197 protein-coding genes and 2 tRNA genes are annotated in these 199,523 nt (G+C 38.2%); 82 read left to right on the top strand and 117 right to left on the bottom strand.

Annotated elements, in window-relative coordinates; all coding sequences use genetic code 11:
* Both ACVWYN_RS04605 and ACVWYN_RS04600 read left to right on the top strand, forming a co-directional pair.
* Nucleotides 1–305 (top strand): integrase core domain-containing protein (locus ACVWYN_RS04605; RefSeq protein WP_457287645.1); only part of this gene is annotated, 305 nt, incomplete at its 5' end.
* A 454-nt stretch (nucleotides 306–759) separates the two neighbouring features.
* A complete protein-coding gene (locus tag ACVWYN_RS04600; protein WP_457287644.1) occupies nucleotides 760–3,207 on the top strand; it encodes a DUF5686 and carboxypeptidase regulatory-like domain-containing protein in 2,448 nt (815 codons plus the stop codon).
* 18 nt (nucleotides 3,208–3,225) lie between these two features.
* Here ACVWYN_RS04600 and ACVWYN_RS04595 read toward each other — a convergent pair whose 3' ends face one another.
* The 4 genes from ACVWYN_RS04595 to ACVWYN_RS04580 all read right to left on the bottom strand — a co-directional run bounded on the left by ACVWYN_RS04595 (nucleotide 3,226) and on the right by ACVWYN_RS04580 (nucleotide 6,769).
* On the bottom strand, nucleotides 3,226–5,397 hold the full coding sequence (locus tag ACVWYN_RS04595) for a hypothetical protein (protein ID WP_457287643.1): 2,172 nt from the start codon (nucleotides 5,395–5,397) through the stop codon (nucleotides 3,226–3,228).
* A 7-nt stretch (nucleotides 5,398–5,404) separates the two neighbouring features.
* Nucleotides 5,405–5,644 carry a hypothetical protein gene (locus tag ACVWYN_RS04590; protein ID WP_457287642.1) on the bottom strand — a complete coding sequence of 80 codons (240 nt, stop codon included), beginning with the start codon at nucleotides 5,642–5,644 and terminating at the stop codon, nucleotides 5,405–5,407.
* Nucleotides 5,645–5,740: 96 nt separating this feature from the next.
* On the bottom strand, nucleotides 5,741–6,280 hold the full coding sequence (locus ACVWYN_RS04585) for a DUF5606 family protein (RefSeq protein ID WP_457287641.1): 540 nt from the start codon (nucleotides 6,278–6,280) through the stop codon (nucleotides 5,741–5,743).
* A 27-nt stretch (nucleotides 6,281–6,307) separates the two neighbouring features.
* The gene (locus ACVWYN_RS04580; RefSeq protein WP_457287640.1) at nucleotides 6,308–6,769 is read right to left on the bottom strand and encodes a peptidylprolyl isomerase; all 462 of its coding nucleotides are present in this window, start codon (nucleotides 6,767–6,769) and stop codon (nucleotides 6,308–6,310) included.
* Nucleotides 6,770–6,928: 159 nt separating this feature from the next.
* Between ACVWYN_RS04580 and ACVWYN_RS04575 the strand changes: the two genes are divergently transcribed.
* On the top strand, nucleotides 6,929–8,110 hold the full coding sequence (locus ACVWYN_RS04575; protein WP_457287659.1) for an asparagine synthetase B: 1,182 nt from the start codon (nucleotides 6,929–6,931) through the stop codon (nucleotides 8,108–8,110).
* A gap of 28 nt (nucleotides 8,111–8,138) precedes the next feature.
* On the opposite strand, the gene ACVWYN_RS04570 is transcribed toward ACVWYN_RS04575, so the two are convergent.
* The 3 genes from ACVWYN_RS04570 to lpxK are packed head-to-tail and all read right to left on the bottom strand — an operon-like array spanning nucleotide 8,139 to nucleotide 11,972.
* A complete protein-coding gene (locus ACVWYN_RS04570; protein WP_457287639.1) occupies nucleotides 8,139–10,133 on the bottom strand; it encodes a putative porin in 1,995 nt (664 codons plus the stop codon).
* Nucleotides 10,133–10,948, bottom strand: a complete 816-nt coding sequence (locus ACVWYN_RS04565) for a purine-nucleoside phosphorylase (protein WP_457287638.1) — start codon at nucleotides 10,946–10,948, stop codon at nucleotides 10,133–10,135. Before ACVWYN_RS04565 ends, ACVWYN_RS04570 begins: the two co-directional genes overlap by 1 nt.
* A complete protein-coding gene (gene lpxK / locus ACVWYN_RS04560; protein WP_457287637.1) occupies nucleotides 10,920–11,972 on the bottom strand; it encodes a tetraacyldisaccharide 4'-kinase in 1,053 nt (350 codons plus the stop codon). The genes ACVWYN_RS04565 and lpxK overlap by 29 nt, the downstream gene beginning before the upstream one ends.
* 87 nt (nucleotides 11,973–12,059) lie before the next feature.
* Here lpxK and pruA point away from each other — a divergent pair, with 87 nt between their 5' ends.
* On the top strand, nucleotides 12,060–13,688 hold the full coding sequence (gene pruA, locus ACVWYN_RS04555; RefSeq protein WP_457287636.1) for an L-glutamate gamma-semialdehyde dehydrogenase: 1,629 nt from the start codon (nucleotides 12,060–12,062) through the stop codon (nucleotides 13,686–13,688).
* Between the two features lie 43 nt (nucleotides 13,689–13,731).
* Here the strand turns inward: pruA and can are convergent, their stop codons facing one another.
* From can to ACVWYN_RS04540, 3 genes are all read right to left on the bottom strand, one after another.
* On the bottom strand, nucleotides 13,732–14,412 hold the full coding sequence (can, locus tag ACVWYN_RS04550; RefSeq protein ID WP_457287635.1) for a carbonate dehydratase: 681 nt from the start codon (nucleotides 14,410–14,412) through the stop codon (nucleotides 13,732–13,734).
* A gap of 6 nt (nucleotides 14,413–14,418) precedes the next feature.
* Entirely contained in the window at nucleotides 14,419–16,023 is a 1,605-nt protein-coding gene (locus tag ACVWYN_RS04545) for a SulP family inorganic anion transporter (protein ID WP_457287634.1), read from the bottom strand.
* A gap of 151 nt (nucleotides 16,024–16,174) precedes the next feature.
* Nucleotides 16,175–16,462: a hypothetical protein gene (locus tag ACVWYN_RS04540; RefSeq protein WP_457287633.1), complete on the bottom strand. Its 288-nt coding sequence runs from the start codon at nucleotides 16,460–16,462 to the stop codon at nucleotides 16,175–16,177.
* Nucleotides 16,463–16,704: 242 nt separating this feature from the next.
* On the opposite strand from ACVWYN_RS04540, the gene ACVWYN_RS04535 reads away from it, so the two are divergent.
* From ACVWYN_RS04535 to ACVWYN_RS04505, 7 genes are all read left to right on the top strand, one after another.
* Nucleotides 16,705–16,989 (top strand): hypothetical protein, encoded by a 285-nt coding sequence (locus ACVWYN_RS04535; protein WP_457287632.1) that lies wholly within the window; start codon nucleotides 16,705–16,707, stop codon nucleotides 16,987–16,989.
* A gap of 5 nt (nucleotides 16,990–16,994) precedes the next feature.
* Nucleotides 16,995–17,462, top strand: coding sequence for a hypothetical protein (locus tag ACVWYN_RS04530; protein ID WP_457287631.1), 468 nt, complete (start codon nucleotides 16,995–16,997; stop codon nucleotides 17,460–17,462).
* Between the two features lie 159 nt (nucleotides 17,463–17,621).
* Nucleotides 17,622–17,936 (top strand): hypothetical protein, encoded by a 315-nt coding sequence (locus ACVWYN_RS04525; RefSeq protein ID WP_457287630.1) that lies wholly within the window; start codon nucleotides 17,622–17,624, stop codon nucleotides 17,934–17,936.
* A 194-nt stretch (nucleotides 17,937–18,130) separates the two neighbouring features.
* The gene (locus tag ACVWYN_RS04520; protein ID WP_457287629.1) at nucleotides 18,131–19,300 is read left to right on the top strand and encodes an MFS transporter; all 1,170 of its coding nucleotides are present in this window, start codon (nucleotides 18,131–18,133) and stop codon (nucleotides 19,298–19,300) included.
* The gene (locus ACVWYN_RS04515; RefSeq protein WP_457287628.1) at nucleotides 19,293–19,724 is read left to right on the top strand and encodes a GNAT family N-acetyltransferase; all 432 of its coding nucleotides are present in this window, start codon (nucleotides 19,293–19,295) and stop codon (nucleotides 19,722–19,724) included. The genes ACVWYN_RS04520 and ACVWYN_RS04515 overlap by 8 nt, the downstream gene beginning before the upstream one ends.
* A 39-nt stretch (nucleotides 19,725–19,763) precedes the next feature.
* Nucleotides 19,764–20,876 (top strand): M42 family metallopeptidase, encoded by a 1,113-nt coding sequence (locus tag ACVWYN_RS04510; RefSeq protein ID WP_457287627.1) that lies wholly within the window; start codon nucleotides 19,764–19,766, stop codon nucleotides 20,874–20,876.
* 3 nt (nucleotides 20,877–20,879) lie between these two features.
* Nucleotides 20,880–21,779: a nucleotidyltransferase family protein gene (locus tag ACVWYN_RS04505; protein ID WP_457287626.1), complete on the top strand. Its 900-nt coding sequence runs from the start codon at nucleotides 20,880–20,882 to the stop codon at nucleotides 21,777–21,779.
* A 69-nt stretch (nucleotides 21,780–21,848) separates the two neighbouring features.
* On the opposite strand, the gene dnaK is transcribed toward ACVWYN_RS04505, so the two are convergent.
* The 33 genes from dnaK to ACVWYN_RS04340 all read right to left on the bottom strand — a co-directional run bounded on the left by dnaK (nucleotide 21,849) and on the right by ACVWYN_RS04340 (nucleotide 41,616).
* Nucleotides 21,849–23,765 carry a molecular chaperone DnaK gene (gene dnaK / locus ACVWYN_RS04500; protein ID WP_457287625.1) on the bottom strand — a complete coding sequence of 639 codons (1,917 nt, stop codon included), beginning with the start codon at nucleotides 23,763–23,765 and terminating at the stop codon, nucleotides 21,849–21,851.
* A 164-nt stretch (nucleotides 23,766–23,929) separates the two neighbouring features.
* Nucleotides 23,930–25,117: a class I SAM-dependent methyltransferase gene (locus ACVWYN_RS04495; protein WP_457287624.1), complete on the bottom strand. Its 1,188-nt coding sequence runs from the start codon at nucleotides 25,115–25,117 to the stop codon at nucleotides 23,930–23,932.
* Between the two features lie 117 nt (nucleotides 25,118–25,234).
* Nucleotides 25,235–25,780, bottom strand: coding sequence for a 50S ribosomal protein L17 (rplQ, locus tag ACVWYN_RS04490; RefSeq protein WP_457287623.1), 546 nt, complete (start codon nucleotides 25,778–25,780; stop codon nucleotides 25,235–25,237).
* Nucleotides 25,781–25,868: 88 nt separating this feature from the next.
* Nucleotides 25,869–26,861, bottom strand: a complete 993-nt coding sequence (locus ACVWYN_RS04485) for a DNA-directed RNA polymerase subunit alpha (protein WP_457287622.1) — start codon at nucleotides 26,859–26,861, stop codon at nucleotides 25,869–25,871.
* A gap of 77 nt (nucleotides 26,862–26,938) precedes the next feature.
* Nucleotides 26,939–27,547, bottom strand: a complete 609-nt coding sequence (gene rpsD / locus ACVWYN_RS04480; protein WP_457287621.1) for a 30S ribosomal protein S4 — start codon at nucleotides 27,545–27,547, stop codon at nucleotides 26,939–26,941.
* A gap of 65 nt (nucleotides 27,548–27,612) precedes the next feature.
* Nucleotides 27,613–28,002, bottom strand: a complete 390-nt coding sequence (rpsK, locus tag ACVWYN_RS04475; RefSeq protein ID WP_048907426.1) for a 30S ribosomal protein S11 — start codon at nucleotides 28,000–28,002, stop codon at nucleotides 27,613–27,615.
* A 21-nt stretch (nucleotides 28,003–28,023) separates the two neighbouring features.
* Complete coding sequence (rpsM, locus tag ACVWYN_RS04470) at nucleotides 28,024–28,401, bottom strand: 30S ribosomal protein S13 (protein ID WP_457287620.1); 378 nt, start codon at nucleotides 28,399–28,401, stop codon at nucleotides 28,024–28,026.
* Nucleotides 28,402–28,484: 83 nt separating this feature from the next.
* Entirely contained in the window at nucleotides 28,485–28,601 is a 117-nt protein-coding gene (ykgO, locus tag ACVWYN_RS04465) for a type B 50S ribosomal protein L36 (RefSeq protein ID WP_008244551.1), read from the bottom strand.
* A 1-nt stretch (nucleotide 28,602) separates the two neighbouring features.
* Nucleotides 28,603–28,821 carry a translation initiation factor IF-1 gene (gene infA, locus ACVWYN_RS04460; RefSeq protein ID WP_048907428.1) on the bottom strand — a complete coding sequence of 73 codons (219 nt, stop codon included), beginning with the start codon at nucleotides 28,819–28,821 and terminating at the stop codon, nucleotides 28,603–28,605.
* 71 nt (nucleotides 28,822–28,892) lie between these two features.
* Nucleotides 28,893–29,678, bottom strand: coding sequence for a type I methionyl aminopeptidase (gene map, locus ACVWYN_RS04455; protein ID WP_457287619.1), 786 nt, complete (start codon nucleotides 29,676–29,678; stop codon nucleotides 28,893–28,895).
* A gap of 9 nt (nucleotides 29,679–29,687) precedes the next feature.
* Entirely contained in the window at nucleotides 29,688–31,022 is a 1,335-nt protein-coding gene (gene secY / locus ACVWYN_RS04450; RefSeq protein WP_457287618.1) for a preprotein translocase subunit SecY, read from the bottom strand.
* A 3-nt stretch (nucleotides 31,023–31,025) separates the two neighbouring features.
* Complete coding sequence (gene rplO / locus ACVWYN_RS04445; RefSeq protein ID WP_457287617.1) at nucleotides 31,026–31,472, bottom strand: 50S ribosomal protein L15; 447 nt, start codon at nucleotides 31,470–31,472, stop codon at nucleotides 31,026–31,028.
* Between the two features lie 110 nt (nucleotides 31,473–31,582).
* On the bottom strand, nucleotides 31,583–31,762 hold the full coding sequence (gene rpmD, locus ACVWYN_RS04440) for a 50S ribosomal protein L30 (RefSeq protein ID WP_457287616.1): 180 nt from the start codon (nucleotides 31,760–31,762) through the stop codon (nucleotides 31,583–31,585).
* 4 nt (nucleotides 31,763–31,766) lie between these two features.
* Nucleotides 31,767–32,285 carry a 30S ribosomal protein S5 gene (rpsE, locus tag ACVWYN_RS04435; protein WP_457287615.1) on the bottom strand — a complete coding sequence of 173 codons (519 nt, stop codon included), beginning with the start codon at nucleotides 32,283–32,285 and terminating at the stop codon, nucleotides 31,767–31,769.
* Nucleotides 32,286–32,302: 17 nt separating this feature from the next.
* On the bottom strand, nucleotides 32,303–32,656 hold the full coding sequence (gene rplR / locus ACVWYN_RS04430; protein ID WP_457287614.1) for a 50S ribosomal protein L18: 354 nt from the start codon (nucleotides 32,654–32,656) through the stop codon (nucleotides 32,303–32,305).
* 5 nt (nucleotides 32,657–32,661) lie between these two features.
* A complete protein-coding gene (rplF, locus tag ACVWYN_RS04425; protein WP_457287613.1) occupies nucleotides 32,662–33,219 on the bottom strand; it encodes a 50S ribosomal protein L6 in 558 nt (185 codons plus the stop codon).
* A gap of 18 nt (nucleotides 33,220–33,237) precedes the next feature.
* Nucleotides 33,238–33,636 (bottom strand): 30S ribosomal protein S8, encoded by a 399-nt coding sequence (gene rpsH, locus ACVWYN_RS04420; RefSeq protein ID WP_457287612.1) that lies wholly within the window; start codon nucleotides 33,634–33,636, stop codon nucleotides 33,238–33,240.
* Nucleotides 33,637–33,744: 108 nt separating this feature from the next.
* Nucleotides 33,745–34,014, bottom strand: a complete 270-nt coding sequence (rpsN, locus tag ACVWYN_RS04415) for a 30S ribosomal protein S14 (protein ID WP_457287611.1) — start codon at nucleotides 34,012–34,014, stop codon at nucleotides 33,745–33,747.
* Complete coding sequence (rplE, locus tag ACVWYN_RS04410) at nucleotides 34,014–34,586, bottom strand: 50S ribosomal protein L5 (protein WP_457287610.1); 573 nt, start codon at nucleotides 34,584–34,586, stop codon at nucleotides 34,014–34,016. Before rplE ends, rpsN begins: the two co-directional genes overlap by 1 nt.
* Nucleotides 34,586–34,924 (bottom strand): 50S ribosomal protein L24, encoded by a 339-nt coding sequence (rplX, locus tag ACVWYN_RS04405; protein ID WP_457287609.1) that lies wholly within the window; start codon nucleotides 34,922–34,924, stop codon nucleotides 34,586–34,588. Before rplX ends, rplE begins: the two co-directional genes overlap by 1 nt.
* A gap of 1 nt (nucleotide 34,925) precedes the next feature.
* A complete protein-coding gene (gene rplN / locus ACVWYN_RS04400; RefSeq protein ID WP_008244575.1) occupies nucleotides 34,926–35,294 on the bottom strand; it encodes a 50S ribosomal protein L14 in 369 nt (122 codons plus the stop codon).
* A 1-nt stretch (nucleotide 35,295) separates the two neighbouring features.
* Nucleotides 35,296–35,550, bottom strand: a complete 255-nt coding sequence (rpsQ, locus tag ACVWYN_RS04395) for a 30S ribosomal protein S17 (protein WP_048907439.1) — start codon at nucleotides 35,548–35,550, stop codon at nucleotides 35,296–35,298.
* Nucleotides 35,551–35,562: 12 nt separating this feature from the next.
* On the bottom strand, nucleotides 35,563–35,772 hold the full coding sequence (gene rpmC / locus ACVWYN_RS04390) for a 50S ribosomal protein L29 (RefSeq protein ID WP_457287608.1): 210 nt from the start codon (nucleotides 35,770–35,772) through the stop codon (nucleotides 35,563–35,565).
* A 72-nt stretch (nucleotides 35,773–35,844) separates the two neighbouring features.
* Nucleotides 35,845–36,267, bottom strand: a complete 423-nt coding sequence (gene rplP, locus ACVWYN_RS04385) for a 50S ribosomal protein L16 (RefSeq protein WP_457287607.1) — start codon at nucleotides 36,265–36,267, stop codon at nucleotides 35,845–35,847.
* Between the two features lie 38 nt (nucleotides 36,268–36,305).
* A complete protein-coding gene (rpsC, locus tag ACVWYN_RS04380; RefSeq protein ID WP_457287606.1) occupies nucleotides 36,306–37,175 on the bottom strand; it encodes a 30S ribosomal protein S3 in 870 nt (289 codons plus the stop codon).
* A gap of 5 nt (nucleotides 37,176–37,180) precedes the next feature.
* Nucleotides 37,181–37,543 (bottom strand): 50S ribosomal protein L22, encoded by a 363-nt coding sequence (gene rplV / locus ACVWYN_RS04375; protein WP_457287605.1) that lies wholly within the window; start codon nucleotides 37,541–37,543, stop codon nucleotides 37,181–37,183.
* A gap of 7 nt (nucleotides 37,544–37,550) precedes the next feature.
* Entirely contained in the window at nucleotides 37,551–37,817 is a 267-nt protein-coding gene (gene rpsS, locus ACVWYN_RS04370) for a 30S ribosomal protein S19 (protein ID WP_069379634.1), read from the bottom strand.
* A complete protein-coding gene (gene rplB, locus ACVWYN_RS04365; protein WP_410884804.1) occupies nucleotides 37,817–38,641 on the bottom strand; it encodes a 50S ribosomal protein L2 in 825 nt (274 codons plus the stop codon). Before rplB ends, rpsS begins: the two co-directional genes overlap by 1 nt.
* Nucleotides 38,642–38,664: 23 nt before the next feature.
* Complete coding sequence (gene rplW / locus ACVWYN_RS04360; protein ID WP_457287604.1) at nucleotides 38,665–38,955, bottom strand: 50S ribosomal protein L23; 291 nt, start codon at nucleotides 38,953–38,955, stop codon at nucleotides 38,665–38,667.
* Nucleotide 38,956: 1 nt separating this feature from the next.
* The gene (rplD, locus tag ACVWYN_RS04355; protein ID WP_457287603.1) at nucleotides 38,957–39,586 is read right to left on the bottom strand and encodes a 50S ribosomal protein L4; all 630 of its coding nucleotides are present in this window, start codon (nucleotides 39,584–39,586) and stop codon (nucleotides 38,957–38,959) included.
* Nucleotides 39,587–39,590: 4 nt separating this feature from the next.
* Nucleotides 39,591–40,208 carry a 50S ribosomal protein L3 gene (gene rplC, locus ACVWYN_RS04350; RefSeq protein WP_457287602.1) on the bottom strand — a complete coding sequence of 206 codons (618 nt, stop codon included), beginning with the start codon at nucleotides 40,206–40,208 and terminating at the stop codon, nucleotides 39,591–39,593.
* A gap of 182 nt (nucleotides 40,209–40,390) precedes the next feature.
* Complete coding sequence (locus tag ACVWYN_RS04345; protein WP_457287601.1) at nucleotides 40,391–40,783, bottom strand: DUF1634 domain-containing protein; 393 nt, start codon at nucleotides 40,781–40,783, stop codon at nucleotides 40,391–40,393.
* A complete protein-coding gene (locus ACVWYN_RS04340) occupies nucleotides 40,780–41,616 on the bottom strand; it encodes a sulfite exporter TauE/SafE family protein (RefSeq protein ID WP_457287600.1) in 837 nt (278 codons plus the stop codon). Before ACVWYN_RS04340 ends, ACVWYN_RS04345 begins: the two co-directional genes overlap by 4 nt.
* Before the next feature lie 105 nt (nucleotides 41,617–41,721).
* Here ACVWYN_RS04340 and ACVWYN_RS04335 point away from each other — a divergent pair, with 105 nt between their 5' ends.
* The gene (locus ACVWYN_RS04335; protein WP_457287599.1) at nucleotides 41,722–42,348 is read left to right on the top strand and encodes a hypothetical protein; all 627 of its coding nucleotides are present in this window, start codon (nucleotides 41,722–41,724) and stop codon (nucleotides 42,346–42,348) included.
* A 64-nt stretch (nucleotides 42,349–42,412) separates the two neighbouring features.
* Here ACVWYN_RS04335 and rpsJ read toward each other — a convergent pair whose 3' ends face one another.
* The 5 genes from rpsJ to ACVWYN_RS04310 all read right to left on the bottom strand — a co-directional run bounded on the left by rpsJ (nucleotide 42,413) and on the right by ACVWYN_RS04310 (nucleotide 46,161).
* Entirely contained in the window at nucleotides 42,413–42,718 is a 306-nt protein-coding gene (rpsJ, locus tag ACVWYN_RS04330) for a 30S ribosomal protein S10 (RefSeq protein ID WP_008244591.1), read from the bottom strand.
* Nucleotides 42,719–42,783: 65 nt separating this feature from the next.
* Nucleotides 42,784–44,898: an elongation factor G gene (gene fusA, locus ACVWYN_RS04325; RefSeq protein WP_457287598.1), complete on the bottom strand. Its 2,115-nt coding sequence runs from the start codon at nucleotides 44,896–44,898 to the stop codon at nucleotides 42,784–42,786.
* Nucleotides 44,899–44,914: 16 nt separating this feature from the next.
* Nucleotides 44,915–45,382, bottom strand: coding sequence for a 30S ribosomal protein S7 (gene rpsG / locus ACVWYN_RS04320; protein ID WP_457287597.1), 468 nt, complete (start codon nucleotides 45,380–45,382; stop codon nucleotides 44,915–44,917).
* Between the two features lie 17 nt (nucleotides 45,383–45,399).
* A complete protein-coding gene (gene rpsL / locus ACVWYN_RS04315; RefSeq protein WP_457287596.1) occupies nucleotides 45,400–45,822 on the bottom strand; it encodes a 30S ribosomal protein S12 in 423 nt (140 codons plus the stop codon).
* 117 nt (nucleotides 45,823–45,939) lie between these two features.
* The gene (locus tag ACVWYN_RS04310) at nucleotides 45,940–46,161 is read right to left on the bottom strand and encodes a VF530 family protein (protein WP_457287595.1); all 222 of its coding nucleotides are present in this window, start codon (nucleotides 46,159–46,161) and stop codon (nucleotides 45,940–45,942) included.
* Nucleotides 46,162–46,268: 107 nt separating this feature from the next.
* Between ACVWYN_RS04310 and ACVWYN_RS04305 the strand changes: the two genes are divergently transcribed.
* The gene (locus ACVWYN_RS04305) at nucleotides 46,269–46,904 is read left to right on the top strand and encodes a hypothetical protein (protein WP_457287594.1); all 636 of its coding nucleotides are present in this window, start codon (nucleotides 46,269–46,271) and stop codon (nucleotides 46,902–46,904) included.
* A gap of 66 nt (nucleotides 46,905–46,970) precedes the next feature.
* Here the strand turns inward: ACVWYN_RS04305 and ACVWYN_RS04300 are convergent, their stop codons facing one another.
* The 3 genes from ACVWYN_RS04300 to ACVWYN_RS04290 form a co-directional block, all read right to left on the bottom strand.
* Complete coding sequence (locus tag ACVWYN_RS04300; RefSeq protein WP_457287593.1) at nucleotides 46,971–48,935, bottom strand: M1 family metallopeptidase; 1,965 nt, start codon at nucleotides 48,933–48,935, stop codon at nucleotides 46,971–46,973.
* A gap of 70 nt (nucleotides 48,936–49,005) precedes the next feature.
* Nucleotides 49,006–49,692 (bottom strand): hypothetical protein, encoded by a 687-nt coding sequence (locus ACVWYN_RS04295; protein WP_457287592.1) that lies wholly within the window; start codon nucleotides 49,690–49,692, stop codon nucleotides 49,006–49,008.
* Nucleotides 49,693–50,026: 334 nt separating this feature from the next.
* Nucleotides 50,027–50,374 carry a Spx/MgsR family RNA polymerase-binding regulatory protein gene (locus ACVWYN_RS04290; protein ID WP_457287591.1) on the bottom strand — a complete coding sequence of 116 codons (348 nt, stop codon included), beginning with the start codon at nucleotides 50,372–50,374 and terminating at the stop codon, nucleotides 50,027–50,029.
* A gap of 106 nt (nucleotides 50,375–50,480) precedes the next feature.
* Between ACVWYN_RS04290 and ACVWYN_RS04285 the strand changes: the two genes are divergently transcribed.
* The 5 genes from ACVWYN_RS04285 to ACVWYN_RS04265 all read left to right on the top strand — a co-directional run bounded on the left by ACVWYN_RS04285 (nucleotide 50,481) and on the right by ACVWYN_RS04265 (nucleotide 58,599).
* Entirely contained in the window at nucleotides 50,481–51,863 is a 1,383-nt protein-coding gene (locus ACVWYN_RS04285; RefSeq protein WP_457287590.1) for a sensor histidine kinase, read from the top strand.
* A 9-nt stretch (nucleotides 51,864–51,872) separates the two neighbouring features.
* Nucleotides 51,873–52,565, top strand: a complete 693-nt coding sequence (locus ACVWYN_RS04280) for a LytR/AlgR family response regulator transcription factor (protein WP_457287589.1) — start codon at nucleotides 51,873–51,875, stop codon at nucleotides 52,563–52,565.
* 96 nt (nucleotides 52,566–52,661) lie between these two features.
* The gene (locus ACVWYN_RS04275) at nucleotides 52,662–56,153 is read left to right on the top strand and encodes a response regulator (RefSeq protein WP_457287588.1); all 3,492 of its coding nucleotides are present in this window, start codon (nucleotides 52,662–52,664) and stop codon (nucleotides 56,151–56,153) included.
* Complete coding sequence (locus tag ACVWYN_RS04270) at nucleotides 56,153–56,980, top strand: CheR family methyltransferase (protein ID WP_457287587.1); 828 nt, start codon at nucleotides 56,153–56,155, stop codon at nucleotides 56,978–56,980. Before ACVWYN_RS04275 ends, ACVWYN_RS04270 begins: the two co-directional genes overlap by 1 nt.
* A gap of 23 nt (nucleotides 56,981–57,003) precedes the next feature.
* Entirely contained in the window at nucleotides 57,004–58,599 is a 1,596-nt protein-coding gene (locus ACVWYN_RS04265) for a response regulator (protein WP_457287586.1), read from the top strand.
* Here ACVWYN_RS04265 and pth read toward each other — a convergent pair.
* The 4 genes from pth to ACVWYN_RS04245 form a co-directional block, all read right to left on the bottom strand.
* Nucleotides 58,589–59,149, bottom strand: a complete 561-nt coding sequence (pth, locus tag ACVWYN_RS04260) for an aminoacyl-tRNA hydrolase (RefSeq protein WP_457287585.1) — start codon at nucleotides 59,147–59,149, stop codon at nucleotides 58,589–58,591. The two genes, ACVWYN_RS04265 and pth, sit on opposite strands and share 11 nt — an antisense overlap.
* An 89-nt stretch (nucleotides 59,150–59,238) precedes the next feature.
* The gene (locus ACVWYN_RS04255; RefSeq protein ID WP_457287584.1) at nucleotides 59,239–59,817 is read right to left on the bottom strand and encodes a 50S ribosomal protein L25/general stress protein Ctc; all 579 of its coding nucleotides are present in this window, start codon (nucleotides 59,815–59,817) and stop codon (nucleotides 59,239–59,241) included.
* A gap of 52 nt (nucleotides 59,818–59,869) precedes the next feature.
* Nucleotides 59,870–60,811: a ribose-phosphate pyrophosphokinase gene (locus tag ACVWYN_RS04250; RefSeq protein WP_457287583.1), complete on the bottom strand. Its 942-nt coding sequence runs from the start codon at nucleotides 60,809–60,811 to the stop codon at nucleotides 59,870–59,872.
* A 69-nt stretch (nucleotides 60,812–60,880) separates the two neighbouring features.
* A tRNA-Gln gene (locus ACVWYN_RS04245) sits at nucleotides 60,881–60,951 on the bottom strand.
* Between the two features lie 301 nt (nucleotides 60,952–61,252).
* Between ACVWYN_RS04245 and ACVWYN_RS04240 the strand changes: the two genes are divergently transcribed.
* Complete coding sequence (locus tag ACVWYN_RS04240) at nucleotides 61,253–64,282, top strand: glycosyltransferase family 117 protein (protein ID WP_457287582.1); 3,030 nt, start codon at nucleotides 61,253–61,255, stop codon at nucleotides 64,280–64,282.
* Nucleotides 64,283–64,353: 71 nt separating this feature from the next.
* Here ACVWYN_RS04240 and ACVWYN_RS04235 read toward each other — a convergent pair whose 3' ends face one another.
* On the bottom strand, nucleotides 64,354–65,319 hold the full coding sequence (locus ACVWYN_RS04235) for an acetyl-CoA carboxylase carboxyltransferase subunit alpha (protein WP_457287581.1): 966 nt from the start codon (nucleotides 65,317–65,319) through the stop codon (nucleotides 64,354–64,356).
* Between the two features lie 198 nt (nucleotides 65,320–65,517).
* Here ACVWYN_RS04235 and ACVWYN_RS04230 point away from each other — a divergent pair, with 198 nt between their 5' ends.
* On the top strand, nucleotides 65,518–66,666 hold the full coding sequence (locus ACVWYN_RS04230; protein ID WP_457287580.1) for a fatty acid desaturase family protein: 1,149 nt from the start codon (nucleotides 65,518–65,520) through the stop codon (nucleotides 66,664–66,666).
* A 2-nt stretch (nucleotides 66,667–66,668) separates the two neighbouring features.
* On the opposite strand, the gene ACVWYN_RS04225 is transcribed toward ACVWYN_RS04230, so the two are convergent.
* The 8 genes from ACVWYN_RS04225 to ACVWYN_RS04190 form a co-directional block, all read right to left on the bottom strand.
* Nucleotides 66,669–68,114, bottom strand: coding sequence for a M28 family peptidase (locus ACVWYN_RS04225; protein ID WP_457287579.1), 1,446 nt, complete (start codon nucleotides 68,112–68,114; stop codon nucleotides 66,669–66,671).
* A 76-nt stretch (nucleotides 68,115–68,190) separates the two neighbouring features.
* The gene (locus ACVWYN_RS04220; protein WP_457287578.1) at nucleotides 68,191–69,162 is read right to left on the bottom strand and encodes a polyprenyl synthetase family protein; all 972 of its coding nucleotides are present in this window, start codon (nucleotides 69,160–69,162) and stop codon (nucleotides 68,191–68,193) included.
* A 29-nt stretch (nucleotides 69,163–69,191) separates the two neighbouring features.
* Nucleotides 69,192–70,151 carry a YpdA family putative bacillithiol disulfide reductase gene (locus ACVWYN_RS04215; protein WP_457287577.1) on the bottom strand — a complete coding sequence of 320 codons (960 nt, stop codon included), beginning with the start codon at nucleotides 70,149–70,151 and terminating at the stop codon, nucleotides 69,192–69,194.
* A gap of 1 nt (nucleotide 70,152) precedes the next feature.
* A complete protein-coding gene (locus ACVWYN_RS04210; protein ID WP_457287576.1) occupies nucleotides 70,153–71,568 on the bottom strand; it encodes an MBL fold metallo-hydrolase in 1,416 nt (471 codons plus the stop codon).
* A 23-nt stretch (nucleotides 71,569–71,591) separates the two neighbouring features.
* Nucleotides 71,592–72,608: an asparaginase gene (locus tag ACVWYN_RS04205; RefSeq protein ID WP_457287575.1), complete on the bottom strand. Its 1,017-nt coding sequence runs from the start codon at nucleotides 72,606–72,608 to the stop codon at nucleotides 71,592–71,594.
* A gap of 1 nt (nucleotide 72,609) precedes the next feature.
* Nucleotides 72,610–73,377 (bottom strand): TatD family hydrolase, encoded by a 768-nt coding sequence (locus ACVWYN_RS04200; RefSeq protein ID WP_457287574.1) that lies wholly within the window; start codon nucleotides 73,375–73,377, stop codon nucleotides 72,610–72,612.
* 75 nt (nucleotides 73,378–73,452) lie between these two features.
* Entirely contained in the window at nucleotides 73,453–74,445 is a 993-nt protein-coding gene (locus tag ACVWYN_RS04195) for an FKBP-type peptidyl-prolyl cis-trans isomerase (protein WP_457287573.1), read from the bottom strand.
* Between the two features lie 61 nt (nucleotides 74,446–74,506).
* The gene (locus ACVWYN_RS04190) at nucleotides 74,507–75,517 is read right to left on the bottom strand and encodes a DHH family phosphoesterase (RefSeq protein ID WP_457287572.1); all 1,011 of its coding nucleotides are present in this window, start codon (nucleotides 75,515–75,517) and stop codon (nucleotides 74,507–74,509) included.
* Nucleotides 75,518–75,668: 151 nt separating this feature from the next.
* Here ACVWYN_RS04190 and ACVWYN_RS04185 point away from each other — a divergent pair, with 151 nt between their 5' ends.
* From ACVWYN_RS04185 to ACVWYN_RS04175, 3 genes are read left to right on the top strand one after another with little or no spacing between them, the layout of a single operon-like run.
* Nucleotides 75,669–76,088 carry a nucleoside-diphosphate kinase gene (locus ACVWYN_RS04185; protein ID WP_457287571.1) on the top strand — a complete coding sequence of 140 codons (420 nt, stop codon included), beginning with the start codon at nucleotides 75,669–75,671 and terminating at the stop codon, nucleotides 76,086–76,088.
* 1 nt (nucleotide 76,089) lies between these two features.
* Nucleotides 76,090–76,830 carry an FKBP-type peptidyl-prolyl cis-trans isomerase gene (locus tag ACVWYN_RS04180; RefSeq protein ID WP_457287570.1) on the top strand — a complete coding sequence of 247 codons (741 nt, stop codon included), beginning with the start codon at nucleotides 76,090–76,092 and terminating at the stop codon, nucleotides 76,828–76,830.
* Nucleotides 76,831–76,882: 52 nt separating this feature from the next.
* Nucleotides 76,883–77,047 carry a hypothetical protein gene (locus ACVWYN_RS04175; protein WP_457287569.1) on the top strand — a complete coding sequence of 55 codons (165 nt, stop codon included), beginning with the start codon at nucleotides 76,883–76,885 and terminating at the stop codon, nucleotides 77,045–77,047.
* Between the two features lie 15 nt (nucleotides 77,048–77,062).
* Here ACVWYN_RS04175 and ACVWYN_RS04170 read toward each other — a convergent pair whose 3' ends face one another.
* Both ACVWYN_RS04170 and recF read right to left on the bottom strand, forming a co-directional pair.
* Nucleotides 77,063–77,353 carry a DUF721 domain-containing protein gene (locus tag ACVWYN_RS04170; protein ID WP_457287568.1) on the bottom strand — a complete coding sequence of 97 codons (291 nt, stop codon included), beginning with the start codon at nucleotides 77,351–77,353 and terminating at the stop codon, nucleotides 77,063–77,065.
* Nucleotides 77,346–78,449, bottom strand: coding sequence for a DNA replication/repair protein RecF (gene recF, locus ACVWYN_RS04165; protein WP_457287567.1), 1,104 nt, complete (start codon nucleotides 78,447–78,449; stop codon nucleotides 77,346–77,348). Before recF ends, ACVWYN_RS04170 begins: the two co-directional genes overlap by 8 nt.
* A 137-nt stretch (nucleotides 78,450–78,586) precedes the next feature.
* Between recF and ACVWYN_RS04160 the strand changes: the two genes are divergently transcribed.
* From ACVWYN_RS04160 to ACVWYN_RS04115, 10 genes are all read left to right on the top strand, one after another.
* Entirely contained in the window at nucleotides 78,587–79,255 is a 669-nt protein-coding gene (locus ACVWYN_RS04160; protein ID WP_457287566.1) for a tetratricopeptide repeat protein, read from the top strand.
* 75 nt (nucleotides 79,256–79,330) lie between these two features.
* Complete coding sequence (gene ribH, locus ACVWYN_RS04155) at nucleotides 79,331–79,822, top strand: 6,7-dimethyl-8-ribityllumazine synthase (protein WP_457287565.1); 492 nt, start codon at nucleotides 79,331–79,333, stop codon at nucleotides 79,820–79,822.
* Between the two features lie 214 nt (nucleotides 79,823–80,036).
* A complete protein-coding gene (ytxJ, locus tag ACVWYN_RS04150) occupies nucleotides 80,037–80,378 on the top strand; it encodes a bacillithiol system redox-active protein YtxJ (protein WP_457287564.1) in 342 nt (113 codons plus the stop codon).
* A 118-nt stretch (nucleotides 80,379–80,496) separates the two neighbouring features.
* Nucleotides 80,497–81,144 carry a hypothetical protein gene (locus ACVWYN_RS04145; protein ID WP_457287563.1) on the top strand — a complete coding sequence of 216 codons (648 nt, stop codon included), beginning with the start codon at nucleotides 80,497–80,499 and terminating at the stop codon, nucleotides 81,142–81,144.
* Nucleotides 81,145–81,299: 155 nt separating this feature from the next.
* Nucleotides 81,300–83,084 (top strand): DUF885 domain-containing protein, encoded by a 1,785-nt coding sequence (locus ACVWYN_RS04140; RefSeq protein WP_457287562.1) that lies wholly within the window; start codon nucleotides 81,300–81,302, stop codon nucleotides 83,082–83,084.
* A gap of 131 nt (nucleotides 83,085–83,215) precedes the next feature.
* Nucleotides 83,216–84,535 carry an ATP-binding protein gene (locus ACVWYN_RS04135; protein WP_457287561.1) on the top strand — a complete coding sequence of 440 codons (1,320 nt, stop codon included), beginning with the start codon at nucleotides 83,216–83,218 and terminating at the stop codon, nucleotides 84,533–84,535.
* A gap of 316 nt (nucleotides 84,536–84,851) precedes the next feature.
* Nucleotides 84,852–85,487 (top strand): DUF6266 family protein, encoded by a 636-nt coding sequence (locus ACVWYN_RS04130; protein ID WP_457287560.1) that lies wholly within the window; start codon nucleotides 84,852–84,854, stop codon nucleotides 85,485–85,487.
* Between the two features lie 68 nt (nucleotides 85,488–85,555).
* Entirely contained in the window at nucleotides 85,556–86,434 is an 879-nt protein-coding gene (lipA, locus tag ACVWYN_RS04125; protein WP_457287559.1) for a lipoyl synthase, read from the top strand.
* Nucleotides 86,435–86,514: 80 nt separating this feature from the next.
* Nucleotides 86,515–87,066 (top strand): RNA polymerase sigma factor, encoded by a 552-nt coding sequence (locus tag ACVWYN_RS04120; protein WP_457287558.1) that lies wholly within the window; start codon nucleotides 86,515–86,517, stop codon nucleotides 87,064–87,066.
* Nucleotide 87,067: 1 nt separating this feature from the next.
* Entirely contained in the window at nucleotides 87,068–87,907 is an 840-nt protein-coding gene (locus tag ACVWYN_RS04115) for an anti-sigma factor (RefSeq protein WP_457287557.1), read from the top strand.
* On the opposite strand, the gene ACVWYN_RS04110 is transcribed toward ACVWYN_RS04115, so the two are convergent.
* The 4 genes from ACVWYN_RS04110 to ACVWYN_RS04095 are packed head-to-tail and all read right to left on the bottom strand — an operon-like array spanning nucleotide 87,891 to nucleotide 93,575.
* Nucleotides 87,891–88,820 (bottom strand): NAD(P)H-hydrate dehydratase, encoded by a 930-nt coding sequence (locus ACVWYN_RS04110; protein WP_457287556.1) that lies wholly within the window; start codon nucleotides 88,818–88,820, stop codon nucleotides 87,891–87,893. The genes ACVWYN_RS04115 and ACVWYN_RS04110 overlap by 17 nt on opposite strands.
* A 12-nt stretch (nucleotides 88,821–88,832) precedes the next feature.
* Complete coding sequence (gene uvrA / locus ACVWYN_RS04105) at nucleotides 88,833–91,673, bottom strand: excinuclease ABC subunit UvrA (protein WP_457287555.1); 2,841 nt, start codon at nucleotides 91,671–91,673, stop codon at nucleotides 88,833–88,835.
* 27 nt (nucleotides 91,674–91,700) lie between these two features.
* Nucleotides 91,701–92,753 carry a 2Fe-2S iron-sulfur cluster-binding protein gene (locus ACVWYN_RS04100; RefSeq protein WP_457287554.1) on the bottom strand — a complete coding sequence of 351 codons (1,053 nt, stop codon included), beginning with the start codon at nucleotides 92,751–92,753 and terminating at the stop codon, nucleotides 91,701–91,703.
* Nucleotides 92,754–92,783: 30 nt separating this feature from the next.
* The gene (locus tag ACVWYN_RS04095) at nucleotides 92,784–93,575 is read right to left on the bottom strand and encodes a lytic transglycosylase domain-containing protein (RefSeq protein WP_457287553.1); all 792 of its coding nucleotides are present in this window, start codon (nucleotides 93,573–93,575) and stop codon (nucleotides 92,784–92,786) included.
* A 317-nt stretch (nucleotides 93,576–93,892) separates the two neighbouring features.
* Here ACVWYN_RS04095 and ACVWYN_RS04090 point away from each other — a divergent pair, with 317 nt between their 5' ends.
* Together ACVWYN_RS04090 and ACVWYN_RS04085 are read left to right on the top strand one after the other, a co-directional pair.
* Nucleotides 93,893–95,320 carry a pseudouridine synthase gene (locus ACVWYN_RS04090; protein ID WP_457287552.1) on the top strand — a complete coding sequence of 476 codons (1,428 nt, stop codon included), beginning with the start codon at nucleotides 93,893–93,895 and terminating at the stop codon, nucleotides 95,318–95,320.
* Nucleotides 95,321–95,324: 4 nt separating this feature from the next.
* Nucleotides 95,325–96,422, top strand: a complete 1,098-nt coding sequence (locus ACVWYN_RS04085; protein WP_457287551.1) for a lactonase family protein — start codon at nucleotides 95,325–95,327, stop codon at nucleotides 96,420–96,422.
* Here the strand turns inward: ACVWYN_RS04085 and bshA are convergent.
* The 3 genes from bshA to tilS all read right to left on the bottom strand — a co-directional run bounded on the left by bshA (nucleotide 96,415) and on the right by tilS (nucleotide 99,560).
* On the bottom strand, nucleotides 96,415–97,548 hold the full coding sequence (gene bshA, locus ACVWYN_RS04080; RefSeq protein ID WP_457287550.1) for an N-acetyl-alpha-D-glucosaminyl L-malate synthase BshA: 1,134 nt from the start codon (nucleotides 97,546–97,548) through the stop codon (nucleotides 96,415–96,417). The genes ACVWYN_RS04085 and bshA overlap by 8 nt on opposite strands.
* A 94-nt stretch (nucleotides 97,549–97,642) precedes the next feature.
* A complete protein-coding gene (locus tag ACVWYN_RS04075; protein ID WP_457287549.1) occupies nucleotides 97,643–98,125 on the bottom strand; it encodes a hypothetical protein in 483 nt (160 codons plus the stop codon).
* 91 nt (nucleotides 98,126–98,216) lie between these two features.
* Nucleotides 98,217–99,560, bottom strand: a complete 1,344-nt coding sequence (gene tilS / locus ACVWYN_RS04070; RefSeq protein ID WP_457287548.1) for a tRNA lysidine(34) synthetase TilS — start codon at nucleotides 99,558–99,560, stop codon at nucleotides 98,217–98,219.
* 69 nt (nucleotides 99,561–99,629) lie between these two features.
* Here tilS and ACVWYN_RS04065 point away from each other — a divergent pair, with 69 nt between their 5' ends.
* Nucleotides 99,630–101,744 (top strand): OstA-like protein, encoded by a 2,115-nt coding sequence (locus tag ACVWYN_RS04065; protein ID WP_457287547.1) that lies wholly within the window; start codon nucleotides 99,630–99,632, stop codon nucleotides 101,742–101,744.
* Here ACVWYN_RS04065 and rdgB read toward each other — a convergent pair.
* Both rdgB and ACVWYN_RS04055 read right to left on the bottom strand, forming a co-directional pair.
* Nucleotides 101,710–102,297, bottom strand: a complete 588-nt coding sequence (gene rdgB / locus ACVWYN_RS04060; protein ID WP_457287546.1) for an RdgB/HAM1 family non-canonical purine NTP pyrophosphatase — start codon at nucleotides 102,295–102,297, stop codon at nucleotides 101,710–101,712. The two genes, ACVWYN_RS04065 and rdgB, sit on opposite strands and share 35 nt — an antisense overlap.
* Before the next feature lies 1 nt (nucleotide 102,298).
* Nucleotides 102,299–102,823 carry a hypothetical protein gene (locus tag ACVWYN_RS04055; RefSeq protein WP_457287545.1) on the bottom strand — a complete coding sequence of 175 codons (525 nt, stop codon included), beginning with the start codon at nucleotides 102,821–102,823 and terminating at the stop codon, nucleotides 102,299–102,301.
* A gap of 109 nt (nucleotides 102,824–102,932) precedes the next feature.
* Here ACVWYN_RS04055 and ACVWYN_RS04050 point away from each other — a divergent pair, with 109 nt between their 5' ends.
* Genes ACVWYN_RS04050 through ACVWYN_RS04040 form a run of 3 tightly spaced genes read left to right on the top strand, consistent with a single transcriptional unit; the run spans nucleotide 102,933 to nucleotide 105,829 of the window.
* Nucleotides 102,933–103,436 carry a hypothetical protein gene (locus tag ACVWYN_RS04050; RefSeq protein WP_457287544.1) on the top strand — a complete coding sequence of 168 codons (504 nt, stop codon included), beginning with the start codon at nucleotides 102,933–102,935 and terminating at the stop codon, nucleotides 103,434–103,436.
* A gap of 49 nt (nucleotides 103,437–103,485) precedes the next feature.
* Nucleotides 103,486–104,862: a peptidylprolyl isomerase gene (locus ACVWYN_RS04045; RefSeq protein ID WP_457287543.1), complete on the top strand. Its 1,377-nt coding sequence runs from the start codon at nucleotides 103,486–103,488 to the stop codon at nucleotides 104,860–104,862.
* 4 nt (nucleotides 104,863–104,866) lie between these two features.
* Nucleotides 104,867–105,829 carry an AAA family ATPase gene (locus tag ACVWYN_RS04040; RefSeq protein WP_457287542.1) on the top strand — a complete coding sequence of 321 codons (963 nt, stop codon included), beginning with the start codon at nucleotides 104,867–104,869 and terminating at the stop codon, nucleotides 105,827–105,829.
* 1 nt (nucleotide 105,830) lies between these two features.
* On the opposite strand, the gene ACVWYN_RS04035 is transcribed toward ACVWYN_RS04040, so the two are convergent.
* The 7 genes from ACVWYN_RS04035 to mutL form a co-directional block, all read right to left on the bottom strand.
* Nucleotides 105,831–106,709 carry a glycerophosphodiester phosphodiesterase family protein gene (locus ACVWYN_RS04035; protein WP_457287541.1) on the bottom strand — a complete coding sequence of 293 codons (879 nt, stop codon included), beginning with the start codon at nucleotides 106,707–106,709 and terminating at the stop codon, nucleotides 105,831–105,833.
* Nucleotides 106,710–106,714: 5 nt separating this feature from the next.
* Nucleotides 106,715–107,566 carry a DUF4440 domain-containing protein gene (locus ACVWYN_RS04030; protein ID WP_457287540.1) on the bottom strand — a complete coding sequence of 284 codons (852 nt, stop codon included), beginning with the start codon at nucleotides 107,564–107,566 and terminating at the stop codon, nucleotides 106,715–106,717.
* A gap of 77 nt (nucleotides 107,567–107,643) precedes the next feature.
* Nucleotides 107,644–109,104, bottom strand: coding sequence for a cysteine--tRNA ligase (cysS, locus tag ACVWYN_RS04025; RefSeq protein ID WP_457287539.1), 1,461 nt, complete (start codon nucleotides 109,102–109,104; stop codon nucleotides 107,644–107,646).
* A gap of 18 nt (nucleotides 109,105–109,122) precedes the next feature.
* On the bottom strand, nucleotides 109,123–110,238 hold the full coding sequence (locus ACVWYN_RS04020) for an endonuclease/exonuclease/phosphatase family protein (protein ID WP_457287538.1): 1,116 nt from the start codon (nucleotides 110,236–110,238) through the stop codon (nucleotides 109,123–109,125).
* Nucleotides 110,238–111,122, bottom strand: coding sequence for a rhomboid family intramembrane serine protease (locus tag ACVWYN_RS04015; RefSeq protein WP_457287537.1), 885 nt, complete (start codon nucleotides 111,120–111,122; stop codon nucleotides 110,238–110,240). The genes ACVWYN_RS04020 and ACVWYN_RS04015 overlap by 1 nt, the downstream gene beginning before the upstream one ends.
* Nucleotides 111,115–111,870 carry a rhomboid family intramembrane serine protease gene (locus ACVWYN_RS04010; protein ID WP_457287536.1) on the bottom strand — a complete coding sequence of 252 codons (756 nt, stop codon included), beginning with the start codon at nucleotides 111,868–111,870 and terminating at the stop codon, nucleotides 111,115–111,117. The genes ACVWYN_RS04015 and ACVWYN_RS04010 overlap by 8 nt, the downstream gene beginning before the upstream one ends.
* Nucleotides 111,870–113,738 (bottom strand): DNA mismatch repair endonuclease MutL, encoded by a 1,869-nt coding sequence (mutL, locus tag ACVWYN_RS04005; RefSeq protein ID WP_457287535.1) that lies wholly within the window; start codon nucleotides 113,736–113,738, stop codon nucleotides 111,870–111,872. Before mutL ends, ACVWYN_RS04010 begins: the two co-directional genes overlap by 1 nt.
* 108 nt (nucleotides 113,739–113,846) lie before the next feature.
* Between mutL and ACVWYN_RS04000 the strand changes: the two genes are divergently transcribed.
* Entirely contained in the window at nucleotides 113,847–115,646 is a 1,800-nt protein-coding gene (locus ACVWYN_RS04000) for a serine hydrolase domain-containing protein (RefSeq protein WP_457287534.1), read from the top strand.
* On the opposite strand, the gene ACVWYN_RS03995 is transcribed toward ACVWYN_RS04000, so the two are convergent.
* Nucleotides 115,647–116,612, bottom strand: a complete 966-nt coding sequence (locus ACVWYN_RS03995; protein ID WP_457287533.1) for an isopenicillin N synthase family dioxygenase — start codon at nucleotides 116,610–116,612, stop codon at nucleotides 115,647–115,649. It abuts the gene before it with no gap.
* Between the two features lie 178 nt (nucleotides 116,613–116,790).
* On the opposite strand from ACVWYN_RS03995, the gene msrA reads away from it, so the two are divergent.
* The 4 genes from msrA (at nucleotide 116,791) to ACVWYN_RS03975 (ending at nucleotide 121,564) form a co-directional block, all read left to right on the top strand.
* Nucleotides 116,791–117,390: a peptide-methionine (S)-S-oxide reductase MsrA gene (gene msrA / locus ACVWYN_RS03990; protein WP_457287532.1), complete on the top strand. Its 600-nt coding sequence runs from the start codon at nucleotides 116,791–116,793 to the stop codon at nucleotides 117,388–117,390.
* A gap of 45 nt (nucleotides 117,391–117,435) precedes the next feature.
* Nucleotides 117,436–117,696, top strand: coding sequence for a hypothetical protein (locus tag ACVWYN_RS03985; protein ID WP_457287531.1), 261 nt, complete (start codon nucleotides 117,436–117,438; stop codon nucleotides 117,694–117,696).
* Nucleotides 117,697–118,067: 371 nt separating this feature from the next.
* The gene (locus tag ACVWYN_RS03980; RefSeq protein WP_457287530.1) at nucleotides 118,068–118,700 is read left to right on the top strand and encodes a nitroreductase family protein; all 633 of its coding nucleotides are present in this window, start codon (nucleotides 118,068–118,070) and stop codon (nucleotides 118,698–118,700) included.
* A 134-nt stretch (nucleotides 118,701–118,834) separates the two neighbouring features.
* A complete protein-coding gene (locus tag ACVWYN_RS03975) occupies nucleotides 118,835–121,564 on the top strand; it encodes a carboxypeptidase-like regulatory domain-containing protein (RefSeq protein WP_457287529.1) in 2,730 nt (909 codons plus the stop codon).
* 6 nt (nucleotides 121,565–121,570) lie between these two features.
* On the opposite strand, the gene ACVWYN_RS03970 is transcribed toward ACVWYN_RS03975, so the two are convergent.
* Both ACVWYN_RS03970 and ACVWYN_RS03965 read right to left on the bottom strand, forming a co-directional pair.
* Nucleotides 121,571–123,109: a PspC domain-containing protein gene (locus tag ACVWYN_RS03970; RefSeq protein WP_457287528.1), complete on the bottom strand. Its 1,539-nt coding sequence runs from the start codon at nucleotides 123,107–123,109 to the stop codon at nucleotides 121,571–121,573.
* Nucleotides 123,109–123,474, bottom strand: a complete 366-nt coding sequence (locus tag ACVWYN_RS03965; RefSeq protein WP_457287527.1) for a PadR family transcriptional regulator — start codon at nucleotides 123,472–123,474, stop codon at nucleotides 123,109–123,111. Before ACVWYN_RS03965 ends, ACVWYN_RS03970 begins: the two co-directional genes overlap by 1 nt.
* 356 nt (nucleotides 123,475–123,830) lie before the next feature.
* Between ACVWYN_RS03965 and ACVWYN_RS03960 the strand changes: the two genes are divergently transcribed.
* Nucleotides 123,831–123,989 carry a hypothetical protein gene (locus tag ACVWYN_RS03960; protein ID WP_457287526.1) on the top strand — a complete coding sequence of 53 codons (159 nt, stop codon included), beginning with the start codon at nucleotides 123,831–123,833 and terminating at the stop codon, nucleotides 123,987–123,989.
* A 1-nt stretch (nucleotide 123,990) separates the two neighbouring features.
* Here the strand turns inward: ACVWYN_RS03960 and ACVWYN_RS03955 are convergent, their stop codons facing one another.
* Nucleotides 123,991–125,133 carry a putative sensor domain DACNV-containing protein gene (locus tag ACVWYN_RS03955; protein WP_457287525.1) on the bottom strand — a complete coding sequence of 381 codons (1,143 nt, stop codon included), beginning with the start codon at nucleotides 125,131–125,133 and terminating at the stop codon, nucleotides 123,991–123,993.
* Between the two features lie 53 nt (nucleotides 125,134–125,186).
* On the opposite strand from ACVWYN_RS03955, the gene ACVWYN_RS03950 reads away from it, so the two are divergent.
* Nucleotides 125,187–125,849, top strand: coding sequence for a metal-dependent transcriptional regulator (locus ACVWYN_RS03950; RefSeq protein WP_457287524.1), 663 nt, complete (start codon nucleotides 125,187–125,189; stop codon nucleotides 125,847–125,849).
* Between the two features lie 50 nt (nucleotides 125,850–125,899).
* Nucleotides 125,900–127,189: a DUF2130 domain-containing protein gene (locus ACVWYN_RS03945; protein WP_457287523.1), complete on the top strand. Its 1,290-nt coding sequence runs from the start codon at nucleotides 125,900–125,902 to the stop codon at nucleotides 127,187–127,189.
* On the opposite strand, the gene rlmF is transcribed toward ACVWYN_RS03945, so the two are convergent.
* Complete coding sequence (gene rlmF / locus ACVWYN_RS03940; RefSeq protein ID WP_457287522.1) at nucleotides 127,181–128,113, bottom strand: 23S rRNA (adenine(1618)-N(6))-methyltransferase RlmF; 933 nt, start codon at nucleotides 128,111–128,113, stop codon at nucleotides 127,181–127,183. The two genes, ACVWYN_RS03945 and rlmF, sit on opposite strands and share 9 nt — an antisense overlap.
* A gap of 89 nt (nucleotides 128,114–128,202) precedes the next feature.
* Here rlmF and ACVWYN_RS03935 point away from each other — a divergent pair, with 89 nt between their 5' ends.
* The 6 genes from ACVWYN_RS03935 (at nucleotide 128,203) to ACVWYN_RS03910 (ending at nucleotide 132,410) form a co-directional block, all read left to right on the top strand.
* On the top strand, nucleotides 128,203–128,550 hold the full coding sequence (locus ACVWYN_RS03935) for a diacylglycerol kinase family protein (RefSeq protein WP_457287521.1): 348 nt from the start codon (nucleotides 128,203–128,205) through the stop codon (nucleotides 128,548–128,550).
* Nucleotides 128,550–129,275, top strand: a complete 726-nt coding sequence (gene recO, locus ACVWYN_RS03930) for a DNA repair protein RecO (protein ID WP_457287520.1) — start codon at nucleotides 128,550–128,552, stop codon at nucleotides 129,273–129,275. Before ACVWYN_RS03935 ends, recO begins: the two co-directional genes overlap by 1 nt.
* A gap of 105 nt (nucleotides 129,276–129,380) precedes the next feature.
* Nucleotides 129,381–129,458 (top strand) — tRNA-Val (locus ACVWYN_RS03925).
* Nucleotides 129,459–130,098: 640 nt separating this feature from the next.
* Nucleotides 130,099–130,839: an SDR family oxidoreductase gene (locus tag ACVWYN_RS03920; protein WP_457287519.1), complete on the top strand. Its 741-nt coding sequence runs from the start codon at nucleotides 130,099–130,101 to the stop codon at nucleotides 130,837–130,839.
* Nucleotides 130,840–130,858: 19 nt separating this feature from the next.
* Nucleotides 130,859–131,764, top strand: a complete 906-nt coding sequence (locus ACVWYN_RS03915) for a helix-turn-helix domain-containing protein (protein WP_457287518.1) — start codon at nucleotides 130,859–130,861, stop codon at nucleotides 131,762–131,764.
* A 91-nt stretch (nucleotides 131,765–131,855) separates the two neighbouring features.
* The gene (locus tag ACVWYN_RS03910; RefSeq protein WP_457287517.1) at nucleotides 131,856–132,410 is read left to right on the top strand and encodes a DUF1572 family protein; all 555 of its coding nucleotides are present in this window, start codon (nucleotides 131,856–131,858) and stop codon (nucleotides 132,408–132,410) included.
* Nucleotides 132,411–132,545: 135 nt separating this feature from the next.
* Here the strand turns inward: ACVWYN_RS03910 and ACVWYN_RS03905 are convergent, their stop codons facing one another.
* On the bottom strand, nucleotides 132,546–133,658 hold the full coding sequence (locus ACVWYN_RS03905; RefSeq protein WP_457287516.1) for a sensor histidine kinase: 1,113 nt from the start codon (nucleotides 133,656–133,658) through the stop codon (nucleotides 132,546–132,548).
* A gap of 375 nt (nucleotides 133,659–134,033) precedes the next feature.
* Between ACVWYN_RS03905 and ACVWYN_RS03900 the strand changes: the two genes are divergently transcribed.
* The 13 genes from ACVWYN_RS03900 to ACVWYN_RS03840 all read left to right on the top strand — a co-directional run bounded on the left by ACVWYN_RS03900 (nucleotide 134,034) and on the right by ACVWYN_RS03840 (nucleotide 147,089).
* A complete protein-coding gene (locus ACVWYN_RS03900) occupies nucleotides 134,034–134,240 on the top strand; it encodes a hypothetical protein (protein ID WP_457287515.1) in 207 nt (68 codons plus the stop codon).
* Nucleotides 134,241–134,497: 257 nt separating this feature from the next.
* Nucleotides 134,498–135,040, top strand: coding sequence for a hypothetical protein (locus ACVWYN_RS03895; protein WP_457287514.1), 543 nt, complete (start codon nucleotides 134,498–134,500; stop codon nucleotides 135,038–135,040).
* 44 nt (nucleotides 135,041–135,084) lie between these two features.
* The gene (locus ACVWYN_RS03890; protein WP_457287513.1) at nucleotides 135,085–135,660 is read left to right on the top strand and encodes an O-methyltransferase; all 576 of its coding nucleotides are present in this window, start codon (nucleotides 135,085–135,087) and stop codon (nucleotides 135,658–135,660) included.
* Between the two features lie 19 nt (nucleotides 135,661–135,679).
* Entirely contained in the window at nucleotides 135,680–136,981 is a 1,302-nt protein-coding gene (locus ACVWYN_RS03885) for a leucine-rich repeat-containing protein kinase family protein (protein WP_457287512.1), read from the top strand.
* Nucleotides 136,982–137,141: 160 nt separating this feature from the next.
* Nucleotides 137,142–137,831 (top strand): hypothetical protein, encoded by a 690-nt coding sequence (locus tag ACVWYN_RS03880; RefSeq protein WP_457287511.1) that lies wholly within the window; start codon nucleotides 137,142–137,144, stop codon nucleotides 137,829–137,831.
* A 169-nt stretch (nucleotides 137,832–138,000) separates the two neighbouring features.
* Nucleotides 138,001–138,372 carry a transmembrane 220 family protein gene (locus ACVWYN_RS03875; RefSeq protein WP_457287510.1) on the top strand — a complete coding sequence of 124 codons (372 nt, stop codon included), beginning with the start codon at nucleotides 138,001–138,003 and terminating at the stop codon, nucleotides 138,370–138,372.
* An 11-nt stretch (nucleotides 138,373–138,383) separates the two neighbouring features.
* Nucleotides 138,384–139,091 (top strand): EboA domain-containing protein, encoded by a 708-nt coding sequence (locus ACVWYN_RS03870; protein ID WP_457287509.1) that lies wholly within the window; start codon nucleotides 138,384–138,386, stop codon nucleotides 139,089–139,091.
* 9 nt (nucleotides 139,092–139,100) lie between these two features.
* Nucleotides 139,101–140,087 (top strand): TatD family hydrolase, encoded by a 987-nt coding sequence (locus tag ACVWYN_RS03865; RefSeq protein WP_457287508.1) that lies wholly within the window; start codon nucleotides 139,101–139,103, stop codon nucleotides 140,085–140,087.
* Between the two features lie 4 nt (nucleotides 140,088–140,091).
* A complete protein-coding gene (eboC, locus tag ACVWYN_RS03860; RefSeq protein WP_457287507.1) occupies nucleotides 140,092–141,009 on the top strand; it encodes a UbiA-like protein EboC in 918 nt (305 codons plus the stop codon).
* Between the two features lie 16 nt (nucleotides 141,010–141,025).
* A complete protein-coding gene (locus ACVWYN_RS03855; protein ID WP_457287506.1) occupies nucleotides 141,026–142,195 on the top strand; it encodes a 3-dehydroquinate synthase in 1,170 nt (389 codons plus the stop codon).
* Nucleotide 142,196: 1 nt separating this feature from the next.
* A complete protein-coding gene (gene eboE, locus ACVWYN_RS03850; protein WP_457287505.1) occupies nucleotides 142,197–143,411 on the top strand; it encodes a metabolite traffic protein EboE in 1,215 nt (404 codons plus the stop codon).
* Complete coding sequence (locus ACVWYN_RS03845; protein ID WP_457287504.1) at nucleotides 143,411–144,763, top strand: alkaline phosphatase family protein; 1,353 nt, start codon at nucleotides 143,411–143,413, stop codon at nucleotides 144,761–144,763. The genes eboE and ACVWYN_RS03845 overlap by 1 nt, the downstream gene beginning before the upstream one ends.
* 1 nt (nucleotide 144,764) lies before the next feature.
* On the top strand, nucleotides 144,765–147,089 hold the full coding sequence (locus tag ACVWYN_RS03840; RefSeq protein ID WP_457287503.1) for a phosphocholine-specific phospholipase C: 2,325 nt from the start codon (nucleotides 144,765–144,767) through the stop codon (nucleotides 147,087–147,089).
* A gap of 64 nt (nucleotides 147,090–147,153) precedes the next feature.
* On the opposite strand, the gene ACVWYN_RS03835 is transcribed toward ACVWYN_RS03840, so the two are convergent.
* Nucleotides 147,154–148,884: an IPT/TIG domain-containing protein gene (locus ACVWYN_RS03835; protein WP_457287502.1), complete on the bottom strand. Its 1,731-nt coding sequence runs from the start codon at nucleotides 148,882–148,884 to the stop codon at nucleotides 147,154–147,156.
* A gap of 372 nt (nucleotides 148,885–149,256) precedes the next feature.
* Here ACVWYN_RS03835 and ACVWYN_RS03830 point away from each other — a divergent pair, with 372 nt between their 5' ends.
* Nucleotides 149,257–152,124 (top strand): M16 family metallopeptidase, encoded by a 2,868-nt coding sequence (locus ACVWYN_RS03830; RefSeq protein ID WP_457287501.1) that lies wholly within the window; start codon nucleotides 149,257–149,259, stop codon nucleotides 152,122–152,124.
* A gap of 283 nt (nucleotides 152,125–152,407) precedes the next feature.
* Here the strand turns inward: ACVWYN_RS03830 and ACVWYN_RS03825 are convergent, their stop codons facing one another.
* The gene (locus ACVWYN_RS03825; protein ID WP_457287500.1) at nucleotides 152,408–152,677 is read right to left on the bottom strand and encodes an isoleucyl-tRNA synthetase; all 270 of its coding nucleotides are present in this window, start codon (nucleotides 152,675–152,677) and stop codon (nucleotides 152,408–152,410) included.
* A 118-nt stretch (nucleotides 152,678–152,795) separates the two neighbouring features.
* Here ACVWYN_RS03825 and ileS point away from each other — a divergent pair, with 118 nt between their 5' ends.
* From ileS to ACVWYN_RS03800, 5 genes are all read left to right on the top strand, one after another.
* Nucleotides 152,796–156,188: an isoleucine--tRNA ligase gene (gene ileS / locus ACVWYN_RS03820; protein ID WP_457287499.1), complete on the top strand. Its 3,393-nt coding sequence runs from the start codon at nucleotides 152,796–152,798 to the stop codon at nucleotides 156,186–156,188.
* 5 nt (nucleotides 156,189–156,193) lie between these two features.
* On the top strand, nucleotides 156,194–156,577 hold the full coding sequence (locus tag ACVWYN_RS03815) for a TraR/DksA family transcriptional regulator (RefSeq protein WP_457287498.1): 384 nt from the start codon (nucleotides 156,194–156,196) through the stop codon (nucleotides 156,575–156,577).
* A complete protein-coding gene (locus ACVWYN_RS03810; RefSeq protein ID WP_457287497.1) occupies nucleotides 156,577–157,179 on the top strand; it encodes a lipoprotein signal peptidase in 603 nt (200 codons plus the stop codon). Before ACVWYN_RS03815 ends, ACVWYN_RS03810 begins: the two co-directional genes overlap by 1 nt.
* An 82-nt stretch (nucleotides 157,180–157,261) precedes the next feature.
* Nucleotides 157,262–157,969 carry an SIMPL domain-containing protein gene (locus ACVWYN_RS03805; protein ID WP_457287496.1) on the top strand — a complete coding sequence of 236 codons (708 nt, stop codon included), beginning with the start codon at nucleotides 157,262–157,264 and terminating at the stop codon, nucleotides 157,967–157,969.
* A 116-nt stretch (nucleotides 157,970–158,085) separates the two neighbouring features.
* Complete coding sequence (locus ACVWYN_RS03800) at nucleotides 158,086–158,400, top strand: hypothetical protein (RefSeq protein WP_457287495.1); 315 nt, start codon at nucleotides 158,086–158,088, stop codon at nucleotides 158,398–158,400.
* A 67-nt stretch (nucleotides 158,401–158,467) separates the two neighbouring features.
* Here the strand turns inward: ACVWYN_RS03800 and serS are convergent, their stop codons facing one another.
* On the bottom strand, nucleotides 158,468–159,739 hold the full coding sequence (serS, locus tag ACVWYN_RS03795) for a serine--tRNA ligase (RefSeq protein WP_457287494.1): 1,272 nt from the start codon (nucleotides 159,737–159,739) through the stop codon (nucleotides 158,468–158,470).
* 11 nt (nucleotides 159,740–159,750) lie between these two features.
* On the opposite strand from serS, the gene rsmI reads away from it, so the two are divergent.
* Genes rsmI through lnt form a run of 3 tightly spaced genes read left to right on the top strand, consistent with a single transcriptional unit; the run spans nucleotide 159,751 to nucleotide 162,761 of the window.
* A complete protein-coding gene (gene rsmI / locus ACVWYN_RS03790; protein ID WP_457287493.1) occupies nucleotides 159,751–160,488 on the top strand; it encodes a 16S rRNA (cytidine(1402)-2'-O)-methyltransferase in 738 nt (245 codons plus the stop codon).
* The gene (locus ACVWYN_RS03785) at nucleotides 160,472–161,113 is read left to right on the top strand and encodes a PH domain-containing protein (protein WP_457287492.1); all 642 of its coding nucleotides are present in this window, start codon (nucleotides 160,472–160,474) and stop codon (nucleotides 161,111–161,113) included. Before rsmI ends, ACVWYN_RS03785 begins: the two co-directional genes overlap by 17 nt.
* 16 nt (nucleotides 161,114–161,129) lie before the next feature.
* Complete coding sequence (lnt, locus tag ACVWYN_RS03780) at nucleotides 161,130–162,761, top strand: apolipoprotein N-acyltransferase (RefSeq protein ID WP_457287491.1); 1,632 nt, start codon at nucleotides 161,130–161,132, stop codon at nucleotides 162,759–162,761.
* On the opposite strand, the gene ACVWYN_RS03775 is transcribed toward lnt, so the two are convergent.
* Together ACVWYN_RS03775 and ACVWYN_RS03770 are read right to left on the bottom strand one after the other, a co-directional pair.
* Complete coding sequence (locus tag ACVWYN_RS03775) at nucleotides 162,736–164,376, bottom strand: NAD+ synthase (RefSeq protein WP_457287490.1); 1,641 nt, start codon at nucleotides 164,374–164,376, stop codon at nucleotides 162,736–162,738. The two genes, lnt and ACVWYN_RS03775, sit on opposite strands and share 26 nt — an antisense overlap.
* A 19-nt stretch (nucleotides 164,377–164,395) precedes the next feature.
* A complete protein-coding gene (locus tag ACVWYN_RS03770; RefSeq protein WP_457287489.1) occupies nucleotides 164,396–165,064 on the bottom strand; it encodes a porin family protein in 669 nt (222 codons plus the stop codon).
* Between the two features lie 19 nt (nucleotides 165,065–165,083).
* Here ACVWYN_RS03770 and gldB point away from each other — a divergent pair, with 19 nt between their 5' ends.
* On the top strand, nucleotides 165,084–166,160 hold the full coding sequence (gene gldB / locus ACVWYN_RS03765; protein WP_457287488.1) for a gliding motility lipoprotein GldB: 1,077 nt from the start codon (nucleotides 165,084–165,086) through the stop codon (nucleotides 166,158–166,160).
* A gap of 6 nt (nucleotides 166,161–166,166) precedes the next feature.
* The gene (locus ACVWYN_RS03760; protein WP_457287487.1) at nucleotides 166,167–166,955 is read left to right on the top strand and encodes a patatin-like phospholipase family protein; all 789 of its coding nucleotides are present in this window, start codon (nucleotides 166,167–166,169) and stop codon (nucleotides 166,953–166,955) included.
* Here the strand turns inward: ACVWYN_RS03760 and ACVWYN_RS03755 are convergent.
* From ACVWYN_RS03755 to ACVWYN_RS03725, 7 genes are read right to left on the bottom strand one after another with little or no spacing between them, the layout of a single operon-like run.
* On the bottom strand, nucleotides 166,947–167,669 hold the full coding sequence (locus ACVWYN_RS03755) for a 2-phosphosulfolactate phosphatase (RefSeq protein ID WP_457287486.1): 723 nt from the start codon (nucleotides 167,667–167,669) through the stop codon (nucleotides 166,947–166,949). The genes ACVWYN_RS03760 and ACVWYN_RS03755 overlap by 9 nt on opposite strands.
* Before the next feature lie 16 nt (nucleotides 167,670–167,685).
* Nucleotides 167,686–168,765: a glycine cleavage system aminomethyltransferase GcvT gene (gene gcvT, locus ACVWYN_RS03750; RefSeq protein ID WP_457287485.1), complete on the bottom strand. Its 1,080-nt coding sequence runs from the start codon at nucleotides 168,763–168,765 to the stop codon at nucleotides 167,686–167,688.
* A gap of 38 nt (nucleotides 168,766–168,803) precedes the next feature.
* On the bottom strand, nucleotides 168,804–170,006 hold the full coding sequence (locus tag ACVWYN_RS03745; RefSeq protein WP_457287484.1) for a glycosyltransferase family 4 protein: 1,203 nt from the start codon (nucleotides 170,004–170,006) through the stop codon (nucleotides 168,804–168,806).
* Nucleotides 170,007–170,024: 18 nt separating this feature from the next.
* Complete coding sequence (locus tag ACVWYN_RS03740; protein ID WP_457287483.1) at nucleotides 170,025–170,636, bottom strand: ribonuclease HII; 612 nt, start codon at nucleotides 170,634–170,636, stop codon at nucleotides 170,025–170,027.
* 29 nt (nucleotides 170,637–170,665) lie between these two features.
* Nucleotides 170,666–171,757 (bottom strand): ABC transporter permease, encoded by a 1,092-nt coding sequence (locus tag ACVWYN_RS03735; RefSeq protein WP_457287482.1) that lies wholly within the window; start codon nucleotides 171,755–171,757, stop codon nucleotides 170,666–170,668.
* Nucleotides 171,757–172,896: a glycosyltransferase family 2 protein gene (locus ACVWYN_RS03730; protein WP_457287481.1), complete on the bottom strand. Its 1,140-nt coding sequence runs from the start codon at nucleotides 172,894–172,896 to the stop codon at nucleotides 171,757–171,759. The genes ACVWYN_RS03735 and ACVWYN_RS03730 overlap by 1 nt, the downstream gene beginning before the upstream one ends.
* The gene (locus tag ACVWYN_RS03725) at nucleotides 172,874–173,851 is read right to left on the bottom strand and encodes a hypothetical protein (protein ID WP_457287480.1); all 978 of its coding nucleotides are present in this window, start codon (nucleotides 173,849–173,851) and stop codon (nucleotides 172,874–172,876) included. The genes ACVWYN_RS03730 and ACVWYN_RS03725 overlap by 23 nt, the downstream gene beginning before the upstream one ends.
* Before the next feature lie 42 nt (nucleotides 173,852–173,893).
* Between ACVWYN_RS03725 and ruvC the strand changes: the two genes are divergently transcribed.
* Nucleotides 173,894–174,460, top strand: a complete 567-nt coding sequence (ruvC, locus tag ACVWYN_RS03720; protein WP_457287479.1) for a crossover junction endodeoxyribonuclease RuvC — start codon at nucleotides 173,894–173,896, stop codon at nucleotides 174,458–174,460.
* Here the strand turns inward: ruvC and ACVWYN_RS03715 are convergent.
* The 10 genes from ACVWYN_RS03715 to ACVWYN_RS03670 all read right to left on the bottom strand — a co-directional run bounded on the left by ACVWYN_RS03715 (nucleotide 174,450) and on the right by ACVWYN_RS03670 (nucleotide 181,411).
* Nucleotides 174,450–175,307, bottom strand: coding sequence for a DUF4349 domain-containing protein (locus ACVWYN_RS03715; protein WP_457287478.1), 858 nt, complete (start codon nucleotides 175,305–175,307; stop codon nucleotides 174,450–174,452). The genes ruvC and ACVWYN_RS03715 overlap by 11 nt on opposite strands.
* 129 nt (nucleotides 175,308–175,436) lie before the next feature.
* Nucleotides 175,437–175,655 carry a hypothetical protein gene (locus ACVWYN_RS03710; RefSeq protein ID WP_457287477.1) on the bottom strand — a complete coding sequence of 73 codons (219 nt, stop codon included), beginning with the start codon at nucleotides 175,653–175,655 and terminating at the stop codon, nucleotides 175,437–175,439.
* 74 nt (nucleotides 175,656–175,729) lie between these two features.
* The gene (gene atpG, locus ACVWYN_RS03705) at nucleotides 175,730–176,605 is read right to left on the bottom strand and encodes an ATP synthase F1 subunit gamma (RefSeq protein ID WP_457287476.1); all 876 of its coding nucleotides are present in this window, start codon (nucleotides 176,603–176,605) and stop codon (nucleotides 175,730–175,732) included.
* A 13-nt stretch (nucleotides 176,606–176,618) separates the two neighbouring features.
* Nucleotides 176,619–178,193, bottom strand: coding sequence for a F0F1 ATP synthase subunit alpha (atpA, locus tag ACVWYN_RS03700; RefSeq protein ID WP_457287475.1), 1,575 nt, complete (start codon nucleotides 178,191–178,193; stop codon nucleotides 176,619–176,621).
* Nucleotides 178,194–178,247: 54 nt separating this feature from the next.
* Nucleotides 178,248–178,796, bottom strand: a complete 549-nt coding sequence (gene atpH / locus ACVWYN_RS03695) for an ATP synthase F1 subunit delta (RefSeq protein ID WP_457287474.1) — start codon at nucleotides 178,794–178,796, stop codon at nucleotides 178,248–178,250.
* 18 nt (nucleotides 178,797–178,814) lie between these two features.
* Nucleotides 178,815–179,309 carry a F0F1 ATP synthase subunit B gene (gene atpF, locus ACVWYN_RS03690; protein ID WP_457287473.1) on the bottom strand — a complete coding sequence of 165 codons (495 nt, stop codon included), beginning with the start codon at nucleotides 179,307–179,309 and terminating at the stop codon, nucleotides 178,815–178,817.
* 85 nt (nucleotides 179,310–179,394) lie between these two features.
* Nucleotides 179,395–179,595, bottom strand: coding sequence for an ATP synthase F0 subunit C (gene atpE, locus ACVWYN_RS03685; RefSeq protein WP_136876209.1), 201 nt, complete (start codon nucleotides 179,593–179,595; stop codon nucleotides 179,395–179,397).
* Nucleotides 179,596–179,631: 36 nt separating this feature from the next.
* Nucleotides 179,632–180,747, bottom strand: coding sequence for a F0F1 ATP synthase subunit A (atpB, locus tag ACVWYN_RS03680; protein ID WP_457287472.1), 1,116 nt, complete (start codon nucleotides 180,745–180,747; stop codon nucleotides 179,632–179,634).
* A gap of 17 nt (nucleotides 180,748–180,764) precedes the next feature.
* Entirely contained in the window at nucleotides 180,765–181,151 is a 387-nt protein-coding gene (locus ACVWYN_RS03675) for a hypothetical protein (RefSeq protein ID WP_457287471.1), read from the bottom strand.
* Nucleotides 181,152–181,198: 47 nt separating this feature from the next.
* Nucleotides 181,199–181,411 carry an AtpZ/AtpI family protein gene (locus ACVWYN_RS03670; protein WP_457287470.1) on the bottom strand — a complete coding sequence of 71 codons (213 nt, stop codon included), beginning with the start codon at nucleotides 181,409–181,411 and terminating at the stop codon, nucleotides 181,199–181,201.
* Between the two features lie 100 nt (nucleotides 181,412–181,511).
* On the opposite strand from ACVWYN_RS03670, the gene porW reads away from it, so the two are divergent.
* The 3 genes from porW to uvrC are packed head-to-tail and all read left to right on the top strand — an operon-like array spanning nucleotide 181,512 to nucleotide 188,334.
* On the top strand, nucleotides 181,512–184,271 hold the full coding sequence (gene porW, locus ACVWYN_RS03665) for a type IX secretion system periplasmic lipoprotein PorW/SprE (RefSeq protein ID WP_457287469.1): 2,760 nt from the start codon (nucleotides 181,512–181,514) through the stop codon (nucleotides 184,269–184,271).
* A gap of 1 nt (nucleotide 184,272) precedes the next feature.
* Entirely contained in the window at nucleotides 184,273–186,495 is a 2,223-nt protein-coding gene (locus tag ACVWYN_RS03660; RefSeq protein WP_457287468.1) for a penicillin-binding protein 1A, read from the top strand.
* Between the two features lie 24 nt (nucleotides 186,496–186,519).
* On the top strand, nucleotides 186,520–188,334 hold the full coding sequence (gene uvrC, locus ACVWYN_RS03655) for an excinuclease ABC subunit UvrC (RefSeq protein ID WP_457287467.1): 1,815 nt from the start codon (nucleotides 186,520–186,522) through the stop codon (nucleotides 188,332–188,334).
* Nucleotides 188,335–188,369: 35 nt separating this feature from the next.
* Here uvrC and porN read toward each other — a convergent pair whose 3' ends face one another.
* From porN to ACVWYN_RS03625, 6 genes are all read right to left on the bottom strand, one after another.
* Entirely contained in the window at nucleotides 188,370–189,251 is an 882-nt protein-coding gene (gene porN / locus ACVWYN_RS03650) for a type IX secretion system ring subunit PorN/GldN (RefSeq protein WP_457287466.1), read from the bottom strand.
* Between the two features lie 3 nt (nucleotides 189,252–189,254).
* A complete protein-coding gene (porM, locus tag ACVWYN_RS03645) occupies nucleotides 189,255–190,793 on the bottom strand; it encodes a type IX secretion system motor protein PorM/GldM (RefSeq protein ID WP_457287465.1) in 1,539 nt (512 codons plus the stop codon).
* A gap of 40 nt (nucleotides 190,794–190,833) precedes the next feature.
* The gene (gene porL / locus ACVWYN_RS03640; protein WP_457287464.1) at nucleotides 190,834–191,643 is read right to left on the bottom strand and encodes a type IX secretion system motor protein PorL/GldL; all 810 of its coding nucleotides are present in this window, start codon (nucleotides 191,641–191,643) and stop codon (nucleotides 190,834–190,836) included.
* Nucleotides 191,644–191,691: 48 nt separating this feature from the next.
* A complete protein-coding gene (gene porK, locus ACVWYN_RS03635) occupies nucleotides 191,692–193,059 on the bottom strand; it encodes a T9SS ring complex lipoprotein PorK/GldK (RefSeq protein WP_457287463.1) in 1,368 nt (455 codons plus the stop codon).
* A 114-nt stretch (nucleotides 193,060–193,173) separates the two neighbouring features.
* Nucleotides 193,174–193,944: a uroporphyrinogen-III synthase gene (locus ACVWYN_RS03630; RefSeq protein WP_457287462.1), complete on the bottom strand. Its 771-nt coding sequence runs from the start codon at nucleotides 193,942–193,944 to the stop codon at nucleotides 193,174–193,176.
* A 16-nt stretch (nucleotides 193,945–193,960) separates the two neighbouring features.
* Complete coding sequence (locus ACVWYN_RS03625) at nucleotides 193,961–194,941, bottom strand: DUF4271 domain-containing protein (protein ID WP_457287461.1); 981 nt, start codon at nucleotides 194,939–194,941, stop codon at nucleotides 193,961–193,963.
* A gap of 40 nt (nucleotides 194,942–194,981) precedes the next feature.
* On the opposite strand from ACVWYN_RS03625, the gene ACVWYN_RS03620 reads away from it, so the two are divergent.
* The gene (locus ACVWYN_RS03620; protein ID WP_457287460.1) at nucleotides 194,982–197,465 is read left to right on the top strand and encodes a YfhO family protein; all 2,484 of its coding nucleotides are present in this window, start codon (nucleotides 194,982–194,984) and stop codon (nucleotides 197,463–197,465) included.
* 1,346 nt (nucleotides 197,466–198,811) lie between these two features.
* Here ACVWYN_RS03620 and ACVWYN_RS03615 read toward each other — a convergent pair.
* Nucleotides 198,812–199,432: an FMN-binding negative transcriptional regulator gene (locus ACVWYN_RS03615; protein ID WP_457287459.1), complete on the bottom strand. Its 621-nt coding sequence runs from the start codon at nucleotides 199,430–199,432 to the stop codon at nucleotides 198,812–198,814.
* Nucleotides 199,433–199,523 lie beyond the last annotated feature (91 nt).

Genomic DNA, 199,523 nt, shown 5'->3' with positions numbered 1-199,523 from the left:
TAGCCATCAGTATGACTCAAAATGGAGATCCCTATGAAAATCCGATTGCCGAGCGGATGAATGGCATCCTTAAAGCAGAGTTCGGAATCGAAGACAATAAAGGCTCCATGGCGCTATTAAAACTCAAAATAGAGAAATCCATAAATGCGTATAATTACCTCAGGCCACACGATAGTTGTGAGTCACTAACACCTGTACAGGCACACAAGAAGACTGGTACACTAAATAAGAATTGGAAAAACTATAGAAAAATAAGATGGGAGCGCAAAAAAGCGGAAATAAAAAATCTTGAGAAAACCACTTAAAAATAACAATTCATGTGATGTAAAGGGCTGAAAAGCCCTTCATATCACATGAAGTCGCCTAAGGCTTAAATAAATAAAGATGAACAAATAGCAAAACTATTAAAACCAGAAAATTGAACTATATTACTACAAATATTCCAGTGTATAACTATAGCAGGACTATAACCGGAACGTATAGTTATTTCAGGATTCTACACACCAGGTGTATAGTTAATCCAGGACAATCAATCAATGGGTGTATAGTTAATTCAGGACGTGACAATAGGACTATACCTACTTCTTAAGTCCTTTTTCTATGCCATCCTTATAAGAGGATTGTAAGACAAGTGTAAGAGCCGTCCAAAGCGCTACCCTGTGCCCTTAATCGCACAACACTTTGATGATTAAAAAACTTTAACATTATTTTTATGTTTAATCTCATAACTAACACGATATTTAGGTCTAATTCCCACAAATGAAGAATATTTACTTAACGCTGATTTTATTAACCAGTACATTAGGGACTTACGCCCAAGAATTTAAACTTAGCGGAAACGTTAAAGATCCCGATGGTCAACCCGTTCCTTTTGCTTCAGTATACATAAAAAATACCACTATCGGCACATCTGCAAATGTGGATGGGATTTACGATATCGCGTTAAATAAGGGGACTTTTACAATCATATACAGGGCTATTGGTTATAAAGCTAAAGAGGAAATTATAACAATAGAATCAAACTCTGCTCAAGACATCACACTTTCTCCAGAATCCTATTCCTTAAAAGGGGTGACGATAGATGGGAATGCGGAAGATCCAGCTTACCAAATCATCAGGCAAGCAATTAAGCAACGAAAATTCCATTTGACAGAGGTTGATGCTTATACTGCAAATGTTTATATAAAAGGTATACAAAAACTAGTTGGAGCCCCAAAGAAATTTTTTGGAAGGAATATCCAAAAGACACTTGACCTCGATACCAATCGAAAAGGTATACTCTACTTATCAGAATCAACCTCAACCTATGCTTTTCAGCAACCAAATCGTATCCATGAGGAAATGATTTCATCTAAAGTTGCAGGTCGCAATAACGCATTTAGTTTTAATAAAGCATCAGATCTAACCATCAACTTCTACCAAAACATCCTATTAGAAAACACTTTAAGCTCAAGAGGCTTTGTCTCACCAATTTCAGAGAACGCATTGCTTTATTATAGATATAAATTACTTGGGGTAACCACAGAAAATGGAGAGACTATTAACAAAATAGAAATTATTCCAAGAAGAGAACATGATCCTGTATTTAGAGGAATCATTTACATTAAAGACGATAGCTGGAATCTGGTAAATACTGATGTTTATCTATCTAAAAACTCAGGCATAAACTTGTTGGACACATTGAAGATCTCTCAGCAGTTTATAAAAACAGAAAATTCATATATGCCATCAAACATAAATTTTCAATTTAATGGCGATGTGCTGGGCTTCAAATTTGAAGGATATTATGTTGGAGTTTACAGCAATTACAACATGCATCCAACATTCTCTAAAGGTTACTTTACAGGAGAAATACTTAAAATTACAAAGGCTGTAAACAAAAAAGACTCCCTATTTTGGCTAAATAATAGACCGATACCACTTACATTAGAAGAAAGTAAAGATTATATCCGTAAAGATAGCATTGCAGCACTTAAAACATCTAAAAAATACCTGGATTCAATTGAAAGAAACAACAATGAACTTAAAGCAACAAAGCTTCTTCTTTCAGGATATACTATAAATAATCGCTATGAAAAGAAATCACTTAGTTTTGATCCCATTCTTAAAGCGATAATATACAATACAGTTGAAGGCTTCGCTATAGATTATGGGGTTACCTATCAAAAAAATCTGGAAGATCGGAAATATTACAGTTTCAGGCCAGAAATAAGATATGGTTTTTCTAATAAAATCTTTACTGCAAACTTAACTGCCAATTACTATTACGATCCCCTAAAAAGGGCAAACATAAGTATAAGCGGAGGGTCGGGCATTTATGACCTGAACCCACTTGGAACAATGACACTTTTAGGAAACTCCATAAACTCACTTCTTTTTGAAACCAATTTTAGTAAATTTTACAAAAGAGAATTTTTAAACATTGGCACAACGAGGGAATTATTAAATGGTTTACAAGGATCTGTTGTTATAGATTATACCAGGAACACCAACCTTATTAACACCAGTTCTTTTAAAATAAGAGACATAAAAGACAAAGAATTTACTTCTAATAATCCTTTTACACCACTCGTTGAGACACAGTTATTCCCTAACTATACAGCATTAACAATTGGAGCCACACTAACTTATACCTTCAATCAACAATATATAACACGGCCCGATGGCAAGTTTTATCAGGAAGCAAAGTATCCAACTTTAATGCTAAATTATAGAAAAGGTGTTAATGGCATACTTAATAGTTCGTCTGATTATAACTTATTAAATTTTAGTGTTCAACAAAATAGGATAACCACTGGTCTTTGGGGGTATTTCTCCTTCGTTGCAGGAGTAGGGAAATTTTTGACCAATAACCAAGTCTATTATCCCGATTTTAAGCATTTTAGAGGCAATAATGCTCTTTTTGTCCGACCGGATTTACGACGGTTTTTATTTCTTGACTTTTATCAATTTAGCACTGATGATCAGTATTTTGAAGTTCATTTTGAGCATAATTTTTCAGGTCTATTTACCAACAAGGTTCCTCTACTTCGTAGGCTTAAGTTAGAAGAAGTTGTTGGAGCAAGTTATTTGAGCCAACCAGTTAAACGAAACTACACTGAATTTTATTTTGGACTTCAACGTTTAATTTTCAGAGCAACATACGGTTTTGCTTATGATGGTAACCGAAGAGTTGAACATGGATTTAGGTTATCTTATGGCTTTTAGTCTGTTAATAACCGTAGTTTAATAGGAAATTTTTATACTTATACCTTCCGGATCATTAGGGAAACCTAGGTATAATGTTTTAGAACCATTATCCCATATGTTGTTGACATTTGGGAGTGCATTACCTTTATTATTTACAACAGATATAGACTTTGCTTTTGCGGGTAATAGAACACGCATGCTATTTAGGGTATTTATGGGGCTCTTTGTTATAAAACTATATTCACCCTTAAGTCTAATCTCATCATAGACCCTGGCCGCAGAAGCCAAAACCTGCGGTTTTGTTTTATCAGGAACCCTATCAATATTATAAAGATATGCTTGATTTCCAGGTTCCACTATTTTCTGTTTCAGTACAGGCAATTTAGGATCAAATAAGTCTATCAGATCGCCATTTTGAACGTAGCTTTCTGAACTTGAACTTTCGTCCATAACCGAGATAATATCATATGGCCCTCTATGTAATACAAGATTGTTTTTTACTATTAGTTGACCAGCTTTTGCTTCATTTTCGTAAGCGCGTTTTACTATTGAAAGAAAATCTTCTGCACCATCTGACTTAATTATAAATTCTTTAGGATTTTTCCTAATGATATGAACAAATCCTTTTCCAGTTTCAAACACTTGATCATTACCAGATAGTTCTTTAATATTTAAAAGGTTAAATAAATGGTCTACAGGAGATTTGAATGTCAAACCATTGGTATTCCACCACTCCATAACAGTTTGATAAGGATCATTGTCTCTCCCACAATAGATTAAAACACCCCCCTTACGTACCCATTCGGCCAAATATTTATGTACTTCAGGATTATTAGGCTTCATATTAGAATAACTTAAAATCAAAACTTTAATATCATTTAAAGTTGCCGCGTAAGAAAGGTTCTCCATATGAACCGTTTTAACAGGTATGCCATTTTTAAGAAGAGGTATGGTCTGACCGTAAAAATTTGAAAAGTAGGGATCATCGTACCCATTATGCGAGGGGAAGCTTTGAAACATTAAAGAATTTCCCATTAAAACACCAATGCCATTTACTCCACTAACTTTATTTAAAGAAGAGGGAATGTCATTAAGGGAATTTATCATCACCTCCATTTGTGTAGAATAATATTTTGGAATCAATACCTCTTCTTTGCTATTTGCAACCTTATAGGGGTGAGTATAGATACGTTCAGGCCATGGCATTACTTCATAATCTGCAACCATAGGATAAAGTAGCTTGGCAGTAAATGTTGCTTCATAATTACGTTTATAATCTGCCCAATCTCGTTCCCGATCCTCAATTGGGTCAGTTAGAAAAAACAATTTTCTATTAGTAGGTGCAGTCATGGATACCATTGACCCATATTCTAAGAATGCATTTTCGAAAACTCGCTCTTTGGACTTACCTTTGAAAAAAACAGGTTCACGTGCAGTTCCTGTCCAGACTTGAGCAATATATCCATCAATACTTGGCAATGATGCAAGACTTGCCTCTGGACTAACAATTTTCCATGATGCATAGTTTACTAATGAATGCGTGGCTATAAAAACTTTAACTAGCAATCCTTTGCTTTTACCATACTCTTTTGCGTATCCGGAAACATCTCTAATTGCGTTATAGTAAAGCTGGTATTTAAGTTTATTAGACAAATAAGTGTTTTCTGCAGATAAGTGCTGAGCCCTCCAAGGGAACCCATAGAACTTTTGCCATTCCAATTTAAACGGTTCTTCATAACCTGCCCTTGCCCAAAATTCTGGCTCTTCCAAAAATATATTTGTTATGCCAGCGTCTATAACTTTTTTTATGATCGCAGTCTTCATATATTCAACAAAAGACTTTACAGGTACGATATATGGAACTACTCCTTTATTATGCCATATGGTATCACCATTCATTTCAACCTGTCCAATTCCCATGTGATTTTGTCCATCCCACTTTCCCAGAAAAAAATCTGCATATTCACCCCAAGCGATTCCGGTCATAAAATTTGTTTGATAACCATGGTCTCTCCAGGATTTTACGCGCTCTGCGAAGGTCATGTTTTTATGGTCATTTGCGCCATAGATAATTGCAATGTCAGATCTGACATCAATCTCAGGGCGCCATGCACTACCCGTTTGAAATGCAGTTTTTTCTTTGATCGCCTGAGCAAACAAAACCTGAACTGTTAAACAGAAGATAAAAAGGAGTAAAATTCTTCTCATAATCAAATTAAGCGTTAATCTTTTTAATAATATTTCTGACAATTTCATCTGCTATTTGTACTAATAATTCATCTGAAATTTCATTTTCGGCACTCCAGGTAGTTACGCCATTAGTAAGTTTCGGTATAACATGTCCAAGACTTTGAAGCCCGTAAAACAAATGAAACTTATCTTCATCGGTCGAAGGAATTACTAAAAAACTTTTCTCTTTTTCATTTATAGTTACAAGAATATCAAAAGGTTCCATTTTGAAAGATAGGAATTTTATTAGAATGAAATACAACATTAAAGCACAAAAAAAACGGCATCTCATGGATGCCGTTTAAATTCTTATTCTGGAATGTTAAACTCCTTTCTTACTGGTCATGCTAGCTTTTTTTGCTGGCTGAGCTGTTTTGGCTGGCGCTTTTGCATTTGACGGTTTTGGAGTAACTTTAATCTTCTTCTCTACTTTATCTTCAGTTTTAACTGATTCCTGATCGGCACCCACCGGAGCAGCTGTCTCGGTAAATAGAGGCAGTTCCTTTAGCAAATGGTACCAGGTAATAATTTTCTTCATGTCTGAAGCGTATACCTTTTCCTGATCGTAGTTTGGTGCAACTTCTTCAAAGAATGACTTTAAGGCATTAGCATCAGATTTCGCATCAGGGACAGTAGCTTTAGCAACTGCGATATTAGCAAGAACATCAACCAACTTCAGATCATCATCTTCACCGTAAATAGTGATATCCTCAAGTGATGCCAGCTTAGTTGTAGTAATGTTGGCAACTATCTTAACTTTTTGGGCATCAAGACTTTCTAAAACATACCCACCCTTATTTTGTCCAACCAATTTAAATAAACCAGGCCTGCCTGATACTGCTACTATTCCTCTTAAATTCATGTCATTTGTTTTTTGAGAAGTTCAGAATTAATCTTCCAATACTTCAATACCTAAAATCTTATCTCCTTGTGTAATATCGTCCACAATATCTACATTTTCTACCACTTTCCCGAAACAGGTATGGTTTCTATCTAAATGCGCAGTGTTTGTTCTACTGTGACAGATGAAAAACTGTGATCCACCTGTATTTCTCCCCGCATGCGCCATAGAAAGAACACCACGATCATGATATTGATTTTCTCCACTAAGTTCGCAATCGATCTTATAGCCTGGACCACCGGTTCCAGCGAGATGGGCTCTATTTGGGTCTTTCGAATTAGGACATCCCCCTTGAATCATGAAATTAGGAATTACACGATGAAACGTTATTCCATCATAAAATCCTTCACTTGCTAATTTTTTGAAGTTAGCAACTGCAATTGGCGCATCCTGTTCATAAAATTCAACAGTCATATTACCTTTCTCTGTTTTGATTATCGCTTTACTCATGATAGTTTTTTGTGAACGGCAAACTTAGATAAAATACTTTTTATTTTTAAAAAAAGTTATATTCACACCTACAAACCTATGATATATAAAAAATCCTTCCTTACCATTTTATTGGTGGTTTCAACAATTGCGCTTAAAGCCTCTTCAATTTTGATCTTTATGGATGAAGATCAGAAAAATCACTTGAAGGCATATGGTATTGCTTACTGGAGTATTAAAAATCAAGCTGAAGTGAGCTGGCTGTTAAACTACAGGGGCGGAAGTTTTCTTATTGGATATAGTAAAATTGTTGAAGACGAATGCAAAACCAGAGGTGTATCCTATCAGGTACTTGCAGATGTAAAAGTGACTTCTATACTTAATGAAATAAGTGACCCTCAGGTAAATATGGAGGTTGTAAAGTTAGAAAAAGCACCAAAAATGGCTGTCTATTCGCCAAAAAGCAAATTACCATGGGATGATGCAGTGACGATGGTACTCACTTATGCTGAAATTCCCTATGATATTATCTATGATGAAGACATTTTGAAAGACAAACTTGCCGGTTATGACTGGCTACATCTTCATCATGAGGATTTTACTGGTCAATATGGAAGATTTTGGACAACCTTTAGAAATGCTACCTGGTATAGAGATGATGTAAAAAATCAAGAAACAACGGCCAAGAAAAATGGATTTAACAAGGTATCTCAAATGAAGTTAGCTGTGGCTAAAAGAATAAAAGAATTTTGCTCTGGTGGCGGATTTTTGTTTGCAATGTGCTCAGGAACAGATACGTTTGATATAGCACTTAGTACTGATGGAGTAGATATTTGCGAAAGTATGTTTGATGGGGATGCTGCTGATCCACAAGCACAATCTAAACTAAACTTCAATAATACAGTCGCATTTAAGGATTTTAAATTGGATGTCAATCCTTCAAATTATGAATTTTCAGATATTGATGTTACTCAGACAAGAATACTTAACCAAAGCAATGATTTCTTTACATTATTCGATTTTTCTGCAAAATGGGATCTGGTACCAACCATGCTGACTCAAAATCATGATAAAGTTATTAAGGGATTTATGGGGCAAACTACGGCATTTAAAAAAAGACTAGTAAAATCAAGTATTACTGTTTTGGGTGAGAATAAAGGTGCAGAAGAAGTTAGATATTTGCACGGCGAAATTGGTAAAGGACGTTTTACATTTTATGGCGGGCATGACCCTGAGGATTATCAACATCAAGTTGGTGACCCCCCGACCGATCTTAGCCTCCATCCAAACTCGCCAGGGTATAGATTAATATTAAACAATGTGCTCTTTCCTGCAGCTAAAAAGAAACCACAAAAAACTTAAACACTAAGGTAGAAAATTGAGAAATGAGTTAGTCGTAGAAGTTCCACATCACGCCAAACTTAAACAATACCCTGTCTTGCATAGGGTACTTATTAACAGAATAATATCCCTTTTGAATTAGTCCTTGATTTACGTAGTCGCACTTAATAAATAAATTTGCTTTCCGTAAACTCGCCTTAAGCCACACGTCAAGTATCGGAGTGGTATCAAATTTTTCTGATGAACCAACATAAAATTTTCCTGCAGCAGGAGAATAAGAGTAATTTGAATATGGAGTATTGTATCTTACATCAAAGCCGATATTTGTTTTTAATACTTTAAAAAAAGTTTGGTCCAAATAAAAACTATTAAAGGTATAAACTTCGGGAGTTCGTAAAATGCCGGGATTATCGGTTTTTTGGTAAACCACATAGGTATCCAAATTAAACTTCCCGAATTTGATCTTTTTACCAACAGTTAATTTTAACATATTAATTGGCGCGGCCGATTGTGCTGGCACAATTCCGTTGGTTCCCTCTTTTTGAAAATAGAGATAATTATTGACTAAATAATACTGTGCTCCTGCATCCAGATTTAGTTTATCATTTAGATAATTAAAGGAAAAATTTATAGTCTTTGTATTGCCGAAATTCTTATCCCAATTATAATGGTTACCAAAATACCTCGTATATACTTCTTCCGGAGATTTATTATGGAAATAAGCCCCAAGAGCAATACTGCCTACAGACTTACTAAGTAATACATTGCTCTTAGCTTCGTATAAAAAATCACCTATATTTCTTCCCTGAAATATCTGTTGAAGGTCTACGTTTAGATCAATCCTATTGCTCAGTCTATAACCGGCGGATCCGAGCAGAGTTATATTTTGGAAAGAAGCATTATAGTCGTAATAGTTTACACGATCTCTATAAAGTACCGACTGGTTATAATTGTAAAAATCATGCCTGATACCAGCATCTAGTTTTATCTCGTTTTTGTTGAATGAAGAAGATTTAGCCCGAAGAAAAAAACTATAAATAAATTCATTTTGAACATGATTGTATCTTGTACTATCGTTGGTGAAGGTACTGTCTGCCATTCCTCTTGGAAATACAGTGTTATCGTCATCCTCATCCTTTTTAAAAGAATAAGAATTGGCATCATACTTAAAAGTATAAGCAATCTTATTAGTAGGTATTATCTTTTTACTGGTTGCTTCTGCCAAACTATCTATACGGCCGACGAAATAAGTCTGCTTGATTAAAAATGAAGATTGCCTAAACAACCTTTTAGCACTTTCCAATCGAATAACCTCCGCTTGCCTATCTATTTTAAGTGGTTGATTAGTATAAATAGTATCATTTGGCAAAGAACCGTTTTCTTGAGCTTTAAGTGTGTTAAAAATTGCATTGGTCCATAGGTTATATCGTTTATTAGGAGATTGAAACCATGAAAAAAATGCTCCATTCAAATCGTCACCACGTTGATGCCGATATTTACCGTTCGCTCCTATCCTATTAAAATTAAGTCCAATGTTCAGATTTTTGTTAATATTCTGTGAATGTATTAATTTAAAAACCTGCTCCACTTCCCCAGCGCTAACATAGTATAAGCTAGTGAATGGTGCCCTTGCCTGATAATATTTTATGTCTTCATGCGTCAACGCATAATTGTCAAGAACATGGAACCCCGCATCGAAGCCTATAGTTTTTAAAGATTCGAAAAGCATTGGCATAGCTGCTAAGCCTAAATTACCTAAACCAACAGTTGGTCTCTTAGGCTGAACAAGCACACTGAAATTATGAAAACCTTTAAGCGTAGTATCCAAAGGCAAAGTCTGTATACTGTCTTTTGTAAGTCTTAGCGTAGTATATCTGATGTACTTTGATGTGAAAATAACCGAATCTTTCCCCTCTTCTTCTTCCTTTCTTAGTGAGTCAAGCTCTTTATTGTCATTTACCTTAGTTTTTAAATCCTGTGCAGCAATACGGCCGCAGTTAACAGCAAATATGAAGAACAAAAGAATAGCGGCAATTTTGTACATTATAGTCTTGATATTAACTGGCTCAATATTTTTGTCATTTTAGGCTCTGCCACTCGGGCAGTTTCTAAAATTTCTTCTAGGCTTACTGGTTGCAAAATCTCCGAAAAACCTTCATCAGTTAAAACGGAAATGGCAAATACAGGAACATTCATATGATTAGCAACTATTACCTCAGGCACAGTACTCATTCCAACGGCATCTCCGCCAATTATTCGTAAGTATTTATATTCTGCCTTCGTTTCTAAATTAGGGCCTGTCACGGCTATGTAAACGCCTTGATGACAGCGAATGTTGTGGTCAGCTGCAAGTTCTAAAGCTTTTTTTATCAATTTGGTATTATACGGCTGACTCATATCCGGAAATCTAGGGCCCATGTCTGCATCATTACTACCTCTAAGTGGGCTTTCTGGCTGTAAGTTAATATGATCATTAATTATCATAAGATCACCTTTTTTAAAGTCATCATTTAAAGATCCTGCAGCATTAGACAAAAATAGATGCTTTATACCCAATACTTTCATAGTACGTATTGGAAAAGTAATTTGCTGCATACTGTACCCTTCATAATAATGAAGACGTCCCTGCATGGCAACTACATTTTTACCATTTAGCTTACCGAAGATAAGCTTACCAGAATGGAATTCCAGTGTAGAGATTGGAAAATTTGGAATATTGGAATACATAATTTGGTATTCGACTTCTATATCATTTACCAACCCTCCCAATCCTGTTCCCAGTACTATTCCAATCTCCGGCTGGAAGTTGTTCGTTTTTCTTTTAATGTATTCAACGGTTTCGTGTAGTGCTTGAAACATAATTTAAAATCATTTGATCAAATATATCCTTGCTTTCTCTATCCGGAATAATAACAATTGGCAGGTAAAACACAGGGAAATCTAAAAGTAATTCTTTTATCGTATCATCTAACAACCGCTGTGAGTCTTTTTCAGTTGTGAGTATTATTTTTCGTTTAGATTGATCGGCTTTGAATTCATCTACAAGACTGTAAATATTATTCTTGGTGAACTGATGATGATCAGGATATTCATGGTGATGTACTTTAGCCAGACAATTGGTTAAATAATTTAAAAGAGGAATAGCATTAGCTATACCTGTTAAAAGATATATGGTATCAAAGTTATTTAAGTTAGACGCTTTGTCAAATTTAAATACCGAAACGAGAGGTTTGTACTCAATTGAAGAGAAAAGCACCTTATCTCTCAGCGCTGAAAACATGTTTATTACTTCTAATCTCTTCTCTACATTCAATTTAGGAGATTTAGTAACAAGGATAATCTGTGCTCTTCTATAATTGCTAAAAGGTTCTCGCAAATCTCCGGCAGGCAATAGGAATTTAGGCTCGAAAAGCTTTGAATAATCAAAAAGTAAAATATTTAAACCTGGCTTTACCCAACGGTGCTGGAATGCATCATCAAGAATAATTAGATCATGCGTATCTTTTAATAATTTTATTCCTTTAGCCCGATCTTCACAAACCGCAACTGTTATACTATTATCAAATTTATTATAATATTGAAGTGGTTCATCACCAATTGTATTTGCTGTTGCAGTTTCATCTGCGATGATGAAGCCTTTTGTATGCCGACCGTATCCCCTGCTTAAAATAGCTATCTTTTTACCTGCAAGTAATGCAACTAAATACTCCGCTACAGGTGTTTTACCCGACCCTCCAATTGCAAGATTACCTACGCTTATAACAGGAATATCAAATTGTTTTGAATTGAAAAAACCAACATCAAAAAGCCAATTCCTGACCATGATAATTATACCATAGAGCAAAGAAAGAGGAATAAGCAATAATCTAAAGTTGGTACTCATATAAGTGCTCAAAAATAAGAATTATTAATCATTGTGTAAGGTAAAGGACTGCAATTAACTATCTTTGTTCAACTAACAGTGATTATTATGCTTAAAGGATTTTTTAACGCACCTGTCCCCATAAATGAGGCTATATTAGCTTATGCTCCGGGTAGCGAAGAACGCGAACTTTTGGAAGCTGCTCTTGCAGATGCCCGCTCTAAACAAGTTGAAATACCAATGTATATTGGAAATCAGCTAGTCCATACAGAAAGGAAGGGCAGACTTTCGCCGCCGCACGACCATAAACATATTCTAGGCCATTATAGTATAGGTAATAAAATACACGTTAAAGATGCCATCAACGCTGCTTTGGCTGCGAAACCAGATTGGGAAAATTTAGCATGGGAACACCGCGCTGCAATTTTTTTAAAGGCCGCCGATCTAATCGCCGGGCCTTATCGTTATAAGTTAAACGCAGCCACCATGCTTGGGCAGAGTAAAAATGCCTACCAGGCTGAGATTGATGCTGCTTGTGAATTTATTGACTTTTTACGCTTCAACGTTGCGTACATGACAGATATTTACAAGCAACAGCCTCCTGTTTCTTCTAGGGGCTCATGGAACAGAGTTGAACAACGCCCGCTTGAAGGATTTGTTTTTGCACTTACACCATTCAATTTTACAGCAATTGCCGGAAATCTGCCTGCTTCTGCGGCAATGATGGGAAACGTCATTGTATGGAAACCTGCGGATACCCAAGTATTTGCTGCCAATGTAATTATGGAAATATTTAGGGAGGCCGGTTTACCAGATGGTGTAATTAACTTGATATATGTTGATGGACCAGAAGCGGGGGAAGTAATATTTAATCATCCAGATTTTGCAGGAATACATTTTACGGGTTCTACAGCAGTGTTTCAGAATATTTGGAAAACAATTGGAAACAATATCCACAAATACAAAACATACCCTCGCATCGTTGGGGAAACAGGAGGAAAGGACTTTATACTTGTTCATGAATCAGCTGATGTGGATGTGGCTAGTACAGCTATAGTTAGAGGCGCTTTTGAATACCAGGGCCAAAAATGTTCTGCTGCTTCAAGGGTATATATCTCGGCCAGTCTTTGGCCAAAGATTAAAGAAAATATGCTGAGTGATTTAGCCACCTTTAAAATGGGTGGAACTGAAGATTTCAGTAATTTTATAAATGCAGTGATTGATGAGAAATCATTCGACAAACTTGCAAGATATATTGATGCTGCAAAAGGAGACAAAACTGTTGAAATAATTGCCGGCGGCAATTATGATAAATCAAGTGGTTGGTTTATTGAACCAACTGTTATAGTAGTAAAAGAGCCCCATTACGTAACAATGTGCGAAGAGTTATTTGGCCCAATTCTTACTATTTACATTTATGAAGATGCAGAATTTGATTCAATCCTTGAAATCATTGATGAGACTTCTATATATGCCTTAACGGGTGCATTTATTGCACAAGACCGATATGCTATTGAAAAAGCTTCTACAAGATTAAGAAATGCAGCCGGTAATTTTTACATCAATGATAAATGCACTGGTGCAGTTGTTGGACAGCAGCCATTTGGCGGTGCGAGAGGATCAGGAACTAATGATAAAGCCGGATCTATGATTAACTTGTTGAGATGGGTATCTCCGCGTACCATAAAAGAATCCTTTGATCCGCCAAAAGATTACAGATATCCTTTTTTAGGATAACTAATAGCAAAAGGCTCCCGAAATATCAGGAGCCTTTTGTTTATCACTTAACTTCATTAAGACCATCAACTTTAAATACTGAAGTATGATGGTTATTCGACTCACAGGTTACACCCAAATCTGTAATTATCCCTGTTTCAAGACTGTAAGCCCAGCCATGTAAACTTAACTTTTTACCATTGATCCAACGATTCTGAACTATAGAGGTTTTAGTTAAGTTAAATACACCTTCGATAACATTTAACTCTACCAGTCTTTCACACCTCTTCTTATGATCAGAAATCAGATCCAACTCATGATAATGTAATCGATATGTATCCTTTATATTCCTTAACCAGTTATCTATGATACCAAACTGTTTATTGCTTAATGCAGCTTCAATACCTCCACAACCGTAATGCCCACATACTATTACATGCTCAACTTCCAATACATTCACTGCGTAATCAAGTACGCTGAGCATGTTCATGTCTGTGTGTACCACAACGTTGGCGATATTCCTATGGACAAAAATATCACCTGGATTTGTATTTGTGATTTGATTTGCCGGAACCCTACTATCTGAACATCCAATCCAAAGAATAGGAGGCTTCTGTCCAGAGGAAAGACGTTTGAAGTAATCAGGATCTTCTGCCAAAGTAGCAGCAACCCAATCCTTATTGCCTTGTAAAAGGCCTTCGTAAGTAATTTGATTTATATTTTGTTTTTCTAATTTCGCACACATAATAGTTTAATTATTAATTTTCTCAATGATGTTAGTATCTAGTTTAGGCACGGTATAATGCTTTCTAATATCAACTAAATTTACGATTATCCCTTTGGTATAAGCATTATGCTTGTAATTAAATATTGTCTCCAAAACATCAGGATCGATGTAACGAGAATTCGATCCATCAATTATAACATTAGTCTCCTTTGCTATGTTGGTAAGAACTACCTGGATTGCAGCTTTATTTAAAAATGAAACTTCTTCTGCAAGTGTGATCCTGAGATTCTTTTTATTTCCCTCTTCTTTAATTTTGTAAAAGAAAGGATTTCTCATGTTGGTGCGTAAAAGATAAAATATAGAAAACAACATTCCAATGGCTACACCCTTTAATAAATCCGTTAATAGTACTCCAACAACAGTAATCACAAATGGAACAAACTGATCCCAGCCCTTTTGGTACATATGTTTAAAGAGAGCTACTCTGGTAAGCTTGTAGCCGGTTACCAAGAGAATTGCCGCAAGACAAGCTAGTGGTATCATATTTATTAATCCCGGAATAAATAATAATGAAAGTAGAAGCCAACACCCATGAAAAATAGCAGACATTTTTGTACGCCCGCCTGCATTCACATTGGCCGAGCTTCTTACAATTACAGATGTCATAGGTAAACCACCAACCAATCCACTTATAATATTCCCTGTACCTTGAGCAATAAGTTCACGGTTTGTTGGTGATACTCGTTTTATCGGATCTATCTTGTCAATAGCTTCTAAACTTAAAAGTGTCTCCAAACTGGCTACAACTGCTATTGTTGCTGCTGTAATCCACACTTTACTGTTTGTTATCTGTGTAAAATCTGGTGTGGTGAATAGGTTAATGAATTCAGACCAGCCACTTACAACTGGAATATTCACCATGTGTGTAGATTCCAATGCGTAGGGTGTACTGCTGAAAGCAAATGTTAATACCACACCTAATAAAACAACTAATAAAGGAGCTGGAACTACCGCAAATTTTTTGAATCTCGGCCAAAAAACAAGGACCAGTATGGAAAGTGAGCTGATCACCATAGCCGCTAGTCCAAACTGACTCGCAGCACTGCCAATTGCCGAAAATGTATTTTTATGATCTCCCTGTAAAAAACTTTCATCTCCAAAAAAATCAGAATCAATGCCAAGTGCATGAGGGAGCTGCTTCAAAATAAGTGTTAATCCAATTGCAGCAAGCATCCCTTCGATTACGCTGGATGGGAAATAATTCCCTATTGTTCCTCCCTTTAACACGCCAAGCAACAATTGGATAAACCCCGCAAGTACCACTGCGAGTAAAAATGTTTGATAACCTCCTAATGTGGCGATTGCACCTAATACTATCGCGGTTAAACCCGCTGCGGGTCCACTGACGCTAAGCTGTGAACCACTGACACTAGAGACAATTATACCCCCGATAACTCCAGTAATTATCCCTGCAAACAATGGCGCCCCTGATGCTAAGGCAATACCCAGACACAATGGAAGTGCTACCAGGAAGACAACTATGCTTGAGGGCAAATCACGTTTCAAATTCTTTTTTAATATATACTTCTGTACTTCAAGTCTTGAAAAGACTGAATTCTCATTTTTCATTAGTGTAAATTTTAATGGTGAGGAGCTTGTATCTAATGACACATGCTTAATTTTAATAGATTGCTTAGAATTAATTAAAACATTATTTATGTTCCATTAATTGTTCAGTCAAAAATAATGATGGCAGTAAATAAGATGGCCATTATTTAATCTAAGAGAAGTTAGGCGGAGGGGTGAGGACAGAGGTATGGTATGGATCTACATACCTCTTTGAATGTTCTATAAAACTTTTATTAATCCAAAAATGGACCAAAATAGGTGTAAATGTATCAAGATGATGGAACTCAACTAACTTGTAATCAGTATATTTTAATCCATTTTTTCCTGAATCGCTGTCAGAGCTATGTTCTTGCTCAATCTGCATAATTACAGCGTTCATTATTTCATTATCAATACCAACAAAAAATACAGGAGCACCAGATATTACCATCTTCGACATAAAAATGCCAAAAAAAGCAATAACAATACATAACTTATATTTCCTCAAAAACATTGACTATTTTTTTATAGATATCAACAAAGATAGTTCCAACTTACACTAAATAGAAATCTTGACAAGTAAAAAAAATGTAATTAGTTACTAAGAGAGAGATTCATGCTCCAAAGCTATAGTCGAAATTTGAAAATGCTACTGGCAAAACCGTTAGATTAGTATAATTTTGTAGATCCAAATGTTAACACATGATAAAAATTCTGTTAAGTCTCTTACTAATATTCCCTTTGTTCAGTATTGCACAAAGCAACAATGCACCCTCTACTTATGATCCACATGATATTACCATTACAGGCTATTTACAATCCCAATATCAAAAAGCACAATCGTCTGGAATTTCTTCATTTTCCGGGGGGGATTTTTCCAAGAATTCAGATTCCAGATTCATGATTAGAAGGGGTCGTTTAAAGGTCGACAGGGCAGATAAATACTCAAGTATTGTATTTCAAATTGATGCAACCAGAATGGAGTAGCGCTAATGGATGCCTTCATTCAATTCTATCAACCCAATCTCAAGGATCTTAAATTTACTGCAGGCTTATTTAACAGACCTTTTGGTTATTCTATTCTTTACTCTTCTGGCTATAGAGATTTTCCTGAACGACCAAGAGTATTTCAAACTTTAATGCCTAGGGAAAGGGATATCGGGGCAATGATCACATATCACCCTTCGGTACTTAAGTTTCTTACAGCTGACCTTGCGGTAGTAAATGCAAGTGGTCATACTACAAGAGACTATGATTCCAGAAAAGATTTAATCTGCAATCTAAACTTCAAGTTCGACAGCCTAATTTATAACTATCTCCATATTGGATTTGGCGGATCTATATATAAAGGATCAGTTCGTAACGATACAGAAACTTATTTTGTGGAAAATGGAAGTGGGTATACAAAAAATACATCCCAACAAAATATCGGAGATAATGCCAAGAGGGATTATTATTGATTAAACTTGCAACTACAATATGACAATTTTTTTAGAACGACTTCTTTTAAAGCAGAGTAAATAATCGGTAGGCAACCAGGAATAGCCTCATCTGCATCGGTATTAGGTCCAGTAGCAAGTACTAGTTTCGCTGCCCAACCTACTTCTGATCTTTACATTATGGCGTTTAATGGATACTATTTATGGGTAACCCAAAAAATTGCCAAAACAAAACTTTCCGCTATCTTCTCCTATGATGTATATGACCCCAGCAGACACATCAGCGAGAAAGAAATTGGTGCCATCGGCAACAACACGACATCAGGAGATATTAAGTTCATTACACTCGGTTACGGCATAACTTATTCTGTCAATCTACGACTTAAACTTATTATTTATAACGAGCATGTTGATAATGAACATACCCTGCTACCTCAATATACTTCTAATTTAAAAGACGATGTTTTCAATACCCAACTGCAATATCGATGGTAGTGTTATTCAATAAAATTTTCCATATTTGGATGAGTCATTATTAGCCATGCTTCCATCAGAATCGCACGTTTTGTACCGTTTTGAGATTGCTTTAATATTCCCTTGTTTGTAATTGAAGATGTTAAAGGGGTTTTATCAGGCACTGACCAATAGTGGAACGGCATTTTACAAAAAACCTGGCAACATCCCCCTTAATGAAACTTAGCAAATCTGACATATTATTAATGGCTTTTTGTACTGGTTTAATCGTTGCAAATATTTACTATTGCCAACCATTGGTAATTTTGGTTGCGAAAGAATTTGGATTAACAGAAAGTCATGCTGGTAAAATAACCTATCTTACACAGGCAGGTTATGCATTGGGATTGTTTTTACTTGTTCCTCTTGGAGATATGTTTGAAAGGAAGAAACAAATTATCATTATAACTTCTCTTGCGATTTTATCATTGTTGCTGGCCGGATTTTCAAGATCGTTCTTCGTATTGGAAATTGCATGTTTGCTTATAGGAGCTAGTTCAGTTGTACCTCAATTAATCCTTCCTATGGCGGCTAATTTGAGCAGTGATGAGCTACGTGGCCAAACTATAGGAATAATTATGAGTGGGCTTTTGATAGGCATTTTAGCTTCCAGAGCTATTAGCGGTAGCATAGGCTTTTTATGGGGCTGGCGGTCAGTTTATTTAATGGCTTCAGGCATTTGTTTATTATTGGTAATTTTAATGAGCAGGAGATTTCCTAGCAGTTCCCCTTCATTCAAAGGAACATATCGCCAGCTCATGTGGTCTATGTGGCATTATATTAAAACCCAGCCCATTTTAAGACAGGCCTCTTTAATTAATTTCTTAGCTTTTGCGGTGCTCAGTGCTTTTTGGACCACCATGGTTCTCTTTCTTGCAAATCCCCCATTTAGTTTTCAAACCTTACAAATTGGACTTTTTGGTATTGCAGGTGCTGCTGGAGCTCTAGCGGCGCCCTTAGTAGGAAAACTAAGCGGAGGAAAGAATCCAAAGAGAAATGTCATTATCGGTTTGTTATTGCAACTGATCAGTATAGGATTGTTCTATTTCACTGGAAATCATCTGTTTATATTTATCATTGGAATCGTAGTGATCGATATAGGTCAGCAAGCCATACATGTAACTAATCAAACCAGGATTTATTCCATATTACCTGATGCTCGTAATAGATTAAATACCGTTTTCATGTCTGTTTCTTTTATTGGCGCTGCATCTGGATCTGCTCTGGGACTTTGGCTTTGGGAAAAAGGGCAATGGAAAATGTTTTGTTTAGGAACCTGTATAATAATCCTATTAAATATTTGTATTTACTTCTTTTACAACAATAGAATTAAAAGTAATGCCTGAAATTCAAATAGAGCAAATCAGATATGAACTTACCTGGCATCTCAGGCATAAAGTAATGTATCCTAACCTTCCTTTTGAAAGTATAAAGTTAAAAAATGACTCGGAGGGAATACATTTTGGTCTTTATGCTAATGATAAGCTGACAGCTGTGGTATCTATTTTCAATGATGGCAAAATCTATCAATTTAGAAAGCTAGCTACGTTAACTGAAGAACAAGGAAAAGGATTTGGATCATTATTATTAAAATACGTAATCTCATTTGTTAAACATGACAGTGGTGAAAAACTATGGTGTAATGCCAGAGTATCTGCATCAAAATTTTACTCAAAATTTGGCTTTCTGCAACTTGGCTCATACTTTGTAGAAAACGATATAGATTTTGTCATCATGGAGTTAGATCTTAAAGCTGCTCTTGATGCTTAGTTGCTTGTTTATATATTTGTTAAGAATAATTATTTAAAAATGTCGAAGAAAAAAGAAGATAAACCTGAACATGTAAATGTTGTTACCAAAAAATCCCTAACCTTTTTTGAAGAATATATCAATAATCCATCTCCAACAGGATTTGAATATCCCGGACAGAAAATGTGGCTGGATTACTTGAAGCCCTATATAGACGAAAGCTTTATAGACAATTACGGAACCGCAGTTGGTGTCATTAATCCGAAAGCTGAGTTCAAAGTGGTTATAGAAGCCCATGCCGATGAGATCTCATGGTTTGTAAACTACATCACAACTGATGGTCTAATTTATGTAATTAGAAACGGGGGATCCGATCATCAAATTGCACCATCAAAGCGGGTAAATATTCATACTGAAAAAGGTTTAGTTAAAGCTGTATTCGGTTGGCCGGCAATCCATACCCGTAATGGAGAAAAGGAAGAAGCACCAGCACTAAAAAATATATTTCTAGACTGTGGATGTATCTCTAAAGAAGAGGTTGAGAAATTGGGTATACATGTTGGATGTGTGATCACTTATGAAGATAAATTTGTGGTTTTGAATGACAGATATTATGTAGGTAGAGCCTTGGATAACAGGGCAGGTGGTTTCATGATAGCTGAAGTTGCAAGACTGCTAAAAGAAAACAAAAAGAAACTTCCTTTTGGATTATATATAGTAAACAGTGTTCAGGAAGAAATTGGATTGCGTGGTGCAGAAATGATTGCCCACAGGATAAAACCTCATGTCGCTATTGTAACTGACGTTACACACGATACCGGCACGCCTATGATCAATAAGATTACTCAAGGTGATCTTGCATGTGGCAAAGGGCCAGTCGTATCTTATGCTCCTGCTGTGCAAACTAATTTGAATAAGCTGCTAATTGAAACTGCTGAAAAAAATAAAATTCCTTTCCAGCGTCAGGCATCATCAAGGTCTACAGGAACAGACACTGATGCATTTGCCTATTCTAACGGTGGTGTTCCATCAGCACTTATCTCTTTGCCATTACGCTATATGCATACCACGGTGGAAATGATTCATAAAGAAGATGTAGATAATGTAATCAGTCTTATTTACCATTCATTGCTTAATATCAAGAAGGATCACGATTTTAAATATTCAAAGTAATTAATGAAACCTACATTATTAATACTAGCCGCAGGGATGGCAAGCCGTTATGGCAGCATGAAACAAATTGACGGTTTCGGTCCCAATGGAGAAACAATTATCGATTATTCGATTTATGATGCAATCAAAGCTGGCTTTGGTAAAGTCGTATTTATTATAAAAGAAGAATTTGTCGAAAACTTCAAATCAATTTTTGAACCCAAATTAAACGGACGCATTGAGACAGAATATGTATTTCAAAATTTTGATTTAAAACAATTCGGTATTGAAGAGGATATTTACAGGGAAAAACCATGGGGAACTGCTCATGCCATACTTTCTGGAAGAAAAGTCGTAAAAGAGCCCTTCTGCGTGATAAATGCAGATGACTTTTATGGCTTTGATTCATTTAGAAAAATGGTAAAATTTTTAACTGAAGAAGCTACAGACAGTAATTATTCGATTGTAGGTTATCAGATTGGCAAAACGTTATCTGATTTCGGCTCCGTATCAAGAGGCGTTTGCAAAACTAATGATGGTGGATATCTGGAAGAAATAACAGAACGCACTCAAGTCTATAAAAAAAATGCTGTAATAGTATATGAAGAAAATGGGATTGAATACCCTCTTGACTTTGAGACTCCTGTTTCAATGAATTTTTGGGGCTTTACCCCTGCTGTTTTTAAATTAACAGAAGATATGTTCAAAGTATTCGCCCTAGAAAACAAGGAAAACCCTAAAGCAGAATTTTTCATACCATTAATTGGTGAAACGTTAGTTAAAAATGAAAATGCCAACTTCAAAGTCATACCTACTGACAGTCAATGGTTTGGCGTTACATATAAAGAAGACAAACCTTTTGTTCAGAGAAGCATTGATCAACTGATCAAAGATGGCGCTTATCCCACTACACTTTGGAACTAACAAAATCACAAATAAAAGAGTCCCCCAATTATTCACCAGGGGACTCTTTTATTTGTGATTAGCTATTGATTACTTCTTATCGTCTTTCACTTCTTCAAAATCAACATCAGTTACATTGTCTCCGCCAGCAGACTGACTAGGACTAGGATCACCTTGAGGTGCTCCCTCAGGTTGTCCACCATCTTGACCAGCTTTATACATATCTTCCGAAGCAGCATTCCATGCAGTTTGCAAAGCTTCTTGCGAAGCATCGATATCAGCAAAGTTTCTAGAAGCATGTGCGGCTTTTAGTTTGATCAAACCTTCTTCAATTGGTGCCTTTTTATCTGCAGAGATCTTATCTCCAAACTCTTTCAATTGTTTTTCAGTTGAGAAGATTAAAGCATCAGCGCTATTGATTTTTTCCGCTTCTTCTTTAGCAGCCTTGTCAGCATCAGCATTTTGTTCAGCTTCTTCCTTCATTCTTTTGATCTCTTCATCAGTTAAACCAGACGAAGCCTCAATACGAATTTTCTGCTCCTTACCGGTAGCTTTATCCTTTGCACTTACATGCAAAATGCCATTGGCATCAATATCAAAAGCAACTTCTACCTGAGGAACTCCACGAGGAGCTGGTGGTATACCATCTAGTATAAAACGGCCAATTGTACGGTTTTGAGTAGCCATTGGACGTTCGCCTTGTAAAATATGGATCTCTACTGATGGTTGATTATCAGCCGCTGTAGAGAAAGTTTCAGCCTTCTTAGATGGAATAGTAGTGTTTGATTCAATTAACTTTGTCATCACACCACCCATAGTTTCAATACCTAAAGAAAGTGGTGTAACATCTAATAGCAAGACATCTTTTACTTCACCTGTTAACACACCACCTTGGATTGCTGCACCAATAGCAACAACTTCATCAGGATTTACACCTTTAGAAGGCTCTTTACCAAAGAAATTCTTAACAGCATCCTGAATGGCAGGAATACGGGTAGAACCTCCTACTAAAATGATCTCATCAATATCTGATGTTTTCAAACCAGCATTTTTCAAGGCAGATTTACATGGCTCAATTGTACGTTTGATTAAGTCCGCCGCAAGTTGCTCAAATTTAGCACGACTTAAAGTCCTAACCAAGTGTTTCGGACCACTAGCATCAGCTGTGATATATGGCAAATTAACTTCTGTTGAAGTTGTACTTGATAATTCAATTTTGGCCTTTTCAGCAGCTTCCTTCAAACGTTGCAATGCCATCGGATCCTTTGCAAGGTCCATACCATTTTCGTTTTTAAATTCAGCAGCTAACCAGTCAATAATAATATGGTCAAAATCATCCCCACCCAAATGAGTATCACCATCTGTAGACTTAACCTCGAATACACCGTCACCAAGTTCCAAAACAGAAACATCATGAGTACCTCCACCACAATCGAATACGACAATTTTCATGTCTTTGTGGGCTTTATCCAATCCATAAGCCAGAGCAGCTGCAGTAGGCTCATTAATGATACGCTTAACTGTTAAACCAGCTATCTCACCAGCCTCTTTTGTAGCCTGACGTTGAGCATCATTAAAGTATGCAGGAACTGTAATAACAGCCTCTGTTACTTCATGGCCTAAAAAATCCTCTGCTGTTTTTTTCATCTTTTGCAAGATCATAGCAGAAAGCTCTTGCGGAGTATATTTACGATCGTCAATCTCAACGCGAGGGGTGTTATTATCACCTTTAACTACCTTATAAGGCACGCGTCCAGCTTCTTTGGCAACCTCAGCGAAGCTGCTTCCCATAAATCTTTTAATCGAAGAAATAGTTTTAGTTGGGTTTGTGATTGCCTGACGTTTTGCAGGCTCTCCCACTTTACGTTCACCGTTCTCTGCAAATGCAACAATGGATGGCGTAGTACGTTTACCCTCACTGTTGGCTATAACTACAGGCTCGTTACCTTCCATTACGGCTACGCAAGAGTTTGTTGTTCCTAAGTCTATACCAATAATTTTTGACATGTTATTTATATCTATTTGTTAATGAAATCTACATTTCCAATCATTCAACAAGCAATGTGCCAATAGAGTTTTGGCAGACAAATAATTGACATTAAAGGTTTGAAATTAAATATTGTCCGAAATTACTAAACTAAAAGGTGACACTATGACAGAACAAGGCAACGCTACAGGTTCAGTAGCCTTAAAAGATAGTGCTCTCCAATTCCAAAAAAAATCATAGTCTGCTTAATCTCAGCTAATATTTGTTTCTTTTTTTCCTGTGATTGGGTGTCTTTTTTTATTCCAATAATCAATACATTTTTTGGAGTATGCACATTTGAAACGAATTCTATCACCTTCGTTTTATAACCAAAATACTGTAGCACCAATGCTCGTAATCCGTCTGTAACCATTTCCGCCTGCCTTTCCAAAAAAATACCATGCTTGGTCAGGAAAGAAAGTTCATTTGTTACCGTCGACTTCTCCATCTCTCTTCTAATTTGTTTGTGGCAGCAGGGAGCAACAACAATCAAATTAGCATTTGCAATTATACCTTTATATATCGCATCATCTGTCGCAGTATCACAAGCATGAAGTGCAATAAGTATATCCATACTAACACTTTCAAATTCCTGAATACTCCCTTGTACAAAATTCAAATTCCTAAAACCGGCCTCCTGTGCAATTCCATTACAAAGTACTACCAGATCATCACGAAATTCAACTCCTGTAACTATCGTGTTAAAACCAAGAACTGTATGTAGATAATCATATAGTGCAAATGTCAAATAGCCCTTTCCTGAACCCATATCAACAACATTCGTAGTTTTATCTGAAGAAAGATCCCTTAAAAGAGGACTTAAAATTTCTATGTATTGATTTATCTGTTTGTATTTATCCTGAGTTGCTTTATATACATTGCCAGCACCATCTGTCACCTTAAGGGCATTAAGATAAATATTATTGACGCTTATTTGCCGCTTTTTCTCATGATCATGATTTAAAGATGGTAATGGATCAATTTCTGACTTAAGCCTTTCTTTAAGAGAAAATATTCCCCTGATATTTTGTTCTAAAGTTACCTCCCTATTAGTTGAAAAAATACTGCAAACTCTAAAATCATTACTAACCAATTTAAGAATTAAGTTGATCCCAATTTCTATTTTCCAGTTCTTAACAATATCTCTAGTTTTATGCCTGTAGGTAAAAGAAAGCATGTCTAACCTTTTGATCTTAACTTTCTTAACATAAATATTTTTAAGAGTGATATCATTACCCTTATAATTACCTAATGAGACTTTAAGCAATTCATTGGATGAAATTATTAAAATCAAGTTAAACTTAAACTGATCGAGAATAGACTGATTTGACATACACGTAAACTTAATAAGATAATTTTATAACATTGACTATAGACTTATTTAGAGCCGATCATAAATCAAAAAGACCCGACTCGATTAGAGCCAGGTCTTTTTGATTTAGCAAATTGCTTACTCTCCTTTATCCTCTTTGACTTCTTCAGAAGCGGGAGCTTTCGGACTTTCTTCAGATGATTTTTCATCTTTCAAATCAGCAACAACTTCGGCGTCAACAGCAGGAACATCAGACTTTTTTGTCTTATTTCTGCCACGACGAGTAGTTTTCTTGTCTGAACCTTCAGCTTCCTTACCATATACCTCGTTGTAATCAACAAGCTCAATTAATGCCATTTCAGCATTATCACCTAAACGGTTATTTAACTTAATGATCCTAGTGTAACCACCCGGACGATTAGCAACTTTAGTAGCTATATCACGGAAAAGCTCAGTAACAGTCTCCTTGTCTTGTAAGTAACCAAATACAATACGACGTGAGTGCGTAGTATCAGTTTTTGATTTTGTAATCAAAGGCTCAACATACATACGCAAAGCTTTTGCTTTAGCTAAAGTTGTTGAAATCCTTTTGTGCTTAATTAACGATGAAGCCATATTAGCCAACATCGCCTTACGATGTGAATCTGTTCTTCCTAAATGGTTTACTTTTCTACCGTGTCTCATTTTTTAATTTATTAAGTATATACCGTCTCTATGAATTAAATCCGAGGGAATTATATACTATTTATAATATACTATATTTCAAATCTGATTATTCTTCATCAAGTTTGAACTTAGACAAGTTCATACCGAATGACAAGCTTTTAGACTTAACAAGCTCTTGTATTTCTGTTAATGATTTTTTACCGAAGTTTCTGAATTTAAGCATATCTGCAACGTCGTATGAAACAAGATCAGCCAATGTACGAATATCGGCTGCTTTAAGGCAGTTTAAGGCGCGTACTGAAAGATCAAGATCAACAAGTTCAGTTTTAAGAATTTTACGCATATGAAGAATTTCTTCATCTACTTCTTTAGTTTCTTCCTTCGCTTGTGATTCTAACACTAAGTTCTCGTCAGAGAATAGCATAAAGTGTTGAATTAAGATTTTCGCAGCTTCCTTCAATGCTTCTTCAGGATGGATTGAACCATCTGTTGAAATATCAAGAATTAGCTTTTCGTAATCTGTTTTCTGCTCAACACGATAATTTTCAATCGTGTATTTCACATTCTTCATCGGAGTAAAGATGGAGTCAATAGCTATAACGCCAACAACAGCATCATTGATTTTATTCTCTTCAGCAGGAACATATCCCCGACCTTTATTGATCGACAACTCTACTTCTAAAGTCACCGCTTTCTCCATATTGCAAATAACAAAATCAGGATTAAGTACCTCGAAATTTGTCGAGAATTTAGTGATGTCTCCAGCAGTAAATTGATCCTGGCCATTAACTACAATAAAAACTTTTTCAGTATCACCTGTATCACCAATTTTTTTAAAACGTACTTGTTTTAAGTTAAGAATGATCTCAGTTAAATCTTCAACAACGCCTTTCATGGTAGAGAACTCATGAGATACGCCAGAAAAGCGAATACTTGTAATTGCATAACCTTCTAATGAAGAAAGCAAAATTCTTCTTAAGGCATTACCAATTGTTACACCGAAACCGGGCTCTAAAGGACGAAATTCAAATATACCATCGAAATCTGTTGACTTCTGCATGATTACCTTATCGGGTTTCTGAAATGCTAAAATTGCCATTTATAATGTATTTAGATCGTTATTAAATTATGTAACGCAAAAAACTGATTGCCCAATTAAGGCAATCAGTTTATATATTATTTAGAGTACAACTCAATTATAAGGTTTTCCTTGATGTTCTCAGGAATCTCATCACGATTAGGATAAGAAAGGAACTTACCTGTTAATTCACTTGCATTCCAGTCTAACCAATTGAATTTATTAATTACTCTCCCAGCTACTGAATTTGTAATTGTCTCTAAAGTTTTTGATTTCTCACGAACAGCAATAACATCCCCTGCTTTCAACTGATACGAAGGAATATTTACTACTTCACCGTTAACTGTAACGTGTTTATGGCTAACTAACTGACGAGCAGCTGAACGAGTGGTAGCAATACCTAACCTGTAAACAGTGTTATCTAAACGAGCTTCTAACAATTGTAATAAGTTATCTCCAGTGATTCCTTCTCTTGAAGATGCTCTGGTAAATAAATTACGGAACTGACGTTCCAATACACCATATGTGTATTTAACTTTCTGTTTCTCCATTAATTGTACAGAATATTCAGATTGTTTTCCTCTTCTTTTGGAAGCACCATGCTGTCCAGGGGGATAATTTTTTCTGTCTAATACCTTGTCAGGGCCAAAAATAGGCTCTCTGAACTTACGCGCGATTTTGGACTTCGGTCCCGTATATCTTGCCATTGCTTGTTGTTTTAAAGTATCATGCAACCTGTAATTGCAGACTCTTAGCTTTAAAAATTAATAAATTAAACTCTTCTCTTCTTAGGAGGACGACATCCATTGTGTGGAAGCGGGGTAATATCTTTGATAGAGGTAACTTCAATACCTGAAACCTGCAATGTTCTAATTGCTGACTCACGACCTGAACCTGGCCCTTTTACAAAAACTTCTACTTTACGCAGACCAAGATCAAATGCTACTTTACCGCAGTCTGAAGCTGCTTGTCCCGCTGCATAAGGAGTGTTCTTTTTAGAACCCTTGAATCCCATTTTACCTGCAGAAGACCACGAAATAGTCTGACCATTGTTATTTGTTAGGGTGACAATGATATTGTTAAAGGTAGCATTGATGTGCGCCTGACCAACAGGCTCAATAACAACAATACGCTTTTTGGTAACTTTTTTACTCTTAGCCATAATTATTATTCAGTACTAATTCTATTTAGTAGCTTTTTTCTTATTTGCAACAGTTTTTCTCTTTCCTTTACGTGTGCGAGAATTGTTCTTAGTACGCTGACCACGAACTGGTAAACCTTTCCGGTGACGTAATCCACGGTAACAACCAATATCCATTAAACGCTTAATGTTCAACTGAACTTCCGAACGCAAAGCACCTTCTACTTTAACGCCGTCGTTTATGATCGTACGGATCGCAGATAATTCATCATCCGACCAGTCTTGTACTTTTTTGCTTAAATCGATACCTGCCTCAGTCAATATACGCTGTGCAGTTGATCTGCCTACTCCGAAGATGTAGGTTAATCCAATTTCGCCTCTTTTGTTTCTTGGTAAATCTATACCTGATATCCTTGCCATATTTGTACTAAATGTTTGATTATTTGATTAAACGACAGATTGAGTAACCTGTACATTCAATCCAATCATACTTCAATAATTTCTTAACCTTGACGTTGCTTAAACTTTGGGTTTTTCTTGTTAATAACGTAAAGTTTACCTTTACGACGAATAACCTTACAATCAGCGCTACGTTTTTTAATTGATGACCTAACTTTCATTTTATTTGTATCTATAAGTAATCCTGCCTTTTGATAAATCGTAAGGCGACATCTCTAATTTAACTTTGTCTCCAGGTAATATCTTGATGTAGTGCATCCTCATCTTACCCGAAATATGTGCTATTATTTCATGCCCATTCTCCAGCTCTACCCGGAACATTGCATTTGATAATGCTTCTTTTATTACACCGTCTTGTTCAATTGAGGCTTGTTTAGCCATATAATATTGATTTTTACTTAATTAGCTGTTGTTAAACAGGGTTGCAAAATTAAATAAAAAAAATTAAATATTTACCTTTTTTCTTTTAAAACTTCTTCAATAAGTGAAAATGTCGATAAAACATCCGCCTTGCCCTTTTTAACTGCTACAGTATGCTCAAAATGAGCAGATGGCTTATTATCTTTAGTGGTGACTGTCCAACCGTCAGACCAAAATTTCACATTTGCAGTACCTGCATTTATCATTGGTTCGATGGCTATTACCATCCCCTCTTCTAACTTGATACCACTTCCTCGCTTGCCATAATTAGGTACTTCAGGCTTCTCATGTAGTTTAATGCCAACACCATGTCCAACAAGCTCTTTTACTACACCAAACCCATTTTTCTCAGCGAGCTCCTGAACAGCAAATCCCACATCCCCAATTCTAGATCCTACAATTGCCTTATCTATTGCCACCTTTAAACATTGCTGTGTAATGTTCACCAATTTCTGCTTTTCATCATCAATCTTTCCTATTGAAAAAGTATAGGCAGAATCTCCGAAGTAGTTATTAATAATAACACCACAATCAACTGAAATTAAATCCCCTTCTTCAATAACATAAGTCCCTGGGATTCCATGCACTACCTGTCCATTTGGCGATATACATAATGAATTCGGAAAACCATTATAGTTAAGAAATGCTGGTATAGCTCCATGATCTCTTATAAATGTAAAAGCTAAGTTATCTAAACTTTTGGTTGTAATTCCTGGCTCAATAACCTTAGCCACTTCTGCTAAAGTCTTTGAAACCAATAGTGAACTTTCCCTAATTAGCTCTATTTCTTCTAATGATTTATAATAAATTTTGGACATCTAATATCACTAAATAACTGCATTGTTGCCTGTTACAGCAGGAACGCTAGATCTTCCAGTAACACGTCCAGTTTTCATCAATCCATCATAATGACGCATCAATAAATAGCTTTCAATTTGTTGTAAAGTATCCAATACTACACCTACAAGTATCAGTAAAGAGGTACCTCCATAAAAATGAGCAAACTCAGACTTGATACCAAATTTTACAGCAATTGATGGAAGAATAGCAACAATTGCCAAAAATATAGCTCCTGGAAGTGTAATCTTAGAGATCACATCATCAATAAAGCTGGATGTAGCCAAACCAGGTTTAATACCAGGAATAAACCCACCATTTTTCTTCATGTCATCAGACATCTGAGTAGGATTAACTGTTATCGCAGTATAAAAGAACGTAAAAGCAATAATCAAAAATCCAAATGTCAGACTGTAGGCTAAAGAAGTATAATCACTAAATTGTATAAGCCAAGTATTCTGCAAAGAAGGAATAAACCCTGTTAAAGTAGCAGGAATAAACATCAAAGCCTGAGCAAAAATAATAGGCATAACACCGGCAGCATTTACCTTTAAAGGAATATACTGTCTAACACCCCCAAATTGTCTGTTACCTACAATACGCTTGGCGTATTGTACAGGTACCTTGCGTACACCTTGCACAATCATGATTGTAAACATAACCACTGCAAAAAGAGCTACAATTTCCACAACTAATGCGATGGGTCCACCATCACCAGCAAATCTAGAACTAACTTCCTGTTGTAATGCAATAGGTAATCTTGCAATAATACCAACCATAATGATCAAAGAAATACCATTTCCAATACCTTTATCTGTGATCTTTTCACCAAGCCACATTACGAATAAGGTACCCGCTGATAATACAAATGTTGATAGAACGAAGAACAGCATATGATCAATAACTATGGCTTCTTGCGGTACCTGAGTCTTAACATATCCTACAGCCTGAACAGCGGTAATTGCAACAGTAAGGTATCGGGTTATCTGATTAAGTTTATTCCTTCCACTTTCTCCCTCCTTTTGCATTTTCTGGAAAGAAGGAACAGCAATTCCCAATAGCTGAACTACAATTGATGCTGAAATATAAGGCATAACACCTAGAGCCAGGATAGAAACCCGAGAGAACGAACCCCCAGCAAACATATCCAAAAGACCTAATAGTCCGGACTTAGTATTATCGCCTAATAGATTTGCATCAACACCAGGTAAAACCACGTGTGATACGAATCTGTATACCAAAAGAATCATAAGCGTATATAATATACGTTCCTTTAATTCCTGGATTTTCCAAATATTACTTAAAGTAGTAAACAGCTTCTTCATTAATTACAATTTTTCGATTGAGCCTCCAACAGCCTCAATAGCCTTTTGTGCGGTTGCAGAAAAAGCATGTGCTTTAACTTCTAATTTAGATTTAACTTCACCACGACCTAAGATTTTAACCAGGTCATTTTTTGAAGCCAAACCATGTTGTTGCAATATAGCGAAATCTATACTTGTCAACTCAAATCTTTCAGCCAATTCCTGAAGAACGTCAAGATTCACACCAACATACTCAACACGATTAATAGGCTTAAACCCTACCTTTGGTACGCGACGTTGTAATGGCATCTGACCACCTTCAAAACCGATTTTAGTGGAGTGACCAGAACGTGATCCAGCACCTTTATGTCCGCGAGTTGATGTTCCGCCACGACCTGACCCAGTACCACGACCTATTCTTTTACTATTTTTTGTAGAACCTGCTGCAGGTTTTAAATTACTTAAGTTCATTCTTAAAACTTATTGTGTTGCCCTTCGCTTTCACTAATCAGGAACAACGGTTAAACATATACAAGGGTTGCAAATCTAGTTATATAACTGAAACTTGCAACCCTTAAAAATTATATACTTTCGATAGCGATCAAATGATTCACTTTCCGAACCATACCAATGATAGCTGGATTTGCTTCAACTTCAACACTTTGGTTCATTTTATTCAAACCTAATGCCTGCATCGTTCTTTTCTGACGCTCGCTTCTGTCAATGATGCTCTTTATCTGGGTTATTTTAATCTTAGCCATGATATTATCCGTTAAAAACTTTGTTTAAATCCACACCACGTTGTTGAGCTACAGTATAAGCATCACGCATTTTTGTTAATGCATCAACTGTTGCTTTTACCACATTATGCGGATTAGATGAACCTTTTGATTTTGCAAGTACGTTATGTACTCCTGCACTCTCCAATACAGCACGCATTGCACCACCCGCAATTACACCTGTACCAACAGCAGCAGGCTTGATCAAGACAAAACCTCCTGAAAATTTACCTATCTGTTCGTGTGGAACTGTACCGTTTAATAGCGGAATTTTAACTAAATTCTTTTTTGCATCATCTATACCTTTTGCAATTGCTTCAGTAACCTCTTTCGCTTTACCCAAACCGTAACCAACAACTCCATTTTCATCTCCAACAACAACAATTGCTGAAAAACTGAAAGTACGACCACCCTTTGTTACTTTGGCTACACGTTGTATGCTAACTAAACGATCTTTTAACTCGATCTCGCTAGTCTTAACTCTTTTTATATTAATAGTTGACATCTTATCCTATTTTCAGATTAAAATACTAAACCAGCCTCGCGTGCACCTTCTGCAAGCGATTTAACACGTCCATGGTATAAGTAGCCATTTCTATCAAAAACAACTTCTTTAACCCCTGCAGCAATTGCCTTTTCAGCAACCAATTTACCTACAGCTATTGATTGTTCAGACTTGTTTCCAGTTCCTGCAAAATCTTTTGATAAAGAAGATGCAGATACAATTGTGTTTCCGGTTACGTCGTTAATAATTTGAGCATATATACCTTTATTGCTTCTATAAACCGATAAACGTGGACGGCTTTCGGAACCTGTTAGTCTTTTTCTGATTCCTTTTTTTATACGATCTCTACGAGATAATTTTTTCCCTGCCATGATGATTATTTTTTAGAAGCTGATTTACCTGCTTTTCTTCTTAATACTTCGCCTACAAACTTGATACCTTTACCTTTATAAGGCTCTGGTGCACGTAGTGAACGGATCTTAGCCGCTACTTGTCCGATTAGTTGTTTGTCAATACTCTCTAAAATAATTTTAGGAGTCTGACCTTTCTCAGATGTTGTAGTTACCTTAATTTCTTCTGGTAACTGGAAAACATAATGGTGAGAATAACCTAAAACAAGATCCAGTGTATTACCGGTATTAGTTGCGCGGTAACCCACACCTACTAATTCTTGTTGTAACTTATAACCTTCAGTTACTCCAATAACCATATTGTTTAACAAAGAACGGTACAAACCATGTAACGCTTTGTGTCTTTTTTGCTCTGTTGGACGTTGTACAGTTAATACACCATCTTCTTGGCTTACAGTGATCTCTGAATCAACTGCTTGAGTAAGCTCTCCTTTTGGTCCTTTTACAGTAACTAAGTTATCTTTAGAAACTGAAATGGTAACACCAGCAGGAATACTAATTGGGGCTTTTCCTATTCTTGACATTTTGCTATCCTCCTTTAATTAATAAACGTGACACAAAACTTCGCCACCAATGTTAAGTTTAGCAGCTTCTTTGTCAGTCATAACACCTTTCGATGTAGACAAAATTGCGATACCTAAACCATTTAATACTCTTGGCATATTATCAACGCCGGCATATTGCCTTAAACCTGGTTTGCTAATACGTGTAAGGGTACGAATCGCAGGAATCTTAGTAATAGCATTATACTTTAAAGCTATCTTAATAGTTCCTTGAGTTGTATTGTCCTCAAATTTGTAATTAGCGATGTAACCTTTATCAAAAAGTACTTTAGTAATTTCCTTTTTAAGGTTCGATGCAGGAATCTCTACAATTCTGTGATTTGCCTTGATGGCATTTCTTACCCTTGTAAGATAATCTGCTATTGGATCTGTATTCATTATTATGTAGTTGTGATAGTGGTTTCCTTCCTGACGTATTCGGGACGACCTGCCATCGGTTAAAATTTAATTATAAGCTCAAATTATATCTAAGCCAAAAGAAGCTGATTACCAGCTTGCTTTTCTTACTCCAGGTATTTTACCTGCTAAAGCCATATCACGAAACAATACCCTTGATATACCAAATGTACGCATATAACCACGAGGGCGACCAGTAATTTTACAACGGTTGTGTAAACGTACAGCAGATGAGTTTTTTGGTAACTTATCTAATCCTTCATAATCACCTGCAGCTTTAAGTTCTGCACGTTTATCTGCATATTTAGCTACCAATTTTTGGCGCTTAACTTCGCGAGCTTTTACTCCTTCTTTTGCCATTATTGTTCTGTTTTAGGTGTTTGGTTTTTAAACGGTAATCCAAATTGTTTCAAAAGTTCCAATGCTTCAACATCTGTAGTAGCTGTTGTTACAAAAGTGATATCCATTCCTAAAATCTTACTGATCTTATCGATGTTAATCTCAGGAAAAATGATTTGTTCAGTAATACCTAATGTGTAATTACCTTTTCCATCAAATCCTTTATCATTGATACCTTTGAAATCGCGGATACGTGGCAAAGCTACGGAAATTAAACGATCTAAAAACTCATACATGTTATTGTCACGTAAAGTAACACGTACACCAACAGGCATACCTTTACGCAATTTAAAGTTTGAGATATCTTTTTTAGATTTTGCACCAACTGCCTGCTGACCTGCAATTGTGGACATCTCTAAAATAGAACTATCCATAATTTTTTTATCAGTTACAGAAAAACGTCCAACACCTTGGTTGATAGCTATTTTCTCTAATTTAGGAACCTGCATAACGCTTTTGTAATTGAACTTATCTTTAAGCGCTATTACAATTTCCTCTTTATATTTACTTTTTAATCTTGGTACGTAAGCCATTATTTGATCTCCTCTCCTGATTTTTTACTAACCCTAACTAATTTCCCATCAGCATTAAGCTTTCTGCCAACGCGTGTAATCTCACCTGATTTAGGATCAATTAATGCTACGTTAGAAATATGAAGAGCAGCTTCTTTTTTAATGATACCTCCGTTTGGAGTGGCAGCATTTGGTTTTGTATGTTTTGACACAAGGTTAACGCCTTCTATAAGGATCCTGCTTTTAGTAATCAATACTGTAAGTACTTTTCCTTGCTGACCTTTTGAATCGCCGGCTATTACCTTTACTAAATCTCCTTTACGGATCTTTACCTTTGGTGTTGTTGTTTCTTTTTTCATTTTATAATACCTCCGGTGCTAATGATACAATCTTCATGAATTGTTTTTCACGCAGTTCTCTTGCTACCGGGCCAAAAATACGTGTGCCACGCGGCTCATCTTGTGCATTTAATAACACTGCTGCATTGTCGTCGAAACGGATGTAAGAACCATCTTTACGTCTGATTTCTTTCTTTGTTCTTACAACAACTGCTTTAGAAACTGTTCCTTTCTTGATGTTTCCAGAAGGTAATGCACTTTTAACGGTAACAACGATCTTGTCACCAATAGAAGCATACCGCTTTCCAGTACCACCAAGTACACGGATAACCAATACTTCTTTTGCGCCGCTATTATCGGCTACGTTTAATCTTGATTCCTGTTGTACCATGTTATTTAGCCCTTTCTAAAATTTCCACTAATCTCCAGTTCTTGTTCTTACTCAGCGGACGAGTCTCCATGATCAGTACTGTATCACCAATACCGCAATCGTTTTTCTCGTCATGAGCCATAAATTTGGTAGTTTTCTTAACAAACTTACCATAGATCGGGTGTTTTACTTTACGCTCTACCGCTACAACAATAGATTTATCCATCTTGTTGCTCACCACCAACCCGGTTCTTGTTTTTCTTAATTGTCTTTCCATTTCGACTCTAAGTTATTTAGTTTCAGTAACTGGCTGAGCTTTACGCGTAGCCACTTCAGTGTTTAATCGGGCAATATCTCTTCTTACCTTTCTAATGCGGGTAGGATTTTCAATAGCCGAAATTGTGTGAGCAAATTTTAACTTTACTAAGTTTTCCTTTTCTTCTGCAATCCTGGCTACTAGTTCTTCTTGTGAAAGCCCTGTGATTTCTGAGTTCTTCATTTTATTAATTTTTATGTTGCGGGTCTAGCGGTTATAATAACAAGTTACTTACAACATTCAACCCGCAACTGCTTATGCCTCTACGTAATCTCTACGTACTACAAATTTTGTTTGGATCGGTAATTTCTGAGCGGCCAATCTCATTGCTTCTTTAGCTACATCTAAAGGAACACCTTCGGCTTCAAAAATAATACGTCCTGGTCTAACAACGGCTACCCAATATTCAGGTGCACCCTTACCTTTACCCATACGTACCTCAGCTGGCTTCTTAGTTATCGGTTTATCCGGAAAAATTCTAATCCACACTTGGCCTTCACGTTTCATGAAACGAGTTACCGCAATACGGGCTGCCTCTATCTGACGACTGGTAATCCAGGTCGACTCTAGAGATTTGATCCCGAAAGATCCGAATGACAATTCAGCACCACGAGTTGCTAAACCTTTCATTCTGCCTTTTTGCATCTTTCTGAACTTCGTTCTTTTTGGCTGTAACATTTTATTCTAATATTATCGTTAAACGATCTGTTAACTAATTATTTACGAGGACCTCTGTTAGGAGTGTTTCCGCCTCTATTATCTCTACCTGGAGCACCTTGACCGGGACCGCCTTGACCTGGCCCTCTTCCGCCACGATTACCACCACCGCGGTTATCGTTTCTTCTGTCGCCACCGCCACCACGGTTATCTCTTTCCCTGCCACCTGCAAAAGCACCTTCTGGTCTGCCACCTTTACCTGGAGCATTGCTCGTAGCACCGATGTTTGGAGAAAGATCACGTTTACCGTAAACCTCGCCTTTGCAAATCCATACTTTAACACCTATTTTACCATAAGTAGTTAAAGCTTCTGCTAACGCATAGTCAATGTCTGCACGGAAAGTATGCAAAGGAATTCTTCCTTCTTTATACTGTTCACTACGAGCCATCTCAGCACCACCTAACCTACCAGAGGTCATGATCTTGATGCCTTCCGCTCCCATACGCATAGTTGATGCAATTGTAGATTTCATTGCCCTACGGAAAGATATCCTTGCTTCTAATTGTTTAGCAACTCCCTCTGCAACTAATTGTGCATCAAGCTCAGGACGTTTGATCTCAAAGATGTTGATTTGAATTTCCTTTTTAGTTAATTTCTTCAACTCCTCTTTGATCTTGTCAACTTCCTGACCAGCTTTACCAATCACAATACCCGGACGTGCTGTGTGGATTGTAACAGTAATGCGCTTTAATGTACGCTCTATTACAACTTTAGCAACACCACCTTTTGCAATACGTGCTGCAAGGTATTTTCTTATTTTATCGTCCTCAACTAATTTATCAGCATAGTTGTTGCCACCGAACCAGTTAGAATCCCAACCCTTGATGATTCCTAACCTGTTTCCTATTGGATGTGCTTTTTGTCCCATTTCTGTTAATTAGTTTGAGTTTCAACGTTTTTACTATCTACTACCAAAGTTACGTGGTTTGAACGTTTACGTATTCTGTAACCACGTCCTTGAGGTGCTGGTCTTAATCTTTTTAACTGACGACCACCGCCTACCATTATCGTTTTCACGTATAATTGGTTTTCTTCAGGGCGAGAACCTTCATTCTTGGTTTCCCAGTTTTTGATAGCAGATAATAATAGTTTTTCAACCCTTATTGCTGCATCTTTATTGGTAAACTTTAAAATATGTAAAGCTTTCTCAACACGCTCACCTCTGATAAGATCTACAACCAAACGCATCTTACGTGGTGAGGTTGGACAATTGTTTAATTTCGCTAATGCTTCCATCTCTTAATTATTTTTTCTTTTCAGAGTGACCCCTAAATGTTCTGGTTGGAGCAAACTCTCCCAGCTTGTGACCAACCATGTTTTCTGTTACGTATACCGGTATAAACTTATTACCGTTATGTACCGCAAATGTATGACCCACAAAATCTGGTGAGATCATTGATCTGCGAGACCAAGTTTTAATTACAGACCTCTTGCCTGAATCATTCATAGAGACTACTTTTTTCTCTACGTTATGGTCAATATAAGGTCCTTTTTTTATCGAACGAGCCATTATTTCTTCCTTTTCTCTATGATGAAACGATTTGAGTATTTTTTAAGTGTACGGGTCTTAAAGCCTTTAGAATACATACCATTCCTTGACCTTGGCTGACCACCTGATGAGCGTCCCTCACCACCACCCATTGGGTGATCGACAGGGTTCATCGCTACCGGACGTGTTCTAGGACGACGACCTAACCAGCGATTACGACCAGCTTTACCTAATACTTCATTTGCATGATCAGAATTGGAAACAGCTCCGATAGTAGCCAAACATGTAGTCAGGATTAACCTGGTTTCACCTGAAGGCATTTTCAATGTCGCATATTTACCATCACGTGCAGCTAATTGTGCATAAGCACCAGCACTACGTGCTAACTGAGCACCACGACCTGGATGAATCTCCACATTGTGTACAATAGATCCTAAAGGAATATTGCTCAGTTTTAAAGTATTTCCCACTTCTGGAGTTGCAGTATCACCCGATACTACTTTTTGCCCTACTTGCAATCCTTCCGGTGCAATAATATAACGCTTCTCACCATCTGCATAATGTAATAATGCGATGCGTGCTGTACGGTTTGGATCGTATTCAACAGTAGCTACTGTTGCAGGAATATCAAATTTCTCACGTTTAAAATCAATTAAACGATAAGATTTTTTATGACCACCACCCATGTAGCGCATAGTCATCTTTCCTGTATTGTTACGTCCTCCCGATTTCTTAGAAGATACAACCAATGATTTTTCGGGCTTGGTTGCTGTAATCTCCGTAAAACTGGCACCTACTCTAAAGCGGGTTCCCGGAGTGACTGGTTTAAATTTTCTTAAGCCCATAGTTTATAATTATTCAATTCTTATTAAATATTCGCGTAATAATCGATTGTTTCACCTGCTTTCAAGGTAACGACAGCTTTTTTGTATTTAGGACTACGTCCTGTAACCAATCCGCCTTTTGTATTTCTCGACTTAACTTTACCAGCCACTATTAAAGTGTTAATGGCTAAGATATTTACGCCGTACATTTTTTCAATCGCAGCTTTGATTTGCAGTTTGTTAGCTTTAGTGTCTACTCTAAAAGTAAAGCGGTTTGACTTTTCAGTCAGTACAGAAGCTTTTTCTGTTAAAATCGGTTTTTGTAAAATTTCCATATTACTTGGCAAATGCCTCCTCCAATGTTTTAAGAGAATCAGTAGTAAACAAAAGCTTTCCGCAGTTCAATACATCATATGTATTTAATTGATCTGCAGTGATCACTTTAGCTTTGTGAATGTTTCTGCTTGATAAATAGATATTGTTATTTTGTGAAGGCAAAACCAACAAAGTTTTCTCGTTAGCTAAATTCAAAGCGCTAACCAAATTAAGGTAGTTTTTAGTTTTGATCGAATCAAAAGAAAAGTCTTCAAGAACAACAACATTAGCATCCAAAGCTTTGTAAGACAATGCAGACTTACGCGCAAGAACTTTTAATTTTTTGTTCAGTTTAAAACTATAATCTCTTGGTTGAGGACCGAAAACACGACCACCACCGTTAAACAACGGAGATTTTATACTACCTGCACGAGCACCACCGGTACCTTTTTGTTTATATAATTTACGGGTTGAACCAGCAATTTCATTACGCTGTTTAGACTTGTGCGTACCCTGACGTTGATTTGCCAAATACTGCTTAACATCTAAATAGATCGCATGATCAACCGGCGATATACCAAATACCGCCTCAGGAAGTTGCACTGTTGCACCTGTCTCTTTTCCTGAAATGTTTAATACTTTAACTTCCATCTGCTTACTTATCTAAGATTACGTAAGAACCCTTAGCTCCTGGTATGGAACCGCTAACTACAACTAGATTTTGATCAGCATAAACTTTCAAAACTTGTAAGTTCTGAACTTTAACTCTATCTCCACCCATTCTTCCAGCCATCCGCATACCTTTAAATACACGCGCAGGATAAGAAGCTGCTCCCAATGAACCTGGTGCACGCATCCTGTTGTGCTGTCCGTGAGTTTGTCCACCAACACCAGCAAAACCATGACGCTTTACAACACCTTGAAATCCTTTACCTTTTGAAGTACCAACAACATCAACAAAGTCACCTTCACTGAAGATGCTTACTGTTACCGTGTCTCCTAAGTTTAATGATTCCTCAAATGGTTCAAATTCAACCAATTTGCGTTTAGGTGTAGTGTTTGCTTTCGCAAAGTGCCCTTTTAACGGCTGAGTGGTGTTTTTTTCTTTAGCCTCGCCGAAACCCAGCTGAACTGAAACATAACCATCTTTCTCTTCGGTCTTTACTTGCGTAACTACACAAGGCCCAGCTTCGATCACCGTACATGGAATATTCTTTCCATCGGCGTCGAAAATGCTGGTCATTCCTACTTTTTTTCCAATAATACCTGACATTTTCTTTTTTTAATTTAACACCCATCGAAGCAGTAGGGCTTCGTTCAAGGTGGATACACATCCCTGTTAAGGGAGGGCAAAAATAGGAAAGAAATCTTAATTTTCAAATAGTTAGCGTATTATTTTTTCAAATAATCGCAAATATTTTGATAAGGCAGGACAGCACTCATTTAAAACCAGTTTTATCCAACAAGCCCGTTACTCAAACTTATTAATATTACGGCCAAAACCAATAAACCAATAACTACATATAGATAATCACGCTCAATAAGGAAGCTAAAAACGGAAAAAACTACTCTAGCAACAGGGGTAAAGATCAACAAAAGAACACCAAATTGAGTAATTGCACTAGGATCCAAATGAACAACCCCTTTGTATACCGATGTTATCGAGGATAATCCTGATTTATGTGGATCAAAAACCCGGTAATCTATTACTTCTGAATACTTACCAAATAGATAGAGTGCGCCTCCGGCGAAGATAACCGTCATAGAAACAATGACACCTACCCGCAACAACGTACCCAATATTAGCTGAACGTCTTTGTCTGCATAAAAATTTAAAGCCTTTTTCATAACCTTCCAGATAAACCGTTATAGATCATTTGTAATGCAAGAAACGCTACCACTACGGCAAACACTACCTTTATCTTGTCGGTCTTGGTCTTCACTAATATCTTTGATCCTACAGTAGCGCCAATTAACACGCCAATTGATACAGGCAAAGCAATACCAGGATCAATCTGCCCCCTATGAAAATAGACCACCGCACTAGCAGCAGCAGTAACACCCATCATAAAATTGCTGGTCGTAGTGGATACCTTAAATGGAATCCTCATGATGTTATCCATTGCAATTACCTTCAATGCGCCTGATCCTATCCCCAGCAAACCAGAAATCAAGCCTGCAACAAACATCATTAAAAATCCACCAACCACATTGTGCACCCCATAGTACTTAATGCCTTCTGAGGTTGGGTAGCTTCCATTCAATTTGAAAAACACAGCCAGTTTTCCAGATGTATCATTGTCAGACCGTTCAACCTTTTTCCTTATCATCATAAATGCGGAGAAAAGCAGTATCAACCCAAAAGCTACGGCGATATATCCAGGATTTAGATAAATGGTAATAATGGCTCCAAAAACCGCACTAATAGTTGTGGCAATTTCTAAAAACATACCTATTCGGATGTTGGTAATGCCTTCTTTAACATATGCCGCTGCAGAACCTGATGAAGTCGCGATAACAGAAACGATAGAAGCTCCAATCGCATAATGAATGTCTACACTCAAAACCAGTGTAAGTAATGGAATAATAATTACGCCTCCACCCAATCCAGTTAGGGATCCAACTAAACCTGCAATAAAAGCACCCACCAACACAATCAATGTAAATAACAATACAGTCATCGATACAAATATAGTATCTGCCAGCCCAACACAATAAAATTATAAACCCATTGTTAAAATAGCAGTAACTATTTCAATATCTTCACAAAATTTAAACAGGCATTGATGAAAAAATTGACTATTCTAGTGGCCGCACTAATCTTATTAAACTTAAGTACAGATGCGCAGTTTAAGGCAAATCCGGTTAAAGCAAAAATTGATTCGGCTAATATAGACCCCAGTCTCCAGGGCCAGTATCAGTTAATTCTGGCTAAATCTAAAACGTTAAATGGATACAAGCTAATTAATCCGAGCAGGCTATCCCAGTTTTTCCAAAGTGTTAAAGATACCCTGCGGACTGAAAGAAAAGGTCTGTCCGTTGCCAAACAGAAAATTGCAGGATTAGAAAAAGGGGTATCAGGATTAAAAAGTGAGATGGCTGGCACAGAAACATCCCTTGCTGCTACCAATGCAAAAATGGACGAGATTTCTCTTTTAGGGCTATCCTTTTCTAAGTCCAACTACAACATCACCGTGTGGACAATCATCTTAATCCTCGCGCTACTCCTCGCTTTTGTATTTTTCAGATCTGCAAAGAACGTAAATGAAGCAAAGTACCGCACTGGTCTTTACGATGAAATTTCACAAGAGTATCAGGCTTATAAAACCAAAGCCAATGAGAAGGAAAAGAAATTGGCAAGGGAACTTCAGGATGAGCGCAATAAGCTGGAAGAGCTAAGAGGGAATAGATAACCGTTATTCAACAAAAAAGCCTTTCGGAATTCCGAAAGGCTTTTTTGTTTGCTAACTCAGTAAGTTAAACTTTGATCTCTACTTCAACACCGCTAGGTAGTTCAAGTTTCATTAAAGCATCAACCGTTTTAGAGTTAGAACTGTAAATATCTAACAAACGTTTGTACGCACACAATTGAAACTGCTCACGTGCTTTCTTGTTCACGTGTGGTGAACGCAAAACAGTGAAGATTTTCTTTTCTGTAGGCAACGGAATCGGTCCGCTAACCACTGCACCCGTAGGTTTAACTGTCTTAACGATCTTCTCAGCAGACTTATCTACTAGATTGTAATCGTAAGATTTTAATTTAATTCTGATTCTTTGGCTCATCTTATTTTTATTTAAAGCAGATGGTTAGAGCTATTAGTAACCATCTGCAAGTTTGTTTTTTTTAATTAATCAACAGATTTAACTCTACCTTTTGATTTAGCAATTACTTCATCCTGTACAGTTTTCGGTGCAGCTTCGTAATGATCAAATTCCATTGTAGACGTTGCACGTCCTGAAGTAATGGTACGCAATTGAGTTACATAACCAAACATTTCAGAAAGTGGCACGGTAGCTTTAATTACCTGAGCACCCGCACGGGTATCCATTCCTAAAAGCTGACCACGACGACGGTTCATATCACCGATCACATCACCCATATTTTCTTCTGGAGTAAGGATTTCGATTTTCATGATTGGCTCCATCAATGTAGGCTTACATTTAGGTAATGCCTCACGATAAGCCATTCTTGCTGCAAGTTCAAATGACAACGCATCTGAATCGACCGCATGGAATGAACCATCAATTAAACGAACTTTCATATCAGGAAGCGGATAGCCAGCCAATACACCATTCGCCATTGCTGCCGCAAATCCTTTTTCTACTGAAGGGATAAACTCACGTGGAATTGAACCACCAGAAATTTCGTTCACAAACTGTAAACCACCTTTTTCAAAATCAGCATCAATTGGAGAGATCACTACTTGGATATCAGCAAATTTACCACGACCACCAGATTGTTTCTTATACGTTTCACGGTGTTGTGTAGTGCCAAAAATTGCTTCTTTGTAAGCTACTTGTGGTGCACCTTGGTTAACCTCAACCTTAAACTCACGTTTAAGACGGTCAATCAAAATGTCCAGGTGAAGCTCACCCATACCAGAGATTACAGTCTGACCAGTTTCCTCATCAGTTTGAACTCTAAATGTAGGATCCTCTTCAGCAAGCTTAGACAATCCCATACCTAACTTATCAATATCAGCTTGAGTTTTAGGCTCAATAGCTAAACCGATAACTGGCTCAGGGAAGTTCATAGACTCCAATACAATTGGATTTTTCTCTTCACAAAGTGTATCTCCAGTTTTGATATCCTTAAATCCAACAACCGCTGCAATATCACCAGCACCTACATTAGGGATTGGATTTTGCTTATTTGCATGCATTTGGAAGATACGGGAAATACGTTCTTTGTTTTCAGAACGGGCATTATAGATATATGATCCAGCTTCCAGGTTACCTGAGTAAACACGGATAAAGCATAGGCGACCAACAAATGGATCCGTTGCAATTTTAAATGCTAAAGCTGCAAATGGTTCTTTTTCATCAGGTTTACGCAAAACTTCTTCACCAGTATCAGGATTAGTTCCAACAATACCTGGCGAATCCATTGGTGAAGGCAATAACTCCATCACATAGTCAAGCATGGTTTGTACACCTTTATTTTTAAAAGATGAACCACATACCATAGGTACAATTTTAGCATCTAATACTGCTGCACGCAATGCATCTAATATCTCACGTTCAGTAATTGAGTTTGGATCTTCGAAGAATTTCTCCATCAAAGTCTCATCGTAATCTGCAACAGATTCCAATAACTTCTCTCTCCACTCCGCTACCTCATCAATCATATCATCAGGAATAGGCACTTCGGTAAAGGTCATCCCTTTATCGTCCTCATTCCAAACAATACCACGGTTGTTGATCAAATCAACAACACCTTTAAAGCTTTCTTCAGCACCAATAGGCAATTGCAATGGAACTGCATTGCTACCTAACATGCTTTTTACTTGTGCAACAACTTTCAAGAAATCTGCTCCTGAACGGTCCATTTTATTAACGAAACCGATACGGGCAACATTGTAATTGTTAGCTAAACGCCAGTTAGTTTCAGATTGTGGCTCAACACCATCAACTGCCGAAAACAAAAATACCAAACCATCCAATACACGTAACGAGCGGTTTACCTCAACGGTAAAATCAACGTGTCCTGGTGTATCAATAATATTAATATGGTAATTCTGACCTCTGTATTTCCATCCTACTGTTGTAGCAGCAGAAGTGATGGTTATACCACGCTCCTGCTCTTGTGCCATCCAATCCATCGTTGCAGCACCTTCATGCACTTCACCAATTTTGTGACTAACACCAGCATAATAAAGGATACGCTCAGTTGTTGTAGTTTTACCCGCATCAATGTGAGCTGCGATCCCGATATTTCTAGTAAATCTTAAATCTCTTGACATTATATAATTTCAAATATTAGAAACGGAAATGAGAGAACGCTTTGTTAGCCTCAGCCATTTTATGCGTATCTTCTTTCTTCTTAACTGCTGCACCTTCACCTTTAGCTGCCGAAATAATTTCACCTGCCAATTTCTCTTTCATAGTTTTCTCACCACGTTTACGAGCGTAATTGATCAACCATTTCATGCCTAAAGCAATCTTGCGGTCTGGTCTTACTTCTGTTGGCACCTGGAAGTTTGCACCTCCAACTCTACGAGATTTAACCTCTACAGCTGGACTGATATTTACTAATGCACGTTTAAATACATCTAGGCCGTTTTCGCCTACTTTTTTCTCAGCTAATTCTACTGCATCATAAAAAATATCATAAGCAATGGATTTCTTTCCATCGTACATCATATTATTTACAAATCTTGTTACCTGAACATCGTTAAACTTAGGATCAGGAAGGATAATTCTCTTTTTTGGTTTTGACTTTCTCATTTTTCTTTCCTCCTAAATTATTTCTTTTTACCTTTTGCTGCTCCCTTTACCGGTGCTGCTACTTGTCCTGGTTTAGGACGTTTTGTTCCGTATTTAGAACGACGTTGATTACGACCGGCTACGCCTGAAGTATCTAACGCACCACGGATGATGTGATAACGTACACCCGGTAAATCTTTAACACGACCACCACGGATCAATACGATCGAGTGCTCCTGTAGGTTGTGACCTTCTCCAGGAATGTATGCGTTAACCTCTTTACCATTGGTTAAACGTACACGCGCTACTTTACGCATTGCTGAGTTTGGTTTTTTAGGGGTAGTAGTATATACACGTGTACATACACCTCTTCGCTGTGGACAACTGTCCAACGCCGGAGACTTACTCTTGAACTCCAGTGCTACTCTACCTTTTCTAACTAATTGCTGAATGGTTGGCATTGCTCTTTTTTTGTTTTTCTATTAATGTTAAAAACTTTACCCCTCAATAAGGGACTGCAAAGGTAAGACAATACATTTTATAAATCAAGACGTTAACAAAAATTTAATAAATAATTGCTAATGAAAAGTATTGAGGTATAATTTCTCCACCTTCTTCCTCGCCCAGTCGGTTTTACGCAAAAATTTCAAACTGGAATTCATCGTTGGGTTGTTCTTAAAGCATTCTATACTCACATGTACACCCATCTCTTCCCATCCATAATGCCATACCAGCTGCTTTAAAATAAATTCTAATGTTTTACCGTGTAACGGATTGTTCTTTTGCTCCTCTTCTGCCATACCGCAAAAATAAAGAACTTAACAGCTACCTTAAAATAAATTTAGTTTACCCAGTAATTACCGCAGCAAGCACCCTTTTAGTTAAATTTGTTCCTTTAACATATATCATGAATTTAAAAATAGGCGATTTTGTACGTTTTGTTGATGAAAATCTAGAGGGTTATATTACCCGCATCATTGATAAGGAAACCATAGGTGTTACTGATGCCAACGATTTTGAAATACCTGTAATGGCTGCTAAGGTTACGCTCATCCACGGAGAAATACCGGGCACAAGCACGCCTGCAAGCGCAACTACCGTTGATTCCTTACCCGAAATATTCATAAAAGAAGGGGTATCTCTGGGCCTGGTAAGCGACCAACACATCAACTCTGTTGCTCATTTTCACTTGGTTAACGAAACTTCTTTTCAGCTGCTTGCCAGCCTAACTACAGAAAAGAACGGAACTTTTAACGGAGAATTTGCAAGTATAGTGAAACCAAACAGCTCCAGTAAAATCTATTCTGCCAACATGAGCGATATCCAGTTATGGCCAAAATTACGCTTAGAAATTTTGTTCAATACCAAAGGTGATGTAGAGCCGCCCAGTCCCATCATATACCACAACTCGCTGAAAGGCAAAGACCTTTCTGTAGCCAAGGTGGATATCCCGCTGCTTAGAGCCAAAGGTTGGTCTATCCGGTTAGATACTCCCCCACCGCTTTTAAGTGCAGAAAAGCTTAAAGAAAGTTTTTTCAAATAACCATAAAAATGCCCCCAATAAGCAGCTAACTTTTTGGGGGCATTTATAAATAAAGGAAGTTTGTTACTAATTATTAGGCCAGCTATCGTTCTCAGCGTTTACATCTGGCAGTACTTTATCCGGATTCAACTTCACAGAAACAACTTCTTCTGTAGTTGGATAATTTACCGTCCAGCTTTTGTTTCTCATCCAAACATCTACACCCAGTTTTAGGATATCTGTCTTACCACTTTTGGTTTTAACTTCAATGATAACTGGCATCGGCATTTTTTCAAGATTGGCTACTACAATGCTGTAACCAGCAATTAAACCATCAACTTTATTTGGCGTTACAGCCACAATTGCCTGGTCCATTTTCCAGTTCTCTAAAAACCAACCCCTCCAAAACCAAGATAAATCCTCTCCTGCTCCGTTCTCCATCGACCTGAAGAAATCAAATGGTGTAGGGTGTTTAAAAGACCATTGCTTAATATATTCTCTAAAAGCATAATCGAAACGTGCAGTGCCCAATATCTGGTTTCTCAACAGATCAAGCCCTTGTCCGGGTTTACCATATAAGTTCCTGCCAATATTTGCTTCCCGCATCGCATCTGGCGTAAGCATAATGTATTCAGATTCAGTTTTCGCATTTGCAATAGCCACTTTATGCATATTTGCCGGTACTTTTTTGTATTCGCCGTTATTAAACGATTGTGATGATATTCCGTTAATAAAAGTGTTGAAACCCTCATCCATCCATCCATATTTACGCTCATTGCTACCAACAATCATTGGAAACCAGGTATGCCCAAATTCATGATCTATCACCCCCCATGCAGATCCATTCTTGGCAGTCCAGCCACAAAATACAATACCAGGGTATTCCATACCACCAACATTACTGGCTACATTTATTGCCATAGGGTAAGGGTATTCAAACCATTTTGTAGAGTAATGCTCTATCGTAGTCTTTACGTATTCAACTCCCCTGCCATAGCTGTCTTTGCCAGCACTTTCTACTGGGTGGGCAGAAACTGCGAGCGATTTCTTACCGCTTGGCAAATTTATGCGAGCAGCATCCAACACAAAAGCCTTTGATGATGCCCATGCTACATCTCTGGTGTTTTTAATTTTAAATTTCCAGGTCAATTTATCTTTTGATGGTCTGGACGAGGCTTCAGTAACTTCAGCTACTGAGCGAATTGCAATAGTTTGATCACTTAGCTTTGCCGCATTCCAACGCCTTAATTGCTCTGCAGTAAATACTTCCTGAGGATTTAAAAGCTCCCCAGATCCCATTACAATGTGATTTGCAGGGGCTGTAATGGCAAAATCTACATCTCCATATTCACAATAAAACTCTCCTGCACCCCAGTAAGGCATGGTATTCCATCCCAACACGTCATCATATACACACATTCTTGGATACCATTGTGCTATTGCGAAGATCTCCCCATTCTTTGTTGTTAAATGCCCCATCCTGTCAGATCCGTTTTTAGGGATGACAAAAGAAAATTTCATTTTCAAAGTAATGGTCTCCCCTGGCAACAAAGGCTGTTCCAGCCTAATCTGCATTCTTGTATCTTCAGTTAAAGAGGTGAATTTTACAGCTTTAGTTTTTAATGATACATCAAGCGCATCTATTTTGTAACCGCCTTCTAATTTTTCTCCCCTATTGCCATACCTGCTGTTTCCTGCAATCATGGCATTTCCTCTTGATCCTTCTGCAAATAAATTCTGATCTAGTTGAAGCCATAAATATGGCAGCTTATCTGAACTATTGTTTTTATAAGAAATGGTAACTGCACCGGTTACGGTATTGTTAACATCATTAAGGGTAGCAGCAATGACATAGTCTGCCCTATTTTGCCAGTACTTAGCACCAGGGTAACCACTTGCAGCGCGAAATTCATTTCCATTCTGCGTGTAAAAAAGCGGATTAAAAGCAGCATGTGGATCATAGTTAGACTCGATGTTGATATTTTGTTGTGCAAACACAGAAAAACTGCAGACAAAAATCATCACAAATAGCAAATTCAGTTTATTTATCATTCCTTATAAGATTAGTTGTAGCCCCAAAGATAGAAAATACCTTTTCTGTAAACGGAATGTAACGGTATTATTAACTTTTTTTGATTTTTGGCAAGGCCGGAGGTTTTCTTTGGTCTGCCGGAAGCTTTTTCCAGGTGCTAAAAGCCTTAATAATATACATGGTATAATCGAATGGCCGGTCGGCCTTTACTAATCCTGCCGAAGGTTTATACAAGTAAATGAAATTCTTAAGATCCTCGCCATCCAGCTTTGTCAGCTTGCCCACAAATTCATTTGTAAAATTAGCGTTGATCTCATCTTCATAGACCTCGGTTTCCTCAATCTGCTGTTTCTTTTGTTGTTCTTTTCTATATTTGCCGTAACCTAAGTTAAAGCTTAGCCCCCCTGCCCGGTCGTTATTTTTCTTTCCGCGTAAGTCATCAGTTTCAAAACGCTTAAATTCTTTCGCTTTAGGGTCTCTGTAAAGCACTCCTGAATTTACCTTTGCACCTTGTATGTTAACCTCCTTCAAATCGGTAACGCTAACAGGAAGAAAAATACGCTTTGCCAAAAGGTTAATTAAAAACAGCGTATCCGTATCGTAGCCACTTTTTGAAAATATAAGCAGGTCTCCTTTTTTGGCTGTTATATCAAACTGTCCGCCGCTTTTTGTTTGTGTTACCTGCCCACTATTGAGGTTTTTTACCACGACATAAGGCAATGGCACCTTTTTATTTTCATAATCGTAAACATGACCAGACACAGTAGTCTGAGCCATATTTTTCAATGGAAAGATTAATACAAAAAGTAAGAACAGCATTTTATGCATAGTCAAAGGTAATAGCGTTGAAGCAGCAAACAATTCATTTAACAAAGATTAACACGCGCAATAGCAATTTGTGTTGCTATACCAATCCATATTGCCTTAGCCTTGCAGCAGTAATGGAGTAGGGTTTGGTTTTTACTGCGTGCGCACTGTGTGAGGTACGAATCCGCCCTGAGTCCGCCTTTTTTCAGTAAAAAGGCGGACTCAAGGCGGACTCACTGCGCACTCACCGCGGACTCACTAAAACCCCAACCCTAAGGCTTCCCCAATGAAACCCTAGGCCAGACTATTTAAATTCCGATTGGTATTCTTCTTCAGCAAAACTGAGAAGTAATGGCTTATTATCTACTTCTACAATGGGGCGTTTAATTGCGCTGTTATTTGCCAGCAGCACTGCGATGGCAGTTTCTTTGTTTTTTACACTTTCCTGTATTTCTGGTGATAGCTTTTTCCAGGTGGTTCCTTTTTTGTTTAATACGCATTCCCATCCAAAAGCTTCGCACCATTGATCAAGCTTCTCTGCCGTTATGCCTTTTTTTTTAAAGTCATGAAATTCTGGTTTAAAACCATGTTCGGCCAACCAGGTCATGGCCTTCTTAACGGTATTGCAGTTTGGTATTCCATAAACTATCATAAGACAAACCTATGCAATTCAACCCTTTTTTTTTGGGTTTCATCACATTTTAAAATTTCAAACAAAAAGCATTAGTACTATTGCAACATTAAAAACAACAGCGACTATGAAACTAAAAGAATCGGCAAAAATTGAATTGATCGCATTTACAGCATGTGCGGTAATCGCATTTTTTTTCAATGCAGGCGTTGCCATTAGTGAACATGGTTCAATACCTAATCACGTTTATTATAACAACTACTGGTCGCATTTGCTGTTTAGCTACATCATCACCTGTGTGTGTTACTTTATACTCTTCTTTTTTGTGGATAAAGAGCTGGAACAAGAGGAAAAGCAACCTTCAATTACAGTAGTGCTTATCTGTTTATTAATTAATGTTTGTTTCATTATCCGCCTTGTAAACGAATACTTTGCCATTTTGCTGGCCATTAAAATGCTCATCATCTATCTAAATTCTATCAAAGGCAGCAAAAAAGCTAACATGATGCAAGATGCGATCATGCTGTTTGCCTTTTCCATTTTTATGCACGCAAGTGTGGTCATTCTTAATGTAGATTATAAAATAAATATTTTCTTTACCTCCATTGCTCCGCTTGCCATTTTACATTATCTGTATTCGCTGCATGTACTTGTTCCTATGCTCATTAACAAAAGACGCTCGGTACTGAAGTTTATTGGATATACGATATTAATTACTGGAATAAGCTTTCTGGCCATGATGGTTATACACCTTGCTTGCTTTGGTAGGGCAGACACCAACGACTTTATCTACCCGTTTAATTTACCGTTCCAACTGGTGCTTGTTCCAATAATGGCCTGGAACATTTATAAATCCAGAAACAGGAAAGACATCGAAGAAATAAAATCACTAAAAACAGAACTAGGTAAGTCAGACGCGAATTTGAATTTCCTTAAATCGCAGATCAATCCACATTTCCTTTTTAATGCGTTAAATACCCTCTACGGAACGGCACTTCAGGAAAATGCAGAAAGGACAAGCGAGGGCATTCAACGATTGGGAGATATGATGCGGTTTATGCTGGAGGAAAACGTAGCAGACAAGACCTTCCTGTCCAGAGACATAGATTATTTGAAAAACTATATTGATCTGCAAAAATTACGGACTGCTACCACGGCTAACATCCATATTGATACGCAGCTGGAAGACCCTTTAGCCAAATACCTGATTGCGCCCATGGTGTTGATCCCCTTTGTAGAAAATGCTTTTAAGCATGGCATTAGCCTTAATTCCCCTTCGCACATAAAGATCACCCTTCAAACCAAGGGGGATAAGCTGTTTTTTGATGTAAACAATAGCATACATGTGAAGAATGAAAATGACCCGGAAAGACTTCAAAGTGGTATAGGCCTTAGAAATGTGAAGGAAAGGCTGGCGCTACTATACCCAAATAAGCATGAACTCATTATCAGGGAAAATGCTACAGAGTTTTTCGTTCACCTCACCATAGAATTAGAAGAAATTAAGTAATTTTATAGCATGATCGCTATCGCAATTGATGATGAGCCCATCGCATTGGACATTGTAAAATCACATGCGGCTAAGGTTCCATTTATAACCTTAGCAGAAACTTTTACCAATGCTTTTGATGCCATTAGCTATTTGCAACAGCACAAAGTGGATTTGATATTTCTGGATATTAAAATGCCTGATATAAATGGAATAGACTTTCTAAACAGCCTTAGTAAGCCACCTATGATCATATTTACGACCGCCTATTCTGAGCATGCGGTTAGGAGTTTTGAACTAGACGCGATAGATTATCTATTAAAGCCATTTTCTCTTCCCCGTTTTTTAAAGGCTTGCAACAAAGCGCTTGAGTTATTCAATTTAAGAAGTAACAACAATAATGAATCGGCAGATGTGCAGACTGCTATTTTTATAAAGGATGGGTACGAGCAGATTAAAGTGCAACTGGATCATATTTTATATATAGAGGCTTCTGGGAACTATACGCGGCTTTATCTGGAAAATAGTAAGCTATTGAGCACCAGGGTACCGCTTAATGAGATGCTTTTATTGTTGCCTCCAAAAAAATTCATTAGGACACACCGCGCCTTTATTGTTTCAAAAGATAAAATAACAAAGTATGACCGATCACAGATCTGGATTAATAGTGTTGTTATTCCAATAGGCAATACTTATGCTCAATGCTTATTAGAAATTATTTAGCGCCTACCGTTTAATGGTTAAAGTTATTTCTCAAAAATTTCATTTGTAATATTATATTAGTACCCATCTGGCTATAATATTTTATCTTAGAGATATATGTTTAAATTATCCTTCAAACAGCAGGTACTTACGGGTTTCGCAGCATCATTATTATTTGTCCTCGTTTCTGCCATCACTTCTTATCAGACTGTTGAGACTCTTTTTGCGGACGCTGGCCTGCAAAGTCATACCTATGACGTTATCAATCTAACTCAACGTATTGAAACCGAAGCACTAAATTCTGAGGGTTCTCTTCGAGGATATATTTTGACACAAAGAAATGACTTTTTAGGGGCTTATAATGTTAATATAAATAAGATTTCTCCAAGTGTTGGGGAGTTAAAGGTATTGGTAGCCGATAATCCGCGACAATCTTTGAGGATAGATACACTGGATCTTTATGCCAATGAAAAAATAGCCGACATGCAGTCAGTTTTGCGCGCCAATGCTTTGGGGGGCAGAGATAAGGCAATCCAAGTAGTAATGTTGGGAAATGGGCAGCGCCTTAAGGTACTGATGCTGGGCGTTAGCAATAGGATTAAAGCTGAGGAACTTAAATTGCTACAGATTAGAAAAGCTGATACAGCAGCTAGTAGTGATAGAAGTAGCTGGGTAGTTTGGGGTAGTTCAACAATTATTTTTGGCCTTATATTATTTCTCTTCTCCTTCATCAAGCGTACGTTTGATCAGCAAAAAATTACGGAGAAGCGCATCCTTGAATCCAATATTCAACTGGCTGATATTTCTGCAGAGAACGAACAAAAAAACTGGTTGCTATCTGGTGCTACGATTATCAATGAAGCCATACGTGGAGAGCAGGAAATGGAAGACCTCTCAAATAATATCATTACTCAAATTTGCCTCTATATTAAGGCCCCCGTAGGTGCACTGTTTCTGCTAAATTTAAATAATAAAAAGACATATCAATTTACTGGCGGTTATGCGTACCAGCGAAGTAAAAACATAATTCCAGAATATAAGATTGGTGAGGGAATGGTTGGACAAACCGCTGCAGAGAAAACCTATAAAGTACTGACAGACCTTCCAAAGGATTACATTAAAGTGAGCTCGGGATTAGGAGATACTATCCCTAACGCCTTGTTTCTATTACCTATAGTATTTGAAGAAAAAACGCTGGCAGTAATAGAACTGGGTATGCTTAATCCTCCTGATGCGGTAACGATACATTTCCTAAATAATATTTCAGAGAATATAGGTGTAGGTATTAACAGCGCAATTGCAAGGATTAAACTGAGAGAATTATTTGAACAGACGCAACAGCAAGCAGAAGAACTGGAAAGTCAACAGGAAGAACTGCGTACCACTAACGATGAGCTTGTGTATAAATCTGAACAGCTGCAAGCATCAGAAGAAGAGTTAAGGGTACAACAGGAAGAATTGAGACAAACCAATGCTGAACTGGAAGAGAAAGCACAGCAACTGGAAGAGCAAAATATACTGGTTAATCAATCTCGCGAAGCGATGAGCCTTAAGGCTGAGGAATTGGAAATATCCAGTAAATACAAATCAGAATTTCTGGCTAACATGAGTCATGAATTGCGCACCCCATTAAACAGTATCCTTATCCTGGCAAGGATTCTAAAAGACAACAAGCCTGAAAACCTAAATGAAGACCAAATTAAGTATGCCGGGGTAATTCATAACGCAGGGAATGACCTCCTTACGCTGATTAACGACATTCTTGACCTTTCTAAAATTGAATCGGGCAAAATTGATCTGACCATAGAGCCTGTAAAACCAGAAGCAGTCCAGCACAATATGGAATCGCTTTTTGCCGAACTGGCCAGAAGTAAAAAGATTAGTTTTAAAACTGTTATTGGCACTAACCTGCCTGATGCGATTTTATCTGACCAGTCAAGGCTGGAGCAAATCATCAAAAACCTCTTATCCAATGCCTTTAAATTTACACCTGAACATGGGGAGATCTCGCTGAGTATTTCAAATGCGGAACATAGCATCAATTATTTTTCAGATCAACTAAAGAATACTAAGGAAAAGATTGTAGCCATAGCAGTAGAGGATTCTGGTATAGGTATCCCGCTGGAAAAACAGAAGTTAATTTTTGAGGCTTTCCAGCAGGCCGATGGGTCTACCAGCAGAAAGTATGGCGGTACAGGATTGGGCTTGTCAATAAGTAAGGAGCTGGCCCATCTAATGGGTGGTGAAATCCAGATTAAAAGTGAGCCCAATGTTGGCAGCACCTTTACGTTATACATTCCTGAAAGAAATGAAGCAATGCTCGGTGGGGAGGTTCAGCTTGCTCAGGAACCAAGGGCTTACAATGCCTCTCCTATTAAGGAATCAGCTCCATCAATTACCCCAGAGTTTAGGAAAGGCAATGCCCAAACCTTACTAATTGTAGAAGACGATCCAATTTTTGCGGAATTGCTAAGCGATTATGCTATAGAAAAAGGATTTACACCGATTTTAGCGAGTCAGGGAGATACAGGTTTGGAGACAGCCATTTCAGAATTACCAGATGCTATTGTACTGGACATTATGTTACCAGTTATGGACGGATGGCAGGTTTTAAAGAAATTAAAGGCAGACCCAAGAACTAAGCATATTCCGGTTCACATGATGTCGGCCGGCAATGAGCGGGAAGATCGTGCTAAGAGCGAAGGTGCTATTGGCTTTTTAAGGAAGCCAGTAGAAAAGGAAGATCTTGATGAGGCATTTGATATGCTGAGCAATGCCTACATTAAATATAACCTAAAGAAAGTATTGGTTATTGAAGATCAGGAGCTGCAAAGCAAAGTACTTACTGAGCAACTCACCAGTAAGGGTGTAGAGGTAAAACAAGCATACACAGGTAAAGAAGCATTGGAGATGTTGAAAGAACAGGAATTTGATTGCATTATTCTTGATTTAAAACTGCCAGACATTTCTGGATTTGAGTTACTGGATATGATCAAAACGCAACCCCATCTAATACATGTCCCTGTTATTATTAATACCGCAATGGAGCTTGATCAGGAGAAGATGCAAAAAATACTACAGTATACTGAAGCAATGGTGCTGAAGACAAACAAATCTAACGACAGGCTTATTGATGAAGTTAGTTTGTTTATGAATAAGTTAAAGCAGGATGACCGCAAAGCGCCCTCTGTAAAGAGCAAAACTATTGAAAAAGGCGTATCTACTATAGAGAAGGCGCTTATAAATAAGACTGTACTGATTACAGATGATGATATGAGGAACATATTTGCCCTATCGAGCGCACTACAGTTGTACGACATGAATATCATTATTGCAAACAATGGCAGACAGGCAATAGAGAAGCTGGCGGAGAATGATAATATAGACATTGTATTGATGGATATTATGATGCCTGAAATGGATGGCTATGAAGCGATGACCGCAATAAGAGACGAAAAGAAATATGCTAAACTGCCAATTATTGCGTTAACAGCAAAGGCAATGAAAAATGACCGTGAGAAGTGCATCGAAGCGGGTGCGAATGACTACATTTCTAAACCTGTTGACATGGATAAACTGTTGTCAATGTTAAGAGTCTGGTTGAGTTAATGAGTACCACTAATCACGAAATAATCAATTATGATGAGCTAACCAGTCTGATTGATTTAATAAAGAACAGTCAGGATTTTGATTTTAGCGATTATTCTCCCGCCTCTTTTAAAAGAAGAGTGACCAGAATAATGCACCTGCAAAAACTTAGTTTATTTGATTTACGTACTTTATTGACGAATGATCAGGATTACTTTGAATCGTTTTTAATAGAAATTACAGTTAACGTCACTGAAATGTTCAGAGACCCTATGTTTTATAAATCTTTGTCGGCAAATGTGATCCCTTATTTGAAGTCCTATCAACGTTTGAAGGTATGGAATGCCGGTTGCTCAACGGGTGAAGAGTTGTATTCTTTTGCCATTTTGTTTGAAGCGGAAAATCTATATGACAAAAGTTTTTTCTATGGTACCGACATTAACAATGACGTTTTGGAGTTGGCTAGAGCAGGCATATACGACCTTCAAAGAATGAAACAAAATGCAGAGAACTATCAAAAGACAGGCTTCTCACATACCCTATCTAACTATTTTACGGCTAAATACGATGCCGCAATCATAAATCATTCATTAAAAAAGAATGTACTTTTTTCCGTGCACAACCTCGCCTCTGATGGTGTTTTTAACGAATTTCAAGTCATATCATGTAGAAACGTACTTATATATTTTAACCCTGAACTTCAGACCAAAGTAATTGAGTTATTCTATAATAGTTTAGCTAATTTTGGGTTTTTATGCCTAGGGTCAAAAGAGACCTTAAGAAGTGCAGAATTAAGACGCTTTAAAGTAATAGACAAAAAGAACAATATTTATCAAAAAATTGCCTAATCCCTCAATGACAATTTGCATACATGGAAAAGATTAATATCCTAATAGTCGACGATCGGCCGGAAAACATTATTGCACTTGAAGCCCTGTTACAGCGGTCGGACATCAACATCATTACGACCACTAACCCCAATGAGGCATTGAGGCTTTCATGGGAAATGGACATTGCAATTGCTTTAGTTGATGTTCAAATGCCAGAAATGGATGGTTTTGAATTGGTAGAGATTTTAAAAAGCAATCCAAGAACAAAAGATATCCTGATCATATTTGTAACCGCTATATCAAAGGAAACAAAATATGCCGTTAAAGGCCTAAACACTGGAGCGGTTGATTACCTATATAAACCTTTGGACCCATTTGTTACTTCAGCCAAAGTTGATTCTTTTATACAATTTGTAAGAAATCAGCGGGAGATAAAACAAAAAAACAAAGAACTGGAAACTTATCAAAACGAACTTATTAAAGCTAAAGAGGCGGCAGAACTGAGTAAAAGAATTAAGGAGAATTTTTTGGCCAATATGAGTCATGAATTGCGTACTCCCATTAATGGTATTATAGGAATTGCCCATCTTCTAGAAAAAACCAACTTAAATGAGGATCAACAGGAAATGCTCAAATTGCTTGAAATTTCTTCCAACTCTCTTTTGGGTGTTATCAACGACATCTTAGATCTATCAAAGATTGAGGCTGGTAAATTCCGTATCACCCGAAACGATACAGACCTAATAGGTGTATGTGATGCTGTGGTTAACCTGTTAAAAATAAGAGCCAGGGAAAAGAAACTGGAGTTGATTACAGTGCTTGACCCTGATCTTCCTAAACATATTATTGCAGATTCACTTAGACTAAACCAGATTTTAATGAACCTGATAGGTAACGCCATCAAATTTACATCTGAAGGCAGTGTGACGCTAAAAGTTGATGTAGTAAATGCCAAAGGAAATAACGTAAGGATTAAATTTGCTGTAATTGATACTGGTATTGGCATTGCTAAAGAAAACATAGAAAAGATTTTCGAAATATTTGAACAAGCAGACGACCAGACTGCCACTAACTTTGGTGGGACTGGACTAGGTTTATCCATTGTTAAAAATTTGGCTAAGCTAAAAGGGGGTACTTTGGAGGTACAAAGTGAAATTAATAAGGGAAGCACGTTTTGCTTTGAAAATTGGTACCAGATAAGTAAAGACGTAAAAACTGTTGAGAAAAAACCAAAAGAAACCCTAATGCCTTTTACAAACCTTAAAGTACTGGTTGCAGAAGATAATCCAATCAATAAATTCCTGATTATTAAAATTCTGAAAGACTGGATGGTGGATGCAGATGTGGTTGAGAATGGAAAAGAAGCCATAGATAAGCTTAAAGACAATGATTACGACATTATCCTAATGGATACTTTTATGCCTGTTATGAACGGTCTTGATGCCATAAAACTGATTAGAAATGGAGCTGCTCCAGGCAAAGAAAAGATCCCAATTATCACTTTCTCTGCCGCTGTAATGGAAAACGATAAGAGAACTGCTATGGAGGCCGGAGCCAATGATGTTGTTAGTAAACCCTTTGAACTGGAAACCTTACACCGGAAATTAACAATGTATACTTCTGCTGCTACTGATTAAAAGCTGTCATTGTTTTTGATGGCCCAGCCGTTACAAAACTTTTTATGATCTCTACGCTTCTGTCTATTAGTGCCGGAAGTTCGGGTATTTCATCTTTGTCAAAGTTTGACAACACATAGTCTGCTTGTCCACCTCTTCCAAAATTATCACTAATACCGAAGCGTAGTCGGGGATATGCTTGTCCGCCGCATAATCCTTCAACACTCTTCAGTCCATTATGTCCGGCGCTACTGCCTTGTAACTTCAACCTTAGCTTCCCTAAAGGTAAAGCGAGGTCATCTACTAGTACCAAAACATTTTCCAGGGGGATTTTGTGTTCATGCATCCAATAATTGACAGATTTGCCACTTAGATTCATAAAGGTGGTTGGTTTAATCACGTGAAGCTTTTTCCCTTTATAAGAAAGTTCAGCGTAATAAGCCAATCTTGAATTGGTATAACTGCCTTCCAGGTTTTTCACCAACTCATCAGCTATCAGAAAACCTATATTATGACGGGTATAAGTATATGCTGGACCAATGTTCCCTAAACCAACTATTAAGTATTTCATCTGGGCACAAAGATAATATTTTACGGATATGAAAAAAGGCGATACAGATTTGATCTGCACCGCCTTTTTCGTTATAAGAAGTAATTAAATTATTTCTTACCGCCAGCTTGCTCAGCTTGCTTTAATGCTCTTGACATACCTACTGATACGATCGTATCTTCAGGCGTGTTTGTGATCACATAGTTTCCTTTTGCAAGGTCACGTACACGGAACAAATTGCCAACATCTAACTTCGAAATGCTTACTTCAACAGCCTGAGGCATGTCTTTAGGCAATGCTTTTAAACGAAGTTTGCGCAATTTTTGCACCATTTTACCACCCATTTTAACACCTGGAGAAGTGCCTACCAATTTGATTGGAATCTCCATTATGATTTCTTTGTCGTCAAACAACTGAAGAAAATCTACGTGTAAAAGCAGGTCAGTTAGTGGGTGAAATTGTAACTCTTTGATAATGGCTTTAACTTTCTTGGCACCTAGAGAGATCTCTACAAAGTTAGCTTCAGGAGTATAAATAGCATCCTTTAATTCGGTTGTTACAACAGCAAAATGTGCTTGTTCTTTACCACCATACAATACTGCAGGAACTTTGCCTTCATAGCGAAGCTCTTTAGCATCGCGTTTCCCTACGTTCTCTCTTGGAGAACCGCTAATTGCGATTATTTTCATGTTTTTAAATGTTTTGGAACATTCTGTTCCGGTATATAAATAATTATTAAAATTAAACTTTAAACAGTTCGCTTATCGAACCGTGCTCATTTACATTGGCAATAGCCTTAGCAAATAATGGGGCAGTGCTCAACACCCTGATTTTTGGACTTTGCTGCTTAAGTGGTATCGTATCAGTAACGATTAATTCCGTTAACATAGAGTTCTCTATGGTTTCATAAGCTTTTCCAGAAAGTACAGGATGTGTACAAACCGCCCTCACACTCTTGGCCCCTTTTTCCATGATCAAAGCAGCAGCCTTTGCCAGTGTACCTGCTGTATCACAAATATCATCTATCAATACGATGTCCATTCCGGTTACATCACCAATGATAGACATGGATTCAATCTCATTAGCCCGCTTACGCCGCTTATCGCAAATTACGACCTCTGCATTGAAAAACTTGGCAAAAGTACGTGCCCTGTAAGAACCACCCATATCTGGTGATGCAATGGTTAAGTTTTCCAAGCCAAGACTCCTGATGTAAGGAACAAAAACTACTGATCCATCCAAGTGATCAACAGGTATATCAAAAAATCCCTGAATCTGTGCAGCATGAAGATCCATAGTCATGATCCTGTGAATTCCTGCAGATTTTAAAAGGTTGGCTACAAGTTTTGCTCCAATTGCTACCCTCGGCCTGTCTTTCCTATCCTGTCTTGCTAAACCATAATAAGGTACAACCGCAGTGATATAATGAGCGGAGGCCCTTTTAGCGGCATCGATCATTAATAACAACTCCATTAAATTATCAGAAGGCTGGTAAGTGGATTGAATTATAAAAACATCACATCCTCTAACTGTTTCATCATAAGAAGGCTGAAACTCTCCATCGCTAAATTTGTTTAGCGTAACATTTCCTAAAGGCTTACCGTATTGCTCGGCAATCTTAATGGCCAAATCTTTTGTACCTGTACCGGCAAAAAGCTTAACTTGGTTGAATTGCAGTGGCATTATTGAAAAGTATCAATAGTGGTTAAAAAAAATCGGACTGCGGTTTCTCGCAATCCGAATATTATTTAGTTGCCCGACCAGGATTCGAACCTAGACAAACGGTACCAAAAACCGTTGTACTACCTTTATACTATCGGGCAATCTTCCACAAAAGGGTTGCTTTTAAATGGAATGCAAATTTACGTACATTTTTCACTTCTGCAATACCACACCACAAAAAATGTGAAATAAATTAATGTACATTATATTGGTGTTTGAAAATCAGCACCTTAAAATATTTTTAACTGGAAAAGCTTAAGATCGCTCCTGCGATTTAACATATAGTGGGTAGAATAACAAAAGTGTTAAACAGGAGCAGTTGTATGCATATTATCAATCTTATTCTTTATTTTCGGCAGCGATTAATAACACATTAATCATATTAACAATTTTGATAAAGAAATGAATTATTCAAAAATCAATAACATTACCGGTTGGCTTTGTTTTGGAGTAGCTACGTTAACTTATGTTTTAACATTAGAACCCTCAGTAAGTTTTTGGGATTGTGGCGAATTTATAGCCTCTGCCTTAAAAATGCAGGTAGTTCACCAACCAGGTGCGCCCCTATTTCTGATGATACAGCGCTTCTTTTCGCTTTTCGCCTTTGGCCAGCTTGATAAAGTAGCTTACTTTATGAATGTAGGATCAGCAATAGCCAGTGGGGCAACCATTCTATTCTTATTTTGGACCATCACTGCACTCGCTAAAAAAGTGCTAATAAAAGAAAATGAAGAGGTAACAAAATCAAATCTGATCTCCATAATGGGCGCAGGTGTTGTTGGTGCCCTTGCGTATACATTTTCTGATAGCTTCTGGTTTTCAGCTGTGGAATCTGAAGTATATGCATTATCCTCTTTATTTACCGCAATAGTTTTTTGGGGAATTATGAAATGGGAGGCCAATGCTAACGAACCGAAGGCAGATAGGTGGCTGTTATTTATTGCATACATTATGGGCCTTTCCATAGGCATTCACTTATTAAACCTGCTTACCATTCCTGCCATTGCTTTTGTATATTACTTTAAGAAAACAAAACAACCTACAACAGCAGGTATATTTAAAACTTTTGCGATAGGCGTTTTAATACTTGCCTTTATACAATATGGCATCATACAATACATTGTTTCTTTCGGCGCGTATTTTGACCTTTTCTTTGTTAATACATTAGGCCTGGGATTTGGAACAGGTGTATTATTCTTTGCAGTTTTAGTGATTGCAGGACTTGTTTTGGGAATTAAATATTCTATTAAGCATCAGAAAAAGATCTTAAACCTCGCTTTACTTTCTACTGTTCTGATCATTTTTGGATATGGATCTTTCGCAATGATTATCATCAGGGCAAAGGCAGACCCAAACTTAAATAACAGTGATCCTGATAATGCTTTCTCATTTCTAGGTTACCTGAACAGGGAACAATATGGAGATAGACCCTTACTATTCGGTCCTAACTATAATTCTGAAGCTGTTGAATATCAAGAAGGAAAAACTTTGTATCGTAAGGGTGCAGATAAATATGAAGAAGCAGGTAAGAAAACAGATGCTGTTTACGACCGGACAACTCCTTTTCCAAGGATGTACAGTGATGACGCAAGACATGTAGGTTATTACAAAGATATGATGGGCTTTGATGACACCCATTTTCCTACACTATTTGACAATATTGGTTTCTTCTTTGCCTATCAAACTGGGCAGATGTACATGCGTTACTTTATGTGGAACTTCGCAGGAAGGCAGAATGACGACCAGGGACAAGGTAGCATATATGAAGGTCAGTGGCTAAGTGGCATCAAATTTATTGATGCAATCAGACTTGGAGATCAAAGTCACTTACCGCCTACAATTACGGAGAACAAAGCATACAACCGCTTTTTCTTCCTTCCTTTGATTCTTGGTTTAATAGGTGCTGTATGGCATTTTAAACGCAACCAAAAAGATGCTGGTATCATTGCACTACTATTCTTCTTTACAGGCATGGCCATTGTGCTCTACCTTAACCAGAAGCCACTTGAACCAAGAGAACGTGATTATGCGTACGCTGGATCATTCTATGCTTACGCCATATGGATAGGTTTGGGTGTTCTAGCCATCAGAGAGTGGCTGGCAAAAAAGGTTACACCAGTCAATGCTGGTATATTTGCTACCGTTATTGCGCTTTTTGCTGCACCAGTAATTATGGCCCAACAGGGATGGGATGATCACGATAGGTCCACCAAGTTTGTTGCACATGATATTGCCATTGATTATTTACAGTCCTGCGCACCAAATGCTATACTATTTACTTATGGGGATAACGATACTTATCCACTTTGGTATGCTCAGGAAGTAGAAAACATCAGACCGGATATCCGTTTGGTAAACCTAAGTTTGTTTGATACAGACTGGTATATCAATGGTATGAAGCGTAAGCAAAATGAATCTGAGCCTCTTCCTATTACTATGAAAGAGTCTCAGTATGTTCAAGGAGAACGCGACATTATGTATTACCAGGATTATAAAATTGCTGGTCATATAGAATTAAAGAAAATACTTGAGGTTCTATTATCTGATAATGATGAAGATAAAATAGCCTTACAAGCTGGAAGGAAGGTTAACTTCATCCCTACTAAGAATTTTAAACTAACGGTTAATAGAGAAGACGTAATCAAAAATGGCGTAGTGAGCGTTGCAGATTCTGCGAAAATTGTTCCTGAACTGGTATGGACGTTTAAAGAAAACTATGTAACCAAGGGAAAATTAGCCCTATTGGATATATTGGTTCACAACAACTGGAAGAGACCAATTTATTTTGCCAGTACAGTCCCATCTGAACAATATCTTGGTTTAGACAATTATCTGTACAACGAAGGCCTTGCGCTTCACCTGATCCCTCTTAAAGTAGATACAGCAGTTGCTGGTAAAGTGGAGCTGTTAAACACTCCCGTTTTGTATAATAATGTAATGAACAAATTCGTTTGGGGAAATATCAAGAAAGCAAGATATCTAGATACGCAATCAACAGATGATGTATCCATCTTCAGCAATATTTTTAACAATACAATAACAGGCTTGATCAACGAAGGAAAAACAGAAGAAGCTAAAAAGGTAGCGGCAAAATATTTTGAAGTAATGCCAGATAAGTTTTATGGATTGAGATCTATGATGGGTGTTTATTTTATGGCAGAAAACTTATATGCCTTGAATGAAACTCAGAAGGCCAATTTATTGATTGAAAAATCTGCAACATTTATTCAAAAGGAATTAACCTACTTGGCTGATATTTCAGCAAGTAAGAACAAGCTAACCGGTACACAAAACTTACAGTTGGGCATGTCATTCTTAAACCAAATGGCAAGAACTACCGAAAAATATAAGCAAACTAAATTAAGTCAGGAAATACTTGCGCAGTACAGTGCGCTTGAAGGTCGCTTTAGCAGGTTTATAGGTCCTCGATAAGACCTGAACTTTTCACAAATAAAAAGTGGTAGCAATTAAAATTGCTACCACTTTTTATTTGTATTCCTTATTTATGATTCAACAACAACTCCCATTGAGCAGAATTTATCAATTCTGTTGGAAACCATCTTTTCAGTTTTCTCTTTCTTTAATTCCCTCAGATCTTTTAATATCTGTTCCTTTACTGTTTGAGCCATTGCTTCAGGGTTCTGATGTGCGCCTCCAAGCGGTTCTTTAATGATGCCGTCTATTAACTGATTTTTAAACATGTCATCTGACGTAAGCTTCAAACAATCGGCAGCTCTTTCCTTGTAATCCCAACTTCTCCATAAAATGGACGAACAAGATTCAGGGGAAATCACTGAATACCAAGTATGTTCAAGCATGTAAACTTTATCACCAATACCAATACCTAAAGCACCACCAGAGGCTCCTTCTCCAACTACAAAACAAAGAATAGGAACTTTCAAGATTGACATCTCTAGCAAATTTCTCGCAATCGCTTCACCTTGCCCACGTTCCTCAGCTTCTAAACCCGGGTACGCGCCCATCGTATCAATAAAAGAAATAACAGGTTTGTTAAATTTTTCTGCCAGTCTCATTAGGCGCAATGCCTTACGGTAACCTTCAGGATTGGCCATACCAAAGTTACGATACTGGCGCTCTTTTGTATTTTTGCCTTTTTGGTGACCAATAATCATAACAGACTGATCACCGATAGTAGCAAATCCACCTATAATCGCCTTGTCATCCTTAACAGTTCTATCACCATGCATCTCAATGAAATTTTCACAAATCATACTGATGTAATCCAGTGTCTGCGGTCTTTCAGGATGCCGGGACATTTGAACCTTCTGCCAACCGGTTAAATTATCATAAAGATTGTTCTGGGTTTCCACCAACTTCTCTTCCAATTCAGCTAAAGTGGCAGACATGTCTACTTTTGTCTTTTCGGCAACCTGTTTCACCTTATCAATCTGCTGTGCCAATTCAGCCAAAGGCTTTTCAAAATCAAATGATGTTTTTATCTGTTCCATAAGCGGGCTGTAAAAATAGGAATTTTATTTTAATGCACATACTTTCAATTTAAAGCATAACTAATTTGAAAACAAATCCTTAATGGGTCGGTTTTCGTATCTTAATAAATTGTCTGATAGTAACTAACCTATGTATATTTGTATTATATTAGCTATCATTCAAGGGATAAGAATAAAAATTACAGGAACATAAAAATAATGGTTAGAAAGATTAAGTTTACCAATACCAACAAATCTGCTTTTTATGCTACTTTAAGAAAACGTGTTGATCAGCACTTTATAGATAATAATTTATCTACGCATGCGAATGGGGCAATGTGGTTTAAAGCTATATTTTTCTTATCTGCATTAACTGGACTATACCTCTTTGTTCTGATTGGAAACCAAGGCTTAGGGCTTACTTTACTTGCTGCCATTTTATTAGGCATTACAGGCGCCTTTGTAGGATTTAATGTATGTCATGATGCTATACATAAATCATTCTCTGCAAACCCTAAAGTAAATGCTACATTTAGTTTTGTTTTTAACCTAATAGGTGCCAGCCCTTACGTATGGAACATTTGCCATAATATTGTTCACCATACCTATACCAATATTGCAGGGCACGACGAAGACATTGACGTTGCTCCTGGTCTTATACGTTTCTCAGAATCAGAAACAGTCAACAAAATACAACGGTATCAACATTTCTATGCGTTCGGGCTTTATAGTTTGGCCATGCTCTCCTGGGTATTTAGAAAAGACTATAAAAAATTCTTTCAGAAAAAGATTGGCGAGCATGTTTGTGACCATCCAAGAATAGAATACTTCAAGCTATTTTTCTTCAAAGCGATTTATTATGTGCTTTTCATTGTACTTCCATTAATTGTGATGAATGTTACCTGGTGGCAATTCCTGATTGGCTTTTTGGCTATGCAATTTGCACAGGGTCTTGTTCTGGGTTTAGTTTTCCAATTGGCGCATGTAGTGGAAGGAACAAGCTTCCCATTTCCAGATGAGCATGGTAATATTGAGGAGGCCTGGGCCGTTCATCAACTACAAACAACAGCTAATTTCGCTATTAAAAGTAAGGTTGCAGGGTTCCTTTGCGGTGGCTTAAACAGACAGATTGAACATCACCTATTTCCAAAGGTATGCCACATACACTATCCGGCAATTGGTGTAATTGTACAAGAAACAGCAGCAGAGTTTAATTTACCTTATATCTATAGCGATACATTCAGTGGCGCATTGGTTTCACACTACAAGATTTTACGCAGATTGGGCAAAGAAGCTTATAAAGAAAATAAATACATTAATAAAGCTTCCTGCACCCATACAAGAAAGATTTCAGCCGCTTACGCTTAGGGTCACCATCTCCATTCGCCGGCAATCCTTAAAGGCTCTTCTAACTTATTCTCCTGCAGGAATAACTTAATCGCTTCATCATCTTGCTGGGCAAGAGGCAAAGCTGGTGTATTAGCCAAAGCATAAGTAAGCATTGCGCTGTAACGAACGGTATTTTTCATACCCTGCTCATCTACCAATTTAAACACATCGCCATTTGAGTGATAATAAGGTCCAGAATTATTTGGCAGATGGCCGCCTGTCCCTCCTCCCGTAGGAATACCCTGCAACATAAAAGGTTGGTGATCGCTGTGTAAACCAACCTCTGCAGAGAAAAGGTTCTTAAAACCAGTATCTAGTTTTACGATCTGACTACCCCATGCAGTAAAGATGTCTTTCATTTCCACTCTGCTGGCACTAAATCCCTTTGGGTCATTGGTCATATCGTAATTCAGCATAAACTTTATCAACCCAAGTTTACCTGCTGCTTTAGCAGCATTAACATAGGCCTTAGACCCAAGTAAACCTTCCTCTTCTCCCATAAAAAGAATAAATTCTACTGTACGTTTCGTAGTTAGGTGAAGTTTACTGAATGTTCTGGCCATATCAATTATCGAAAAAGAACCTATCCCGTTATCTATAGCACCAGTAGCCAGATCCCAGCTATCTAAATGCCCGCCGACAACAATTTTGTCTGCTGGCAGTTCTGTTCCTTTTATTGTAGCAATCACGTTTCTTGCTTTGATCATTCCAGAGAAATTGGTCATGTTAAGACTAGCAAACTGTTGCTTTGTCTTCAATTTTTCTTTAACAGCCATACCATCTTCCAAACCAATACAAACCGCAGGAATTGTTATCAATTTACCAGTAACTGATGCAGTTCCTGTAAGCAAGACACCATCTTTTACAACATTGATAATGATAATTCCAATAGCTCCATACTTGATGGCTATGGCAGTTTTTTCAGAACGATGCAGGGAAGCTGTTCCCGCAGGGGAACCAGGCAAAACACCCAGATACACCAACGCTATCTTTCCTTTCACTTTACCTCGGTCATGCAAATAATCTGCCTCCAAGCCATTACCCATGTCAGCCAGTTCTCCAATTATATTTGCCTTAACAGGTGAATGTGCTAAAGTCACCGTAGCAACCTTTAACAATTGATCATTTGCATCGCCTATCTTAGTTTCATTTGTTAACCTGCTCCAGCTCTCTACTTCGAAAGGCTGATAACGCACGGCTAATCCATAAGATTTAAGTAGTTTATAAGCATATTCTTCTGCCTTTGCACCATTAGAAGAACCTGTCAGGCGGTGCCCAATCGTCGTTGTTGCATCTTTTAAACTGCTGTATGCTTTAGAGTTTTGTTGTACATCTATATTTATTTTACCAAAAACTGCACTAAAATCATCCTGTGCGGCTACATTAAAAGCCAAGCAACAAATCAACAGACTCAAGAAAATTCTCATAACACGATATTTTGATCAAAATAGAACATTCTAACCAACATACTAAAGAAATATTGCAACAAATTTAATAGAAGTGCTACTTCTTGCGCTCAGTTGTGTATCTAACCAGCTGCTCAAGACCAGTACGTGCATCCCCAGGTTCAAAAGTATAGAGAATATCAAATGCTTCCTGCTGGTATTGTTTCATTTTCTCGTTAGCATAATGTACACCATCTTTGGAGTTAACGAAATCAATAATCTCTCTAATCTTTACCGGATCTTCCTGGTGGTTCTTTACCAGATTAATGATCCTTTTCTTTTCAGATTTATCAGATCTATTTAATGCATAAATTAATGGTAGTGTTACTTTCTTCTCCTTAATATCAATACCTAATGGTTTACCTACATCGTCTGTTCCAAAATCAAAAGTATCGTCCTTAATTTGAAAAGCAATACCCACTTTCTCGCCAAACAAGCGCATTTTTTCAACAGTTGTTTCATCAGCACCAGCAGACGCGGCTCCACAAGCACAACAAGAGGCAATAAGAGAGGCTGTCTTCTGACGGATCACATCAAAATATAGCTCTTCACTAATGTCCATTCGGCGTACTTTTTCAATCTGTAAAAGCTCACCTTCACTCATTTGCTTAACGGCTTCTGATACAATTTGCAGTAACCGGAACTCCCCGTTATTCACAGAAAGCAAAAGCCCTTTAGCTAACAAATAATCGCCTACCAGCACCGCAATCTTATTTTTCCATAACGCGTTTATAGAGAAGAAACCCCTTCTTTCATAAGCATTATCAACCACATCATCATGTACAAGCGTGGCCGTGTGCAACAGTTCTACCAATGCAGCACCACGGTGTGTAGACTCAATAATTCCCCCGCATAACTTAGCTGCAAAAAATACGAACATAGGCCGTATCTGCTTCCCTTTGCGTTTAACTATATAATGAGTGATTCTGTCCAACAAGGGTGCATCACTATGCATTGAAGCTTTAAACTTTTCTTCAAATACATCAATGTCTGCAGCTATTGGTAATTTTATCTGATCTATTCCCGGCATTCAGGTAAAAATGTGTGTGCAAACATAATTTAATTTCCTTTAATATGAGCTATTATTTGATCTGCATGCACTCGTGAGTTTTCAATAAACCACTTGTGTGTATCCATTCCACCACACACAACTCCAGCAAGGTAAAGTCCTTTTAATGATGTCTCCATGGTTTCAGGATTATAAAGCGGACAATTTCCTTCTTCTAAATGCACTCCCAAATTCTTTAACAAGTTAAAATCAGGACGATAGCCAGTCATGGCCAATACAAAATCATTCTTTATCGTTACCAAACCTTCAAGAGTCCTGATATCAATCTCATGTTCACGTATGGCAGTCACCTCACTTTCAAAGTAAACATTAATCTCTCCCTCCTTTATCCGGTTTTCAATATCAGGGCGAACCCAGTATTTAACATTTGGGCCTAATTCCTTTCCTCTAATCACTAGTGTTACTTTTGCGCCCTTACGGTAGGTCTCCAGCGCCACATCAATAGCTGAATTGTTAGCGCCCACTACCGCAACGCGACTAAAAGCATATAAGTGCGGGTCCTTGTAATAATGCAATACTTTTGGCAACTCCTCCCCTGGAACATCCATCATTACTGGCACGTCATAAAACCCAGTGGCTATAATTACTTGCTTTACCTGGTACTGTGCCTTTAAGGTTTCTACATTAAACAGCCCATCTTGCTTTTCAACCGTCTGTACTTGTTCATACAGATTAACATTAAGTTCAAACTTCTCTGCTACCCTTCTATAATATTCCAATGCTTCATTTCTGTTGGGTTTATTGCTTATGCTCACAAATGGCACAGCACCTATCTCCAGCTTTTGGGAAGTAGAGAAGAAGGTCATAAATACCGGATAGTTATATAAACTATTCACCAAAGCACCCTTTTCTATAATTACATAACTCAACCCAGCCTCCTTGGCACCTATCGCACAGGCCATTCCTATAGGTCCTGCACCAATAATCAACACATCGTATTTCTCAGCCATTTTAAACTTTCATTGCTTTACTAGGGCAGGCGAAGTCTGACCTTTCTAATTTTGTATTTTTAATGGCGGCATAGCCTCCAGCTATATCAATCACATTTTCAAAGCCTCTTGCTTTTAATATTGAGGCTGCAATCATAGATCGGTAACCTCCTCCACAATGTATGTAGTAAGTTTTCTCCAAGTCAATATCTTCCATCCAGTCATTGATGTAATCAAGAGGTCGTGCAAGGGATACTTCCAAATGCTCGGCATCATATTCACCGGGCTTTCTTACATCTAATACCGGAATGCTCGAATCTTCTTTTAACCTTTTTTCAAATTCTTCTACAGATATCGATACGATTTCTTCTATATCTTTACCCGAAGCCTTCCAACCTTCTATACCTCCTTTAAGATAACCGATCGTATTGTCATACCCCACCCTTGCCAGTCGGGTTATCGCTTCTTCTTCATTTCCTTCTTCTACCACCAAAAGAATAGGCTGCTTTAAATCTGTAATCAGTGCGCCCACCCATGGTGCAAACTGTCCGTTTAACCCAACGTTTACAGCCGATGGTATAAATCCTTTAGCAAAGACCTGCGGATCTCTTGTATCTAATATTACGGCACCAGTATGATTGGCAAGCAACTCGAATTCTTCTGCAGCCAATGCTTTAAAACCTTTATCATAAACGTCATCAAAGCTTTCATAGCCATTTTTATTCATAGCCGCATTCTTGGCAAAATACTGGGGCGGAGGCAATATGCCTGCCGTTACTTCCTTAACAAATTGCTCCTTTGTTGCAGCTTTGAGCGCATAGTTTACCTGCTTTTGGTGACCAAGGGTATCAAAGGTCTCCTTGCTCATGTGCTTTCCACAGGCAGATCCTGCGCCATGCGCAGGGTATACCAACACATCGTCAGGTAAATTAAGAATCTTATTATGTAGTGAATCATATAATGTTGCAGCCATATCTTCTATCGTCAGTTCCCCTTTTTGTGCCAGGTCTGGTCTGCCTACATCACCAATAAACAAGGTATCTCCGGTAAAAATACAATGCGACTTACCATTTTCATCCTGCAAAAGATAGGTAGCAGATTCGGGTGTATGTCCTGGTGTATGCAGTGCGATGATGGTTAGCTTTCCAACTTTAAACTGTTCTCCATCTTTCGCAATATGCGATTTAAAAGATGTAGATGCCGTCGGGCCATATACTATAATTGCTCCCGATTTTTCTGCAAGGTCAATATGACCTGATACAAAATCAGCATGAAAATGCGTTTCAAAGATATACTTGATTACAGCTTTATCTTTACTAGCTTTTTTAAGGTAGGGTGCAACTTCACGTAGTGGATCAATGATTACTGCTTCCCCATCGCTTTCTATATAATAAGCAGCCTCTGCTAAACAACCGGTATAAATCTGCTCAATTTTCATAATATGTAAATGATCTAATTTTGTTAGACAGTCAATTCTCCTCTTATAGACACTTCCATTAACCTTGCCACTTCTTCTTTTCCTATCTTTTGCCCCATCAAGTACATCAATTTGGTAGTGGTCGCCTCAAATGTCATGTCAAACCCGCATACAACACCCATTTGCTGCAATTTTTTACTGGTCTGGTACATACCCAATTCTACTGCACCACGCAGGCATTGTGTAATGTCAACAATGATTTTACCGTTGTTTATCGCTTCCTGCAAACAGGCAAGGAACCATTCGGCTGTTGTGGTATTACCTGACCCAAAAGTCTCCATAATAATAGCATCCACAGGCGAATCCGTTATTGCCCGCACAGCCTGTGGCGATATACCCGGATACAATTTTAACACCCCAATATTGGGATTCAACTCGTTGTGCACTACTAATTCCTTCTTTGGTTGCGGCAATATATAATTACTAAAAAAGGACAATGTAACTCCTGCTTCAGCAAGTATATTGTAATTCGGACTTCGAAATGCTTCAAACTTTTCTGCATTGTACTTTATAGAACGGTTACCCCTAAACAGTTGGTAATCAAAATAGATACAAACCTCAGGAATCATCGCCTTTCCATTGTTTTTGGTTGCAGCTATCTCCAGCGCTGTAATCAGGTTTTCCTTTGCATCTGTGCGGATCTCCCCAATGGGAAGCTGAGAACCTGTTAGCACTACCGGTTTACTCAAATTTTCCAACATAAAGCTTAAAGCTGATGCGGTAAAAGCCATCGTATCTGATCCATGCAGGATCACAAAGCCATCAAACTCCTCATATTTAACTTGGATAAGCGAAGCCAGTTCCACCCAAATGGCAGGCGTCATGTTCGACGAATCCAGTATGGGATCAAAAGAATGCACATCCAGATTATAGTTCAACCGTTCCAGCTCTGGAACATTCTGCTGGATTTGCTTAAAATTAAATGGTATCAGGGATCCTGTTTTAGGGTCATTTACCATTCCAATGGTACCACCGGTATAAATAATCAGGATATTAACCATGCTAAATATTAAAAATATCTATTGAGTTAGCGGTAGTTACTGAAGCAATTTCTTCCAAACTAACATCATATATTTCTGAAAGCTTTTCGGCGACAAAAATCAGATAGCTACTCTCGTTAGTCTTTCCTCTATAAGGTACAGGTGCCAAATACGGCGAGTCTGTTTCCAATACCAGTTTATTTAATGGCACATCTTTCAACACCTCTGCCAATCCAGAATTCTTATAAGTCACTACGCCACCAATCCCCAAATAAAAGCCCAGATCAATTGCACGGTTGGCCTGTACCAAGTCTCCGGTAAAACAATGAAATATCCCCCTTAGCAAATCTCCCTTCTCTTGTTCCAGCACTTCAAATACTTCATCAAAAGCTTCCCTGCAGTGAATTACAATAGGCAATTCTAAGTCCTTTGCCCAATTGATCTGTTCCTTAAACGCCTGTTGCTGAAAAGCAAGTGTAGTTTTGTCCCAATGCAGGTCAATACCAATCTCTCCTATCGCGTATACCTGTCTGTCCACCATACTTTCACAAATCTGATCAAGCATCAATTGATAATCTTCCTTCACCTCACAGGGGTGAAGCCCGGCCATTGCAAAACAGTTTTCAGGGTATTTACCAACTAAGCTGTCAATCTGTTCAATAGAAGCAAAATCTACATTGGGTAGAAAAAGACGCTTTACATCTGTATCAAAACACCGCTGCATCAGCAACGCTTGTTTCTCTGCATCTGTTTCGTAATAGAGGTGGGTATGGGTATCTGTTAAAAGCATGGGCGAAGTTAATAAAAAAACCCTGTTGGCTAATAACCAACAGGGTCTATTCACGGATCAGATCCGATAATTTTATTACTTAATTGCCGGAGCAGGAAGTGCAACCGCTACTGGAACAGATCCAGGTTTAGGTTTCTTAATATCAACAATTTCAATCTCAAATACTACTGGAGAGTAAGGACTGATCTTAGCTTGTGGCTGACCAGATTCTCCCCATCCTAATTTAGAAGGGATAACTAAAGTGATTTTTCCACCTTTACCAATTAACTGATAACCTTCGTCAAATCCTGGAATTGCAGCACCGATACTGAAAGGTCTTGGCTCATATTTAGCCATAGGGTTAACCATTTTAGCATCTTCAGCAACTTTCTTCACGCTAGTATCAAAAACTTGGTAAGTGCCATCAGCTTTCTTAGTAGCAAGGTGACCAGTATAGTTGATCATTACCGTATCACCGATAACAGGTTTTGGTCCGCTACCAGGGTTAGTAATCACATACTGTAAGCCAGAAGCAGTAGTTTGTGTTTTAAGCTTATTGTCTTCCACATAAGTTTTGATCTTACCTGCTTCAGCAGCTTTGAATTTCGCTTGTGCAGCAACAAAATCCTTTTGGAAAAACTCCTGAGCTCTTTTTTGGAATGCAGCTTGGTCTTCTCCCGGGTTTTTCTTAAATACTTTCTCCACCTTTACAGTAAATATAAGGTAAGTATCTTTTGAATTCGCAGCTGGCTTAGGTACACCACGTTTAGCCATAGTATCAAGGTTTAGCTTGAAAGTTGCACTATCGCCTTCTCCAAATAATGTCAACACATCATTCATATCACCACTATAAACTTTTTTCGCAACAGGGAATGTTTGAGGCGACTCAATATCATAGGTACTGAACATTACTGAATCTCTCTCATTCTTCTGAACAAAGTTCAACTTAACAAGATCACCTTCCTTAATCTTTTCCTTACCGCCATCCTTGTGGATTTGATACATCAGGCCTCCGTCGCCTTTTTTGTAGTTGTTACATGCAGCTAATCCAAGTGTAGCCGCGAAAAGAATCACTATGCTTTTCTTCATTTTTGGTTTTAATTATTTTTGTTTGTTTATATATTTTAATTGTAGCTCCTGCAACCTTTTTTTACTGCAACAGCTGTGTTTTGTATTCTTTCAATATTTCTTTAAACTCCTGTACTGTAGCTGCAAGGTCTTTAACAGATGCACCCCCAGCAGCATTCCTATGTCCGCCGCCATCGAAATACTTTTTACAGATTTCATTGGCCGGAAAATCCCCGGTGGAGCGCAAAGATAATTTAACTTTATCAGTTCTTTCAATAATAAATGCAGCAAGTCTTATCCCGTTAATTGACAGCGCATAATTCACAATCCCCTCAGTATCACCAGTTATAATCTTATAGTCTTTCAACTCCTGACTGGTTACCGTAATAATTGCCGTATTATATTCTCTTAATATCTCCAGTTTGTTACTGATGCAATGTCCTAAAAAGCGTAAACGGTTCTCGGTAGCATTATCGTATACCAATTGATGAATTTTCCAGTGTTCTGCTCCGGCATCTATCAGTTCTGCTGCAATTCTATAAACTGCAGCATTAGCAGAAGGGAAACGGAAAGATCCAGAATCTGTCATGATCCCCGTATATAAACAGGTTGCAATATCCTTATTCATCATCTTACCATCGTTCAGCTCGTTTACAATAAACTCATAAACCAGTTGCGCAGCCGCACAGGCATTGATACTCCAATGGCGGTAATCATCAAAATCTTCTGGCTCCAGGTGATGATCTATCATTATTTTATAGGCACCCGATGCCCTTACCAATTCTCCGAGCTCATTGATTCTGCTTAGGGTATTAAAGTCCAGGCAAAAGATCAGTGCGGCATTGGCCACCAGCTCGGCAGCATGCTCCCTTTTTTCTGTGTAAATGATTACATCAGAATTGTTGGGCAGCCAGTGTAAAAAGTATGGATAATCTGTAGGTGTAATCACCGTAACATGATGCCCCAATTGTATCAAATAAGCATATAAGCCCAATGATGAACCCATTGCGTCACCATCTGGTTTATGATGGGTAGTGATAACAATCTTCTGCGGAGTAGTCAGCAGTTCTTTTATTTCAGTGATAGACAACATATTTCGGGCGCAAAGCTAATGATTTAATGATAATTTGAAGCTTAATAAATTCGACTAGTCGCAAAACTAATACGATCAAAACCAGTTAACTAAATTTCAAGCTTTAATATTAAGAGTATAAAATGTAATTTTGCAAAAAATTTAAAAGAAAATGACTACAAACAGAACATTTACAATGATTAAGCCAGATGGTGTTGCAAACGGACACATCGGTGCAATCATTAATGACATCACTACAGCAGGCTTTAAAATCATCGCATTAAAATACACTAAGCTAACTAGCGAAACTGCCGGTAAGTTTTACGAAATACACAAAGGTCGCCCTTTTTATAATGACCTGGTAAGCTTCATGTCATCTGGACCAATCATTGCAGCTATTCTTGAAAAAGACAATGCGGTTGATGATTTCAGAACACTAATAGGTGCAACCAATCCTGCTGATGCTGCCGAAGGTACCATCCGTAAAAAATACGCCAAATCAATAGATGCAAACACAGTACATGGTTCAGATTCAAACGAAAATGCAGCTATCGAAGGTGATTTCTTCTTTTCAGCAGATGAAAGGTTTTAATATGAAGAAGATTCTGATCACACTTTTATTGCCACTTTGTGCATCGGTTACTTTTGCACAAACCGCAAAAAAAACAACGACTGTTAAAAAGACAACCACTACCAAAACTGCAGGTACAGCTGTTGCAAAACCACTTGTTTTTAAAAATTCATTGGATTCTGCAAGTTATGCATTCGGACTAGGTATGGCCAGCAACATGAAATCCGGTGGTATTAATGGCCTAAATTACGACATGCTTTTACAGGGATGTAAAGATGCTTTTGCAGGTAAAATGCCTGCAATAGACAAAGCTAAATCTGAAGCGTCCATCAATAACTTTATCAGTAACATTACCAAGCAAAAATTTGCACCAGCAATTGCTGAAGGCAAAGCATTTCTTGAAAACAATAAGAAACAAGCTGGTGTACAGGTTACCGCAAGTGGTATTCAGTATCAGGTAATTACCAAAGGTGTTGGAGCAAATCCAAAAGCAACAGATTCCGTTACGGTACATTACAAGGGTTCCTTGCTTAATGGTAAGGAGTTCGATAGCTCTTATAAAAGAAACGAGCCAACTACTTTTCCGCTAGATAGGGTTATACCAGGGTGGACAGAAGGTGTTCAGTTGATGCAAACGGGTGCTAAGTATAGATTTGTTATTCCCTATAACCTTGCTTATGGCGAAAGTGGTGCCGGACAAGACATTCCTCCCTTCAGCACGCTGGTATTCGAAATTGAGCTACTGAAGATAAATGGAAAGTAATTGATAAAACCTTTGTTATAGAATTTTGTTAAATAGTACAAAACTAAATAATATGACTAAGAGATATTTTCCACTTGCCCTAATTGCCCTGCTTACCACAACCCTTTCAAGTTGTGAACTGGTACAGGGAATTTTTAAAGCCGGAGTTGTAACAGGTGTAATCGTAGTAGTACTGGTAGTTGCCCTGATTATCTGGCTTGTTAGTAAAGTATTTTGATGGTAAAAGGTAGTTTTAAAGAAAAACTATATCTGTAATCACTTCAGTACCGGCTCGTTCATTAATTTTTTGGATGATGCCGGTTCTGACCATCAACAGCTCATTCTTAATCACAGAAGATTCCAGCCTTATAAAAAGCTTTTTCTGAAAGATGTAGATCTGTTTGGTTCTATTGGCAACAGCCATACCCATTAGCTCAGGCCAAAATGCCACAACGGCGGTTTCATCAAATTTTCCTTTCAGCTTATATACATTAAGCATTTTCCCAATTCCTTCCTTTAAGGTGATGTCATTTGGCTTACGCATGATGTATTGCTCCGTTAGTTACTTCAAATAATGTGAGTGGTACTTTTATCTTGTTAAAGATACCAACAACACGGTCTTTTCCCGTGTCTGTTATAAATATCTGACCGAAATCATGGTGAGAAACCATCTCCATCAGTTTACTTACCCTGCTATCATCCAGCTTGTCAAAAATATCATCAAGCAACAATAAGGGCTTAAAACCTCGGTACTTTTGCAGGTAAGCATATTGAGCCAATTTAAGGGCAATAACGAACGACTTCTGTTGCCCCTGCGAGCCAAATTTTTTGAGTGGCATATCTGCAATACTGAACACCAGCTCATCCTTATGTATCCCTGTAGTAGTGCGTTCCAATACTTTATCCCGTTCAATTGATTGAAGCAGCAAATGCTCAAACGCGGTATCGGTAAGCTGACTTTGGTATTGCAGATTCACCGATTCGTTAGATGCGGTAATAAATTCGTAGTACTTGTTAAACAAGGGAATAAAATCTAACATGAACTCCTGCCTTTTATTAAAAATCTTAACCCCAGAGGCTACCAGTCTATCGTTATAAATCTCCAGTAAAGTAGGATCATAGCTTTTGGTAATAAAAATTTGCTTCAATAATGCATTGCGGTTCAGCAAATGCTTGTTATAGAGAATCAGTTCGTCCAGATAATGCGCATCAGTCTGTGAGATCACATTGTCCATAAACCTGCGGCGTTCCTCACTACCCTCCATAATTATAGCCGTATCGTAAGGTGATATCATGACCAAGGGGAAAAGACCGATGTGACTGGCCAGTTTATCGTATTCTTTTTTATTTCTCTTAAACTGCTTTTTCTGATTTCGCTTTACACCACAGGTGATCTTCTCATTCTTTTCCTTCCGTTCAAAATCGCCCTGAATTAAAAAAAGATCCTCATTGGTTTTTATCTGCTGACTATCAATAGGATTAAAGTAGCCCTTACAAAGGCACAGGTAATGTATGGCGTCCAATAAATTGGTTTTACCGGCACCATTATTCCCTACAAATGCATTTACAGTTTTAGAAAAACTAACACTTGCATCAGAATAATTCTTAAAATTTAGGAGTGTAATGTTCTTTAACCACATAAATAATCTATTTCAAAGTTACCGTTTACCATTGTCAATTAACGTGGCTGTTAATATGTTTTATTAAATACTTAAAAAAGAGGTTGATACTTTGATGTAAAAACGTATTTTTGCAATCCTTAATTTTTTTAAATCAAATGTTAGATACAGAAAAAGAAATAGCCCCGCCGGTAAGAAAGGGATCATTTTTACAAGAAAATACTAAAAGCCTATTGTTCATTGTAGGTGCAGTTGTAGTGCTTATTGGTATATATATATGGTACCAAAATGTATATTTAAAAGGCAGAGCCGAAGAAGCATCTGCTAAAATGTACAAAGCAGAGCATTTTATAGGTGCAGATTCATTGTCAAACAAAGCATTAAAAGGCGAAGGTGGCTTCCCTGGTTTAGAAACCATTGCAGACGAATATGCAAATACCAAATCTGCAAATCTTGCCAACCTTTACTTAGGTGGTATCTATTTGCGCAAAGGAGAATACAAAAAAGCGGTTGAATCTTTAGGTAAGTATTCTGAAACCGGAAGTACAGTTATTGATCCACTTGCTTTAGGTTTATTAGGTGATGCTTACAGCGAATTGAAAGACTATAAACAAGCGGCAACTTACTATAAAAAAGCAGCCGATAAAGGCAACAATAAGTTTACTTCTCCAATGTTCCTTAAAAAACTTGGTCTTATTAACGAAACCCTGAAAAACTATAAAGACGCTGAGGAGGCTTATTCTAAAATCAAAACTCAATATCCTGAAAGCCAGGAAGCAGTTTTAATTGATGAGTATATTGGCCGTGCCGAAGCTCAGGTTAAATAGTTTCAAAGAAACATTTTTACAAAAGGTTAGCTGTTCAGCTAGCCTTTTTTTATATCCAACTCCTATCTTTGCAGTATGGCATCACAATTAAAAAACCTATCTGATTTCTCTCATACCACCATCCCTAACGGGGCCGATTATAAAGTAGCAATTGCGGTAGCAGAATGGAATGCAGAAATAACAGGCGCTTTGTATAAAGGTGCTTTTGACACACTGATTAAACATGGTGTTAGCGAAGACAACATCATCTCTGTTGCTGTACCTGGTAGCTTTGAATTAACCAGCGCGGCAGATATATTGCTTAAAAAACATACAGACCTGGATGCAGTTATTTGCCTTGGTTGTGTGATACAAGGCGACACTAAACACTTCGACTTTATATGTGATGCCGTGGCCAATGGTGTTACCAATGTAAGTGTTAAGCATAGTAAACCGGTTATTTTCGGTGTATTGACCACCAATGATCAGCAACAGGCAATCGACAGGGCCGGCGGAAAGCTTGGCAATAAAGGTGATGAGGCTGCAATTACCGCCATAAAAATGGCGCATCTTGTTGCAATACTTTAACAATGCTTTGATTATTAGGGCAAAAGACGTAGATTAGTAACAGAATCCATTATAATCTAAAATTAGATGAAAAAAGTTGCTGTATTAATGATTGGCGTATTTTTTGCAATTACGCTATTAGAAGCTTGTTCTAGTCGTCTTTGCCCTGCTTACAGTTCTTACCCTGAGGGCAAAAGAAGAAGAGGATAATATTTAATAAAAGAAAGGATTACAGATGCAGTGGAAATACATTACCGACCTAACTCAGGTTGATGAAATTAAAAATCAAGCCGGCTATAGTTTAATCTTCAAACACAGCACCCGTTGCTCTGTTAGTATGATGGCTAAAAGACGTTTCGAAATGGATTGGGAAGCCATTCCTACAGATACCAACCTATATTTTCTGGACCTGATTGCTCATCGACCAATATCAGCTCAAATTGCCGAAACTTTTCAAGTTCACCATGAATCCCCACAGATTCTTCTGGTAAAAAATGGAGACTGCATACTGGATGCTTCGCACAGCGATATTTCAGCTGAAGAGGTGGCAGAAGTGATTATCAGTCAGCCCGCTTAAGGCACCAATACCTATCCTTACAGATATTAAAATTAGCGCTTTAAATTTCGGGGAGCTCCATAATCCAGCTACTTACAAAAAGCAGCTTTGGCTAGCCTATTTCTTCCCTTTGTTTACTATGCTCGCATTGGGTATCGATTCTGTTTACTTTACCGATACTTACTTTGACGGCAGACAAATTACGAATGTATTAGTCGTCCTCTATTTTCTGGCGATGTATGCCACATCAAACAGCCACCTGCGCAAACTAATGTTTGTTATGGTGTTGCTCTCTTACATCGGCGAACTCCTATTTTGTACACTGTTGGGCATGTACACCTACCGCACACCATATATTCCATTATATGTACCCTTCGGCCATGGCATTGTGTACGCATCGGGTTACATCATTGCAAAAACCACTTATGCGGCACACCTGGACAACAAACTCCGGGTATTCTTTGCTATCGCCTTTACTTTATTGTTTTTATACGCAGGTTTTTTTCTTGGGGATATACTTACCCTGATATTAGGCTTGCTATTCTTCCTTTTGCTATACAGAAAACGCTGGGACAATATGTATTACTTTATCGCCCTCTGCGTGATCCTTATAGAGTTAATAGGTACCTATTATAAATGCTGGGGCTGGGGAGCAAAAATATTTGGACAAATACCTGCATCAAACCCACCAATGGGTGCTGTTTTTTTATATGCCGGCGGCGATGTGCTGCTTGCAAAAATAGTAGCATTGTGGAATAGGCGAAGCGCAGTCAGCAAGTCGCAATAAAGTTCTTAATCCGCTATTTCATTTATTCATTAAATATAATTAGCTTTAAAACACAAACTTATAAAGATAAAATCCCCTTGATTTTTAAAACCAAGCAGTTGGAATAAATAAATCAGGAGGATTTCATCCCTTTCCTAAAAAAGAATCATAAAAAGATGAAAAAACTGTTATTGGTAGCATGTATGGCTGTATTATTTACAGCTTGTAAACAAGAAAACGCAGACAATAAAAACTCCGCTGGCGATAACCCAAAACTCGCTAAGGTATTTGACAACTTTTATGAAGGATACCTTAAACTTGATCCACTAACTGCAACTTCTATTGGCGACACCAGGTATAATGATCAATTTGCAAATACGGGTTCATCAGTATTCCTAAAAGAACTACATGATTTTTATCAAAACTATCTTGATACCGTAAAAACCTTTAAGCGCAATGACCTTAATGAAAATGACAAGCTATCCTACGATATTTTTGTGTACGAAGCGCAAATTAACCTGGATGGTTTTAAACAACATTTAGAATACCTTCCTTTTAACCAAATGTTTGCGCTACCACTTACCATAGGGCAATACGGCTCTGGCAGCAACGCACAACCATTTAAAACTGTAAAAGATTACAACGACTGGTTAAAACGATTAACCGCATTTTCTGTATGGACAGACACTGCAGTTGCCAATTTTGATAAAGGCATAAAAACTGGTGTTGTTTTACCAAAGGCTTTGGTTGTTAAAATGATCCCTCAAATGCAAAGCTTTGTAGTAACCGATCCTACTAAAAGTCTGTTCTATGATCCAATTAAAAATCTACCAACTACTTTTTCTGCTGCCGATAAAAAAACGATTACCGATGCCTATAAAACAGCCATCTTAAAAACGGCAGTTCCGGCTTATAGCAAACTGGCTAATTATCTTCAAAAAACATATTTGCCGCATGCCCGCAGCACCTCGGGCTTATCATCAGTTACAGATGGAGCGGCAAAGTATGCCTACTTGGTTAAACAGCAAACATCTACAGACCGCAGTCCGGAAGAAATTTACCAAACAGGTTTAAGCGAAGTGGCCCGTATTACCAAACAAATTGATAGCATTAAAAATGTTGTAGGTTTTAAAGGCGATAAAAAAGCGTTTTTTGAATACATGAAGAATGATTCGAAATTCATGCCTTATAAAACACCTGAACAAGTGCTTTCCGCTTTTGAGAAAATCCACAAAACAATGGAGCCAAATTTGCAAAAGATGTTCAACCATGTACCTAAAACACCTTTCAGAATTAAGCAAACAGAAGCTTTCAGAGCCGCCTCTGCCAGTGCAGAATACAATCAGGGATCTGCTGATGGCAAACGCCCGGGCATTTTCTATGTACCGATATTGGATGCCACCAAGTTTAACATTACCTCAGGCATGGAATCCCTATTTTTACATGAAGCCATTCCTGGTCACCATTACCAAATCTCTTTAACACAAGAAAACACCACGTTACCTAAATTCCGCAGGTTTTTAATATCCGAAAATGCTTATGTAGAAGGTTGGGCCTTATATTGCGAATCTCTTGGTAAAGAACTGGGCCTTTATACGGATCCCTATCAGCACATGGGTGCCCTTGGCGATGAGATGCACCGTGCCATCCGATTGGTGGTTGATGTAGCCATACATACCAAAGGGATGACCCGCGAACAAGCCATTAAGTATATGATGGATAATGAAGCCATCAGTGAGGAGGGCGCAACTGCCGAAATTGAACGCTACATGGGCATACCGGCACAGGCACTCGGTTATAAAACAGGTGCCTTGAAAATCAGGGAACTACGCACCAAATATGAAAAGCAGTTGGGTGCCAAATTTAACCTTGCCGAGTTTCACAACCAGGTGCTTAAAGATGGCGCAATGCCGCTTAGCGTATTCGAAACTAAAATGGACGCCTGGGCTAAGACGTTATAATTTTAGTATTCAACTGCCAGAATTTAATTGAAAACCCAAGGACAAAATATTATTGCCTTGTATAAATATAAAATTACCGCTATTATTGCCTTGTATAAATGTAAAAAACAACTAAACATTGACTTGTATAAATGTATTTACCAAGGAAGATAGATAAAGAATTAAGTTCATGGGGAAAAGAGAAGCTTGGTAAACCTTTATTACTACGCGGAGCGCGGCAGGTAGGGAAGTCTACAGCAATCAGACACCTTGCTAAACAGTTCGACAATTTCCTTGAGGTAAATTTCGAAGAACAGCGTCGTGTACACGGATTGTTTGATGGTGATCTAGACCCTGTATCATTATGTGAGAACCTTTCTATCTTGTATAATGTTCCTATTATTCCAGGCAAAACCCTTTTGTTTTTTGACGAGATACAAACTTGTATTCCAGCCATATCTTCACTTCGTTTCTTTTATGAAAAATACCCTGAGCTACATGTAATAGCTGCAGGATCTCTTTTAGAGTTTGCATTAGCTGAAACTCCGTCTTTCGGTGTGGGCAGGATCAGATCTCTTTTTGTATATCCCCTATCATTCGATGAATATTTGGAAGGAATTGGAGAAACAGGACTTTTGACAGCTAAAACAAAGGCAACCTTACAAAAACCATTGGCAGAACCAATACACCAAAAATTATTAAATCATACCAAGCGTTTTTTAATCCTTGGTGGAATGCCGGAAGTAGTATCGTCCTATGTACAAAATGGCGACCTTAACAAATGTGGACAGGTACTGGATGATTTGATTACTTCCCTTAAAGCTGATTTTGTAAAATATAAAATTAAAGTGCCCTTTTTAAGGATATTGGAGGTATTCGATTCAGTTATCAGGCAATCTGGACATAAATTCATTTACGCAAAGGCGGCTACGGAGGCCAACCATAAACAGATTAAAGAGGCTGTAGATTTATTAATCATGGCTGGATTGGTCATACCTGTAACACACACTGCTGCAAATGGTATACCCTTAGGGGCCGAAGCAAATATCAAACACCGCAAAATGCTACTTTTGGATACAGGTATATTCCAGCGTTTGTTAGGACTTAATATATCACAAATACTATTTGAAGATGACTTTGAAGCAATCAACAAAGGAGCTATTGCAGAACAATTTGTCGGCTTGGAAATAATAAAATCCCATTCATGCTATCGGCAAGAAAATCTCTATTTCTGGCACAGAGAAGCCAAAAGCAGTAATGCTGAAATTGACTATGTTGTACAACAAAATGAAACTATAATTCCAATTGAAGTGAAATCTGGCAAGAAAGGATCAATGCAAAGCTTATTTTTATTTCTTGAAGAAAAGAAAGTTGCCTTCGGTGTCAGATTTTCAATGGAAAACTATAGTGCCTATAAAAATATAAAAGTAATCCCAATTTATGCTGTATCAGAATTATCAGTTAAAATATAACATAACACCTAAAAAATCGCTTTATAACTAGCGATACACTACTTAGCGTATTCGAAACTAAAATGGACGCCTGGGCTAAGACGTTATAGCTTTCTCAAACACCAATACCCTTTTACGACCACTTAAAAAGCTAGTAAACACTAAATTATGTTAAAATTCGTTCTAAGCTCGTTATATACTCGTTGTATACCCGTTTTAAGCTCGTTTAATAACGTGTTTTATACTTGTTAAATACGTTTAATATTTATATATAAAATAAGTAATATTAAATCAAATCATTAACTTTATATTTTATTAATAGGAAGGCAACAATTATATGGCGAGAATTAAAAATGGTATACTGGGTGGCTTTAGTGGTAAAGTGGGTACCGTAGTTGGTTACACCATCAATGGCAAAGAATATATGCGTTCATTGCCGGAAAGAACCAAGCCCAGAACAATAAGTGAGAAAAAGAACAACTCTGCATTTGGACGTGTTCAGGAGACTCTAACTCCTTTATTGAAATTGCTAAAGGTTAGTTTTAAAAACTATGGTTCTGAAAGAGGTGGATCAAAAGGAGCACTTTCATGGAATGTTAAAAATGCCATGATAGAGGTAGATGATGTTAAAATAATTAATCCTTCCCTTTTTAAAATGAGCGGCGGCGAGTTGCCTGGTGCAATAGAACCGGCAGCTGTGCTGGAAAGCCCGGGTTTATTGCGATTCCATTGGAATACAGATACGGAGCAACCGGAAACGAGAAAACAAGATCAGGTTTTATTATTGGCGATAAATTTTGACACCAAAAAAAGCAAATATGTTTGTCCGGGTGCTTTTAGAAACACTGGTACGGAAACATTGCTACTGCCAGACAAAAAATCCGATCAGGAATGGCACTTGTATATTGGCTTTGTTGCAGAAGACCGTTCTATACAATCAGACAGTCAATATTTGGGCAAAATAACCACATAAGCGAAACATTACAGGATACAAACATTGGGTATTTCTTTCAATTGAAACCTATTGCTTAACTTTGCAACATGATCGCACTTCCGGTTGTTTCAGAAAACCCCGTTCAACGTAAACCAGATTGGCTTAGGGTAAAGCTCCCTGTAGGCAAAGAATATGCACAAGTACGCAGTTTAGTTGATACGCATAAGCTTCATACCATCTGCGAAAGCGGCAATTGTCCCAATATGGGCGAGTGCTGGGGTGCAGGTACGGCTACTTTTATGATACTTGGTAACATTTGTACGCGCTCCTGTTCTTTCTGCGCAGTAGCAACTGGCAGGCCTTTGGCGGTGGACACAGATGAACCGAACCGTGTTGCCAATTCAGTAAAGCTGATGCAGGTAAAGCATTGCGTTATCACATCGGTAGATAGGGATGACCTGAAAGATGGCGGCTCTATCATTTGGGCCGAGACTTTACAGGCTATCCGCAGGGAAAGCCCGGAAACAACGTTAGAAACTTTAATTCCTGATTTCAGGGGGATTTGGGAAAATCTTTACCGTGTTTTAGAAGAACGCCCTGAGGTGATGTCTCACAATGTGGAAACCGTTAGGCGGTTAACAAAACAGGTACGTGTACAGGCAAAGTACGATAGAAGTTTGGAGGCACTTAAAAGAATTTCTGAATTTGGATTGAGGACTAAAACCGGCATTATGCTAGGTTTGGGCGAGACGGAAGATGACGTATTGGAAGCGATTGATGATTTGGTAGCAAATGGCGTTCATATACTTACGCTTGGTCAATACCTGCAACCTACCCGCAACCACCACCCTGTGGTGGATTGGATACATCCAGATCAGTTTGCAAAATATAAAGAAATTGGGTTGGCAAAAGGATTGAAATATGTAGAAAGCGGACCCCTTGTCCGTTCTTCTTATCATGCAGAAAAACACCTTTTCGACTTTTAACTACAATAGATTTATAATGATTCGCATAAAAAACAAATTACATTTTGATGTTGTTGTAGTTTCTGTATATTAGCAATCCATTGGCAACATCTAAAAAAATATCACTCTCGGAAGAAGAGCTCGTTAGTAAACTGAAAAGTCAGGATACCATCGCCATACAGGCACTGTATGACATGTATTCAGGTGCTTTACTGGGAGTAATTTCCCGAATCATTCAGCAAACGGAAGTAGCTGAAGATCTGTTACAGGAAACTTTTATCAAAATTTGGAACTCTGCAAGTAGTTACGACAGCACCAAAGGCCGTTTGTTTACCTGGATGATGAACATTGCCAGGAATTTATCCATAGATAAGCTGCGTTCAAAAGATTTTAAAAATGCCCTGAAAAACCAAGACATTGAAAATAACGTAGATTTCATTGACGCGCAGAAAGGGGTGACCTTTAATGCGGATATTCTTGGAGTTAAGGATTTAGTGACAGCACTTAAACCAGAATTTAAAGCCGTATTAGATATGGTATACTTTAAAGGGTATACACATGTTGAAGCAGCCGAAGAGTTAAAATTACCATTGGGTACTGTTAAAACCAGGATCCGAATGGGTATTATGGAATTAAGAAAACATTTTAATTAAAGTGGAAGAAGCAAAAGCATATATTGAAACCGGCATACTTGAACTCTTTGTTCTTGGGCAATTATCTGCCCCTGAAGAATCTGAAGTTCTTGGTATGGCTTCAAAATATCCTGTTATTAAGCAGGAAATTGGTGCCATAGAGGTTGCTATGGAGCAATATGCAGTGGAGAATGCAATACAGCCGAGTGCTGGATTAGAGCAAAAGATATTAGAAAAAATTGGACCTGCTGCACCGGTAGCGGTAAAACAAGAAGCAATAGTAGTTCCCTTTAATGCAGATATTAAAAATCAGTATCAGTCTAAAGTACGCACCCTACGTTTTGCTTTGGCAGCTTGTGTGGGTTTACTTATTGTTTGTGCTTCGGCGCTTTATTCTGCGCATACTGACCTAGGTATTGCCCGTGAGCAAATTGCCAGCCTTAGTTTGGATAGAGAGAAATTCTCCAGCACAGTTAGCTTTATGAAGGACAACAATGCAGACTTGAATAAACTGGTTAACATGTCTGGCGATCCGGACTGGAAAACGGTTAAACTTGCCGGCAAAAAAGATCCTAAGGACAATATGGTGGTTTACTGGCACGCAAAAGGTCGCCATGTAATGGTTAACAATGAGAAAATGGCATTGCCTGTTAATGATAAAGATCATCAGTACCAGCTTTGGGCATTGGTTAATGGCAAACCAGTAGATTTAGGTGTATTTGACGTAAAACCAGATAGTGCTCACATACTTTTAAATATGAAAGGAATAGGTGCTGCACAGGCTTTTGCAGTAACTCTTGAAAAGCGTGGTGGTAACCCTACCCCTACGATGGAGCAAATGATGGCTATGGGTGGTGTTTAACTACTTTAGATAGTTGTTTGATTAACTCTGATGCCGTTATTGAATACCTCTTCTTTGCTAATTCATCCCCAGATTTCCCGTGAAAATATACGCCTAAAATAGCTGCACATTTGGCATCGTACCCCTGTGCAACATAGGCTGCAATAATACCAGAAAGCGCATCTCCCATACCTCCTTGAGCCATAGCCGGATTGCCCGTGCTGTTGATGGACACTATGCCTTTCTGATCTATAATGAAAGTATATTTATTCTTCAGTACAATCACGATGTTAAACTCTACTGATTTAAGTATCGCTGTTTGCAGTCGGTCCCACCAGTTCTTATGCTCACCAAATAACCTGTCAAACTCTTTCATATGTGGTGTCAGGATAGAATTTGGACTAAGCTTATAAATCAGCTTCTTATCTTCTGCCATCATATTCAGTGCATCAGCATCTGCCAGAATGGGTTTCACAACCTGTAAAACCTGGTTAAGCAGGCTGATTTGATCTGTGCCAAGTCCAGGGCCTATGACTATCGAATTGTATTTTTGAAAAGGGTTATCTTTCCCTTCTTGTAAATCTTTTCTATCTGTATACATCACCTCTGGCAACAGCGTATTCAATGCCGTTAAACCAGACTCCGGAATGCTCACAGTAGTAAGTCCAGCACCTGCATGCAGACAAGCATTTGCAGCGATCAATGCAGCACCCATAGTTTTAGGCGCTCCGGCAATGAGCAGTACATGCCCGTAAGTTCCCTTATGTGAAAATGGAGCCCTCGGTTTAAGAATTTTTGAGATGTCTGCTGCTTCCACCAGTTGAAAAGGATGCCTGTCCTCCTCTCCCCTGTGCATGTCCAGCCCTTTAGCAACTACTTGCTGCTGACTGTAAACGTCTGTATCTGGCAAGTAATTGCTTAAAAAAAGGGCCATAATATCCGCTATTTAATTCATTTCTTTTTTAAGGAATTTCCCGGTAAGGCTTATCGGGTTTTGGATCAATCCTTCAGGCGTGCCCTCAAAAATGATTCTGCCACCCCCTGCACCGCCTTCTTCTCCAAGATCAATTACCCAATCGGCCACCTTAACTACATCTAAATTGTGTTCAATGACCAACACCGTATTTCCTTTGTCTACCAATTCGTTAAGTACGCCTAACAGTACATTGATGTCTTCAAAATGCAGACCAGTTGTGGGTTCATCCAAAATATAAAACGTTCTTCCTGTATCCTTTTTAGAAAGCTCAGTGGCCAGCTTAACGCGCTGTGCCTCTCCGCCGGAAAGTGTTGTAGAAGACTGACCAAGGGTAATGTAACCAAGTCCAACATCTTTCAATGTTTTTATTTTACGGTAAATGGCTGGCATGTTTTCAAAGAAATTTACAGCTTCTTCAATGCTCATGTCCAGCACATCGCTTATGGATTTACTTCTGTAACGCACCTCCAGGGTTTCCCTGTTGTAACGTTTTCCACCACATTCTTCGCAGGGTACCTGTACATCTGGAAGGAAATTCATTTCAATAACCTTCATCCCACCGCCTTGGCAGGTCTCGCATCTTCCACCTTTTACATTGAAAGAAAAGCGCCCGGGTTTGTACCCTCTTATTTTAGCCTCTGGCAATTGCACATAGAGGTTTCGGATATCTGAAAACACCCCGGTATAAGTTGATGGGTTTGACCTGGGCGTGCGCCCAATTGGTGCCTGGTCTATTTCTATTACTTTATCTATTTCTTTTAGCCCGTTAATCTTCTCATAAGGCAGCGGATGTTTCTTCGCCCTAAAAAAATGATGGTTTAGTATGGGATAAAGTGTTTCTGTGATCAAACTGGATTTACCGCTACCCGAAACGCCGGTTATGGCAATGAACTTGCCAAGGGGGAAATCTACCGATACATCCTTCAGGTTGTGCCCACTGGCTTTAATAATGGATAACTTATGCCCGTTTCCTTTTCTTCTTTTCTTTGGTATTGCAATGCCCTTCTTGCCATTCAGGTAAGCGGCGGTAAGGGTATCGGATGACAATATATCTGCTGGAGTGCCTTGTGCTACGATTTGGCCACCGTGTACACCGGCAGCCGGACCAACATCAATAACGTGATCTGCTTCCAGGATCATTTCCTTATCATGTTCTACTACCAATACGGTATTACCTAAGTCGCGCAGGTTTTTCAATGCTCCAATTAAACGTTCATTATCCCTTTGGTGCAAACCAATACTGGGCTCATCCAAAATATACATGACATTCATTAATTGCGAGCCAATCTGCGTGGCCAGCCTGATCCTTTGCGCCTCTCCGCCAGAAAGTGTACGTGCGGTACGGTCTAGTGATAAATAGGTTAACCCCACATCAGTAAGGAAGCCAATTCTAGCCCTTATTTCTTTTAAGATTTCTTTAGCAATGGTGTTTTGTCTGTCGTTTAATCTTTCTTCCAATCCCACATACCAATGCTGCAGAGAATTGATGTCCATCTCGGCCAGTTCAAAGATGTTTTTACCATCAATCTTAAAATGCAGGCTCTCTTTTTTTAGTCGCGCTCCATTACATACCGGACAGGTTTTCAGTTTTCTAAAAGCCTCCATATCCTCAACAGCACCTTCACCTTTTCGCTCTGCCTGTTCTTCTAACAGTTTAACTATACCATCAAAAGTGACCTGATAGTTTTGGACATTCCATTTGTTGTATTCAACGGCTACACTCAGTAACTCTGGACTACCATTAAGGATAACATTTATGTGTTCTTCGCCTAATTTTTCTATTGGGGTAGAGAGTGAAAAACTGTGCTTTTTAGCAAGCGCCTTTAGTACCTGGAACATCCAGATATCTCTGTATTCACCAAGCGGAGCCAAACCACCGTTAATGATGCTCAATTTAGGATTAGGAATGACTGATTCTCTGTCTATTACCAAAATATAACCTAATCCATCACAGTTCTCGCAAGCACCATAGGGCGAGTTGAAAGAAAAGCTATTGGGTTGGGGCTCATCATAAGAGATCCCTGTAGTAGGACACATCAGGAACTTGCTGAAATGGGAAACATTGTTGTCCTTATCGCTTATTTTAATGATTCCCTTACCAAGCCTCATGGCAGTTTGAAGGGAATCCTGCAAGCGTTTTGTGTCTTTTGGATCTACAATTAACCGATCTACCACTATCTCTATATCATGGATCTTATAACGGTCTACCTGCATCTTTGCGGTAATGTCCTGGATCTCTCCATCTACACGAACCTTTAAATAACCCTGTTTACGGATTTGTTCAAAGAGCTCGCGATAATGCCCTTTACGACCTTTAACTACTGGAGCGAGGATGTTTACGGGGATTTCATTGTATTTTTTGAAGATATTGACCAGGATCTGATCTTCGCTCATACGTTCCATTTTCTCTCCTGTATTGTAAGAAAAAGCTTCGCCTGTACGTGCGTAGAGCAGCCTCATAAAATCATAGATCTCGGTAATGGTACCTACTGTAGATCTGGGGTTTTTACTGGTGGTTTTTTGCTCTATAGCAATAACCGGACTCAAGCCTGAAACCTTATCTACATCCGGCCTTTCCATACCGCCCATAAATTGCCTGGAATAAGCACTGAATGTTTCCATATAGCGCCTTTGCCCCTCAGCATAAATGGTATCAAAAGCGAGCGATGATTTACCACTTCCACTTAAACCGGTAATGACAACCAGCTTGTTGCGGGGAAAAGATATATCTATATTTTTAAGGTTGTGTACCCGGGCCCCATATACTTCAACATCTTTTTGCTCACCTAGGTCGACGGTAGTTTTACTCATAATTGCAAAGATAAATATTAAAGTGTTTTACCATACAATGGTGGTGTCATTTTCGGTGGGATGACCTGTGCAAATCAGCACCCTTCCTGCCAAGATTTCATCATCCACCAATACCTCATTATAATCCATACGTACCTGCCCTTTTGTGCAGGTGGCTGTACAGGTACTACAAATACCGGCGCGACAACTGTAGGGGACATCAATTTTGTTCAACAACGCTTCCTGCAATATTGTTCTGTTATAAGGTACTTCCAGGTGGTGTATCTTCCCTCTGTTATTTAAGGTTACTGAGTAGGTGTTTTTATCGCCAACTTCTTTCTCCGTTGTATCATCTTCATCTGCCTCATCCTCTGGAAGGACAAAAGTTTCTCGCTTGATCTGGCTGATATCATACCCCATTTGTAACAAGACTATGCGGCAGGTAACCATATAATCAATTGGTCCGCAGGTATAAAACAACGCATCCTTTGCATCAAACTGCAAATATTCATGGACTAACTTTTGAATTAGAAATACGTTTAACCTGGCATACAGCAGGTTTTTGGCATGTGAGGATACGTAAATGATCTTAAACCTTTTGGAATATACAGCTTCAAGCTGATTCAGTTCCTGGTAAAAAAGGGTTTCATCAACAGAGCGGCTGCTATAGATTAGGAAAAGCTTTGATGATTTTTCTGTTGCGAGTGCCGTTTTAATAATGGAAAATATAGGCGTGATGCCTACCCCCGCTGCAAAGAGAAATACGGTTCGTTGTAGTTCGACTATGGGTTGGTACGTAAACAGTCCGTTAGGAGGTAATGCATGCAATAAATCGCCTATGGCCGTTTTATGATGGAGCAATCTTGAAATTTCTCCATTCTCTACCCTTTTAATGGCAATAGCCAGCGGCTCATTTAAAACAGGAGAACTGCAAATGGAGTAAGACCTGCGAATTTCCCGCTTGTGCAGGTTAAACACCAATGTGAGAAACTGCCCGGCAAGGTATTGCGGTTTACTGCTAGCTATGGTATCAAAAGTAAGGACCAGGGTTTCGCCTGGTCCGTAATTCATTTCTTTAATTCTTAATTTCAACAAACCCATAGGGCAGTAAAATAAGAAAAAAAATGATTCCTATTCTACGTTTGTTGTACTAAAAGCCGGGCGATATGCCAAGATTGCACTTGTTGCACTAAATCCATACCGTACGGGGTCTTGTACAATCTCTTTCATGGAGATTAATTTGTAGACATAGCCTCCAGTTTCAGAATTGAGGTGCATTTTAAAGTAGTTGTCCTCATTTTGCTTATTGATTTGCTTTCTCATATGGCTGTCTCCTACATTGTAGGCAGCGGCAACCAAAGTCCAGCTATCAAAAATCCCATACAATTCTTTGATGTACTTGGCCGCAGCAATGGTTGATTTGCGCAAATTGGCACGCTCATCTACTTTAGAATTAACCTTTAAACCATAGTTTCTTGCAGTTCCGGGCATGAATTGCCAAAAGCCGGATGCTCCTTTAGCAGATGTACCTGTTTTTAAACCAGATTCTACCAATGGCATGTACTTAAAATCTTCAGGAATGCCATAAGCGGCAAGTATCGGCTCAATTATAGGAAACCATTCAGCAGCCTTTCTTTGTAAACGATTGGTCTGAATTTTACTGTAATTGTAGGCAGCAAGAATTTTTTCCATTTTCCTTTCCACTTTGGCATCGCCAAGCGGAAGGGTTTCTTCTGCGAAATTTAACTTGGCCATTGTAGACAATGGCGCTATTATTTTTTGTGGTGGTGGTGTATTTTTTAATGTGGTGTCTTCTCGTTTTGAAAGACTTTTAGCTGCTTGGGGCATGTTGTAAGCAAACACTTTTGCTATAAATAGTAATGCAAAGATTACAGTAAATAGTACTATGTGTTTCTTTATCATTTTCCTCCTTTTTTTGGTTAACAATATTAAACTGCTGCAAAGATAGCGTATATTTATCTAATTATCAAGCATTTACAAGGAATAGGGATTAAATCAACGTTTAAATATGTTTAGACGGCGATTTTTAAAGCTTCAGAAAGCTAAAATCTGGTCAATTTCCTGTTCCCGGTTACGGACAATTTCAGAGCAGCCTGTATATAAGGTATTTCAAGGTATTTTAACGCAGTTCTGACAGTCACACAGTGACTTAAAATTGTGAATTTGAGCAATTTTACCTAAGTTTGTGGCCGCATATTTTATGCGGTTAATAGCGTATCATGATAAAAGACAACAATAGGAACAGTCGGGATGACAAGTCCAAACCGGGAAACCGAAGCACAACAGGCAGAAGACCAAGTGGAACAGACAGTTCCTACAAGGGCAAAAGCAAGTTTGAGGATAAAGACGGAAGAGATAAAAAAGAATACAAGCCGAGAGGCACTAGCGACTTTAAGCCAAGAGATGGCGAAAAGCGTGAGTATAAACCAAAAGAGGGAGAGCGAAGAGAATACAAGCCAAGAGATGGCGAAAAGCGTGAGTACAAACCAAGAGACGGAGAACGCAAGGAATTTAAGCCAAGAGATGGCGAAAGACGTGAGTACAAACCAAGAGAAGGAGAACGCAAGGAATTTAAGCCAAGAGATGGCGAAAGACGTGAGTACAAACCAAGAGACGGAGAACGCAAGGAATTTAAGCCAAGAGATGGTGAAAAAAAGGACTTCAGACCACGTGCCTTTAAAGAAGGTAGCTCCAGGGATATTCTGCCAGGAGAAAAACGCAGTTATATAAAGAAAGACAGTTTCGGAACAGGTGATAAACCATTCAGGAAATTTGATGACAAAAAAGGTGCAGACTCCAGAAGTACGGATAGCAGACCTTTTAGAAAAAGAGAAACCGAAGGTGACAAGCCTGCTTATCAGGATCGTGGCGAGCGAATTGAAAACAAGCCAACCATCAGGAACAAAAAAAGCGCCCCAACTAAAGATGACGGGCTGATTCGCTTGAATCGTTATATCGCCAATTCTGGCATTTGCTCACGCCGTAAAGCTGATGAGTTGATTGCAGCTGGTGTAGTTTCTGTAAACGGAGAAGCGGTATCTGAATTGGGACAAAAAGTTGATCCTTATAAAGATGAAATCCGTTACAATGGTGAACTTCTGAAAAGAGAAAAAAGAGTTTATGTTATTCTAAATAAACCTAAGGATTATATTACCACTACCGATGACCCACAAGAACGTCGTACAGTAATGCACCTGGTAGAAAAAGCCAGTAAAGAACGTATTTATCCCGTAGGAAGATTGGATAGAAATACAACAGGATTATTATTGATGACCAATGACGGAGACCTTGCTGATAAGCTTTCTCATCCTAAAAATGGCATTACTAAAATATACCATGTGGAACTGAGCAGAAACTTAAGTCAGGGTGATTTCAATAAAATCCAGTTTGGATTGGAACTGGAAGATGGTCTGATTAAGCCCGATAATGTATCTTACGTGGCAGGTGCGGGCAAAAATGAAATTGGCATACAAATCCATAGTGGTAAGAACAGAATTGTGAGAAGGATATTTGAACATCTTGGATATGACGTAGTGAAACTTGACCGAGTGGTTTATGGTAATCTAACCAAGAAAGACCTTCCGCGTGGAAAATGGCGTTTCCTGGAAGAACATGAGCTAATACAGATTAAACACCTTATAAAATAACCGAATGAAAAGATTCCTTTGCTTAATCGTTATGATGTCTGCACTCCAGCTTCAGGCCCAAAACTATAACCTGCTGATTGGCACATACACCAAGAACGGTAAAAGTGAGGGAATCTATACCTATCACTTTAATGCTCAAAATGGGGCCATAGCACCTAAAAGCGTGACGCGGAATGTTGCTAACCCTAGCTTTTTGGCTGTATCACCAGATAATAAATTTGTTTATGCTGTAAATGAATCAGGAGGCAACAGTACTGTTTCATCATTCGGCTATAACGCTATTTCAGGCGAAATGCTTCCTTTAAACAAAAAGGAAGCAAAAGGCAACGATCCTTGTTTTGTGATGGCTGATGAAACAAACGTAATCATTGCAAATTATAGTAGCGGGAGCATTGTTGTATATGGACGTGCTGCTGATGGCTCACTTACCGACCCTAAACAGGTGATCCAGCATACTGGTAAAAGTATTGATCCTGCAAGACAGACCAGTGCACATGCCCATATGGTGAAGCTTACTCCTGATAAAAAATACTTGATCTGTACAGATCTTGGTGAAGACCAAATCTACATATACAACTATAAGCCAACTGAAAGGTCTAATGTAATCAGCTTAAGTACAGTTGTTAAGACAAATCCAGGAACTGGACCAAGACACATTACTTTTAGTCCGAATGGGAAATTTGCTTATTTGGTTCATGAATTCAATGGAAGCATTACTGCCTTTACCTATAGTAATGGCAACTTACAAAAGATTCAGGAAATTACGACTACCGACAATAACTTCAAAGGCCGGATTGATGCGGCAGATATCCATGTTTCTCCGGATGGAAGGTTTCTATATGAAAGTAACCGTGGAGATGCGAATACCATTAATGTATTTTCCATATACCCTACAGGTAGGTTAAAATTTATTTCCAGCGTAAGTGCTTTGGGTAAAGGCCCGAGAAACTTTGCAATTGACCCTAGTGGAAAATTTCTTTTTGCCGCCAATCAGGGAAGCGATGAAGTAGTGATATTTAATAGAAGTAAAACCACTGGAAGACTAACTGACACCTCCAAACGGATAAAGGTAGGCAGCCCGGTGTGCATAATTTTTACCTGAACTGTCGTTCTATAACTTCGTTGTAATAATTAACATACTCCGGAAGTATCTTCTTGAGGTCGAAATCTTTGGCTCGGATGAAGGCATTGTCTTTGTATTGCTGCAGCACATCATCATCTTTCAAGATCATTACAGCCTTTTGCGCCATATCATCAACATCACCAACGTTGCTCATAAAGCCACAAAAGCCATCAATATTTAATTCTGGAAGGCCACCTGCATTAGAGGTAATTGCAGGCACTTTACATGCCATAGCTTCCAATGCAGCCAATCCGAAACTCTCAGATTCTGAAGGCATCAAAAATAAATCAGACACTGATAATATCTCTTCCACCGCATCTTGTTTACCTAGGAACCGCACGTTATCAACAATACCAAGATCACGACAAAGTTGTTCATCATAAGCACGCTCAGGTCCATCACCTACCATTAAAAGTTTAGAAGGAATCTTTGACTGTATCTTCTCAAACATGCGGATCACATCTGAAGTACGCTTAACTTTTCTAAAGTTAGAAGTATGGATCAGTATCCGCTCATTGTTGGGTGCTATTGCTTTTTTAAAATGATCTTTAGGTTTCAAACTAAACCTGCTAAAATCGATAAAATTAGGGATTACCTTAATCTCATTTGTGATTTCAAAGTGGTTTTCTGTATCCCTTCTTAAGCTTTCTGAAACAGTGGTTACACCGTCGGATTTATTAATGGAAAAAGTAACTACTGGTTTATAGGTAGGGTCTTTACCCACCAAAGTAATATCGGTACCGTGCAGGGTAGTTACAAAAGGTATATAGATACCGTAGGTCTCCAATATTTGCTTAGCCATAAAAGCAGCCGAAGCATGGGGTATGGCGTAATGTACATGCAGTATATCCAGTTTTTCAAACCTAACAACATCTACCAGTTTGCTTGCAAGTGCAGACTCATAAGGCGCATAATCAAAAAGCGGATAATCTCTTACCGATACTTCGTGATAGAAAAGATTCTCTGAAAAGAAATCAAGACGAGCAGGCTGGCTATAAGTAACAAAATGAACTTGATGGCCCTCATCAGCAAGTGCTTTACCTAGTTCAGTAGCAACAACTCCGCTACCGCCAAAAGTGGGGTAACAAACAATACCTATTTTCATAACTTAGTTTACGGGGCAAAGAACAGTACTTTAAATGATCTTTATGTTAAACAATTGCAATTATTTAAGCACGACAGGAAATGTGTGGGAATTGTTACGCTTTCATTTCTGCAAGAATAACAAGATACATCTCATTAGGTCTTTGGGTACCGATATAATATTCAAAACCATCATTATCGGTAAGTACAACCGCATCTTTTCCTGAAGAATAAAACCGGATACTACCTTTACGGTGCAAGTTGTAAACAGGATTATTAAAAAGGTAATTGCTATAAGTATCTTTTCTTACTTTTTTTATAGAATTAAGGTCGATCTCTACCCTTTTGGTCGACCATAAGCCATCGATTACAATTTTCTTATGCTCGATAACTGTGCTATATTGAATAAGAAACAGCAGTGCAATGGAAACACCAATAATTCCAAACCCGACAACCAGAAACAAATCCTGAGTATTATCTCGGTCGCGCTCGTAAACATATACCGCAAAACAAAATGCAGCCATCACCAGCCTGATACAGATCCGGATGTAATCGCGGCCGATGTATTGCTTCTCCAGAAAAGTATTGCGGTTTCCCATTTTGTTTTCTATTAGATAAAATTAAGCTGCCGTAGTTACAGAATACTTAAACTGCTGACTGGTAATAATGGAATAAAGTTACTTGTTTTAATTACGAATTGTATATTTTTTTTAATTCAAAGATAGCTACCTGATGTGTTGCTCCTGTAATCTTGTACCTGTCGTCTTGACGATATCCTGATACCCAAATGATTTCTCCATTGCCATTTAATAAAATGGGTACCTGGTCCTTTTCATGAAGGGGAACCTTTAGGTCTATTAGAAAATCGCTCAATTTTTTATGTGTTTTCATTCCCATTGGGATGAATTTATCTCCCTCCTGCCTACTACGTAAGATTAAAGGATATATGAGCAGTCGAGCGTCCACATAGCTCTTTAAAGGATCCCTTTCAAAATAAATAACGTCAGAGAATGAAATATCAAGCTGTTTATATAGAAAATTAACTGTTGTATCATGGTGATGGACAACTGTAATATCGGATTGAATTGTTGTGTTAATTTTAGATATAATAAGATTTTCGCGATCTATTATAGCACGGTGGGTAGCACTTTGATAGCTAGTGCCGCTTTGCCTATTTAGCCCCTTTAATATTTCTTCTGTAAGACTTTCAGTAAATCCATAAGGCTTTAGCAGTTCAGAAAAAAGCAGGCGTTGTGGTGTTAGGTGTTTAATAATTTGAAGAGATAAGCTTACGGTATCACCCTCAATCTTCATGAGATCTTTAGTCAGCGAATTTACTACCTGCTGCAACACCATTTCAGTTTCACTAAAGCGCTGTGCATTACGCTCAAAGGTTTGCTCTAGTTTTGGATTTAGTACCCGAAGTACTGGAACCACCTGATGCCTGATCTTATTGCGTGCATAATTAACGGTAGCATTAGAGCTGTCTTCTACGAAATCAAGATGTAGACCATGAATCAGCATCTCGACATTTGCTGGCGACAAAAACAACATTGGCCGAACCAGATAACCTCTTTTTGGAAGAATCCCATGTAAACCGGCAATACCTGTTCCTCTTGTAAGGTTAAGCAACATGGTTTCAGCAACATCTCCCTGATGGTGGGCAATGGCTATATAATCATAATTATTATGGTGGCGGGTTTCCTCAAACCATGCGTAGCGGAGGTCACGCGCTGCCATTTGCGTAGAAATTTTATGTTGAGCAGCATAATCTTTAGTATCAAAATGGGCAACAAAAAATGGCACTTCAAAAGTTGATGCAAGCATCCTCACAAAGCTTTCATCGCGCTGTGATTCATCTGCACGAAGGTTAAAATTGCAGTGTGCAATGCCGAAAGCATAACCTGCTTGTTTAAAAAGATGGGCCATTAGTACAGAATCTTTCCCACCACTTACTGCAAGCAATAGCTTGTTTGTAGTGCTAAATAACTGATGTTGATCAATATAGTCCTGAAAAGATTGAAGCGGCAGCATGGATCAAATATATAAAATGTTCGTATACTAAGGGGTGGGTAAATCCGTTATCATTGCTAACTTTGTAGCGTGCAGAGAATCTTCCTTTACATATTCTTTATTATACTTCCGATATCCATTGTTGCCCAGCAAAAAACAAAGATCATTTTGCAGGATAACCGGAGTGGTATTATGCAAGGCGGTATTTCTTATCTTAAATACCCTGTTTTTAGACATATAAATGCTACGCTGGCCTGTGATAGTGCCGTGTTTTATGAAAGCAGGAACGTATTTGAAGCCTTTAAAAACGTTCACATCAACCAGGGTGATACCATTAATATTTACTCGGACTTCCTTACCTATGACGGGAATACTAAGATTGCGCACTTAACCAGCAACGTAAGAATGGTAGATAAGGATAATATACTAACTACCAACACACTTGATTACAATATGGCCACGAAAGTGGGAACTTATATTCAAGGTGGAAAAATTGTGAATAAGGACGTTACCCTAACAAGTACCAATGGATATTATTTTTCAAACAGTCGCGATGCCTATTTCCGATACAATGTAGTGGTGGTAAGCCCGTCGAGCACCATAAAATCTGACACCTTAAGATACAATACACTAAGCAATTGGGCCTACTTTTATGGCCCCACCAATATTAAAGGAAAGGATGATAACCTCTATACAGAGAATGGTGCATACAACACAAAAACAGAGTATGCCTATTTTGGAAAGAAGAATTTATATACCAATGCCAGCAAATCCCTGAAGGGAGATAGTTTGTACTATGATGGCAAAGTTGGATATGGAAAAGCAGTTCGAAATATCATTTTCAGGGATACATCTGATAAGACAGTAATGTATGGGCAACTGGGCTATTATTATAAAAAGACAGAGCGGGCCGTGGTTACTAAGAATGCGTATGTTGGCATGGGCACGAAGGACTCGATTATGGTAAAGAAAAAGCTCCAGCCGGATAGTCTCTGGCTAGGAGCAGATACCCTTGAAACCCACATGACTTTAAAGAAAAAACTAAAGCTGATCTCTTCGCCTACCCTACAAAAAGACAATGAACTGGGTGACCCGGAATCTGAATCTAGCAGTAAATCTGCAGGTAGGGCCAAAGCTTCACCTTTACGGACAACTGCGGCGGCGAGTAAAAAACTAGTAAAGCTTGATAAAAAAATAGCCAAAGTTGTTGTTCCCGACACTTCTAAGATTACGCTGATTAAGGATAGTTTGGCTAAAAAGATAGATAGTATACCTATACTTAAGATTAAAAAAGACAGTCTTACAAAAGCAGTAATTCCACCAAAAGTGAGCGATAGTTTGGCTAAAATACTTGTTCTTAAAAAGCCCGATGGACTGATAAGCAAGACAAAGGCACTAACCATTGTTAAAGACTCATTGCCTAGCAATCCTGCGGATACCGTTAAAGCCAGGGTTATTAAAGCTTATCATAATGTAAGGGTTTATAAATCAAATATGCAAGCAGTTGCAGATTCACTATTCTATACCGCAGCAGACTCAACCCTTCGTTGGTATGGAAAGCCTATTTTATGGTCGCAAGGCTCTCAGCAAACAGGCGACACGATTTATTTGAGATTGAAGAATAACAAATTAAATACACTTCAAATCATTAAAAACAGCTTCATTGTAAATGTTAATTCAGATTCTGCTAAGTATAACCAGGTAAAGGGTAAACTGATCACTGCATTTTTTACCAATGGTGAGATTAGTAATGCTTTTGTAGATGGTAATGCGGAAAGTGTATACTATAACAGGGATAAAGACAGCGTTTATACAGATATGAACCAGACGGTAAGTAGCAGAATTAAGATTTTATTTAAGAATAAGCAGATAACTAACATCTTGGCTATTAGAGATCCAGAAGGTGTTAGAATTCCAATTGCAGAACTAAAGAATGATGTAAAATTAACAGGCTTCAGTTGGGTACCAGAATTGAGACCCCTTTCTAAAAAGGAAGTTATTACAGGGAAGCCGAAGGCAAAAACTATTGCAAAGTCTAAGACAGCTATTGCCACAAAAGCTAAATTACCCACCAAGAATACAAAAATAGCATTACCATTTCCCTTAATAACTCCTATTGCTAAGGACCTGATAAAGGTAGATAGCCTGATTAATAAAGCAGATAGTTTACTTAAGAAGCAGCCGGATCTTTTAAAAAAGCTATAAGTTTTTTCATTGCTATTGCACGATGACTAATCTGATTCTTTTCCTCCGTACTCATTTGTGCAAAAGTTCTATCATGATTCAATGGCTCAAATATTGGGTCATAGCCGAAGCCCTGTTGGCCTATTGCTTCATTCTTGATGGTTCCACTAATTAACCCTTCAAAGAAAAAATTCTGGCCATTTAAATTCAATGAAATCACAGTTTTGAAACGTGCCCTACGGTTCTCCACTCCCTCCATATTTTTCAACAACAGGTCCATGTTTTCCAGATCACCCCTGTTTCCAGAGTACCGGGCTGAATAAATACCAGGCGCATTGTTTAGTGCTTCTACTTCCAATCCACTATCATCACCAAAACAATCTAAATGATAATGCGCTACTACGTAAGAGCTTTTAAGTGCTGCATTCTCTTCAAATGTGGTTCCGGTTTCAGGAATATCAACACCACATCCTATATCTTTCAAGGTAAGAATTTTATACTTTCCATCTAGTAAATTTGATACCTCTACGGCCTTATAAGCATTATTTGTTGCAAATACGAGTTCCTTTAACACTTTAAACCTCCAAATTTTGTAATACCGCCCATAACGCTTTCTTAGTATTCATATTCTGATCAAGTTTCCGCAGTTCATCAGAAAAAATCATTTTAACATTCCCATCAATAATAATAGCATTTGATGGGTGATTATTTAAGCCAAGTTGTACCGGACCAACACCAAAAGCAAAAACCATTTTACTGGAGAAAAAAGATACCATGTCTGCTAATGTAGCGTCCTGATAATCAGCATAATTAACCAGTGCGAAATCAGCTGCAGAAAGATTGATTGATTTTACAATCTTGCGCAGCAATTCTCTACCACATTCATCACTCACGTCGTTCTCCACATCATTTACCAGCAGCAAAATATGACGGCCATTCTTACCAAGAAACTTAAACTCCAGGTCTTTGACAACCCCTACAGAAGGAGCGGTGATTTCCTGCAGCATAGGTATTACTGCGATCTGTTCGGCTACTAGGTATACATCGTCTGTAAAAAATAAGCGAAGCGCATCTGCATTTGTAGTAATTTGACTGGGCATTGTTGCTATTATGTGGTAAATCTTTTTTCTGTTAAAATTAGTTAAATATCTCATTATAGTGCCTTTATTTGTTACTTTTATGCCTTAAAATTTATACCATAGCTAGTTTGTGAGAAAAGTTTATTGCATCCTGATTCTTAGTCTTTATGGTACCTTTTGTTTTGCCCAGCATGTGGCAATTGTAAATGGAAAAGCAATTGAGGAAAAGGAGTTTATGTGGTTTTACAAAAAGAATCATGCCGGAAATAACAATGTTTCGTACCAGGACCTTTTGGCTTACCTAAACCTATATATAGATTTTAAACTAAAGGTACTGGATGCAGAAGCGCTAGAAATGGATAAGGATACTGCTTATGTAAAAGAAATAAAGAACTACGAGAACACACTTAATGAACAAAAGAGGGTATCAAAGAGAAGTCCGGAGTTTGCGTTTTTGATCAATGAATACAAAGAAGCAGTCTTGATGTTCAATATCTCGGAAAAGAAAATATGGAACGCTGCACAGGACGACAATATCCAGCAGAAGCTAGAAACTGAATGGGTATCTGAGTTAAGAAAAAAGTACCAGGTAAAGATATACCAGGAACAAATAAGGAAAATGGCAAGGCCATAAACAATTTTATATAAGTTTGCAAAATAGAATACAATTGAATAACTATACAATGAGGAAATTTTTAATACTAGCGGGCGGAATTATCTGCTTGTTTTTTAATGCGAATGCTCAGCAATCAGAAAAAAAGAATATAGATAAAGTGGTTGCAATTCTTGGTGGAAATATCATCCTGCTTTCAGAGCTTAATCAGCAATATGCGCAATACCTTAATTCAGGAAATCCAGCTAATGACAAATTCAAGTGCTACCTACTACAGCAAATGTTGGGTGCAAAACTCTTGAAACAACAAGCAGAATTAGATTCAGTATACGTAGAAGAAAATCAGGTAGATGAGGAAGTAAATAAACGTATGCGTTATCAGGTACAAAAAGCGGGCGGAGAGGAACGACTGGAGCAATTCCTAAATCGTTCCATACTACAATACAAGGATGAGATTAGGCCTGATATTAAAGAACAGCTCATTTCTCAAAAAATGCAGGCAAAGATTACTCAAGATGTAAGCGTGACACCTTTGGAAGTAAAGAGATATTTTGATTCTTACAAGAAAGACAGTTTACCAGATATAGCTACCGAATTTGAAATTGGCGAGATCGTACTACATCCTAAACTTACCAAAGCAGAGAAGCAAAAGTTCTATGATAAGATTGATGCATTCAGACTTAGGATTAAAGGTGGTGAGGATTTTGGATTTTTAGCCAAGTCTTATTCAGAAGATCCAGGTTCAGCATCTGAAGGTGGAGATCTTGGTTTCTTCGATCGTACCCGCATGTTTAAAGAATTTACGGCTTGGGCATTCAAATTAAAGGCAGGTGAGATTTCTCCCGTATTTGAAACAGAAGCGGGATACCATATCCTGCAAGTGATTGAAAGAAGAGGCGAGCAGGTTCAAGCCCGTCATATTCTTGTTCGTCCTAAAAACACTCCGGAAAGTATGGCTAGAATCAAATTGCAGGCCGATACAATCTATAAAAACCTGGTTGACAAAAAACTTCCTTTCGCTTTTGCAGCATCACAGTATTCAGATAATAAAGACTCTCAATACAATGGTGGTATGTTGTTGTATGCAGATGCTGTTACTGCGAGAACCACATTTATTCCTGCAGATAAGTTAGATCCTGCAGTATTTTTAGTAGTTGATACGATGAAGGTTGGAGAGATTTCTCGACCAGTAGCTTTTACTAGTCCTGAGGATGGCAAGGAAGGCTACAAGATTCTCTACCTTAAATCTAAAGTCCCACCACATAAAGGTAGTCTTGAACAGGATTACGCTAAGTTCAAAGAGAAAGCTCAGGAAGATAAAGTGAATCGTATGATGAGTGAGTGGTTTGAGAAAAAGAGACTAAATACTTATATTAGAATTGACAGCGACTTTGCAGATTGCGATGAATTAAAAGTTTGGACCAAAGGTGTAACTGCTAAAAATTAATAGTATGCAGTTTGAAAATGAGATTAAGGCGGTTGACGCACTACATAAAACTTTTAACGACATCAGTGCCGAGATAGGTAAAATCGTTATCGGTCAGGATGAGGTAGTCAAATCTGTTCTTATATCAATTTTCAGTAATGGCCACTGCCTGCTGGTAGGTGTTCCAGGGCTTGCCAAGACATTGCTTGTACAGACAGTTGCAAATGTAATGGATCTTGATTTTAACAGGATTCAGTTTACACCAGATTTGATGCCAAGTGACATTATTGGTGCAGAAATACTTGGCGAAGACAGGAGCTTTAAGTTTGTTAAAGGGCCAGTATTTTCAAATATCATATTAGCGGATGAGATCAACAGGACTCCTCCAAAAACACAGGCTGCGCTTTTAGAAGCAATGCAGGAGAAATCAATTACCGCAGCAGGTGTAAGGCATCTATTGCCAAACCCATTCTTTGTGTTGGCCACACAGAATCCTATAGAACAGGAAGGGACATATCCACTACCGGAGGCACAGCTGGATAGATTTATGTTTAACATCCATTTGGGATATCCATCTTTTGCTGATGAACTAACCATTGTTAAAAACACCACTAGTAACAGAGATATTCAGCTTAAAAAGATAATCAATACGGAGCAAATCCAGTACTTTCAAAAACTAGTAAGAAATATTCCAATTACAGATAACGTAGTTGAATATGCTGTAAAGTTAGCCAGTAAAACAAGGCCTAACTCGTCACTTGCAACGGAAGACATCAACAAATACATTAGCTGGGGTGCCGGACCAAGGGCATCGCAGTTCCTGGTGATCGGGGCTAAGTGTCATGCTGCGATTAGCGGCAAATATTCTCCAGATATTGAGGATGTACAGTCAGTTGCAGAATCCATATTACGCCACCGCATCGTAAGAAATTACCGTGCTGAAGCGGAAGGTTTATCAGTGGAGAAAATTATTAACCAGCTTTTTTAGGTTACTCTTCCGTTGCCTTTTTATATAGGTTAGGGTAATCTGTTACTACTCCATCTACACCTAATGCAATAAGGTACTTCATGTCTCTAATGGTATTGACTGTCCATGGGATAATCTTGATGCCTTCTTTATGGCACTTATCAATCAATCCCTTGCCAACCAAAACGGAATATGGGCTATATACAGTGGGCTTAAAACCAAGTTCTGAAATATTAACTTCAAAATCCACTTTCTCATCAATTAATAAAGCAGTCTTCACCTTTGGATAATGCTCATGCAGGTATTGCAAAGTTCTAATGTCGAAAGATTGTATAGTTACCCTTTTACCAAGCTTTTTACGATTAACTACTTCCATCACCAGTTCGACAAATTCTGCAGGCTCGGGCTGAAATTCATTATCTCCTTTAGGTGTTGTTTTGGTTTCAATACTGTATTCAGGCTTTGGTAGTTTATTCCGCCTTACATAAGCTTCTACTGCATCAATAGTTTCCTCAAGTAGGGGCTTGTATGCTGGAAATTTTTCCTGAAAAGGGAAACGATTATGGATCTTCTTACCAACGTCAAATTTCCTGACGTCCTCATAATCCATTTTGTAAATATTATACTTCTTTTGGTCTTTCAGCGTAATTGGTTTCCCATCAGGGAGAAGACTAAACTCATTATTAAAGTATGGCTCTTGAGATAGTACTACCTTCTTATCCTTAGATATTACCGCATTCATAGTTAAGGTATGTACACCCAAATCCACCGCCCGGAGCATTCCAGGAATAGTATTTTCGGGCATTATACCCCTCGCACCACGATTGCCCTGAAGATCGAACTGCTGAGCGGAGACCTGCAAAACAGCAAGAAAAAGGATCAGCAAAATAAATCTTCTCATTTAAATTATCGCTCAGCTGGGGAGAAAACCATTGCTACCAAATTCCACATTGCATCAGGCTGACGCTCGTATACAAAAACGTAGTTGAAGCTCTCTCTAAGATCAGCTTTGTAATCAATTGTTGCTATACCATAAGTATAAGCCAAATCACCACCATCTGCTTTAACAACTTTGGTTCTTTTTAAAGAAACCTTTGCAAACATGCTGTTAACGAAAGAAACAGCTTTATCCTTACCAAGAATTGGTTCATATCCTGGAAATAAAATCCTTACATCAGGATTTACAAAACCTGCAAAAGCAGCCACACCATGTGTCTTTAGCAACGTATTTAACGTCTCTTCTGTTGTTCCGATAATTTCTGCACCAGTAGCTCTTTGCTTATCAGTCATGAACTTAGGCATAAAATGATCTTTCGGTTCTAAAAAGGCAACCGTTGTTGTCTTTAAAGGTTTATTATGTGAAATACCAAGATCAATGGCTAATTCCCATTTTTCATTCACTGTTTTCCAAATAGAGAAATACTGACCATAGGAATTCCCTCCAACAACAAAAGGGCCTGTTGTAAAACCGATATCACCACTCCTTGAAACTTTAGCATAAACTGGCGTCCAGCTAACATCCTTAGATTCTGGCTGTGATCCATAAAAGCTCTTAGCATTTACTGGATTTGGTCTGAACACCAACCCATTAGCTGCAGAAAAAGCAGTGTATGCCTCTTTAGAGCCATCTTTAGCAAAACGTTCAGCAAAAGCTTCCTCTGCCTTTACGAGTGACTTTGTCGTTCCGTCAGATTTCTGAGCATGAGCACCAAACGTTATAGACGCAGCAATAATGGTATAAAATATTCTTTTAGTCATAATTTTTTTATGTTAACGGGACGAATATAAGGTTTGATTAATTGGACAGTCTAAAAAGTAATCAACAATTGCACAATCTAGATCTTATTCCAGGTAGTACTATCTTTACTATCTTTTAATTGTATGCCCATTGACTGTAGGCCAACTCTGATCTTATCAGAAGTAGCGTAGTCTTTATTCTCTTTGGCAGATTTTCTGATATCCATAACCAATTCAAGTACCGAGTTGAGTTCTGTATTGGAAGTATCCTCATCCTTGAGTCCGAAAATATCATACACAAAATCCTGTACCAATGATTTAAGTTTTTCTAATTGCTCCATAGAAATACTGCCTTTGCCGTCGTGCACCACATTAATGATCCGTACAGCTTCAAATAACTCTGCAATCACAACTGGACTGTTAAAATCATCATTCATCGCTTTGAAACAATTATCAACAATGGGCTGGATATCGAAATCGCTATGTTCAGAAGTGTGTAATTTCTCCAGTAAATTGACAGCATTCATCAATCTTCTGAACCCTTTCTCCGAGGCATCAAGTGCTTCGTTGGAAAAGTCAAGCGTACTGCGATAATGCGCTTGTAGCATGAAAAATTTAACTGTCATGGGACTGAAGCCTTTTTTCAATAAAGGGTGACTGCCTGTAAAAAGTTCGCCAGGGAGAAAACCATTTCCCAATGATTTCGACATTCGAGAACCATTTACAGTAAGCATATTTGTATGCATCCAATATTTTGCTGGCTGCTTATGGCTACAGGCTTCCGACTGGGCTATTTCGTTGGTATGATGTGTGGCGGCAAGGTCCATTCCACCACCATGGATATCAAACTCATCACCAAGATATTTCGCACTCATAGCTGAGCACTCTATATGCCAACCTGGAAATCCAACTCCCCATGGAGAAGGCCAACGCATAATGGTTTCGGGTTTAGCCTTTATCCATAGGGCAAAATCTAAACGGCCATGCTTGTCGTCTTGTCCACCAAGTTCCCTGGTATTTGCCAACATGTCTTCCAGATTTCGGTTTGTTAATATGGTATAATTATATTCCTTACTATATTTCTCTACATCAAAATAAATAGTTCCATCAACCTCATAGGCATAACCGTTGTTGATGATTTCCTTTATCATTTCGATTTGCTCCATGATATGACCAGTGGCCGTCGGCTCAATACTAGGTGGTAGCGTATTGAATATCCTCAGCACTTCATGAAAACCCAAAGTATACTTTTGCACAATTTCCATTGGCTCTAACTGCTCTAGCTTTGCTCGTTTAGCGAACTTATCATCACCCTCATCGCGATCTCCCTCCAAATGCCCTGCATCTGTAATGTTCCGTACATACCGAACTTTATAACCACTATATTTAAGATACCTGAAGATCAGATCAAATGAAATGAACGTACGACAATTACCTAAATGCACATCACTGTAAACGGTAGGTCCACATACATACATTCCCACGTTAGGGGCATGAAGCGGTTCAAAGGGTTCTTTTTTCCGTGATAAGGTATTGTATAGCTGTAAGCTTGTGTTCATGTTGCAAATTTAAAAATTTTAAGGATTTAATATCAAATCGCTTCGAACAGGAAAATGATCTGATAATTTAGCCTCTACTACCCTGTAATTGAGCACATTAAAATGTGAAGTTGTGGATATGTAATCGATCTGAAAATTAGGAAACTTACCATTATAGGTACGACCAAAGCCGCTACCTTGTTGGATAAATGTATTTTTTAAAGCCGAAGTAAGCTGAGTGACCGCATAGGAAGCAGGAGTATCATTGAAATCGCCTGCAATAATAAAAGGCAGCTGGCATTCCTTCATTTGTGCCTTCATGATGTCCACCTGATCACTACGCTTTCTAAATGCAGTTTTGAGCATACCTAAAATTCGCCTTGAAGGGGTAATTTCGGCATCCATTTTCTTGGTTATCTTATCCAGATAGTTATAATCCTGTTTGTCAAAAGCGATGGATTGTAAATGGACATTATAGACTCTAACAAGTTTATTACCGATCTGAACATCAGCATAAATACTTGAATTGCCATTGTAATTGTCTTTGAAATTAATTTGACCTTTCCCAAGAATAGGATACTTCGAGAAAATTGCAAGTCCATTAGCCTCGTAATCGTTTTTCGACACTGGAACAAAATAGTAGTAAGGGGTTTTAAGCATCCTTTTAAGACTATCAGTAATATCGTAGGGGCCCTTATACCTTGTAAAATATTCCTGGAAACAAATAATATCTGGATTTTCAGTTTTAATCAAACTAAGCATTTGCTCTTTAACAGTTTCAATAATCTCCTCTCCATAAGGCTTAAAGCTATGCACGTTATAAGTCATCATTCTAATCGCTTTCTCGTTTGACTTTGGCCCCTCACCTTCGGTACCGCTAAAGCCATATGAAGCCCGGAATGTTTGCCAACCACTGAGCATTAGAATTAACATAAAGATTGCTAATTTCCAGCGCTTTCTTAATAGCCACCAGATGACCATGAAAATATTTAAACACAATAAAAAAGGATAAGCCAACCCGAAGAACGGTATGTATTGGTTCGCGCGAGGATCAACTTTACCAGCAAGGCTACCAATAAAAAGTGCAACTGCAAGTAGAATGGCAATAATCCGAATAAGTTGATCTAAAAATGATATTTTTGACTTTTTTTCCATCAATGCTTGCTAGCCTTAAACAACGTTTCCTTTTCTGCTTTACTTAATTTATCATATCCTGTTTTAGAGATTTTATCTAGAATTGCATCAATCTCACTTTGCTCTACATACCCATCATTTTTTAGATACGCAGTCCTTCCGGAAGATTGATGAGTATTTTGTCGTACGTCATTCTTCACCACTCTCAATTTCGGCTTTTTCTTGAATACGGAACTCCAGTCCGTTCCGTTTTGTAGCAATTTGACATATAGAAATCCAAAAATAGCACCCCCGAGGTGTGAAAAGCTACCACCAGCATTTCCTGATGTAGTACCAATTATATCAAGTAATACATATGCAATTGCCAGGTATTTAAGTTTTAACTCGATAAGCAGAAAAAGACGAATGCTGTAATTGGGAACCAAAGTAGCGGCAGCAACAATGATAGACATTACCGCGGCGGAAGAACCTATAATGGTGGCGTCAGAAATATTTCTAAATACAGGAAATACGTTAAAAGCCAGCGCAAATAGAATCGCGCCAAAAACACCTCCTCCAAGGTATACAAAATGAAATTGTCTTGGCTTTAAGAAATCGAGGAAGATCCTCCCCATCCAATACAACCATAGCATATTAAAAAGAAGATGTAGGAAACCTTCATGAAAGAACTGATAAGTAATCAATGTATAAAAATGCAATGGGACATGGACAATTGCCGCAGGGAAGGCAAAATACTGCCTAATTAAATCATCATAGATCAATCCTCCATTGCCAGATAAGAAGAAAGGGATATTGACTACAGCAACAATCAAAAAAATAAGAATATTAATTCCTATGTAAAGAAATGAAAGATCACCAGATTGGAATACTTTTATTTTTAAGTCTTTCAGGATTTGGTTATTCATGATACTTATAAAATCTATCGTTGTCTTTGTCTTTCCATAACTTTACTAATATGAAGCCCAATAACGCACCTCCAAGATGTGCATAATGCGCAACAGAATCACCAGGTACTTTTGCAACCCCTGAAAAAAGCTCTAATATAATATATCCGGTAACAAAATACTTTGCTTTGATGGGAATTGGAAAAAAAATCATCATCAATTCTATATTCGGATAAAGCATTCCAAATGCGACTAAAACACCAAATACAGCACCAGAAGCACCCATCATTGGTGATCCGTAAATACCAAGTAAAGTATTTACCTGACTCTGAGATAAATTTGGTACCTTGATATCTGCTTGGATAAATCCTCCTCTATAAGCTAGATCATATATAGGGTTGTTAATTGCGCTTCCTGTAATGTGGTACACTTCGTATGCTTGTACACCCATTTGTAATGCCACTGCACCAAGGGCAGTAATAAGGTAAAAATTAATGAATCGCTTTGCGCCCCATCTGTTTTCAAGCATGCCACCAAACATAAATAAGGCAAACATATTAGAAAGTAGGTGCATAAAATTCACATGCATAAACATATAGGTTAGCAGCTGCCAAACCCTAAAAAAGGAAGAATCAAAATAAAAAGCACCGAACAACAGATCGAAGTTCAAAGTGCCTGTATTTTCAAATAATACTTTTGCAAGAAAGAAAATAGTATTTATAATCAAGAGGTTCTTGACTACCGGTGGTATATTTATGTTATTAAACATTATAATTTATCAAATTTTTTATCGAGTTCAGCAAGCCCAATTGTCTGTATGACTGGTCTGCCACTAATGCTAAAGTTAGGTGTTTTACAGGCAAAAAGTTGCTCTATCAAAGTATTCATTTCTATCTGACCAAGTACAGTGCCACTTTTTATTGCGCTATTCCTTGCCATGCTCCTGGCAAGTGCATCCCTTTTGTCTAACCTTAAATCTTGTTGTGAGTTTTTAAACCCTTCTATAAGGCGCTCAAAAAGCTGAGTTTCATTAATATTGATACTACCAAGATCTACTGGTATCCCCTCAATAACTAAGGTGTTTTTACCAAACTCTCTTACTTCAAAACCTAAACTTTTGATATCATCAAGAAGGCTTTTTGCCAATTCATAGTCATTAGGACTAAGCGTTACTGTTTGAGGGAAAAGGCTTTGCTGTGAAGCACCTTTTCGATCCTCCAAATGCAGAACAAATCTTTCGTATAATATACGTTCATGGGCAGCCTGCTGATCAATAAGCATCAGACCGGATTTGATTTGGGAGATAATATAACGATTATGAAGTTGCATCAGCTGTTTTACAGCCGGAATAGAAATCCCCTGACTCTCCTCTTCTTCAAAACCTAATTGTTGTTGTTCATAGGATTCCTCTTTTGCAATCTCATATAGAGAACCCCAATTTTTGCTGCTTGGAGATAAACTTCCTCCACCCCCATACCCTTTACTGAAACTCGCATAAGCCTTATCATGAGATGATGTAGATTCATTAGCAAAAGGATTGAAATCAGGATTAAAACTAATAGCCGGCGGTACAATTTCTTCAGGAGCCTTTTGTGTTATCATCGCACTAAAACCAGTTTCCTGATTGAAATCTATAGTGGGACTTATATTAAACCTACCTAGCGACCGCTTTACTGCTGCGTGTAAAATCGCATAGATAGACTTTTCATCAAGATATTTAATCTCTGTTTTTGTTGGATGAACATTCACATCTATCTTGGAAGGATCAATATCTATAAATAGCACATATAAGGGAAAGTTGTCGGCCGGGAGTAGCTCTTCGTATGCACGGTTTACAGCATGGTTTAAATAAGGATCCTTAATAAAGCGGTTATTAACAAAAAAGAACTGTTCACCACGGGTGCGTTTAGCAAATTCCGGCTTTCCAATAAACCCTTTCAGGTTAATAATTGATGTTTCTTCTTCAACCGGAATCAATCGCTCATTGTAATTACTCCCAAAAAGATGCACTATCCTTTGCTTTAAGGCAGAAGATGGGAGTCTGTATATTTCGGCTCCGTCATGATGTAAACTAAAAGCTACTGCCGGATGTGCCATAGCTACCCTCTGAAACTCATCGATAATATGGCGCATTTCAGCCGGATTACTTTTTAAAAAGTTCCTTCTAGCAGGTGTATTGTAAAATAAGTTTTTAATACAAATACTAGTACCCTGAACTGCAGCCACTGGTTCCTGTTTAATGTAAACAGATCCTTCTATCTCTATCAGTGTACCAAGTTCATCTTCATGTCGCCGTGTCTTCATATCCACTTGCGAAATTGCTGCAATAGAAGCCATTGCTTCTCCTCTGAAACCCATTGTTCTTATAGCAAAAAGATCTTCCGCTTTGCGAACCTTTGATGTGGCATGCCGCTCAAAACACATGCGGGCATCTGTAACACTCATTCCACATCCATTATCAATTACCTGAATCAAAGCTTTTCCAGCATCCTTTATAATGAGCTGCACTCTATTCGCTCCTGCATCTATTGCGTTCTCCAGCAGCTCTTTAACGGCAGATGCTGGACGCTGCACCACCTCACCTGCCGCTATTTGATTAGCGACACTATCTGGCAAAAGACGTATAATATCTGACATGTATTATTATTGATAAAAGCCGCTAATTTAGGCAAAATTAGATGTATAGCAAGCCATCTTTTTGACATAATTAACTATTAATTGGCACGCTTTTTATACCTTTAAGGCATGAACAAACTTGTTGTTTTCTTACTGATAATCTGCTCTCTTAGTGCCTGTGCACAACATCATAAACAAAATACAGAAACATTATCTGCAATCAATACCATTACTGAAAGCACAGTTTTACTAAATAATCATAAGGCTATAATACCACTGTTAAACCTGGAAAAACTGAACATTGCATCTGTAAATCTTGGGTTTCCATTTCAATCTGCCTTTGACAGCCTTTTAAACAAGTACACAAAGATAAGTGCTTTTAGTTCTTCCAATTACCAGAATTCCACTACTTTAAACGACCTAGAAGATGATCTCAAATATTACAACACCATCATTGTAGCATTACCAACATCAGCCAGTAACGATGCGAGGAATATGAATTTTATTACAAGCCTTGCAAAAAGCAAACAAGTAATTATTGCATTATTTGGCGACGGAAGGGGCCTCAACGCTTTCAATGCAGTTCAGGCCCCGATAATATGGACTGACCAAAACAACCAATTTTCTGCAGAAATTCTTCCACAGATTATATTTGGCGGTATTGGTGTTCAAAAGAAGCTTGTTTCTAGTTTTTCAGCAAAGTACCTGGCGGGATCTGGCTTTAATACAACTCCCACAAGATTAAAATACACATTGCCTGAAGACGCCGGTATTAACGAAGATGATCTATCAGACATTGATGCCATTGCAATGGAGGCCATAAAAGCACAGGCCACACCAGGCGCAGTAGTACTTGTGGCGAAAGACGGAAAAGTAATATTTAATAAAGCATATGGAAACCATACCTATGTAAATGGCTTGACTGAAAAGGTTACTGATATTTTTGATCTTGCATCTTTAACCAAAACAACTGCCACAACTCCCACAGTTATGCGTCTTTACGAGGAGGGCAAGCTGAATCTCGATACCAATATCGGCGCTTACATTCCCAAAGCACGCGAACTTCCAATGAACCCCATTAAGGTTCGCGAGGTAATGCTTCACCAGGCTGGCTTTATACCATACATTCCTTTCCAGGATTATGTTACAACTGCGGATTATAGTCGCGATTCCAGTGCTGCATTTCCTACAAAAGTGGCCGATAATTACTTTATCCGAAAAAACTACTTTAAGGAGGTGATGTGGCCTAAAATGCTCAATGCACCAATAAGAACAAGAGGCACTTACGTATATAGTGATATTAGCATGTATGTTATGAAGGATATTGTAGAACGAATTAGTGGACTACCGTTAAATCAATATGTGGCCGACAATTTTTACCGCCCGCTTGGTATGCAAACCGCCGGATATTTGCCACGAAATCGATTTACTAAGGATCAGATTATACCGACTGAACAGGACACTTACTTTAGAAAAACGCTTTTAGAGGGTTATGTACATGATCAGGGCGCAGCGCTTGTCGGCGGAGTTTCCGGTCATGCAGGCTTATTCTCAAGTGCAAACGATCTTGCTATTATATATCAAATGTACTTAAATAAAGGTGGTTATGGTGGCACTCAATATTTTACACCGCAAACGGTGGATATGTTTACAAATAGACAATCTGCTGTTAGCCGAAGAGGGCTGGGCTTCGATAGGTGGGATCCTGTTGTGAGTAAGCATTACCCATCAGAACTGGCTTCTAATCAAACCTATGGACATACTGGGTATACAGGAACTTGTGTATGGGTGGATCCATCAAGAGGATTAGTATATGTATTCTTGTCTAACAGGGTAAATCCTAAAGTAACAGATAAGCTTAATAATCTAAAGATCAGGGGAAGGATACAAGATGTGATTAATAGGGCAATTGATCAGGGTAAAAAGTAGTTACATTTTTTTTAGCCCAATTTCCCCCAATCTTTCATCAAGATACTCACCAGCTGTCATATCACTATAAAGCTTAGGGTGTTCGTCATCAATACATGACGGCAAACTCGTTAAGTCCATATCTGCACGAGGATGTAAGAAGAATGGCACCGAGAATCGAGAAGTCTTCATAAGTTCTCGTGGTGGATTAACTACCCTGTGCGTAGTGGATCGTAATTTATTATTGGTTAATCTCTGCAGCATATCACCAACATTTACAACAATATCTGTGTGCCCAGCTTTAATAGGCAACCATTCATTACTGCGTGTCAATACCTGCAGTCCATCAGCACTTGCACCTATAAGCAAAGTAATTAAATTAATATCTTCATGAGCACCTGCACGAACTGCATCGTCAGGTAAAGCATCAGGATCTGTAATTGGGAAGTAATGTATCCCCCTTAATATGGAATTGCCGTTGTGTACATAGTTATCAAAATAATTAACAGGAAGTTCAAGGTAAGTCGCAATCGCCTGCAGCAGGTGTTTCCCATTGCTTTCCAATCGTTGATAGATCTCACGTGTTACCTCATTAAATTCTGGAATTTCTGCCAGGAACTCATTATCTGGATATTCGTTCTTTATAGGATCGTTATCCATTACCTCCTGACCAATTTGCCAAAATTCTTTTAAATCGGCAGTTTTCGCACCTTTAGCAGTCTCCTTACCCGGGCTTGTATAACCACGTTGTCCCGCAAGTTCTGCCTTTTCATATTGTTGCTTTTGTTCTAAAGGCAAACTAAATGCCGCTGTTACGCTATGGTAAAGTTTATCTATCAATTCCTGACTTACACCATGATTAGTTATGGTAACAAAGCCAGAGTCATTAAATGCTCTACCTAGTTCATTAGAGAATTTTTTACGCTGTATATCATCTCCATTAATATAAGAGCTTAAGTCTAAACTTGGAATATAGGGTGCTGACATCTTGATCTGTTTTAATATGAATCACTAAATTAAGAAACTATTGTGAAATTAGATCAATCAACTCTGCAAAACCATTATCAGCATATTGTAATCTTAGCTTCATTACAATGTTTACTAAAACTATATAGCTGAGCCTTACGTAATTTTACCCGACAAACAATTTTAAAGGAATACTACTATGAAAAATCTATTAAGCGCCCTTTTGATATTTCTAACTTTTAGCGCAGTTAAGGCACAGAGCCCAAAATTACAAACAGCGACTTTTGGTAACGGTTGCTTTTGGTGTTCAGAAGCGGTATTCCAACGTTTAAAAGGTGTAGTTAGTGTAAGATCTGGCTATGAGGGCGGCGATGTGGTAAAGCCATCCTATGAGGATGTTTGTACCGGCACTACCGGGCATGCCGAGGTGATTGAACTATCATACGATCCTGCTAAGATCACTTATGACGAACTACTTGAGGTGTTCTGGAAAACCCACGATCCCACAACTTTAAACCGCCAAGGGGCAGATGTTGGAACTCAGTATCGCTCTGTAATATTCTATCATAATGATGAGCAAAAATTATTGGCAGAAAAGTATAAAAAAGAACTCAATACCACAAATGCATTTGGTAAACCAGTTGTAACCGCCATTGAAAAAGCCGTTCCCTTTTATGTTGCAGAAAATTATCACCAAGATTACTACAAACTGAACGGAACTCAGCCTTATTGTCGCGCGGTAATACTTCCAAAAATGCAAAAACTGGAAAAAATCTTTAAAGATAAATTGAAAAACTAACTATGCAAAACAATAAGGGTTTTCAAATACATTAACTTTACATTGATGAAAAATGAAAATCCTTATGTGCTGTTCACCCCTCAAATTCTTAGCGACTGGAAGTCGAATGGCGTAAATTATATTAAGCTGACCGAACTTGAGTCTGATTTGTCTGTGAAATTTTTTGAACTGATACCAAATTCAGAGATACCTGATTCCGGTGAGACCATTTATCATATCGATTCTGAAGATATCTCTGAATTGCTAGAACCTTTAGAAAAAGTTAAGTTTCTTGTTCACGAGATCTATCTGGAAGAGGAAGATTAATTAATCTATCGCAGTGCTTGATCAAATCGACTATAAATGGGTAGGGCTCTACTTGTTTATTTACTGAGGTTGGTACATGGTTGGTACATCCTTGAAACATGGTTGGTACATGGTTGGTACATCCATATATGTACTAACCATGTACCAACCATGTTTCAACCTCGTTTCATACAACCTGTAGTCACTATCAAATATTGTTGACTTTAATGCTGTTGATCTTCAGATTATACCTCATTTTATCAGATACAAGTCGATAGCAAAAACTATCATTTTAAAGTAAAAACCATAGGTGGACTATTATAGTGTTAATTAACGTAACTACATTTGCTAACAGTGTTAATAATATTTTACATTGCTATATATAGAAAAATATGAGTATTCAAAATGCCTTGAAATGGCGATACGCCACTAAAAAAATGAACGGTAAAGAAGTACCGCAAGAAAAAGTGAACCAGATAGTGACTGCTGCTCAACTTGCCCCAACATCTTCTGGTTTGCAACCTTTTAAGGTTATTGTAGTTAGCAACAAAGAGTTAAAAGAAAAAATCAAAACAATTGCCTATAATCAATCACAGATTACAGATTGTTCCCACTTATTGGTTTTTGCCGCATGGGATAACTATACAGAGGAAAGAATCAGGAAGGTATTTGCCCATAGCAATGCTGAACGGGGTCTTCCAGTGGACAATGCTTCAGATTACATGAATACACTAATCGGAATGTATACCACCCGCGATCCAGAAGTAAATTTTAATCATGCTGCCCGCCAGTCTTACATCGGATTTGGAGCTGCTATCATAGAAGCGGCCACATTAGAGGTTGATGCAACTCCTATGGAAGGCTTTGATGCAGAAAAATTAGACGAATTGCTAGGGCTAAAAGAATTAGGACTAAGAAGCACTACTTTACTTCCTCTTGGATATAGAGACGAAACAGGTGATTGGTTGGTAAACCTAAAAAAAGTACGTACACCACTAGAAGATTTCATTATCGAGTTCAAATAAAATTTCAGGGGGTGCCTAGTCAGTACCCCCTTCTTTTTCTTCTCAACTGTCAAAATATGTTAAAGATGCAGATGCAATGACCTTATCAATTCATAAATGAATATATTAGCATTCCAATAGTATAAATTCATTTGATGAGATTTTTAAAGTTCATATTTGTTGTTCTCGCACTATCCACTGCCATAAACTTCTGCGTTCAGGCTCAGCAAGACAGCATAGCACTGGAAAATATTGTAGCCAAATCAAAACGACTCTCTGACGAGCATCCGACTGAAAAGGTCTATTTACATTTCGATAAACCTTATTATAGTGTGGGTGATACCATCTGGTTCAAAGCCTATTTGACAATGGAGCAGAATATGCCATCATTGTTGAGTAAGGTTATATATGTTGACGTGATCAACACTCGCGACTCGCTTGTTCAAACCATTAAACTTCCAGTCGCTAACAGTGTGGCTACTGGAAATATCCCGCTTAATCCCAGGCTATACCAGCAGGGCAATTATTACATTAAAGCGTATACCTTTTGGATGCTAAATGATGCGCAAGATTTCTTTTTTACAAAGACAATTCCAATTGGCGAAACCATCAATAAACAGTTAATTACTAAATTTAGTTACAAGACGCAGCAGACTGAAAAGAATCAAACAATTGATGCACTTATCCAATTTAAAAATAAGGAAAATGTTGTACAGGCCGGTAAACCGGTAAACTGGAAAGTAACTTCAAACTTTGACATTGTTAATAAGGGTAAAGGCACCACAGATCAGAATGGTATATTAAAGGTTAAAATAGAATCTCGTAAAAATGAGCCTATTGTAACTGGTGAGTTGACCACAGAATTAGTTATGAGTTCGGACGAGACCATCGCATCTACCTTCAAACTCAAACCCGTTAAAGTCAATAACGACATTCAATTTTTCCCTGAAGGGGGTGATTTAATAACAGGCATTTCAACAAGAGTGGGGTTTAAAGCAATAAATAGTGCTGGTCTTGGTGTAGATTTAAAAGGTACTGTTACAGATAATGGCGGAAAAAATCTAACTACTTTTGAATCTTCACATTTGGGAATGGGCTCTTTTTATCTGAATGCAGAAGAAGGTAAAACATACAAAGTCAATATTACGTTCAAAGATGGAACAGTTAAAAGTTATGACCTTCCAAAAGCATTGCCTACAGGCGCTTCAATTCAGGTTACTAATACAGAACCCGCTGCTATAAACATTAAAATTGCAGCCAATGAAAGCTACTTTAATGCCAATAAGAACAAAAAAATGATCCTGGTAGCCACCAATACAGGAATTATTATATATGCGGCTAAAACAACATTAAAAACTCAGAACATAACCGCCAAAATACCTAAAGCAGAGATCCCATCCGGAATAACACAAATCACCTTGTTTACAGAGCAGGGTGATCCAATAAGTGAAAGGCTTATATTTAACAGCCAGAACAACGAGCTTGCTTTAAATGTGAAATCTGACTTACCAAGCTATAAGCCACGTCAAAAAGTAAAGCTAAATATCGGTGCAAAAAACGGTACGAACATCGCTGATGGCGATTTCTCGGTTTCTGTTACTGATGAACAAAAAGTACCTATAGATGAGGACTCAGAAATTACCATTCTTAGCTCGCTTCTCTTGACATCTGAATTAAAAGGTTACATAGAAAAACCTAATTACTACTTCAATAAACCAGATCAAAAGAAATTAGCTGATCTTGATTTGTTATTATTAACCCAGGGATTCAGACGTTTTAACTATAAGGATATTATGGCAGGGAAACTTCCTCCTTCAACACTGCTTCCTGAACAAGGTATTAGAATAACTGGAACACTAAGAGACCGGACAGGAATGCCTGTAAAACGCGGAGCTTTGCGTATGACAATAGCCGAAAATAAATTCGGAGCTGAGGTGGTGACTAATCCTTCCGGTGTATTTGTATTTAATAACATAAATTTTCCAGATTCATCAGAGGTAATAATTAATGCTAAATACAATGCAAATGGATCTAGCCTAATGATTTTGCTAGATGGACAACCAGGCGCAGCCATGACTACCAACTTACGCGCTGCAGATGAAGTACAAAATATCGACAGTTCCTTGGCTCCCTATCTTGAAAACAGCAAAAAGCAATACAATTACCTAAGAACGCTAAAAGAAGTTAAAATTGAAGGTGCTAAAGTTAAAAGACCAAGCCATTTGGACCATACCGCTTTTATAGGCCTCAGCAACATAAACGGGCACATGATAGACGGCGATCGTTTTAGAGGTTGCAACTCAGTTGCAATATGTCTTCAAGGCATGGCAGTTGGTCTAACTTATGTCGAGAACTATTTCTATGTTAGTCGCGATTACCAACAGGGTAAAAAAGTACCTGTCCAGATTTTTCTCAACTCCCAGCCGATAGATTATATCGCCCTTATGGCTGTAAACCCAGAAGAGATAGAAAATGTGGAGGTATTTACTAAAGATGATATGGGATCAATTGACAGGCTTTACAATACAAACGGACTTGTAATTATTAATACTAAGGCAAAGCCAAAGGGAACAAAAATTAGTTTACAAGATTTAAAAGCATTGCTGCCTGAAGCTAATCTTCTTAAATTCAAACCAAAAGGATTTAGTAAACAACGTGAGTTCTATTCTCCAAAGTATATCAATGCTGCAAACACCTATAATTTTAACGACTTGCGTACTACCATATATTGGAATCCAAAATTAACTACCGCGCCATCAATTACAAATCCCCTACCTTTGGAATTTTATAATGCTGATGGTACTGGAACATATAGGGTTGTTGTGGAAGGGGTAGACAAAAAAGGCAATGTGGCGCGTTCTGTCTACCGCTATATTGTAAAATAGTTTCTTTTATTTATCAGTATCGGTAATTGCTTCATACCGGCACTTGATACCATCATTGGTCATCAACCATTCTGTGAAATTGCTATTTTCTTCGTGGTTGCAATCCCAATAACCATAGGCGTTTAAATAACGACTAAACTCTTTGCTAATCTTTATTACTGTACCTACCGGAACCCTCAGTACCATCTCAACCTCCTGATCTCTCCAGTTCGAAACCCGCTTAAGCTGCAGCACAGGATTAAAAGTAAGTAACGAATCTTGTTGAAGAAAGGTATACTGAATGTTCTGGGCATTTTTGAGCGCATCCTCAAAAGTCTTACCATGCGCACTGTAGTTCTGACTCATAGTAACTCTTTCATTATCGCTTTTTAAAATATTCAAAGTCACATTTCGAGGCATATCAAAACCATCTTCCTTATCAGTAAGGATTTTTCTACCCATATATTTTCGGCGATCAATATTATATTTCGTGCTATCTTCTTTTGAAAAGAAACGGGTGCGGTCTACCACAAGCTCATAAGTACTGTAAGGTTTAATTTCTGCTGATTGTGAAAATTCTGCTGATTCCTTAAATTCAGAAGAAATTTTTGCCACATGGTATATCGTGATTCCAAGTCCCGTGATCCAGAAAATTAGTAGTATAAAGGAAAAAATTCTGTTAATTGGTCGGCTGGTAAAGGCAACTCTCACAGCAAATAATAACAATGCCAATAAGGGTATTCCGATTGTTAATAAGGTTCCTAAGGTTACCATACCAAAATACTCATCGTTAACAATGCTAAAAGGAAAAGTATGAATCACCTCGGCATCCCACATACCCATTATAGCAACCACGGCAATAATAAGTGAGATCAAACCCAGAGCAGCTGTGATAATAATTACCAGGGCCATTGCTTTAAAGATGGTCTTTCCTGTACCGTTGATAAAACGTCCAAAAAGCTCAAAAGCTTCTGCAAGGACTCCGCGAGAATGGTTAACAAATGGATGAAGGTAGCTATTTGCAAATCCCTTAAGATTGGCCTCTTCACCGCGCATTGCCATTTTCTCAGAACGGGTTTCTGCTTTTGGTATCATCACCCACAAGACAATATATGCAAGTACACCAGACCCGCCAAGTAAAACTGTAAGGATTGCTGCAAGCCTAACCCATCGATCTTCGATATCAAGATAATGAGCAAGTCCGGCACAAACCCCTGCAATAACAGCCTGATCTGTATCTCGGTATAACTTTTTGACCTGTGAATTATGCAGACCAGTAAAGGTTTCCTGTTCCTCTTCTTCAGATTCGAAATCTTTTACAGAACCCATCTGGCTAGTTACAGATTGTACATCTTCAATTGAGATTACCTGCTTTTGGTTAACCGAAAGAATATCAGCAAACATTTCTGCAACCCTATTTTCAATATCCGTTACAATCTCAAAATTATCAGCATTCTTTGCGAAATGAAACTTTACCTCATTCAGATAAATAGTTAATGTTTCGTAGGCATCCTCCTCAATGTGAATGATCGAGTTGCCAATATTTATGTTAAGTGTCTTCTTCATTACTTTGTTAAATTGATTGGGTTTGTGGGTTTTTTATCCGCAACATTCTTTGCGGTTTGAATGGCTTCAGATAGCTCATTCCAGGTATAGTCCAACTGACTCAATATTGCTATACCTTCAACTGTCAGTATGTAATACTTACGTGGCGGGCCAGATGTAGACTCTACCCAATTATAACTTAATAGTCCGTTATTTTTTAGCCGGGTAAGTAAAGGATATAAAGTCCCCTCAACAACCAGCAGTTTAGCCGACTTCAATTCGGCGATAATATCAGAAGCGTAGATTTCGCCTTTTGATATGATCAGGAGCACACAATATTCCAGTATCCCCTTTCGCATTTGCGTTTGTGTATTTTCTGCTATCATAATAATACAAAGATATATGTTTAAGATAGTAATATGCAATACATAGTACTATATAAAAACACAAAACGCTGAATAACAATACTATAATTTTATTTATAAACTTAAATATGGTGCGAAAGAAACAATTTTAGGAAAATACAGAAAGGAAATAAGTATAAATCCAGAGTTCTAAAAAACAGACAGCATTTAGCGCAAAATAATTTTAAAGAACTAATAGTCAAGAGATAATTATAGTTAGAAATCTATAAAATTATTGAAAATCAACATAAACAGAAAAGTTATCAACATTTTAACAATACCATAAGTTTTTGGCTTGCGCTTTGTAATAATGGAGATGTACTACTAAATCTACTCCTATGTTTATTAAGTCACCAAGTATCTTACACGTTTTTGCAAGGCAAAAAGAAGAGATTGAATATAAAGCTATTAGCAGAAAACAATGGATAATGGCAGACCGTATCGTTGTAACCGCCCTTTTCTTAATTGCGATCGTTAGCGCAATCCTATTCTCCTAATTTAGAGCAATAAAGTATCAATTCGGTGTGCCTGCACCCGTTCCTGGTATTCGGACCAACTATAAATTGTAAAATGTCCGTCTTGAGAAGCCACCAATGCAGTAGCATCATGTTGATCGTGGACAAACTGTGCGGCTGAGAGGTGCCTAGTTCCTCCTATTTTAGCCGGATGTATAACAACAGCACTTCCCCCCTCAATAGGCTCAGAGAACGAAAGTTCATCAATATTATCTTTTCCTTTAGCTCTTCCTATCTTGGCTCCAAATGCGAGCAATTCATAACTTTTGCTAATTATTGTTGCACCATCTACCGCAGTTAATCCTGCAAGATGGTCAACCTCTCTTCTTAAAGCTGTTTGCCAAAATATCTGACTAGCTTCTTTCCTTTCCTGTAATAATAGTTTTGATAACCCACTAAAAGAAGGCTGAATATAATATTGGATTGGCTTAATGATGGATTGCAGCCAATTGGCATTGTCGTTAGGTACAACCAGCAAAGTTCCCCCTCTTCCATGAGCACGCATTGAAACGGCCAACTGAATTAAAACGTTTACAGAATCATTCCAGTAAGAGGGTGCGGTGAGGTCTAGCAGTGACAAAAGCACCGGAGGACAATCTGGTAAATTAGTACTATTCCCATCAACCATCTTTACCTGATCACCTTTCAAAACAGCAATATTTGTGAATTTTCCAAACCCATATATCCGTCGATGTTTGATAACAAGCAGTGCAGGTTCTGATACATCCACTACGAAACAGAAATTAGGAATGCTCACTGTAGTGCCCCAAATATAAAGTTCCTCATCTTCTATCCAGATGCCAAGATGTATCCCTGCACGCTCTATCCCTGGAGCTAGCTTAGTTAATACCCCTGGATTTAAAGGGAGCTTATTCTTAAATAGCAAGGGATTTCCCGCCTGTTGTGGGGGCAAGAATGCTAATGATATTTTTGGCGAATGCCCCTCTTCTTTACGTAAACTAGCCCAAAAAGTGGCATCCAAAATAGACTCAACTACATTTGCTGTAGGCAAAGGGGCTAGATCATCTTCTCCACTTTCCAGTGCCGCACTTAAATGCGCTGCAAAAATCGCTTCAACTTTTGGTGCAATAAGCCGTGCTGCCTGATAGGTAGATTGATAGATCATGCCATAAAGTTAGTCTATTGGATTTATTTAATGGAATTATTTATGTTTGTAATATGTTATCCTATACCGAAGAGAACTACTTGAAAGCTTTGTTCAAACTGAGTTCCCAGAATGAGGAAAAGCCAGAGGCAGGAACCAATGAAATGGCAGCTTATCTTGGCGTTAAACCAGCTACAGCTACAGACATGCTTAAAAAGCTAAAGGAAAAGGGTCTGGTTAGCTATGAAAAGTATGGAAAAATAAAGCTGACAGATAGCGGCAGACAAAACGGTATTGCAATACTTAGAAAACACCGTTTATGGGAAACCTTTCTTTATGAAAAATTAGACTTTAGCTGGGATGAAGTGCATGAAGTAGCCGAGCAACTGGAACACATTCAATCTTCCAAGCTGGTAAACAAACTAGAAGAATTCTTGAATTTTCCTGAGTTCGATCCGCATGGTGACCCAATCCCAAATTCAAATGGCGAGATGCCATTGGTGATTAAAACATTATTATCTGAACTTAAACCCGGCGAAACCTGCAAGGTAGTAGCAGTAAAAGATACATCTACACCATTTTTACAATACCTGGAAAAACTGCATATTACCATAGGAACCGAATTGAAAGTTGCAGAAGTTATTAGCTTTGACCGCTCTGTAAACATTCAGATTGCCGGTTCAGAAGCCAGAAATGTTTCCATGAAATTCGCAGACAGTTTATTTGTCTGCAGATAATCGTAGTTTTGTTTTGCTTTTAATCAATCCTCCTTTTTAAAACCCCTGCTATGTCAACAGAAATTAAGTGTCCAAATTGTGCGCATTCCTTCCCTATTGAAGAGGTAATGGCTGAAGAATACAAAAAAGATCTTCGGGAACAAATGCAAACATTTACCCGTAAAAAGGAAGAAGAATTTAACAAAAAGGCATCTGAATTCTCAGAAAAACAACTCAAGCAGGAGCAAATGTTCGAACAGCAAAAGCAACAACAGGTACAGCTATTCGAGAAAAAGCTAACAGAAGAAAAAAAACAGTTGCAAATGGTATTGGAAGAAAACTTGCGCAAAAGCATATCTTCTGATTTTGAGAACAAACTTCAAATGCTGGACAGCGCGAATAAAGAGAGTGAAGAGAAATTAAAAATAGCCCGGGCTAAGGAGCTGGACTTCCTCAAAAAAGAACAGGTCATGAAAGCCAAAGAAGAAGAGATGGACCTGGAAATTCAGCGCAAGCTTCAGGAACAACGTGGGGAGATGACAGACCAGATCCGTAAGCAGGAAGCAGAAAAGAACAACATCAAAGAAACCGAGCACCAGCTTAGGGTAAAAGAACTTGAAAAGCAACTGGACGACCAGAAAAAGCTGGCGGAAGAAATGAAACGTAAGGCAGAGCAGGGCTCCATGCAGCTACAGGGTGAAGTTCAGGAATTGATTCTCGAAGAATTGTTGCGCAATACCTTTCCGTTCGATTTAGTAACAGAGGTAGGTAAGGGGGTAAGAGGGGCAGATTGTATCCATCATGTTCGAAACCAATTTGGCCAGGAATGCGGCAGGATCATCTATGAAAGCAAGCGAACTAAAGATTTTTCAATGGAATGGATAGAAAAATTAAAAAAGGACATGCGCAGTACAGGCGTTGATGTTGCTGTTATTGTTACCCAATGCTACCCAAAAGGAATGGATTGCTTTGGAGAAAAAGACGGGGTATGGATTTGTTCGTTTGACGAGGTTAGAGCCGTTTCTTACATTTTAAGAGATGGCATTGTAAAGTTATTCAGCGCCGCAAAATCACAAGAAAACCGAGGAGATAAAATGCACATGCTTTATGATTACCTGACTAGCAACGAATTTTCGGAACAATGGAAGGCAATTAGAGAAGGATTCATGAGTATGAAACTGTCCATACAACGAGAGCGCGATGCAATGGAAAAACTTTGGAAAGCAAGAGAAAAACAACTGGAAAAGGTAATGTTAAACGCCGCACACATCAGAGGCTCCGTAGAAGGAATAGCCGGAACTGATAGTATTCAACTGAGCCTTACAGACGATGAAGATGACGACCCACTATTACTACTTTAGCCAGTTCCTTCTTTCGTCTATATCTTGAAATGTCCAGGCTACAAACCTGCTTATCTTCTGTCCTTGCGCCATCTGAACAGTCTCTACTTGTTTGGCCTTTGCATATTTTAAAGCTCCATAAATAAACGGAAGATTAGCACTTTTAGATACCAGACTGGTAAACCAAAGACACTGACTTCCAAACAATAAGCTTTCTTCAATCATCTTCCTGATGAATTCAAGTTCGCCACCTTCATACCAAAGCTCATTACTTTTACCACCAAAATTAAGTACTCCAACTTTTCCTTTTGCGTAGCCCAAGTTCTTTCCTTTTTTCTCACTGGCGGCGGCAGCCTCTTCAGCAGAAGCATGAAAGGGTGGATTGCACATGGTAAAATCAAAGCGCTCTCCAGACTTAATTACACCCTTAAAAACATGGTGTTTATTCTCCTGTAATCGCAAGGAAACCTGCCCGGCAAGAACGGGATTTACATCAACTATTGTTTTCGCAGCCTTGATCGCTAGACTATCGGTGTCAGAACCAATAAACGACCACGCATATTCCTTTCTTCCAATTATAGGATAAATACAGTTCGCACCTGTACCAATATCTAAACCTTTCACTGATTTTCCTGTAGGTATAACACCATTCCGATCTTGGGCAAGCAAATCTGCAAGGTAGTGAATATAATCAGCGCGACCGGGAACCGGCGGACAAAGATACCCTTCAGGGATATCCCAGTGATGTACATCATAAAAGTGACTCAGTAAAGACTGATTCAAAATTTTAACTGCCACGGGGTTAGAGAAATTGATGGATTCATTACCATAAGCATTAACAATGATAAAATCCCTGAATAAAGGATTAGCCTTCACCAACTGTGCAAAATCATAATTAAATCTATGCTTATTTCTTGGGTGTAATGCAACTTTTTCTCCACTCATCAACGCAAATGTAAGAGTTATGCATAAACAATTGGATATTATTGACGGCATAACGTACTTTGCAATAAGTTTCAATTAGAAAGAAAATCATGCTAAAATTCTTAAAGAGCTTTACTTATTCGTTTTCTGGTATTGTATATGCATTCAAGCATGAGCAAAACTTTAGACTACATCTAATTTCATTAGTGTTAGTTCTAATTGCGGGATGGTATTTTAACCTATCAGCTAATGAATGGTTGTGGATCACCGTAGCATCCGGCATCGTAATCACAGCAGAGCTGTTCAATACTGCGCTCGAAGTGTTGGTTGATCTTGTTTCACCTGATATTCATGCAAAAGCCAAAATAGTTAAAGATGTAGCAGCCGCAGCTGTAGTAGTTGCTGCAATTCTTGCATTAGTGATAGGCCTAATCATCTTTGTTCCTAAACTTTTATAATGCTTCACAAAACCCGTGGCATTGTATTAAGAACAACCACTTACAGCGAAAGCAGTGTAGTGGTACAGATGTTTACAGAGAAATTCGGAATCCAGTCCTACCTCATAAATGGCGTTAAAAAACCAAGGGCTAAGATCAGCATAAACATGCTACAACCATTACACCTGGTAGACATGGTGGTATACCACAAAAATACCACTGGGATACAGCGCGTATCTGAACTCCGCCCCTCGCCAGTATTTAGCAGCATCCCTTACAACATCATTAAAAGCACCATTATTCAATTTCTTAATGAGGTGCTTTATAAGAGCATCAGACAGCAGATGGCAGATGAACAGCTGTTCGACTTTATTTTTAATGCCGTATGCTGGTTTGACGAGAGTAGTGAACCAAATACCAACTACCACCTCACCTTCCTATTAAAACTGACCCGCTTTTTAGGTTTCTCTCCTAGTTTGGAAAAAAAAAATGAAGCTGCTTTTTTCGATCTGCAGGAGGGAGAATTTAAATCAAGACGCCCGCCGCACCTCAATTTCCTGGAAAACCCTGAAGCTGACCTGTTCATAATGCTATTTAATGTGTCTTTTGAAAAAATTAATGAAATAAAAATCAACAATAAGATGAGGAGATTTTTACTAGATAAGATATTGGTTTACTACACCTTACATACCGCATCATTTGGAGAAATCAAATCCCATCAGGTATTGGAAGAAATATTATCTTAAAAAAATAAAAAAAACCTTTGCAAAAATGAGTTAACGCTGTATATTTGCACTCCCAACAACGAAGAAGGCCTTTAAAAAACAGAACCGTTTAAAGGGAGAACCAAAGGGAAATTAGCTCAGCTGGTTCAGAGCACCTCGTTTACACCGAGGGGGTCGGGGGTTCGAACCCCTCATTTCCCACCAAAGAAAAGCCTTTCATTGCAAAATGAGAGGCTTTTTTGTTTCTAATCCCATTTTTAGCGGAGCGGCAGTGATCAAATTTTTCTGCTATCGAATACTTTTTCTTCCAGTCTGACAGGTTTGTAATTGATTTCATAATTGGTCAATTACCCCACATTTCGGTATAAAATTAAATCGTTACGAATTGATTTTGTTTTATATGAGTTGCATATAACCTTGTGCTATTTCTGGGTGTTTTCAGCCTTCTAGGGGTATGTTCTGGGTGAATACACCCAGCCAACACCCATCAAACACCCAGAACACACCCATCAAACACCGATTTTTATGCATCCCATATCGAAACTGTCCTTACAAGATGGGTATAGAATCTACACATTTTCACCCTGGCTAATTAACTCGGCAAGATGGCTATTTAGCTGCAAAAACCAGGGAAAGACCATCCTTCTTCTGCGGTTGAAATTGCTTTGATGAATCAAATTCGGATGAAGCACCCTCATCTTCCACTAAAGAAAAGCCTTTCAATTACCGCTGAAAGGCTTTTCTATGTTCTTTTGTGAGCGCAAAATGAAGAGACGGCGATTTTGGCTAATCTTTTTACAGTTTAGGCTAATTTTTGATCTAGCACTTTATCGACCTTTATTATATGGAAAACAATATCAAAGGAAAAGTGGTAGCTATTACCGGTGCCAGCAGCGGCATCGGTGAAGCTACAGCAATTTTGCTGGCAGCACAGGGAGCAAAAGTAGTTCTGGGCGCTCGTCGTGAAGATCGCCTGAAAGACTTGGTTAGCCGGATAGATAAAACAGGTGGTGAAGCCGTGTATTGGGTAACCGATATTAAAAAACGCACTGATTTAGTTCAATTGGTTAATTTAGCTTGCGAAACTTATGGGCGCTTAGATGTGATCGTCAACAATGCAGGGATTGCGCGCCTGTCGCGAATCGACGACCTTCAGGTAACCGATTGGGAAGAAATGATCGACGTTAACCTTAAAGGAACGTTGTATGGAATTGCTGCGGCCTTGCCGGTTTTCAAAAAACAAGGCTCCGGCCACGTGATCAACATAATTTCAACTTCAGGTATCAAAATAGTTCCCATTCAGGGCATATACGCAGGTACCAAAAATGCCGTACGCACCATTACAGAGGCGTTGCGTCAGGAATCTGGCGGTCAATATCGTGTAACCGGGATATCACCTGGTTTTGTTAATACAGAACTTACAGATTATATTGAAGATGAAGTGACCAGAATAGCTATTAAGGAAAAGGCCGCACAAATCGCGATCACTCCAGATTCAATAGCAAACGCGGTGGCTTATGCTATTAGTCAGCCAGACAATGTGGACGTAGGCGATATCGTTATCCGCCCAAGTGTACAGGATTAACTTTAACTTAGCCAGTACCATGAAATTTAAGCAGCCCCCCATCATTTTTAAAAACATCACTGAATTGATGCGGGGTATGGGTATGCCCAAACCATTACATCCTCTGGTAGCTTTGGTAAACTATGATACCACAAAGCTAAGCCTTGAAAATGCAGGGCGAAGTTTTCTGATAGATTTTTATAAGATATCTTTTAAAAATGATTTCAGAGGCCAGGTAAAATATGGGCAGGGTTATTATGATTTTGAAGAAGGGGGGCTGGCTTTTCTAGCGCCTAATCAAATGGTTACCATGACGGGTTACGAGAGCAGTTACGAAGGTTATACACTATATTTTCATAGCGACCTGATCCTTGATTCCCAGTTAGGTAAAAATATGGATAAGTACGGTTTCTTTGCCTACGCGGTTAACGAAGCACTGCTCCTTTCGGAAAAAGAAAAAAAGACAGTCGCTGGTTTGTTTGAAAGTATTGCTGCTGAACTGAATAATAATATAGATGCTTTTAGCCAGGATGTCCTGGTTTCCCAGATCGAATTGCTGCTTAATCACAGCAACCGTTTCTACAATAGACAGTTCCTCACACGCAAGGCTGCTCACCATGACCTGATTAGTAACATGGATACTTACCTGGCAACTCGTTTTTCAGATCAAGCAGATGGTTTACCAACAGTTTTTGAGGTGGCAGGGTATCTTCATGTCACACCAAGATATCTGACAGATATGTTAAAATCACTGACCGGACAAAGTGCTCAAAACCATATCCATGACCGGTTAATTGCGAAAGCTAAAGTAACCTTAACTACTACCCGACTTACCATTGCCCAGATTGCTTATCAATTGGGCTTTGAGCACCCCCAGTCATTTAATAAATTATTTAAGCGTTATACCGATCTTTCACCGACCGCCTTTAGAAAGTCTTTTAATTGACTATAGTAGTGGGCCAAATCTATTGCAAGTATCATTAACCAGTTACTTCAAAACGTTTATAATTCTCAAACAAAAGTATTAACTTGACTGCATGCATACAAGCTACCTTACAAGTGTCATTAAACAATTCGAATATTATAGATCTCTAGGTGAGAAGGCAATGGCTCAATTACCAGAAAACAAGCTTTACTGGCAATCCAACTCTGATAGCAATAGCATTGCAACTATTGTTGCTCACCTTTCTGGTAATATGATGTCGCGATTTACCAATTTTTTAACTGAAGATGGGGAGAAATCATGGAGAAACAGAGATGCTGAATTTGAGCAGATACTTCACAACAGTGAAGATCTTTTGAAATCATGGAATACCGGATGGAATTGTTTATTTGATGCCATTAAAAGCCTGAGAGAAGACCAACTTGAAAGTGTGGTATATATCAGAAATGAGGGGCATACAGTACTAGAGGCAATTAATCGTCAGCTTGCTCACTACCCATATCATATAGGGCAAATTGTTTGTATCGCCAAAATGGCTTCAGATGTTCCATGGGAGACCCTCTCTATTGCTAAAAATCAATCCGAAGCGTATAATGAACGAAAATTTAAGGGTGAAAAAGAAAAGCGTCACTTCACTGACGATCTTTAAACAATTATTAATGATAGAATTTATAAGATAATTATGAGCGGCACACCGCTTTTACAGCAAAAAATTTCCAAGCACATTCTTTAAGTATATTAGATATCAAAAATCAATCATATCGGCATATTCCTATGTGGTTTTTTATGCCTTCAGATCATTAGGCTTGAATGTAATTGTAAATGTAGTGCCTTCATTTACTTTGCTATCCATGTCGATATGACCGCCAAGACTAGTCAAATGACTATTAACCAAATATAAGCCAATACCCTTACCGTCCTTATTATCATGAAATGTTTGGCTAAAACCAAAAACACGGCCTTTTGCTTTTCCCATATCAAATCCAATCCCATTGTCCTTAAATTTTAAGGTAACTATTCCATCCATGTTTTGACTGTTTAAGTATATTTCAGGGTGGGTATTGGGCTTTGCGTACTTTATTGAATTAGACACCAAATTAAGGAATATACTTTCGATGTAGGTTTTATTAAAACTGATCTCATCAACATCGGTAAAATCAGAGACGATCTTAGTTTTAGTGTCTAAAATTAATGAATTTAAAGACCGTTCTATTTTGCTCAATGTTTCTGTAAAACTTACTGGGCCTACTTGGATATTTAAACTTTTTCTTTGAATTAAAGTATCAACGTAATTGCTCAAAGTATCCCGCAAATTCTCTGACGACTTTTTCAATAAATCCAGCAACTCAACTACCTCATCATTTTCGAACTTGTGTTCATCAATCAGGCTAAATAAAGACAACAAACTATTTACCGGCGACCTAAGATCGTGCGCCGCAGTAAAAGCCAATTGTTTAAGCTCTTTGTTAGTTGATGTTAGATTAGCAATTAACAGGTGCCTATCTTCCTCAAGCCGCTTTTTGTGCGTAATGTTTTTAGCTATTCCAAATACCAACTGTTTTTCTTCTATTCCTATAGATGTCCAGGACAGCCAAACCATTTCACCAGTCTTGGTTACATACCTATTTTCAAAATTTATTAGTGGAATGGAGCGTTTGATAGCTTCTCTGCTTTCTATTGTAGCCTCTTTGTCCTCCACATAAACAAACTCATTTATCGGCTTGACTAACAACTCATCCTCCGTGTATCCCAATGTTTTTGACACAGCAGGATTGATCTTTTTAAAAAACCCATCATATCCGGCAATACAGATCATATCTGGAGATAGTTGCACAAAGAGATCTATATCAAATTTGTTATCTGAAAGCAAATCTGCAAAATCATTAATAGTGTCCATTTTTATTAGTTGTTAAACTATCAGCTATCCAAATATAAATTATCATCGTTGATATTAAATTTCATATTAACGATGATAATTTACTCATTACCAATCCAATTCTTTATTGCAAGGTAAATTATGATGTCTTCAATATAGACAATTTTACCCCTTTTTAATTAAATGAATTAAATTAGCTCAGATTTTACAAGGAAATCTATCCATTTAAACCCCAAAATTTAACAATATGTCAAAGAACTTTTCCACATGCATCACTGCTTGCTAACATCGCGTTGTGTAATACAAATTTACCCAATAGCGGTGTACTAAAAAAGGTCATATGACCTAAGTTGGTACATCATTTGACTATGTTTTGGTACCTCATATGACCAAAAAATGGTACAAACAGAACATTATCAGCAATTTGCAAATACACCTTTAAAGTCTCCGTCATATTCAGGGAGACACCAAGTGAACTCAGAACTGATGCAAAGCTATATCATGACCAGAGCTGAGCAAGGACTAGACAGAATTGGAACTGCCTCGATACTTCTTCGGTACAAGTACCATACTTCTTCGCAAAAAGGTACCTGTTTAGTGTAGAAGTATGGTCTAAATATGGTTCTTGTATGGTATTAGTGTAAAGGCAGAATAAAGGGTGTATTGATTGATCAGTGTATTTGGTTGGATTAGTGTTTAAAAATAACTAATATGCAATAATCGATTTCAATACATCATATTGAATATAAATGGATATGAAAATAACGCTTTGTAAATTAAATCTTATTTTTCTAATTGCAATAAGCTCTTTTGCTCAGAAACTTACACCATTAGAAAAGCTAAATTATCACAGCCAAAGGATGAATTTGACGTTCAAAAAACCGAGAGGGTTTCAGGAGGTTAGTCGCGCCGATACTGTTTTCTGGCCTGGAAAAGGGAGTACGTTTTTAAATTCCATTGATTACAAAATCAAACCTGACAAGGCCGATATAATTGTTGCCATCAGCTTTTTTGACCTAGACTCAACCAACGTGATTGGTAAACCACCTGCTCGCGACTACGATGATTACAACCAAATGATTGGGATAAGGTATTTAATAGGCTTGCCGCCATCGCCTGAAGAGCGAAAAGGTATATTTAATACTGATCTGGACACTAGTAAAGTGAAGTTTTTTAACGCAGAGGAGTTGAAGAAATACGGAGCCACATCCGGTGGAATTGCAGAAGTCCCTATGGATAAAGCTTACTGGAAAGAATATTGGAAACTACGAATCTTGTTTTTTTTCAAGAAAGGCGAAGGCGAGGTATATCAATATTATTTCTACAATGATGGGGCTCCTATCGACCAAACCGTCCGTGAAACCAGATACATGATAGGTTTTAAAAATAGCGAGATGTATTAATTTTCTGTACAAAACAATCTGCTACCTTTAGCAAAACTGTAATCATGGACGATATTAACATCAAATTGCCAGAAAATTATAAAAGCATTCTGGACGCTTCTGCTAAGATTAAATTTTCTATGCCTTCAGATTTAAAGACTGGAAGTCTATTGAGGACGCTTATAGCATCTAAACCCAAGGGGAAATTTTTAGAGCTGGGCACAGGAACAGGGCTATCACTGTCATGGATTGTAGAGGCAATGGATGATAAATCAACTGTAATATCTATAGACAACAATGAGTTGTACATCGCTATTGCCAAAGAATTCTTTAACGATGACAAGAGAGTTGAAATCATTTGCACAGATGCCACACAATGGCTAAAAAACAACCCGGACTTAGAATTTGATCTCATATTTGCAGATGCTTGGCCGGGGAAGTATGAAACTTTAGATGAAGCTTTAAGCATGGTAAAAACTGGAGGATTTTACATTATTGACGACATGTTACCACAACCTAATTGGCCAGTTGGTCATGAAGAAAATGTTAAAAAGCTAGTCGCCCATCTGGAACAACGAGCAGACCTTAGGTTTACCAAACTGAATTGGTCCACTGGCCTAATCATAATGACTAAAATTTAACGAGTATCTTTATCAACTCATGCAAACGTTAAAACAATTACAAGACGGGGAACTTTCAGGCGCCATAACCTTAAAACTCTCAGAAGGTCTTTCTACCTTTCCTGAAGAAATTTTCAACCTAGCGGAAAGCCTTGAGGTGCTCGACTTATCCGGTAATAAATTATCCTCCCTTCCGCCCAATTTTGGTAAGTTGAAAAAGCTCAGGATTTTTTTCTGTTCTGATAATTTATTTAAAGTTATGCCTGAGGTATTGGCCGATTGTCCCGATTTGGATATTGTAGGTTTCAAAGCAAACTTTATTGAAACCATCCCCGCCAAAGCCTTAAATAAAAACCTGCGCTGGCTAATTCTTACCAACAACCAAATATCAGCTTTGCCAGACACGATTGGAAGTTGCAAAAGAATGCAAAAATTGATGCTTGCGGGCAACAAGCTCGAAGAGCTACCTGAGTCGCTAAGCAATTGCACCAACCTTAGCTTATTGAGAATTTCTGCCAACTTGCTACAGGAGTTCCCAAAATGGCTACTTACTATGCCGAAGCTGTCATGGCTGGCTTTTTCAGGAAATCCATTTTCTCATAAACCCCAAATTCAATCAATCCCTTTTGTAGATTGGAAAAACCTTGAGATTGGTAAAAAATTAGGAGAGGGTGCTTCTGGAGTTATTTACCAAGCCAGACTTAATACTAAGCACCTGTCTAAAGCTATTGCGATTAAGGTCTTTAAGGGGTCTGTAACCAGCGATGGGCTGCCGCAGGATGAAATGGATACCTGCATAACGGCCGGAAATCACCCCGGATTAGTGCAACTTATTGGACAAATAGCAAGCCACCCTGAAGACAAGAAAGGGCTGGTCATGGAGTTAATTCAACCTCGCTTTTATAATTTGGGTGGTCCGCCAAGCATGGAAAGCTGTACAAGGGATGTTTTTAGATCTGGCGCCAGGCTGTCTGTATCACAAGTTTTAAAAATTGCAGCAACTATCGCCTCTGTAGCTGCTCAGCTGCATAGTAAAGGAATTATGCATGGCGATCTGTATGCCCACAATACGTTAACAGATCATGAAGGCAATACCTTATTTGGAGATTTTGGTGCCGCTTCGTTCTATGATAGCAACAATATGGGACTAACTGCTCATCTAGAACGTATAGAGGTTAGTGCTTTTGGATGGCTCCTGGACGATCTGATAAATTTATGTGAGGAGCAGGAATGCATTGTCATCAATGAACTGAAACAGTTAAGAGATCACTGCACGAGCGAAAAGGTTAGTGCACGACCAGTCTTCTCTGCAATCACCGCCAATCTTCTTACTTTGCAATAAGAGTATTTTAGCATACCCAGTCAAGCTCAATTTGTTGATTTCAAATAGCTTAAATATTTTGTGTAATTTTAATGTTCAATTGAGTGGAATGTATAAACCTTGGCTTCTTCTTGCTTTTTTATTACCTGTAATTCTTTTCTCCTGTAAAAAAGGGAACCTTATGAAATCCACCATAGTAAAGGAACTTCAGCTAACTAAAATAACTGAATTAAGAGGGGGCGTGACCAGCATAACCAACTTTGCTTATGACGAGAATGAAAGGCTGAGTATAGTAAAAAGAGGCAATGACATGACCTTGTATACGTATTCTGGAAATAAGATCATCAACATAGAAGTTAATGAGGGCAGCAAAACCACCTCAACAGAGATTATGTACACGGACGATATTCCAAAAAAGGGCATATCAAAGGTTTATCAGTCTGGCGTTCTACAAACAACATTACAAGTCAATATTTCAAGCGGGTTAAATGAAACGAGTCAGATCAATTTCTACGACAATACAATACTGGTTCGTAAACTATACCTGTTTTATGACAACGGCAATATTACTGAAATTCAAGAACTGAACAACAGAACAATAACCAATTACGATTACATTTTTGGAGAGAAAAAGAATGTCCTGTTTAATGCCAATACCAGGTGGGCATTTGGTGTTGAGAATATCGACCGCATATCTACCAATGAGATACTAAAAGTAGTAACTGAAACGCGCAACATCAAACACCAGAAGACTTATGATTATACTTATAACGAAGAAGGTCTGCCTGTAACTGCTGTAATTACGGAGACTGACCCTCCATTGGCAATTGAGACTAAAACCTTTGTTACTTATACTTACGAGAAACTTTAGCCCCTCAATACTTTATCTTGGCTAACGTAACTGCAAATGTTAAGCGATTATATTTTACAAAGCCATGTCATATATTCCTTTTTTTACAATGTGCTATTGTCAAATCGCGTTATTTATCTGTTTATTTGTATTAAGTAATCAAATAACACACAAATTAAATTTCATTACCATGCTACTGAGCATCTTAAATGCATTGTTTTGCCTTTCGTTTCTTGTTTTCGCCTACCTAAACCTGAACGACATTGATCCCTGGTTATGGGTTCCAATCTACCTGGTAGCTTCCGTTTGTTGCGGATTTGCCATTTTTAACAGATTTTACCCGAATGTTTACCTAGGTGCCATAACTTTCTACCTAATCTACGCAGTCATTTTGTTCTTTTCTAAAGACGGTGTCCGAGACTGGATTGGCAAGTATAACCGACCGAGTCTGGTAGAAAGCATGCAGGCTACAAAGCCCTACATTGAAAAAACCAGAGAGTTTTTTGGACTGCTGATTATCAGTGGAGCATTGGCTATCAATTATTTTGTGGCGGTTAACTAAAAAAACAAATCATGTTGTTATCAGGAACAGAGAAGCTCAGCAAAGCGGGGCAGATATTCCTTTCTATTATTAAAAAAAATCTTCAGCCCGAAGCGTTTGTATGGCTGGAAGCTAAAGGAGCATTAGTAAAAAGTGAAGACAAATCACTTCAACTTAACATGGCTTTTTCTAACCTGCCCAAACATACAGGAAAAGGCGAGATTACCGGACAGGAAGTATTAAACGAAAATGAGCTGTTATTTGAAGGATTTTCTCTGGAAGGCTGGAGTATAGATCGCTTGTGCCGGGTTTGGATGATCATGCAGGTAAATAGCGACGATAAGGATCACTACTTAAAAAAGATAAATGCATTGTTTAATGCTTCTGAAATGAATGAGCAGGTTGCCTTATATTCGGCATTGCCTTTCTATGCTTACCCGGAAGAATGGGTATCAAGATGTGAAACAGGTGTAAGAAGTAATATTGGAACGGTGTTGGAATCAATCATGTACCACAACCCTTACCCGGCAATGTATCTGAGTGAAAATTCATGGAACCAGCTGGTGCTTAAAGCCTTTTTTACTGAAAAGGATGTGACTAAAATAACGGCATTGGATTCAAGAATTAATCAGTCTTTAAAAGATACACTGACGGATTATATTGCCGAAAGGACCGCAGCGCATAGAACTGTGGAACCCAACATCTATAAATTAATAGCGTTAAAAAATCATAATATTTAAAATTGAATTATGTGTTGTAACGAGAATTTCCAGGAGAGAAATGCAGGAGAGAAAATTCAAACTACTCTTGATCTGAATGCAATTAGCGGAATGAAGTTTTTTGATCCGCATGTTCACATGACCTCACGTACCACTGATGATTATCAGGCGATGGCCGATGCAGGAATTGTTGCTTTAATTGAACCGGCCTTTTGGCTGGGGCAGCCCCGTACGGGGTTGGATAGTTTTACTGATTATTACAGTAGCCTTATTGGATGGGAAAGATTCCGTTCTTCGCAATTTGGCATTAAGCATTACTGCACTATCGGATTAAATTCACGAGAGGCAAACAATGAAAAACTGGCTGAACAGGTGATGGAGATATTACCAAACTTTATTTTTAAAGAAGGCGTAGTAGGCATAGGGGAAATTGGTTTCGACGATCAAACACCTGCTGAAGAAAAATATTTCCGTATGCAACTGGATCTGGCTAAAGAAGCCGGTTTGCCTGTGCAAATCCATACTCCGCACCGCGACAAAAAGAAAGGTACGCAACGCAGCATGGACATTTCAATTGAGCAGGGAGTTGCCCCTCATATGGTGATTGTTGACCATAACAACGAAGAAACAGTAAAAGAGGTTTTGGACAGGGGTTTTTGGGCAGCATTTACCATTTATCCGTTTACTAAAATGGGAAATGAAAGAATGGTAGAAGTGGTTAAGCAATATGGTGCGAAAAGGATTATGATTAACTCTGCGGCCGACTGGGGTATTAGTGATCCGCTTGCCGTTCCAAAGACAGCTGCCTTAATGAAACAATCTGGCATCAGCATGAAAGATATTGAATTGGTTACGTATCGCAATGCCATCACTGCTTTTGCTCAAAGCGGACAGATTGACGAGAACGACTTTGTTGCCATTAAAAACATTGATCAAACCCAGAAGTTTGAAAGCAACTCTATTTTACGTGGCGGACAACAGCCAAGAATAGATAAAAACTCCATCATCATTTCTTAAGGTAGTGAAAAAATTAATAGGATACCTGAGGCTGATGAGGCCGGCAAATGTGGTAACTTCTGTAGCAGATGTGCTTGCAGGGATTGCTATAGCTGGTTATTTTTTACCTACTGCGCTCTATACTAACGGAGGACTAACCTTGGGGAGTGGACCGCCATTTATACCCGTTTTACTTTTATGCATTTCTACCATAGGTTTATACAGTGGTGGCATAATCATGAATGATGTATTTGATGCGGAGTTAGATGCTGTAGAACGACCAGAGCGACCTATTCCAAGCGGATTGATCTCTAAAAATGCAGCTACTATTTTTGGTGGTATTTGCTTCTTTATCGGGATTTTTGCTGCAGGAATGCTCAGCAGAAATGCACAATACTTGTCAGCAACCATCATGGTATCATGCCTTATTTACGACAAATTCCTTAAACATAGTTCTTTATTTGGACCGATAAATATGGGCCTTTGCAGGGGTTTAAACTTGCTTTTGGGCATCAGTATTTTACAAGGTGCAGTTCAGCAGTACTGGTACCTGGCAATTGTTCCGATCATTTACATCGCGGCAATTACCATGATCAGCAGAGGTGAAGTTCATGGCGGGGGGAAAAACACCCTTTATTTTGCCGCTGTGCTATACGTGCTGGTGATTGCAGGTATTATTTATTTCGCAGCAGCAAATAAACAGCTTCCAACAACATTAGCATTTGTCGCTGGTTTCGCTTTCATGATCTTCAGGCCTTTGTTACGTGCTGTACAGAACCCTATAGGACCAAATATTGGTAAAGCTGTTAAGTTTGGCGTTATTGCACTGATTTTAATGAACGCCGCTTGGGCAAGTGCTTTCGGGGTATGGCATATTGCCATCATAATTGTAATTTTATTACCAATATCAATAGGACTGAGTAAAGCATTTGCCGTTACTTAGTCGAGAATTTTAGCATATGAACTACCTTCAACAATCGTTTAGTGTAAAATTTGAGTATAAGATTTTCTTTACATCATCATTATTCGATCTTAAAAATACTACACTGGCAGATTTCTTTGCGGAGAAACCATCACTGTCTTTAAGGAAAATATTCTTTGTAATCGATAAGGGAGTTGCTGATACGCACCCAAATTTACTCAGCGAGATCAAGAAATATTTTGAGGAACACAATGTGATCCAATTTATACCCGAGGTAATGGTTATTCCGGGAGGTGAGGCCTCCAAGAATGATACAAATCTTTTTGATGCAATAGTTGAAGCGGTGAACAAATTCGGTATCGACAGGCATTCTTACATTGCTGCAATTGGTGGCGGTGCGGTATTAGACTTGGTTGGATACGCCGCCGCGGTATCGCATAGGGGCATTAAGCACATTCGTATCCCCACTACGGTATTGTCTCAGAACGATTCTGGAATAGGCGTGAAAAACGGTGTCAATTATAATGGCAAGAAGAACTTTCTTGGTACTTTCTCCCCTCCTAATGCAGTATTTAACGATGATGCATTTTTAACAACGCTATCCACAAGGGATTACCGCTCTGGCATTTCTGAGGCAATTAAGGTGTCCCTTATTAAAGATCCTGATTTCTTTTACTGGATTAAAGACCATGCTACAGAATTGATAAACCGGGATCAGGAAACGATGAATTACCTGATTAAGGTTTGCGCCCAATTGCACATGAACCACATTTCTGGTGATGATCCATTTGAATCAGGGTCTTCAAGACCGCTTGATTTTGGTCACTGGGCAGCACATAAGCTGGAGCAGCTAAGCAATTTTAGCGTTTTGCATGGCGAAGCTGTAGCAATGGGGATTGCGCTAGACAGTACTTATTCTTTTTTGAAGGGAATGCTAAGCGAAGATAAACTTCATGGTATTCTTGATTTATTGTTAAAACTTGGATATGATATTTCAAGTCCATATATCCAGATCACCGATTTGAATTCCCCTATATTAAAGGGATTATTAGAATTTCAGGAACATCTTGGAGGCTTGCTAACCATTACCTTGTTAACGGATGTAGGCACAGGAAAAGAGGTAAACGAAATGGATAAAGAATTGCTTATCGAAGCCAGCAGCTACGTAACAAAATATACCGCGGCACACCTAAACATAAAGCAGTAACATGAAACTGAACACTGGCCATCTTACCTATTGTACCAATATCCATGCGGGCAGGAACTGGGCAGAAGACTTTGAGGCATTGCAGAAAAACTTCCCTGTTATAAAAAGTGCAGTTGCTCCTGACCAACTGATGGGTCTTGGATTAAGGCTTTCTAACGAGGCTAGCCTTGAATTGATAAATGAGGCTCCACTCGCCACTTTTAAAGCATGGCTGGCTGCCACTGGCGCTTATGTATTTACCATGAACGGTTTCCCATATGGGGAGTTCCACCACACAGTAGTTAAGGAGGATGTCCACACACCAGACTGGACTACGCAGGATCGTAAGGACTATACATTAAGACTATTTAAAATATTAAAAGAAATTTTACCGGAGGGTATGGAAGGTGGTATTTCTACATCTCCATTAAGCTATCGCCATTGGTTTAAAACCCCCGATGATCTGGCTGCGGCGACTAATACTGCTACAAAAAATATGATTGAAGTAGTAAAAGAGCTGATCCACATCTACCAGAAAACAGGCGTGGTACTTCATTTGGATATTGAACCAGAACCTGATGGAATACTGGAAACCGGTCGCGAATTTATAGATTGGTTTGAGCAGGTGTACCTGAAGCTAGGCATTCCTGAGATAGAAAATTCTTTTAACGTATCTGCCGAAGAGGCTGAGGTATTATTAAAGCAACACCTCACCTTATGCTATGATGTTTGCCATTTCGCCATTGGTTTTGAAAACCATGCAGGTGTAGTAAAAGAACTCGAATTAAAGGGCATTAAAGTTGGAAAAATCCAGATCAGTGCAGCTTTACACGCAGATATTGATAAGTCGCCAGATGAACGACAAATCATAAAGAAAGCATTTGGAGCGTTTAACGAGCCTACCTATCTCCATCAGGTGGTAGCGCTAAAAAAGGATGGCGGACTATTACGGTATCGCGACCTTACTCCTGCACTTGCAGATTTTGACAATGCTGAAGCAACGCAATGGAGGGCACACTTCCACGTTCCAATATCCATAGCTGAAATTGGTGCAGTAAGTTCTACTCAAAACGACATTATTGAAGTACTAAACATACAGAAATCTAAACCGTTTACCCAGCATCTGGAAGTTGAAACTTACACTTGGGAAGTACTTCCAGAACAAATAAAATTGCCCATTACCGAATCCATTAGTAAAGAATTGCTATGGGTTGCAGATCAGTTAAACACACAGTAATGAAAAAAACAGTTGTAATAGACGTTGTTGGATTATCGGCAAACCTGATTGGCGAACACACGCCTTTTTTAGCAAATTACATTAAACGTAAAAGCCTGAATAGAATAGCACCAATGCTTCCTGCAGTAACAACTGCGGTACAGTCTACCTACCTAACAGGTAAGACACCAGCAGCGCATGGCATTGTTGGAAATGGATGGTACGACAAAATAGATGCTGAAGTTAAATTCTGGAAGCAATCTAACAAACTGGTACTGACAGATAAAATATGGGACTATGCAAAAAAGGAAGACCCCAATTTTACCACTTCTATGATGTTCTGGTGGTACAACATGTACTCCAATGCCGACTACTCGGTAACACCTAGACCAAATTACCTGGCAGATGGGCGCAAAATGCCTGATTGCTACTCGGAACCAGCAGGCCTTAGGGATGTGCTACAGGAGCGCCTTGGAACTTTTCCTTTATTTCAATTCTGGGGCCCTGGTGCCAATATAAAATCTACGAAATGGATTGCAGATGCTTCCATAATTACAGATGAGCTTTATGATCCTACCCTGACCCTGATCTATTTACCACATCTGGATTATTGCTTACAGAAATTTGGTTCTGATTTTAGCAAAATAAGTAAAGAGCTTGCCGAAGTAGATGAGGTAGTGAAAGACTTGGTTAACTACTATGAATCTAAAGGTGCAGAGATCATTATCCTTTCTGAATATGGAATAGTCCCGGTTACTAAGCCAATCCACTTGAATAGGTTATTTAGAGAAAATGGACTACTGCAAATTAGAATAGAAAGAGGCCTTGAACTTTTAGATCCCGGTGCTTCAAAAGCATTTGTAGTGGCAGACCACCAGATAGCTCATATTTACATCAATGACCCATCTGTAACTGAACAAGTAAAGGCATTATTAGCTCAAGCTCCTGGTGTGGCAGTTATTTTAGATGAAATAGGTAAAAAAGAATACGGTATTAATCACGACCGCGCAGGCGATCTGGTTGTTGTTGCAGATGCGGATAGCTGGTTTACCTATTATTTTTGGCTTGACGATGCGCTTGCACCTGATTATGCACGATGTGTAGATATCCATAAAAAGCCAGGTTATGATCCTGTAGAAATGTTTATGTCTTCTAAGCCCCGTGCTGCCTATAAATTGCTTAGAAAAAAAGCTGGTTTTAGGTATGTAATGGATGTAATCCCGTTGGATGCAACTTTAATAAAAGGCTCACATGGTAGTGTTAACACACCTGAAGGTTACCATCCTCTATTGATTACTGACAAGGCTTTAAATCAGGACAACGTGGCTGCTACAGATGTCTATGACGTCATCTGGAAAGCTTTGCATTCTTAGTATGGACTCGAGAAGGGAGTTTCTGAAAAAGGCAGCAATCTTATCCGGCGCAGCCGGTCTGCCTAATGTTATCCCCATGTCTATTCAAAAGGCAATGGCTATAGAAGCCAATCCCGGAAGTACTTTTTATGATGCAGAACATGTAGTGATCCTGATGCAGGAGAATCGGTCGTTCGACCACATGTTTGGCAAGCTTAATGGCGTGAGGGGGTTTAATGACCCGCGTGCTTTTACTTTGCCTGATCAGGATAAGGTTTGGCTCCAAAAAGATGCTGCAGGGAATAGTTATGCTCCCTTTCATATTGACATTAATAAAACTAAGATCACATGGCAGGGCGGATTGCCACACTCCTGGACAGATCAGCTTGCGGCAAGAAACGGCGGTAGGTATGACCAGTGGATACCTGTAAAATCATTAATGTGTCTTGGCCATTACGAGCGGGCAGATATTCCGTTTTATTACGCAATGGCAGATGCCTTTACAGTTTGCGATCATAATTTTTGCTCCTCTCTAACGGGAACAACACCCAACAGGCTTTTTATGTGGACTGGCAATATCAAACCAGAATTAAGCCTTGATGCAATAGCAGCTGTAAATAACTCGCAGGCAGAATCAAGAGATGATGTGTATGTAGACTGGGAGGCCTTCCCGGAGATATTAGAAGACAATGGAATTGACTGGAAGATCTATCAAAATGAAATATGGTCGGCCGATGTTCAAGGTGAAAATGTAGATGATTGGATGGGTAACTATGGCGATAATGCTATAGAATATGTAAAGCGCTACAATGTAAAGCTTTCTGCCTATTTTAGAAAACATGGAGATCCTAAAGCCAAGCTGACCGCAGCAGAAGTAACTGAAAAATACAATAACCTTTCTCTGCGCGAGCGCAACCTGATTGATAAAGCCTTCGCCAGCAATATCAATGCGCCTTTTAATTACCTTGAACTTGCGCCTTTTAAGTATGTCGACGATGAAGGAAAGGAACAAACGCTAGAGATCCCAAAGAATGATATTTTTTACCAGTTCAGGTCTGATGTAGACAATGGTAAACTACCTGCTGTTTCTTGGTTGGTAGCCCCTCAAAGATTCTCTGATCACACCAGTTCACCGCTGTATGGCACATGGTATGTATCGGAAGCAATAGATATACTGACCAAGAATCCTGAGGTTTGGAAGAAAACCATCTTCATTTTAACGTATGATGAAAATGATGGTTATTTTGATCACATTCCACCTTACGTAGTACCAAAACCTGGTGATAAATCGACAGGAAAAGTATCATCAGGAATAGACATTACATCAGATTACGAATCAACTAAAGACAGTCCGATTGGGTTAGGGTACCGTGTACCCATGCTAATCGCCTCACCATGGAGCAAAGGTGGTTATGTGAATTCTCAGGTATTTGATCATACCTCAACTATTATGCTAATAGAGAACTTGTTTAGTCATAAAACAGGAAAAAAGATTAGAAGTTCTATGATCAGTAGCTGGAGAAGGACTATTTGTGGTGATTTGTGTTCTTCATTCCGTCCTGCGTTAGAAAGATCAGTAGCTCAACCAACAACATTGAGAAAAGATGAAGTTATCACCCGCATCCAAAATGCTAAAAACAAACCAGCTCAGCTACTGCCAAAACCATTGACAGTTGCAGAACTGAAAAATAATGAATACTTGCCGGTGCAGGAAGAAGGAGTTCGCAAAGCATGTGCGCTACCCTATCAATTAAGTGCAGAAGGCATGACCAGAAATGGTATTTTTACCTTGCAGCTCGCCGCTGGGAAGCGGCAGTTTGGCCAGATGGCAACCCCGTCTGGAGCACCATTTACAGTGTACACGACTAATCTATACAAAGGGCAGGCGGGAAAGTCATGGAACTACGCTGTAAGTGCCGGAGATCAGGTCAGCGACGAGTATGATATTGCCGACTTTGCTAAAGACATTTACAACTTATGTATAAGTGGGCCTAATGGCTTTTTTAGGAATTTTAGGGGTAACGACTCTGATCCTCTTCTGGTGAATTGCAACTACGAACAACGAGGTTTATTGACTAAAGCTACAACAGGTAACCTGGAACTTACATTTGAAAACACAGGCCTTGATACACTCCAGATAAATATAGCAGACGGATATCAACACCAAAAGCCTGTCTCTATGTCATTAACTCCTGGAAGCAAGACTAAATTGAACATAGATCTATCAAAAAGTGCTCATTGGTATGATCTTACTATCACTATAAACGGATCTGATGTCTATAGAAAGCAGTATGCAGGACATGTTGAAAACGGTGAAGAGTCTATTTCTGATCCATTAATGGGCTAGTCGGCTAAACATCGGAAAGTCTTTACAACCGCAAAAGTACTTTTGCCAAAAGCGGCTCCCATTACTATGGCACAACTGTAATGGATAATCCAGTATCAAAAACCTGATTTTGCCAATCCAATTTTATACGATATATTCCTGGCGGGGTGTTATTGCCAAGTACTAGTGTAAGTTTAGTCGATGTTACTGCATTTACATAGGCATAATGACCAGCAAAATTAGCTGAAATCTGACCGCCATTATTGAGAAACCCTTCTCCGGTAATGGTAATCGTTGAGCCAGAAGTTGCAGTTAATGGAGAAACTGAATCAAATTTAGTTGGCAATACTTCAAAAGTTCCACCGGGTATTGGAACGTCTCCTGCATCAGTGATAACGGCTAGAGTGTAAGATTTAGCCGGCATACCCATATAAATCCCCCCTATAATTTCATTATCTGATACTCCGCTGAAAGACAACCCGCCATCAGAGTTATTAAACCTTACATTATAATAGGCACCTTTAGCAAACTTGCCGGTGATATGAATAATTGTTCCCGGAAGGCCTTTTTTAGGAAAAAACCCGGTGGCTTCAGGCTTAATAATGCTCAATTGTGTATTTGATTTAACGCTAAATGGACCATAAGCAATACTAACTGGATAATTGTTGCCTACTGCATATTTCGCATTATAGTCTAAAGGAAAAGTCAGTTTCCCTTCCTCATCCGCCATTACCCATTGTTGGAAGTTACCAACTTTTACAGAAAACTCATTAGCGCCCCTTTGTAAATACAAATAGTTATCCAATTGTATGGTAACCGTCTGCTGATCCAATGCCGGATTTGGACTGATAGATTTAATTAGAGGAGGAGTCAATATAAATTGCCATGGTAAAACAATTCGCGCGTTGCCCGTCATATAACTTAACGTAAGCTTATCGGTGTTCACCTGCGCTGGCACGCTAATATAAAAACTATCATCAAAGTCAGAGTTGCCAGTAACGACGGAGTTTGGTTCAAAATTTACATACAACGCCTCTTTCGTGGCCGGTAGATTGTCCCCTGTAAACCTGATCTTTGTATTGATTGGTCCTGATTTAGGGTTCATGTCTTTGATATTTGCCCAAATTCTAAAGGAATGGGAAATATCGGCAGTTACTCCTCCTACCGTAGCTTTAACTTCAACAGTTTGTCCGTGACCAGCGGGGATACCTGTTGGCAACTCAAGGGTAATTGAAGTTTCATTGATGGTCTTAATTACGGCTTGTGTACCACCAAAAGTAATTTTAATATCACTTGCTCTCAAACCTTTATAAGCTCCTACAAGCGTAATTAAATCCCCTGTTTTACCTTCATCAGGAAGAATGCTTTCAACAACTGTATTCTTAAAACGATTAGAAAATATGTCGCCATAATGTGTGCCATTTTTATCCGTCACGTAAGCCTTGACAACAAATAAGGCTTGAAGTCCATTTACTTCTGGAAAAGTTAAATTATTTAAAGTCGTCTTAAAAAAACCCGATACAATTTCAGATCCAAGAGAAACTTTGGTTCCTTTGGCAATTTCATCTTCTGCATTAAACCAGTAAATAAAGCCATGGTCGATAATCTTGCCGCTTCCGGGATTGATCACTTTACCACTTAATTCCACACCAATCGGACTAATAAATGTTAATTCTGAAGTTTCTACTGTTGCAGGAGGAATTTCAAGAGTTGCCTTTTCCTTTCCGCAACCGAATAAAAACAAAACTAATGATAAGATCAGAGCTGATTTAAAATGCTCACGACGAGTGATTGCCAAATATAATATAGTTCGCATTAATTTAAATTTAGTGGTCTAATATAAGCATTTCGATGTTTAAAGTATCTGCCAGCTTGAACTTAAATCCTTTCAATGCTACTTCTTGTTCCACGCCTAACTTGTGATAAATTCCTATAGGATATAAATCTGCAAAGTAGACTGTTAAAGGAATGTATCTTCCCGTCGGTATTGCCTTGTTAGAAGACGGTGCAATGTCACGCTATATTTCTTAACGCCGCTAACTTAAGTTAGGTCCGACTAAATGTAAGGACAACACTAGGAGATACAGATGGAGATGGTCACCTGGAAGAACTTTATTCATTAAATCACGCTCCTTTGACAACTTAATCAGGATAATAGATTAATTTTATGCCAATTAACTTATTTCAAATGAAAATTATACAAAGCAAGGCCATTTGCGCAATCACCTGCTGTTTATTAATAGGCAATTCGGTTGAAGCCCAACAAAAAAAGACTATTGTAGCAAAAAAAGCTCCTGTAGCATCACAAAAAAATGGATCTGCTGTAATCCCTAAAGATCCAAGCATACGAATAGGTAGATTACCTAATGGACTTACTTATTATATCAGGAAAAATGTAGAGCCAAAGAACAGAGCAGAACTTTATCTGGTAAATAAAATTGGATCGCTAATGGAGGAAGACAATCAGCAGGGCTTGGCTCACTTTACCGAACACATGGCCTTTAATGGTACTAAAGATTTTCCTAAAAATGAAATGATCAACTACCTTCAAAAGGCAGGGGTACGTTTTGGAGCAGACTTAAATGCATATACTGGTTTTAACGAAACCGTATATCAATTACCCATTCCAACAGATAGTTCCGCTTTATTCAAATCTGGTTTTAAAATTTTAGCCAATTGGGCAGGAAAAGTATTGATGGAAGGCGACGAAATTGATAAAGAGCGTGGTGTAATTATAGAAGAAGATCGTCAAAGAGGAAAAAATGCCCAAGAGCGGATAAGCAAGCAACTGCTCCCACTTCTACTGAAAGGTTCTCGTTATGAAAAGCGGATCCCAATTGGAAAAATAGATATTTTGCAGAGCTTTACTTATGATAAAATAAAGAACTTTTACGCAGATTGGTACAGGCCAAACCTGCAGTCTGTAATTGCCGTTGGTGATTTTGATGTAAACAGCGTTGAACAGTTGATTAAAGAAAATTTTGCTCCTCTAAAAAACCCTTCTAGTCCTAAACCACGACTGAAATACGATCTTCCTGACAACAAAGAGCCTTTGATAAAAATTATCACAGACCCGGAGCAGCAATATAACATCGCAACTGTATTTTACAAACAACGTGGCAAAATAACGACCACAGTGGCCGATTATAAAAAGGAACTCATCATGTCAATGATCAACAGTATGATTGGCGCAAGGTTTCAGGAGATTCTACAAAAAGGAAATGCGCCCTTTGTATATGCACAAAGTTCATATTCGGCATATCAGGGTGGTTTGGTTTCTGGCATTAATGCTTACCAGACCGTAGCAGTAGCAAGCTCTGGTGCTACATTAGAAAAAGCACTTACTGCCGCACTTACAGAAAATGAGCGGATGAGCAAATATGGATTTGTAGCTTCTGAATTAGATGTTGCCAAAAAGAACATTCTTGCAGGAAACGAAAAACAACACCTGGAAAAAGACAAAACAGCCTCTATTAAATTTGTACAGGAATATCAAAATAACTTTCTAAGTGGAGCTGCAATACCTTCTATGGATTGGGATTATGCAGAGACCAAAAACATATTGGCAAATACTACCTTGACTGAAGTTAATGCTTTAGCTAAAACATTGATAACTAAAGAGAATCAAATTATACTTGTACAGGCACCAGAAAAAGAGAAAGCAAGTTTACCAACAGAAGCACAACTTGTTAATGCGGTAAAAACCGCAGGAAATGGAATAACTGCTTATGTGGACGATGCTGTTAATAAGCCATTGATCGCCACAAAGCCTACGGCAGGTAAAATTGTTAGTGTAAATAAGATTGATGCAATTGACGCTACGGAACTCACTTTAAGCAACGGTATTAGAGTGGTGTTAAAACAGACTACATTTAAAAATGACCAGGTATTATTCAGCTCATTTTCTAAAGGAGGATTCTCTTTGGCAAGTGATGTAGACTTTAATTCTGCAGAAGAGGCAGGTATCATTTCTCAAAGTGGAGTTGGAGAGTTCAGCCCTAGTCAGCTCAACAAAATTCTTGCTGGCAATACAGCCCGGGTTGGATCTTATATTGATGACCTTTACCAAGGTTATGGCGGAAGTGCGTCTCCAAAAGATATGGAGTCTGCTTTTCAACTTGTTTACGCCTATGCTACTACTCCCCGCAAGGATGTTGACATATTTAATAAGAACATTTCAGACAGCAGGGTAGTAATTGCTAATAAAAACGCCAATCCAAATGCAGTTTTCTCTGACACCATCCAATCTGTACTTTCTTCTTACAATAAGCGATCGTTACCAACTACGCTTGCTGATTTGGATAAAATCTCGCTAGATAAAGCTTTTGATTTTTACAAAGACAGGTTTGCGGACAATAGCGAACAAGTGTTCGTAATCATTGGTGCATTCGATATGGCGAAGATCAAACCCTTAATTGAAACTTATTTAGCAAGCTTACCTTCACTAGGTAAAAAGCAAAACTTTGTAGATAACGGAATCAGACCTCCAAAAGGAAAGATAGTAAAAACAGTTTATAAAGGATTGGAGGATAAAGCTGCCGTACAATTATACCTTCACGGCGACTATGTTTACAACATGGACAACAACATCCAGCTTGATGCTGTTAAAGCTGCTTTAGAAATAAAAATATTAGAGCGTCTGCGTGAAAAAGAAAGTGGTGTTTATAGTCCGAACGTTGGCTTAAGTCTGGAAAAATATCCAAACTCACATTATTATATTACAATTTCATTTAGTTGCGCAACAGCAAATGTAGAGAAATTGATAGCTGCTGCACTTGACGAAGTTAGTAAGATCAAAATGAGTGGTGCATCTGCAGATGATATTGGTAAGTTTAAGTCTGAAGAACTCCGTCAATATGAACTTAGCCTTCGTGATAATGGATACTGGTTGGGATATATTTCAAATCGTATTAAATATGGAGATGATTTAGGACAGAACAAAGCTTACGTACAAAAAGTAAATGCAGTAACTGTGGAAAGTAGTAAGGCAGCAGCCCAACAATATCTAAGTGAAGACAATTACATTAGATTTGTACTGTTACCTGAAAAGAAGTAAAAAACATTAACCGGAGGCTACCTTAATTGGTGGCCTCTTTTTTTTATAAAATTTTATTCTGCCATATCTGCCTTCGGCCTGGGTAGTACCTGGCTTCGGTACGGCTTCGTACGTCGGTTATCTATTCGATATCCGTTGGCTATCCGTTCGTTATCCTTGGTATATCCAAAATACCTATAAACAACCATTCATATTCCTTTAACGGACATAAAATATACGAAGCCAGAACGGAATTGAAACCTTACGAGAAGCTTAAGAGTCTAAATCGTTAACTGCATAGGTGCTACAATGAGGAAACAGCCGTTTGTTCGTCCTCTTCCATTAATTCCTTTTTTTCAGGATCTAATTCGACTTTACCTTTTTTATCCTTCTTAGCAAACAGGATGGGATAAATTAGCATCAAAGAACCGGCAATAAACAATAATCCAGCTGCAGTAAGCACATACGAACTGTATTCATTCTTTTGATCAGACAATATTTTATAAGCAATTAGTGCAAATACACCCAACACGAATGCGATTAATGCTTTTTGAAGTTTCAAGATACGTATCATGTGAAGATATTATAGTACAACACATTGATGTAAACAAAAATCAAACCACAATATCTCCTTCAATTTCTCGATCAAAAACGCTAACTTTGCATCCTTAATTTTTGAGGATACTTGATTGATGTATAGGGAATTTAAACAATTAGAACTAGCTAAAATAGGGGAAGAGATACTTGATTTTTGGAAGAAGAAAAACATCTTTGAGAAAAGTATTTCCAGCAGGCCAAAAGCAAACCCATTCACTTTTTATGAGGGCCCACCTTCTGCCAATGGCATGCCGGGTATTCATCACGTGATGGGCCGTGCTATTAAAGATATTTTTTGCAGGTACAAAACCCTAAAAGGCTTCCAGGTAAAACGTAAAGGTGGATGGGATACTCATGGATTACCCATAGAACTTGCAGTTGAAAAAAAATTAGGTATTACAAAAGAGGATATTGGAAAGAAAATCTCTGTTGAGGAGTATAATACTGCCTGCAGGGAAGAGGTAATGAAGTATACAGATGTATGGAATGACCTTACTGAAAAAATGGGTTATTGGGTTGATCTTGAAAACCCATACATCACTTATGAAAACAACTACATAGAATCACTTTGGTGGATTTTAAAGTCCTTCTATAATAAAGGATTGTTGTACAAAGGCTACACGGTACAACCCTATTCTCCCGCAGCTGGAACTGGCTTAAGTTCTCATGAGCTAAATCAGCCCGGAACTTATAAAATGCTAAAGGACACTTCAATTACAGCTCAGTTCTTTATCAAAAAAGATCAGGAACATCCATTATTAAAGGTGCTTTTTGCTAATGAGCAGGAAGAAACTGCCATGATTGCCTGGACAACTACACCGTGGACATTGCCATCAAATGGCGCACTGGCTGTTGGTGAGAAAATCCGGTATGTAAAAGTTAAAACATTTAATCAATACACCTACTTACCAGTAAGTGTATTAATGGCAAAAGATCTGGTAAGCAAGCATTTCAAAAGTGAGGCTAAAGATCTTTCCTTTGAAGATTACAAAGGCGGAGACAAACTCATACCCTGGAGCATAACAGATGAATTTTCCGGAAAAGATTTGGTTGGCTTGCGCTATCATCAATTGTTGCCGTATGTAACGAATGTTGATTTGGAAGAAAATGCCTTTCGGGTAATTCCAGCCGATTATGTGACTACTGAAGATGGTACTGGAATAGTACATATTGCTTCTGTTTTTGGAGCAGACGATTTTAGGGTAGCTAAAGAAAGTGGTGTTCCGGCAGTAATGATCAAAGACGATCAGGGCAATGAGCTTCCTTTGGTTAACAAACAAGGCAAGTTTGTAGATGAGGTAACAGACTTTGCAGGGAAATATGTTAAAGAAGAATACTATAGTGATGAAATACGTAAAGGTGAGGACTTTAAGCCGACTGACGTACTAATTGCCATCAAATTAAAGGAAGATAATAAAGCTTTCGACGTTAAAAAATATGAACACAGTTATCCGCATTGCTGGAGAACTGATAAGCCAATTTTATATTATCCATTGGACAGCTGGTTTATTAAGACTACTGCCGTAAAGGAAAAGCTGGTAGCCCTTAATAAAACAATCAACTGGAAACCTGAATCTACCGGAACGGGAAGATTTGGAAACTGGCTGGAAAATCTGGTTGACTGGAACCTTTCGCGTTCCAGGTATTGGGGTACTCCCCTACCGATCTGGCGCACTGCAGATGGCTTGGAAGAAAAATGTATCGGTTCTATTGCAGAATTGAATACAGAAATCTCGAAATCCATTGAAGCTGGCTTTATGGAAACTGGTTTTGAATTGAAAGATATGCACCGCCCTTATGTAGATGATGTAATATTGGTATCAGATAAAGGCGAAAAGATGATCAGGGAACTGGACCTGATAGACGTATGGTTTGATAGTGGTGCGATGCCTTATGCGCAATGGCATTTCCCTTTTGAAAACAAGGAAGAATTTGAGCATTCATACCCCGCAGATTTTATCGCCGAAGGTGTAGATCAAACCCGCGGATGGTTCTTTACCCTTCATGCTATCGCTGTAATGTTAAGTGAAAGCAGTGATGAAATTAAAGCGGTAAATGAACGGGTAGGCAATGGTGGGGTGGCATTTAAAAATGTAGTATCAAACGGCCTTGTTCTTGACAAGAATGGCAATAAAATGTCAAAGCGCTTAGGTAATGGCGTAGATCCTTTCTCAACGATAGATACTTACAGTGCAGATGCTACAAGGTGGTATATGATCAGTAATGCATCACCATGGGATAACCTAAAGTTTAACATGGATGGGCTTGATGAAGTACGACGCAAGTTTTTTGGAACACTATATAATACTTATGCTTTCTTTGCGCTCTATGCCAATATTGATAAATTTTCTATAGATGAGCTTAATTTTACTCCTGTTTCAGAAAGAACGGAACTAGACAGGTGGATCTTATCGCTATTGCAAACGTTAATTACTGAAGTTGATGAAAGCTATAACGCTTATGAGCCCACAAAAGCAGCTAGAGCAATTCAAACTTTCGTGGATGAACACTTAAGCAACTGGTACATCCGCTTATCGCGTCGCCGTTTTTGGAAAGGCGAGATGACCGCTGATAAAAAAGCAGCGTACGAAACACTACATACCTGCTTGATGAGCATCGCTCAATTAATGTCGCCTGTAGCTCCATTTTTTGCTGACTGGCTATTCTTGAACCTTACTGAAGATGATGTTAATAAACTTGAATCTGTTCATTTAACTATTTTAAAGGACGCAGACAATACGCTTATTGACAAGGAACTGAATGAGAGGATGCATCTGGCACAGGATATTTCCTCAATGGTATTGTCGCTCCGTAAAAAAACCAGCATCAATGTTCGCCAGCCACTGGCTAAGATATTAATACCTGTATTGGATAACAAGTTTGCAGATCGGATTGAACTTGTAAAAGACTTGATCTTGTCTGAAACCAATATCAAGTCCATTGAGTATATTACTGACACCGCGGGCTTTATTACCAAAAAAATCAAACCTAATTTTAAAGCACTTGGCCCAAAAGTTGGAAAAGACATGAAAACAGTGGCTGCGGTAATTACTGAATTATCGCAGGAACAACTTGCCCATTTTGAAGCAGAAGGTCAATATAAGATTCCGGGAACTACATACATAATTGACCTCAGTGATGTGGAGATTACGGCAGAGGATATTCCAGGCTGGCAGGTAACCAATATGGGGAAACTTACTGTTGCCCTTGACGTGACGATTACAGAGGAATTGAAACAGGAAGGTCTGTCGAGAGAGCTGATCAACAGGATTCAAAACCTTCGAAAAGAACTGAATTTTGAAGTGACGGACAGGATTAGTGTTGGTTTACAGAAGCATAACTTAATTACTGAAGCAGTAGCACAAAATAAAGCCTACATTTGCTCCGAAATTTTAGCGGACAAGATTGAATTAGAAGACATCATAGATAACGGAAACAAAATAGTGATCGATAATGTTGAACTACAAATATCGGTTTCAAAACAATAAATAACATGGAAAAATCTACAAAAACAAGGTATTCTGACAGTGAATTACAAGAATTCAAAGAGCTGATCCAAGGAAAATTACGTATGGCTAGAGAAGAGTTTCTTAATTTGACAAACTCCCTGAGCAGCCCTAATTCTAACGGGACAGAAGATACCTCAGGTACATACAAAACACTTGAGGACGGTTCTGCTACATTGGAAAAAGAACAGCTAAACCAATTGGCTGCACGTCAGAAAAAGTTTATTGAAAGTTTAGAGGCTGCTTTAGTCCGCATAGAAAATAAAACCTACGGCATCTGCAGGGAAACCGGCAAGCTAATTCAGAAGGAACGTTTACGCGCTGTACCACATGCTACTTTGAGTATGGAAGCAAAACTGAAGCAGTCATAATGAAGGGATATACTAAACCTTTATTGATTATATTTCTGGTATTGTTGGCAGATCAGGTTTTAAAGACCTGGATTAAAACTAATATGTACATTGGACAGGAATTTAAGATCATTGGTAACTGGTTCATTATCCATTTTACGGAAAACAATGGCATGGCCTTCGGACTGGAATTCGGTGGTGAATTTGGCAAACTTGCATTATCGCTATTTAGAATAATTGCTGTTGCTGGAATTGGCTATGGGTTGCACTACCTAATCCAAAAAAAGTATCATCGTGGGCTGATATTGAACGTAGCACTGATTTTTGCCGGTGCGCTTGGTAACATCATAGACTCTGTAGTTTATGGAAAGATTTACGGGTATGCAGAATTCTTTCACGGCAGGGTTGTAGATATGTTCTACTTTCCAATTTTGGATGGGCATTTCCCTATTTGGTTACCAATATGGGGTGGAGAAGAGTTTGTATTTTTTAGACCTGTATTTAATGTAGCCGATGCTGCAATATCTGCGGGGGTAATTATTATTTTAATCTTTCAGAAGTCGTATTTCAAAGAAGATGTAAAGGAAGAAATAGGATCTAATAATGAGATAGTTGAAGAATAATTCTAAACAATATTAAATTTATTTGTGGAATTGGTATGATAATTACATCTACCTATCAAACACAAATGAAAATTTAAACATTATGAAGAAGTTATTAATTTTTGCCTTCGTTGCTTTAATAAGCGTAAGCGCGGTGGCTCAACAAGTAGATCTTAGAAAAAAAATAAGTGTAAGTGGTACATCTGAAATGGAAGTTACCCCCGATATTATTTACTTAAGCATTTCATTAAAAGAATACCTTAAAGACAATAACAGCAAAAAGAAAGTAGACATAACTACGCTTGAAAATCAATTGTTTTCAGCTGTTCAGAAGGCTGGATTAGATAAAGAAAATCTAACAATAAACAACCTTTCAAGTTATAATTATGCAACTGAAAAAAAGCGAAACCCTGATTTTCTTACCAGCAAGCAGTATCGCCTAAAGGTTACTGATTTGAACAAATGGAATGAAATTATAGGTGCAGTAGACGCTAAAGGTATTGCCTATACCAATGTGGAAAGCTATGACTATTCAAAAATTGAAATATTGAAAAAAGAGCTTAAAATTAAAGCCCTACAGGCTGCCAAAGTTAAGGCCGCTTATCTGGTAGAAGCACTTGGCGACAAGCTTGGAAGCGTAATAGATATCCAGGAAGTTAATAATGAACAATATCCTCAACCAATGTATCGTACCAACGTAATGATGATGAAAGCCGAAAGTTCTGATATGGCTGGAGCTCCTGCACCAGAAATCGATTTCAAAAAGATTAAGCTAAGCTACATTATGAATACTGTTTTTGAGATCAAGTAATCTTTATTGACTTAAACAGTATACAGTTTTTTTCATAAAATCTTTTGAAAGCCTATCAAATCACTTTGGTAGGCTTTTTGATTATATCATATTGTATCACTAAAACCAAAAATATTATGAAAAGATTAATTTACTCATTAGTGCTGATTTTTACATTAGCAATTAGCGCAAACACAGTATCTGCAGCTGAGAAAAAAGAGAATGCAAAAACTGAAATGACTGCTGATCAACAAATCCAATTACAAAGGATTACAAACCGCGTTGAAGAGATCAAAGCAATGGACAAATCTAATTTGACCAAAGCGGAAAGAAAAGATTTACGTAATGAGCTTAAAGACATGAAGAAACAAGCACGCGCTATGAACGGTGGTGTTTATCTTTCAGTAGGTGCTATCATTATCATCATATTGTTATTGATCCTTATCTTATAATAAAAGATCTTTCATCACTTTTAAATAAAAAAGGCTTCCTTACGGAAGCCTTTTTTATTTAAAAGAATTAGCTGATGTAATCGAACCCTGTATATTTTACCAATGCTTCAGGAATCTTGATCCCTTTATCTGTTTGATTGTTTTCAAGTATAGAGGCGACTATTCTCGGCAAAGCCAAAGCACTGCCATTCAATGTATGCGCTAACTGAGTTTTGCCTGTAGAACCCTTAAATCTCAGCTTAAGTCTGTTACTTTGATAGGTTTCGAAATTTGAAACTGAAGATACCTCAAGCCAGCGCTGTTGTGCCGCACTCCAAACCTCCATATCATAAGTCATGGCCGATGTAAACCCCATATCTCCACCGCACAAACGCAAGACGCGATAATGAAGCCCAAGCTGTTGCAATAGCGATTGAACATAACTGCTCATTTCTTCTAACACCTCATAAGATTTGTCTGGATGTACTACCTGAACAACTTCCACTTTATCAAATTGATGAAGTCGGTTCAGCCCGCGCACATGGGCTCCATAAGACCCCGCTTCTCTGCGGAAACATGGAGTATATGCAGTGTTCTTTACTGGAAGCTCCTCTTCTTTAAGAATCACATCCCTGTATAAATTAGTTACAGGGACTTCTGCTGTAGGGATAAGAAACAGGTTATCTACCCCCGCATGATACATTTGCCCTTCCTTATCAGGAAGCTGACCTGTACCAAAACCTGATGCCTCATTTACCAAAAGTGGCACCTGCATTTCTCTATAGCCTTGCTCTGTTGCACGATCAAGAAAAAAATTAATTAAAGCCCGCTGCAACTTGGCTCCTTTTCCCTTATACACAGGAAAACCAGCGCCGGTTATCTTAACACCAAGTTCAAAGTCAATAATGTCATATTTAGCAGCTAACTCCCAGTGCGGCAAAGCATTTTCAGATAAAAATGCAGGATCCCCTTGCACCAGAACAGTTTCATTTTCTTCTGGTGTACTTCCAGTTTTCACTAAATGATGAGGAAGATTCGGAAGTTGAACAATCAGGTTATGCAATTTAACCTCTGCAGCAGCCAGTTGATCAGACAATTTTTTATGCTGATCTTTATTTGCAGCAGTTTGCCCTTTCAACACCTCAGCCTCTTCCTTTTTACCGTTGCGCATCAAATCGCCTATTTGCTTGGCAGCAGAATTGGCAATAGCAGAAAGGTTATCCAGCGAAGTTTGAACTTGTCTGCGTTCTTCATCAGTATTGATAATTTCGTCAACCAGTTCAGGTTGTTTGAAATTGCGTACGCTTAATCGTTCTAAAACTTTCTCTCTATTTTCGCGGATATAATTAACTTGCAGCATTATTTGATATTTTGAACAAAGATAATAAGAGTTACGTGTTATTAGGCAAACTATTTCTTGTTCCAACCCCAATTGGAAACCTCGAAGACATGACCTTTAGGGCCATAAGGATTCTTAAAGAAGCAGATATTATTCTTGCTGAAGATACAAGAACAAGTGCGCCAATGCTTAAGCATTTTGGTATAGACAAGAAAGCATATTCGCATCACCAGCATAACGAACACCAGGCAACTTCTGAAATTGTAAGGTTTTTAAAAGAAGGAAAAAATGTTGCTTTGATCTCTGACGCTGGCACGCCGGCCATTTCAGACCCTGGCTTTTTCCTGGTTAGAGAAGTTATAAAAAACGACATCCAAGTAGAGTGCCTTCCCGGGGCAACAGCATTCGTTCCAGCACTTGTCAATTCAGGTTTACCTTCTGACTCCTTTGTGTTTGAAGGGTTTCTTCCAGTAAAAAAGGGAAGGCAAACTAGATTCAAAAAGCTAGCTGAGGAAGACAGAACTATTGTTCTTTACGAAAGTCCGCACCGCCTATTGAAAACATTAGAAGAATTTGCTCAATATCTTGGCGAAGACCGCCAAGCGTCAGTAAGTAGGGAGCTGACCAAGTTATATGAAGAAACGATTAGGGGAACGCTGTTAGAAATTAAATCACATTACGAAAACAATATATTAAAGGGAGAATTCGTAATTTGTATTGCAGGGGCCGAAACTAAAAAAGAAAAACGAAAAAATGATACTGATAGATAGATTTTTAAGCGATGAGCAAGACCCTAAAGCAGTTGAACGGGTACTGAGTAAGTTGAACGATATGTTGACCAGCAATGAGGAACTTATTTATATGGCCGTGCAAAAGAAACCAGCCGTTAATCTTTTGCCAGATTGTATTGCAGTAAGTAACAAACGTATTTTCTATTGTGAACCGGGTAATTTTGGAATCACCATGAATTTCAAAGATATCTCCTGGAAAAGCATTAAAGAAGTTTCCTTTAAAGAGGAGTTCTTTGGGTCTAAATTTATTTGCGTTCCTCAACATGGCGAGAATATCATAACAGAATACATACCTAAAGTACAGGCCAGAAAACTTTATCAAGCTGCCTATGAACAATTGGAAAACTTTAAAGAGCAAATTCATCAAAGTGATTTGGAAGAAAAGCGCTCCAGTCCATCTCCGGTAACCGTTAACGCAGTTGTTGAAGAGCCAGCACCTGTAAAAGAGCCAGAAGTTATTCCTATTTCTGCATTTGTTCCTCAAGAAGAACCTGAAGATGAAACAACGCTAAAACTTAGGAAATTGAAAACTTTGTATGATAAACAGCTAATCACTCAAGAAGAATATGAAGCTAAAAAGGCAAATATTCTCGATGCATTATAATCCTAAGCGAGCATAAATGAACGCTAAACATCCGTTTTTACTTTCTTTGTTAAGTGCCTTTATTATGTGGTTGGCCTGGCCTCCAATTCCTTTTACAGCACCCCTATTACTTATCGGCTTGGTTCCCTTATTGATCGTAGTATCTTCAATACAGGCAGACAATCGCTTAAAAAAAGGAAAAAGGATATTTTTATTTGCCGGATTAACATTCTTAATATGGAACACGACATCTATTTATTGGGTTTATAATGCAATCAGCGCTATAAATGATCCTTTTACGTCTGCTTTGGTGTCAATTATTCCATATGGTTTAGGGGCATTATTGATGACATTTGCATTTTGGATGTATCATAGATTAAGTCGTATTACCACTAAACCAATCGCATATTCCGGCTTAGTAGCATTCTACATATCGATGGAATACTTACATCAAACCTGGGATTTGTCATTTCCATGGATGACATTGGGTAACGGCCTTTCAGGAATGCATCAATTGGCACAATGGTATGAATATACTGGCGTTTATGGTGGTTCTGCCTGGATTCTGATTAGCAACGTTCTTGCTTTTGAAGCCTATCAGAAATGGAAGCAATCGGGCTCTGCATTAAAGCCAGCAACTGTATGGCTAGCCTGGATAATTATTCCTGTGGCTTTCTCATTAATTACCTATTTCCAATATAATGAAAAAGTAGTCCCGGTAAACGTAGTGGCCGTTCAGCCTAATATTAATCCTTACGAAAAATTCGGAAGCATGTCAAGTATGGATCAACTTTCCATTCTTACAAAACTTTCTGATTCTGTTGGTCAGTCAAACACTGAGTATTTCATCTGGCCGGAAACTGCAATCCCACAAGCAATAGTTGAAGACCGTATTAAAAGTAGCGCAGAGTTTATCACTGCACAATCCTTTTTAAATAAATATAAGAATGGCACCATCATTACCGGAATTGAGAGCGTAAAGCTGTACAACGACAAAGAAACAGTATCAGCAAAAATGAATCCCAATGGTGGTTTTCTGGACAACTATAATGCGGCGATGCAAATAGAAAATTCTGCAAACGTACAATTTTACCACAAGTCCAAATTGGTTCCAGGTGTAGAAAAAATGCCATATCCAAATGCGCTTTCTGTACTCGGGCCAGTTTTTGAAGGTTTCGGAGGAACTATGGGTGGTTGGGGGTGGCAAGACAAACCCGCCGTATTTTATGCTTACAGTGGCATTGGCGTTGTTCCGGTAATTTGTTATGAGTCTTTATGGGGTAGCTGGATAGCAGATGCTGTCAAAAATAACGCTCAATTTATTGCAGTAATTACCAACGATGCCTGGTGGGGCAATACATCAGGTAAGGATCAGCATTTACTTTATGCAAAATTGCGAGCCATAGAGACCCGTCGTTACGTGGTCCGGTCGGCTAATACAGGTATATCTGCTTTTATTAACCAAAAAGGTGACATTATACAGCAAAGTAAATGGTGGACAAGGACTGCGCTAAAAGCCACCATAAACATGAATGATGAACTGACATTTTACGTTCATAATGGCGACATCATCGCTGTCATTTCTTACGTTATAGCTGCGTTGCTAGCTTTATTTGTTTCCTTTCAGAAAATCAAATCCTTGTTTAAGAAAGATACTTCCCTACGATAGGCATTCTTCTTCCCATCCCAAATGCCTTAGGAGAAACCCTAAGTATGGGAGGAGTTTGATAACGTTTGAATTCAGCGTTATTTACCATTTTCATGACTCTCTTTACCAATGCTTCATCAAATCCCTGCGCAATTATTGTTTTTGAACTTTGCTTAAGTTCTATGTATTGAAAAAGAATTTTATCAAGAACATCATACTCGGGTAGGGAATCTGAATCTTTTTGATCAGGTCTTAATTCTGCGGATGGAGGCTTAATAATAGAATTCTCAGGAATCATCACACCATCTTTATTTATAAATCTGGCCAACTCAAAAGCCTGAGTTTTATACACATCTCCAATCACTCCAATTGCGCCACACATATCTCCATAAAGTGTGCCGTAACCTACAGCGCACTCACTTTTATTAGAGGTATTTAAAAGAATGTAACCGAACTTATTAGACATAGCCATCAGGATCAACCCGCGGCATCGGGCTTGAATGTTTTCTTCTGTAAGGTTAGGAAGAAGTCCCCTAAATGCCGGTTCAAGAACCTTGTCAAAGGTATCTGCAACTTCTTTTATTGGTATAATTTCATGCATGCAGCCAAAGTTCTTCACAAGATCTAATGCATCTTGAATAGAATGATCTGAAGAATATTTTGAAGGCATTAAAACTGCCATAACATTTTCCGCACCAAGTGCCCTGCAGGCTAAAGCACAAACTATTGCAGAGTCAATACCCCCTGAAAGGCCAAGTACTGCTTTTGTGAAACCCGATTTCTCAAAATAATCCTTGATTCCCAAAATCAATGCTCCGTAAATCTGTTCTATATCAGATAGTGGTTTATGTTCGATTGGCATATGGCCAAGGATGTCTCCGTCCATCATCTCATAAATGCGCATATCTTCCTCAAAGTATTTCATCTCATTAAGCAAATTACCAGCGCGATCAAATGCAAGCGACCCACCATCAAAAACTATCTCAGTTTGCGCACCTACTTGATTTACATATAGCAATGGCAGGTTATATTTCCTGGCATTATCAGACAGTACAACCATGCGCTCATCATCATGAGAATAGGAGAATGGCGAAGCAGCTATATTAATCATCAGGTCAGGCTGTTGCAGGATCAATTGATCCATCGGATTTGATACATAAAGCGGGTTATCGTTGATATTCCACAAATCCTCACAAATAGTCAAGGCTATCTTCTTGCCTTTAAAATTGATGCAATCAAATTGTGTCCCTGGCTCAAAATAACGGTACTCATCAAAAATATCATAGGTGGGCAACAGTGCTTTCTTAACGGTGGCTTTAATCTCGCCATTCTCTATAAAGTAAGCGGCATTATATAAGTCTTTTCCTGCTACCTGTGTATTTTTTACCGGAAGGCCAATAATACAGGCAATATCTATACAATGAGCAGCAATCTCCAGAGCTGAAGCTTGACATAGTTCTATGAACTCATCAAATTCCAGGAAATCACGAGCCGGATAACCACACACGGCAAGTTCAGCAAACACTACCAAGTCTGCGCCACTGTTTTTCGCAAGTTTAATATGATCAATAATCTTATTGGTATTGACTTCAAAATTTCCAATGTGGTAGTTGAGTTGTGCAAGGGCTATTTTCATCTGAAACTGCTAAATCTAACTAGAAAAACACACCAAAGTTTATCCCGATATAGTGATTTTTAACTGTGGTACTTTTATCGCTGGTAATGTCTGTGAAGCCATTATTAAAAGTAAGGCCTGTAGTAATACTGGAGTTTGCAGAAATGTCAAATTCCGCACCAGCACCTATAATTAAGCCGGCGCGGTAAAACTTGATATTATCTGATATTTTTACATCTTTTGAAATGCTGTTACCTGTTACTTCAGTATCCTGCTTTGCACCAATATTGATCCCGTTGGATAAGCCAAACTGCCCATAATACCGTGTGTTGTTAATTTTAACTGTTTTCAGCTTTAAGGTTAGTGGAATTTCTACATACTGCAATTTATATTTTAAACCGTATTCGGTTTGGGCAGGTGTGCCGCCATTACCCATCGTAGTAAAAATTTCCTTACTCTTGCCATTTATGGTAGTTATTGTGATCCCTGTCGCAAAACTATAGTTCTGTGTGAAATTAAAATCGGCCATCAATCCGTAGGAAAAGCCTAAAGCTACTCCGTCACTTTTACCAATCTCTGGTTTAACCCAGCCAATTGTTGGATATGCCGTTAATCCTAGTCTAAAACCATAATATGGAGAAGAAGAATCCTGCGCATATAGACTCCCTGCAAAAAACAAAAGTAATAACCCGATAAATGTTCTTTTCATATAATTATATTTGTTCTTAATGTTGTACCAGCTAGTATTCCGCCAAAGCTATCTATTTTTTCTATTAAAAGCGATTAAGCCGTTTCATGCAGTCGTTATAGTTGCTGCATTTGGTCTGTTTACATTGAACTCCTGCAAACAAAAAACCAAACCCGATGTAAGTGGTATTCCTCTCAAAATTTCTATAAAGAGATTTGACAAAGACATCTTTGAAGGAAAAGGAAAAGATCTCGGGAAAACTAATACTACACTTAGTAATAAATACGGAGCTTTCTATGGCGATTATATAAATAGAATGGTTGGAGATGGTAATTATAGCGGCATTCAAATCTTGTCAACCCTTTATAAAGACCAGGCATACACAGATTTGAATAACGACGTGGATTCAACATTTTACAGTACTACGGGTATTGAAGCAGAATTATCTGAAACTTTTAAATACATTAAATATTATTATCCGAAAAGCAAAACACCTCAATTTATTTCTTTTATATCGGGCTTTGCAGTACAAACGCCAATTGGCGATGATTATATTGGTATTGGGCTAGACATGTTTATGGGGCGTAATAGCAAATTCTACAAAGGTATAGTTCAGAGCATACCTGTATATATTTCACGCCGTTTCTCGCCTGAGTATGTGGTACCGCGAGTGACGGAAACATTTGCTAGAGAGGAGCTTTTTAAGGAGGTTGATTCAGATAGGACACTCATTTCTAAAATGATCCACAACGGTAAGATCCTCTACTTTATGGATCAGGTATTAAATGAGAACATACAAGATACCATCAAAATCGGCTATACAACTAAACAGCTGAAATGGTGCAATACCTATCAGGCCGACATATGGGGCTTTTTTTTAGAAAACAATCTCTTATTTAACACAGATTATCAAAAAATTCAAGTATATCTTAGCGAGGGGCCTTTTACACCAGGACTTGGTGAAAAGAATGAATCTGCGCCTAAACTTGGTGTATGGATTGGCTGGCAAATTGTTAGAAAATATATGCAGCAGAATACCGGAGTAACGCTACAGGAATTGATGGCAGAAAAGGATACGCAAAAAATACTGACGCTGTCTAAATATAAACCCAAATAGTGCTTTATGAGAGTTGGAATTGTTTTATCTGGAGGTGGTATCAGGGGCATTGCACACTTGGGTGTTTTAAAGGCCTTTATAAATGCCGGAATTAAATTCAGTCACATTAGCGGCACAAGTGCAGGTTCTATTGCTGGCGCATTTTATGCTGCAGGAATTGATCCGGAAGAAGGGCTTAACATTTTCATTAAAACTAGATTATTGAGATTTATCAGACCAGCGGTGGGTTCGTTAGGTTTGATTAATATTGAGCACACCTCTGATTTACTCAAAGAATACTTTCCTGAAGATCGCATAGAAAGCTTAAAAATCCCACTTACAATAGCTGCTACCAATTTCAGTGAAGGCAGGCTAGTCTATTTTAACAAGGGGCCACTAATCAAGACCATCCAGGCATCTAGCTGTATTCCAGGGATTTTCAAGCCCATTATGATCAACGAACAGATGTATGTTGATGGAGGTATTCTGAACAATTTTCCAGTTGAACCCCTAATGGCTGATTGCGATTTCATTATAGGCTCGTCCTGTAATCACTTGAATTCGGTAGACAAAATTACCAATATCACTTCTTTAATTACTCGCGCAGGAATCATGTCTATCAACAAAGACATGGAGCAAAAAGCAGCACTGTGTAATGTGTTAATTGAACCAAAAGGAATGGGGGAAATCAATACTTTCGACATGAAAAAGGCCGAAACAATTTACTGGCTTGCTTATGAGGAAACACTAAAAGCAATTAAGAGTAATGAAAGCCTTAAAGAGCTAATTAAAAAGCCTGCTAAGAAGTTAAGCTAATTTATGTAGTGCAACAAGTCGCTCACCTACCAATACAGGAATTGCCTGACAGATATTTAACTGCAAACAAAATTTAACATCTTCTTCTATATTAAGAACTGCCAACCTATGGCTATGCGATGATTTATTAAGATAAGCCCTTAAGTCGTCCTTCGCAAGCTGATAAATATCTTCAGCAGCAACACTTGAATCATCAAAATGCATAAAACTGTTTTTTATTTTAGCAACCACAGCTCCAGCGAATAAAGTATCTTCGAGGTTAAAATTATCTTTCCAACCCGCGCAAAGTAACAGCACATTTTTGTTCTGCGCTACTAACCAGTCACACAACGGATCAAGGTTTAAAAAAGAACCCAACACCACTTGATAGGCCCTGTCGTTTGCAAGATGAAGCGCTTTTGTACCATTGGTAGTTGTCAGCACAACTGTTTTACCACCTACTTTTTCCTTGGTGTAAGAAAATGGAGAATTACCGAAATCATATCCTTTAACTACTTCTCCATTACGCTCAGCAGCAAGGAGATAGTCATGATCTGCGTATATTAGGCAGTCCTCTACATGAGCAACGGGAATAATTGCAACTGCTCCATTGTCTATGCCATAAACAATAGAAGATGTTGCTCTTAATACATCTATTACTACAACGATGCTGTCTTCAATTGCATATAAATCAAGTAAAGCAGGTGTTAAACAAACCTCCAGTCGTTTTTCCATCTTTTACTTAAATAAATTATTTGTAAAAAGGGAATTTGACCACTTTTGCTTTGACCTTTGCATTTCTGATATGGATGAAAATTTCTGTTCCTTCTTTATCCATTCCTTTTTTTACATAGCCCATTCCTATCGCTTTTTGCAATGATGGGGCTTGTGTTCCGGAAGTAACTTTCCCGATTACATCACCTGCTGCATCAACAATTTCGTAATCATGACGGGGAATACCCCTGTCAATCATCTCAAATCCAACCAACTTACGTTTTATACCGGCTTCCTTCTGGGCAAGCAACGCATCAGAATTGGTAAATTTTTTGGTGAATTTAGTGATCCATCCAAGACCGGCTTCAATTGGTGAAGTCGCATCATCTATATCATTTCCATAAAGGCAAAAGCCCATTTCTAAACGCAATGTATCACGTGCGCCTAATCCGATCGGCTTAATGCCCATCGGTGCACCTGCTTCAAAAATAGCATCCCATATCTTATAAGCATATGAATTTTCAAAATAAATCTCGAAACCACCTGCACCTGTATATCCTGTTGCAGAGATAACAACATTTTCAACCCCGGCAAAAGTTCCCTTCACAAAAGTGTAATACTCCATTGAGCCCAAATCCACTTCAGTAAGACTTTGCAAAGCTTCTGCGGCCTTTGGCCCTTGTATAGCAAGCAATGAAGTTTGATCAGATATGTTATGCATTTCTACACCCCTATCATTGTACTTTTGGATCCAGTTCCAGTCTTTCTCTATATTTGATGCATTCACAACCAACATAAAGGTTTTATCGTCCATTTTATAAACAAGCAGATCATCAACAATACCACCATCTTCATTTGGCAAACAGGAATATTGAACTTTTCCATCGTATAATTTTGATGAGTCATTACTCGTTACCCTTTGGATCAAATCCAAAGCATTGTCTCCTTTTAAAATAAATTCACCCATGTGACTTACGTCAAAAACACCCACTCCAGATCTAACCGTTGCATGTTCCGCGTTAATACCATCGTACTGTACGGGCATATTGTACCCTGCAAACGGCACCATTTTAGCCCCTAATGAAATATGTTTATCTGTTAATGCAGTATTGTTCATGTCTCTATTTATAAAACTCCCGCAAAATTAAATAAAATTTAGGCAGTAACCAGCTTTTGATAGATATTCAGAATTCTTTCGGATATAACTGATATATCATGATCTCTTTCCACTGTTTTTCTGGCAGATTCTCCAATTTCAAGCCTTTTATTTGGATTTGTAATGCATTGTAAAATAGATCGATAAAACTCATCTGCTGTATTTGCAATCAATATGTCCTTTCCTGGGTTGCATTTGATACCCTCTGCAGCCATACTTGTCGCAATAATACATTTTTTCATAGCCATACCTTCTATGATCTTCACGCGCATACCACTTCCTGAGAGTAGTGGCACAATCATGATGTCTTTGGAGTTGATAAATTCCACAGCATCAAAGATCTCGCCCTCAACTACAAGATTTTCAAAATCATAATCGAAAAACTCCTTTTGCATATTCTTGCCAGCAATATAAAATCTCAGCTCGCTGTTTAATGTTTCTATATCCGGCCAAATTTCTTCTAAAAACCATTCTAATCCTTCTTTATTTGGGCGCCAATCCATTGCTCCCAGGTGAAAAAGTGTTGGAAAAGTATTGGGGGACACACTTGTTACATATTTCTCAAAGTCTAGTGCTACAGGAAAGACTTCTATAGCTATTTCACACCCAAACCGCAATATGCTTTGCCGATCTTGTTCGCTGATGGCAAAAATTTGATGAAATCGATTAATTTGTTCGGTTTCATATACCTTAAGTCGCCGTGCTAAAAATTGCAGATATTTCCTCCTTGGTGTAAAACGTTCTATAAGCGCAATACGCTCCCAAACATCAAATTCTATATTATGTGCCCTGTAGATAATTTTAGCCTTGCTATTTGCCTTAACAACATCCAGGTATGGAACAACAAACAAACCTTCAAATTGGATAATATCAAATTCATTTTCTTTTAATATATTCTCCAACATGCGCTCCGCCTCACTATCGAAATACCTTGAAACGTTATAGGATTGATTAGAGAATATATTAATAAGTGCTCCCCATACATTCACGTCAGTATCCAGACTAAAAGAATGAAACTTAATATTATCAAATACCGGATCATATATATCATCCACATCAATTTTACTTTTGAAAGGATTGATACTGAACATGGAAACCTCCAAACCCAAACGTAGTAATCCCTTAATGGTATTGTATACCACTATTGGGTATCCGCTGTTGGTCGGAAAAGGAACTTGGTTTGTTAATAGAAGTACTCTCAAAGTATGTGAAAATACTAATTATCCTTCATTTTCTAAAAATAGTTTCAGTTGTGGATCAGTGATGCTAAAAGTTTTACGGTGGTATGGCGACAATCCATGTTTAATGGCTGCAGTTCTATGAACTATAGTTGGATAACCCTTATTTTGATGCCACTGATAATGAGGATAGCTCAGAGACACTCGCTCCATAAACTCATCTCTGTGCGTTTTTGCCAAAATTGATGCTGCCGCAATATTTAAGTATTTACCATCACCTTTGATAATACATGCATGAGGAATGCCTGGATAAGACGTAAACCTATTACCATCAATGCTCAAATGGCCGGGTCTCACACTCAGCTTATCTACTGCTCGGTGCATAGCAAGAAAAGAGGCATTCAGAATATTTATTTTATCAATTTCAACATTATTCACTTCAGCAACTGACCAGGAAATTGCTTCCTTTTCTATGATAACGCGCAGTTCACAACGTTGTTTATGACTTAGTTTTTTTGAATCATTTAACTCACCAGCTATAAAATCGCGCGGAAGAATTACAGCGGCGGCAAAAACAGGTCCTGCTAAGCAACCTCTTCCAGCCTCATCACAACCAGCTTCAAGCAATTTTTCATGATAACAATTCAATAACATAGTACAAAGTTAAAGATATAAAAGGTGGATCAAACCGAAATATTTTGAGATTTCACATCAAAGGCATCTCTTAAACCGATAGCCAGCAGGTTAAAAGAATATACAGTTAGCATAATTGCCAATCCAGGCAAAACAGCGAGGTAAGCTGCGTCCATAATGATATACCCGTAATGTTCTTTTATCATAGTGCCCCAGCTTGGCATAGGTGGTTGAGCACCAAATCCCAAAAAACTTAAGCCAGTTTCTAATAAGATCGCCGCTGCAAAATTGGCTGATGATACCACCAATATCGGACCAGCAATATTAGGCAATATATGCCGCCTAATAATACGGCTTGTGGAGAACCCTAGTGCTCTTGATGCCTCAACAAATTCAACCTCTTTTAAAACCATTACTTGCCCACGTACCAGCCTAGCCACATCTACCCATGTAGACAGTCCAACTGCAATAAATATTTGCCAAAATCCTTTGCCAAGTGCAAATGAAATTGCGATAACCAGAAGCAGAGAGGGAAGCGACCAGATTACGTTCATTAACCAACTGATTGAAGCATCTGTCTTACCTCCAACATAACCTGCTATTGCTCCTAGGCTAACGCCAATAAACAATGAGATCAATACTGCCATCAATCCTACTGATAAGGACACACGTGTTCCAATAATTAGCCTGCTTAGTAAATCTCTTCCATAAATATCTGTACCAAGCCAATATTTTTTCTCGTATTCATATTCACCAGGAACCTTTGGGTAAGCCTTCTCTTCGGCAATTTCGTCATCACCAATATATTCACGAGCATATATCTGATTCCTCAACTTCCTTAATGACGTAACTGGTATGCTTTTGAAATTCAACTCCTGACCATAAAGCATTTTCTCCAAGAAATTTACTTGCTTGACCCTGTCATTTCTGCTAATGATCAGAAATCTAAAACTCCTTCCCGGCTTCCTATTAGTTAACTGCAGGTGCATTTCATTGGCATGCGGACTTTGATCTGGTGTTATCAGGTAGCCTAGCAAGCAAACTAAAATTAGCATCAATATGAAGACCAGACCACCAACTGCAAGCCTATTCTTTAGAAATCTTTTCCATACCTGCTTCGAAGGGCTATCGCTATTTTTCACTACCGTACCATCCTATCTTTCCAATTGTATTTTCCTGAATTCCCAGCAATACCAATGTAAACTATGTAAAGTATATGCATCAGGTTTAAAATAGGTAAAAATACCAGCAACTCCCCGCGCTTTGCAAATTTCGTAACTCCGGTTAAAAACAATAATTCTGCAATAACTTTTATCAGAAGCTGATAGAGTGCTACTTTGAGTATCGTTAAAAAAAAAATGCCCGCCAATAAATTGAGTATGATACTTAGGTTAAAAATCCAGACACCAACACCCAAAACAATAATTGACTTATTTTTATAACGGGTACTCTTGGATGCCCAGCGTTTCCGTTGTTGAATGAACTCACTAAGGTTCGGCTTTGCATGCGTATAAACTATAGCGTCTTCATTCTTCAGGAAGCCAATATTATTATCATACTTAGCTGCCATTTTATGAAGTAACAACTCATCATCTCCAGACGCAAGATCGTCTATTCCAGTAAACCCACCAACCTCATAAAAAGCTTTCTTCTCATAGGCCAAATTCGCCCCATTGCAGGTGGATGGCCTTCTATTTCCAATCGTTGATGCACCCAAACCAATTAAATACAAAAATTCAAGTGCTTGTGCGCGTTCAAAAAAACTCTTCTCCTGAAAGTATGCCACAGGCGAAGAGATCATCTTATAATCCTTTTCTTCATAATAAGCTACTATCGTCGACAACCACTTAGGCCCCATACGGCAGTCAGCATCTGTTGTAATGATCAAGTCTCCTTTACAATCTGCTATCGCAGTTTGAATCGCCTTCTTTTTGTATGAATTTAAAGCTTTTGATTCATTTAGTGTAATTATTCGTACTCCTTGAACGGAATAGGACCTTACAATATCCCCGGTTGCATCATTAGAGTGGTCATCAATTATGATAATCTCAGTTAATTGCTTTTCATAGTTTTGGGCAAGCAAATCATCTATTGTTTTTCTGATGTTATTTTCTTCGTTTCGCGCCGCGACTATTATTGAAACCTTTGTGTTACCAGAAGTTGAAGTTGGCGGAATAAAATCAGTGAGTCTACTCCAACCAAGTATGAAAGTGCTGACAATCAAAACATATAAAAATGTTAGCAAATACGATAAAAAGCTAATCGCGCCGAGTATTTCCAAAAAAGTTTAGTTTAATCACGAAATAAGAGCCTAATATAGCAGGAATTATAATATTAATCAGCCATATACTTGCCGTACATGCTATGACTGCTACATCCTGGTTAGTTACTGAGCTAAAAAAATAGGAGGCTGTAACACTTCGAACACCTATATCAAAGAGGTCAAGAGACGGAAGAGTAGATTGTACAAAAAATAAAATACTTACCATCATTAAAATATCAAGATAATGTATCTCTGGAATCAGCCAATAAAATAGCACAAAATACTGAGTACTAAACACAGTATATCTAGCCAAGCAGAATAACAAAATCTTAAGCAATTCCTTTTTCTGATACCTGGCAAGAATGCTATAGAATTTTTTGTATTTTCTCGTAAGTTTCATGGAAAGTAAAATTCCATTCAGCCATTTAATATTAAAATAAAAGGTGATAAAAAACAAGCAAAACATAATGGACAAGATCAAGAGTGCGTAGAGTAGCCGATAATCCAAATTTGAAAATCTGTATATAAAAAAGCATACTGCAATAGCGCCAAATACATTTGTCAGTACCATCTGCCCGATATTACCGACCGCCATTGCCACCACCCCTATTACTCTTCTCTTAGGCGACAAAAAGAACACCCGCCCCCCATATTCTCCCAATCTATTTGGCGTAAAGACAGCCCAGGTAAGACCACAAAATACTGATTCAATAGCCCTCCAAGTTGTTATTTTCTCTACTCTGGATATAAGCTTCTTCCATTTTAATGCTTCCAGTCCCCAATTAACGAACATAAGAAAAAAAACGAAGCCCATCACCAATACAACCTCTTCAATAGGAATCTTGCTCAAGATATTTTCAAACGATCGTAAATTTTGATTTGAACTGAGCTTGTTATAAATAAACCAGAACGCAAATAAAACCACCCCGGTTTTAATTAAAATAGAAACGATCTTTTTGTATCTGGCTGTCACTTTCTTCCTTTTACTGTCTGCAAATATGCTTAATATTGTGCTATGTTGGCCGAAAAAAAAGAAAGGGTAATTATGGGTATTGATCCGGGCACTTCCATTATGGGATACGGAGTGATATTGGAGAAGGGCAGCAAAGTTGAGCTGATTACTATGGGGATCGTAAGGATGGATCATCTTGACGATCACTTTTTAAAATTACAGCGCATCTTCGAAAAAACAGTCAGTCTGTTGGAAGAATACAAACCAGATATCCTCGCTCTGGAAGCCCCTTTTTATGGAAAAAATATTCAAGTTATGCTCAAACTTGGTAGGGCACAAGGCATTGCAATGGCTGCTGCATTATCCAGAAATATCCCAATTACAGAATATGCTCCGAGAAAAATTAAACAGTCTATTACAGGAAATGGCAACGCCAGCAAAGAACAAGTCGCTGCTATGTTGCAGCGACTTCTTAATTTCAAAGAAACTCCTCAATTTTTAGATGCCACAGATGGTCTGGCGGTTGCAGTTTGTCATTCCTTTCAACGTATAAGCACATCTGGAACAGGCAAGTCATATTCTGGATGGGAGGCTTTTGCTAAAGACAACAAGAAACGTCTTAAGCAATAGCTTTTAACGTCTGCTTTCTTCTTTTGAAATAGTAAAAACTAAAGTAGCCAAGAATCAGTATAACTATCACTGCCCAAAGATTTAAAACTACAAGGAACAACTCAATAAATATTTTCCATCCGTTTGAAATAGCAAGTGACGAACGTTCAATCAGGCCCGGCCTGTAATCTTCTAAGTTATCGTTCACAACAGTTATGCGCTGAACAGCATTATCCTGATAGAAATTTAAAGTGATTTCACTATACTTAACTTTATCATCAATCAATAGGTTTTCTATCTTTTTATCTACATAATCGTCTTTAATCAACATTGACGTTGCAACATTATTACTCTTTTTATTGGCATGCTTATTCAACTGCGCAACCGCCTCAACCCTATTCTGATTTTTTAACTGATTAGACATAAAAGCAATGCTTTTATCTTCGAGTTTAAGCGATTGCCGATCGACAAATATCGCAAGCGATGCCGTCTTATTTGTAAAATCATCAAGCTTATCGGATGGAACCTTGGCGACCATAAATCCTTCTGTACGGTATGCCTTTAATTCTATTAGAGAATCTGTCGATTTCTTCACCCTTTCCGATTTTTCAATCTTGCTTTCTATTGTAAATTCAGTCATGCTACCGCCAATACTTTTTAACATTGTGGTTAACTGCTCTTTCGTTTGTTGTACATTCCTAACCCTGAAACTCATGTCTGCAGTCTTAACAATTTTCGCTGAAAGCAATGTATCAGTTTTACTTAAATTAGAAGAGGTAGAGTCAGAATTCTCCTCAAACGATTTATTTTCACTATTGCACGCGGAAACAGCAATTGCTAATAAGCAATAAATTAAATACTTTTTCATAATGTTAATTTATAGGATTTATTATTAATACGAATTCTATCAATAGGTAACCTGTAGGTAAGAAATAAAAAATAAAATCCCCATCAGAAATAATCTGACGGGGATTTTAAAAAGCAGTTTAAATTAGAACTAAGCTGCCAGTATTTTGAATACGCCTTTGCAAGCGATAAATGCACCAATAAAAAGAATCACCCAGGAAACAATAGACAAAGCCATTGAATCAAAAGCAAAGCGCAGATAAACACCCACAATACTAACAAGGATACCAGCAACAATCAATGTATAAATTGAAGTTTCATTGGCTCTCTTCATGCTTTCTTCTGTACTTTTATTTGATGTATTTTCCATGTCTTAATTATTTACGCTCAAAAATAATATAATAATTCTATTCCTGTATAACTAACTTCAATAAGTAATCAAAATTATCCATTAAGAGCCGCAGCACCACTTACGATCTCCGTTAATTCTGTTGTAATAGCAGCTTGACGAGCCTGGTTGTAAGACAATTTTAAAGCCTTTAATAAATCACCTGCATTCTCGGTAGCTTTATCCATAGAAGTCATACGCGCACCATGTTCTGAAGCGTGAGAATCCAATACAGCTTTATAAAGCTGTATTTTTATTGATTTTGGTATCAATTGCTCAACAATGCTTTCTTTAGAAGGCTCAAGAAGATAATCGATATTAGATACCTTTACCTGCTCATCATTTTTCGGCAATGGCAACAGTTGCTCTGTTACAAGTATTTGCACAGCAGCATTCTTAAATTTGTTGTAAACCAACTCTACTTTATCAAATTTGCCTTTCTCAAAACCAACCATAACCGATTCCGTAATTTTAGTTACATTCTCAAAAGTCAGTGCAGTATAAACTTCATTATTATTTCCAATAACGTTATAATTACGCTTTTCGTAAAAGTCCTGAGATTTTTTACCAATTGCCACTATGCTTACATGACCATTTTTGTTCTGTTCGCTATATTTTTCGGCAATTAAATTATTCGCTGCTTTGATTACGTTCATATTGAATGCTCCTGCCAGTCCGCGGTTTGATGAAACCACAATGATCAGCACTTTATTAGGTACACGCTCCTGAATAAACGGAGAGGAAGAACCTTCTAAACTAGCAGAAAGATTTCCCAGAATCTCCTTAAGCTTTGTAGCATATGGGCGCAATTGTACAATAGCATTTGTAGCACGTTTCAACTTCGCAGCAGACACCATTTTCATGGCTTTGGTAATTTGCTGTGTTGATTGTACAGAGGCTATACGAATTCTTACTTCTTTTAAATTTGCCATTACTTGTTTTTAATTAATATTTACCTGAAAGCTCTTTCGCAACAGTTTCCAATACACCTGTAATCGTATCATCAAACTTACCAGCTTTCAAAGCTTTCAATGTTTCAGGATGACGAAGTTCCAGTTGTTGTAAATACTCTGCCTCAAATTCCCTAACCTTATTTACAGGAACAGAACGCATTAAATTTTTAGTACCAATATAAATGATCGCAACTTGCTTCTCCACTGTCATAGGCGAAAACTGCCCTTGCTTCAGAATCTCCACATTACGTGATCCTTTATCTAATACAGATTTTGTAGCCGCATCAAGGTCAGAACCAAATTTAGAGAAAGCTTCCAACTCCCTGTACTGTGCCTGATCAAGTTTCAGTGTACCAGCAACTTTTTTCATTGATTTGATCTGAGCATTACCACCTACACGTGATACGGAAATACCTACGTTAATAGCCGGACGAACACCCGCGTTGAATAAATTACTTTCCAGGAAGATCTGACCATCAGTGATCGAAATCACGTTAGTCGGGATATATGCAGAAACGTCACCTGCCTGAGTTTCAATAATTGGCAATGCAGTTAGTGAACCTCCTCCTTTTACGATTCCCTTTAATGATTCAGGTAAATCGTTCATTGCCTGAGCAATTTCATCGTTGGAGTTAATTTTAGCAGCACGCTCTAATAAACGACTGTGAAGATAAAATACGTCACCAGGATAAGCCTCACGGCCCGGTGGGCGCCGTAACAACAAGGAAACCTCACGGTAAGCAACTGCTTGTTTAGAAAGATCATCATAAACGATCAGCGCAGGTCTTCCAGTATCACGGAAAAACTCACCTATCGCTGCACCAGAAAAAGGAGCATAAAACTGAAGTGGGGCAGGCTCAGCTGCAGATGCTGCTACAACTACTGTGTAAGGCATTGCGCCATTCTCTTCTAAAGTACGAACGATGTTTGCTACAGTACTTGCTTTCTGTCCGCAAGCAACATATATACAGTATACAGGATTACCTGCTTCATAAAATTCTTTTTGATTGATAATCGTATCGATACAAACCGCAGTTTTACCAATCTGACGATCGCCAATTACAAGTTCACGTTGTCCGCGACCAATTGGAATCATCCCATCAATAGCTTTGATACCAGTTTGTAACGGCTCAGTAACTGGCTGACGATAAATTACACCTGGAGCTTTACGCTCAATAGGCATTTCATACAATTGGCCTAATATTGGTCCTTTACCGTCGATAGCTTCACCAAGTGTATTCACAACCCGGCCAAGCATACCTTCACCAACTTTGATAGAGGCGATTTTTTTAGTCCGCTTAATCGTATCACCTTCTTTGATCGTGTCAGAAGGGCCTAAAAGTACCACACCAACATTATCTTCCTCAAGATTTAGAACAATACCTTGCAGGCCGGTCTCAAACTCAACTAGCTCACCCGATTGAACTTTAGTTAAACCATATACACGAGCGATACCATCACCAACTTGTAATACAGTACCAACTTCCTCAAGTTCTGCTTCTGATTTGAAGCCCGCCAATTGTTGCCTGATAATTGCCGATACTTCGTCTGGTCTTACCTCTACCATAATTTTATATTATTTCTTTTGTAATCAGTAAATGTTATCTTCTTATTGCCTGTATTATACAATACCCTGAGCAAATTCCTTTTTTAGTTTATTCAATCCGTGTAAGATAGTGGCATCAAATTGCTTGTCGCCTACCTTCAATACAAAACCTCCAATTAGTTTTTCGCTTATTTTAGCTTTGATCACTACCTCATTTGCATTTGTCTCTTTCTTAACAATCACCTCAATTTCCTTAATATTATCAGCAGTGAGCTCAGTTGCTGATGAAACTTCAGCAGTCACTATTCCTTTAATAATATTGTATTGAGCTATAAAAGCTTTTGAAGTACCAAATAAAATATCGGAACGGCCCTTCATCACCATAAGATTCATAAAGGTATTGGTTAACGGCTGAACCTTAGTTCCAAATACATCTTTAAGGATCCCTGCCTTTTTAACTAAAGGAATAATTGGATTCTTAAGAATGGCTTCCAATTCAGAATTCTCATCAATTATTTTTGCCAGTAGTGCCATATCATTCTTAACTTCTTCAAAAGAATTTTGTTCTTTTGAAAGGTCAATTATAGACTTGGCGTATCTCGATGCTGCTTTATTTTCCGACATGTTTTCTTCTAGTTCTTACTAGTTTAATTCTACATCCTTTAAAAGATTGGCCACCAGTTCCTGCTGCTTAACCTTATCCTGTAATTGATTTCTTAACACACGTTCTGCAATATCAAGAGATAAACTCGAAACCTGGTTTTTCAATTCAGCTAAAGCAGCCTTCTTTTGATTTTCAATTTCTATTTTCGCTTTTTCTATAATCTTAGTTCCTTCATGGTGTGCCTGAGATTTAGCTTCATGCAATATATTATCCTTAAGCGTTTTAGCTTCCTTCAATATCAAATCACGTTCTGCACGAGCTGCTTTCATCAGCTCTTCATTTTGAGCAGTTAAACGTGTCATTTCCAACTTGGCCAGTTCAGCTTTATTCAATGCTTCATCAATAAACTGTTCACGCTCCTTTATAGAAGCAAGTACTGGTTTCCAGGCAAATTTGCCCAACAAGAACATCAATAACAGAAATGCTATCGTTTGAAAAATTACTGTTCCAACTTCGGGTATTAATAAATCCATCTAATTATATATTAAAATAATCCTATTTTCATTTTCATAAATAAGTACCATACTGACAAACTCAGCATGGTACTTATATTTTGTGTTACACTAAGGCAACAACTACTGCAAATAGCGCAACAGCCTCAACAAAGGCAGCAGCGATCAACATCGCAGTTTGAATTTTTGAGGCAGCTTCTGGCTGACGGGCAATACCGTCCATTGCAGAACCACCAATACGACCGATACCAAGACCAGCGCCAATCGCAGCCAATCCTGCACCTACTGCAGCAATACTTCCTGTAATCATGATTTTATATATTAATTGTTGTTAAAATTCTAATTAATGGTGCTCTTCAATTGCCATTCCAATGAACAGAGCAGACAATATGGTAAATATAAAGGCCTGGATAAATGCTACCATCAACTCAATTGCACCAATAAATATGGCAAAAGGAATTGAAGCTGCAGAAACCCACAAACTGTTAAAAACAAAAATCAGACAAATCAGAGACAATACCAAGATGTGCCCGGCAGTAATGTTCGCAAACAAACGAATCATCAAAGCGATCGGTTTGGTAAAAATACCAATAAGCTCCAGAGGCGCCAAAAAGATCTTCATTGGTACTGGTACGTTTGGCATCCAGAAAATGTGCTTCCAGTAATATTTATTCCCATTAAATATGGTCATACAAAAAGTTGCAACTGCCAACACCATAGTTACTGCGATGTTACCAGTCAAATTTGCTCCTCCGGGTAAAAATGGAACAAGACCAAGCATATTATTAAACCAGATAAAAAAGAATACTGTGAGTAAATACGGCATAAAACGCTCGTATTTATGACCAAGATTTGGCTTTGCGATATCATCACGCACAAAAAGAATAACTGGCTCCAACCAAGATTGTAATCCTTTTGGTGACTTTCCCTGACGTTTTTTGTACCCGTTGGCCACATTGATAAATACCACTAGTAAAATCACCATTGAAAACAATAGCGTACAGATGTTTTTAGTAATAGAAAGATCTAAAGGTCTGGCATTCTCAGCGTGATGCGCCTCATTCAACTCCAGGTACTGTCCATGCTCATTTGCAACAGCAGAAGCCTTGTAAATTTTCTCATGCATCTTCACATAGCGCTGTCCATTTCTTTCAACAACAACCTTACCTTCATCATCATGATTAAAATAATTAGAATTGAAAACCGCAAACTTTCCTTCAGCAAATAAAACAACAGGTAAACCTATATAAGTATCTCCAATAACATGCCAGCTGTGCGCGTCTGCAATGTGATGCAATGCGTACTTACCAATGTTAAATTTCTCCTTTGCAGCAGGCTCTTCATGCGCAACTGAATCTTGGCCGAAACTAAGAGACGTATTAGCAAAAAACGCTAGAAAAAGCGCAAAAATAACAATTAACCTATTATTTTTAAATTCAAAAACGTGGCTACAATCCATTTAGTCGCAGATTTTTACTATTTATTTTGGTGGCGCAAGTTACGCAACAGACAGTATATTTCAAAACTGGAGAACAATAAATATAAAGAAAAAAAGTCGAGCGCAAAAACAATGCCCTTCTCCTTGCTTTTAAGGCTGTAAATCAGCACAAAAGCCATAGAAAAAAGCATTTTTATTGCAATTGACCCCATAATCGCCATTACACCAGTTTCAGGGTTCTTTTTTATGCCAATATGAGCAACTACGTAGGCAATAAAAGTAAGCATGGCTAAAAAACCAAAGACAATCCAGAACTTATCAGCTAAAATTCTAACATCACCATATGTCTTTTGTAGCACAAATGCAATAACCCCCAGTAGCAGTGTAAAAATCAAATAAAAGAAAGCAAAACGAATTAATGTCAATTTTATGTTTTTTACAAAAATAGAAAATTGCGGCTATCTTTAGCGCATTACTCCTTTTTATTCAACTGTCGTACTACCTGATAAAGTGAAATAACCACACCCAACAATCCCAGTAATGCAGTAAATATCGGCGATTTTGATTGCCTGTAAGCATCCAGTTTATATCCTGCAAAAGTAAAAACACCAATAGTAGCCAGCATTTGAAAGCTAATAGACGAGTATTTGGCAAAATTAGTCCCCTGCTTATTTTTTTCTTCCATGGCCTTAAGTTAATTATTCATGTTTATTAGGGAACTTATTAATGAATAAAATACTTTTGCATATATTTTGTAAATTTAAACACCAACCTAATTTCTGTTTTTGAAAATCTCCGGTTTATATATTTTAAAGTTAACAGTATTTAGTTTATGTGCTTGCTTAGTTTTGGCCTGCAGTTCCCAAAAGGATACCGCAACCAGCAGGGGGATGCAGAATCTAACCGCGCACTACAATTATATTTACAACTCAAACATATTATTGAATAAATATAAGCTGGAGCTTACCGAAACGACTAGAGATAACTACGATCAGATCTTGCCGGTCTACATTGCACCCAGTACAGCAAACAATCAACTCATCATTTCCTTAAACATCAAGGAGATGGATGAGATCATTAAAAAAGTTCAGGTCATCATTCTAGAGAAAAATTTTAGCAATTATACAGATGATGCTTACATCCTCCTCGGTAAGGCCAATTTTTATAACGGTAATTACTTCACAGCTGCTGAATACCTTGATTATGCAGCAAAAACTTATAAAACCAATGCTTATAGCTATATCGAGGCCCTAAACTGGCAAGCCAGAAGCTTAATGCAAATCAGCAAAATTAGTGTTGCAAATACAGTATTGGATAGCCTAGAAGCTGCATTTCCCCGCGTAAAAACAGGCTCCATTCTCTCTGGCCCATTTGCAACCATGGCTCAAATGAGCATTTATCAAAATAATGATGCCTCAGCAATTTCCTACTTGAAAGATGCCATTAAAGTGAGTAACTCCAGGTTGGATAAGATACGCTGGACCTACATTCTGGCTCAATTGTTTGAAAAGCAGAAAAATATCCCTGAAGCATTACTGCAATACAGAAAGGTGGAGAAAAGCAATGCCCCATTCGAAATGTACTTCAATGCAAAACTGAACCAAATACGTCTTAAATTAACTGATGGGAAACTGATCAATAGACAGGCTCAATTGTTATCGCTTCTTAGAGATGATAAAAACCTCGATTACAATGACCAGGTTTATTTTCAAATCGCAGAAGATCTGAGTGCTGCAGGTTCTTACCCAGAGGCTCAAAAAAATTACTTGACTTCTATTCGTGTTGCTACTTCCAATAAGTATCAGAAAGGCCTTTCTTATCTTCGCATAGCTGATCTTAATTTTCGAAACCTAAAAGATTATTTAAAAGCCAAGTCGTACTACGATAGCGCTGTTTCTGTTTTGCCGAAAAATTATCCTGACTATCAACTGATCCTTAAAAAAAGCCTCAACCTTGAATATCTTACGCAAAGATACCAGTCCATTACGCTCGAAGATTCCTTGCAGGCTATTGCAAAGCTACCTATTCAAGACCGACAGTCCAGAATCCAAAACTTCGTAAACCCCATTACTGAAACCCCAATAGGTTTAAATGGGCAAACTTCAGATTACAATAATCTACCAACTAACAATAAGGCTACAGTAGCTTCAGGGTCTTTCTATTTCAGTAATCCTGTAGCAATTAGCATGGGTTTCTCAGATTTTAGAAAAAAATGGGGTGGCCGCAAACTGGAAAATAACTGGCGACAAAGCATTAGAAGTTCGGCACAAACTACATCTCAAGATGTAGCTAGCACCATTAGTACTGTATCTGTACCTGGAGATTCGCTAAAAAATAATCTGATTGATAAACAATCACTAGTGCAGTTATACAGCTCCATGCTTCCATTAACTGCAACGCTTGTTAAAAATTCTAATCAAAAGATCATTGATGCTTATTACGAAATTGCCAATTTCTACCTACAAGAGTTAAATGATCCAATCGAGGCTCAGCAGGTATATCTCGTATTGCTCAGCCGCTTCCCGGCAAATAACCACCTAGACGCCATCTATTATAGCCTATACCTCATCAACCAACCAGATCGTCTTAATATTTCTGATGAATATAAAAACAAGGTTTTAAAAGACTTTCCAAATTCCATATACGCTAAAACCATTAATGATCCTTCTTTTTCAATGCACCAGTCGGAGGCTGAATCAGTAATCACTAAGCAGTACAATATAGTATTTGATCAATACCTAAAAAAGGATTTCAACGGTATCATAACGGGAGTAACTGAGTCAGAGAAAATGCCAAGTGCTTTCCTGGCACCCCAGTTTGCTTATTTAAAAGCAATCGCCATTGGTAGATCCTACCCGGTTGATAGCCTCATCAACGCTTTCAACCAAATCCTTGCCTCCTATCCAAACGATCAACTAATTAGTCCTTTGGTCAAGGTACATCTTGGTTATATTAATCTTCACCTGAATGATTTCAGGAAAAGAAAAATAGCACTGGTTGATTTTGATCCCAATGAGCCTCCTTTTACAGGTCCAAATTTCCCACAACCTGTTGCCACAAATACGCCAAAACCTACAGCGTCTGTTGTAACCCCAGATAGACCTACCCAGACAGCTGCTGTACCTTTAGCTCAGCCAGTTCAAAAACCGACCGAAACAGACGCCAAAACAGTAAAAAGCGATGGAACTTTCAACAATGCGGTTTCGTCCACTTATTATTTCGTTGTGGATGTGGCAGACGCTTCATTAACACTTAGTTCTTCTCGTTTTGGCATCGGCCAGTTTAACAGGGGGAACTATACAGGTAGCAATTTACGTCACCAACTTAAAGAATTTGACAATGACCAACTGATTTATGTAGGGAACTTTAGTAGTTTTGACGAGGCTAAAACCTATGCTGGCGGTATTATTCCTCAACTGAAACAAATCATGAAGGTTCCCGTTAACATATATAACAGCTTTATCATCAGTAAAGAAAACCTGGACAAGTTGGGTAGCAAGGCATTGCTTGACAAATATTTAGAATTTTACAAAAACAATTATTAACATGAATAAGTCACTTTCACAACAAGATATTAGCAGGTATAATTTTACGTTGTGGAAATTATTAATTGGTGCAATTGCCCTTTTCGCGCTATTCATTGTCATGATCGGTTATGAAATATTTGGCCCATTACCCTCATTCCGTGATATTGAACATCCAAAAAGTAACCAGGCATCAGAAATTGTGACTGATGATGGTAGAATTCTAGGTACTTATTTTGTACAAAACAGGTCTAATGTTACTTATCCCGAGATCTCAAAGAACGTTTTGAATGCATTGATCGCCACAGAAGACGTCAGGTTTAATGAGCATTCTGGCATCGATTTCAAAAGAACTTTTACCATTTTCTTTTATAATTTAGTCGGAAAGAAGCAAGGGGGCAGTACCATTACCCAACAGTTGGCATTTAACTTGTTTTCTGATGAGTTGCGCCAAAAAAACGTCTTCAAAAGACTACTTCAAAAATTTAAAGAATGGGTAATTTCCGTTAAGCTGGAAAGAAACTACACCAAAGAGGAAATCATTGTCATGTACCTCAACACGGTTGATTTTGGCAACCAGGCTTATGGCATAAAATCTGCCGCCAGGGTTTATTTCAATACAACGCCTGATCAATTAACGGTGGCACAGTCTGCCACATTAGTAGGAATCCTTAAAGGCATTACGCGTTATTCTCCTACCCGTAATCCAGAACGTGCTCTTGCTCGTAGAAACACAATTATGGGCTTAATGGTAAAGGCTGAATTTTTAACACCGCAGGACCTTCAGACTGAACTGCAGAAGCCCTTAGGTTTAGTCTTTAGTGCCGCTACGGTTAACGATGGTATCGCACCTTACTTCAGGGCGGTACTTAAAAATGATATTCGCAAGATTTTTGAAGAACGCTCCATCACAAAACCTGATGGCACGCCATATGATCTGGATCGTGATGGACTAAGGATCATCACCACTATTAATTACGACATGCAGTCTTACGCAGAAGATGCCCAGAAGGAGTACATGCGTAAATTACAAATGTCTTTTATCAATAGTTGGAAAGGGCGCAACCCTTTTAAAGGTAAAGAAATGCAAATTGAACAGGGCGTTAAACGTTCAGACCGCTACAAAGCTTTGCAACTGGAAGGAAAAACTGAAGAGGAGATCAAAGCTGATTTCAATACACCTGCTCAACTATCCATCTTTACCTGGAAGGGAAATATTGATACTTTAATGAAGCCTATAGATTCTGTAAAATACTATAAAATGTTATTGCGCAATGCGATGATGGCAATGGACCCACAGACTGGTTTTGTAAAAGCATGGGTTGGCGGCATCAATTACGAGCACTTCAAATACGACCAGGTTAAAATGGGAACCCGGCAGGTTGGTTCTACCGCAAAACCCTTTACCTATTCTGTCGCTATAGAAAATGGATATTCACCGTGCTTCACTGTATTAAATGAACCGGTAACTATTGAAGTCCCTGGCAGCCAACCATGGACACCCCGTTCTTCAGGCACTGTGCCTGGCTATTTAACTTTACAAAAAGGTTTGGCCCTATCACAAAATTATATCGCTGCCTATCTCATGAAACAAGTTGGTCCTACTGCTGTTGCTACACTGGCAAAAAAGATGGGCATCACTTCTGATGTTCCTGCTTATCCTTCTATAGCGCTTGGTTCTTTCGATGCTTCGGTTTATGATATGGTTGGCGCGTATAGCGTATTTGCCAACAGGGGAGTATGGACTAAACCGACTTACATTCTAAGAATAGAAGATAAAAACGGGGTAGTCTTACATTCCGAGAAACCCATTCCTGTTCCCGCAATGAATGAAGAAGTGGCTTACGTCATGACTCGAATGCTACGTGGTGTGGTAACAAACGGCACAGGTTGGAGATTAGCTGGAAAATATGGAATAAAAACTCCAATTGGCGGTAAAACAGGTACTACACAAAACAATTCGGATGGTTGGTTCATGGGAATTAGTCCGCAATTGGTTGCAGGCGTGTGGACGGGCTGCGAAGATCGTGCTTTCCACTTTACCAGTACTGCTCAGGGCGATGGCGCAACAACTGCCCTACCGATATTTGCAGGATTTATGAAAAGGGTATATGCCGATCCTAAACTTAAAATCTCAAAGGCTGATTTTGAACCACCAAAGAATGGGGTTTCCATTACTTTTGATTGTAATCAATACCAGCAACAGGATCAAAAAACCGAGCTGGACGAGAAACTGGGCTTTTAAAAAATAAAACTGCTACCTGCTGGTATGAGTGCTTTCGACTATAAAATGGCATTGGCCGATATTCCACATAAGCCTGGTGTTTACCAGTATTGGGACACCGATGGGCTTTTAATTTATATTGGCAAGGCAAAAGATCTTAGAAATAGGGTTGGCTCTTATTTCAACAAAGACAATCAAATGAACGGAAAAACCAAGGTATTGGTCTCCCGTATCCGAAAAATAACATTTACCATTGTTGATACCGAAATCGATGCCTGGTTGTTGGAAAACAGCCTGATCAAAAAGCATCAGCCCCGTTACAACATCATGCTAAAGGACGATAAGACCTACCCTTGGATTATCATCAAAAAAGAGCATTTCCCAAGGGTATTCTGGACCAGAAATATGGTTAAGGATGGCTCCACATATTTTGGCCCTTATGCTTCTGTTGGCATGATGCATACCATTTTGGACCTGATCAAGGAAACTTATACGTTAAGGACTTGCAACCTGCCTTTAAATAAAAAAAACATCGATGATGGTAAATTTAAAGTTTGCCTGGAATATCAGATCGGAAACTGTAAAGGGCCGTGTCAAAACTACCAGTCGGAAGAAGATTATGACCACAATATCGAAGAGATTAAAGAAATCCTTAACGGCAAAATCGGCAATGTAATCAGAGAAGTAAAACAGGTCATTAAAACAGCCGTTGATCAGCTCAATTTTGAATATGCGCACCAATATCAAAGAAAGCTTTTTGTGCTTGAAAAGTACCAGAGCAAATCTACAGTGGTAAACAGCGCCATCACGAATATAGATGTGGTAAGCATTGCTTCAGATGAACGGTATGCATTTGTCAACTATTTAAAAGTAATGAATGGCAGTATTATCCAGGCCCAGACCATTGAAATCAAGAAACGCCTGGATGAAAGTGATGAAGAATTGTTAACTATTGCCATCACAGAATTTCGAAATAAGTTCAATAGCACCTCAAAAGAAGTGATCATACCTTTCGAAATCGCACTGGAAGATTCCACACTTAAACTTATAGTACCTAAGCTGGGCGAAAAGAAAAAACTGCTGGAGCTAAGCCAGAAGAATGTACTCTTCTTTAAAAAAGAAAAGCTAAACCAGTATGAGCAGCTAAACCCCGATCTCCGTACGGATCGGATCCTGACACAAATGCAGAGCGACCTTCGCTTAACTCAGCTGCCCAAGCACATCGAGTGTTTCGACAACTCTAACTTCCAAGGACAATACCCAGTATCTGCAATTGTTGTTTTTAAAGATGCAAAGCCCTCCAAAAAAGATTACCGCCACTTCAATGTGAAAACAGTTGAAGGACCAAACGATTTTGCTACCATGGAAGAAGCAGTTTATAGAAGGTATAAGCGCATGCTAGAAGAGGAGGGTACTTTGCCTCAACTAATCATAATCGATGGCGGTAAAGGGCAGCTATCATCGGCCATGACCAGTCTTAAAAAATTGGGTATAGAGAAACGGGTAACGGTTATAGGAATAGCAAAGCGATTGGAAGAATTGTATTATCCTGGCGATTCCTATCCACTTTATCTGGATAAAAAATCTGAGACCTTAAAAATAATACAGCAATTAAGGGATGAAGCGCATCGTTTTGGGATTACATTTCACCGTAAAAAGAGGGATCAGGGCACGCTAAAAACTGAACTGGAAGAAATCCCAGGAATAGGCAAAACAACAGCAGATAAGTTGTTAAGGCAGTTCAAATCAGTCAAGAAAATAAAAGAAGCAACAGCGCTTGAATTAACCCCTTTTTTAAACAAATCGCAACTAAAAACTCTGCTTAGTTATTTCGAATCAATAAAAATCCCCGATGCGTAACATCAGGGATTTTTTATTTTAATTGGAAATAATTATTAGTATTCCCAAAGGCTTTGTTCAAAATCAGAGAGTGATTTCTTTATGTTATCAGACTCAATAAGCTTACGCGGATCTTTTGGGTCTACCAGACCAAGTATCTCTACAATATTCTTATTACCAGGATTGGTTTGTTTAACTACATAGCTGTTAAATAACCTCCTCACAAAAAAATCATCAAAAGTCAATGTAGAAGCATCATTACCTGGATTAACCATTCTTTTTTTACTCAGTAATTCTCTTGCATCAGTATAATACACCCAGAAAACAGGTTGCCAATTTCCTTCTACCATTTTCATCGGTGCAATACCAACTATACGCGGCTCAAAGATTGACCTTTTTGTATCAAGAATCCAGTCTTCTTTGATCCTGTATTTCATAAATTCTTCAGAACGTAATTTCTTTAGTGTCGGATCAGCAATCTTTCCAGTAGTAGAATCAGCTACTCCTTCAGACAGTCCCCTGGCACTTGCAAGCGCCTGCTGTGCGGTAAGCGCAATCTTAAAGGAATCATTATCCTCTAAAATTTTACCTGCTGTGGTATCTTTATTAGAATAAACAGTAAGCTCTTCGTTTGCAACCGCTTCTAGCAATACGTCGATCAATTTTGCCCCCTCAGCTCTCAATACTGAGTTGATGGTATCACGAAGATCAACTTCACGCCAAATCCTTTTTGCATAAAATACATCTTCATCTCTAACATCTGCAAAAGGCACCATCACGTTGCTGTCAATATCTGCTCTTACCGTAAACCCATCCTTTGGAGGAGTTTTGATCTTCATCTTTTTACCAGAGTCTGCACGAACAGGGGTAACTGGGTTTTGAGCAAATGCACCAAATCCAATGAAAAGTAATGCCACAATACCTACAACATTTTTCATAATCTATTTTGCTATAAATGTAATTCCGTCCAAAACTTTTTGCCTGCCATCTGGTCCCTCACAAACAATATCTTTAAATATAACGGTCGCATTTGGTTTCAATGAGTTTAGTGCCCCTTTAATTTGCGAACTGAAACCAGCACCGCTATTTTGAAGCGTTACTGCATCAGATCTCGGATTAATAAAAGTAACAGCGAAACGTATCACCCTAAATTTTACGTCGAATACAAAATCTTCTAGTTGTGTATCTATAATACTTGCGCTTTCAATAAATTCCAATGGCACATTACCACCAGATTTACCCTTGATGTAAGGCTTAGGAGTGGGTAAAGCTTTTACACGGAATTGTTGCGAACCCAGATTCATTGATTTCCCACCCGCATTGGAATTCACGTTAATACTTAAAATTTTACCAACCTGATTGCCCCCTACATTAACCATATATTTTCCGTTGCTACCAGAAATAGAGCCCCCGTCCATAGTAGCATTAATACTTTCAAGTGGAAATCCGGCAGCAGATACCGAGAAAGGATTCGGTATACCGGCATAGATCACATTCATTTTATCAGGCGAAACAGTAGCAGATGGCTTAGCCACCTGATAAGTCTGTACCGGCGTAAGATATTCTTTAACTTGCCCGTCAGTCTGCACAACCTTTACAGAACCCCTCCAGGTATATACACCTACGCTCCCAGTGCCACCTGTATAGGTTCCTTTACCTTCTTTAACAGAAAGACTACTTCCACCAACAGATATTTGTGGAACAGATCTCGAATCACTTGCAGTTAAAAATACCTGTGCAGTATAAGGCTGACCTTGAATCACGTAGGAACTTGGTGCCACAGCAACTGCTGCAAACTGGTCAAGATTAACCAGCGACTTATCCATATTTCCAAATAGCTTTTTCACAATCTCTGCTTCAGCATTCTTTACGTCAGACTGGATTTTGCTCAAAATCGTATTGGCAGCAGTCAAAGGGGTTCCTTCTCCAAAGTTAATCTCTTCCCATTTTTTGGTTCCATTAACGTTTTTCTGAGAATCTTTCGCTTCAAGTGTAAAGGTTACACTCGGGCGATCCTTTTCATCAAGCAAGCCAATAAGGCTATTCCTGGTTTCGCTGATCTTTGCTTTAAGCTTTTCACCTTCCTTGTGGTTAATCATGATGCCCTGAGCGATATCCATGTTATCACGACGCTTTAAATCACCAGTCTCCTCATCTATCCCGTCGCCGGCAGTAGTAAACTGATCTTTAAGCTTCTGAACATAATTGTTTAGATCATCAGCATAAGCTTTAGCTTTATTTGCTTTTTCCCAAATAGGCTGTGCCCTTGCAGGCTCATCTTTCAGCTTAGTATTCTGAAAAGATGTGAATAGCTGCTCTATACTGGTATTAACGTTAGTTTTGGAACTCACCAAACTATCGTTAATATTTTTAAAGGCATTCAATATTGTATCTGATACATTTAAGGCGAGCATAGCAAGCAATACCAAATACATGATATTGATCATCTTCTGCCTCGTTGTCTCTTTTCCTCCGGCCATTTAAGTAGGTCTCCTTTATTAGTTATAATTGATTACCTAATTATACACGTGGCTGGTTCATAGCCGAAAGCATATTACCGTAAATCGCATTCAATGAACCCAGATTCTTTGCTAACTTCCCAACTTCTTCTTTAAACTGTTTAGAATCTTCCATCGATTCATTGAAGTTGTTCATCGTAAGTGACAGGTTCTGGTAAAATTTATTCATTGACTTCAAGTGTGCACTTGAATCTTGAAGCTCCAATTCATAAACTGCATTTAAAGCAGATAAATTTTTTGCGAGTGCATTTACCTGATCATGGTAAGCAGTAGCGCCTATACTACTTTCACCCATCTCGGTAAGCTGTGCTGTTGCTTTGGAAAAAGCAGTGCTCAAATTATCAAAACTTGCAGATGCACCTTTAACCTTACCTGCAAATTCGGAAGTTGCTGCAGAAGCATCGGCCACAGCAGAAATACTGGCCACCTTATCTCCAAAAGTACGTAAACCAGCTCCAAGACTTTCTATTAACTCCGGACCGATCTTAGCGTCTGTCAACATTTTATCCAATGCTGCTGTAGAAGAAAATCCTGATTCAGCAACTACTGGTCTTGCACTAACCTTAGGTAACTCACCTGTAAAATCCGTACTCAGTTCAGGATATACTCTCTCCCATGGTAATTCTTGTTCCGGCTGTCTAAAGCCGGTAAGAAAGAATAAAAACGCCTCCACACCCAATCCGATACCAATGGCATAATTACCCAATGCCCCGCCAATGTGTAAAATTTTAAATAAGGCTCCTAAAATAACAATACTGGCACCCCAGGATATCGCTACGTGTAACCAATCAAACTTTCTTTTTGCTGCCATACCAGAATAAAATAATAAAATTTAGGATAGATGATTATATGATTTTCTTTAGTTTTTATAAGTAATATCAGTTCCTGGGTATGAAGATACACACCTGAAACCTATATAAGACCGGGCTTGATCCTGGTACTCATAAGTGCCCACTGCATTTTGAAGGAAAAATCCTATGTCTTTCCATGATCCACCTCTAACTACTTTACGTTTCATGTATTTGCTGTCCGTTGTTTTAGCAACATAAGTAAAATTAGGATTGAAGTCTAAAAGCATCGGTGCGGACGACTGGTTATAAGCTGTAATAGTCCATTCTGCCACATTACCTGCCATGTTGTACAATCCGTAATCATTTGGAAAATAAGACTTCACATTCACAGTATATAAACCACCGTCGTCAGAGTAATTCCCACGGCCAACTTTAAAATTAGCTTGCAGACAACCCTTTGTGTTACGCACGTAAGGACCACCCCATGGATATTTAGTTTTCACATTCCCACCTCTTGCAGCATATTCAAATTGCGCATCACTTGGTAATGAATATTCGGGGCGTGAATTTAAAGGTTGTTTTCTGGCAACGGCAACAGACTCGTAGAACCGCGTCCGCCAAACACAGAAAGCAGAAGCTTGTTCCCAACTAACACCAACAACCGGATAGTCATCATATGATGGATGGTTAAAATAAGTCTTAACCATAGGATCATTCTGAGAATAGGAATAATCTATTTTCCACACTAAAGTATCTGGATAGACAGCAATAGATGGATGTTGGTTTGAATTGTTAGGATCAGGAAGATCAGTGTAACTAACAATAAAATCTTGTCTCTTTTTAGATGGATCTTTTCTACCTTCAGCAGCAAGGTCTGAGTTTACATAGCTGTAGGCATAACGCAACCTTCTAACATCAATTTCATTTCTTCCAGGTATTGCGTCAGCACCGCTGTAATACATATCTGCCAACTTGGAACCAAATCCAGATGCCTTATTACTCCACAACTGACTTCCGTTACCTACTTTTTTCCAATCAATATTTCTTTGAGCACCTGTTGCGGTAGCGGTCGCGTCACCTGTTTTTGGTTGTTTAAAATAAGCAGCGGCTGTTGTTGGGCCTAAAGTAGTTACCGCTATAGAGTCTCTTACCCAGTTTACAAATTGCCTGTATTCTGCATTAGATATCTCCGTTTGATCCATAAAGAATGCACTAAAAGAGGTCATAGAGCTTGGAGCAGCCTGATTGTTGACAATATCCTCATCTGAAATCCCAATTAATGTTCTCCCTGGTGGAATGTAAACCATACCAAGTGGAATTTTCTTGTTCCGGAATTTCTTATTGTACACCCCAACAAGTTCACCTTGTCCACCGCCTTTACAGCTGGCAAAAAGCATAGCAATCATTAAAAAACCAAATAGGTAAAAGTTTCTCATAGTATTCTGTCATGCAATTTAACAACAATTTTATCAAAAATGATTGATATTAGCAATTATTAGGAATAAAAATGTGGATTGGATTTAATGAACCTCAACATGCTTAGCCTGCAGTTACTTATTTGTTTTCTTAATGTAGTTCTCCAATGCCATAATCATTGATGGGGCTTCAGGTGATGGTGCAGCAATATCAACAATCAAATCTGCCTCCTTCACCGCTTTATGGGTATTTAAGCCAAAGGCAGCAATCCTGGTGTTATTCTGTTTAAAATCAGCAAAATTAGTGAAAAGAGACTGGATACTTGAGGGACTGAAAAAAGCGATCACATCATAGAATACTTCAGCAAGATCAGAAAGGTCTGAAACCACCGTCTTAAACAAAACTGCAGGCGTAAAATCATAACCATTCTTTTGCAAAAAATTCATGGTATCTTCAGTAGCTACATCAGAACATGGATACAAAAATTTCTCAGTTGCATGCTTTTTCAAAATCTCTGCAAGATCAGCGGCTGTCTGCTTACCAAAGAAGATCTTCCTTTTGCGGTATTGAATATATTTCTGCAGGTAAAGGGCGGTAGATTCTGAAATACAGAAATATTTAAGGTCTGCCGGCACATCGTACCTCATTTCCTCACAAATCCTAAAAAAATGATCAACCGCATTTCTACTCGTAAAAACAACGGCAGTAAAATCACTCAAATTCACCTTTCCTTTCCTAAAATCTCTGGCAGGAACACCTTCCACATGGATAAACGATCTAAAATCGATCCTCAGGTTGTACTTCTTTGCCAAATCAAAATATGGAGATTTCTCTGTTTCTGGCTTGGGTAATGTCACCAAAATACTCTTTACCTTACGCGTCCTATCTTCTAGCATTTCTTGCATTTTACAAATTACAGCGTTATAATCCTATTGCCTTTATTAAAATTAAAACAGGGCAAATTTCGAGCGCACAAAAGTATAAAAACAAATAGACTTTTGAAAACTTGTTATTTGACAAAATATTTACCCCGGCCCTTACCAGTTGGAATGCAAAAACAGTACCCAAAACTATGTATGCCAGTACAATAAAAAATGGCGCGTACTTTAAGGGCGACAAAGAGAAGGCAATTACAAGCGGAATAAACATTAAAGAAAGGTTAAAGTAACTTAAATATAATATAGTAACATACTCATTAACTGTTTTTTGAATATTAAAAAGATGACCCATTACCCGTAATATCCCTATCTTAAACACATATAGCACGATAATTAACACGGATATGGTTAGGTAGAATTGGATACCCGTACCGGTAAATGCTATGTGATAATATTGTGACACCAGATAAAAGAACATGCCTAGTGTAAAACCAAATTGTATAAATAACAATAAAAACGGCCAGGAAGTAAACAGGTTATCTTCCTTATTCAAGTTGTGGAGCACACGATTGCTGAAAAATGATTGCACTATAGTTTGCAACTGCCTTGTAAATGAAACCTTCAGCACACCAAATAAGATCAGCAATACTGCTACAACCAGCAATACCCAGACTTGCCCTTTAACCATCGGCTTACCAAAGCGATACTTGCTTTTTGCAACGTTGGTAAAATCCTTATACCGGTCAATCAAATTCGAGCGCCCATTAACGGTTGCATTAATAATGCTGTCCATAATCATATGCTTATTCAGCAAAGAATCAGGAAATAGCCAGGTGTGCTTCATGATAGAATCGGTCACAAAATCCCGTTTCGCATTATAAATAGAATCCTTGATTTGCTTCTGCCGGTAAGTAACCCTGATTTTTCCCGTATCCGGTGCCAGAACAACAGTTTGGGCGTGGGCATTACCCAATTTCAGCAAGAGAAAAAGGCCGGTCAAATAAAAGGCAGTCCTGAAGTTCATTGCTGCAAAACTAGCTAAAAACTTTTATTAGTTTTACGCCATGAAGAAGTGGTTTCAGTCTAATAGTCAACATCTCCTGATCATTGCAATTTTCTTTGCTTTATGTTTCGCCTATTTTATTCCGGCTATTGAAGGAAAAATGCTTTACCAAAGTGATGTTATGGAAGCCAGGGCCATGTCAAAAGAGATCATGGATGTAAAAGCGGCGACAGGCACAGCTCCGCTGTGGACCAACTCCATGTATGGTGGAATGCCCGCTTTTCAAATCTGGGCAAAGTATCCGGGTAATATCACAACTTACGTTATCTCGTTTTTGAAGACTGTTTTTCCAGATCCAATAGACATCATACTTTGTTTTTTACTGGGCTCCTATTTTTTACTTTCTGTATTAAAAATGAAGCCCTGGCTGGCTGCTGCAGGTGCAATAGCGCTTGCCTTCAGTTCCTATAACTTTATTTACATACTTGCAGGTCATAGCAACCACGCTATGGCTATGGCTTTCTTTGCACCCATATTGGCTTCGATGCTGCTCACGCTTAGAGGAGGCAAATACCTATTGAGCGGAAGCCTGCTTACCGCATTTTTTGTGGCACTGGAAATCCGGACCAATCACATCCAGATGACCTATTACCTCTTCATCATACTACTCATCTTTGTATTGATAGAATTATACCATGCGTTTACCGCTAAACAAACCAAACCATTCTTTACTGCACTAGCATACCTTTCTGTTTCATTACTATTAGCTGTTGCCATCAATGCCGGCTCGCTATGGTCTACCTGGCAGTATGGGCAGGAAACCATCCGGGGCAAATCAAACCTTAGCAGGAAAAGTACAGAATCTACCAGCGGACTAGATAGGGCCTATGCTTATCAATATAGTCAGGGTGTTGGCGAGATCTCTACATTCCTTGTTCCAAACAGTTATGGAGGCTCCTCATCAGACAGATTTCCAGAAGGAGTATCGCAAGTAGAAAAAGGCCTGATCGCCAATGGCATACCTCAAGATCAGGTCCCAAAAATAATGGAATACCTTACACAAGAAGGTATCTATCGGCCATACTGGGGGGCCAAACCCAGCACTGTAGGTTCCTGGTATTTTGGCGCAATTGTGGTATTTCTTTTTGTACTGGGTTTATTCATAGTCAACAATCGGTTCAAATGGTGGATTGCCTCCACTTCCTTCCTATTTATATTCCTGTCTTTCGGTAAAAACTTTCCGCTGGTGTCCGACTTGTTCTTCGACTATTTTCCAATGTATAACAAGTTTAGGTCGGTAGATTTTGCCCTGGCCATTCCGGCTTTTTTAATACCAATTCTGGCTTTCCTTGCACTTAAAGAACTCGTTGAACAAAAAGACAAGCGTAAAGACCTGATAAAAAAACTACTGTTATCGTTTTATATCACAGGTGCCGTGCTGCTGATCTTCTTGCTTTTTCCAACCTTCCTATTGAGCTTCAAGGTACCCGAACATGAAGAAATAATTGCCAGTTTAGCTAAAGCATTTGGCGGCAATGCTACATTGGCACAAGCCATTGGCGATGGCCTGGTGGCAGATAGGATCTCTTTAACCCGTACCGATGCCTTGCGCTCGCTTTTGTTTGTATTGATTGGATTTGGAAGTTTATGGTTCCTCCTTAAATCTAAATTAAAAGCAGAAACGGCAATTATAATAATTGGTCTGGCTACACTAGTTGATATGTGGGGAGTCGATCGTAGGTACCTGAACAACGATAACTTTTACGACAAATCACAATTGGATCAAAACTTCTTGCCAACTGCTGCAGATCAGCAGATCATGGCAGATCCAGCATTAGACTATCGCGTATTGGATTTAACAAAGCAAAGTCCATTTTTTGATGCAGCACCGTCTTATTTCCATAAATCAGTTGGCGGAAGACACTCTGCCCGTTTGCAGCGCTATGATGAATTGATGAGCAATCAATTTAACGGCAAACTAAATGAACCGGTGTTGGACATGCTCAATACCAAATACTTCATTGTGCCAGATAGTGCATCTCGAACACAAAAAGTAGTACATCGGACTACTGCACTGGGCAATGCATGGTTTGTAGATACGATCAAATATGTGAAAGGAGCTAATCAGGAGATGGATGCCATCACCTCATTCAACCCTAAAACTGTTGCAATAGTAGACCAAAGCTTCATGGCTTTAGCAAGCAATACCATATCAGCACCAGACACTACAGCAAAGATTGAGCTGAAAAGCTATCATCCAGATCGTTTAATTTACAAATACCACAACAACCAGGACGCCATTGCAGTTTTCGCAGAGATCTGGTACAATAAGGGTTGGAATGCCTATGTGGATGGAAAGAAGAGCCCCTACTTTAGGGCCAACTACATTCTTCGCGCAATGAAACTCCCAGGCGGCACACATAGTTTGGAGTTTAAATTTGAGCCGGAGTCTTACCTGCTGGGTGATAAAATTTCTTTGGTAGCGTCTCTTATCTTGGTAATTGCAGCTGCGTATGCCATTTACAGACGTATCAAAGCAGCATAATGATAGATAGTCCGGGATACTTTCACTGTAAATTGAGGCCAGGGATATCCTAAAAAGAAGAAATGCCGATAATTGCTTTGCAGCAAATTACCGGCACTAAATTAACGCTCTCACGACAAATATACACACTCCAAAACAAATAGCAAATTTTTTTTAAAATTTTATTTAAGGATCTCCAACAATCGTTTCGTTTAGCCAAGTTTCTATAAAATTTACATGGGGTTTGCAGGTGTGTTTTACCATCGTTTTTATGGCTGGCACATCTAAGTCCTATGTTACTCCTATCAAGTCCTATTTCTGTACCAGCCATATAAGAGCCTGGTAAAAGAAGGGTAAGAGCCAGATATTTCGTAAAAGCGATTTTAATGCAAAGCCTTAGCGGCTTTTAATACGTCAATGAACTACTGCTGCCCGCTATCACAGCTGGCAGTTTAAATTTAACTAGTCGACTAATTAAAAAACTGAAACCAGAACACATGCCTATTATTTTTAGCTGATCAGCAAAGGCGGAGTGTCCCATGTGTACACCAATTATTCGGATTTACCCGATAAATTAGTAAAACTGAAGCTTATCAAAAGCTTGTTTTATCGTAAATGCAAATGTAGGAAAAATAGTTGAGATTTCCAAATAAATTATGGGATTATTTCGAATTAAACTCATTGATTTACAGTGATTTAATTACATTTATCACACCTATAAAAAGACTAATTTTATATCCTATTTATAGGTTGTTTTTACCCTGAAATTAGCACTTGGTTTACCCTATATTGTTTTCAGAACTTTAACTATACTTCCTTACCAAAAGGACTTGATTTGTAAAGGAATGCCGAACATTGGAGATTTTAATATCGCATTCAGGTAGATCTAAATCTGTGCAGTTTCCCGTATTAATGATGGAGCATTTTAAGTGGTTCCATTCCAGTTTCATTATGAGTTCATTTGTGTTTTCTTCGTGGTATAGTCGCGGTTTGTGCGGCTTAAGGTACCTCATACACGAAGAAACCACGACTAAACCTCGTTTAAATGGCCTTTAAACAGCGAACGATAATAAAACAATAGTGCAGTTGATTTCCTAATATTTTCAATAGCACCTACATCGCTTGGAGGGCCTTTCGTGCAGGCTACTAGGTATCTTGTAGCACTAGAGGTACCCTTTTCCCCTCCAAAGTACCTATAAAAGTGGTTTGAGTGCTACAACACCCCTATCAGTTTGATTTGTCATTATAACCTAAAGCTTCTCCATTTACCATACTCCCAATATCTTTTGTCTTTTTCAAAGTCAATTTTGTCGGATCAATATTAATTTTTAATTCAGCTGAACCAAAGCCATGCCCTAGCTAATACATTACTTATCGTCTGATAGCTGTTTACTCATGTATTCAGCTAAGTCTCTTTCGTTTTTATCCTGGCTAATGGAAAGGGAATCAATTATGTTTTTTTGTTCTTTTTCAGTTTTGTTCTGGCTCAATTTTTTCTTTGCTTGCAAATCGGTTACAGTTACCTCAAATGCAACAATGCCCCTAGCTAATTTCAATCTATAATCGACAGGTAAGTTATCCCATTGTTTTTTATATCCGGCTTCGTAATTATTGATGGTTGCTTCAAGTACATCAAAGGTACTTTGTTCGTCAGTTATTAACTTAGCATCTCCATAAGCATGAACTGCGATATAGTTCCAGGTTGGTACATTTAATTCTTTTTCGTAATGGCCCGGTGAGATATAAGCATGAGGCTGGCTAAATATTACTAAGGATTTATTGTCTTGCAAATCTTCCCAATGAGAATTTGCTTTGGCAAAGTGAGAAGTCAAAATGACTTGGTCTTCCCTAGTTGATATAATGAATGGCAAGTGTGTTGCATTAGGTAGGTTTGCTTTCGCACTAATAATTGTTGCAAAACAAAACGCCTTCATAAAAGCAACAATTTCATCTTGGTCAACGGTTAAAAAGTTTTTAGGAATATACATTATATCTACCTGTTGAATTTGCTTGTAAATTACATATTTATTTGATAAGTGGATGACGTCAAAGCTTCAAGAACAAGTTAGGAATTATGTT

The organism is Pedobacter sp. UYP24 (assembly GCF_054057295.1).
Note: the sequence above shows the minus strand (reverse complement) of the source record. Positions and strands in the feature narration are given on the sequence as shown.

Bases quoted from the DNA above. Each gene is read 5' to 3' on its own strand.
- ACVWYN_RS04040 (WP_457287542.1), top strand. From the start codon at position 104,867: ATGCAGTTTGAAAATGAGATTAAGGCGGTTGACGCACTACATAAAACT.
- rpsL (WP_457287596.1), bottom strand. From the start codon at position 45,822: ATGCCAACCATTCAGCAATTAGTTAGAAAAGGTAGAGTAGCACTGGAG.
- ACVWYN_RS03935 (WP_457287521.1), top strand. From the start codon at position 128,203: ATGCTAAAATTCTTAAAGAGCTTTACTTATTCGTTTTCTGGTATTGTA.
- fusA (WP_457287598.1), bottom strand. From the start codon at position 44,898: ATGTCAAGAGATTTAAGATTTACTAGAAATATCGGGATCGCAGCTCAC.
- ACVWYN_RS04000 (WP_457287534.1), top strand. From the start codon at position 113,847: ATGAACAAACTTGTTGTTTTCTTACTGATAATCTGCTCTCTTAGTGCC.
- rpsK (WP_048907426.1), bottom strand. From the start codon at position 28,002: ATGGCTAAGAGTAAAAAAGTTACCAAAAAGCGTATTGTTGTTATTGAG.
- ACVWYN_RS04030 (WP_457287540.1), bottom strand. From the start codon at position 107,566: ATGACTAAAAGAATATTTTATACCATTATTGCTGCGTCTATAACGTTT.
- ACVWYN_RS04140 (WP_457287562.1), top strand. From the start codon at position 81,300: ATGAAAAAACTGTTATTGGTAGCATGTATGGCTGTATTATTTACAGCT.
- ACVWYN_RS03915 (WP_457287518.1), top strand. From the start codon at position 130,859: ATGAAATTTAAGCAGCCCCCCATCATTTTTAAAAACATCACTGAATTG.
- rplB (WP_410884804.1), bottom strand. From the start codon at position 38,641: ATGGGCTTAAGAAAATTTAAACCAGTCACTCCGGGAACCCGCTTTAGA.
- rplR (WP_457287614.1), bottom strand. From the start codon at position 32,656: ATGGCAGGGAAAAAATTATCTCGTAGAGATCGTATAAAAAAAGGAATC.
- ACVWYN_RS03815 (WP_457287498.1), top strand. From the start codon at position 156,194: ATGGAAAAATCTACAAAAACAAGGTATTCTGACAGTGAATTACAAGAA.
- atpH (WP_457287474.1), bottom strand. From the start codon at position 178,796: ATGTCGGAAAATAAAGCAGCATCGAGATACGCCAAGTCTATAATTGAC.
- cysS (WP_457287539.1), bottom strand. From the start codon at position 109,104: ATGAACACAAGCTTACAGCTATACAATACCTTATCACGGAAAAAAGAA.
- ACVWYN_RS03870 (WP_457287509.1), top strand. From the start codon at position 138,384: ATGTTGTTATCAGGAACAGAGAAGCTCAGCAAAGCGGGGCAGATATTC.
- ACVWYN_RS04200 (WP_457287574.1), bottom strand. From the start codon at position 73,377: ATGCTTTTAACAGATACCCATACCCACCTCTATTACGAAACAGATGCA.
- rplX (WP_457287609.1), bottom strand. From the start codon at position 34,924: ATGAAAAAAGAAACAACAACACCAAAGGTAAAGATCCGTAAAGGAGAT.
- serS (WP_457287494.1), bottom strand. From the start codon at position 159,739: ATGCTGCAAGTTAATTATATCCGCGAAAATAGAGAGAAAGTTTTAGAA.
- atpF (WP_457287473.1), bottom strand. From the start codon at position 179,309: ATGGATTTATTAATACCCGAAGTTGGAACAGTAATTTTTCAAACGATA.
- ruvC (WP_457287479.1), top strand. From the start codon at position 173,894: ATGTTGGCCGAAAAAAAAGAAAGGGTAATTATGGGTATTGATCCGGGC.
- ACVWYN_RS04275 (WP_457287588.1), top strand. From the start codon at position 52,662: ATGTTTAAATTATCCTTCAAACAGCAGGTACTTACGGGTTTCGCAGCA.
- pth (WP_457287585.1), bottom strand. From the start codon at position 59,149: ATGAAATACTTAATAGTTGGTTTAGGGAACATTGGTCCAGCATATACT.
- bshA (WP_457287550.1), bottom strand. From the start codon at position 97,548: ATGAAAATAGGTATTGTTTGTTACCCCACTTTTGGCGGTAGCGGAGTT.
- rpsD (WP_457287621.1), bottom strand. From the start codon at position 27,547: ATGGCAAGATATACGGGACCGAAGTCCAAAATCGCGCGTAAGTTCAGA.
- ACVWYN_RS03715 (WP_457287478.1), bottom strand. From the start codon at position 175,307: ATGAAAAAGTATTTAATTTATTGCTTATTAGCAATTGCTGTTTCCGCG.
- dnaK (WP_457287625.1), bottom strand. From the start codon at position 23,765: ATGTCAAAAATTATTGGTATAGACTTAGGAACAACAAACTCTTGCGTA.
- ACVWYN_RS04270 (WP_457287587.1), top strand. From the start codon at position 56,153: ATGAGTACCACTAATCACGAAATAATCAATTATGATGAGCTAACCAGT.
- rpsS (WP_069379634.1), bottom strand. From the start codon at position 37,817: ATGGCTCGTTCGATAAAAAAAGGACCTTATATTGACCATAACGTAGAG.
- ACVWYN_RS03920 (WP_457287519.1), top strand. From the start codon at position 130,099: ATGGAAAACAATATCAAAGGAAAAGTGGTAGCTATTACCGGTGCCAGC.
- uvrA (WP_457287555.1), bottom strand. From the start codon at position 91,673: ATGAGTAAAACTACCGTCGACCTAGGTGAGCAAAAAGATGTTGAAGTA.
- ACVWYN_RS03615 (WP_457287459.1), bottom strand. From the start codon at position 199,432: ATGTATATTCCTAAAAACTTTTTAACCGTTGACCAAGATGAAATTGTT.
- ACVWYN_RS04210 (WP_457287576.1), bottom strand. From the start codon at position 71,568: ATGAAAATTGAGCAGATTTATACCGGTTGTTTAGCAGAGGCTGCTTAT.
- ACVWYN_RS04055 (WP_457287545.1), bottom strand. From the start codon at position 102,823: ATGCCCAGTCAAATTACTACAAATGCAGATGCGCTTCGCTTATTTTTT.
- ACVWYN_RS03630 (WP_457287462.1), bottom strand. From the start codon at position 193,944: ATGCAAGAAATGCTAGAAGATAGGACGCGTAAGGTAAAGAGTATTTTG.
- ACVWYN_RS03945 (WP_457287523.1), top strand. From the start codon at position 125,900: ATGTCAACAGAAATTAAGTGTCCAAATTGTGCGCATTCCTTCCCTATT.
- ACVWYN_RS04035 (WP_457287541.1), bottom strand. From the start codon at position 106,709: ATGAGAAGATTTATTTTGCTGATCCTTTTTCTTGCTGTTTTGCAGGTC.
- ACVWYN_RS03875 (WP_457287510.1), top strand. From the start codon at position 138,001: ATGCTACTGAGCATCTTAAATGCATTGTTTTGCCTTTCGTTTCTTGTT.
- ACVWYN_RS04015 (WP_457287537.1), bottom strand. From the start codon at position 111,122: ATGAATAACCAAATCCTGAAAGACTTAAAAATAAAAGTATTCCAATCT.
- ACVWYN_RS03755 (WP_457287486.1), bottom strand. From the start codon at position 167,669: ATGGAAAAACGACTGGAGGTTTGTTTAACACCTGCTTTACTTGATTTA.
- ACVWYN_RS04075 (WP_457287549.1), bottom strand. From the start codon at position 98,125: ATGGGAAACCGCAATACTTTTCTGGAGAAGCAATACATCGGCCGCGAT.
- msrA (WP_457287532.1), top strand. From the start codon at position 116,791: ATGAAAAATCTATTAAGCGCCCTTTTGATATTTCTAACTTTTAGCGCA.
- ACVWYN_RS03950 (WP_457287524.1), top strand. From the start codon at position 125,187: ATGTTATCCTATACCGAAGAGAACTACTTGAAAGCTTTGTTCAAACTG.
- ACVWYN_RS04250 (WP_457287583.1), bottom strand. From the start codon at position 60,811: ATGCCACTGCAATTCAACCAAGTTAAGCTTTTTGCCGGTACAGGTACA.
- ACVWYN_RS03835 (WP_457287502.1), bottom strand. From the start codon at position 148,884: ATGCGAACTATATTATATTTGGCAATCACTCGTCGTGAGCATTTTAAA.
- rplE (WP_457287610.1), bottom strand. From the start codon at position 34,586: ATGGCTTACGTACCAAGATTAAAAAGTAAATATAAAGAGGAAATTGTA.
- atpB (WP_457287472.1), bottom strand. From the start codon at position 180,747: ATGGATTGTAGCCACGTTTTTGAATTTAAAAATAATAGGTTAATTGTT.
- rplW (WP_457287604.1), bottom strand. From the start codon at position 38,955: ATGGAAATTTTACAAAAACCGATTTTAACAGAAAAAGCTTCTGTACTG.
- ACVWYN_RS04110 (WP_457287556.1), bottom strand. From the start codon at position 88,820: ATGGCCCTTTTTTTAAGCAATTACTTGCCAGATACAGACGTTTACAGT.
- rpsM (WP_457287620.1), bottom strand. From the start codon at position 28,401: ATGGCAAGGATATCAGGTATAGATTTACCAAGAAACAAAAGAGGCGAA.
- ACVWYN_RS03625 (WP_457287461.1), bottom strand. From the start codon at position 194,941: ATGAACTTCAGGACTGCCTTTTATTTGACCGGCCTTTTTCTCTTGCTG.
- ACVWYN_RS04175 (WP_457287569.1), top strand. From the start codon at position 76,883: ATGACTAAGAGATATTTTCCACTTGCCCTAATTGCCCTGCTTACCACA.
- ACVWYN_RS04335 (WP_457287599.1), top strand. From the start codon at position 41,722: ATGAAAAAATTGACTATTCTAGTGGCCGCACTAATCTTATTAAACTTA.
- ACVWYN_RS04195 (WP_457287573.1), bottom strand. From the start codon at position 74,445: ATGAAGAAAAGCATAGTGATTCTTTTCGCGGCTACACTTGGATTAGCT.
- ACVWYN_RS04280 (WP_457287589.1), top strand. From the start codon at position 51,873: ATGATCGCTATCGCAATTGATGATGAGCCCATCGCATTGGACATTGTA.
- ACVWYN_RS04575 (WP_457287659.1), top strand. From the start codon at position 6,929: ATGGATGAAGATCAGAAAAATCACTTGAAGGCATATGGTATTGCTTAC.
- ACVWYN_RS03710 (WP_457287477.1), bottom strand. From the start codon at position 175,655: ATGGAAAATACATCAAATAAAAGTACAGAAGAAAGCATGAAGAGAGCC.
- rplD (WP_457287603.1), bottom strand. From the start codon at position 39,586: ATGGAAGTTAAAGTATTAAACATTTCAGGAAAAGAGACAGGTGCAACA.
- rlmF (WP_457287522.1), bottom strand. From the start codon at position 128,113: ATGAGTGGAGAAAAAGTTGCATTACACCCAAGAAATAAGCATAGATTT.
- secY (WP_457287618.1), bottom strand. From the start codon at position 31,022: ATGAAGAAGCTGTTTACTACTTTAAGTAATATTTGGAAAATCCAGGAA.
- ACVWYN_RS03985 (WP_457287531.1), top strand. From the start codon at position 117,436: ATGAAAAATGAAAATCCTTATGTGCTGTTCACCCCTCAAATTCTTAGC.
- mutL (WP_457287535.1), bottom strand. From the start codon at position 113,738: ATGTCAGATATTATACGTCTTTTGCCAGATAGTGTCGCTAATCAAATA.
- recO (WP_457287520.1), top strand. From the start codon at position 128,550: ATGCTTCACAAAACCCGTGGCATTGTATTAAGAACAACCACTTACAGC.
- ACVWYN_RS03880 (WP_457287511.1), top strand. From the start codon at position 137,142: ATGAAATCCACCATAGTAAAGGAACTTCAGCTAACTAAAATAACTGAA.
- ACVWYN_RS04180 (WP_457287570.1), top strand. From the start codon at position 76,090: ATGAAGAAGATTCTGATCACACTTTTATTGCCACTTTGTGCATCGGTT.
- ACVWYN_RS03620 (WP_457287460.1), top strand. From the start codon at position 194,982: ATGAAGAAGTGGTTTCAGTCTAATAGTCAACATCTCCTGATCATTGCA.
- rpmC (WP_457287608.1), bottom strand. From the start codon at position 35,772: ATGAAGAACTCAGAAATCACAGGGCTTTCACAAGAAGAACTAGTAGCC.
- ACVWYN_RS04545 (WP_457287634.1), bottom strand. From the start codon at position 16,023: ATGAAAAATGAGAATTCAGTCTTTTCAAGACTTGAAGTACAGAAGTAT.
- rpsE (WP_457287615.1), bottom strand. From the start codon at position 32,285: ATGTCAACTATTAATATAAAAAGAGTTAAGACTAGCGAGATCGAGTTA.
- ACVWYN_RS04085 (WP_457287551.1), top strand. From the start codon at position 95,325: ATGAAAAGATTCCTTTGCTTAATCGTTATGATGTCTGCACTCCAGCTT.
- ACVWYN_RS03775 (WP_457287490.1), bottom strand. From the start codon at position 164,376: ATGAAAATAGCCCTTGCACAACTCAACTACCACATTGGAAATTTTGAA.
- rplF (WP_457287613.1), bottom strand. From the start codon at position 33,219: ATGTCAAGAATAGGAAAAGCCCCAATTAGTATTCCTGCTGGTGTTACC.
- ACVWYN_RS03980 (WP_457287530.1), top strand. From the start codon at position 118,068: ATGAGTATTCAAAATGCCTTGAAATGGCGATACGCCACTAAAAAAATG.
- ACVWYN_RS03670 (WP_457287470.1), bottom strand. From the start codon at position 181,411: ATGGAAGAAAAAAATAAGCAGGGGACTAATTTTGCCAAATACTCGTCT.
- gldB (WP_457287488.1), top strand. From the start codon at position 165,084: ATGTTGTACCAGCTAGTATTCCGCCAAAGCTATCTATTTTTTCTATTA.
- porN (WP_457287466.1), bottom strand. From the start codon at position 189,251: ATGAAAAATGTTGTAGGTATTGTGGCATTACTTTTCATTGGATTTGGT.
- ACVWYN_RS04310 (WP_457287595.1), bottom strand. From the start codon at position 46,161: ATGGCAGAAGAGGAGCAAAAGAACAATCCGTTACACGGTAAAACATTA.
- ACVWYN_RS04540 (WP_457287633.1), bottom strand. From the start codon at position 16,462: ATGTCGAAGATGGTAATATCTGGTGCTCCTGTATTTTTTGTTGGTATT.
- ACVWYN_RS04530 (WP_457287631.1), top strand. From the start codon at position 16,995: ATGGATGCCTTCATTCAATTCTATCAACCCAATCTCAAGGATCTTAAA.
- ACVWYN_RS04170 (WP_457287568.1), bottom strand. From the start codon at position 77,353: ATGCGTAAGCCAAATGACATCACCTTAAAGGAAGGAATTGGGAAAATG.
- ACVWYN_RS03895 (WP_457287514.1), top strand. From the start codon at position 134,498: ATGAATTTGACGTTCAAAAAACCGAGAGGGTTTCAGGAGGTTAGTCGC.
- ACVWYN_RS04095 (WP_457287553.1), bottom strand. From the start codon at position 93,575: ATGATAAAGAAACACATAGTACTATTTACTGTAATCTTTGCATTACTA.
- ACVWYN_RS04010 (WP_457287536.1), bottom strand. From the start codon at position 111,870: ATGTTTAATAACATAAATATACCACCGGTAGTCAAGAACCTCTTGATT.
- ACVWYN_RS04020 (WP_457287538.1), bottom strand. From the start codon at position 110,238: ATGGAAAAAAAGTCAAAAATATCATTTTTAGATCAACTTATTCGGATT.
- ACVWYN_RS04265 (WP_457287586.1), top strand. From the start codon at position 57,004: ATGGAAAAGATTAATATCCTAATAGTCGACGATCGGCCGGAAAACATT.
- ACVWYN_RS04230 (WP_457287580.1), top strand. From the start codon at position 65,518: ATGGTTAGAAAGATTAAGTTTACCAATACCAACAAATCTGCTTTTTAT.
- atpA (WP_457287475.1), bottom strand. From the start codon at position 178,193: ATGGTAGAGGTAAGACCAGACGAAGTATCGGCAATTATCAGGCAACAA.
- pruA (WP_457287636.1), top strand. From the start codon at position 12,060: ATGCTTAAAGGATTTTTTAACGCACCTGTCCCCATAAATGAGGCTATA.
- lipA (WP_457287559.1), top strand. From the start codon at position 85,556: ATGATCGCACTTCCGGTTGTTTCAGAAAACCCCGTTCAACGTAAACCA.
- ACVWYN_RS04340 (WP_457287600.1), bottom strand. From the start codon at position 41,616: ATGACTGTATTGTTATTTACATTGATTGTGTTGGTGGGTGCTTTTATT.
- ytxJ (WP_457287564.1), top strand. From the start codon at position 80,037: ATGCAGTGGAAATACATTACCGACCTAACTCAGGTTGATGAAATTAAA.
- map (WP_457287619.1), bottom strand. From the start codon at position 29,678: ATGTCCAAAATTTATTATAAATCATTAGAAGAAATAGAGCTAATTAGG.
- ykgO (WP_008244551.1), bottom strand. From the start codon at position 28,601: ATGAAAGTTAGGTCATCAATTAAAAAACGTAGCGCTGATTGTAAGGTT.
- rplO (WP_457287617.1), bottom strand. From the start codon at position 31,472: ATGAACTTAAGTAATTTAAAACCTGCAGCAGGTTCTACAAAAAATAGT.
- ACVWYN_RS04300 (WP_457287593.1), bottom strand. From the start codon at position 48,935: ATGATAAATAAACTGAATTTGCTATTTGTGATGATTTTTGTCTGCAGT.
- ACVWYN_RS03660 (WP_457287468.1), top strand. From the start codon at position 184,273: ATGAATAAGTCACTTTCACAACAAGATATTAGCAGGTATAATTTTACG.
- ACVWYN_RS04255 (WP_457287584.1), bottom strand. From the start codon at position 59,817: ATGAAAATAATCGCAATTAGCGGTTCTCCAAGAGAGAACGTAGGGAAA.
- rplV (WP_457287605.1), bottom strand. From the start codon at position 37,543: ATGGAAGCATTAGCGAAATTAAACAATTGTCCAACCTCACCACGTAAG.
- ACVWYN_RS04595 (WP_457287643.1), bottom strand. From the start codon at position 5,397: ATGAGAAGAATTTTACTCCTTTTTATCTTCTGTTTAACAGTTCAGGTT.
- ACVWYN_RS03970 (WP_457287528.1), bottom strand. From the start codon at position 123,109: ATGAAGAAGACACTTAACATAAATATTGGCAACTCGATCATTCACATT.
- gcvT (WP_457287485.1), bottom strand. From the start codon at position 168,765: ATGAACAATACTGCATTAACAGATAAACATATTTCATTAGGGGCTAAA.
- ACVWYN_RS04045 (WP_457287543.1), top strand. From the start codon at position 103,486: ATGAGGAAATTTTTAATACTAGCGGGCGGAATTATCTGCTTGTTTTTT.
- lnt (WP_457287491.1), top strand. From the start codon at position 161,130: ATGAACGCTAAACATCCGTTTTTACTTTCTTTGTTAAGTGCCTTTATT.
- ACVWYN_RS03810 (WP_457287497.1), top strand. From the start codon at position 156,577: ATGAAGGGATATACTAAACCTTTATTGATTATATTTCTGGTATTGTTG.
- ACVWYN_RS04485 (WP_457287622.1), bottom strand. From the start codon at position 26,861: ATGGCAATTTTAGCATTTCAGAAACCCGATAAGGTAATCATGCAGAAG.
- ACVWYN_RS04285 (WP_457287590.1), top strand. From the start codon at position 50,481: ATGAAACTAAAAGAATCGGCAAAAATTGAATTGATCGCATTTACAGCA.
- atpG (WP_457287476.1), bottom strand. From the start codon at position 176,605: ATGGCAAATTTAAAAGAAGTAAGAATTCGTATAGCCTCTGTACAATCA.
- ACVWYN_RS03740 (WP_457287483.1), bottom strand. From the start codon at position 170,636: ATGTTATTGAATTGTTATCATGAAAAATTGCTTGAAGCTGGTTGTGAT.
- ACVWYN_RS03975 (WP_457287529.1), top strand. From the start codon at position 118,835: ATGAGATTTTTAAAGTTCATATTTGTTGTTCTCGCACTATCCACTGCC.
- ACVWYN_RS03840 (WP_457287503.1), top strand. From the start codon at position 144,765: ATGGACTCGAGAAGGGAGTTTCTGAAAAAGGCAGCAATCTTATCCGGC.
- ACVWYN_RS04145 (WP_457287563.1), top strand. From the start codon at position 80,497: ATGCTCGCATTGGGTATCGATTCTGTTTACTTTACCGATACTTACTTT.
- ACVWYN_RS04520 (WP_457287629.1), top strand. From the start codon at position 18,131: ATGAAACTTAGCAAATCTGACATATTATTAATGGCTTTTTGTACTGGT.
- ACVWYN_RS04295 (WP_457287592.1), bottom strand. From the start codon at position 49,692: ATGGCTCAGACTACTGTGTCTGGTCATGTTTACGATTATGAAAATAAA.
- ACVWYN_RS03905 (WP_457287516.1), bottom strand. From the start codon at position 133,658: ATGGACACTATTAATGATTTTGCAGATTTGCTTTCAGATAACAAATTT.
- recF (WP_457287567.1), bottom strand. From the start codon at position 78,449: ATGTGGTTAAAGAACATTACACTCCTAAATTTTAAGAATTATTCTGAT.
- ACVWYN_RS04580 (WP_457287640.1), bottom strand. From the start codon at position 6,769: ATGAGTAAAGCGATAATCAAAACAGAGAAAGGTAATATGACTGTTGAA.
- porL (WP_457287464.1), bottom strand. From the start codon at position 191,643: ATGGCAGCAAAAAGAAAGTTTGATTGGTTACACGTAGCGATATCCTGG.
- ACVWYN_RS04235 (WP_457287581.1), bottom strand. From the start codon at position 65,319: ATGGAACAGATAAAAACATCATTTGATTTTGAAAAGCCTTTGGCTGAA.
- ACVWYN_RS04205 (WP_457287575.1), bottom strand. From the start codon at position 72,608: ATGGTTAATATCCTGATTATTTATACCGGTGGTACCATTGGAATGGTA.
- ACVWYN_RS03910 (WP_457287517.1), top strand. From the start codon at position 131,856: ATGCATACAAGCTACCTTACAAGTGTCATTAAACAATTCGAATATTAT.
- ACVWYN_RS04090 (WP_457287552.1), top strand. From the start codon at position 93,893: ATGATAAAAGACAACAATAGGAACAGTCGGGATGACAAGTCCAAACCG.
- ACVWYN_RS04185 (WP_457287571.1), top strand. From the start codon at position 75,669: ATGACTACAAACAGAACATTTACAATGATTAAGCCAGATGGTGTTGCA.
- ACVWYN_RS04495 (WP_457287624.1), bottom strand. From the start codon at position 25,117: ATGTCAAATCAGTCTATTCTCGATCAGTTTAAGTTTAACTTGATTTTA.
- can (WP_457287635.1), bottom strand. From the start codon at position 14,412: ATGTGTGCGAAATTAGAAAAACAAAATATAAATCAAATTACTTACGAA.
- rpsG (WP_457287597.1), bottom strand. From the start codon at position 45,382: ATGAGAAAGTCAAAACCAAAAAAGAGAATTATCCTTCCTGATCCTAAG.
- ACVWYN_RS03760 (WP_457287487.1), top strand. From the start codon at position 166,167: ATGAGAGTTGGAATTGTTTTATCTGGAGGTGGTATCAGGGGCATTGCA.
- ACVWYN_RS03805 (WP_457287496.1), top strand. From the start codon at position 157,262: ATGAAGAAGTTATTAATTTTTGCCTTCGTTGCTTTAATAAGCGTAAGC.
- rpsH (WP_457287612.1), bottom strand. From the start codon at position 33,636: ATGAATACAGATCCAATAGCAGATTATCTTACAAGGGTAAGAAATGCC.
- ACVWYN_RS04600 (WP_457287644.1), top strand. From the start codon at position 760: ATGAAGAATATTTACTTAACGCTGATTTTATTAACCAGTACATTAGGG.
- ACVWYN_RS03830 (WP_457287501.1), top strand. From the start codon at position 149,257: ATGAAAATTATACAAAGCAAGGCCATTTGCGCAATCACCTGCTGTTTA.
- ACVWYN_RS04225 (WP_457287579.1), bottom strand. From the start codon at position 68,114: ATGAGAATTTTCTTGAGTCTGTTGATTTGTTGCTTGGCTTTTAATGTA.
- ileS (WP_457287499.1), top strand. From the start codon at position 152,796: ATGTATAGGGAATTTAAACAATTAGAACTAGCTAAAATAGGGGAAGAG.
- uvrC (WP_457287467.1), top strand. From the start codon at position 186,520: ATGAGTGCTTTCGACTATAAAATGGCATTGGCCGATATTCCACATAAG.
- ACVWYN_RS03845 (WP_457287504.1), top strand. From the start codon at position 143,411: ATGAAAAAAACAGTTGTAATAGACGTTGTTGGATTATCGGCAAACCTG.
- ACVWYN_RS04590 (WP_457287642.1), bottom strand. From the start codon at position 5,644: ATGGAACCTTTTGATATTCTTGTAACTATAAATGAAAAAGAGAAAAGT.
- rplC (WP_457287602.1), bottom strand. From the start codon at position 40,208: ATGTCAGGTATTATTGGAAAAAAAGTAGGAATGACCAGCATTTTCGAC.
- ACVWYN_RS04135 (WP_457287561.1), top strand. From the start codon at position 83,216: ATGTATTTACCAAGGAAGATAGATAAAGAATTAAGTTCATGGGGAAAA.
- ACVWYN_RS04535 (WP_457287632.1), top strand. From the start codon at position 16,705: ATGATAAAAATTCTGTTAAGTCTCTTACTAATATTCCCTTTGTTCAGT.
- rplP (WP_457287607.1), bottom strand. From the start codon at position 36,267: ATGTTACAGCCAAAAAGAACGAAGTTCAGAAAGATGCAAAAAGGCAGA.
- ACVWYN_RS03885 (WP_457287512.1), top strand. From the start codon at position 135,680: ATGCAAACGTTAAAACAATTACAAGACGGGGAACTTTCAGGCGCCATA.
- rplQ (WP_457287623.1), bottom strand. From the start codon at position 25,780: ATGAGACACGGTAGAAAAGTAAACCATTTAGGAAGAACAGATTCACAT.
- ACVWYN_RS04100 (WP_457287554.1), bottom strand. From the start codon at position 92,753: ATGGGTTTGTTGAAATTAAGAATTAAAGAAATGAATTACGGACCAGGC.
- ACVWYN_RS04345 (WP_457287601.1), bottom strand. From the start codon at position 40,783: ATGAAAAAGGCTTTAAATTTTTATGCAGACAAAGACGTTCAGCTAATA.
- ACVWYN_RS03825 (WP_457287500.1), bottom strand. From the start codon at position 152,677: ATGATACGTATCTTGAAACTTCAAAAAGCATTAATCGCATTCGTGTTG.
- eboE (WP_457287505.1), top strand. From the start codon at position 142,197: ATGAAACTGAACACTGGCCATCTTACCTATTGTACCAATATCCATGCG.
- ACVWYN_RS03890 (WP_457287513.1), top strand. From the start codon at position 135,085: ATGGACGATATTAACATCAAATTGCCAGAAAATTATAAAAGCATTCTG.
- ACVWYN_RS03785 (WP_457287492.1), top strand. From the start codon at position 160,472: ATGATACTGATAGATAGATTTTTAAGCGATGAGCAAGACCCTAAAGCA.
- ACVWYN_RS04585 (WP_457287641.1), bottom strand. From the start codon at position 6,280: ATGAATTTAAGAGGAATAGTAGCAGTATCAGGCAGGCCTGGTTTATTT.
- rpsJ (WP_008244591.1), bottom strand. From the start codon at position 42,718: ATGAGCCAAAGAATCAGAATTAAATTAAAATCTTACGATTACAATCTA.
- porK (WP_457287463.1), bottom strand. From the start codon at position 193,059: ATGAGAAACTTTTACCTATTTGGTTTTTTAATGATTGCTATGCTTTTT.
- ACVWYN_RS04505 (WP_457287626.1), top strand. From the start codon at position 20,880: ATGAAACCTACATTATTAATACTAGCCGCAGGGATGGCAAGCCGTTAT.
- ACVWYN_RS04240 (WP_457287582.1), top strand. From the start codon at position 61,253: ATGAATTATTCAAAAATCAATAACATTACCGGTTGGCTTTGTTTTGGA.
- ACVWYN_RS03900 (WP_457287515.1), top strand. From the start codon at position 134,034: ATGGTACAAACAGAACATTATCAGCAATTTGCAAATACACCTTTAAAG.
- ACVWYN_RS04305 (WP_457287594.1), top strand. From the start codon at position 46,269: ATGAATTTAAAAATAGGCGATTTTGTACGTTTTGTTGATGAAAATCTA.
- ribH (WP_457287565.1), top strand. From the start codon at position 79,331: ATGGCATCACAATTAAAAAACCTATCTGATTTCTCTCATACCACCATC.
- ACVWYN_RS04190 (WP_457287572.1), bottom strand. From the start codon at position 75,517: ATGTTGTCTATCACTGAAATAAAAGAACTGCTGACTACTCCGCAGAAG.
- ACVWYN_RS04220 (WP_457287578.1), bottom strand. From the start codon at position 69,162: ATGCCGGGAATAGATCAGATAAAATTACCAATAGCTGCAGACATTGAT.
- ACVWYN_RS04515 (WP_457287628.1), top strand. From the start codon at position 19,293: ATGCCTGAAATTCAAATAGAGCAAATCAGATATGAACTTACCTGGCAT.
- ACVWYN_RS03855 (WP_457287506.1), top strand. From the start codon at position 141,026: ATGAACTACCTTCAACAATCGTTTAGTGTAAAATTTGAGTATAAGATT.
- ACVWYN_RS04570 (WP_457287639.1), bottom strand. From the start codon at position 10,133: ATGTACAAAATTGCCGCTATTCTTTTGTTCTTCATATTTGCTGTTAAC.
- ACVWYN_RS03965 (WP_457287527.1), bottom strand. From the start codon at position 123,474: ATGATAGCAGAAAATACACAAACGCAAATGCGAAAGGGGATACTGGAA.
- ACVWYN_RS03800 (WP_457287495.1), top strand. From the start codon at position 158,086: ATGAAAAGATTAATTTACTCATTAGTGCTGATTTTTACATTAGCAATT.
- rpsN (WP_457287611.1), bottom strand. From the start codon at position 34,014: ATGGCAAAAGAAGGAGTAAAAGCTCGCGAAGTTAAGCGCCAAAAATTG.
- ACVWYN_RS04565 (WP_457287638.1), bottom strand. From the start codon at position 10,948: ATGTTTCAAGCACTACACGAAACCGTTGAATACATTAAAAGAAAAACG.
- rpsQ (WP_048907439.1), bottom strand. From the start codon at position 35,550: ATGGAAAGACAATTAAGAAAAACAAGAACCGGGTTGGTGGTGAGCAAC.
- ACVWYN_RS04130 (WP_457287560.1), top strand. From the start codon at position 84,852: ATGGCGAGAATTAAAAATGGTATACTGGGTGGCTTTAGTGGTAAAGTG.
- porM (WP_457287465.1), bottom strand. From the start codon at position 190,793: ATGGCCGGAGGAAAAGAGACAACGAGGCAGAAGATGATCAATATCATG.
- ACVWYN_RS04215 (WP_457287577.1), bottom strand. From the start codon at position 70,151: ATGGCTGAGAAATACGATGTGTTGATTATTGGTGCAGGACCTATAGGA.
- ACVWYN_RS03865 (WP_457287508.1), top strand. From the start codon at position 139,101: ATGTGTTGTAACGAGAATTTCCAGGAGAGAAATGCAGGAGAGAAAATT.
- rpmD (WP_457287616.1), bottom strand. From the start codon at position 31,762: ATGGCTAAGATTAAAATAACCCAGATAAAGAGCATCATTGACAGAAGC.
- rpsC (WP_457287606.1), bottom strand. From the start codon at position 37,175: ATGGGACAAAAAGCACATCCAATAGGAAACAGGTTAGGAATCATCAAG.
- ACVWYN_RS04510 (WP_457287627.1), top strand. From the start codon at position 19,764: ATGTCGAAGAAAAAAGAAGATAAACCTGAACATGTAAATGTTGTTACC.
- infA (WP_048907428.1), bottom strand. From the start codon at position 28,821: ATGGCTAAACAAGCCTCAATTGAACAAGACGGTGTAATAAAAGAAGCA.
- ACVWYN_RS03995 (WP_457287533.1), bottom strand. From the start codon at position 116,612: ATGTCAGCACCCTATATTCCAAGTTTAGACTTAAGCTCTTATATTAAT.
- ACVWYN_RS04290 (WP_457287591.1), bottom strand. From the start codon at position 50,374: ATGATAGTTTATGGAATACCAAACTGCAATACCGTTAAGAAGGCCATG.
- ACVWYN_RS03960 (WP_457287526.1), top strand. From the start codon at position 123,831: ATGTTTATTAAGTCACCAAGTATCTTACACGTTTTTGCAAGGCAAAAA.
- ACVWYN_RS04525 (WP_457287630.1), top strand. From the start codon at position 17,622: ATGGCGTTTAATGGATACTATTTATGGGTAACCCAAAAAATTGCCAAA.
- ACVWYN_RS04160 (WP_457287566.1), top strand. From the start codon at position 78,587: ATGTTAGATACAGAAAAAGAAATAGCCCCGCCGGTAAGAAAGGGATCA.
- ACVWYN_RS03770 (WP_457287489.1), bottom strand. From the start codon at position 165,064: ATGAAAAGAACATTTATCGGGTTATTACTTTTGTTTTTTGCAGGGAGT.
- rplN (WP_008244575.1), bottom strand. From the start codon at position 35,294: ATGGTACAACAGGAATCAAGATTAAACGTAGCCGATAATAGCGGCGCA.
- ACVWYN_RS03955 (WP_457287525.1), bottom strand. From the start codon at position 125,133: ATGATCTATCAATCTACCTATCAGGCAGCACGGCTTATTGCACCAAAA.
- tilS (WP_457287548.1), bottom strand. From the start codon at position 99,560: ATGCTGCCGCTTCAATCTTTTCAGGACTATATTGATCAACATCAGTTA.
- lpxK (WP_457287637.1), bottom strand. From the start codon at position 11,972: ATGAGTACCAACTTTAGATTATTGCTTATTCCTCTTTCTTTGCTCTAT.